Below are 223,681 nucleotides of genomic sequence, written 5' to 3'. Positions count from 1 at the left end.
GACGATATGATCGGTGCCGGCGGGAATATTGTTGGTCGGGTCGAGCTCGATCCAGCCCGCCGTCTCGCCGCACCAGATGCGCACCCAGGCGTGCATGGCGTCGGCGCCCTCCAGCCTTTCCTTGCCGGGCGGCGGAATGGTGCGCAGAAAGCCGCTGACATAGCCGGCGGGAATGCCGAGGCTGCGAAGCGCGATGATCATGACATGCGAGAAATCCTGGCAGACGCCGCGCTTAAGGCGGAAGGCTTCCCTCGGCGTGGTGTCCACTGTCGTCGCCTCGGTATCATAGACGAAGTCCTTGTGTACCTGCGCGCAGACCGCATGGGCGATCTGCAGGGTCGTAAGATTGGCTGCTTTCCATTGTCTGCTGTAATCCGCGATTTCCCTGGTGTCCGGCAGACGCGGGCTGCTGCCGAGAAAATGGTGGGGCGAAGACGGATCGATCGACCAGCAATCATTGATCTCCTCTGGCAGCTTGGCGAGCAGCGGCGAGAAGTCTGCCCCGACGGGCTGGCTCTCCACCTGAACGCGCGCCTGCATGCGGATATCGAGCCTTTCATGGGGCTCGCGCACGAGGATCGAAGTTGCAGGATGCTGGAAGAAATCCGTGAAGTGGGATTGCTCGTCCGGTCCCGGCGTTATCTTCACCGAGCCGGCTATCAGCCTCTGCCGGTTGGGCAGGGAGAGCGGCATGACGCGCAATATATGCCGCGCACCGCTTGCCGGCACGTCGTAGATGTAGCCCATGTGAAGCGAGAGATCGTAGAGCATTCACGTCATCCGAGGTAGGTGCGTGCCAGCAGGTCAGACAGCCGCTCCAGTTCGCGCGCCAGCTGCTGGTAGACTTCGCCCGTCATTGCTTCGGGCGTCATCACTGCCAACCCCGAATGCAGACGCATGGCTTCGCGGAAGAAGGGTGACATCTGGCCGTTGACGTAGGCATTCGGCAATTGTTCGACCTCGCGGTGGATCTCGTTCATCTGGAAAAGGATCGAGCGCGGATTAAGCGGATCGAGTGCGAGCAGATCCGTCACCGTCAGCCGAGCGGTATTGACGTTGTAGCGGCGGCGATGGGTCATGACGCTGTCGCCGATTTCAAGCAGCATGTCGAGCGCGCCGTCGGGCGCATCGGGGCCGGACATATGGCCGAGCAGCCGGGTCATATGCAGGCCGCGCTCGATATAGCGGCCGAGCGACAGGAAGCGCCAGCCGGTGAAGCGGTACATGTTTTCATGCACGAGACCGGCGAAGCCCGCGAGCTTGCGCAGCAGGATCGTCATGGCATGGCTGGCATCGTCGCCAGGCTTTACCCCTTCCTTGAAGCGGCGTGCCGTCTTGGCGAGATCGTTCAGCGCAAGCCAGCCATCGGGAGAGAAGCGATCGCGGATGTTGCTGGCCGAATAGACGGCGCTATCGATGTTGCGCAGCAGGTTTTCCGGCACCGCTTGCTTGGTATCGATGTCGATGGCGGCAAGATAGGCGCTGACATCGGCAAGCAGTGGCTGGTTCGGATCGGCGGCTTCGGCAAAACGCCCGTGCCAGGCGCGCAGGATGCGCAGCGCACCTTCGGCGCGCTCGATATAGCGGCCGAGCCAGAAGAGATTGTCGGCCGCCCGGCTGGGCAGGCTGCCCGGCATGTTGCGGGTGAAAGTTTCCTCTGCCGGCAGAAGCGTGTGTGCCTCGACTGGCTTGTCGGAGACGATCCAGACATCGGCAGCCGAGCCGCCGGCCTGCATGGCAATCGCGGCGACATCGTCACCGCTGCCGATGCGGGCAAAGCCGCCGGGCATGATCTGCCAGCCGTTCTCGGTGCGGGCGGCGAAGACGCGCAAGCTCATCGGCCGCGGCGTGAGCTTGCCATTGACCCAGGCCGGAGTCGTCGAAAGTGTTACGACCTCCTGGCCTACCAGCTTGTTACCCTCGGTCGCCAGCCAGTCTGCGATCGAATCGCGGGCGGTGCTGCGCAGCGTCGAGCCCAGCACGGATTGGCCGTTATCATCGAAGAAGGGCATGCAGGAATAGGCCGGGCCGATGACCATCTTTTCGATATTGGCGGCGACATGTTCACGCTCGCTCTTCTGGCCGCACCACCAGGTCGCGATAGAGGGCAGCTTCAGTTCCTCGCCGCGCAGATGCCGACAGATGGTCGGCATGAAGGCGAGCAGCGCTCGGGTTTCGAGAATGCCGGAGCCGAGCGCATTGACGATGGTCACCGTCTGCGCTCGCAGGGCTTCGACGAGGCCGGGCGTGCCGATATGGGAGCGCTGGTTGAGCTCCAACGGATCGGCGTAGGAAGCATCGAGGCGACGCCATAGTACGCTGATCGGTCGCAAGCCTGCGACGGTGCGCACCATCAGCTGATCGTTGACGACGGTGATGTCCTCGCCTTCGAGCAGCATGAAGCCGAGGTAGCGGGCGATATAGGCGTGTTCGTAATAGGTTTCGTTGGCAGGCCCCGGCGTCAGCACGGCGACGCGGCCTTCGGCGCCGCGCTTGCCGCCGAGCAGGGCATCGCGGAACGCGCCGAAGAAGGAGGCGAGGCGATGGACCTTAGTTTCGGCGTAGATATCGGAGAAGGCGCGGGTTGTGGCGACGCGGGTTTCCAGCGCGAAGCCGGCGCCGGATGGCGCCTGCGCGCGGTCAGCCAGCACCCACCAATTGCCGTCAGGACCGCGGCCGACCTCGAAAGCCAGGAAATGCAGGTAATGGCCGCTTGCGGGCTTGACGCCGACAAGCGGGCGCAGGAACTCCGGATTGGCGGCAATCAAGGCCGGCGGCAGCAGCCCTTCGCTCACCAGTCGGCTGTCGCCATAGATATCGGCGATGACCGATTCCAACAGATCGGCGCGCTGCTGCAGGCCTTCGGAGAGAGCCTGCCATTCGCGTTCGTCGATGAGCACAGGGATATGGGAGATCGGCCAGTTGCGTTCGCTGACACCCGCTGTCCCATAAGCGCGATAGAAGACGCCTGCATCGCGCAAATAGCGGTCGGCGCGGGCGAAGCGCTCGGTCAATCCCTCTTCCGTCATACGCGTCAGCGCCGAGAGGAAGTTTTGCCAGACCGGGCGCACCGCGCCGGTATTGTCGACCATTTCGTCGGCGACGCCGGGCAGGGGACGATAGGCAAAGACCGGCGCCTTGGCAGTGCCGGTCTTTACCTCGTCCCGTCGTTCCGTCGCCCGTTTTCTACCCATGCAAAGTCTCGTTTCAAATTCCCGCCGGACGCCTGAGGTCGAGCGTCAGGGGGAATTCCACCGATGCAGTCTCCGGTCTTACGGCATAACCACCTGCTGTATGCCCCCAAGGCTCGAAACGCGCAAGACGTCGCGCTTCCGCCTCGTTGCCATTGACGGGGAAGGTGTCGTAGTTGCGGCCGCCCGGATGGGCAACATGGTAGATGCAGCCGCCGATCGAGCGACGCGACCAGGTATCATAGATATCGAAGGTCAGCGGCGTATCGATGGGGAGCACAGGATGCAGACCGGAAGCCGGATGCCATGCCTTATAGCGCACGCCAGCGACCGAGACGCCCGCCATTCCCGTCGGCGTCAGCGGTACGGGACGGCTGTTGCAGGTCACCGTATAACGCGACGGATTGGAGGTTTCGAACTGCACCTGCAGGCGCTCGACCGACGAATCGACGTAGCGCACGGTGCCGCCGATCGCACCTTCTTCGCCCATGACATGCCATGGTTCCAGCGCCTGGCGCAGCTCCAGCTTGCAGCCCTCGTATTCGACCTCGCCACAGAAGGGGAAGCGGAATTCGAGCTGCGCCTGGAACCATTCCGGTCTGAGGTCGAAACCGTTTTCGCGAAGATCGCCGAGAACGTCGAGGAAATCCTGCCAGATATAATGCGGCAGCATGAAGCGATCATGCAGCGTCGTGCCCCAGCGCACGAACTTGCCATCAATCGGGTTGCGCCAGAAGCGGGCGATCAGTGCGCGCACCAGCAGTTGCTGGGCAAGGCTCATGCGGGCATTCGGCGGCATTTCGAAACCGCGGAATTCGACGAGGCCGAGGCGTCCCGTCGGTCCATCCGGCGAAAACAGCTTGTCGATGCAGATTTCCGAGCGGTGCGTGTTTCCGGTGACATCGGTTAGAAGATTGCGGAAGAGCCGGTCCACCAGCCAGGGGAGCGGCTGGATGCCGCGACCTGGCGCCGGCACCTGGGCCAGCGCGATTTCCAACTCGTAGAGGCTGTCGTGACGGGCTTCATCGATGCGCGGCGCCTGGCTTGTCGGCCCGACGAACAGGCCGGAAAAGAGGTAGGAGAGCGAGGGATGGCGCTGCCAGTGCAGCACCAGGCTCTTCAACAGGTCGGGACGACGAAGAAACGGGCTGTCGTTCGGATTGGCGCCGCCAACGACGACATGATTGCCGCCACCGGTGCCGGTATGACGCCCGTCGATCAGGAATTTGTCCGTGCCGAGGCGTGTCTGTCGCGCCTCTTCGTAAACCGCCGTCGTGATGTCGACGCAGTCCTGCCAGTTCGACGCGGGATGGATATTGACTTCGATCACGCCCGGGTCAGGCGCGACGCGAATGACGTTGATGCGTTCGTCCTGTGGCGGCGAATAGCCTTCGATGTGAATCGGCAGCGCAAGCTCAGCCGCCGCATTCTCGGCCGCTGCCAGCAGTTCGAGATAATGTTCGATCTTTTCGACCGGAGGCATGAAGACACACAGCCGACCGTCACGCGGTTCGACAGAGATCGCGGTGCGGACGGCGCCGCCGATTTCGCCGAGCGTCTGTTCGACCCGCGATTGCGAGCTTTCATCCGCCTGGAACGAGGCTTCCGGCATGGTGCGGCCAGCCGGCACGATGACGTCAGGCAGAGGCATGCGCGGAATGGAGGGATCGGCCGTGTGGATATAGGGATAGCGTGACGGCGGCACATAAGGCAGCGTGCCGAGCGGCAGGCGATAGCCGACCGGAGAATCGCCGGGCACAAGGAAAATCTTGCCGCGGCGTGTGCGCCATTTTTCGCTGACCCAGCGCGTACCGCCGGCGCGCGCGTTCCATGCCTGTATGGGCAATATGTAGCCGGTTGGAGTCGTCAGACCACGCTCGAAAACACGAGCGATACGGCTGCGCTCCTCGGGATCCTTGAGCTTCGAATTGGAAGGATCAACATTCTCCGGCAGGCTCCCTTCCTTGACGATCCATTCAGCCGGGTCTTCGTAAGCCGGTTGCACCATGTCAGGCTCGATCGCTAGTTCCTTGGCAATCGCATTCAGAAGCTTGCTGGCTCGCTCCGAGTCCGCACCGGTCTGTGCCGTTTCTTCGGCGATCAGAGCGGGGTTCTGCCAGATCGGCCGCCCGTCCTTGCGCCAGTAAAGCGAGAAGGTCCAGCGGGGCAGGCTTTCGCCGGGATACCATTTGCCCTGGCCATAATGCAGGAAGCCGCCGGGCGCGAAGCGCTCGCGCAGGCGCCTGATCAACTGATCGGCAAGGTCGCGTTTGGTCGGGCCGACGGCGGCGGTGTTCCATTCTTCAGACTGGAAATCGTCGATCGACACGAAGGTCGGTTCGCCGCCCATGGTCAGGCGCACGTCGTCTTCCTTGAGGATCGCGTCAACCTTTTCGCCGAGTTCGTTCAAGGCATCCCAGCTTTCGTCGGAAAAGGGCTTGGTGATGCGCGGATGCTCGGCGACGCGGGCGACTTTCATGTCGAAATCGAATTCGGTATTGGCTTCGCCGAAATATCCGCCCGAGATCGGTGCGGCGTTGCGGTAATGCGGCGTGGCGGCAAGCGGGATATGGCTCTCGCCCGTTAGAAGGCCGGAGGTCGGATCGAGGCCGACCCAGCCGGCGCCGGGAAGATAGACTTCTGCCCAGGCATGCAGATCGGTGAAGTCGACTTCGGTGCCGGAGGGACCGTCGAGCGCCTTCAGGTCGGGTGTCAGCTGGATGAGGTAGCCGGAGACGAAGCGGGTGGCGAGGCCGAGATGGCGCAGCACCTGAACGAGCAGCCAGCTCGTGTCACGGCAGGAGCCTTTCGCTTTTTCCAAAGTCTCCTCAGGCGCCTGGACGCCGGCTTCCATGCGGATGACATAGCCGATCTCCTGCTGCAGCCGTGCATTGAGGCCGACGACCATGTCGACGGTCTTTTGTTCCGAGCGGTCGAGCGTGGCGAGGAAGTCTTTCAGCCGGGGACCAGGCTCCTCCGGCTTCATATAGATCGACAAATCTTCTCGGATCGTCTCGGGATACTCGAAAGGCCATTTCGTCGCTTCCTCTTCGACGAAGAAGTCGAAGGGATTGTAGACCGTCATATCGGCGACGAGGTCGACCTCGATCTTCAGTTCGGTCACCGGATCGGGAAAGACGAAGCGGGCGAGATAGTTGCCGTAGGGGTCTTGCTGCAGGTTCACGAAATGGTTTGCCGGGGTGACCTTGAGCGCGTGGCTCAGCACGCGCGTCTTGGAATGCGAGGCGGGTTTCAGACGGATGATCTGGGGACCGAGGCGAACCGGATTGTCGTATTTATAATGGGTGAGATGATAGATGCTTGCCTTGATCGCCATATGTCTCTTTGCCTAGCCCACATCATTGTGCGGTGATTGCTGTTCCCATAGGCAGTGTGTGCAATGCAGCGAAAGAAAGCAAGGTGTCTCCAGGCACTTCGGAAAGTCCTGCTGTGGCACGCCAACAAAAGCGGCGAGCTTTCGCCCGCCGCTTTGTAATCGATACCGTCGAAGATCTCAGCTTCTGCCGAACTCGTCGACGAGGCGGATGATGTCGTCTTCGCCGAGATAGGAGCCGGTTTGTACTTCGATGAGCTCCAGCAGGATCTTGCCTGGGTTGGCAAGGCGGTGCACTTCGCCGAGCGGGATATAGATCGATTCGTTTTCGCGCAGCATCTGTACGTTTTCGCCGACCGTTACTTCGGCCGTACCCTTGACGACGATCCAATGCTCGGAGCGGTGGTGATGCTTCTGTAGCGACAGCTTCTTGCCCGGCAGCACGAAGATGCGCTTCACCTGGAAGCGCTCGCCATTCAGCACCGAGGTATAGCCGCCCCAGGGGCGGTAGGAGGTCGGATGCGTTTCGGTGAGCTTCGCCGTCTTCTTCTCGCTTGCGAGCAGCTTAACGAGCTTGCCGACGTCCTGGCTGTCCTTAAGATGGCCGACATAGACGGCGTCTTCGCTGGCGATGACGGCGACGTCCTCAAGGCCCTGCACGGCGACGTGCAGGCTATGCGACATGACGAGCGAATTCTTCGTGTTGACCAGCGTCGTGGCACCCGTCGACACGTTGCCGCTTTCGTCACGGCTGCCGACTTTCCACACCGCATCCCAGCTGCCGAGATCGGACCAGGTGAAGGGCGAGGGAACGACTGCGGCATTGGCCGTCTTTTCCATCAGCGCGTAGTCGATGGAGATGTCCGGGCTTTTTGCGAAATTATCGGCGTCCAGGCGGGTGAAATCGAGGTCGCGCGTCGATTTGGAGATGGCCTTGCTGGCAGCCTTTTCGACGTCGGGCGCAAATTCCTTCATCTCGGCGAGAAGCTGGGCGGCCGAGAACATGAACATGCCGGAGTTCCAGTAGAAGCTGTCGCTTGCCACCATCTCCTTTGCCTTTTCCAGGACGGGCTTCTCAACGAAACGCTTGACGGCATGTGCACCGGTCGCGAGCGCCTTGCCGCTTTCGATATAGCCATAGCCGGTCGCCGGTTCCGTCGGCTTGATGCCGAAGGTGACGAGCTTGCCCTGCAGTGCCGTATCGCGTGCCAGGCGTACGCAATCATAATAGGTCGCGTTGGCGTCGATCTCGTAATCGGAGCCGAGGACGTGCATGATGGCGTCCTTGCCGAAAAGCTCGGTGACCAGCGCGGCGGCGGCGGCAACGGCGGCAGCCGTGTTGCGGGCCACCGGCTCCAGCAGCACCGCTGCCAGTTTCAGGTCGAGTTCGCGGGCCTGTTCTGCGACCAGGAAGCGGAATTCCTCATTGGTGAGAACGATCGCAGCTTCATAGAGCTCGGGGTCGGCCACCCGCTCCAAAGTGTTCTGAAACAGCGTCCTGTCGCCGATGAACTGGATGAATTGTTTCGGGGCGGAAGCGCGCGATAGCGGCCACAGCCGTGTACCCTTACCGCCTGCCATGATCACCGGGACGATTTTTGCCGCCATGCTCTGCCTCTCCTGGCCATCTCAATTGAAGCCGTCTGACGACGCACAACCATTGTGCGCCGACCATGCTCCTTCGACAATTTCCATCGCCATTGCGATGTTTTTTCTTAAAGCGCTAGCTCTAATACGTCGAGATCCTAAACATTCGACAACTTTAGTCCACAAGATCCACTGAAAGTGTGTCGCATGCGCGATTCTGTTTAAAAAAAGCAGAAGCCGTAGAAAGACTGCCTTAGCTACAGATTAAAATAGCATTGCCTCTAAGTAATAGTTTCAATGCTACAGAGATCAAGCTTCCGCTCTGTCTTGCCGCTCATCCTGCGCCGGCGCGTGGTCGGGGCCGTTGCGTCTGTTGTACCGGATCGAAGACCAAAGCGAGATGCCGATCAGGGCCGCGCCGCCAAGGCCGGTGATGACTTCGGGGATATGCATCAGCGTCTGCACGTACATGATCACCGAGAGGATCAATATGGCGTAGAAAGCACCGTGTTCGAGGTAGCGGTAGTGGGCGAGCGTGCCCTTTTCCACCAGCATGATCGTCATGGAGCGGACATACATGGCGCCGATGCCCAGGCCGATGGCGATGATGAATAGGTTTTGGGTGAGGGCGAAGGCGCCGATGACGCCGTCAAAGGAGAAGCTGGCATCGAGGATTTCCAGATAGAGGAAAGCGCCGAAGCCGCCCTTCGCCGCAGCGCTCATCGTTCGCTGCGAGGCGTCCAGAAAGCCGGCCAGAACCTCGACGAGCAGGAAGGTCAGGAGGCCATAGATCGCGGCATGCAGGAAGGTCGTCGCGTCATCACCGTCGAGCACTGAGGTGAAGATGAGGACCAGGACCAGCACAAAGGCGATTTCGACGCCCTTGACGGTCGCAAAATGCGCCATCCGCTTCTCGATGAAGCCTATCCAGTGCACGTCCTTTTCATGGTTGAAGAAGTAGGTGAGGCCTACCATCATCAGAAAGGTGCCGCCGAAGGCGGCGATCGGCAGATGCGCTGCCTGCATGATCTCGGCATATTGCTCGGGCTTCGCGGCGGCGAGTTTCAGCGCTTCCCACGGGTTGATCCAGGCGGCGATGGCGACGATCATAAGCGGAAAGACGATCCGCATGCCGAAGACGGCGATGATGATGCCCCAGGTCAGAAAGCGATGCTGCCAGACCGGCGTCATCTCCTTCAGCTTGTTGGCATTGACGATGGCATTGTCGAAGGAAAGCGAGACTTCCAGCACAGCCAAGACGGCACAGATAAAGAAGGCTGTGGCAAGGCCGCTGAAGGTGCCGGTGGTGTTCCAACCCAACAGCGCACCGAGCGTAAGGCCGCCGACGGTTACGGCAAAGGCCCAGCCGAAATAACCGAGAACGGATTTTGAGGCGGCGGGCGATTTCATGGATGCGCCTCGCTGGAAATGGAGTGGATATACCCGGATTGCGCGCATAGCCGCATACCGAAGACGGCATGCGGGTCAGGCATGGTCAAGCTCATCATGGAAAGAAATCCGCCGGCTCATCTGCAGGCGGTACCGACATCGCGAGAGCGCCGTGAAAACTCTCGCCAGAGGGGCCCGGCACCAAAGTTCAATCCGCTGCCGATGTCAGGAAGGCGCGGAGATGCTCCATAGTTAGTGAAGTTAGGATGCAGGTCAAGAGTTGAAATGATGATGGCTGTCCTTGCCCTCGATAATTGAGAAATTCGGGGAACCAAACGGAAAAGGCTGCGTTTGGCTTTCGGGTGTCTTTGTGACCATCCGCCGCCGCGGCGGGGTCTTTACCCCTAACAACAGCGTTCAACAGGAGGAACTCCGATGAGTCCAGCACCCATTCACCGCGCGCCGGAGGCGTCAAAACCGGAGCTGACGGAACGGCAGAAAAAGGCAAGGCCGAATACGCTTCGCCAAGCCCAGGTCTTGCCGCCTCATCAAGTGGATCTGACACTGCATCCTGTAACCCATGAGGACGTGCACGTTCCCGCCCACGTCAACGGTTCGGACCTATCCCGGGAAGCGCCAGGCGATGCAAATCATGGCAGAAAACAGAAAAATGCGCTGCCGCACTAACACAAGATGACGGCGGCGCGATGATGATGGCTACTTGTGGCGAGGCGCTTTGCCATCGGATGTAAAGCTGCCGTTGAAGCTCATTTCCGGCGATTTGGCCGTACATTCGATGGCGACCGGCTTGCCAGCGTAAGGATTTGCGAAGGTGCAGGCGCCCTTTGCTGGGACTTGATTTGACATATCGTTGCCGGCACCCGTCGCGATAACGTCGATCGGCAATTGTGCGGTGCCTTTCTGGTTGCCGGGCTTGATGCCTTTTCCATTGCCACGGAAGCCGAGCATTTTGCCGCCGGATGTGAAAATGAAAGTCACGGAGCCGTCAGGTGCGGTGACGCTGGCGAGTTCTGCCTTGCATCCCTTGGAGGCATCGAGTTTGCCGACCACGAGCTTGGAACATTTTCCGCTGACCACGGTGGCGCCCTGTGCCGGAAAATTCTCGACGGTAGCAGCTGCGGTCTGTGTGGCGACCAGCGCCGTCAATCCAAAAGCAATGCCTGCGAATCGCATAAGAGAGGCTCCTTTCAAGCCCATGCAGATTCGCTGATCAAAATGTGGCAGTCAACCCGAAGCGGTGCACAAGTCCAAAGCCAACAGACGGCGCCCGGATCCAAGGCCGGGCACGTCGGGGTCCGATGGCAGGAATGCCATTGTCGTAAAGTCACCGCGGCGGTTAGGCGACGCGTTTCAGTGTTGTTGTGCGGATTCCGGAACAAGCTCGCCGATCAACTGCAGCAGGGCATTCTGGCGATCGCCGCCTCCGGCCAGGAATTCATAGAGGGTCATGGTTTTCTCGCTGCCGCCATCGACGACATAATCCGCCTGGCGGATGACGTAGACCTCACCGCTCTCGGTGTCGCGGGCGAGATGGAACATGTACTCATCGCCATTGGGCTTGTGGTTCTTGTAGAACTGCCGCTTCATCACCGTCATCTCATCCTCCCGTATGATCGATGCGCTGATATGACAGTAGGATGACGGCGCGGCCGGAAGTCAAGCGGCTTGTAGCGGGAACTTGTGTCGCAGGCTCCGTTCGCCCCCGCAATCGCCGCGAACATCAGCATGTGATTGGCTATCTTCCAAAAGACTACTATTCTCGACCTGCGCTCGAATTTTTCGGGACGCGGCTAGTTGGAGATCGAAGCACATGAGAATGATGTTAGCGTTGGGAGCGATTTTGAGCCTGGCATGCGTCTCTGCCGGCGAGGCGCCTTCGAATTACCAGACCTACTATGGCGGCATTCGTGCCGATAGTGATCCGGTGGTGCTGGCGACATATGAGAGGGTTCTCGATCGCTGCGAGCCTGAGGCTTATTCCTGGCACCGTGGCTCTCCGGATCCCAACAGTACCCCTTACTGGCTGGCTCTGCGAAATTGCCTCTATCGTCACGGCTTTGTCGATCGTGGCGTCTACGCCTATCCGACGACGGCGGTTTTGCGGCATTTCCTGGATCGCTGACCGGGCTGCAATTCGCTTCAGGTCGAGGGGTATTTTTCGGCTTGATCCGCTTTGGGGATAACCGGACTCTGTCAACCGATAAGAAATGAAAAAGGCCTTTCGATTTCTCGAAAGGCCTTGCTTTTCAGCGAATTAGGATGGTGGGCGTGACAGGGATTGAACCTGTGACCCCTACGATGTCAACTTTTTGCCCCCTAGCGGAATGCCCGGAATTGCGGGAACTCTACGCTTCGTAAATCGTCGTTTTCGGCACTATGTTGCTACTGCGTTCCACTTTTCAGGTTCATCGAACCTGAGGAGCACTACGTAGCGATCCTCGATACATTGTCATTGAAACCATTGGGGTTTTTCATCGAAATATCCCTTTTGGCTGTTACAGAGTGGTCGGAGGTTCGATATGCACCCTTCCCACTATTTGCAGTCAGGTCCAATGTGTCGGCAAGGTCCCGAAGGTGTTCGGGGCTGTACCGCGCATAGACCTTTTCCGTGATCCGGCTGTTCGAATGCCCGAGGAACTGGGCGATCCTCGTCATCGAATGACCATCTTCGGCAAGCCAGACGGCGGCCGAATGCCGGAGCATATGCGGCGACACGTCACCGATCTTGGCAGCCTTGGCCGCAGCCTTCAGCCCCTTCTTGATCGACTTCACCTGGACACCAGCCCATTCGATCACATAAGGCGATAGCGCTGCCTGCTTGGCAAGCTTCAGCTCTCGCATCAACGTCTCGTTCATCGGAACGGTGGCGCGACCTTTCCGTGGCGCCCGATCGAACGGATTTCGCAGGTTGATCAGCCGGCGCTCGAAGTCCACGCGGTCCCAGGTCAGTTCCAGTGCCGCAGCGTTGCGGGCGCCTGTTCCGATCATCAGCATGATCGCAAGGCGGATATGCGGTACCTTCGCCCCTTCAATCATCTTCCCGACTTCCTCCCGCTTCAGATAGCCATCCTTCGGGTCTGGCTTCGCCGGCCGCTCAATGTGGGGCGCCCGCGCGATCAAGCCGTTCTTCTCCGACCAGACCAGAACCGTGCGCAGGTGGCCGAGCTCGGTGTGGATCGTGCCGTCCTGGATGCCAGCCTTTCGGCGTTCAGCGGTATGGGCGCGGCAATCGAGAATGGTGATCGCCATTCCCTCCATTTTGCCGAAGCGGTCCTTCAAGGCCTTCCATGTGAATTTCATGGTGCCGACGACGGCACGCCCTTCCTTGGCGATGACGTAGGCTTTCCACAGATCCTCTACCGTCGTGCCCTTCGGCCGGGTCAGTTCCGCGTATCGAGACGCGGCGAGGCGGGACGCCTCTTTCTGGTCTCGGGTGCCAAGGCGATAACGTCGGCGGATGCCGCCGGGCTCGTCCCATGTGACGCAAAACTCTCCTTGGAGTCGCGTAAGTCTCCACTCTGACATTTTTCAAAGTTCTCCACGTCTTCAGGTTTGATCCTCAGGAGCTTCCCGCCAAGACGAAAAGCCGGCAGCTCCCCGCAAGCAATGAGATTGCGGATATGACGTTCGGAGCATTCCCAATGGTCGGCTAGGCTCTTCGGGGTGAAGGGCTTGGTCATGGGCGCTTCTCCCCGTTATCCGCATTATTCACAGGCCGGTTTTCCACACCCTGTGGATCATCGAAATAGGCGAGGCCGATTTCCAGAAGAGCTATGGTGATCGTGCGCTGATCGGTCATCAGCTTCTCTTCGGTAAGAGCGGCTCGGATTGCCTTCAATGCGCTGTCTTGGCTCAGCGGCACCAATGACGAGCTGGTGATCGCGTCCATGGCCTCGGTGTGATCGTCGCGGAGAGCGTCCAGCTTCGGGCGGTCTGTCTCCGGGCAGTCGTTATATTCCTTTTCGGCCGTGCGATAGCGGTCGAGGAGTTCGATCACGGGATCTTTGATCTTGCCCATCAGGCTTCCTCCCCGACGACCGCGCCGCTGTCGCGGAGTGCCTGCGAAAAGCCGTCCCGAATGTGCTCGACCAGATCGCGCGCTACCCAGGTAAACGCGCAGGCGCGATCGACATAGTGTTTCGTTTCCTCCCCAAGGGACATTTGGTCAATTTCGAGCAGCTTCGACATAGTTTCGTCGATCAGGTGCGCGAGATGGGTGACGTCGCTCTGGATATCGTCAAGGGAGTATGGCCGCGTCATAGCAGTTCTCCCAACTTGCGGCCGATGAACGTGTTGAGATTGGGCTCGATCAGCTGCATTCGTTCGCCTGGGCAGCTCACCTCGAACAACCGTTCGTCATCGATACGATGATCGAGAAGGCGAACGTTGTATCGCGTAAAGGCCCCGTTCCAGTTCGGCTTGGCGCGCTCATACAAACCATCACCTTGATATCGGCCGGTCACCCGAAAGGCCGTGATGATCAGGGCACATCCCCCTGTCTCGCCTTCGGCAAGTCCGGAGACATGCCAACGGCCTATCATCGGGTCAATTTCGGCCGCAGCTTTCTGCAGCTCTGCCAGATGATAGTCGAAGCGTTCTTGCGCCGTCATCTTTGAGGCGGCGGCTACAAGAGGTGGAGCGCCGGCAATGGTGGTGGTTGAGATAACCGAGCCAGCGAGGAAACCGAGCGATTGTCTACGGGAGAGGTTCATCGGGAAGCCTCCTGCGCTGCTCGGGCAGCATCGAGGATTTCGTCGGCTTCTTTGAGTTTTCTCCAAATGATATCGGCGACCGTCGCTATTGCATCAATATGCTCGCGCTGGCCTAGCCCATGTGCCGCCAAGAAGATTGCCTGGTTGAGGGATTTGATCTCACAAAGGATGTTCTGGGCATCGAGAATGAGAATTTGCGAATCTCTGTTCTCTTCAGTCGTCGGCTCCAGCGAATTTGGTATAGCTTCGCCGGTCCCGGGGATCGGGTTTGTCATTTTCTTGCTCCATTGTCAGAAAATTGCCGTGGATCAGCCGCGGCGCTGCATCAGTCTTTCAGGGCCATCTTGAAACGGCTCGCTACAAAGGGGTGAGTGTAGAACTGCCCGCTGAGCTGCTTGCACTCGTCGGCGAAACGGTTGAAGAGCGCCGTAACGTCCTTCTTCCACCAGACGGCATAGGTCGAGTTATCCGCATCGACGTGATTGTTTCGCACGACTCCGGCCGGTTTGGGCGTGTAAGGTGACTGGCGCATAACCTGATCGACGGTGGCGGCAGACAGGCCGAACATCTTCCCGATGCGTTCGCGGAGGTGTGTGATGGATTCAGCGTTCGAGGGGCATGCGCTCATGACCGTCTGGGCGCTTTCGATCCGCTCGACCTTTTCGTCGATGAGTTTCAGCCGTTCGTCACGGCGTGCCTCGCGTTGTTCGGCGTCCGCAAGCATACGGAACGCTTGGGCGAAAGCTTCGGCTGTCGTCGGGATTTGCGCGGGCTGGTTTTTGTGGGCTTGCCAGTAGTCTACCAGCCGTGCGGTGAATTCCGGGGAGAGCTGGGCAACGACGACATAGCTGTCACGCTCGTTGACGAGGTAAGCTTCAACAGGGCGCGCGCCGGCACCTTCATGGGAGGTTTCCTCAAATTGAGTAAACCTAACGAGGCCCTTATCGGCCAGCGTTTCGATCGTGCGCTTCACATTGTCGTGGCGTTTCTGAACGACCTCGGCAATTTCGCGGCTGGACATAGTGGCCGATGCATTTATTTGGATGAGCGGATTCATGTGCACTCCATCGGGTTGATGGAGTGAAGATTAAACTCCGCTTTAATTTATTGTCAATCCAGCTTCACTAAAAAATTAAAGAACGCTTTATTTTGTGCCGGGGCTCAAAATTCGGCGGAATTCGCGCAAGCAGGCGGTGATCTCTCCAGTTGTGGCCTTTTCATCGCCAGTTTTTATCGTCTGCGTCGGATAATCCTCATTTAAAGGGACTAGATCAATAATAAGGCTCATAGATGCGACACCTTTGAAGCGATATTTTCGGAAAAGTGTTTGGCTAGGATAATGCTGCGCTAACACAAAATCTCCGGGTTTAGGTTCCACTCCCGCGTCGAAAATGAGGATATCACCTCGCTGAAATAGCGGTTCCATGCTGTTATCACCGAGGCGCATCGCGAACACGTTGCCCTTCGGCTTCCAGTTAATTATTACGCGCTCAGATCCTTTTGGATTTTCCCACTCTAAATAGTCGTCGGTCAGTGAACCTTCGTTTTGAGCATATTGCTTTCCGTAAAATATACTCGGAAAATCCGAAATAATCGGAACGCTCATCCCTGGGTCAGGATACCTTGCAAGATCGACAAGGGCGATCTTGTCGTCGTCTAGCGCAATATCTAACATTTGCGAAAGCCGCACCAAATTTACAGCGCCCGGAACAGTTTTGTTCCTTTCCCACTGGCTTACCGCCTGTACGCTTACGCCCAGCGCTTCGGCCACATCCTTCTGCCCCAAGTTTTTAGCGACCCTGGCAGCCTTGAGTTCTTGTCCGATAGACATCTGAGCCCCTTACTTCTGTAACCTGTCCAGAATAAAGGCACGGTTGATTAAATCAATGAAGCGATAGATTGATTTCTGGTAAAGTGAGCTTTAATATGCCCTCGGCCTTGTTAAGGAGTTGAGAGCAAATGACCCCAAAGGAAAGAGCAATTAAGGCGGTGGGTTCCAGCAAGGAACTCGCTAGGCGCGTGGGCGTGAGCCCCCAAGCCGTCAGTCTTTGGAAAGATGTTCCTGTCAACCGCGTCCTCGCCGTCGAGCGAGCCTCTGGAGTGCACCGGAGTATTTTACGCCCTGATATTTACCCGATCGAAATGCCAATCCAGACACCGGTAACACCTGCATGAGCCACTATCGCAAGATCGACGTCCATGTCTGGAACGATGCGCGCTTCATGTCGCTATCGCTCGAAGGCAAGCTTGCTTGGTTCAACCTCCTGACACATCCAATGATGACATCTCTCGGCGCGGTTCGAGCGACGCCAGATGGGCTTGCTGCTGAACTGGCCATGGGTAGCGAAGCCTTCCGGGAAGGCTTTCGGGAAGCCTTGAGGGATATCATCGATAAAGGCATGGCGGATTACGATCCGAAGGCCAATCTGATCGCCCTCCCGAACTTCCTGAAATACAATAAACCGGAGTCGCCGAACGTCGTTAAGGCGTGGGCTAATGCTGCGGAAATGCTTCCAGAATGCGAACTAAAAAACCTTACAATTCAAAGGGCTGTAGCCTATGCGGAAGGCTTAGGCAAAGGCTTCAAGGAGGCTGTACATCAGGCCTTTCCGAAGGCTTCCGGTAAGGCTTACGCGAAGGCTTCCCCTATACAGAGAGCAGAGAAGCAGAGAGCAGAGAACAGAGATTTTGATTCTGCTTTGGACGAGGAAAACTCTACTGAGGGTACGTATACGCGTGAGACGATGTTCACGCCTTTCCCCGTTCCCGCATCAGCAGCAGAGGGCCGCGCGCTCCTCATGGACAAAGGGGTTCCCGCAGATCAGCTCGACGCCTGCCTAAGGCTTCTGATGGGCGGTAATTTTTCGCCCTATGACCTGGAAGGAATCCTTTCAGATGCGAGGAGTGCGGCATGACGAATCTACCTCCGTTCATCCGTGATCCCTCGATGCTTCCCCCGAACGTTATTGACGTAATGCCCGCGATCATCAGCAAGATTGCGGCTGAAACTCCATGGCCTCCCACGCCGAAAGCCGGCGAGATAGTTCCACTCAAGCGGAGGGTAGCATGACAGCTTTCATCGACATCAAGCCGGGCCAATGGGTTCTGGCGTTCCAGCAGCCGTTCGGTCCCTATGTTCGCGAAATGCCCGATCTGCTTGAGAGCTATGCCGTCAAGCACTGGATGGACAGCCACCGCAAGGAGGAGATTTTCTTCGTCGCTCAGGTCGAAACGGTGAAGCCAAAGACCTTCACGGCGACGGAACCGGTTCGGTACGAACACAGCAGGATTCCACGATGCCAGGTCATCGCTGCGTGTCGATCAAAGAACACCGCCATTGCTCTTCGCGACAAGTTCTTCGCGATAGGCGAGGAGGCCGGGGATGCAATCGAGAAAGAGATGTACCGCCGAATTGAGAAGTTCACCGACCGCAAACGCGCGGCCGCCGAAAAGAAGATCCGCCGGCTGTTTCCGTCCTTTTTCACAGAATCCAAGGGCTCTGCAGAATGATCAATGCAGTCACCGCCGCCACGCGCCCAGCCCATACGGGTAGCTCAACTAAACCTGTGGTAGATGCTAATATTCTAATTACCGGCCTGAATGCCACCCTCGGGTCGGTCAGTGCAGCGTCCGACGGTTGCCCCCAAAGATTGCCGTCGGACGCACGCCTCTCGACGGCGAAGTTTCCCCATCAGTGCTTCCATCAGGCACGGGGGATCGGCCGATGAGCTACATCTTTCCACCATCCCTGCATCCGCTGCGAGACTATCTGCGTGAGATGGGCGCCGATGTGACGGCATTCAAAACCGATCGCCAAGCGGCGTTTATAGCCCAGCAGTTGCTCGACACACGCGTCAAGTTCCCCTCCAAAGGGGCGGACATGACGTCGACGCTGTTTCTGATCCAGAAGGCGGTGACGGGAAATACCGAGCGAAAGTCGATCCGCGCGCCAAAGGATAACGGAACGGCCAACAGGGAGGAATCATTGGCCGTTCCGGCTCGGTCCACCGCAAAGCGCTCAAAGCAGGTCCTTGATAGCCGTAGGCCCGAAAAGATCAACCACATTCCGGATGTGTCCATTGGCGTACATATCTTCTGCGACGGCGCTTGCGAGCCGAACCCGGGAAGCGGCGGCTGGGGCTTTGTCGTCTACAAGGACGGCCGGGAAATAGCCGCTCTTTCCGGTGGCCTTGCTGATACGACCAACAACGTCATGGAACTGACTGGCATGCTGCGGGCGATCCAGTGGCTCATCGACCATTTCCTGAAGGATCAGCCGGCCACGATCTGGTGCGACAGCCAGTATGTGGTCAAAGGCTGCAACGAGTGGCGGCATAACTGGAAGCGGAATGGATGGAGCAAGCGGAAGCCCAATTCGCCGAAGCACGCCGATGGCGAGATCAAGAACCTCGCTCTGTGGCAGGCGATCGACGAGGCGCTGAACAAATGCTCTGCGCTGATGGTCGCCTGGGTTAAGGGGCATGTCGGCATTGAAGGCAACGAGCGTGCCGACGAGCTGTCCTTAATTGGCCGGCGCGATGCGATGGAAGCTGTAAGCCTTGCAGATCCGGTAGACGATTATCTCGATGCGGAATATCGGCAAATCATGAGCGTGATTTGAGTGGGAGCGGCTTTCGATGCTAATTTCATTCGTCATCTTCAGAAAACATGCCGGGGGTTCTGGGAGCGATGTTCCCTCGTGCTCCAGTAACAACCACAATGTAGTCGTTGTCGCGGTCACCTGGGGTGAACATGACAATCGTGACTTCCATGTCCTCTTTTCCGTCGCTTCCAAAGACGGAAGGGTCGAGGCTACCGTCAAATTCAAGGAAGAACATTGCAGCACTGGGTGCTACACTATGGTCTTCCCATCCCCTGAGGTCGGGAAAACGCACAAAGCGCCAATCGTCTTTTACCCCAGTCTTAAAGTTGAATTTTTCCCTGAAGTCTTCATCATCGCCAACGCTTTCGTGCCCCGGCAGCCTTCGAAGAAAGAGTGGCCGCGCATCAATTTGCGGGGAAGTGATCTTAATCGACTCTATGACGATGTGTCGGCGATTCCAGTTCACCACTCGAAAGCCGGCGGACAAATTTTCGAACGGGGCACAGACCAGATCTACCGTGGGTTCTCCGTCTCCGATCATAAATGCCGTTTGTTTTCTTTGCTGGTCGAGTTGATGGTACACAAAGTACGCGCCTACTGCCGCTGCCGCGAAGCCAATCCATCCAGAAAGTGCCGCAATCCAATCGCGAAAGCAGTGCTCTTCAGGTTGCGGCCAAGGCAGCCAACTTGGCTGAGGGGCGGGACAAAGCTTGTCAAACTGGCCGTAGTAAACCGCTCCAATGAACATCAATCCGAGAAGAGTGTAAGCGAAATACCAGCCAGTCCAGTAGGTTCGATCTTTTTTGCTCTGCATCCGTTCGCCCTGTGGTTACTGATTCGGAAGCTGCCTGAGTGTCACAACGTTCTGCAACCAAGATGGAGCGTGGCTTGAGGCGAGGCGAAGCTTATCCGTGTAACATGCACAAAGTCGCGCGAGAGTGCGGTGTGATCCTCCGCGATTGGCAGAACCACAGTCCAACGAGCCGGAAAAGCCGGGAATGTTATTGCAAGCCGACACTCCGAGAAATCGGCCGTCGCTATGGGGAGGATCACCTTCGCCTGGTGCTGATGCTCGTCACTGGCAACAAGCACAATGCGGACGAACTCTTTGCCGATGTTTTGAAAGCTGTATCTCGTCTTCTTATCGCCAATCCGGAACTTGTTCGCCGGCCATCTTTGGTCGCTGACTTCGACGCAATCGACCTTGGCGCCATCCGACGTGGTGCCAAAGCCATGAAATACGGAATGGCGACAAGTGACGAGATCCTTATCGCCCTCAGGATGCAATTCGGCCTGTGGCCTTATCGAGGAGAAGCAGCATGACGATGGTTTTCGCGGAATGGACTTACGAACACGTACGGGCGCAGATCATCGAGGGCGCTTTGACCCTCAGAGCCTCACCAGCAGCGTTGGGGCCGCGGATGGGGCTTGGCGCCATGTCGGACATCGTGCGCGAAATGATGGAGGGCTACGGGTACAACGAGACGACGGTTAGAAGGATACCCTCGGCTGGCGCCATCAGTCGGATGTACCAGACTTGGGACTGGATCAACGCCTATCTCAACGAGGGAGAGCGCAAGCTCGTGTACGATTACGCGTTCATCAAAACCCGGAAAGGCGTTTATTTCGATGCCTATCTGAAGAAAATCGACATGTCGCGAAGAACTTTTGAGCGCCGGATAGCCTCGCATTGTCAACGTATTGCAGACAATCTCAACCAAAAGCATCGCGTCCGGTTGACAGTGACCTTTGACGACGTGACGCAAATTGGCTTAGAAGATACGTCAATAACGGTAGCTTCGAAGAATTGCGCGACGAACTGGCGCGATGATGAGGTGGCCGGCCAGAAGGAGCAGGTGAGGGCGGATGTGCTTTCCCGTGCTCATTGGCGAAACGAACGCCGTAGGCAGCTCCTTGAGCGAGCCGAGAGGTAGTGCCGCAATCGACCCTTCCCATGCGGGAATTCGAACATCGGTGACCGGGCGCGGCAAGTCAATAACATCGGATGGGCTATGTGTGGATGATAGCTGATGTAGAGCCCGGTTCGGCGCGGACGTAAATCCAGGCTCCCGCAACAAAGGCCCGGTAGATGAGAACCGGGCCATTGCTGACAGTAATTATCGGCAAACACGCTCTACGGTAACGACACGATGGCCGTGGTGCCAACCGACCATTCGCTTTGTAAAGCAGTCGTGGCGATGACGGTTATGACCCCAATCGCCGTGGTCATAGTGGCGATGGTGGTGGTAATACCCGTCGTCGGCCAGCGACGGGGCGGTCGTGGCGACGAGCGAGGCCAAGGCTACTGCTGAAGCGATAAAGAACTTGTTCATGGATTTCCTCCGAACATTTTGCTCTTGTACAACGTCCTAGGGGTGACGTTGGTTCGACCCTAGACCCAGAGGGATGAATAAAGCCTGACGTTAGCGTTAATGTCAGCTTCAGGTGGCGAAGAGATCGGGAAGAGGTGACATCTATCCGCCGGCGCTACGGCGTCGCTTCCCGGCACCAATCCGAGCGGCTGCATTCATCAGCAGAACCGGAACGCAGAATGATGACTGCTCCGGCTAGTCGGTTAAACGGCAGGGGAAAGCCCACGTAGACTGCCACCCTTCGGGGCCGATTATGGTGCGCTCGGTATCGCCCTTCAATCCGAAGGCGCGTGACATAGAGATCATGGCGTTCAAGCCATGAGTTGTGAACGGACATCTGCGAAGCAGAATTCACCTATCAAAAATGGCAAAAATCGATAAAAAGTTGCAATGTGCTCGTGTGAGCTAAACGATGAAGTGGAAGTGGTGGGTGGCGATGCGATCGCGAAATTTTTCGACGCCGTATGTTGAGCGGACGAATGTTCGATAAACTGTCGTCGTTCGTTTCTAAATTGCATTTCAAAGCAGGCCCGAAAGCCTCAGGTGGGTCCAAAGCCGGCTCTTCGCGTTTTGTCGTTATCAACATTCATATCGACTACGAACGCAATGCCTTGGTGGATGTACCGATAGCCACCGCGTCTACTGCGACAAGCACGGTTACGAATACCATCAAGTGCATCAAAGCCTTCTGGCCGGAGCTTTGCCGACTTGGTCAAAGCATGTTGCGGCCCTAAGCCTCATCGATTCCTGCGACGGTGTTATGATCATCGACTCCGACGCAGAGATAATGGGTTGTTGTCCGCCATTTCATGAGCTGCTTGAGTCTAATCGTGACTTCGACTTGTTTTTGGCTTTCGGCCATTCGTTCCGTCCGAATGCAGGAATGATATTATTGCGGGGCTGCACGCAAACCTCTCGAAGCTTCCTTGAAACTCTCCTGGCTGAACGTGAAAATCCCGTGCCCGTCCAAGATCAGGCTCGTCCGGGCGGCGACAACGGCCACGTTATCCATCTTCTCCGTCGTCCCGAATATAAGAGTAAGCTCTTTCTCCTCGGGGCAGTCTGGAACAACACTACCAAGCCGACGGACTGGGATTTTATTCGCCACTATACTGGCCCGATGGGGGAGGTCGCTCGCGAGAACGCGGTAACGGCGTAGCTGTGGTTCAACCAGATTATAGTCTCGCAGCCCGATCGGCATAACTACTGTACCGGCGAGCTTGAATGTTCAGTCTCGAATACGTCTGACGACATCAACTCGCTGACAGGTGCCGGTAGCGGGAACGACGTCGAGCTTCTGCCCGACTGCGAAACTATCCTTCGGTATGCCCAACTCGACGGTCATTTCGCATGGATATGATTTCCCAGCATGTATGCGGGTAAAAAAGATTCTGCCTTCCGTGATGGTTTTCCGCCCAGTCTCACGGCCTAACCGATCTGTCATGATGGCCTCGCGGTTCCAGACTTCGGCGATCGTCGCGACTGCATGCGGGAAGTGATGGATACGCCATGACCAGATCCCAAAGACAAGAATGCCGAAGATCAGGCAGCTGCCGACAGCCACAGCCAGCAGCCATAGTTGCCCAGTGGACTCGTCGTGCGGAACGTCATCGATCGCTTCTCTCATCTCGATGAAATCGATGTTGGGATCGGACGGATGATCCATATCTGACGCCGTATGCCTTTCCGGCTCTTGAGAAGTGCACGGCATGAGAGTGGCCGAACTTCGAACGACAATCAACGCAATTTCAACTGGCCCACCAGAAGGCGGAGACATGACAGGTAGACCTTCAGAGTTCACCTCTGAGATCGCAGACGAGATCTGCGAGCGCTTGGCCGAGGGCAACAGCCTCAGGAGCATTTGCGAGGCTGACGAGATGCCTTCGAAGACGACGGTTTTCCGTTGGCTTAACGCATATCCTGACTTTCGGGACCAATACGCCCGCGCGCGCGAGGTTCAGGCCGACACGCTTTTCGATGACATCCTCGATATCGCAGATGATGGCCAGAATGACTGGATGGAAAAGCGGAATGCTGATGGCGAGAACATCGGCTGGATGGAGAACGGCGAGGCGCTGCGCAGATCACAGCTTCGCATCGAGGCCCGCAAATGGATGGCCGGCAAGCTTCGCCCGAAGGTCTATGGCGACAAGCTCGATATCGATCTCAACAGCAAGGTCAACTTCGTCATCAATGCCAAGCCGATGACAGAGGCCGATTGGCTGAAAGAGCATGGATCAGACGACGATAAGTAGGACGGCGTGGGCGCCACAGGCTGGCCCGCAGACCGCTCTTGTCGATTGCCCGTTCCGTGAGGTGTTCTTTGGTGGCGCACGCGGCGGCGGCAAGACTGACGGCGTTCTCGGCAAGTATGCAATCAAGGCCGCGACGTACCGATCTGCCTTCAATGCGATCTTCTGCCGGCGCGAGCTGCCGATGCTGGATGATGCGATCGAGCGCAGCAAGGAAATATACGGCAAGATCGGCGCCGATTGGAACGAGCAGAAGAAAACGTGGGTGTTTCCCGGTGGCGGCCGTCTACGTTTCCGCCCGCTTGAGCGTGTCCAGGACGCAGATAAGTACCAGGGGCAGAACGTAACCGATGCCTGTGTCGAGGAAGCTGGCCTTTATCCAGACCCTAAGCCGATCGACAGAATGTTTGGCGTCCTGCGATCTGCAAAGGGTGTTCCGACGCAATTGATCCTGACCGGCAATCCTGGCGGCGCTGGTCAGCACTGGATAAAGCAACGGTACATCGACCCAGCGCCGAACGGCATGAAGCTGCTGACACGCAAGCTACCGAACGGCAAGGAGCATCGCTACGTCTTCATTCCGAGCCGGATCGAGGACAATAAGCTCCTGCTTGAGAACGACCCGGATTACATCAACAACCTTTACCTGGTCGGCTCTGACCAGCTCGTAAAAGCCTGGCTCTCCGGTGACTGGAACGCGATCGAGGGCGCATTCTTTGACTGCTGGGACACTCGCAAGCATATCGTTCGTCCTTTCACCATTCCGCGCGATTGGACACGCTTCCGGTCGATGGATTGGGGCTCTGCCAAGCCGTTCTCGGTCGGGTGGTGGGCAATCGCTGGCGATGATCATCCGACGGAAAACGGTGTCATCCCTCGTGGTGCAATCGTTCGATATCGAGAATGGTACGGCTGCAAGGCCGGTGAGGCCAATGTCGGTCTGAAGCTGACGGCGGAAGAGGTTGCCCGCGGTATTGCCGAGCGCGAGGGCGCGAAATTCGATCCAGACACGAAGGTGATGATCGAGAACCCGACAGAGAAGGTCTCATATGGTGTTCTCGATCCTGCAGCCTTTGCTGAGGATGGCGGCCCATCGATCGCCAGCCGCATGATGCGTAAGACAAAGTTCAAGGTGATGTTTCGTGCTGCCGACAATGCCCGCGTATCACAGCGCGGCGCTATGGGCGGCTGGGATCAGATGCGCGCCAGGCTCAAGGGTGACGGTGAGCGGCCGGGATTGTTCGTGTTCTCGACCTGCACGGATTTCATTCGCACTGTGCCGCTCCTGCAGCACGATAAAGATCGGCCCGAAGATCTTGATACCGACGCGGAAGATCACGTTGCTGACGAGGCCCGCTACGGCTGCATGTCCCGTCCGTATCTGCCGCCAAAGAGAGACGAGCAGCCAGCGCAAAAGCATCAAGACTACACGCCGCGCAACAGCGATGCCGATGCCGGGGATTGGATGACCTACTGATGAATCAAACAGGCTATTCGGCTGGTTCGTCTCCGTCACAGGGGCCGACAGCCTCGACGCTTCCGTCTGCCCAGTCGTTCGCCAATCACGCGAAGCTGAAGAAGCAATATCTCGACTATCTCGGTTTGAAGAACGAGGAAATCAAAGAGCAGCAGAACGCGCGGCGCTATTACCATGGGGCTCAATATACGGCCGACCAGATCAAGGTTCTGAACAAGCGCAAACAGCCGGTCGTCACCTACAATCGCATTGGCCGCAAGATCAACAGCCTCGTCGGGCTGCTTGAGCAGCAGAAGACGGACCCGCGAGGATTTCCACGCACGCCGAAGCATGAGGAGGGCGCCGAAGTCGCGACAGCCGTTCTCCGGTATGTCTGCGATGAGCAGGACTGGCAGACGAAAGCGCTGCTGAGCGGCCAGGACGGTGCCGTTGACGGTTTGGCCGGTATCGAGCTCATAATCGAACGCGGCGATCAGGGTGACCCCGAAATCGGGATCGAAACTGTTGATGCTGCTTCGTTCTTTTATGACCCGCGCTCTCTCAAGCCAGATTTCTCCGACGCTCGCTATATGGGTGTCGGGAAGTGGGCCGATGAAGAGGCGGCCATGGAGATGTTTCCCGATAAGGCCGCTGAAATCAGTGCCTTGCTGGAGAACGGCTCCGAGCTGACGAGCAACCCGGACAGCGATAATAAATGGTTTGCCAATGGCGAGACATCGAAGCGCATTCGCATCGTCGATCATTGGTACATCAAAAATGGCGAATGGTTTTGGTGCATCTATACGGGCTCCATGATCCTGGCCGAAGGGCCGTCTTATCTTCGGAATGAGAAGAACAAGACAATCTGCAAATACATCATGTGGTCGGCGGCGATCGATCAGGATGGGGATCGGTACGGCTTCATCCGCAACATGAAGTCTAGCCAGGACGAAGTAAATGCGCGGCGCTCCAAGGGGCTGCACACGCTCAATTCTCGCCGCATTATCGTGGAGAAGGGTGCGGTCGATGACGTCGAGCAAACCCGACGCGAGGCCGCGCGCCCTGATGGCGTGATTGAAGTTGCACCAGGCGCCACGCCTCCCGTCTTCGACGATGCAGCCCGGGGCCAGGAACTGCAGGGCCAAATGGCATTCCTTGAGGATGCAAAGAATGAGATCGAGAACTATGGTTTCAATCCTGCTCTGATGGGGCAGGGCGTGCAGGACATGTCGGGCCGCGCTATCCAATTGCAGCAGCGCGCAGGCGTTGCCGAGTTGGGGCCGTACCTGTCGTCTAACCGGGGTTGGAAGATCCGCGTCTATCGAGCGATCTGGTGCGCCGTTCAGCAGCATTGGACCAGCGAACGGTGGATCCGCGTCACGGATGACGACAAGGTTGCGCAGTTCTTCGCCGTCAATCAGCTGTCGATCGATCCTCGTACCGGTCAGCCGGCCATTGTGAATGCTCTCGGCTCTCTCGATGTCGACATCATCCTCGACGAAGGCCCGGACAGCGTCAACATGCAGGGTGACGCATACGATACCCTGTCGATCATGGCGCAGAAGGGAATTGCAGTGCCGCCAGAGCTATTGATCGAGCTCTCTCCGTTGCAGGGTTCGATCAAGCAGCGTGCGCTTGCAATCCTTCAGGAAGCTAAGCAGCAGGCTGCCCAGCCGAACCCGATCGCTGTTGCCCAAGCGCAGGCTGAATTGCAGCAGACGCAGGCCGGCGCGCAGCTGAAACAGGCACAGGCGGCCAAGGCCATGTCCGAGGCAAGCAACCCAAAACAGCCCAATGCGCCGAACGAATTGGATGTCGTTCGCAGCGTCGCTGAGATCCGAAACACCAACGCGCAGACGGCGAAAACGCTTGCCGATGCGCGAAAATCGAATGTCGAGGCCGAATTGAAGCCCGTCCAAGCCGCCAATGAGGCTGCGCGGACGCGTCAGCAGGCTCAAAGCAACCTCACATAGGAGCCGCCATCCTGAAGGGCGATCATCGGGCGCTGATCCGCATTCAGCAGAGTGCCGCCGACTTCATGGGCGATAGCCGCCGCCAGGCTCAAGGGCGATCCGTGAAACCTCCCACGAATTGGAGACTGCAATGTCCGTAAATTCGGAATTGAATGAGCTGTTGTCTGATGGCGTTGCGACGCCGGAAGCAACGGCAGATGCACCAGCACCAGTAACTGAGCAGCCAGCCGTCGCACGCGACGATCACGGCCGTTTCGCCACCAAGACGCCGGAAGAAGCGCCGGCTCCTGTTGTCGAGCAGCCAGTCGCCGCAGCCCCGACCGAACAGCAGCCGCACCCCGGCAATGTTCCTGTCGGCGCCGTGAAGGCTGAGCGCGAAAAGCGGCAAGCGGCAGAGGCTGATGCCGAAGCCCTGCGCCGTGAAGTCGCAGAATTGCGCGGAATGGTCGTTGCACGTCAGCAGCCGGCTCCGCAGCCACAGCAGGAAGAACGTCCGATTGCCCTGTGGGATGATCCGGACGCCTACCTGCAAAGCCAGCTCACGCCCTTCCAGCAGCAGATGCAGGAAATGCGTGAAGAACTGTGGGAATCGAAAGCAGCAGCTGTGCATACACCTGAAGCCGTGCAAGCGGCCAAGGCAGCGGCCGAAAAGCTCTTCGGTACCCCGGAAGGGAAGATTCTGCATCAGCAGATTACATCTGCCGGCGGCAATCCCTTCGACAATCTGGTGAAGTGGCACAAACAGCAGGAAGCTATCGCTCGTGTCGGAAACGACCCGGATGCGTGGCTGCAGGCTGAACTTGAAAAGCGCCTCGCTGATCCCGCTGAACAAGCGAAGATCCTCGAACGCATCCGCTCTGGTGCAGCATCCAATCCGACTACGGCACAGCCTGTCACAAGCCTTCCGCCGTCTCTCAGTCGTCTTCCGTCTGGTGGAAACGCCGCCGCGGACAACGACATGAGCGACAGCGCGCTATTCAGCCACGCAACCAGCGGCAAGCGGTAAAGCCAAGAGAGGCGCCGCGCCCGTCTTGAAAGGACCATCCCATGGCCGTCTCTACGGTTCAGGACAACAATAAACTTGTCCAGTACACCAAGGAAATCAACCGCGAGTTCGTTCGCGAAAACCTGTTCTCGCCCTACATGGGCCAGGATCTGACCGCTATCATCCGCATTCGCCAGGAGTTGAAGAACGGCGGCGAGCAGATGAACATTCCGCTTGTCACAAAGCTTCGCGGCAAAGGGAAGGGCGCTGGCACCCTCGTCGGCAACGAGGACAAGATCGACAACTACGGCATGCGCCTGTGGATCGATTGGGCGCGCAACGCCGTCACCATGAAGAAGAACGAGATCCAGAAGGATTCTGCTGACCTGTTCGGCGAAGCGAAGCCGCTTCTCGCGGATTGGGGTAAGGAGCGTCAGCGCGACGACCTGATTGCAGCCTTCATGGCCCTTCCTTCGGAAACCGCTCCCGTAGGGCTCGGCTCTGACGACGGCAACACCGTCAACGGTATCAGCTATGAGGCTGCTACTGCCGCGCAGCGCAATACGTGGAATGCCGACAATAGCGACCGCATCCTCTACGGCAATGCGATTGCAAATTACAATGCGGTTCACGCCACGGCTCTCGCCAACATCACCACGGCCGCCGGCAAGTCCAGCGCGGCGTCTCTCACTCTGGCAAAGCGCATGGCTGAAAATGCCGTGCCGGCGATCCGGCCGTTCAAAACTGCTGACGGCTATCAATGGTACGTCTATTTCTGCGGCTCGAACGAGTTTCGTGACCTTCAGAATGACGCCGACATCAAGACGGCGAACACGAATGCTCGTGCCCGAGAAGGCAACGGCATCGACAAGAACCCGCTCTTTGTCGACGGCGACCTTCTCTATGATGGCATCATCATCCGCAAGGTGCCGGAAATCACCCTGTACGTCACCCAGGTTTGGACATCGCTGACGACCGCCGGCAACAGCGGCTCGCGCATCGAACCCGGCTTCCTCTGCGGCCAGCAGGCGGCGGTTCTCGGCTGGGGCCAGATGGCAAAGCCAACCTTCCGCAAGGAAGACGACTACGGCTTCATCCAGGGCGTCGGCACTGAGATGGCCTACGGTGCTGCGAAGATGTTCAAGAAGCACCCGATGGACGGCACGGCACTGAAGCAGTGGGGCGTCGTCACCAAGTTCAGCAGCGCCGCGCAGGACTCTTGATGAACGGTTAGGGCGGCAATCGCCGCCCGTTTCCTTTCCCTCACTTATGAAAGGGCACGACGATGCCTCTCAATGCCAACACCACGGCGCGTGACGCCGGCTTTCAGAATGTCCAGTATTACCGCAAGCGCATCCAGTATACCGACGGCGTTCTGACGTGGAAGTTCAAAATTCCGGCCGGCGCAATCATCCTGGCGCCCCTCTCGGGCGTGGACGTGCAGACCGTCTTTAACTTCGGCACCAACAATCGCGTCCAGATCGGCGATGCCAGTAACGCATCAAAGTACGGTCTGAACGTGTCCCTGGCGGCGTTGGGCTTCGCGCCGATGGCCGTTGCGGTCGGCCATAAGGTCACGGTCGACACGGATATCGTGTTCACCGTCGACAACAGCGGCACGGCAGCAACAACCGGCGACGCCGAGCTCGTCCTTGCCTATATCCCGGCCAACTGAGGGGCGCGACCATGGTCAAGGTAAAGTACCTGCCGGAACCCGGCACCCCTGACGATACCGAGACGCTGAATCACAAATTCAGTGCTCGACGCGCGACGGACGTCACCGATGAAGCAGTTCTGGCCGTTCTTCGCGGAAATCCGTTCTTCCAGGTTCTGGATGACGACAAGGGCTCAAAGACATCCACTCCGGCGCCCAAGCCGGCGAGTACACAGCTTGCCGCGGTTGAGCAGGAAGATGGCACCTTTGCCATCACCAACGGGACCGACCTCATCAAGGAAGGCCTGACCAAAGAAGACGCCGACGCATTCAATGCCCTGTCCGACGAGGACAAGGCCGAATACGTCGCGGCATAACCTGCAACGGAGCGTGGCGAGATGAAGACGAGACAAGACTTAATCCTTGCCACGCTCAAGCTCCTGCAGGCTGATGGTGGAGTAGGGCAGAACCCGCCGCCGGAGAACGTCGAAGATATCGACGGCATCATTGACGGAAAGCTTGCGGAACTAAGCCAGCGCCAGATCTATGGCGCGAACGATCCGCAGCAGTTTGATGACGAGGTGATAGAGCCTCTATCGACTATCCTCGCCAATTCCGTGGCGCCAAGCTACGGACAGCCTCGCAATGATGCCTCGAAGTTGGCGGCAGAGAACACGCTGCGCCAGCTCAAGCCTTCCACGTACGTTTCCGGCTCCGTTCTGCCAGTGGAATATTTCTGATGGCTGACATCATCTTTCCGACCAGCACGGCGCCAGGCGCTCGCCCGGGCGAAGGCTCTGGCCGACTGATAAATTGCTACGCCGAACCGCTTGAGCAGGGATCGCGAAACAGCTTCGCGCGCCGTCGCGCGCCGGGTCTGTCGCCGGTGGCGAAGACGACGCATAACGGCTGCCGGGGCTTTCACTATTACAATGGTGACCTCTTCGTCGCGCAGGCCGATCGGCTCTCCCGGGTCAATTTTGTCTCGGGTGCCTTCACAGTCACAGATATCGGCGCGTTGACCGGGACGAAACGTGTGACCTTCGCCCGCAACAACAAAGCACCGATCCCCGATATCGTCTGTGTCACGGAAAATGGTGCTTTCATCGTCACCCGCGATGCGCCGCCAACGGCATATCCGGACGGTGATCTGCCACAGCCGATCAGCGTGACGTTTATTGACGGCTATTTCATCTTTCCTATCCGTGACGGCCGATATTTCGTGTCTGCGCTCAATGACACGGCAGTCAATGCAGTCGATTTCGGTAAAGCGGAGAGCCATCCCGGCGGCCTTCTGAACGCCTTCGGCTTCGGTGAGCAGTTGGTGCTCTTCGGACCTTCCGGCATGGAGTTCTGGCAGAACGCCGGGAACGCGACTGGCACACCGTTCTCTCGAGCCGCTGTCTTTTCGAAGGGTTTGGCCGATACCTACGCTATCGCGGGCAATGAGGAAGGCTTCTCGAGCCTGATTTTCGTCGGCGACGATAATGGCGTTTATCGCCTCGATGGCGGATATCAGCCGTCCAAGATCTCTGGACCCGATCTCGATCGCCTGATCGAAGCCGTCACGGACAAGTCGACGATCGATGTCACGGTTGCCGTCACGTCGGGCCATATGTGGGCAACAGTGACCGGGCCGACATTCTCATGGACATATGAGCTTGCAACCGGCTTCTGGCACGAGCGCGCGAGCTATCTCGACAACCGTTGGCGGGGCGTCTGCTCGATCAAGGCTTTCAACGGCTGGGTGATCGGCGATCGCACCACGGCCGATGTTTGGAAGCTCGATCCGTATTATGCAAAGGAAGACAGCAACCCTCTCGTTTTGAGTGCAATATCGCTGCCGACGACGAGTTTCCCAGATCGCATTGCCATTCCCCGAGCCGATTTCGATCTGATCGTCGGTCAGGGCCTCGTGACGGGTGACGAGCCGATCGATACCGATCCCGTTTGCCTGATCTCATGGTCCGATGATGGCGGCAATTCATTTGGAACACCGCTGGTGCGCCCAATCGGCCGCTTGGCGGCGCATCGTACGCCCGTCGTCATCAACCGGGCCGGCATGTCGAGTCGATATGGCCGCGTCTGGCGCATCGACGTGTCCGATCCCGTCTATGTGTCGATCTTGGGCGGCTCACAGCAGGCAACACCGGTTTCGAACTGATGGCTTCCACCCTCGCACCTCTTCCGCAACTGCCGGTCCCGACCGAGCGGATTGCAGACCCGCAGACCGGCCGCGTCAATCAGAACTGGTACCAGTACCTGAAGGCGCTCGACCAACATATCCGCGAAGCTGAAAAGCGCATCGCTGCCTTAGGAGGCTGACTATGGGATTTCTTAGCTCTCTGACCGGCAGCAACATCGGCAAAGCAACAACGAAAGCTATCGGGCAGAACGGCGTTTTGCTCAACAACTTCCAGAACGCCGGCAACAGCATCATTGATACCGGCGAACAGAAGTCGGCCGGCGCGCTCGATCAGGCAGTTAGCAATTACGATCCATATTTGACCGCTGGCAAGAACGCGACCAGCATGTATTCCGATGCGCTGGGCTTGAACGGCGCAGATGGGAACGCCGCGGCGACAGGTGCGTTCCAAGCTAGCCCTGGCTATCAGTTCTCGCTCGATCAGGGCACGCAGGCGGCGTTGCGCGGCGCGTCGGCCGCCGGGATGCTCAATTCCGGCAATACGCTCACGGCGCTATCGCAATATGGGACCGGCCTCGCCAATCAGGAATTTGGAAGCTGGCTTGACCGACTGAATGGTCTCTCCGGTCAGGGGCTCACCGCTGCCAATGGCGCAGCCGGCTCTCTCGGCAACCTCGCGAGCCTCTATCAGGGCACGGCAAATGATCGCCTTGGACTCGAAAGCTCCGTCACCCAAGGGCAAATGGGCCTCAATAACGACCTAGCCGCAGTCAAAGAGCAGCAGGCGCAGAATAGCGGCGGCTTCCTCGGCAAGTTGCTCGGAACCGGCGTCAGTCTCGGCACGAAGGCATTGACGGGAGGTCTTTTCTGATGGCGATTGCAAGTCTTCGCGTCCCGATATCCGATCTTCCGAAGCCAGATATCTCTTGGCTCGACACGCTGTCGAATTCGGCCGGCAATGCCATCGATACGATCGCCCAGAATCGCGCGTTCGAACAGAATGTCATTCCGGCAATCACCGGCACGCCTGCGCCCCAGCAGCAACCGGGCTTTCTCGGTCGCCTGTTCGGTGGAAACCGCATTCCCGCGCCTGGAGCACAGCAGCAAGTCGCGGCTACCAATCCTGCGCCGGTGCAGGGCAGCGCCGCAATTGGCACGCCGAACGATATTCAAAACCAGTTCATCAATACGGCGCGGGCTGGCGGCCTGACGAACCCTTACGGCTTGGCAGCGGTTGCCGCGACGGGCCGCGCGGAGAGCTCATGGGACCCTTCGAAGGTGAACGCCGCTTGGCCTGACCCCTCGCAGAGCGGGCAGGCGGGCACGGCCGGCGGCATTCTGTCTTGGCGGAACGAACGGCTGGCAAATCTCCGCAACTTCGCTCAGTCGCAGGGCGCTGACCCGTCGAACATCAGTCCGGAACTGCAGGCGAAGTTCTTCCTTCAGGAAGACCCGGCGCTCATCCAGCGTCTGAACGCCGCTAAGAGCCCGCAGGAAGCCGCCAGCATCATGGCGAATGCCTGGAAGTTCGCCGGGTATGATCAGCCTGGCGGGGAGGCTGCGCGCCGTGCCGCGATGGCGCAGAACTACTATTCGACGCAGTTCGCGAATGCGCAGCCGACAGCCGCCGCCTCAGCAGGCCCGACACAGGTTGCGAGCCTTGATCCCTCGATCGGAATGCCGATGCCCGGTGCTGCCGGCGAGATGCGCGCCACCAATCCGGCTCCGGCTGCATCTGGGTTTGATCCCGCCACGGCGACGCCCGCCCAGTTGAATGCCGCGCTCGGTCCCAACCAAGCCGCGCAGCCCGGTTATGTCGACCCTGTCGTAACCACGGCCTATCGGCAAACTCCGCAAGCGGCCGGAAGCGCTCCGGTCAATCCGCCTGTGCAGTCTGTCGCCGCTCCGGCTGCAACTGCTCCGGCGGCAGGTGCAAATCCGGATTTGATCGCAGCGGCCCAACCGGCATCCCGGCAGAATGTCACGAATGACCAGATTGCCGCCATGGTGCGCAATCCATATACGCGGCAGGTCGGTTTGCAGCTCTGGCAGCAGGTCTTGACCGGCAAGACGGCACAGCCTTGGTCTTTCGTGAAGCTCGATGACGGCACGCTCGCCCGCGCCAACCAATCGACTGGCGAAGTCCAGAGCCTCGGTAAGTTCGCCAGCTCGAAAAAGGAGCTTCTGTCGAACGGGAAGGGTGCGTTCTACGATAGCACCACTAACCAGTGGATCACGCCGCCTCCTGGCGCAGCTGGTAATTCGGACAACTACTATGGCACGCTCATCAAAGGCTATGACGCCGCAGGAAATCCGGCCTACTTCCAGCCTGGCAAGGATGGCTCCGCTAACAAGGTTCCACTTCCGGCCGACTTCAAGCCAGAGAACCGTTACGAGAAGATCGATCTCGGGACCTCGTGGCTGATCAAGGATACGACCAACGGCACCTCGCAGGAGATCCCCAAGGACGTTCAGGGCGAAAGTCGAGATAAAGCCAGCGGCACGGCTCAGGCAGCCGCACAAACGGCATTGCCGGCTGTCGAGGGCGCTGCAAACCAGATCCTGTCTTCTATCGATAGTCTGGCGAATGACCCGTATCTTCCGAAGATGCTCGGCAAAAGCAGCTATCTGCCGAACGTCACCACGGATTCGCAGCGCGTCCAGTCGAAAATGGATCAGATCACCGGTCAAACCTTCCTGCAGGCCTACAATACCCTGCGTGGCGCCGGTCAGATCACCGAAGTCGAAGGTCAAAAGGCTACGGCCGCTATGGGACGCCTGAACACGGCGCAGAGCGAGAAAGACTACCGAGACGCACTCAACGATCTGCGTGGCGTTGTTCAGAACGCTGTTCAGCGCGCTCGCCAGCAAGCAGGTCAGTCCGTAGCGCCACAAGCTACCGTGCCCGCCAGCAATACGACATCTTCCGGTGTCAAATGGAGCATTGAGCAATGACCGTTCTGAACATCGCCGGTCATCGTGTCACGGTAGACGACAGTTTTCAGCAGCTCTCGCCCGACCAGCAGAATGCGACGGTCGCGGAGATTGCGAAGACACTCGTCAGTCAGCCAACGCCCCAGCCGAACATTAGCGCCGCCGTGCCTAAGACCGACGCTGGCACCAGCCAGCCGGCCGATCCTCGCGACAGCATAGCTGGCCGCGTCGACGCTTTCGGACGTGGCGCTGCAGATACGCTCTCTTTCGGGCTCGCCGACGAAATTGCCGCTCAGGCAAAGAGCGGACCGTTGTCCGTTCAGCGGCCCCCGGATGAGTATTACAACAGCGGTATCTATGCTGGGGAATACAATCCGCTCGGTGCCGTCGCTCGGTTTCTGAACGCACCCTTCGCATCCGATACCAAGGACGCGGATTACAATCGTGCGCTTGCCGAAGAGCGCGCTACGAATGCTTCTGACGAGCAGAACCGCGGCGGCTATCGTCTTGCGGGCCAGCTTACCGGCGGTGTTGCCGGCGGCGCGGGCTTGGCAAAGAGCGGTCTCTCCCTGACCGCAAATGCTGTCAATCGCGGTGCCAGTCTTGCACGCGTGGCGGCGGCTGGGGCAGGCGAGGGCGCGCTTCTTGGCGGAGCGCAAGGATTTGGCAGCGGAGAAGGCGGATTTTTAAACCGGCTTCAAGGAGCTGGGGCGGGAATATTGACCGGCGGCGCTCTTGGTGCGGTAGCGCCGTATGTCACCGCTGGTGCCGGCTCCTTCCTCCGTTCGCTCCTGGCGCCGGTCACTTCTCGTTTGAATCCGACGCCTGCGACAAACCGTGCGCTTGGGACCGCGATGCAGCGTGCTGGCGTCACGGCGGACGATGTGGCTAACTCGATCCAGGCTGCGATCGACGATGGGCAGCAGGGCTATGCTGTGGCGGATGCCATCGGGAACGCCGGTCAGCGAATGCTCTCCTCTGTGGCTCGCACGCCGAACGACGCCCGTCAGGAAGTCGTAAACCAACTTCTGACACGCCAGGCAGGGCAGGGCGAGCGTCTTTCTAACGCCATCGCCGAGGGCTTTGCAGCTCCGGACACGGCTGCGCAGCGGGCCGCTACCCTGACAGGCGCCCGAGATTCTGAAGCTAACCAGCTTTATGGGGCCGCCCGTCGTGATGCCGGCGCGGTCAACGTCTCGCCTATCCTCGATACAATCGACCAGACCCTTTCGCCTGGCGTCAACCAAGTTGTGAGCCCTCGCGATAGTATAGGATATGATACGATCGAAGGTGCGCTGTCTCGCGTTCGAAACATGCTGTCGGACGGTAACTCGCAGGTTACGGACTTCAACACTCTGTTTCGCGCGAAGATGGATGTCGACGATATGATCCAACGTGCCACGAACCAGGGCGCAAACTGGCGGGCGAACGCTCTCGGGCAGGTGCAACGCCAGATCAATAATGCTCTTGCTGAAGCGTCGCCCTCCTATCGACAGGCAGCAGCAAACTATGCGGAGCGGAGCGGTGTGATCGATGCTGTTGACGCCGGTACGGCAGCCGCATCCGGGCGTACCCGCGCCGCTGACAATATCGCGGGGTTCAATGCGATGACGCCGGATCAGCAGCAGGCATTCCGCGCCGGTTATGCTGATCCGTTGGTGACCCGCGTTGAAGCGGCTGCATCATCGCCGACGACGAACAAGGCTCGCATGTTGATTACGCCAAAGTATGCGAGTGAATTCCAATCGTTTGCCGCGCCGGGAATGGGCGATCAGCTTGGCAATCGCGTAGCGCGAGAGCAGCGCATGTTCGAAACGATGAACCAGGCAATCGGCGGTTCGCGCACTGCGGACAACATTGCCGATATGTCGGACATCGCCAATTTCGACCCGGCCGTACTGTCAAACCTCTTCAGCGGAAACCTGAAGACGGCAGCTGTTCAGGCTGCAGTACGCGTTCTGAATGAAGGGAAGGGCATGCCGCCGCGCGTCATTGAGCGCATCGGCCGTGGATTGATGGAAACCGATCCACAGGCTGCCCAAAACCTGCTCACTGTTGCCTCGAGCAAAGTGACTTCAGACACTGCTAAGCGCGGGCTGGCGACGGCGATTTTGAATAATCTTGTATCGACAGTCCCGGGGAGACTAGCGGCGGCGAACTAGGTGCGCGTCTGCTTTTGCTTCCAGGATGTTGGTACTCGATTGCCGGTGGTTTCAATTGCCCATCCGGCAAGAGTGCAGCCAAGCGCAATGCCGCCGGCAAACGAAAGCCAATCCATTCCACGAGTTAGCGCCGTAATGCCGACACCGAAAAGGAGCAGCGGAAACACCCAGCGCCATGGACCTGGTGTTCGGTCGATCTTCGGCTCTTGCGGATCGTGTTCGATTGTCGTCATGCCGGTACATTACACGAATGGCGCGAGATGAAAACTGGCTATCCGTTCCCAAGGACGATGCTTATGGCCGTTATCGTCTCCGATGACCGTAGTGATAGGGGTAATGGTAGGTACCGCCGGGATGTTTCGCATAGCAGCTCGCCCGTTTGCAATGGCCGGTGGCCCAGCCGTTGTACGGGCGAGTGTCCCGATACCGCGCCTCGGCAGCAGAAATGCTGAAGGCGAGGGCGCAAAGCGCAATTACCAAAATCCTCATGGGGCTCTCCGTTAAAGGCGAGCGTCCATGTAACATTTTCTCGTTAAGGGCGAGTTAGCGAGTATACAGAGGTCAAAAGATCTGATTTGCCCGCGCCGTTGCTTGCCCGAAAAAGCTCCGAAGATGATCGCTGTTACGCTATACAGCGCGTTGCTCCACGTCAGGCGCCTGTCGTTACAAGCGAGCCGTCGCAGACGTATCTCCAATGGACTCCATCGCTGTAAACGGGATGAGATTTTCCTTCCTCTGGATTTGTCACTGCAAATTGGACGTAGGTTTCATGAACCAGGTCGGGCGGAAGCGTCTGGCGAGTGTATGCCGGCAATCTCAACGTCGGTTGCGGGTAGCGACCGGAGGTTTTGATCGGACCACTGTCCATAGCTGACTCAAGGCGGCTCAGAATTTCGGCGTGCATCGTTAATCCCCGAGCCTTTGCTGCCTGCTCAAGGCGATCATAGAGCGCCTTGGGGAGGCGAAGGCTGGTGCGAACGACATCTACATCTTGTTCCATCTTCGATCCTTTCGTCGGAAGCAACTTGATTACAAAAGTTGTATATGGTGTCAATATGGCGCCAATATGACGTCAATCGGCGAGGCGGTTCTCTGGAGCCGCCTTTTTCTATGGAGAAACGAATGGCGGGTTTCTGGAACCAGTCGAATACCCAGATCCATGACGCGAACGGCAAGCCGTTCATTGGTGCTCGAGCCTATTTCTATAAAGGCGGCACGACGACTCCAATCACGGTCTACAAGTCGTATTCGCTGGGCTCAATCAATGCGCATCCAAACCCGGTCCAGACAGACGGAAACGGCTATTTCCCGCCGGTATTCTTCGATGAAGCTGATGGTTTCTATCGGGAACGCCTGACGAGCGCTCAGGGTGTCATAATCTATGATGTAGACGGTCTCCCGATCATTGGCCCTTCAACGGGTGGCGGCGGTGGCAGCGACACGCCGGTCGATCCCAGCTCCGTGCTGATCACCGGTGACATGATCATGGGCTACGGGTCTGGAGCTCGCACAGGCTTCGTCCGAGCCAACGCGCGCACGATCGGGAATGCCATCTCAGGAGCATCAGAACGGGCAAATTCGGATGCGCAAGCCCTTTTCTCCTGGCTCTGGAATGCCGATCCAAATCTAACCGTCGTCGGTGGCCGTGGCGCGAATGCGCTGGCGGACTGGAACGCTAACAAGCAGATGACCCTTCCAGATTGGCGTGGTCGAGCGATCATCGGTACCGATGTTATGGGCAATATCGCAGCCAATATTATTCCGGGAGCCGGCCTTGGCTGGGCCGGAGGTGAGGCCGTACACAAACTCTCTGTTGGTGAAATGCCGAACCATGCGCATCCACTCAGCGATCCCGGTCACGTCCATAACTGGGGAAATCGAGCTCAAGGGTTCCCGCTTAGCTCTGGCAACGTGGGTGCCTTCGCCCAAGGCGGCCCAGATCCAAGTGCCCTGAATACCACAAACTCCTATACCGGCATCACCATGAGCCCGGTTGGCGGCGGCCAAGCCCACAACAATATCCAGCCCTCCCGAGCGCTCACAATTTACATAAGGCTTTGACGATGTACGAAGCAAACTTTGCTCCGGTGTCGAACCGCGCGGATTGGTTCGGCACGATCGAGCTCGTCTATGACGATACGGGTGAAACTCTGACCGACCTGACCGATCTATCGGTTCTTTTGGAAATCAGAAGCCGCAACCCGCCCTGCCGCGTGCTGTCGGCTTCAACTGACGACGGCCATATCGAGCTAACTGCCACTGGCATCATTCAATGGCATTTCACAGCCGATGAGATGCGCCGTCTCACCCCAGGCGCCTACGAAATCGGCATCACCATCACGCGCGAAGACTTCACCGAACAGGAGCTTGTCGGCTCCGTTCCGGTCATTGACGGGATTGTCAGAACATGAGCCAAACATCTTTGCGTCTCCGCGTCGTTCCACGCTACCCGGCGAAAGTCACCGCAACCGATGGCCTCAAGGCTGTCCGGACTGGTGTCGATCTCGTTGTGAAGTCGGACTATAGCAACCTTGTTCAGGTTCCCAGCGTCAGCAACCCTGATCGGACGTTCATGCTCGCATGGGATGCTGACATCGACAATTATCAGTCGATGTCTTTCACGAACATCATCAACAACATCCAGGATGCTGTGATCGGCCCCCCGCTGGCTGCGATCGACGCCACCAACCCCGGCGCCAATCAGGTCGTATATTTCACTGATGTCGGTGTGGCGTCCACTTATACAGCGTCAGATTTTGTTCGGGGCATCTCGAACTCTGCCGACGGAGCGTCATTTTCTGCGGCAATTGGCGCTCTAAATTCATCGGATATCGGCAACACTGTTCCTGTCATTCAATCTCAATATGCGTACGTGTACGACAAAGATATTCTCCTTCAGAACATCCCCAATATCGATCTTTCCGGCGCGACAGACAGCTCAACTGCATTGCTGGCATTGCAAAACGCTCACGCGAGCACCGGTTTCAAGTTTCGTGTGCCTCGCGACGGGAAGATTCGCCTTGATCAGAGCTTCGTGGTCAACCAGGGCCAAATCCTGCGCGGTGACCTGACCCCGAATGACGCCAGCGGAATAGCTGGTTACGACTACTCGATGCTGCCATATGCCTTTGTTTTGGGAAGCGGTGCGCAATTCCGGCTCGACAATGGCGGAATTATCGAAAATCTGCTGATTTATCGGCGAGGCCTCGTTTTCAACGCGGATCAGGGAAATTTTTCAAGCTGGACCGGAAACGGTATCGTTCTTGGCTATGGCAACGATCAGAACGTCCGCAATACCATGGTCTTGGGCTTCCAGTACGGCGTTCGCTCCCTGAATGATCGAGGTCTGAACGGATCAGGCCGTGTTGTTCTCGACAAAGTCTATGTCGATTGCGTCAACGGCTTCTATCTTAACGGTTCATACGACACAGCCTATTTCGACAGGCTGAAAGCTTTTGGCTTTGTTACGCAAGGGTATGCGGGAACTCCGGCGCCAGGAGAAGGATACGACCCGAGAAAGGATCGCAGACCTGGTGTTGGTTTCCAGATGCTTGATCGATCTGATGGTACGACGCTCGCATCGCTGCATGTCTTCGGCTACAAGACAGGCTTTAGAGCAAATACTGCAAGTTGGCTCGCTGCAAACGTCTCGATCGATTATCCAACGACGCCCACTTATACCAGTGCGGGGTTGGGAGTTCTCGGCGTTGAACTTCTCGCGGATACCGATCCGACTGGGCCGCGCTTTACTGACTATGATCCCTCTCAGATCGCAAACTTACAGATTTGGTCAGTCGAAAATGGTCTAAAGATAACCGGATCTGCGGGCCGCATCACACAAATTGGCACGCTGGCGATCGTCAACCCCTACGGAGATGGCATCCAGATCAATGGGGGTGGACTCATCTGCCAAAACGTCAGGATGGCGAATGTTTCAGGTGCTCCGGTCAGGTTCCTTAAGGCTCCTGACACGCGCTCACTGATCCGGGGGTATGCATCTAACTTTGGTGCAGGGCGGAACAGCAGCGGTGTGCCGGTCGTGAAGGTTCCTGCCAATAGCAACGTCAATCTGGTCGACGTGCGACTGGATTCCGATCAATCGGTAGGCGCAAGCTATTTCGACAATCATCCGAAAGCGCAGCAAGTAGCTTCCGCTGATCCTCTCCTCCTTCCAGCTTACCGAGGCGGCGACGTCGAGGAATATCTCGTGACAGGAACGACCGGATTTTCGGGCATGTACGGCTTGAGGCCGGCTCGCATCTTGCTCAGGTTTCAGTCCGCTCTTACGATCTTTGCTGGGCCATTTACCGGCGGTTTCAGGCTGCCGGGAGCCGCCACCAGTCTGTCTGTTGCCGCTGGAGCTTCTATTCTATTTGAATACGACGGCGACCTTGATCGATGGCGCGCAGTTGCCTACAGCGGCTGACCACGGAGTAGCGGTGTTTAGCTAGCCGCTGTTGGGAATGACCGGCCTACATATTTCTATGGATTTCATTGAAGAGGCTGAAGAAGGTTTCGTGTTTAGGAAACTTCTTGATGTCCTCCGACGGTATCTGAATTTGTGTTGTGGGAAATGAATTAAAACTGGGGTGGCGAACCAAATAAGCGACTTTTTCCTTCATGGAATTAAACAAAAGAATGTCGCCTTTTTCTAGATAGGCGAACCCGTCCTTTTCGATTTCTTCCAGCTGCGGCACCAATAGGTCAGTATGGGTTTCCATGACTTGTGGCTGATTCCAGCTGTTTTTGGGATCGGAAAGCATAAGCCGAAGGATTTCAGCTGCTGAAACTAGCTGCTCGGCAATGTTCTTGCGAGTGTCGCCCATAATTTTGCTCCCTAACGTTTTTTGCCGATACCTAAGCGCGGCAATTATAAAATCAGAAATTCGCGCTTAGGGCGAGTCACTGCGCAGCAATGCTCGCGAATATTTCCTGAGGACATCTCATGAAACCGAAACTCGTCCCGAATGCGGGCCGGGTGCTTCGCCGTGCGTGGAGCATCCGCCTCATCATCGTGGCCGGCATGCTTTCCGGCTGCGAAGTCGCCCTCCCGATCGTCGACAAATTCGTCTCCATCCCCCGCGGCACCTTTGCCGCTCTCACGGGCCTCGTCACCTGTGGCGCGCTGATCTCTCGTCTCGTCGCCCAAGAAAACCTGAAAGGAAATGATGATGGCGAGTAAGAGCGCAAAGGTTGCTGTTGCCTCTGGGATTGCAATGGCCGTCACGACGTTAGCGGCGCCGGCTGAGGGCTATTACGGCTACGTCTACAAAGACCCGATCGGCGTCCTCACCTATTGCTACGGCGAGACCCTGAACGCCAAGGACATGAAGGGCCGCACTTTCAGCCAACAAGAGTGCCTCGATCTGCTCAAAGTGCGGATGGCGCATTACCAGCAGGGCAATGCGGCCTGCGTGAAGGGCTATGACGACCTCTCCCCCTACGTCCAGATGGCATTCAACGACTTCAGCTACAATCTGGGCAATGGTACGTTCTGCGGCCCGATCGCCGGTCTCCTCAACGCCGGTAAGGTGAAAGAGGCCTGCCAGCGGCTCACGCTTTACAACAAGGCGCGCAAGAACGGCGTGCTTGTCGAGCTCCCCGGCCTGACGAAGCGACGCGCTCTCGAGCAGATGTATTGCTTGAAGGGAGCCGCATGATGTTTGGCTTCGGGATCTTCGATTACATCAAAGTCGGCGCCGGCCTCGTCATCGGCGCTGCTCTCGTCTTCTACCCGGCGCGCTGGATCGGCCAGGGTGAAGGAAAGCAAATGGCCGCAACGGCCGCCCTCACAAAATCCGTAACCCTCCTTCGAGATAGGAATGTGACCAATGATCAGGTGTCTTCTGCTGATGCTGCCACTCTGTGCGCTGATTTCGGGCTGTCAGACAGCGACGCCGCAGAATGCGTGCGACGGCTGGCAGAAGCTAACGCCAAATCTGACAACGTTGGTAACGATCCTGCAAACGGATCGACCGTTTGCCAATCAGGTCGCGGCCCACAATAGGTTCGGGCACCAGCAAAAGTGCTGGTAGGCGCTGGGCTGCTTATAGGCTTCTTCACGACTTCAGCTACGCTTGCAGCCCTCCCGCTGCTGGCGTGGCATTCAATCTAGCATTTTTAGGGCAGGGCGTAGGATATATGGGCACGGGCAAAGAGGATACGGCTATGAACAAGCCTCGCATCATCTTCGATTTCAATCTTGGCACACTCATTCCGCTCCTTGCCTTGGCGCTGGCGGGATGGGATCGATATGCAGCCCTTGAGGCGAAAGTGCAGGTCATCGATACTCGCGGCCTCGCTCGCATGCAGATCTCCGACACATTCCAGGCCGAAACGAAGAAGGCGCTTGCCGATGTCGCCAGCGCTCCGAAGGATATCGTTGAGCTGAAGAAGGGGCAGGAGGTTGCCAACGCTCGCATGGACCGGCTTGCCGATCTTATGATCAACGGTCAGGACGCGATGCGGCAGACGATGCAAACCGGCTTCGATCTTCTTCGCAAGGATATGTCGGCGATCTCGACAAAGGTTGAAGTTGTCGGCTCGAAGGTGGATATGATGACCGGGAAGCCGTCGCCAGGGGTTTTTCGCCCGCGATGATTGGACGCTAGTTGTATAGAATAAATTTGACCGTCAGACTACGAAAGAGGGTGAGCGCTAATCGCGGACCGCGGGGGAGGAATCATGGTAGCTGCATCGACTGTACTCGGGGCAGCCGGCGAGCACTACGTGATGTGTCAATTGTTGCGTCGCGGCCTAATAGCAGCGCTTGCGCCGGTTGGTGTCCCCAATTGCGATATCGTTGTGACTGATGACATCGGGGACCGACTTTGCGCGGTGCAAGTTAAGACTCGATTGGATAAAGGGTCAGATGGTGGCTGGCATATGAGCAAGAAGCACGAGACCATCATCGCACCGCGATTATTTTATGCGTTTCTCGATTTCGGAAAATCTCTGATTGATCCACCTATGTGTTTTTTGGTGCCGAGCGCCGTCGTCGCCGATACACTAAAGAGGTCACATGCGGCTTGGCTCTCAAGTCCTGGAAAGAAAGGCCAGGATCGGAAGGATACGGATTTTCGCCGATTTTTACCTGACTACGACAAGGTTGGAACGTTTGTTGGCTGCGGCGCCGGCTGGCTTGAAAAGTACCGCGAGCGCTGGGACAGCTTGGTACAAACGGCGACTGCATAGCCTTGTGGCGCACTCGGAATGATCGGTATGGCCGGTATGGCTCTCGGGGTGTCGTTTGCGGATACGCTGAGGCGGATTGGAAGCGTTATAATGGGGAGATGATATTTGTAAGTAGAGCTTGTTATTTACGTCGGTTGACAACCCTAGGATAGGATGTACAGTTTCGGGGTCTACAATTGGGGGATGGTAGAATGACGGTTGTACATAAAATGTGCTTGGCGATTCTTGTTGCAAGTCTGAGTGCGAACTATTCATTTGCTAGCGGACAATGCCCGGCAGGCTTAAAATTTGTCGGACAAGCTTATAAAGAAGACTCGAAAGTAAATGCGGAAGCAAAAGTTCCAGCTGTTGAAGTTTTGGTGAAGCTTCCACCTGGCTTGAAGGTTAACAAGAACTACAGGCAGTCCGGCGGTAAGTGGGCTGGCGGCAGTGCGTCCGCAACTATGACGGACGGCAATGTGCCCAACGGCTTCGCGATTATTGCAAGCGGGACAGAAGGCGGCGAAAAAGGTTGGTCTGTAGGCGCCCCAGATGTTGTCGTCATTGATGAAGACGGTGACACCATCCTCCAGCGTGGAGTTAAGATTAGGCTATATTGCCATACCGGTAGCGGCGAGGTGACTAAACTTGGCCACGTAAGTTGCAATGTTAAGGCCGATATATGCGTTTTAGAAAAACGGTGAGCCAATCTTCCTTGGCGGAGTGAGCCGTCTGGTAGGCGGCTTTCTTCCCTGATATGCAGTCCTTGTGCGGCTTCATGGCATGTAAGGCGGAGCAGCCTATCTTTGCTCTTTCCTAGGTCGCCGATCAATAGTCTGGACCGGAAAATGCCGACCGATGGTCGTAGCCGAAAGCTACTCGACCCACCTCGGATATGACCTGCACCAACAGGATGGCACATGCCAAGCCGCGTAGTCTCGAGGGTAATTTATTGTTGCTCATCTCCGGCATTCCATTTTCGATCGGCTGATGGATCCGTTCCTGCAGAGAAATTTGCCGTCCGATGTGCACGAAACCACGCCGCCCTTTTTGCCGGAGCATGGGGTGTTTCGAGCATCGACCGAGGTGGGAATGCTAGCCCCAACGGCAAACACAAAAAGAACAATGATATTGAGCATTAGTTTCGACATTGCATCCTCCGATACATGCTTTCATTTTACTGAAATCTCGTAAAAGTCGAGTCGTTCTTAAATGCATGTGCTGCAGCCCCCAGGGCAGAGGGACCCGGCCGAGGGCGGACCGAAACGAGGATGTCGGCCGGGTCCTGTGAACCGCCGCCTTCGCAAAAAAGCCCGACCTCAAGTCGGGCTAAGCTTGGTGGGAAAATATCAAACTGCGACGCCCTATCGGGGGCTCTGGTAGTCTGAAATGAATGCCCTGCCCGGTGGGGCCACGCAGGGCGGCTACGTAGCACTGTCGCGCGAGTCGGGGCCGAACTGGAGTTCAGTAACTTGCGCAGTATAAAAGTATCACTCGATGTTGATATTGTGAATAGGGTGAATTATCTCAGCATAAGATTAGTATCGCTCACGTGATTGTCACATCAAGCCGAATATGTCCGCATATTAATAGGGGTATCCTTTGCCCGGCGCTCAGATCTGCGATTTCGCTGTGCCTCGCCAGCAGGAGCAATACCATGATGGGACCTGTTTTCTGATCTCACGCGATTTTGGAAATCGAAACCTTCAAGCCGTGGAACGCTTCCTTCAGCAAGATTGGGATTGCAATCGAGACGACCAAACCGAACAGAATATAGAGTGGAACAGTCTCATCTTGCTGAAAGCGGTAGTAGGGGTCGGAAATATCCGAAAGGCTGATGCGGCCGAGCGCAACAAAAAGTAGGTTCAGCAGGAAGAACCCGAACATATGGTTGAGCAATATCGCATAGGGGTTTTGCCCAATGAAGGAGAGCATCCTGGCGGTCCAACTCCTGGTGATTGCCACTGAGATCGCGTAGAAGATGATGATCCCGAATATGCTTGTGATCATGGGCGTCACAAAATTGGGGAACGACATGATCTGCATCGAGAAAAAGACGTTGTAGTTGCTGAAGATGAAGCCCTCGATCACGAAGCAGATCGCTGCCACGGCGAACGGGAGCGCGGGGGATAACGGCAAGCGGCGCTGAAATCTCCCGAAAAGCGAACCAAGATAGTAAAAGCCGCATCCCAAGAGGAAGCGTAGCAAGACGATCTCGATTTTATGGCCGGCGACAACGATATGCCGATCTTGATCCTGGACGTCGCCATAGAGCAACGTAGCGACATAAATGCTTGCCGCCGCAGCGCCTACATAAAGCACGCCACATACCGATCTCGTAATTGCGGGGCCGATCAGCCGGCTTGCGATCCTGTGCGTCCACACGTGGATGATGTGGAAATAGAGGTAGATGAGGATATAGGCGCCGATGAACCAATACGCAGCCGTCAGATATCCGCCAAACAGAAAGGTCCTTAAGATTGCTGACGGGTTTGGAGCGCCGCCGCCAAACGGCAGTCCTAATTGATGAAATACGGACAGCGTCAGGAAGTCGTAAAAAATAGCCGCCGCCAGAGCTGGAAAAATCATCCTTGAGAACAGTTTTGCCGTGATTTGAAAGATGCTTTCGATCTTGTCATCGCGGTAAAAGATGCCCGAGATAAAGAAAAACAAAGGCATATGGTAGGAATAGACTGGCAAAATTTTGATGCCGATATCGGTTCCCACATGTCCGGCCACCACTGCGATGATGCCCAGTCCCCTTAGAATGTCTATTGCTTCATCACGCTGCACTTCAAACCCGTAAAGCTATTCTGGCTCCTTTTATTCGATCTAGGGTAATGTCGCGCGCCGGCAAGAAACTAATAGAGACCCGCCTGAGATTGATTTTCTCAGCGGTAAAGATTTCCGAACGGTCATCCGGCCAACTTTCCTAGGATTTCCATGAAACCGAAACTCGTCCCGAATGCCGCGTGTTTACCCGAAGTCGATGGCTACGCGGCCGCCTGCGCAGTCCCCCTACTAATTTTCAAGCGCCGGTTATTCTCGATATACCGATAGCTTAGATGCGCCGCGAAAAGTGCCGCGGCCAATGTCGCAGGGAATGCTATCGCGAAAGCCACAGACGACGGCAAGCTTACGGATTGCCTTCCTAAAAGTCGAAATGACACTTCGCGAGCTACGATGATGATCGGGAGATGGCAGAGATACAAAGAATAGGATCTGTTTCCGACCCATTGAAGAAGCGATCCAACTCGTCCTTTGGAGATTCCTCCGTCAGGCAACGAAATGGAGACCGCTACGGCTGATGCAGCCGCCAATAGCGGGATTGACCAGTTGAGGTCCAACATTGTGGGGAGCGCGCAAATTAGCGCGATCGCCAGCACGCAAACCAAGATTCTTGTTCGAGAGAAGAGCCGCGCTACGAGGGCAGCCACTCGGTCTTGATGGATCGCCAACAGTACTCCGACGATTAAGCCCTGAGGACGCAGCACCCAGGCCAAAGAAAATGCTCCATTAATGAAAAAATAGTTGGCTGCGATCGAGACAATAAGAATTGCCAAATAGGCCTTCGCGAGGCGCGAATACGTGAAAATAAAAGCAAGGATAGCGAATAGCAGATAAAACTGCTCTTCCAGAGATAGGCTCCAAAATACGCCATTGAAATCCGGATTCATGCAGCTGGTGCCGATGCTGTGCGTAACGACACAGTGCGACCAATAAAAGTTCGATGTTGCGGTCAGGGCGGTTGCTGCGCTGGTCAATGCCGTCGCGAGTGTGCCGGGATAGGAGACGCTTATCGTGCACAGTGACAGCATGGTCGAAAATGCAATCCAGAACCACGCTGCCGGCGCAAGCCTATTAAAGCGCCGTATCCAAAAGCCCTTAAGCGCCGATCCACTTAACTTGTGGCCGATTCCCCAGTCGCCCCTACTGATGAGCGATCGAGCGATCACAAAGCCGGATATGACAAAAAACAAATCAACACCGGACCAGAAGCCGGCATAATTAAAGATGCCATGATACCACCCCGGAGTCGGAAGTCGGCTTCGATAGTGCTGTAAAAATACCATCAGCACTGCAATGCCGCGCAGCGCTTGAATGTCCCTGTTCTTTTCCATCGGTCGGCTCCAGATCTTGATCGTTGAATACTCGATCATCTGATGGATGGGCAACCGATCGGCCGTTATCGGTTGCAATCTCGACTCCGACTGCTCGAAGCTGCCGGCGTTCCGGTCTGGATCGATTTCGAGCCGGCGATCGCGCATAACAAGATCATCGTGATCGACGGACGCCTGACGATCGGCGGCTCATACAATTACACCGCGGCGGCGCAGAAGCGGAATGCGGAGAACGTGACATTTACCGAGAGCCGAGAGCTTGCCCGCAAATATCTAGGGAATTGGGATAGCCGGCTGAAGGTTTCGAGGGCATTTGAAGAAGTTCCCCGCCGTCAATGACGGGCGAAGTCAAATCACCCTTCGTCGCCGTCATATTTCTCGTGGAGTTCGTCAAAAATTGCATCAAGCTCGCCCAGAAGGCGGCCTACGTCATCAGCGTGCTGCTCAACGTCAGCCAGATCTTTTAGGATGCCGGACTTGGACAGGCCTTTGATTTGAAGGGCTACACCTTCATCTCTTGTAGAAAACCAGACTATTCGGGGAGAATGAACTATCTCGTTGCGATCAGGGAGCAGTTTTTTAAACTCGTTAGCTAGCGAAATCAGCGACTCTCTCTCCGTTGCGTCGAGCTCTCTTGCCGCGCCCACTACGTCCTTGAAACATTCCAAACGCTGGGCTCCAGCATTCTGAGATCTAAAGATGAGAGCTAGAGCAGCCTGTCTGTTCTTCAGAATGATGGTCGCAATATTGGCCAGCGCCAAATCCATCGCCGCCCAGCGTACGGTCACTTTTCCGATTCCCTGTAAGAGATCTTCGCGTTTTTCAACAAACCATAAGTCGTTGCTAACCATCGCGTTTCATCCGTTGTATTTTGCGGTCTTAACGATGGGGCTCGTATCGGCTTGGCGGAAGGTGCCACTTATCGACAGCCGTTGGCATATGCAGGGTTCACATCAGCGCTTGAGGAGCCCGTTCGTAAAGCAACCAATTATGAAGCTCAAAAATCTTATCCGCGACTTCAGCTACATCCTCATCACTCATATGCCGTAAAGTGGCTCGGAGCGTGCCTTCGCCATCAATCTCTGCCGCATGGGACGTGCAACGATCGTAAAGTTCTTGGTATCGATCTCCGATCTCATCATTCGAGAATTCTTCCGGTTTGATTGTCGTCATGGACGCAAAAGCGTTCTCAACCCGCGTTCTGATGTCTCCTAGGCCGACAAGGCAACCGACAGCGGCGGAAAGTTTCGAAAGATAATATCCATCTGTAGACATAGGCGCTCTCCCGAGATTTATCAGACAATGCTCAAAATTTGCGTGCATGTCGATGGTGAGATTTCGCCTAAATGGCGAACAATTCCTGTGAAAATCTTGGATAACCAGATTTGTGATTAGCCGCCGCTCTCCTCCTGAGGCCCAATGCCGCCAGGAGGTGCGCCATGTCGCTTGCCTATTATGCCCGAAATGCCGCTACGGCGGAGCGCAACAGACGTAGGATGCGAAGGGAGGGCGCGACCATGAACGGCCATAAACTTTGGACCGATGAGGAGAAAGAGCTCGTCCGTCAACTTTCTCCAAACTATGACGAGCTATGCAAACTCATGCCTAGTCGTAAGCGAATATCTATACGGAAATTGGCTTCGGCGTTAGGTGTAGCGAACGAAAAGCATATTTTCACAAGTGCCGAGATTTCAAAGTTGCGTCGGCTGTATCCGAAAGCCTCATGGGAGGAAATTCTCGAGGCGTTTCCTTTTTCGAACAAGAGCCGATTAAAGTGCGTCGCGAGGTATTATGGCTTTAGAAGGCCGAAGAAGAAATATAAACCTACAGGCGACCAGCCAATAGACGCGCTCTTGGAGAAATGCGCAGCTGCGAACATGTCATTGGCTGACCTAGATAAAGAGTGCCGTACGAAAAGCTATTTCAGCCACGAAAATTGGCGTAGCCAGCCCCCGAATTACACGCGCATCGTAAAAGCCATCAAACTGCTCGAAGGCCAGTTAAAAGCCGAGTGGACGGCTGAGGAATAGGGATAGAGCAGGGGCTGCCTGCGGGGCACGGCGCTCATCGGAGGATAAGCCGTCGCCTCGATCCCCAGCCCTTTTCCGAACGCTCCTTCCGGGACGACGCGCTCAATTGTGAGTGCAGGTCCTTTGAGTCCTGCTTGGTCCATTGTTCCCCCGCAGCGTCTATACGGGCTCGTCTGCGAGCGAGAGCACGCACGAAATTTAATAGAGCTTCTTGCGTTTGGTCCGGCAACTCAGAAAATCCATGATCGCGCTCAATCATCCCAGGAATTCACTTTCGGAGCTGGGTCGCCTTCTGGATCGAAGAATGGATCGGGCTCGGCGTAAAGTTCAAGCTCAACCAATCTCTCTTGGATTCGCTCAACCGTCGTCTTGTTTTCAAGATCGGCGAGCCGTTGCCTAGCCCAAACAATCATCCGAGCATAATCAGCGGGTATTTCCCCGTACTGTGGGACAGCTGATATCGTTGCCCGCAGATCATCCGCCTCACGACGAGCATCAGCAATCCATCGCAAAAAGCCCAGCCGATCTTCTTCTCGCTTTTGGCGCAATTCGACGAGCTGACGCCGATGGCGCATGCGCGCGCGTTGCTCTTCTGCTTGTCGACGCCGTTTCTCGCTTTCACTATTCGCGATATGATTGATGCGGAAGCTTTCAACGATCTGAGGAACCAATCCTTCGAGCAGGCGCTGATCGGTGTCAGTCCAATTTTTTGCGACCCCATCCGCGTTGCCCCAGATTTGGAGATTCAGCCGTCCTATGTGCCTAAGCTCATATTGCTTCCACCCGTACTTTGAGTCTGTCACGATCTTCCTTCGCGGGGCGGTGATACAGAAGTCGACCTTCGTACCGTCTTTCGTGAATCCGAGACGGCTACTTAGGCAATCAAAGGAGAATCCGAAAACCTTGAGTTCGTCATGGATACGGCTCAGGAGTATACCCACCCGATCGACATCAGCGGGAGTGACCTTCGTCCATCTCAGCGAAATATAGCCGTCGCGGTCAGGCTTACATTTTCGAAACTCGGCGACGAAGGCCTTTACATTTCCTTCCAACTTGGCCGGTGCCGACATAGAAGGCGGAGCGACGGATTTGGGAAGTTCATCGACAGGGGCTGGTGCGACAAGGGCTTCGTCTTTCTGCCTCGATTCTGCCCTTATGGTAGCCAACGCCTGAGCAAGGTATTCGCTCTGCGGAGTGGCAGACTTGCCGCCGATGCGGACGGTTTGAAGGCCCGTATTGTCGACCGCCCTAAGGGGAGTGCGTTTTGGCTTCTGGCCCGCCTCGATCTTCGCCCAGTATCCTCGTGGTGGCACCGGGATCAGGTGTCTGGCACATGTCTTAGCCAAGCCTTTATCCGACAAGCCAAAATCTGCGGCAAGCGTCTGCATCGGTGTGGACCAGACAAGCTCGTGCAATTCTTCCCTAGAGTAGGTTCGTTTCATCCCAACATCCTCTGCCGCCTGAAAGGAAGCAAAAGGGGATGTTGTGAGTCAAGTCACGGCGTAGCGGAATCACCCAGAGGTTTGTCGAACCTAGGGAGCACTATGCAAAAAGGGCTTCCGGTTTCCCGAAAGCCCTTACTGTACAACGAATTAGGATGGTGGGCGTGACAGGGATTGAACCTGTGACCCCTACGATGTCAACGTAGTGCTCTCCCGCTGAGCTACACGCCCATCCGATGGCGGCGCATAGATCACAAAACCTTGGTGGCCGTCAATAGGCTTTTTTTCGGTTTTGTGACGTTGCCGCCGAAAGCCTTACGCGGCAAGGAGTTTGTTGACTTCGTCAACCAGCTCGCGGAGGTGGAAAGGCTTGGAAAGGACCTTGGCATCCTTCGGCGCCTTCGAATCGGGGTTCAGCGCGACGGCGGCAAAGCCGGTGATGAACATCACCTTCAGGTCCGGATCGAGTTCGGTGGCGCGCCGCGCCAGCTCGATACCGTCCATCTCAGGCATGACGATGTCAGTCAAAAGCAGCGAGAACGGCTCTTCGCGCAGCCGGTCGTAAGCGCTGGCTCCATTGTCAAAGGACAAGACCTTGTAGCCGGCTTTTTCGAGTGCCTTCACGAGAAAGCGACGCATGTCGTTGTCGTCTTCGGCAAGAAGTATCTTCTGGGTCATCATCTCTATCGCTAATCAACTTTGTCTTGTTGGACTCGTCCAGCGTTTAGGGTACCGCGGCGCCGTAAACAAGCCGTGAATGGTCAGCCAAAACGCGCCGTTCCAGCATTTGTTCGAAGCATAGGTGCATTCCACGAAAACGTCCTGCGTTTTCGCTGACCGGGCATCCGAGAATCCGAATACGGTGTTTTGGATTAAGGCCATTTTGCTCAAGTTACTATGGACTTGCGGTCACGCAACTGGCAACATGATTACTGCGACAAGTTGTTGACATGGTAAAGACGTTGATGTCCGCGGAAATGCGTAGTTTCGAGATTTTCGAGGTATTGGAACCCGCTTCCCAGACGATACCGTTTGTCTACAGTTCACCTCACAGCGGTCGCATCTACCCTCCCGATTTCATCGCCCAGTCCCGCCTGCAGGGCATCGCTATCCGCCGCTCGGAAGATCACTATGTTGACGAGCTCTTCTGTGCGGCGAGCGCGCTTGGGGCGCCGTTGTTGCTCGCCAATTTCCCGCGCGCCTATATCGACGTGAATCGCGAGCCCTATGAGCTCGATCCGCGCATGTTCGATGGCGCGTTACCCTCTTATGCCAACATCAATTCGCTGCGGGTCGCCGGCGGCCTTGGCACGATTCCGCGGATCGTCGCCGAAAACATGGAGATCTATGCGCGCCGCGTGCCGGTCGAGGACGCGCTGAAGCGAATCGACACGATCTATAAGCCTTACCACGCGACGTTGCGGCGGCTGATCGCACGCACCCATGTCAAATTCGGCTTCGGCGTACTGGTCGATTGTCATTCGATGCCGGGCAATATCCGTATTGCTGGCAGTAACATGCGGCCGGATTTCATCCTCGGCGATCGCTACGGCACCAGCGCCTCGGCGGAGCTTTCGCGCGCCGCCATGCAGATCCTCGAGGAGATGGGCTTCAACGCCGTGCGCAACAAGCCCTATGCCGGCGGTTTCATCACCGAGCATTATGGCCGCCCGTCGCGCGGGCTGCATGCCCTGCAGATTGAGGTCAATCGCTCTCTCTATGTCGACGAGACGACGCTCGAGAAGCGCCCGGATTTCGACAAGATCGCCGCCGCCATCACGCTCTTCATGAAGCGCATGGCCGAACATGTGGAATCCTACACGGGCGATCCGGCGCTGGCTGCCGAATAGCGATCACCATTCTCTCTAGCAAGCGTGGAAGGCCGTGGTTCTGCGCTGGCTGTTTCGCCGCGCCTTAACTCCAGACCCAGCAAAAAAAGAACCGCGCTCGTGGCGCGGCTAAGTCTAGGGAGGAAACACCCAAGGAGGGTATTTACAGTCAGAAGACTGTAGCTGGATATTGATCTCGCACTGCACAAATGTCAAGCATTTTATTGCGGTGCAAAATATTTAGGCAAGTTTGAAAACTCTGCCTGATCGGCAGGCATTGCGCCCATTGCGTCATCGTCCGGTTTGCTTCATCGGCTATATGCGCTATGGATCGCTCATCCCATCACCTAATCGGATTGACCATGCTCCCCGATCGCTCGTTCTTCTATCGTCTGGCTGAAGCGGCCAAGGCCGAAACCCTGCCGCGTTTTCGTGCCGGCATCGATGTGGTCAACAAGGAAGCCACGGGCTTTGATCCCGTGACGGAAGGGGACCGTGCCGCTGAAGAGGCGATTCGCGCGCTGATCGAGGCCGAATTCCCCGAACATGGCATTCTAGGCGAGGAGCATGGCAATGTCGGGCTCGATCGCGAGCATGTCTGGGTCATCGATCCGATCGACGGCACGCGCGCCTTCATCTCGGGTGTCCCGGTCTGGGGAACGCTGATCGGCCTGCAGAAGAACGGCCGCGCCGTCATGGGGATGATCGATCAGCCCTTTACGGGCGAGCGCTATTTTGCCGATGGCAATGGCGCTACCTATTCCGGTCCGGACGGCGAGAGGCGGTTGCGGGTCCGCGATTGCGGCAGCCTCTCCAATGCGATCCTTTTTACCACCTCGCCGCATCTCTTCGCCGGCGACGAGCTTGCCAAATATCGCGAGATTGAAAGTCAGGTGCGCCTCTTCCGCTACGGGTGCGATTGCTATGCCTATGCGCTGCTGGCGGCAGGTCATATCGATCTCGTCATCGAGAATTCGCTGAAACCCTATGATGTCGGCGGCATCATTCCGGTCATCGAGCAGGCTGGCGGCATCATGACCACCTGGGATGGCGGCCGTCCGGAAATGGGCGGAACGATTATCGCAGCCGGCAGCCGCGCCGTTTACGACCAGGCCCTGGCAGTTCTATCCCGCTAAGTCCTTCAGGCTTCTGCCTCAATCTCATAGGCATTGCTCTCGGCATCGCTGCCGGGGATGAAGGCGTGGATCGCGGCAAGTGCCTGTTGCGATAGACATCCCGTTCCTGCAGGATTTCATGCTTGGCGCCGTGAATCGGCACCAGCTGCGCGGCGCGGAAATAGCGCGACAGCCGCTCCTGATCGGCATAAGGCACGACGCCATCGCGCGTCGGCGCAATCAAGACGGTAGGGACCTGAATTGAAAACAGGTGTTCGGGCCTGTTGACCCGTTCGATCGCCCGCAAGGCCTGTGACAGCCAGCGTGCCGTCGGCGGTCCCAGGGAAAGTTGCGGATAGGCGGTGCCGATGCCGATGTTGCGCCGGTAGCGCTGCTCGTCCGTGGTCAACGGGTTTTCGGCAAACGGTCTTTCCTTGAACTTCTTGCTGAACTGCATGCGGCCCAGGCCAACGCCGCTGACCGCCCCGGAGAGGAAGCGGATAAAACCGGGGGAGGCGCCGTGGCCGGTCAGGCCGATGAAGGGGGCGGACAGCACCATGCGCTCAATTCGGTTTGTAAGCCTTGGCGCGGCAGACAGGGCAATCAGTCCGCCCGTCGAATGGGCAAGCAGAAAGAAGGGCAGGCGTGTATCCGGCAGGACAATCTTGTCGAGGAAGGCGGTCAGATCCCGCTCATAATCGGAAAAATGGCGGATATGGCCGCGCAGTGGGTCTTTCAGTAGCCGCTCGGATCCGCCCTGGCCGCGCAGATCGAAGGTCGCGACCCACAGGCCCTTAGCTGTGAGGTCGCGGATCGTCTCGAAATATTTCTCGATGAATTCGTTACGGCCCTGCAGCAGCACAACGGTTCCCTTGGCAACCGGCTGCTCGCAACGGAAGACGGCATAGCGCAGCTTGCGGCCGTCGAAACTTTCGAAGAAACCTTCGGTGCGGTTTTCCGGCACCGGATTGTCTGCCGTGGAATAGAGGATCGAATCCATGACGGTGTCGCGCCTCGCTGACCAATGTCTCACCTCAAGGGGATAGCGCAGCCTCATGGAATTGCAACAGGTTTGTTGGCGGTTTCGCCAATCGAATCCGGTGTGCCTAAAGACGATAATCCTGCATCGGAGATTCCGATGGTGCCATCGTTTTTCTCCGTTTCATCTTCTTGAGCAGTTTTGCGAATGTTCGGGCGTGGTCATCACCTGCTGGAATGAAAAGACATGCCAATCACTGAAATTGCGAATTCGAGAATTCTTATTGTCGGCGGCAGCTCCGGAATGGGACTGGCGCTGGCGCAACGCGCACTTGCCGCCGGAGCCGAGGTCATCGTTGCTGGGCGCGATCCGGATAGGCTGAAGCGCGCTTGCGCAGAACTCCAAAGCCCATCGGTTTCAGTTGAAACAGTCGATATCACGCAAGAATGCCAAGTCGCCGGTCTGTTTGAGCGCATCGGCCGTCTCGACCATATCGTAAGCACCGCTGCCGATATTGAAGGCGCTTACGAGCTGCTGCCTTCGCTGGACCTCAGGGCTGCGCAGAGGGTCGTGGAAAGTAAATTCTACGGTCCGTTATTGCTTGCAAAATATGGGTCGCCCTTACTCTCTGCCACGGGCTCCATTACGTTCACGTCAGGCATTGCCGCTTATCGTCCGGCCGCACGGGGGTCGGTGGTCGCCGCCGTCAATGCGGGGCTGGAAGGATTGGTTCGCGCACTCGCCGTCGAGTTGGCGCCCATTCGTGTAAACGCCGTTTCACCTGGCTGGGTCGATACGCCCATCTGGACGTTCGTTGCCGGTGATCGGAAAGAAGAAACACTGGGCGCGATGGCAAAACGGCTGTTGGTCGGACGAGTGGGACAACCGGAGGACATCGCCGATGCTATCAGCTTCCTGATGTGTAACGCCTTCACAACGGGAACGATACTGCATGTCGAGGGCGGACATCGGCTGATTTAGCGGATGCAAAGCCGGTGCTTGCGAACGCCAGTACAAGCTTCAAAGCTGGTGGTTGAACACGCCTGCGCCGCCAGATCACCACAAGCGAGGCTGTCCGCATCGGCCCCGGCCAGGGCATTTCACCGATTTCGCCACGATGGAGTGCGTCCGCAACGGCAAACCGCGGAACCAAGCTCGAGCCCGTACCGACTGCCACGAGCCGCGCAATGGTGCCGATGCTGCCGACTTCGGCGGCGAGCTTCGGTGCCGCCGTTCCTGCCGCTTGGAATGCCTTGTCGAAGAGGTGCCGATAGACGCAGCCGACCTCGGTTGCCACGAAGTTCATCGAAGCAAGTGCTGCCAGATCGCTTGTCTTCGATGATGGCTTCTGTGCAGGAGGGGTAATGAGGATCAGGGGCTCCGTCGATATCGCTCGCTTTGCGAGGCGTTCATCGACCTCGCCCCTGTCAAAGCAGAAGGCGACATCGATCTCACCGGTTTCGAGCTTGCGCAATAGATCGCCACTGCCGGCAATCTTCACCCGCAGATCGATATCGGGATGATCATGCTGAAAGGCCGGCAACCATTGCGGAAGCTTGATGGAAGCAATGGTCTCGAGCGCGCCGATCGTCACCGTCCCAGCCGCCGCCGAGACTGCTTCAACGGCCGTGCGCGCCTCGCTGGCGATTGTCAATATTTCTTCGGCATAGGGTCGCAATGCCTCGCCAGCTGCCGTCAGCTCCAGGCCCGATCGCGATCGGATAAAAAGCGCCGTGCCCAATTCGGCTTCGAGCGACTGGATCTGATCACTCACGCTCGATTGCGCGAGATGGACCTCTTCGGCTGCGCGGGTGAAGTTCCGGTTCCGCGCGACCGCCAGGAATGTCTTGAGTAATCGGGGGTGCATCGAGCCGTGCCGTGCCAAAAGAGTGTGACAAGCGTCATCTAATGCGAGACGACGCCAATACGAGTCAGGCTGCCACATCCCTTGTATCGACGTCAATTCGCTACGGGATGGCCAGCGGTATGCGCAATTTTATTGTGCCCCCGGAGGCGCCTGCTGCGTGATGTCGATCGCGTCAAGCCTTCGGTGCCGCTCGACGTTCCAGCGCCGTCTGGCGGATGATCTCGGCGATCTCGGGGCTGCTGCTCGAGAGCATCTGGAAATCCGATGAATAGAGCGATAGCAGCGAGACCTCGGTCGCAGCGCTGACGGTTGCCGAGCGGGGCTCGCCGGTGATCAGCGCCATCTCGCCGAAGAAGCTGCCGGAGCCAAGTTCCACCGGGTTCGGTGTGGCGACGCTGACGCGGCCCTCGACGATGAAATACATCTGGTCGCCGGCCTCGCCCTTGCGGCAGATGATGCCGCCGGCCGGCACGACGCGAGGTCTCAGCGCCCGTACGATCTCGATGAGGGCGCCTGAACCGAGCTTCTGGAACAACGGCACCCCCGCTACCAGCTGCCAGTTGCGCACGAAGTCCTGGCGGCGAACCTCTTCGTAGAAGCCGGTGGCGAGAATGCCGGCCCATAAGGCAAAGATGCCGATACCGCACATCATGACCAGCCCGGCAAGGGTGCGGCCGGCGAGACTTTGCGGGATCTCGTCGCCATAGCCCGTGGTCGACAGCGTCGTCACGGCCCACCACATTGCGAGGGGAATGCTGCCGAACTTGTCAGGCTGGACGTCGCGTTCGATGATGTAAGCGGCAAGCGCTGCGGCGAACAGAACGATGCCGAAAATCGAGGTGACGCCGATCAGGTTGCGTGCCTCCTTGGTCAGGACCCTGCCCAGCAGCCGGAAGAAGGTCGAACCGCGCAGCGGCTTCAAAAGCCAGATGGTGCAATAGAGGCTTTGATCGCGCCCGCGAATGAGAAGGAAAGCGGCCAAAGGGACCAGAACGGCAAGCATATCGACGGCGATTTCCGGTATCCTGCCGCGAACGTCCCTTGCGCGGTGCATGACCAGCGTCTCGATCAATTGCAGGACATAGACGGCCCAGATGCCGGCAAGCACGAGTTCCAGAATGAGCCTCGTTTGTCCGACGATATCAGGCGTCGTAAGCACCGCCACCGTCAACAGACCGATTGCAGCCAGAAGCGTATTCAGCGATGAGGAAATCTTCGAGAAAGAGAGCGCCGACATTTTATACCCCGGGCAATACCCTAGGGTGGGCAGCCACTTGCCCGAGAATAGGATGGCTTCGATCCAAACGTAAAGAGGCACATGGGCGCGCTATTTCCTCCATAGCGCACCTGGCATCCGTGCCTTGCGCTGCTATCGCTGGCCGACCCCAAGCGGAAAGCCCTTGAAAGGCTTGATTTCCTTCAGCACGAAGGTGGTCTCCATCTCCTTGATGCGTGGCAGGCGACGCACCACAGACATGGCGAAATCGGCATAGCTGTCGAGATCGGCGGCCACCACCTGCAGCAGGAAATCCGCGTCGCCGGCGATGCTGTAGCAGGCCACGACCTCGTTGAGTTTCAGCACGTCATGGGAGAACTCCTCGGCTTCCGCCTCACTGTGGCTGTCGATCTTGACCCTGATGAAGGCAAGGACGCCGAGGCCGATCTGGCGCCTGTCGAGCGCGGCCGTATAACCCTGGATCACGCCAGTTTCTTCCAGCTGGCGCACGCGTCGCCAGCACGGAGATGTCGAGAGCCCGACTTCGGATGAAAGCGCTTGGTTCGTCAGGCGCCCATCCTTCTGAAGGGCGCCGAGAATCTTCAAATCGATGGGCTCAAGAGCGTCGGGCATATCTAACCTTTTATCTGCATATATTAGGTAGATCCTACCATATTATTCAAATGCGCGGCAATGAAAGGCAAGATTATCCCCGGTGCGCGAGATATCCTGCGATCCCATTTGTCAACAGCAGCAGGTCTCCATGCTTCCCGATATCCGTATTGCCATCGTCATCAATCCGGCACTGCCGCTTGGGCTGATCGCCAACACCGTCGGCGCTATCTCTATCGGGTTGGGCGCAAAGTTTCCCTCGCTCGCGGCAAGGCAATTGACCGACAGGGAGGCTCGCACCATCGACATCAGTTCGAACATGCCCCTCCCGATACTGCAGGCGGATGCGGAAACCATACGATCTCTGTTGCTGAAGACCTTGCCGGTAGAAAACGACCGCGCGATCGTTCCCTTTCCTGCCTTTGCCCGCTCGCTGCACGATTACAGGGAGTATGAGGTGACGTTTCCAAATCGCGATCTTGCCGATGAGGCGATCGACGGTCTCGGGCTGGCGGGGCCTTCGAAATGGGTGAAGTCGCTGACCGGCTCGCTGAAGTTGCTGCGGTAGTGTCCGCAAAGAAAAAAGGCCGGCTGGCGGAGATAGAGAGATCCGCTTCGCCGGCCGAGCAAGGACTGAAGAAGAAGGGACGATACACTTCAGTCATCGGACGATGGTCTTCCGATGGTTTGGAGATTAGGCCAGCCAGCCTGAACGGGTTCCGAACTATCCGTTCATCTGCGGTTCACGCGGTGATTTTCTGCAAAATGAGGGTTGCGGCACTGGGGGCTTGAACTCCGGAAAAGTGATCCCCATCTTTTTTTTGCGGGTGCCAAACGGGCTCGCAGAACCGTCCCGAGGCCGCCCCGAGTGGGGTCATGGGACAAGAACTAAAATCGCAATTGTCGCTCACAGGAGGACTTCCATGCGTCACGTAGACTTCTCTCCCCTTTACCGTTCCACCGTCGGTTTCGACCGTCTGTTCACCATGCTCGACAGCCTTGGCCAGCCGGATCAGGCTCAAACCTATCCGCCCTACAATATCGAGCGCACGGGTGAAAACACCTATCGCATCACCATGGCCGTTGCCGGTTTTGATGAAAAGGAACTGAGCATCGAGGCCCACGCCCATGTCCTTCAGGTCAAGGGCGAAAAGAGCGAAGAGCCGGCTGAAACCAGCGAATATCTCTATCGCGGTATCGCCAAGCGTGCCTTCGAGCGTCGTTTCCAGCTCGCCGACCATGTCGAGGTTCAGGCCGCTTCACTGAAGAACGGTCTGTTGCACATCGATCTGCTGCGCAACATTCCCGAAGCCATGAAGCCTCGCCGTATCTCCATCGCGGCCGAGCCCGTGGAAACCCCGAAGGCCATCGAGGCTCACATCAACTAAGTGCGGCTGACGGTCTTGGACCGTCATGCTGGGCTGGCGGTTTCTGGCCGACCAGCTCCTGATCCTCCCAAGATCAAAGAAGCGGCGCTCCATCTCGGGGCGCCGCTTTCGTTATATCCCTAAATAAACCTCCACCTACGGTGGAGGACTGGACGAGTTCTACACGGTAGTTGAGAGACCTTCTGCTTGGATCGCTGGCGTGGCCCAGACTTCGAACAAGGAGGTTATATGGATGAACAAACGCTCTCGCATGCGACGTGGGACTGCAAGTATCACATTGTTTTTGGCAGCAAATACCGAACGAAAAGACTTTACGGGGACGTGCGGCGTGAGTTGGGGGAGCTCTTACGTCGGCTGGCACAGCAGAAAGGCTGCCAGATTGAGGAGGGTCATTTGATGCCCGACCACGTGCATATGTTGATATCGATCCCGCCGAAATATTCGGTTGCGCATATTGTCGGCTTCTTGAAGGGCAAGACGGCCCTTTACGTTGCCAACAAATATGCGCGCAAGCGCCGCTACAAAGGGTATCACTTTTGGGCGCGCGGGTATTTCGTCTCGACGACGGGCTACAACGAGCAGGTCGTCAGACAATATATCCGTAATCAGGAAAAGGCCGACAAAGCTTCCGACTTTGCCGACCTCTTCAATCGTAGCTACTAGGCGCTAACAATACCGCTTCTAGCGGTTCAAGCGCAGCGTTTCAAACCTCCACCTCTGGTGGAGGTCATGACTTTTGCGTGGTGTCAGAGGGCTCAGGCCGCGTTGGTGGCTTCGCCGGACTTTGCGCCAGCCTTTGCAGCCTCGCGCCGCTTGGCGGCGTCGGCATATTTCTGGGCGAGCACCGCGCACGTCATCAGCTGGATCTGATGGAACAGCATGAGTGGCAGCACGATGGCGCCGATACTTTGGCCGGCGAAGATAACGTTGGCCATAGGCACGCCGCTTGCCAGCGACTTCTTCGAGCCGCAGAAGGTGATGGTGATCTCATCGGATTTTTCAAAACCCAGGGCACGGCTGCCGAACATGGTGATACAAATCACCATCGCCAGGAGCACCGTGTTTGCGATGATGACTGTGACGATATCGAGGACGGAGAAGGTATGCCACAGTCCTTCCACCACGGCCTCGCTGAAGGCTGAATAGACGACCATGAGGATCGAGCCGCGATCGACCGGCATGAGGATCTTCTTCTTCGAACGGATCCAATCGCCGATCCATGGCTGCAGCAGCTGGCCGGCGATGAAGGGAGCGAGCAGCTGCAGCATGATCTGCCACAAAACATCCCAGGAAAAGCCACCGCCCTGGCCGCCGACCGAAAACAGGATGCCGACGAGCAGCGGCGTCAGGAACATGCCGAAGATGTTGGAGGCCGACGCCGAGCAGATGGCTGCCGGCACATTGCCGCCGGCGATGGACGTGAAGGCGATCGAGGACTGCACGGTAGACGGCAGCACGCTCAAAAAAAGCATGCCGGTATAGAGCGATACGGGCAGGATGCTGTTCGGAACGATTTGCCCCATGGCCAGCACCAGCAGCGGAAAGATGCCGAAGGTCGTCAAAAGGATGACAAGATGCAGCCGCCAGTGCAGCATGCCGGCGATGACGACATCGCGCGACAGGCGCGCGCCATGCAGGAAGAACAAAAGGCCGATGGCGACGTTGGTGGCAATGCCGAAATAATGAGCGCTGGTCCCCTGCACCGGAAAGAAGGATGCCGTCAGGACGGTGAGCACCAGCAGCATGGTGAAGGTGTCTGGAAGAAAGCGGCGCATCGTGCCTCCCCAATCGCATTGCAGTTTTTAGGATTACTCCTTGCAGATAGACCTATTGCGATACACGATGCAAGGAATAACAGTTATCGTAATACAGGATAAGCCATGCTTGATCTCACACAGCTACGCAGCTTCGTCGCCGTCGAGCAGATGGGCAGCTTCACGCTTGCCGCGGAGCGGCTGGGGCTCGGGCAATCGACCGTCAGCCAGCATATACAGCGGCTGGAAGCAGAGCTCGGGCGAAAGCTTTTGGCGCGCGATACGCATCGTGTCGTCCTGACCGGTGATGGTGAGGCGCTGCTTGGCCATGCGCGTCAGATACTGTCGATCGAAGGGGAGGTGCGTCAGCTTTTTGCCGGCAACAGCCTGCGCGGCAATCTTAGGCTTGGCGTTTCCGAGGATTTCGTCACCAGCCAGCTCCCGGACGTATTGGAGGAGTTCGTGCGTTCGCATCCCTCCGTCGATCTCGAGCTAACGGTGGCGCTCAGTGGCGTGCTTTATGAAATGCAGGATAATGGCGATCTCGATCTGGTGCTTGCCAAGCGCCGGCTCGGCGATGCGAGGGGCAAGCTCGTCTACCGCGAGCCACTGGTCTGGCTGGCACGCGACCCGGATCGCATCCGCAAGCTTGCGGGACCGTTGCCGCTGATCGCCTTTCCCACACCGAGCGTTACGCGCGCGGTCGCGCTGGAGGCACTACGCCGGCAGCAGATGCCCTGGCGCATCGTCTGCACCTGCGGCAGCCTGAGCGGCCTGACAGCGGCGGCGCGCGCGGGCATGGGTGTTCTCGTGCAGCCGAAAAGCATGGCGCCGGCGGGATTGCTGGAGATCGCGCCGGGCTGGCTGCCCGTCCTCGAAGATGTCGAATTCGTCCTCGTGCCGCGCAAGGGTGCGGACCAACTTCTGGTTAACGCGCTCTCTGACGACATCCTCTCCAAGGTCCGGGGCCCCCGATCAAACTAACGACGAAGTCGCCTATCAGCGATCATAGAAAGTCGTTTCCCATCATGCAGAAGGGATCCGGATTTATTTTGCCGGCTGATTTATTCTGTGCCCGTTTTCAGGCGGAAGTCAGCTTCCTCTGCTATCTCAGGTGGTGATGGGGGAGTTGCGGAGGAATAGCCGTCCGATGATATACGGTGCCATCTTCATTTCCGGGCTTGTCGCCTGCGTCGTGGCAATGACGATGACTATACACAACGCACCGGCATCCGATCGCGACGATCTATCGAACTTCGCAATGATCGCCCATCGGAATCAAAACTGACCCTTTCTGGCATTGTGAGCGCCTTCCGGCCGTGAAGTCGGCTCCGGCGCTCTTTTCATGCGGTCAACCCAGGCAAGCAAGGAAATTTCCCACATCGGCCTCGGTGGTGGCGAAGCTGGTCACGAGGCGGATCAGCGTTTCATCGCCGCCGACGAGATCCGGCTGCGATTCCGGGATCGGCCATTCGTAGAACTTCGCTCCCTTGTCTTCGGCCGCCTTGGCTGCGGATTTTGGGATGATCGCAAAAACCTCGTTCGAGGCAGTCGGCCACGCGAGACGGGCGCCGTGGACCTTTTCGAGGCCAGCGCGCAGCCGATCGGCCATCTCATTGGAGTGGCGGGCGAGATCGAGCCAGAGGTCGTCCTGGAAATAGCCGTCGAACTGGGCGGCGATGAAGCGCGATTTGGAGAAGAGCTGGGCGGCGCGCTTGCGGATGAAATGCATCTCCTTCGCCTTCTCAGGATCGAAGACCACGATCGCCTCGGCGCACCAGCAGCCGTTTTTGGTGCCGCCGAAGGAGAGGATATCGACGCCGCGCTTCCATGTCATCTCGGCCGGCGTCGTGCCGAGCGCGACGATGGCGTTGGCGAAACGCGCGCCATCCATATGCAGCGGCAGGCCGTTCGCCTTGGCGATGGCAGCGATGGCGTCGATCTCATCCAGCGAATAGACCGTGCCGATTTCCGTCGCTTGCGTGATCGTCACGGCGGCGGCGCGGCCGTGATGGATGGCATCCTGCGGAAAGCGGGCAATTTTCGTAGCAAGGGCCTTTGGATCGATCTTGCCGGCCTCGCCCTTGACCGTTGCCAGACGCGCGCTGCTGAAGAAGTCCGGTGAACCGCATTCGTCCTCGGCTACATGCGCCTCGCTGTGGCAAAAGGTGATGCCACCCGGCTTCTGGACGCTGGCGAGCGACAGGGAGTTGGCGGCGGAGCCCGTGGCGACGAAGAATACGGAGACTTCGCGCTCGAATATCTCTGAAAACTTTGCCTCGACCTTCTGATCCAGTTCGCTCAAGCCATATGCTGTCGCAAAGCCTCCCGCCTCTGTGAGAAGACGTTCAGCGATCTTGGAATGGGCGCCGGCCCAATTATCGGAGGCAAAAAACATGAAGGTACACCAATTATAAGGAGTGAATTGCGGGAGAGATAAATAGTGCGGGGCGGACATTACGCCAATGCAAAAACCTATCAAGCGCATGAGTTTGAAGAATGCATCACAGAAATTGATCTACGCAATCAACAAATAAAATGATGCGCTGCAGCGAAACTTTATTGCTTGATTTATGCAGCAAAGGCAATCTTACGTCTTCGGTTGACGAAATTTTGCCGTTTTGCTCTTGCGAAGGCAGAAGCTTTCTGGCATAGAGCTGATGAATTAGGACAGGGTTGCTGTCCTATTTTGGCCGCCAAGGCCGAAGATGCGCTAAGGGTCCTGACGATGTCGGGATTTCGAGCTATAGTTACCGGGAGCATGTCCCTTTCAGCCTTTCGGGCAGTGGGCAATGCGGCGGTGGAATAGCAGGACGCGAAACGCTGACGACGGGCTCCATACAAGGAGCCGCGGTTCGCGGCCGGATCTTCACAATGCAACAGCGCAGTCGCGCGTCGGCCCCGGAAACGGACCGCGCGGGACGAAGGAGCGCCCGCGATGCGGGCCTTATCGGAGGGAAGACCATGACGAACAGGACGACGTTGACGAGTTTTGACCAGACCGCTGCAGTGAATGCTGCCGTGACGGCCAAGACGTCGAAACGCGCTGTCGGCTTCCCGCCGAAACAGGGCCTTTATGATCCCCGCAACGAGCATGACGCCTGCGGCGTCGGCTTCGTTGCGCATATGAAGGGTCAGAAGTCGCACCAGATCGTGCGCGACGGCTTGTTCATTCTCGAAAACCTGACGCATCGCGGTGCTGTCGGCGCCGATCCGCTGATGGGCGATGGGGCCGGCATTCTCGTACAGATTCCCGATCGCTTCTTCCGCGAGGAGATGGCCAAGCAGGGCGTCGTCCTGCCGAAGGCCGGCGAGTATGGCGTCGGCCATTTCTTCCTGCCGCGCGACGAGGCGCTGATCGAGCACTTCAAGACTGCGATCAAGCAGGTTGTCGCCGAGGAAGGCCAAGTGCTGCTCGGCTTCCGCGATGTGCCTGTCGATAACTCTTCGCTGTCGAAGGCGCCTGACATTGCCGCCACCGAGCCGCACCATGTACAGGTCTTCATCGGCGCCGGCCGCGACGCCGGCACGAACGAGGAGTTCGAGCGTCGTCTCTTCACCCTGCGCAAGGTGATCTCCAACCGCATCTATGCGGAATACGAGGGCGAGGAGAGCAGTTTCTACCCCGTCTCGCTGTCGAGCTCGACCATTGTCTACAAGGGCATGTTCCTCGCCTATCAGGTGGGCGCCTATTATAAGGACCTCTCCGACCCGCGTTTCGAGACGGCGGTTGCTCTCGTGCACCAGCGTTTCTCGACGAACACCTTCCCGTCGTGGAAGCTTGCGCATCCCTACCGCATGGTCGCGCATAACGGCGAAATCAACACGCTGCGTGGTAACGTCAACTGGATGGCAGCGCGCCAGGCATCGGTGTCCTCGCCGCTGTTCGGTGACGATATCTCCAAGCTCTGGCCGATCTCCTATGAGGGTCAGTCCGATACGGCCTGTTTCGACAACGCGCTCGAATTCCTCGTGCGTGGTGGATACTCCCTTGCGCACGCCATGATGATGCTTATCCCCGAGGCGTGGGCCGGCAACCAGCTGATGGCTCCGGAACGCAAGGCATTTTACGAGTATCATGCCGCCTTGATGGAGCCATGGGATGGTCCTGCCGCCGTCGCTTTCACAGACGGCAAGCAGATCGGCGCGACGCTCGACCGTAACGGCCTGCGTCCGGCCCGCTATCTCGTCACCAATGATGACCGCGTCATCATGGCGTCCGAAGCCGGCGTTCTGCCTGTCGAGGAAGAGAAGATCATCCAGAAGTGGCGCCTGCAGCCGGGCAAGATGCTGCTGATCGACATGGAAAAGGGCCGCATCATCTCCGACGACGAGGTGAAGTCGGAACTCGCCAGCAAGCATCCCTATCGCAGCTGGTTGAACCGCACGCAGCTGATCCTGGAAGACCTGAAGCCGGTCGAGCCGCGCGCGCTGCGCCGCGACGTGTCGCTGCTCGATCGCCAGCAGGCTTTCGGCTATACGACCGAGGACACCAAGCTCCTGATGTCGCCGATGGCGACGACGGGTCAGGAAGCCGTCGGCTCCATGGGCACGGATACGCCGATCTCGGCCATGTCGGACAAGCCGAAGCTGCTCTACACCTACTTCAAGCAGAACTTCGCGCAGGTGACGAACCCGCCGATCGATCCGATCCGCGAGGAGCTCGTCATGAGCCTCGTCTCCTTCATCGGCCCGCGCCCGAACCTGCTCGATCATACCGGCATGGCCAACGCCAAGCGTCTGGAAGTGCGCCAGCCGATCCTGACCAACGGCGATCTCGAAAAGATCCGCTCGATCGGTCACACCGAGGATCGCTTCGACACCAAGACGCTCGACTTCACCTATGATGTCGAACGTGGCGCCGAAGGCATGCCCGAGATGCTCGACCGTCTCTGCGAGCGGGCGGAAGCGGCCGTTCGCGGCGGCTACAACATCATCGTGCTTTCCGACCGTCAGATCGGACCGGACCGCATCGCGATCCCGGCGCTGCTGGCGACGGCAGCCGTGCACCATCACCTGATCCGCAAGGGCTTGCGCACCTCGGTCGGTATCGTTGTCGAAACCGGCGAGCCGCGTGAAGTGCATCACTTCTGCCTGCTCGCCGGTTACGGCGCCGAGGCGATCAACCCGTATATGGCGTTCGACACGCTGCTTGACATGCATCAGCGCGGCGAATTCCCGAAGGAAGTGGATGCGACCGAAGTCGTCTACCGCTATATCAAGGCTGTCGGCAAGGGCATCCTCAAGGTCATGTCGAAGATGGGCATCTCGACCTATCAGTCCTATTGCGGCGCGCAGATCTTCGATGCCGTGGGCTTGCAGCAGGAGCTGGTCGACAAGTACTTCTTCGGCACCGCAACCATGATCGAAGGCATCGGCCTCGAAACGATCGCCGAGGAAACCGTTGCCCGTCACAAGGCTGCTTTCGGCCGCGATCCGCTGCTCGCAAGCACGCTCGACATCGGTGGCGAATATGCCTACCGCATGCGTGGCGAAAGCCACGCCTGGACGCCCGATGCTGTGGCTGCCCTGCAGCATGCCGTGCGCGGGAATGCCGAGGATCGCTATCGCGAATTCTCCGAAATGGTCAACGAGTCGGCGCTCCGGATGAACACCATCCGTGGCCTCTTCAAGATCAAAGGTGCGGAAGCGCTCGGCCGCAAGCCGATCTCGATCGACGAGGTCGAGCCGGCTGCCGATATCGTCAAGCGCTTCTCGACAGGCGCCATGTCCTTCGGCTCCATCAGCCGCGAGGCGCATACGACGCTGGCGATTGCCATGAACCGCATCGGCGGCAAGTCGAATACTGGCGAGGGTGGTGAGGAAGCCGATCGCTACATGCCGCTCTTCGACGGCTCGCCGAACCCGGAACGTTCCGCCATCAAGCAGATCGCCTCCGGCCGTTTTGGCGTGACGACCGAATATCTGGTTAATGCCGACGTGCTGCAGATCAAGGTGGCGCAGGGCGCCAAGCCCGGCGAAGGCGGTCAGCTACCCGGCCATAAGGTCGACGCTACGGTTGCCAAGACCCGGCACTCGACGCCGGGCGTCGGCCTGATCTCGCCGCCGCCGCATCATGACATCTACTCGATCGAAGATCTGGCGCAGCTGATCTACGACCTGAAGAATGTCAACCCGACCTCGGATGTCTCGGTCAAGCTCGTTTCGGAAGTCGGCGTCGGCACGGTTGCCGCCGGCGTTGCCAAGGCGCGCGCCGATCACATCACCGTCTCGGGCTATGATGGCGGCACCGGCGCTTCGCCGCTGACCTCGCTGAAGCACGCCGGTTCGCCCTGGGAAATCGGCCTTGCCGAAACCCAGCAGACGCTTGTCCTGAACGGGCTGCGCTCGCGCATCGCCCTGCAGGTGGATGGTGGTCTCAAGACCGGCCGTGACGTCATCATCGGCGCGCTGCTCGGCGCCGACGAATTCGGCTTCGCCACCGCGCCGCTGATTGCGGCCGGCTGCATCATGATGCGCAAGTGCCACCTCAACACCTGTCCGGTTGGCGTCGCCACCCAGGATCCGGTGCTGCGCAAGCGCTTCAAGGGCGCGCCGGAGCATGTCATCAACTACTTCTTCTTCGTGGCCGAAGAAGTACGCGAGATCCTCGCCTCGCTTGGCGTTGCCAAGCTGGACGAGATCATCGGCGCTTCCGAGCTTCTGGAAAAGGACGAGATGCTCGCTCACTGGAAGGCGAGGGGCCTCGACTTCAGCCGCATCTTCCACAAGGTCGATGCGCCGAAGGAAGAGACCTACTGGACGACAGTGCAGAAGCACCCGATCGACGACATTCTCGACCGCAAGCTGATCGAGAAGGCAGAGCCGGCGCTTTCTTCAAAGACGCCCGTCGCCTTCGAAGTCGACATCAGGAATGTCGATCGTTCGGCCGGCGCCATGCTGTCGGGCGCGGTTGCCAAGCGCTATGGTCATCGTGGCCTGAAGGATGACACGATCAATGTCACCCTGAAGGGGACGGCGGGCCAGTCCTTCGCGGCCTTCCTGGCACGGGGCGTCACCTTCAATCTGATCGGTGACGGCAACGACTATGTCGGCAAGGGCCTTTCGGGTGGCCGCATCATCATCCGCCCGCCGGAGAACTCGAAGATCGTTGCTGAGCACTCGATCATCGTCGGCAATACCGTGCTTTACGGTGCGACCGAGGGCGAGTGCTACTTCCGCGGTGTCGCGGGCGAGCGCTTCGCGGTCAGAAACTCGGGCGCGATCGCCGTCGTCGAAGGCGTAGGCGATCATGGCTGCGAATACATGACCGGCGGCGTCGTCGTCGTGCTCGGGGAAACCGGACGCAACTTTGCGGCCGGAATGTCGGGCGGCGTGGCCTATGTTCTTGATGAGAAGGGCGATTTCGCCCGCCGCTGCAACATGGCGATGGTCGAGCTGGAGCCGGTTCCCGAGGAAGACGAGCTGCTGGAGAAGCTGCATCATCATGGTGGCGACATCATGCACAAGGGACGCGTCGACGTCTCCGATGACATGACGCGCCACGACGAAGAGCGTCTCTTCCAGCTGATTTCGAACCACTTCCACTATACGGGCTCGACGCGAGCCAAGGAGATCCTCGATCACTGGGCCGATTACCGCCCGAAATTCCGCAAGGTCATGCCGGTCGAATACCGCCGCGCCCTTGAGGAAATGGAGCGCAGCCGGATGAGCGTGGCGGCGGAGTAATCCGCCCCGGTTCTGAAACCAGTCGAGGGTTTCGCCTCGCATTGCGATCGCCGTCATGGCGGTCGCGACTGTCGAATAGCGGAATCGGATTTGAATTAAAGTGCCGGACAGGGAAACCGAGATGACCCCCAGGCACGGGAGCCAGGAGCTCCTCTTTTTGAGTGAGGAAACGAAAGCATGGGCAAGGTAACAGGCTTCTTGGAAATCGACCGGCAGGTGGCGAAGTATCAGCCGGCGTCGGATCGCATCCGGCATTTCCGTGAATTCACGATCCCCATGTCGGACCAGGAAGTGCAGAAACAGGCAGCCCGCTGCATGGACTGTGGCATTCCCTATTGCCACGGCCCGACCGGCTGCCCGGTGCACAACCAGATCCCCGATTGGAACGACCTCGTCTACAACAACAATTGGGAACAGGCGATCCACAACCTGCATTCGACCAACAACTTCCCGGAATTCACCGGCCGCGTCTGCCCCGCACCCTGCGAGGAAGCCTGCACGCTGAACCTGGAAGATGCCCCGGTCGCGATCAAGACCGTCGAGCAGGCGATTGCCGACAAGGCCTATGAGCTCGGCTTCATCCGGCCGCAGCCGGCAACGGTTCACACCGGCAAGAAGGTCGCAATCATCGGCTCCGGCCCTGCCGGCATGGCTGCCGCTCAGCAGCTTGGCCGCGCAGGTCACGACGTCCACGTCTACGAGCGCGAAAGCAAGCCGGGCGGCCTGCTGCGCTATGGTATCCCGGATTTCAAGATGGAGAAGAACTTCATCGATCGCCGCGTCGAGCAGATGAAGGGCGAAGGCGTCACCTTCCATTGCGGCGTCAATGTTGGCGTCGATGTCAAGGTCGAACAGCTTCTGGCCGACCATGATGCCGTGCTCTATTGCGGCGGCTCGGAAACCCCGCGCGAAGCTGGCATTCCCGGCACGACGCTCGCCGGCGTCCATGACGCCATGCCCTATCTGGTGCAGCAGAACCGCCGCGTCGGCCGCGAAAACATCGACAGCGTCGGCTGGCCTGCCGATCCGATTCTGGCGGGCGGCAAGCATATCGTCGTCGTCGGTGGTGGCGACACGGCATCCGACTGCGTCGGCACGGCATTCCGCCAGGGTGCGGTGAAGGTGACCCAGCTCGACATTCGTCCGCAGCCGCCGGAGAAGGAAGACAAGCTCGCCGTATGGCCCTTCTGGGCAACGAAGATGCGCACCTCTTCCTCGCAGGCCGAAGGTGCGGTTCGCGAATTCCAGGTGGCAACGCTCGAGTTCATCGGCGAAGACGGCGTGCTGACGGGCGTGAAGTGCTGCGAAGTCGACGATCGCCGCAAGCCGATTGCCGGGACAGAGTTTGTCATCCGCGCCGATCTCGCCTTCATTGCCATCGGCTTCCGCGGCCCGTTCACCGAGGGCGTTCTCAAGGAAATGGACGGCAAGCTAACGTTGAATACCGACCGCCGCGGCTCGACCAACGTCGTTGCCAACGACAAGGACTATAAGACCTCGGTCGACAAGCTCTGGACGGCCGGGGACATTCGCCGCGGCCAGTCGCTGGTCGTCTGGGCGATCCGCGAGGGCCGTCAGGCCGCGCGCGCGATCGACGAGGCCTTGATGGGTTCGACGGTCCTGCCGGCCTAAGTTTCGCTGTCCTCTCGCGCAAAGTTGTTGAAGGCCGGGTTCGTTACAAACCCGGCCTTTGTCGTTACCCGCTTGCGGCGATGTTCCAGTTGTAGAGGCAGCGGTCGAGGCCGATGGCGATTTCGAGCACCGCGACGTCATGGTCTATCGCCGGCCCCTTCTTCGGGTGGCTGCGGTAGCGCTGCGGAAAATCCGTGCGTTTCGAGATCGAGCAGACCTCCATCCATTTGTCGCCATTGTCGACCTCGATATCCATGGTGACCTCGGAATAGGCCGGAAGGCGATCGGACGGCACGATCCGTGTCGGCAGATGGATGACCGAGGCGATCATCCGGCAGACGGGTTCCAATGCTGCGGCGTGATAATCATTGCCGCTATCGGCGGTGAAGGCGCATTGGAATTCGAGCTGCCAGAATTCCTTGAGCCTTACATGTTTGCTCGACTGGTCCTGTTCCCGGCGGTAGGATTTGCCCGCCTGCCAGACGCATAGTGGCAGCCTCGTTCTCGAATGATTTCCGAGAAGATGCTGCATGTAGGCGTAGGTTGACGGCGTCGTTTCGGGCCGGAGCACAAGTTCGGCTTCGGCGTTCGACATTCGCTCCTGCACCCATATGTCCGAGTTGGAATAGGCATCCGAGACGAGATTTCGCGGCATCAGGGTTGGAGCCTCGACCCGCCGGATATCCCAAGCCTGGTTTTCCGATCGCAGGAGGTTCGCGACTTCGCCGGAAAAGAAGCGGATGAAGTCGTCGCGTAGCCGGATGTCCCGCTCTTCCCAGTGAACGAGCGAATTGACGTTATAGATATTGAGCACGTGCCATTCTCCATGGGCAACGTTGATGTCTAGAGGTGAGGGCTTTACGTCCAGCAGCCGCCGGACGCATCAACGCCTCCGGCCGTCACGACTGGACGCGGAGACCTCGGCCGGAGAAAGCGCGCAAAACCGCAGCCTGCAGGCAGGTGCGGTAACGATCGATCTGATCTGCGCTCTTGGTGCTCATGCAGTTCTTCTATTGGCGAGACGCGGCCTTGTCAAACCGCCTTCGCGCCGCTTATCGCGCGACTGATCCGGGCAATCTGTAGTCGTCCACACGGCCGACAGGCGCCGGGTCCATCAGACCCTTCTCGACCAGAAGATCGCGGGGTGATGAAGTGGTTATGGCGGGGGCAGGGCTGCTGCCGAGAAGCTGCGAGCCGCCGTCAAGATCGGGATCGGAGAGGCTCATCGGCTGGGTGCGGGTGATCTTTTCCGGCTCTGTGCCCGGAAGATTGGCCTGTTGCGCCGGCAGCGGATTGCTGGTGTCCAGGCGCGTGATGTCGGGGCTTGCCTGATCACCCAGGATCCGGCGTGCGGATTTCTCCAGATAGAAGGCGACCTTGCGCTTGCCGGCCGCCGTCAGATTGACGCCGTCGGCCGTTCTCAGTCGAACCTGCTGGCCGTTGATATCGGAACCGGTCACGATGAATTCGCCGTTCTGGTCGGTAAATCCATCCCATATGTCGATGAACTCGCCGCCGACGCTGGTGGTCTGGCTTTGGTAGATCTGGTTGAGCTTGACCGCGCTGGCGGTCAGCTGATCCGAGCCGAAGGAGGGCAGCCCGACCCAGAGCAGCGGAATATGACGGCTCGTTACCAGTTTGGCGAATTGCTGTACGCGTTCTTCATAGGCGAGGAACCATGGATCGGTGCCGTATTTCTCGTTGAGCCCATCGCCGATCATCTGCTGGCGGTCATTGGCGCCGATCATGACGACGACCATGGCCGGTTTCAGCTGGTCGATCATTCCGGGCAATTGCTGCGGCCAATTGTAATAATCCTGCCGCACGAGACCGGAGGCGACGTTGCCGCGGGACTGGACGACGACGCCGGGGGAGGTAGAGAAGGCATCTTCCAGCCCGGTTGCCAGGCCGCTCGCCAGAAAATCACCGACGACGAGGATGGTTTTGGCGTCAGAAAGCTTTTCGGCGGGCGGCGGCGTTTCCGGCTGCGCGACCGGCTGGCGCGGCGGCGGGGTCGGACGCTTTTTCGGCTGCACCTTGCGCCGTGGCGGCGGCTGCTCCATGGGTTGGTCCGGATAATCGGGCTCGCGGGTGCCGAACAGCATGTCGAACAGGTTCCGCCGGGGCCGCTCCTGCGCTTCGGCCATGTTCGGCAAGCAGGCAAGCGCGATGACGGCGGCGAGGAATGCCGTCAGAACAATCCTCAGAGTTGCCTTGGTCGCGCGCGCAGGGTGTTTCATCATCGCTTCTTTTCCGCTGACGAGTCCGGGCCGCACAAGGACGATTCCATCGTCCGGTGGTCCCGGATTCGCTCGAGGCGGCCTACTTACGCAATGCTTTCAGCAGGTTCATTGACGGCTCGCCGTCCGCATCCATGCCCATGCGCTGCTGGACGGCTGATATGGCGGCCTTCGAGCCCGAGCCGAAATTGCCGTCGACCACGCCGTCATAATAGCCGAGTTCCTTCAGACGCGTCTGCAGCTCGAATTTCTGCTTGACGTCGAGCGTGCCGCTCGGACGGGGCCAGGATTGCTGCATGCCGCCATAGCCGGCAATCTGATCCGCGAGCAGCCCGACTGCCAAGGCGTAGCTGTCGGAGGCGTTGTAGCGCTTGATGGTGAAGAAGTTACCGGTCATCAGGAAGCCGGGGCCGTTCGGTCCGCCGGGTATCTTTAGCTGCGCGCGGTCGGAGGTGCTACGGAAACCCTTGCCGTTAGGACGCACGAAGCCGAGAGCCGCCCATTGCGCGATCGTATGTGTCTTGCCGGCCTGGGCGCTGCCGCCGGGTGGTACGACGACTTCATAACCCCAGGTACGGCCGGTATCCCAGCCGTTCTTGGCGAGGAGGTTGGCCGTCGTCGCCAGGGCGTCCGGAATGGAATTCCAGATATCGGCATGGCCACTGCCGTCGGCATCGACTGCATAGAGCAGATAGCTCGTCGGGATGAATTGCGTATGGCCCATGGCGCCGGCCCAGGAACCGTTCAGGTCCTTGCGCGAGATATCGCCCTTCTGCAGGATTTTCAGGGCGGCGATCAGCTGCTTCTTGGCATAATTCGCACGCTTCGGATCGGCGTAGGCAAGGGTCGCCAGCGCGCGGGGCACATAATGCAGCCGATCGTTCTTGGCGAGAACCTCGCCGTAATTCGACTCCATCGACCAGATGGCCAGTATGATATTGCGATCGACGCCGAAATGCTGTTCGAGCGTGCGCAGTGTAGATCCGTACTTAACCGCCATCTTGCGGCCAATATCGACCGTATAGGGATTGACACGGGAGTCGAGGTAATCCCAGATTTGGGACTTGAATTCCGGCTGGTACTGCGCCTTTTCAAGCACCGTGGGGTCCGGGTCGGTTACGCCGGCAAATGCATTGCGATACGTGGATTGCGTGATGCCGCTCTTTGCCGCGGTAGCGTAGAAGCCCGCGATCCATTTCTGGAACCCAGGGTCAGCGCTGGCGTTAACGGGAAGGAATCCCGCAAAGGCGCCGAGCGCGAGCGCCAGAGCGAGACCACGAAGGGAGTGTTTGCGGTTTACGGTCATCTACAGCCTTGTCCATCAATCGTTGGATTTCGGTGCGGCGATGCGTGTGGCATCGGCCCATGCGTGACGCTAAACGAACGAAGTCAACAAATTCTTTACCATGGAAGCTTGCGTCAGTCATTATTTGCAAAACGGTAGCAAATCTAATCTACTGACCTTTAGAATGGCTTTGTGCCAACTGATTTAATGCCCAGGAGGTATGCGTGGGACAGCATAAGAAGGTTCGTAAGGCAGTATTTCCGGTCGCCGGACTAGGGACGCGGTTCTTGCCGGCGACCAAGGCGGTGCCGAAGGAAATGCTGACCGTCGTTGATAAGCCGGTGATCCAGTATGTCGTCGACGAGGCGATGGAAGCAGGCATCGAGCATTTCGTATTCGTGACCGGCCGCAGCAAGCACGTCATCGAGGATTATTTCGACATCCAGTTCGAGCTCGAGCAGACGCTGCGTCAGCGTAACAAGAATGCCGAACTGTCGCTTCTGAGCGGCCTGCTGCCGAAGGCCGGTACGGCAAGCTTCACGCGCCAGCAGGAGCCGCTCGGTCTCGGCCACGCCGTCTGGTGCGCCCGCGAGATCGTCGGCGACGAACCCTTTGCGCTGCTACTGCCCGACATGGTCATGCGCGCCGAAAAGGGCTGCATGAAGGGCATGATCGAGCTTTACGAGCAGAGCGGCGGCAATGTCATCGCCGTCGAGGAATGCGCGCCCGATCAGGCTCATAAATATGGCATCGTCGGCGTCGGCGAGACGATCGGCAGCGGCTTCCGCATCACGGAAATGGTTGAGAAGCCGGCCAAGGGCACGGCGCCTTCCAACTTCTTCATCAACGGCCGCTACATCCTGCAGCCGGAAATCTTCCGTATCCTGGAAAGCCAGGAGCGCGGTGCCGGCAACGAGATCCAGCTGACGGACGGCATGCTGAAGCTTGCCAAGACGCAGGATTTCGCCGGCTATCACTTCCGGGGGCAGACGTTCGACTGCGGTGCAAAGGATGGCTTCATCCTCGCGAACGTCGCCTTTGCCTTGGCGCGTGACGACATCCGCCCGACTATCGAGGATGAGTTCAAGGCGCTCGTTGCTGCTCTGAAATAAGTGATCGAACTTCCGAATATGTTGGGGCCCGTCGTATGCCGGGCCTCAATTCGTTTGAACGGAAGAATCATCAAAATGCGAGGGCGGTCGTCAACGCTTCGCGGTCAAACCGATGCCGGCCTGAAGCTGACGGGTGCTGTCGCCAACGTCTCTGGTCGTCAGCTGATAGCCGACATTGCCGGTGAGATCGAGGTAACGGTTGATTCCCCAGGTCAGGCCGAAGGTGGCGTCATATTCGGTTTCATCGGCGGCGCTGCCATTGGAGGGGTAGTCGCGCCAGATCGTTCCGCCCGTCAGCTTGGCGGTGAGATCGTCGCGCAGCTGATGGGCCACGGTGCTCGTCAGTTGGTAAGCGGTGTAGCCGCTGAGACCGGCCGTGGTTGAAGGCTGGACCGTCGTCGAAAGGCCGACACTGATATCGGTGCCGCGCTGTGGCGACCAGGCGAGGCTGCCGTCGATCGTCGGCGAGTCGACCGAACTCAGGCGCGAATCGTCGAACTCCGTGTGTTGGTAGCCGAAGCCGAGCTCGCCCTTGAATTTTTCACCGAGGTCGACTTCGACGCCGCCCTTGCCGCCATAGCTCTGGTTCGAGCGGGCATAACCGTTGCTGTCGCGCGTCTGGTCGTAGACGGCGCGTCCGAGATCCACTTCCACGAAGGGAATGATGGCGGGCGATAGCTCGTACCCGATGCGGCCGCGCCAGCTTCCGGCCGTCTGGTTGCGGTCGCTGAGGGTAACCGTCGTGCCATCCGAAAGCACGGCGTTGGAATAGACACTGCGTGTCAGCGCCACGGCCGTCGTGCCGCGCAGCAGGCCGAAATCGCGTTCCAGTGAGAGACCGGCCGTATATTGGTTGACGGCGGATTGTTTCGAGGCGCCGGCGATCGCATTCGGATCGCTGGTGTCCTCGCGGTAGAATTGATAGCCGGCGGTGACATGTGCCGTCGTGTCGGCGGGAAGATCCAGGCGCAGGTCGGCATTAAGATTGACTGTCGGTTTCTCTTCGCCCGTGCCGCCGACGTTCCTCTGCCAGACGCCTTCGCCGGTGATGGTCAGCGCGTGGCGATCCCAATCCGATGTCAGGGTGCTGCGCAGGTCGGTCTGCAGGAAAGTGCGGTTGTTCTTGACGTCGCCGGTGCGATCCCGCTCGATATTGACCGACTGATTGATCGAGGGGCGCAGGGTAAAGGTGCCGAGCGGTATACCCTGGGCGTCTGCGCGATCCGGATATTGGCGAGCCTTCAGACCGTCGACGGCAGATTCCCGCTGGTTCACGCGGCGCAGGTCGTTATCCAGCGTCGAGCCGGTGGTCGTGGGGTCGATACCGGTGAGGCGCAGCGGCGCGTTCAATGGCGCGTCGCTGGAGGTCGGTGTCTGGTTTGCCGGTGCGGTTGCCTGGCTGTCGGGGGTGGGTGCGGCGCTCGGATCCGTTGAGGAAGCCGATGTCGGGGCGGGCAAGGTATCGTCGAGGTTCTGATCTGGCGGCAATGATTGCGCATGGATCGGCAGTGGAAGGGCAAATGCGATACCCCAGCCGAGCAGGGCGGAACTCGCCCATGCCGTCAGCCGGAGGGCACCATGACCCGCCTTGTCCTTGCCGATGCCCATGTTGTTTATATCTGACCCTGCTGGAAATGACCTAAATTCTTACTCAAGTGTAAAGGCGCGTGGTTAACGGTTGGTTGCCAAGCGATGGCAACAAGAACGGGTTCGATAATATTTGTCGGGAAGATGTTGCAGGCTGTCGCATCGCTATAAGTCGATCTTTGGTGGACAGATTTGCCGAAAAGCGTTAGGCCTCGCTCATGAACAAGAGAGCTGTAAGACTCATCGAGAATGGTGCGATCGAATCCGCGATGCGAACGATCGAGACCGAGAGACGGGGCATGGAAGCGCTGGAACGCGCACTGACCAACGGTCTGGCCGCGCCTTTCAGCCGCGCGGTGGAGATCATAGGCGATATTTCCGGCCGTGTGGTGATCACCGGCGTCGGCAAGAGCGGCCATATCGGCAACAAGCTCGCCGCAAGCCTGGCGTCCACGGGTACGCCGGCATTCTTCGTGCACCCGGTCGAAGCCAATCACGGCGATCTCGGCATGATCACGCAGCACGATGTCATCATCGCCATATCGTGGGGCGGCGAGAGCGCGGAGCTGCGTGGCATCATCAGCTATTCACGCCGTTTCTCGATTCCCATGATCGCGATCACTGCCGGCGAGACTTCTACGCTTGCGCGCGAATCGGATGTGGTGCTGCTGCTGCCCAAGGAGCAGGAGGCCTGCCCGCATGGGCTGGCGCCGACGACATCGACGCTGCTGCAGCTTGCCATCGGCGATGCGCTGACCGTCGCCTTGCTGGAGGCGCGCGGTTTTACGGCCGAAGATTTCCGTACCTTCCATCCGGGCGGCAAGCTCGGTGCCAGCCTCTCGCATGTGGCCGACATTATGCATAGAGGCGACAGTGTGCCGCTCGTCAAGCTTGGAACCGGCATGCCGGAAGCGGCGATGACGCTGTCGAAGATGCGGTTCGGCTGCGTGGGCGTGATCGATGATGATGGTTGCCTGTGCGGCATCGTCACCGATGGCGATATCGCCCGCAATCTCGGCACCAGCCTTGCGGAGAAGCTGGTCGACGAGGTGATGACCCCCAATCCGAAAACGGTAAAGGAAACGACGCTGGCGACGAGTGCCATGGCCGTGCTCAACCGCCACAATATCTCGGCTCTGATGGTCATCGATGAAGCGCGCCGGCCGATCGGCGTCGTGCATTTCCACGATCTGCTGCGGATCGGCGTCGCCTGATCAGACCGGTTCGACCGTGAGCTCGCGGCCGTTGCTGGCGACCACCTTGACGCGGGTGCCGACGGGCAGGTCCGGCCCGCTGACGGTCCAATAGGTATCGTTCAGGCGAATGCGCCCGCGGCCCTCGGCGATCGGCTGGTCGAGTGTTGCCGTGCGGCCGACCAGGCTCGCGCCGCGCTGGTTCAGGAACGGCTCGTCGGTCACCTGGTTGTTGTTATAGAGATAGCGGCGGCCGATGAGAGTGACGATCACCGCCGTGGCGGCGAAGACCAGCCCTTGAACCTGCCAGACCCAGAAGCTGCTTTCCCAAAACAGAAGCGACAAGGCGCCGACGACGATCGCGGCGAGCCCGATCCAGACGAGAAAGAAGCCTGGCAGGATCAGTTCGGCGGCAAGCAGCACCAAACCCACGAGCCACCAGCTCCAGGGCCCGAGTTCGACGATGAGATTGTCGAACATGTCAGCTCTCCTTCGGCGGCAGCGGATTGATCGAAGGCGTCGTGCGGGTAGGGCCGGAACGCGGGCGGGGTGGCTGCGGCGTGCCGCTGCCATCGCCATTATCGCCGAAGACTTCGCGGGCGATAGCGCCGATGCCACCAAGAGAACCGATGATGGAGCTCGCCTCCATCGGCATCAGCACGATCTTGGAATTGCCCGCGGAGCCGATTGCAGTCAGGGCTTCGGTATATTTCTGGGCGATGAAGTAGTTGATTGCCTGCACATTACCTTCTGCAATCGCTTGGGACACCATGCGGGTCGCCTTGGCTTCGGCCTCGGCCAGTCGTTCGCGCGCTTCGGCATTGCGAAATGCTGCTTCGCGCTGACCTTCGGCTTGCAAAACGGCCGCCTGCTTCGCGCCCTCGGCGCGGAGAATTTGCGCGTTGCGCAGACCTTCCGCCTCCAGGACCTGAGCGCGCTTTTCGCGTTCCGCCTTCATCTGCCGGCCCATAGCGTCAACCAGGTCTTTCGGCGGTTGGATGTCCTTGATTTCGACGCGCGTTACCTTGATGCCCCAGGGCTCCACCGCCTCATCGACCACGCGCAGCAGCCGTTCGTTGATGGCATCGCGATTAGACAAGAGCTCATCGAGATCCATGGAGCCCATGACGGAGCGGATATTCGTCTTGGTGAGGTTGAGGATCGCGGTTTCCAGATTGGTGATCTGATAGGCTGCCTGTGCCGCATTCAACACCTGGAAGAATGCGACCGCATCCGCGGAAACGCTCGCATTGTCCTTCGTGATGACTTCCTGGGTCGGCACGGCCAACACCTGTTCCATCACGTTCATTCGCACCCCGATTGTTTCGATGAAGGGTACGATCAGATTGAGCCCCGGTTCCAGCGTTCGGATATAGCGTCCGAAGCGCTGAACTGTGTACCGATAGCCTTGTGGTACGGTCTTGATGCCTGCGAACAGCACCAGAATGACGAAGATCACCAAGGCGATCACAACGATGCTGAAACCACCGACTACCATCGAACTCCTCCATGGACGCACCCGCCTCAACAGGTTCGCGTCGCCCAAACCGCTGCGATTTGGCCTCCCCATGCTCGGTCGAGCTCATGAGGCGGCAGCTCAATCAGATGTGGTGGGTTAGCATGTTCTCAGCAAGTGAGGAATGGGGCTACAGCGGACGTTTTGCTGCGAGCCGATCAAGCAATCGTCCTTCGGGTCTTGCGCCCGGCGATTGATATTCATACCTTATATGGAATTTCCGGCTCCGCTGCCTCGCAGCCTTTTCGGGCCAAGCCATCGCGCATCATCAGGGTGAAGCTATGAACTTAGATAGGACCTTGCGGTCGGTTGTGGCCGTGCACGCCTCAATTCCGGAAGACGCCTTTACGGCGGCAACGCTCGGCATCCGCAGGGAAGGCAGTGGCGTTGTCATCCGCGGTAACGGCCTGGTATTGACGATCGGCTATCTGATTACCGAAGCGGAAGAGGTCTGGCTCACGACCAATAGTGGCCGTGTCGTGCCTGGCCATGCGCTCGCTTACGATCAGGAAACGGGATTCGGTCTTGTGCAAGCGCTCGGGCCTCTCGATGTGCCCGCCCTCGAATTCGGCGACGCCGACAAGGCCGAGATCGGTGATGAAGTCGTTGTTGCTGACGGGATCGGTCAGTTCGTCGAGGCGAAGATCGTCGCAAAGCAGGAATTTGCCGGCTATTGGGAATATCTGCTTGATGAGGCAATCTTCACGGCGCCCGCCCATCCCTCCTGGGGCGGCGCGGCTCTTGTTGACGAGGACGGCAAGCTTCTCGGTATCGGCTCGCTGCACTTGCAGATGGCGACGGAGAAGGGCGATAGCGCGGATATCAACATGATCGTGCCGATCAATCTGCTGATGCCGATCCTGGACGATTTGATCAAGCGCGGTCGGGTCAACAAGCCTCCGCGGCCCTGGCTCGGCGCCTTCTCAGCCGAAAGCAATGGCGAAGTCGTCGTCATGAGCGTCGCGGAGGGCGGCCCGGCCGCCAAGGCGGGCTTGCGTCGCGGCGACGTCATTTCCGAAATCCGCGATGGCGAGGTCGACGGGCTCGCCGATTTCTATCGCAAGATCTGGGAAAGCGGCCCGGCGGGCTCCGAGATCCCCATGCGTATATTGCGCGATGGCAGAGAGGCCTGGCTGCGCATCAAATCCGCCGACCGCGGCAGCTTCCTCAGAAAGCCGCAGCTCCAGTAGGATTGCGTCGCCGGGATCAATCCCGGCGCTTCGTTCAAGCCCAGCCGAGCAGCTCCCGCCGCACCACCTTCTCCAGCACGTTCATGCCGTCTTCGCTGTCGTTGAGACAGGGGATATGGGTGAATTTATCGCCGCCATTGTGGTGGAAGGATTCAGCCGCCTGCTCGGCGATCTCTTCCAGCGTCTCCAGGCAGTCGGAGACGAAGCCTGGATTGAGGACGGCAATCCGTTTGGTGCCGTTTTTTGCAAGCTCTTCCACGGTCTTGTCGGTATATGGCTGCAGCCATTCCTCAGGTCCGAAGCGGGACTGGAACGTAACCATGAACTGGTCTTCGGATAGGCCGAGCTTCTCGCGCAGCAGCCGGCCGGTCTTCTGACAGAAACAGTAATAGGGATCGCCGAGCTTGAAGTAGGACATTGGTATGCCGTGGAAGGACGCGATGATCTTTTCGGGCTGCCAGTCCAGCGTCGATAGATGGCGGGTGACCGAATTGGCGAGCGCCTCGATATAGGTCTCGTCGTCGTGATATTGCGGCACGGTGCGGATTGCCGGCTGCCAGCGCATCTTTTGGAGCTTCTCGAAGGCCTTGTCGTTGACGGTTGCCGTCGTTGCAGCCGCATATTGCGGATAGAGCGGAAAGAGCACGATGCGCTCGCAGCCATCGTCCTTCAGCGCCTGAATGCGATCGGCGATCGAAGGCTGACCATAGCGCATGGCCCAATCGACCTTGACGTTGGGCAGGTCGCGCAGGCGCTCGGCCATCAGGTCTGACTGGTTGCGCGTATAGGTGCGCAGATAGCTCTCGTTCTTCTCCTTGTTCCAGATCGTCTCATAGGCCTTGCCGACCTTCTGCGGCCGGGTGTTGAGCACGATGCCGAACAGGATCGGGTACCATTTCCAGCGCGACCACTCGATGACGCGGCGGTCGGTCAGGAATTCGCGCAGGTAGCGGCGCATCGAGGAATAATCGGTGCCGTCAGGCGTTCCCAAATTGATGAGCAGCACGCCGACCTTGCCGTATTTCACGCTGGGGTGACCGGGTGAAAGCGTGGTCAGGTCTGATCTCATCGACTGAATTCCTCTCAAGATACGAAGCACTTCACATAAGAATAAAAGCCGGTCCGGGAAAGCCCGGACCGGCTGGAGTAAGCGAGACAAATCGTCTTACTTGGCCGGAATCTTCAACTTTTCGCCGACCGACAGGTGATGCGGCTTGATGTTGCGGTTGGCCACCACGAGTTTGTGCCACTGGCTGGCGCTGCCATAATAGGTCTTGGCGAGATCCCAGAGCGTGTCGCCGGCGACGACGACGTGGGTTGTGGGTGTCTTTGGCGGTTCGTTGCCCTTTGCCTCCGGCGCCGCTGTTGCCGGAGCTGTGGCCGTGGGTGCGGAGGTCGCCGGGGTTTCCGCCGCTGGAGCTGAGGTGGCGGGTGTCGAGGCTGCCGGATCCGATTTTGCCGGAGCGGACGGTGTCGCAGTCGGGTTTGCCGGCATGGTGGTAGTTGGCGTTGTCACCGTGGGAAGTGAGGAGGCCGGCGGGGTGGTCGTGGATGAGGCGCCGCCACCCGTAGCAGCTGCTGCCGCCTTCTGCTCCGGTGCTGTCTGCGTGGTATCGGCGGGCTTTGCGGGTTCCGGCTGCGCAGCTGGCGCTGCCGCGGCTATCTGGGTTATGCGGCCGTCCGTGTAGGGCTTGTAGGGATTATGCGCGCCGAGATAGTCGGCGACCACCGATTCCAGATTGGGGCCGAAGTCATAGGCGTTCTTGCCGTCCTTGGCGAAGACTGTATAGCCGTCACCTCCGGCGCGCATATAGTTGTTGCTGACGACACCATAGGTCTTCTCCGGGTCGATCGGTTTGAACTCGGTGCCTTCCTGCACCTCGACCGAGACCAGACGGTTGCCCGGCGGCTTCGATTTGTCGAAGCTGTATTTGAGGCCGGCAACCTGCGGGAAGCGGCCCGCGCCGTCGTCGATCTGGCTGAGGCCGTTTTCGAGCGCCGCTTTCACGTCCGCGCCAGTCAGCTGGAAGGTCGCAACCGTGTTCTGGAAAGGCAGCACGGTCAGCACGTCGCCCATGCTGACATCGCCGGCGCCGATTGAGGCGCGCAAGCCGCCGCCGTTCTGGATGGCAATTGAGATTCCTTGCGCCTTGGTGCGGTCGAGCATCGCATCGGCGACGAGATTGCCCATCGAGCATTCCCGAACGCGGCAGACTTCACGCGCGCCTTCGATCGGCTCCTGCGAATTGCCGATGATCTTCTTGCGCAGTTCCTGGATCGGTTTCGCCATCTCCTGTACGCGTGCAAGGATCGTCGGATCGGGCTTGATGGAGGAATCGAGCAGGATCGGATCACCCTTGGCGTCCTTGACGGCGCCATTGTCGTCGAAGGTGACGACGATGTCGCCGAGATATTTGCTGTAGGACGCGGCTTGGACGACGGGCACCTTATAGCCGGCCGGATTGTCGACCATGGTCGGGTAGGGGCCGGCTGCCTTCGGATCGGTATTCGACAGGAGCGTATGCGAGTGGCCGCCGACCACGACGCTGACGCCGGCGATCTTGGCGATCTTCTCGACATCGCGCGGATAGCCGACATGAGTGAGCGCGATGATCTTGTTGACGCCTTGCGATTTCAGGGCATCGACTTCGGCGCTAATGGCGGCGGCATCGTCGGTGATCTTCACATGCGGGCCTGGAGAGGCAAGTTCCGGTGTTTCGGTCGTCACCGCACCGACGATACCGATCTTCTGGCCGCCGATATCGAGCACGATGGACTTCTTGATGCGTTCGCCGAGCTTCGACTGGTCGTCGACCACTAGATTGGCCGTCACGACGGGGAACTGCGCCTTGTCGAGGAAAGCGGCAAGCGGGCCTTCGCCATCGTCGAACTCATGATTGCCGACCGTCATGGCATCGATCTTCATGTCATTGAGGAATTCGACTTCGGCAGCGCCCTTGTAGGTCGTGTAGAATAGGGAGCCCTGGAAGTTGTCGCCGGCATCGAGGACGAGGACGTTCTGGCCGGCAAGCGCGGCGCGGCGCTGGTCGATGATGGTCTTCAGCCGGGCTGCGCCGCCGAAGCACTCGTTCTTGGCTTCTTCTTCTGCGGAGCACGTCGCGTCGAACTTGTTGATCGACTCCACGCGCGAATGGAAATCGTTGAAGTGCAGGATGTTGAGCTGATAGTCCGCGAAGGCGGCGCTGGTGCTCAGCGCCAGCAGCGTGGCGGCCAAAAGACCCACTCCGAAGGGCTGCTTCATCTGTCTCTCCTGTTGGTCATTGCAATCCGGCCCGCCAATGCCCGAGGCGGTCCCCCATGCCGATGTTTCCATCCCCGCGGAGCGAGCGCAAGTAAAAGCTGTTGGCCTCATTCGGATTTTACAAAGAAGCGAAATGGCCCGCCGGATCAGGCGCAGGCTTCGACTGAGGCTGCACCATAGGATTCGCGCAGCGCCGCAGCGGCATTCCAGCCGACGGAGCAGAAGACGAGCGCACAACAGAGGAAGGCGACAAGATGCAGGCGCCGATTCCGCCTCTGGTAAAGCAGGATGGCGCCGACCCCGTAGACGAGCAAAGCCGGTATGGCGAAGAGGAGGACGCTCGCTGGGCCGTCGCAATCAAGGGCGTCGATGCCCTGAGCCCGATAGCTGTTTACAGGGAGGACCGTCGCCATAATGGCGACGGGCAATGCCGCGACAAGTGCCATATAGAGGATCAGCATGCCGCGCATGATGCCTTATCCGTCTATCGGGTCTCTATCAGCCCTGCCGATTGAGCGAGAAGTGCCCACCGGTTTCGGAGGTGCAATTGAGCTGACTGGGATTGGCCAGGAAGCAATTCACCTTCGATGATGTGCGCTTGATGTTCGAATAGAGGTTGATCTGGATCACGCCGGATGGATCGGTCGTATAGGTTCCCGAGGCCATCTGCTGGTTCGTGCCATCAGTGGTATGCGTTTCGAATCGGCCGCCGTTGAAGGTCGAATTCAGGCCGTTCGAATCAGCCCAGCTTCCTTCCACCGAATTCATGCGCGGCTGGGGGCCACCCGGGTTCATCCCCATCGGCGGCGGTCTGGAGCCGCCGAAATCGACGCAGGCAGAGAGGGCCGCGGCGGCGGCAACGAGGGCAAGAACGGTTCTCATCTTCATAAATATCTCCCGCGAATGAAGGCGGTCTAAAGGCGTATCGGTTGCAAGGAAGATGCCGCGACCATCGGGCTAAAGCAAGACGCTCCAGGCGATCTGCTTGATTTATCTGGCTTGCGTAACAAAAATGCCCGCACGACTTGTGCGGGCATTCGGGTCTGGCATCAAGCTGACACGATACCCTCAGCGAACCAGAATGTTCCGGAACTGCCAGGGGTCTTTGGTGTCGATGTCTTCCGGGAAGAGGCCCGGACGGCCGTCGAGCGGGGTCCAGTCGGTGTAGTGACCTTCGACCGGGCCGAGATAGGGCAGCTGTACTTCGAGGCAGCGCTTGTAATCGATTTCGTCGGCTTCCACGATGCCGGCCTTCGGGTTTTCCAACGCCCAGACCATGCCGGCGAGCACGGCTGATGTCACCTGCAGACCGGTGGCGTTCTGGTAGGGAGCGATGCGGCGGGTCTCTTCGAGAGACAGGCGCGAGCCGTACCAGTAGGCATTCTTGGCATGGCCGTAAAGCAGCACGCCGAGTTCGTCGATGCCGTCTTCCAGCTCGTCCTCGTCGAGAACGTGATGGACCGGCTGCGGCGTGCCGCCATTGCCGAACATCTCATGCAGCGAGAGCACGGCGTCATTGGCCGGATGATAGGCGTAATGGCAGGTCGGGCGGAAAGTGACTTCGCCGTCCTTGTCGCGGACGGTGAAATAGTCGGCGATCGAGATCGACTCGTTATGGGTGACGAGGAAGCCGTATTGCGGGCCGGGGGTCGGGCACCACGTGCGCACACGAGTATTGGCGCCCGGCTGCTCCAGATAGATGGCAGCCTTGCAGCCCTTCTTATGCTTCTTGGCGTTCTTCGGCATCCATTCTTCATGGGTGCCCCAGCCGAGTTCGGCCGGCTGCAGACCTTCGGAAATGAAGCCTTCTACGGACCAGGTGTTCCAGAAGACGTTGAGCGGCTTCGGATGCTTGGTGCGCTGCGTGTCGCGCTCGGCGATGTGAACGCCCTTGACGCCGACCTTCTTCATCAGCTTTGCCCAGCCTTCGCGATCATGCTGATCCGGCTCTTCGAACTTCAGGCCGATATCCTTGGCGAGATTGACGAGCGCCTGCTTGACGAACCAGGAGACCATGCCCGGATTGGCGCCGCAGGTGGAAACGGCCGTCGCGCCGCCCGGGTTCTTTTCCTTCTCCTTGCGCATGGTTTCGCGCAGCGCATAGTTGGTGCGGTCGGCGTTCTTCAGGCCCTTGTCGAAGTAGAAGCCAAGCCAGGGCTCGACGACGGTGTCGATATAGAGCACATCGAGCTTGCGGCACAGCTTGACCAGGTCGAGCGAGCCGGTATCAACCGAGAGGTTGACGCAGAAGCCCTGGCCGTCGCCTTCCGTCAGGAGGGGCTTCAGGAGGTCCTTGTAATTGTCCTTGGTGACATATTCCTGGATATGACGGACGCCATGCTTTCCAGGATCGCCAGGTGCTCGGCATCCATCTGCGGGTCAATGACGACCATCCGGCTCTTGTCGAATTTGAAATGGCGCTCGATCAGGGGCAGGGTGCCACGGCCAATGGAGCCAAAGCCGATCATCACGATCGGACCGGTAATTTCGGCATATACCGGATAGTTGTGTTTCGTCATTCTTTTCTCCTTCGAAAGGCGGGACGCCGTTCGGTTCACGAAATTCAATTAGAGTTTACGCGAAAGCGCTGGCAGAGTTTGCGCGAAAACGCGAGGTGAGCGGCTCTAATCATAATTTGATGTCACAATAAAGAGCTGTTGAGGGTTAGCCGGGCAAAGTCAAGTGGAGGGCAACATACACGCCATATGCGACGAGTTTGTTGCCCTCAAGGTTGGTTTTCGCTGACATAAACGGAATGGGGCGGCAGGCAAGCGCCTTCCGCCGCCTAGGCCTTCAGGCCTTCCAGCCCGTCGACGACGGTGGTGAGGGCGATTTCCTGGACTTCATAAATGGCGACACCGTGGATCGTGAAGGGGTCGGCCGCGACATAGGCTTCAAGTTCCACCCGCTCGCCACGAGCTAAGATGACGCCGCCTGTGCGCGGTACCTTGCGGCCGGAAGCGAGGAACCAGCCCCTGGCATAGCCCTCCTGCACCCAGGCCATATGCGGCTGCATGTGCTTGTCGGCTTCGTCATTGCCCTTGAGGTAGGTGAGCGAGAGAATGAACATGCAATCAATTCCACAGGAGTTGTGCGCGGATCAGGCCGCGCAGGGAGTTTCCGACATAAAGGGGGCGATCTTTCAGGTCGTCGAGCCGGATGCGGCCGACGCGGGCCTTGCGCTGGCAGATGAGTTCTGTGCGCAGGACGCCGGCAAGCAGACCGGCTGATATGGGCGGGGTTCTGAGCAGGTCCGCGCTGTCCTCAAGGAAGACCGAGGTGATCGTTCCCTCGCACACCTCGTCCTTCTCATTCAGGAGCAGGACTTCATCTGCCTCGTCTGGCCGGCATTCCGCGCGGGCTGCTTCATAGATGCCACGTCGCGTGGTTTTAAAACGCAGCAGCTTATCGGCGGAATCGAGCCGGGTCGCAGCGATGCGCAAGCGCCAGACGGTGTCAGGCAAAAGCGGGACAAACGGCGCCGTCGTCACTTCCGTTTGCCCTTCGCGGTCCAGAGTGAGGCGAACTCTCAAAGGTGCGGCGGCGCCGGCGACCGCCTGCTCCAGCTTGCCAAGCACGTTCTGCGGCGCGGAAAAGCCAAGGCGGCGGGCGGAACGCTGCAGCCGGGCAAGATGCAGGCGCAGGCGGACGAAGCCGGTTTCCGGCTCGAAGCGCAGCGTCTCGATGAGGGAAAAATTCTCTACCGGTCGATCCATCTATCCCCCACGGCGAAGCGCGCCTTGAGGAGGCATTCCTCATATTCCGCTTCCGCCGTCGAATCGAAGACGATGCCCCCACCGACATTGAACACCGCGCGGCCGTCTTCGAAAAGCGTGATCGTGCGGATCGCCACCGAAAAACGCATGGCGCCCGTGGGCGAGATCATGCCGATCGCGCCGCAATAGGCGTCGCGCGGGCCGTCTTCCAGTTCATGCAGGATTTCCATCGCCCGCATTTTGGGTGCACCGGTGATCGAGCCGCAGGGAAAAAGCGCTGCGAGAATGTCGCGGATCGATATGCCCGGACGCAGCTTCGCCTGGACATGGCTGACCATCTGATGGAGCGTCGGATAGGTCTCGATCTCGAAGAGCTTTGGCACGTCGAGTGTGCCGACCTCGGTGATGCGCGAGATATCGTTGCGCAGGAGGTCGACGATCATACGGTTTTCGGCCTGCGTCTTTTCGTCGGCAAGCATGGCTGCGACGATGCGCTCGTCCTCGGCGGCATTCGCACCGCGCTTGGCCGTGCCTTTCATCGGATGCGTCTCGATCCAGCCGTTCTCGTCCGTGCGGAAGAAAAGCTCCGGCGAGCGCGACAGGATGATCGGACCGCCGAGATCGACGAGCGCGCCGTATTTCACCGGCTGCCGTTCGATCAGCGACCAGAAGGCGGCGCGGGGATCACCGTTCCATCGCGCATGGATCGGCATGGTAAGGTTTGCTTGATAGCAGTCGCCAAGGCGCAAATGCTGATGCAGCCTGTCGAAGCGCTCCTGATAGGTCTCGAAATTCCAGGCCGCTTTCGGCTCTGTCAGGAACTCCTGGTTTTCCATGCGCTGGGCCGGCTGGCAGAGCGGGTGGTCGGCCGCAGCCGGGCCGTCGAAAACGCCGAAGCAGAGCAAAGGCGTTTCCCTGTTCTCCTCGGCGAAAGGGGCGAGTTTTTCCTCGAAGAGATGGCCGGCCTCATAGGCGATAAAGCCGGCAAGCCATTGTCCTTGCCGCTTGGCCTCCTCCATCCGATCGAGGGCATCGAAAAATTGCGCGCGCGTATGGGCGATAATGATCTCGGACGGTTCGGCGAAGATCATCATCTGTCCTGTGCTGTCGTCCCTGAAGAGGACGTAGGGTATGGCATCGACCATGCGCGGATTTCGATCAGGTTCTCGTTATATCGATTGTCAGGCTTTAGTTGTGCCTACCGCAACCAGGCGTATGGCCCCTCACCCTAGCCCTCTCCCGCCAGGCGGGGAGAGGGGACCGATCCGACATTGCCGCGCCATTCGTGCGCAAATGATGCGAAGGCTGAGCCGCGGCTCCCTCTCCCCGCATAGGCGGGGAGAGGGCTAGGGTGAGGGGCCATGCGCGAGGTTGCGGCAATGGCAGACATGCCTGACCTGCTCCTGCGAGCAGACGGGATTTCAGTTCTTATCTAACGCTTCCAGCTCGTCGATCAGCCCTTCGATCATCGACAGGCCCTTGCTCCAGAACGACGGATCGGTCGCGTCGAGGCCGAAAGGCTTCAAAAGTTCGGAATGGTGCTTGGTGCCCCCGGCCTTCAGGAGCTCGAAATATTTCTCCTGGAAACCCCTTTCGGCGTTTTGGTAGACGGCATAGAGCGAGTTTACCAGGCAATCACCGAAGGCATAGGCATAGACGTAGAAGGGCGAGTGGATGAAATGGGGGATATAGACCCAATAGGTCTCATAGCCCTCGGAGATCTTGATCGCCGGGCCTAGGCTCTCTTCCTGTACGGAGAGCCACAGCTCGCCGATATTGTCCGATGTCAGTTCGCCATTCTTGCGGGCGGTATGCACCTTGCGCTCGAATTCGTAGAAGGCGATCTGGCGCACGACCGTATTGATCATGTCCTCGACCTTCTGGGCGAGCATGGCCTTGCGTTCGCGCTTGTCGGTAGTCTTGTCGAGGAGCGCGCGGAAGGTCAGCATCTCGCCGAAGACGGATGCGGTTTCCGCCAATGTCAGCGGCGTCTGGCACATCAGCGCCCCCTGGCCGCCGGCCAGCACCTGATGCACGCCGTGGCCGAGCTCATGCGCCAGCGTCATGACATCGCGCGGCTTGCCCATGTAATTGACGAGGACATAGGGATGGGCTGACGGGACGGTCGGATGCGCGAACGCACCGGGCGCCTTGCCGGGACGTACCGGCGCGTCGATCCATTCCTCATCGAAAAAGCGCTTGGCGATCGCAGCCATTTCAGGCGCGAAATTGCCGTAGGCCGAAAGAACCGTGTCCTTCGCATCGGTCCAGGGGATCAGTGCATTTGGCGTTTCCGGCAGCGGCGCGTTACGATCCCAGAAATTCATCTGCTCCATGCCGAGCCATTTGGCTTTCATCTTGTAATAACGATGCGACAGGCGCGGATAGGCGTCGCGCACGGCGGCTGCCAAGGCATCGACGACCTCGCGCTCGACGCGGTTGGCGAGATGCCTGCTATCGGCAATATCCTCGAAGCCGCGCCAACGGTCGGAAATTTCCTTATCCTTGGCGAGCGTATTGGTGATCAGCGTGAAGGTGCGCAGGTTCGCCTTGAAGGTTTCGGCAAGCGCCATGGCCGCCTTGCGACGCACTTCGGGGTCCTGCTCCTGCAGCATGTTCAAGGCCACTTCCAACGGCTGCTTCTCGCCGTCGATCTCGAAGCGCAGTTCTGCCATCGTCTCGTCGAACAGTCGGTTGAAGGCGGCAGCGCTCGTCATCGACTTTTCCAGGAACAACTGTTCGAGCTTGTCGTCGAGCTGATGCGGCTTGTCCTTGCGCAGATCGACGATCCACGGGCGGTAGTGACCGGCGGTGGCGTCGTTCGCCATGCAGGCATCCATGACTGCGTCGTCGATGCGGTTCAATTCCAGCGGAAAGAACAGCAGGTGCGCGGCGTAGTCCGTCAGCTTTGCCTGGACGTCGCCATAGAGCTTGCCGTTGGCCGGATCGATGGTGTTCGTGAAATAGGTGAGCCCGGCATAGGAGCCGAGGCGGCCCATGATATCGTCAAGCGCCTCATACTCCTTGATGGCGGCGCCGATGCCGGCATCCCCCGATTTGGCGGCGGCTTCGGTCAGCTTGCCTTTCCACTTTTCCTCGAAGGCAATGGCCAGCTTGCGGGCCTTTTCGATGTCTCCAAGAAATTCCGGCGAGGTCGCGGACGGATAGAGATCGCTGAGCTTCCAGGCGGGCAGCTCGCCAAGCGCCTGGCCGGCGGCCGAGCTTGCGGAGAAGTTAAGAGAGTGGCGGAGCGAGGTCGGGCTCATGGGCGAAATTTCCTCTGCTTTTATCTTTCGGATCGTCCGATCCATTCGTGTCTAGTGGGCTGGAAAGGCCACCGCAAGGCCTGATTTTCCAGCGCCGGCCGTTGATTCATAAGCGATTTTATATTCGTCATAATGATTAAAATGCGATGGTTTGGCAAAACTTCATGTTCAAGCCTTTCTGCGAATGTCCGCGTCAGGTTTCGCATGAAGTGAGGCACCAATGACCGTTTACAATAGCGCCAAGGGAGGCGCGCAGATTCTCGTTGTTGAGGATGATCCGATTCAACGTCGTCTGCTGAAGAATGCCATCGAGCGGCACGGACACGTTGCCCATTTGGCAGAAAATGGCCGTCTCGGCCTGGAGTTCCTGAAGCGTGGCCACGATCAGATTAATGTGATCGTGCTCGATCTCATGATGCCGGAAATGAACGGCATCGAGTTCCTGGGCGCTCTGAACGATATGGGCATCGACCTGCCCGTCATCGTGCAGACCGGGCAGGGCGGCATCGATACCGTGGTGCAGGCCATGCGCGCCGGCGCCTTCGATTTCGTCGTCAAGCCTGTGTCGCCGGAGCGCATCGCTGCGTCGATCGCCAACGCCTTGAAGCTCGACCAGCGCGAGGCGAAGGCCCGCGCCGGGCGCAAGTCGCGCTCGAGCAGCATCTCCTTCGACGACATCGTCTCGGCAAGTCCGGCGATGATGCGCGTGATCGATCTCGCCCATCGGGCGGCGCAATCGAGTATCCCGGTGGTGCTGGAAGGCGAATCGGGCGTCGGCAAGGAATTGGTGGCTCGCGCCATCCAGGCCGCCAGCGATCGTGCCGGTAAGCCGTTCGTGATCGTCAATTGCGGTGCGATCCCACACAATCTCGTCGAAAGCATCCTTTTCGGACACGAGAAGGGCGCATTCACGGGTGCGACCGAACGCCATGTCGGCAAATTCATGGAAGCCGATGGCGGCACGCTGTTCCTCGACGAAATCGGCGATCTGCCGCTGGAAGTCCAGGTGAAGCTTTTGCGCGCCGTGCAGCAGGGCGAAATCGAAACCGTCGGCGCGCGTGTCGCGCAGAAGGTCAATGTCCGGCTGATCTCGGCCACCAACAAGGATCTGATCGAAGAGGTCAAGGCAGGGCGATTCCGCGAGGATCTCTACTATCGCCTCAATGTCTTCCCGATTACGATGCCGGCCCTGCGCCGCCGCAAGGAGGACATCCCGCATCTGGCGCGCGCTTTCGCCGACCGGTTTGCGCTGGAGCAGAAGCTCGATCGCCCGCTTGGTATCAGCAACGATGCTCTGGCCTTGCTGACGGCCTATGACTGGCCGGGCAATATCCGCCAGCTCGAAAACGCGATCTTCCGCGCAGTCGTTCTGTCCGAAGGACCGGAATTGCTCGATACGGATTTTCCGCAGATCGCCGCGCAGCTGCCGGGTTATTTCGCCGTCGAGCATCCGACTTTGGTTGTGGATAATTCGCATGCCTCGTCGGCTGGACTTCTGGCGGCCGAAAGAAGCGAGCGGATCCCTTACGGGGTTGCGCAGGCATCGCCTGCAACTCCTCCGCTTGCTTCCGCCGATGCCTCGGCCGGTGCTTCCGACAACGTCATCGTCAGCACGAACACCTTGGGCGACGTAAGAAAACTGGCGGATGTAGAGGAAGAATTGATCCGATTCGCCCTTAAATTCTATCGCGGGCAGATGAGTCAGGTGGCGAGAAAGCTCGGTATCGGGCGCTCAACTCTCTACCGTAAGTTGAAAGACTATGGCATCGACCCGGATGATCCGCAAAAAAGCGCGGCATGAGAAAAAGCTTAACGTTTAGGCAAGCATATTTTGTTACCCGTCGTAAAGCACTTGTTAGTGCATCGTTCACCATGTATGAAGGGGGCGACCATGTGTGGCATTTTTGCCATCGTGTCACCGCAATTGACAGCCATTTGGAACACGATGCGACATTGTCTGTCGGACGGGGATCGAATTGCCGAATTTGAGTGCAAATACCAAGCCTAATAGCTTGAGCTGGCATTCTGCGTGCTCTAACCTATTTAGCAAGGTGGCCAAGGTAGCAGCCGTTGGCCTCCTTGCTTTGGCCGTTTCTACTCCTGTTTTCGTCGGTACTCCCTCGCAGGCTGGTGGTGAAACCCGCAGCCTGAAGATCTATTATGTCCACACCGGCGAAAAGGCCGTCATTACCTACAAACGCAACGGCAAGTTCGATCCGGACGGCCTGGAAAAGCTGAACCGCATCCTGCGCGATTGGCGCAAGAATCAGCCCACCAAGATGAACCCGCGCCTGTTTGATCTGATCTGGGAGGCCTACCGCGAAAGCGGTTCGCACGAATTCATCTATGTGATCTGCGGGTTCCGTTCGCCTGGCACCAACGAGATGCTGCGCACGCGTTCGGCCCACACCGGCGTTGCCAAGAAGAGCCAGCACATGCTCGGCAACGCGATGGATTTCTATCTTCCGGACGTCAAGCTTTCCAAGCTGCGCGAAATCGGCATGAAGCTACAGGTGGGCGGTGTCGGCTATTATCCGACTTCGGGTTCGCCTTTCGTCCATATGGACGTCGGCGGCGTGCGTGCATGGCCGCGCATGGATCGCCAGGATCTCGTCCGCCTCTTCCCGGATGGCAAGACGATGCATATTCCGGCCGATGGCCGGCCGCTGCCGGGTTACCAGCAGGCAGTCGCCGATTACAAGCGCCGCATGTCGTCCGACGATATCCAGATCGCCAGCTCCTCTTCGTCGCGCCGCGGCTTCTTTGCCCGTCTGTTCGGGGGCGGTGGTGCGGATGAGGAAGAGGATAACGCGGATACCGGCACGGCGGCAGCACCGGTGGCTGTTGCTTCGGCTGTTCGCAAAGGCCAGCCCGCTCCAGCCGCCAGCGATGATGGTGACGATGGCGCTGCTCCGGCTCCTGCCCAGGTTCAGGTCGCCAGCGTAAACGCGCCCGTTCCGCAGGTTCGCCCGGCATTCGGTAGTCAGCCTGCCGGCAGCGATGTTGCTTCCGCTCTCGTTTCGCCGTCTCGCAACGCTGCTCAGGATGCGCTTGCCGCCGCCATGCCGGATACGGGAGATCAGCCGCAATATGCCGATCTTCGCTCCTATCATGTGCCGGTGCCGTCCTTGCTTGACCGCCGCTCACCCGGCGATGCCGAAGTGGCATCGGCCGAGGCTGACATGAAAGGCCAGCTGGCTGCCGTTCCGGTGCCGGCGCAGCGTCCGGAATTGGCCGAAAGCCTGCTGGCATCAGCCGATGCGGATCAGGAGGCTGCCGACGACCAAGCCGATGCAGGCGCACTTTCGCCTTCGGTCATTGCCGCTCTGGAGCAGAGCCGTCCGGATGGATCGGATGGCAACAATGCGGTTGCGATGACCCAACCGTCGAACAACGTCGCGTCTAAGGATCAGCTGCCCGCGGCAGACAATGGTCTGGCTGCCGGTAACGATGCAGCGCAGGCAATTGCCTCCGTCCTGCCGCAGCAGAGACCGACCCAGCAAATGCCGATGCAGGTGGCCGCACTCGCGCCGGTTCGCAATGAGGTGAAGGCCAGCAGCCGTCGCTTTAACGACGGTTTCGAGCCGACAACGCCGCAGGAACGCCCGATTGCCGCTGGCATTGCGACCAAGGGCGGCCGGCCGAACAAGCAGGATGCGGTCGTGGCCGATTCTGGCCGTGCAACTGTGACAACTGCGCCGACGCTGACGGATAAGATGATCTCGCAATGGGCGATCGCAAAGGCTCGGGTCGAGATCGTGAACCGCCCGGTCAAGGCTCCGCGCTTCGTGAGCCCGACGCTTCGTGCCCAGCCGACTGCCGTTTACACGGATGGCTTCAAGGTACAGACCGCGTCGATCGATCCCGAACGCTTCAGCGGAAGCGCAGTGAATTTCCTTCAGGTTAAGAAATTTAATTCGGTCGAATAGACCAGACAAACCGTCATTGTTTCGGGAGCCCGTTTGGGCTCCTTTTTGATTCGGCAAGATGTCACCTCTTTGCGTTCGCAATCGGTTTCTTGCACTCTCAAGCCCCACACAAATCTGAGCTGACGCGTGGTCCTGGGGCGCTGCTGTTGCTTGCGGGTGACATCGCGACGGCTTTCAGGTTCGTGTCAGCTTTTATGCATCCTTCCCCTCATCCGTCTTCAGTTTGGCTTCATTTGGCTTCGTTAGGTCGGCGATTTCAGACCTGATGGATACTCATATTTGACCCGCAAGACGGCAATCATCATCGGCAATGGCAAGCTGCATCGCGACCTTTCCGAGGTCGTGGATAATGCTGAATTCGCAATGCGCTTCAACGAGCCGAAAGCCTCGATCGGGATGAGCGGCTCACGCACGGATATTCTCATGCTTGCAGCTTCCAGCAAGCCGATGCAGCGCCGATTAACGGACCCGGCCTTTCTGACAAGCCCGACTTTCACGGCGGCCAAAGAGGTCGTGCTGGCCTATCATCCCGATATCATCCGCAAATATCACCCCAAGCCCAACCTTCTCTCGCGCCTCAAAGGCAGGAGAAGCGATTGGACGATGCGGACGATCGAATTGGTCGGCGCGGCCGGCAAGGAAATCCGCATCATGCCGCCGCAATTTTACATCGAGGGCTGCGAGGAACTCGGCGTGAGCCAATGCCGCATGCACCAGCTCTTTCCGAGCACCGGCTTCTTCGGCATCCGATATGTGCTGTCACGATTGCCTGCCGACGAATGGGAGGTGAAGCTGTGCGGTTTCAGCTGGGAAGGGTGGAAACGCCATGCCTGGCTGGACGAGCGCCGCTGGGTTGAAGACAAAATGGCCAGCGGCCGCATCAGCATGCTCGTTTAGCCTTCCTTCAGTTGTTCAGACCAGTTGAAAACAACCATTTTCAGTTTGGCCTCAGGTTTGCCTAAGCTCGCTTTCATTCAGGGTTGCTAGAGCCTCGCGAAATATGACCTCGAGGTATTCATTCATGCAAGCCCACGAATTCAACCCGTCTTCGGCGATGCCGCTCGAAAGATCTCACACGGGATTCGAGTTCGCTCCTGCCTCCAATTCGGTCGGTACCGTTCTGGACACGCCCGGCCAACCTGTCATTCGTGGCTTCATCATCCATCTCGCTCGCGCCCGCGATCGCATGCCCCAGGTTGAAAGGCTTGTTGCAAAGCTTCCGGTGCAGAGTGAGGTCATTGAGGCAGTCGATGGCCGCGCTCTGAGTTTCGCCGAGATCGACAGCGTTTATCGTCCCCGGCTGCAAAAGCCGTATTATCCGTTTGCCATGAGCACGGGCGAGATCGCCTGCTTTCTGTCGCACCGTAAGGCTTGGGCCGCCATCGTCGAGCAGGGCATCGATGCCGGCCTTGTCTTCGAAGACGACGTCGAGATCGACGATGCGTTCCATGCCGCTTTTGCCGCCGCCAAGGCCTGCCTGAAGCCAGGTTCGTTTATTCGCTTCCCGTTTCGCATGGGCAAGGAGCATGGCAAATGTGTTCTGTCCCAGGGAGCGACCAATGTCATTCAGCCGACGCGGATTGGGCTTGGCATGGTGGCACAGCTTGTCAGTCGCGATGCTGCCATCCGCCTGCTGGAGGCGACCGCCGTCTTCGACAGGCCCGTCGATACCACCGTGCAGATGAGCTGGTTTACCCGCGTGTCGCCGCTTTCGGTCTTGCCCGGTGGTGTGCGTGAAATCTCTCCCGAGCTCGGCGGCAGCACGATCAAAAGCCGCAAGACATTGACGGAAACGCTCTCCAGAGAGGTGTTGCGGCCACTCTATCGTGCAAAGATCGCGCTTCGCTCGCGCCGCATCATCTGAGATCATCCATCGTGGCCGTTCCGATCCTCGCATATCATCAGATTGCGGTGCCGCCGTCGCGCAAGGCGCCGTTTAGAAGCATGGTCGTCCACCCAGAGGCTTTCCATCGTCAGATGGAATGGCTGAAAAGGCTTGGAATTCAGGGTGTATCGCTGCGCGAGGCAATGCCTTACATCCGCGGCGAGAAGACCGGCAAAGTCGCCGCCATCACCTTCGATGACAGCTATGCCAATGTTTATGAGAATGCCTTGCCCGTGCTGGAGGAGTTCGGCTTCACCGCCACGAATTTCGTCGTGGCAAACCAGATCGGCGGCAGCAATGTCTGGGATGCTCCCCTTGGCGTGGCGCAGGCGCCTTGCATGTCTGTCGAGCAGCTGAAGCGCTGGCACAGTCTGGGGCATGAGGTGGGATCGCATACGCTCGATCATGTTCGCCTGCCGCAATTGCCCATGGAAGAGGCACGCCGTCAGATCACGCAGTCGCGCGAGCTGCTCGAAGATTTACTGGATGAGGGGATTTCGTCCTTCTGTTTTCCCTATGGCGACGAAACGCCGCTCGACCGCGTGCTTGCCTATGAAGCCGGTTACAGCGCCGCAACGACGACACGCCGCGGTCGGGCGCGATCAAGCGACGATCCCTTCGGCTTGCCGCGCGCCACTATCCGGCGCAACGACAGCTGGCTGCATTTCGTCAAGAAATGTGCCCTCGGATAACGAGTCTCTGTAATCAGGGTGCTACTGTAAAGCTGTAACTGCCGTCGGTCTTATGGCCGGCGGCAGAAAGTACGGCGCCCACGCATCTTAGTCTTCATTTCTGCCTTATCGGCCGCTGCGCCTGCTACTTCTGTTTTTGGGGCGCGGAATAGGCCGTCGGATGAGCACTGCTGTCGCTGAGTATGGCAGCTCCACCGACATGGTTCTGTGCTGTCGCCGCTGGCGGCAGGAGGGTCCAGGTGAAATAGGCGATCAGACCGCAGATGCCGAGCAGGAAGACGGTGAGGATCGCGGGGATGGACCACTCCTTCGTGAACATCGGTGTTTCCTGACGCGACTTGAAAGAAGCCCGACGTCCGGCTGCCGTCTTATTGAGCTGTGTTGGCACAAGCGCCTCCAATATTACGCGTCGCGGTCGAAAGTGTTGTTGTGAAGGTCGGTTTCCGCACGATCTTCATCATTATCTGCCTCGATGAAGCACGTACGACATTCGTCATTTGGGCTCAATGCGGCAATTTGGTATGCCCACCATTGTGACCGTTTACAGGCCGCGCCGAGGTCGGCTACAGATGATTGATAGGGCCCGCGCCGGCGGATTGGCGAGCCTTACATCACCAAGTCGCGAGGCTCGGTCACGCTCCGGTGCTTGCGCGAAGGGGAATTGGAATGCCCATCGAATCCTGGAGAGGCGGCGAGGTCGACGTTGCCGTGATTGGTGCCGGCGCAGCCGGCGTAGCTGCGGCGCGGAAACTGCAATTGCTTCGGCCGGATCTCTCGATCCTCTTGCTCGAGGCCTCCGATCGCGTCGGCGGCCGCGCCCGCTCAATCCATCCGTTCGGCACCGACGCCGCCGCGCTCGATCTTGGCTGCGGCTGGCTGCATGGCGCGCGCACCAATGCCTGGACTGATATTGCCGAGGAAGTAGGCCTGACCGTCGATCGCACGCCTGCGCCCTGGAGCGATGGCGGCCATCGGTTGGAACGGAACGATTCCGATGCAAAAGCCGCGGCCGCCGCCGTCAACGACTTCTTCGGGCGGGTCTATGAGTATGAGGGCGATGCAGACGCCGATCTCTCGATCATGTTGTCTCCTGATGATCCGTGGAATGAAAGAATTTACGCCGTTGGCGCCTTCATGACCGGTGGAGAGCTCGGCAAGTCCTCGGTGATCGATCTTGGCCGCTACGATCCCGGCCCCGGTCCCGACTGGCGTGTGCTGCAAGGCTACGGTACCTTGGTCGCTACCTACGGCTTGCCGGTGCCGACCGTTGTCGGCGCCGAGGTCCGCCGCATCGACCACAGCGGCGCCGGCCATATCGTGCTTTCGACAGCCAAGGGTGAGCTGCGGGCGAAGGCTGTCATCGTCACAGTTTCAACCAATGTGCTTGCGGCCGAACGCATCGCCTTCTGGCCGCCTTTGCCGGAAAAGATCGAGGCGGCGTCCCGCCTGCCGCTCGGCCTGGCAAACAAGCTTTTCCTTCATGTTGCCGAGCCGGCGATGTTTCCGAAGGATACGCATGTGACGGGATCGCAGCATAGCCGCCGGACGGGTGCCTATCAGCTGAAGCCATTCGGTGCGCCGGTCATCGAGGCCTATTTCGCTGCCGACCTCGCGCTCGATCTGGAGCGCCAGGGCGTCGATGCGATGTTTGATTTTTCGGTGGAGCAGTTAAAGCGCGTCTTCGGTGCCGATGTCGGCAAGACGCTGTCGCCGCTGGCTGCGTCAGCCTGGGCGGGAGAGCCTTTCTTCGGTGGTTCTTATTCCTATGCGACGCCCGGTGCTTCCGACCTACGCAGCGTCCTTGCCGCTCCTCACAACGAGCGTTTGTTCTTCGCCGGAGAAGCCTGCTCGAAGACGCGTTATTCTACCGCGCACGGCGCTTATGAAACCGGCGTTGCCGCCGCCGAAGCCGTTGCGAAAACGCTCTAATGGAAGCCTCATGAGATCGATAGCCAGCTTCCAGGCGAGAAATAGCGATTCGCCTCGTAATTTTATGCAAATCGCTCTTAAACTTGCGTGAGAACAGGCGTAAACGCAATCAAATACCACCCGATTTGATTTACACCATCCTTCGGGAGATGGGCGGCGAAAGCCGCAGCAAAAGAAGCATTGGAGGAGCCATGAGCACCGGCGAAACATTAACCTTCGACATCCAGAAAAATCCCAATCCCGCGACGGCGAGCGAGCGGGAAGCGCTGTTGCAGAACCCGGGCTTCGGCCGCATCTTCACCGATCACATGGTAACGATCCGCTACTCGCAGGATCGTGGTTGGCACAGCGCCAAGATCGAGCCGCGCAAGGCGCTTGCTCTCGATCCGGCAACCGTGGTGCTTCATTATGCCCAGGAAATCTTCGAAGGCATGAAGGCCTATCACCTGCCGGATGGCGGGGCCGCCCTTTTCCGCCCGAGCGCCAATGCGCGCCGTTTCCAGAATTCGGCCGAACGGCTGGCGATGCCGCGCTTGCCGGAAGAGCTTTTTGTCGAGTCCGTACGCGAGCTGGTCAAGATCGAGCGCGAATGGATCCCGACCGCGGAGGGGGCATCGCTCTATCTCCGGCCGTTCCTGATCGGCACCGAAGTCGCTCTCGGCACAAAGCCGTCGGCAGAATATATCTATTGCGTCATTGCCTCCCCCGTCGCCTCCTTTTTCAAGGGCGGCGGATCGGCCGTCACGCTCTGGGTCTCCGAGAATTTCACCCGCGCCGCGCCCGGCGGCACGGGTGCGGCCAAGTGTGGCGGCAACTACGCCGCAAGTCTTGCCGCATTGGCTGAGGGCCAGCGCGAAGGCTGCGATCAGGTCGTCTTCCTCGATGCCGTCGAAAAGCGCTGGATCGAGGAGCTTGGCGGCATGAACGTCTTCTTCGTCTTCGATGACGGATCGCTGCAGACGCCGCCGCTCACCGGCACGATTCTGCCGGGCATTACCCGCGATTCGCTGATCAAGCTTGGGCGCGACATGGGCCTGACAGTGCGCGAGGAGCCCTATTCGATCGAGCAGTGGCAGGCGGATGCCGAGAGCGGGCGCCTGCGCGAATCCTTCGCCTGCGGCACGGCAGCTGTCGTGACGCCGATCGGTAAGGTGAAGGGTCGCAAGCACAGCTTCACCATCGGCGACGGCAATGCCGGTGCTACGACGCAGCGCCTGAAGGCAGCGCTGACCGATATTCAGTTCGGCCGCGCGCCCGACAAGAACGAGTGGCTGGATCGCCTGTTCTAAGCGAAGAATGACCGATATTCGGCGGGAGAAGGCATGTGAGCTCTCCCGCCGGCTTCTGACTCAAGAGCGGTTCAGCTTTTCGTGAAATATCTGAACCGCTCGATCTCTTTGTTTCACGCAATTCCGGACGGAAAACCGCTGCGCACTTTTCCTGGAATTGCTCCAGAGTTCGCATGGTCACCCGAACCATCGGAGTTGTTATGATGAGCAACGTCAGCGAGCGTCCTGGCGCCGCGCCGGGCGAGGAAATTGGCTTTGTCGGTCTCGGCGTCATGGGCCAGCCGATGGCCCTCAATCTCGCAAAGGCAGGCACTAAGCTTGTCGTGTGGAACAGATCGCCGGCAGCGGTCGATCCGTTGCGCGAGGCGGGTGCGACGGTCGCCGTAAGTGTAGAAGAGGTGTTCGAACGCACGCGCATCGTCATCCTGATGCTAGTCAACGAAACTGTGCTGGACGAGGTGCTGCGGCGCGGGACACCGGACTTCGCCAAGCTGGTTGCCGGCCATATCGTCGTGTCGATGGGCTCCAATCCGCCCGACTATTCGCGCGGGCTTGCCACCGATATTCTCGCAGCCGGTGGACGCTATGTCGAAGCCCCGGTTTCGGGCTCGCGGAAGCCTGCCGAGACAGCGCAGCTGGTCGCGCTGCTCGGCGGCGATGCGGACACGGTTGTCGAGGTGCGGCCGCTGCTTGCGCCTATGTGCCGCGAAACGATCCTGTGCGGTCCGGTCGGCAATGCGCTGCTGATGAAGCTGACCGTCAACCTCTACCTTTGCACGATGCTGGCGGGTCTCGCCGAAGCCTCGCATTTCGCCGAGCGGAACGGCCTCGATCTCGAAACTTTTCAGGCTGCGATCGATTCCGGCCCGATGGCCAGCGATCTGACGCGCGTAAAAATTCCGAAGCTTGTTGCGCGGGATTTTTCAGTGCAAGCGGCGACAGCCGATGCGTTCAACAGCACGAAACTGATTGCCGATGCGGCTCGTGCCGTCGGCATGGCATCGCCGGTCCTTGATGTCTGCCGTACTCTTTATGGCGAGAGCGTCGAACTCGGCAACGGCCGGCTCGACATGGTGTCGGTGGTTGCGGCCATCGAGGCCCGCACCGAAGCGCTCAGGCGGGGCTGATGGACCTAAATTTCCTCAAGCTCACGCTTGGGAAGCCGTCTTGCGGCGCCTATGTTGCATGGAGACCTAAACAGACATTTCTGAAAGGACGCCGGACATGTCTGCCCCTATGGACAGCAATCTTTTTCAACAACTTGGTTTGAAGCATCCATTGATCGTCGCGCCGATGGCGGGCGGTCCTTCGTCGGTGGAGCTGGTGGCGGCGGCTTCTGCCGCAGGCTCGCTCGGCGCCATGGGCGGCGCCTATCTAAACGCCGCGGCCATCGAAGCCTTTGCAGCTCAGGTGCGTCAACGGACCGACAGTCCGTTTTCGATCAATCTCTTCATTCCGCACTCAATCCCGGAAGTTGCCACTGATCGGGTCGAGCGCGCGGCTGCGGCGACCGCACGATATCGCCGGGAGTTGGAGCTGCCTTCACCGCAGCTTGTGCCTCCCTATGAAGAGGATTTCGATGCGCAGTTTGAAGCGGTTTTGCGTATCAAGCCGGCTTGTTTCAGTTTCGTCTTCGGCTTGTTGCCGGCCGTCTATGTACGGCAAGCGAAGAAGGCTGGTATTCCGCTGATCGGCACGGCGACGACATTCGACGAGGCGAGGGCGTTGGAAGAGAGCGGCGTCGATGCGATCGTGCTGCAGGGTTTCGAAGCGGGCGGTCATCGCGGCATTTTCGATGCGCGGGCAGTGGATCCGGAAATCGGCATGGGCGATCTTCTGATGCAATGCCTCGGCACCGTTCGTTTGCCGCTGATCGCAGCCGGCGGCATCATGGCCCCCAGCGATATCCGCGCGGCGCTGCAGGCGGGCGCGCAGGCCGTGCAGATGGGCACGGCCTTTCTTGCCTGCGCAGAGGCCGGAACATCGGCGCCTTACCGCAAAAAGCTGCTCGAAACGCCGGAGCGCCGCACGCGGACGACGCGCGCCTTTTCGGGCCGCTTCGCACGCGGCATCGAAAACCGCTTCATGGATGAGATGGATGGAAAGCCTGATGCCATTCTTCCCTTTCCGGCGCAAAACAAGTTTACGCGGGACATACGCGCTGCGTCGACGGCGAAGGGATCGCCGGATTTCCTGTCTTTATGGTCGGGAACCGGCAAGGGTGAGCTCTGGCAGGGAAGTGCTGCCGAATTGATCGGTCGTCTTTTCGCAGAGTGATGCGCTCAAAAAGAAAGGAGCCGGCTTGCCGGCTCCTGATCATCTCACAAGGCTGAGGGGAGCCCCGATTATTCCATGCCGAGTGCGGCCATGTAGGTCTGCAGGATGGATTCTTCTTCCAGGCGTTCGTTCGCGTCCTTCTTGCGAAGGCGAATGATGGTGCGGATCGCCTTGGTGTCGTAGCCGCGGCCCTTGGCTTCACCCATGACATCCTTGATGTCGGACCCAATCGCGGCCTTTTCTTCTTCGAGGCGCTCGATGCGCTCGATGAATTGACGCAGTTCCGCCGCAGCCACGTTCTCGACGCTGTTCTCTTCCATGCACTTCTCCTAAAGGGTCTCAAAGGGTCGCTTGCAGCCCGTCGCAGATGAGATCGGTCGGTCACCGATAGGGGCACATCGCTTCAGGGCTTGCGCGGGATTTCGAATTCGATCGGGCAGTTGACGTGCCGCGAATGGCGCGCAAGGTCAAGCCGAATTGGTGAAGGGAGCGTTAATCTTTCGGCTTGTTTTGCTCGAAAGCGGCTTTTTGCACAGGCGAGGCTTCTTTCTGGTGCAGGTTTTTCCAATCCTCGTAGGGCATGCCATAGATCACTTCGCGCGACTCGTCCTTGCTGACTGGCAGGCCCGCCTCTTCGGCCGCTTCGCGATACCAGTTCGAGAGGCAGTTGCGGCAGAAGCCCGCGAGGTTCATCAGGTCGATGTTCTGAACGTCGCTGCGTTCGCGCAAATGCGCAACGAGGCGGCGGAAGGCAGCGGCCTCAAGCTCGGTCTCTTGTTCCTTGGTGAGCGTGGTCATCTCTTTCTCCTCAATTCGCTTGCCGGTTCACGCCTCATAGGGGCCGGTGCGCGAAGGGTATCGCCTATATTCATGGAGCGACGGATCGGCATTGATCTCCGCGAAGATCGGCGCCAGGCGATCGGCCCATTCTACAATGCCGGCCTCGTCGCCGATCAGATCCTGCCGGACCTCCAGCAGCGCATGCGCAATGCCCTTCATCATGCAATGGCGGAACATGGTGTCGTTGCGCAGCGCACCGTCGTACGGTTCATTGTCTCCGATAACGAGATCGGTATCGGCGCCGAGCTTTGCAAGGAGCGGCACGACGGCACGATCGTCGCTGTCCCAGAGTACGCTTGCATGCCAGGGACGCGGCACACCTTTCCAAGCCGGCGTGAAGGAGTGCATCGAGAAAACCAGGGGTGCCTTGCCCGTTGCCGCGGCCACGGCGGAGATCGTTTCGTCGACCGCTTCATGATAGGGCCGATGGAAGGCTTCTATACGGTAGTTCCATTCTTCATCCGTGATTGGATGATTGCCCGGGATGATCGCGCCATCCGATATTTTCATGATGAGCGTCGGATCGTCTTCGCCGCGGTTCGGATCGATCAGCAGACGGGAAAAGCCGCCAAGCACGCCCGGCACGTCCAGCCGCGCGCAGAGATGACGGCAGAGGCCTTCGATGCCGATGTCGTAGGCGATGTGGCGGGAGAAGGCGGTCTCCGGCAGGCCGAGGCTGCCATAACGCTCGGGCAGGCGCCGCATGGCGTGGTCGCCGAGAATGACCATGCCTTTGTCACGATTGCCGGGTATAAATTCAAACGGTCTGAAATCAGTCATGCGGATTGTCGATTATTGAAATTTTCAACTCTTTGTTTGATTGCATGTGCGGATGGAAGGTGCAAGGTTTGCAGCTTCGGTCGGATGAGGGGCGGTGAATGGTGCCGCCACCATCCCGTGAAGAAAATATAATCGATTAGAGTTGCGTTGACATTCATGGGATGGCGGCGCAAGAAGACGCAACAACGAATAACCGGGAGCCAATTGGAAGCCGTGTCCAGCCAAGTCGCGCCACGTTTCGTTAAGCGGTCAGGCCCGCTCGCCCGAATCGCCTTCCTCATTCTCGCCGCGGCAGCGCCGTTCTTCTTCATGCCGAATGCGGCTCATGCCGATTTCCGAACATGCAACGGCACGCAGAACCTTGTCGGCGTTGCGATCGGCTATCGCGCTAAGGACGGCTGGGTGACGGAGGGTTGGTGGCAAATTCCGGCCAATACCTGCGCGACTTTGATCGAGGGGCCGCTTCAATCCCGCTATTATTATCTCTACGCAGAAGATGCGGCCCGCGGCGGCCGCTGGACGGGTGACGTCGAAATGTGCGTGGCGGAAAATGAATTCAAAATCCCAGGCGTCAAGGATTGCTACGCGCGTGGCTATCAGAAGATGGGATTCAAGGAATACGACACCGGGCGCCAGGCGAGCTGGATGGTTCAGCTTTCCGAGCCCTCGGGCAGCCAAGAAAGCCAGAATTGATGAGACGAAACCGAAAAGTCAAAATCCTCGCAACGCTCGGTCCGGCCTCCTCTTCGGAGGAAATGATCCAGAAGCTTCACGAGGCCGGCGCGGACCTGTTCCGCATCAACATGAGCCACGCCAGCCATGATGTGATGCGTACGCTGATCCAGCGCATTCGCGCCGTTGAAGCTCGCTGTGGTCGGCCGATCGGCATTCTCGCTGACTTGCAGGGTCCCAAGCTGCGCGTTGGCAAGTTTGCGGACACCAAGGTCGATCTCAAGCCGGGTCAAACTTTCACGCTCGACAATCAGGATATCCCCGGCGACAACACGCGTGTCTACCTGCCGCATCCGGAAATCCTGGAATCGGTTCAGCCCGGCCACCGCCTACTGATCGATGATGGCAAGCTGGCACTGCGTGCCGAAAAGTGCGACGGCAAGAGCATCGTCACGACTGTCATTTCGGGCACCAAGATTTCCGACCGCAAGGGCGTCAGCCTGCCCGATACGCTGCTCGGCGTCGGCGCGCTGACCGACAAGGACCGCGCCGATCTCGACGCCGTTCTCGCCACCAATGAAGTCGACTGGGTCGCGCTCTCCTTCATCCAGCGCCCGGAAGACCTGACGGAAGTTCGCAAGATCTCGCACGGCCGCGTTGGGCTGATGTCGAAGATCGAGAAGCCGCAGGCTGTCGAGCGCATCGAGGAAATCATCGAGCTTTCCGACGCACTGATGGTGGCTCGTGGCGACCTTGGCGTTGAAATGCCGCTGGAAGCCGTTCCGGGTATCCAGAAGCAGCTGATCCGCGCCTGCCGCCGCTCCGGCAAGCCGGTGGTCGTCGCCACGCAGATGCTGGAATCGATGATCTCCGCGCCGGTCCCAACCCGCGCCGAAGTTTCCGACGTCGCGACCGCCGTCTTCGAAGGCGCCGATGCCGTTATGCTCTCTGCAGAATCCGCGTCCGGCGACTATCCGGTCGAAGCCGTTTCCATGATGGCGTCGATTGCCGGCACCATCGAGCGCGAGCCACATTATCCGGGCATCATCTATGCTCAGCGCGCTCTACCCGAAGCAACTGGCGCCGACGCGATCTCGCTCGCTGCCCGCCAGATCGCCGAGACGCTGAAGCTTGCCGCCATCGTCTGCTACACGTCCTCCGGCACCACCGGCCTGCGCGCCTCGCGCGAGCGTCCGCAGGTTCCGATCCTGGCGCTGTCGCCGATCATCCAGACGGCACGCCGCCTGTCCGTCGTCTGGGGTATGCATTGTGTCGTCACGCACGATGCGACCGACCTCGACGACATGGTCAACAATGCCTGCCGTATCGTCGCCGAAGAAGGCTTCGGCAAGCCGGGCGACCGCATCATCATTTCGGCCGGTGTGCCGCTCGGCACGCCGGGCGCCACTAACATGTTGCGCATTGCCTATATCGGTTCGGACGGCCAGTCGGGCGTGTGATTGCCGACATCCGATTGCGGCAGCACCTCAAACATCCGAAACCCGCTGTCGAAAGACGGCGGGTTTTTTCTTGAAGCCGAAGCGCCTGCAATCCCAGGCAGGCGGATGAAGAAGGAGATATGTCAATGAAAGTCGGATTTATCGGATTGGGCCAGATGGGCAGCGCCATGGCCATCAATCTCATCAAGGCCGGGCATGAAGTGACCGTCTACAATCGCTCACGCGACAAGGCCGAGGCTCTGGCCGGCGAGGGCGCCAAGGTTGCGGCGACCGTGGCGGAAGCGTGCGGCGGCGAGGCTGTCTTCACCATGCTCGCGCATGACGATGCGCTGTCGGCGGTCGTCCATGGCGATGGTGGCGTTCTGGCAAGCCTTGGCAAGGGTGCAGTTCATATTTCCGCCAGCACGATCAGCGTCGCCATGTCGGAAAGGCTGACGAGGGAACATGCCGCGGCAGGTCAGCACTTCGTGGCAGCGCCCGTCTTCGGCCGCCCGGAAGCGGCGGCTGCGGCAAAGCTCTTCGTTGCCACTGCGGGTGCGCCTGATGCGATTCAAACGGTCACGCCGCTTTTCGAGGCCATCGGTCAGCGCACCTTCGTCCTTGGCGAGGAGCCGAAGGCGGCCAATCTCGTCAAGCTCAGCGGCAATTTCCTCATCGCTTCGGTCATCGAGTCGCTGGGCGAGGCCATGGCTTTGGTCGAAAAGGGTGGCGTCGACCGGCATGCCTATCTCGATCTCTTGACCTCGACGCTGTTCAACGCGCCTGTCTACAAGACGTATGGCGGACTAATTGCGGACCGCAAGTTCCAGCCGGCGGGTTTCACTGCTCCGCTCGGCCAGAAGGATATTCGGCTGGCTTTGGCCGCCGGTGAGGCGCTGAACGTGCCGCTGCCGTTGGCCAGCCTGCTGCGTGATCGGTTCCTCAACCTGCTGGCGCATGGCGGAGAGGAACTGGACTGGTCGGCGATTGGCGCGCTGGCGGCGAAAGATGCGGGTTTGGTGGGGTAGTTCGAGGGTTGGAAGATTTACCCACAGCTGATCGAGTTTGTGGTGGGTGCGTGCCCTCCTCTGTCACTTCCATGACATCTCCCCCACAAGGGGGGAGGTCGTTGGGAGTTGTCGCCCGTTCCTTTCAAACCGGTGAACTGTGGTTTCTGCACCTCCAATATTCGCTTGAGGTGCGCCGGGACCACGAGTTACCAATCTCCCCCCTTGTGGGGGAGATTTCCCGATAGAGACAGAAGGGGGCTGCCAGAGGTTCGGCATACCGAAGCCTCTCTTACGCCCTCTTGCTAAGCACGGCACCACATGCAACTTTCCCCTCTTCCAGAGGAGAGACTCCCATGCATCTGACCACGCTGCTCGCCTTCGCCACTGTTTCCTTCATCGGTATCGCGACGCCGGGGCCGACTGTGCTTCTGGCGCTGACCAATGGTTCGCGCTTCGGCATCAGGCGCGCCTTGCCCGGCATGGTGGGAGCCGTTCTTTCCGACGCGGTGCTAATCAGCGCCGTCGCCATCGGCCTCGGCGCCTTGCTGGCTGCCTCCGAATTCTGGTTTTCGGCTCTGAAATGGGTGGGTGCGGCCTATCTCGCCTTTCTCGGCATCATGATGCTGCGCTCCAAGGGAAGTATCGATGGTGCCTTGCAGGCGAGCGCGAGCCAGTCGAGGGGAACCGCCTTTTCCATTGGCCTGAAGAGTTTCATGGTCGCCGTCACCAATCCAAAGGGTTATCTCTTCTTCTCGGCGTTCCTGCCGCAGTTCATCGACCCTTCGGCGCCGCAGATGCAGCAATATATCGTGCTCGGCGCGATCTTCGCTGCGCTCGATTTCATGATCATGCTAGGCTATGCGGTGTTCGGCTCTCAGGCCGTCCGCGTCCTGAAGTCGGAGGGGGCGAAATGGCTTGAGCGCGCCTGTGGCGGCGCGCTGCTGGCTCTTGCCGGATCGCTGGCGCTCTATCGCCGCACCGTGAACTAGGGTTTAGTGGCGGCTCAGCGCCGCCTCGAAGACTTCCTGGTCGACATTGCCGCCTGAAGTGACGGCGATCACCGTATCACCGTCGATGCCCTTGCCGTGGAAAAGCGCTGCTGCAAGCGCGACGGCGCCGCCTGGTTCCACGACGATCTTCAGGCGGGTGAAGGCGAGCGCCATGGCTTTTTGCGCCTCTTCATCCGTCACGACGAGGCCGGGGCCGCAAAGGCGCTTCAGGATCGGAAAAGTAATGTTGCCCGGCTGCGGCGTGATGATGGCGTCGCAGATCGAGCCTTGCAGCGCGGCGTTGCGCTCGATCTTGCCCGAGGCGAGTGAACGGGTGGTATCATCGAAATTTTCGGGCTCGCATGGACGCGCCTTCAGGCCCGGAGCGCGGGATTCCAGTGCTAGAGCGATCCCCGAGGTCAGGCCACCGCCGCCACAGGGGATCAGCACGTCGGCGGTTTCGATGCCTTCTTCGGCAGCCTGCTCTGCGATCTCCAGCCCCGTCGTTCCCTGGCCGGCGATGACCTGCGGCTCGTCGAAGGGCCTGATGAGCGTCAGGCCTCGCTCCCTGGAAATGCGCGCGCCGATCTCGTCGCGATCTTCCTTCACGCGATCATAGAGCACGACCTCCGCGCCGAAGGCGCGGGTATTGTCGATCTTCAGCTTCGGCGCGTCCGTCGGCATGATGATGACGGCGGGGACGCCGTGCAGCTTTGCCGCCAGCGCCACACCCTGCGCGTGGTTGCCGGAGGAAAACGCGATGACACCTTTGGCGCGCACGGTCGGCTCCAGCGCAGAGACGGCAGACCAGCCGCCGCGGAACTTGAAGGAACCGGAATGCTGCAGGCATTCCGCCTTCACGAACAGACGGCGCCCGGCGATCTCATCGAGAAAGGGCGAGGAGAGCAGCGGAGTGCGGCGCGCCCGACCGCCGAGGCGAGTGCGGGCGGCTTCGATCATTGCGATATCGACCATGGGGGATCACTCTTCGGATTCAGAAAGACTTTCCATCCATAAAGCGCCCGCCTGTCCTTTAAAACAAGGAGATTGTCTCCGTGACACTTCAGGTGATGCCGGGCAACGAGAGATGTCCGACATTGTAGGCTTGGACCCCGGATAGACCCGGGTCTTTCGGCGGCTCGGCCAGCAGACGGAAGCGCACCAATGTCCAGTGCGTCGGTTCGAAGGCGACGAGCGAGGCGAGTGCTTCGCCGTTCGATAGGGCCTGCGCCGCAGCCTCAGTCTCGTTTGCGCGGAGTTCGGCAAGCGATGTTTCGGCGTCAATCGCGACCACCTCGCGCGTTGCGAACTTGGCGCTGCGAATATCCGCAGATGTCTCGGTGTGCCATGCGATCGAGGTATCGACCTGAGGGCGGCCGAAGTTCTCGGTCAGGGCTGAGAAGCCTGGGCCAGAGACGAAGTCGCTCAGTCCTTCTTCCTGCTGCCAGACATAGAAGGGCGAGTAGAAGTTCTGTCGGCTCCCTGTGACGGCATCGCCCTTTCTCGCCGTCAGGTAGGCCTTGAACTTCAGGCCCGGGAGATTGTCGAGCAAGGGGCCTTTTTCCCGGATGCGGCGATCGATGATCGCCATGTCGTAATCCGCGGGTAGGGGGAAGTTATATTGCATGGCGATCATCGGTCATTCCTCCAGCCAGGTTACGGCGCTTCCATCTTGCGCCGCCTGGATGCTGATATAGGAAAAGGCATTTTCCGGCGCCGCACCGTGGCGATGGCGTTCGTTCGGCGCGAAGCTGATGCAGTCGCCGGCGCGCAGTTCCTCGGCCGGGCCGCCGAAGCGTTCGGCAAGTCCGACGCCGGACAGAACATAGAGGATCTGCCCATGCGGATGCGTATGCCAACGCGTCATCACGCCGGGCTCGAGTGCGCAGCGCATGGCGGTGAGACCGCCGTTTTCGGCATTCTCCACGAGCGACTCCACCAGGAAGGAGGCCGTGGCGATGCCCTCGGGCGATGCGCGCATATTCGTGCCGGCGCGATGTATGGTCGGCGATTGGGTCGATGTGGTCTGCGGCATGGCTCTCAGACCTGTTCGATCATTTGCGCGCGACCATCGGAGAAGGACCAATCCTCGCGCGTCGCAGTCGTGATAGTGATCATGATGTCCTCGGGGCGAACGCCTGGTGCATCGGCAAGCAGTTCGGCGACACGGCGATAGAAGGCTTGCTTGACCTCGGTGCTGCGCGGCTTGCCGATGGTGACGTCGAAGAAGACGTAATTGTCCGAACGCGGAGTGCTGGCGAAATAGGTGCGATCGAACATGAGCTCATGCGGCTCCAGCTGATGAATGGACTGGAAGCGATCGGTGGGCGGCACCTCGAAGGCTTCGACCAGAGCGCGGTGGAAATTATCCGAAAGCGCCTTGAGATATTCAGGCGACTTGCCGCGCAGAAGGGTGATGCGGGTGAATGGCATGGGATTGCTCCTGTTTCCGTGTCACTTGACGAGCATAGAATGCCAGTGGATAATCATCCTGAAAATCAGATAATTATGGACATATAGTCCCAAAAATATGGATGGTTATCCATGCGAAAGATCATCTTCGATCTCGATGTGCTGCGCAGCTTCGTCACCGGCATGGATCTCGGCAGCTATGCCAAGGCGGCAGACCGGCTCGGGCGTTCCACCTCGGCGATCAGTGCCCAGCTGAAAAAGCTGGAGGAGCAGGCGGGCACGCCGATCTTCCGCAAGGCGGGCCGGGGACTGGCGCTGACGGAGGCTGGCGAGACGATGCTTGGCTATGCACGGCGGCTGCTGGATCTGAACGACGAGGCGGCCACGGCACTACATGGGACCGAGCTTGAAGGCTGGGTGCGCCTGGGGCTGCAAGAGGATTTCGGCGAGACGCTGCTGCCGGACGTATTGGGCCGCTTCGCCCGTGCACATCCCAAGGTGCGTATCGAGGCGCGTGTCGTGCGCAACGCGGAACTTGTGGAGCGGGTGACGTCAGGCAAGCTCGATCTGGCGCTTGCCTGGAGCGACGGTTTCCGCACGGCTTATACGGACCGTATAGCTGAAGTCCCGCTCTGCTGGGTCGGCCCGGCCAGTGGCGACATGCAATGGCACGCCGATGGCGGCGAAGCCATGCCGCTCGCCTCGCTTGAGGCGCCTTGTTTGCTGCGCAACATCGCCACAAAGACGCTCGATCGCGCCGGCGTCGGCTGGCGGATATCTTTCGTCAGCCCGAGTCTCGGGGGCCTTTGGGCAGCAACGGCGGCAGGTCTTGGCCTGACACTGCGCACGCCGCTCGGGCTGCCGCCAAAGGTACGGCAATTGACGCCGGGAGAGGTGGGCTTGCCGGCTTTGCCGACGCTCGATCTCGTGCTTCATCGTGCCGAGGCGGAGGGGAGCCCGGCGACGGAGCGCTTGGCATCGATCATGCTGCAGGCGGTGCGGCAGACCATCGAGGCGGTGCCGCAGAGCCGCATATTCGAGGATGCGTCTGGTCAGGATGTCGTCATGGCCTGAGAAGAGGGCTGTCGCGTGGAAAGTTCGCTGCCGAGGTCGCTGATGCGGATTTCCGCCTGTGCAGCCAACTCATACAGGTCACGCGGCTGGCCTGCCAGCCGTTCCATGGCGGCGATTGCGACATCCGTCGTGACATAATCTGGCTTGTGGCCGAGATTGCGGATGGTGACGAGTTCGGCGCCCGCGATATCCCGGGCAAGTCCACGCGAATGCAATTCTTCGAGCACGATATCGTCACTGTCGCCGGTGATGATGACCGTGGGTGCTTTGATCTCGCTATAGCGCGGGGAATGGGCAGAGACATAGGCAAAGAGATTGACCACATCGATCGCATTGTTGCGGAAGGTCTGCGGCCGTAGCACCAGTTCCGGCGCCGTCTTGATTATATAATCCGCCGGCCGTTCGTTAGGGCGAAAGATGCTGAGCGTGCCATTTTCGACTCGGCGCAAGCCGATCGGAATGACGAAAAGCTGAGTGAAGAGCCAGCCGAAAACGGGCGTGGCGGCAAGTGTATAATACCAGTCGACGCCACCAGGCCAGGGGTGAGTCGCCGGCGCGAGAAAGAGCAGCCCCTCCGTCTTTTCGGGGTGCCGCATGCCGAAGGCGGCTGCGATCGCACCACCGAAGGAGTGACCGACGATGATGGCACTCTTGATGCCGCGCTTGTCCATCAGCTTCGCGATCGCATCGGCTTGGCCCGAGGGCACCGCGTTTTCGGCCGGCCCGCGTTCGGAATAGCCGTGACCGGGGCGGTCGACGAACAGCATTTCGGCGCGGCCAGATAAAGGTGCCGCAAAGGCCTCGAACTGGTCGCGCAGATTGCCGCTGGCCCCATGGATAAAGACCAGAGCCGGCAGATCAGCCGTTGACGGGCGCGGCAAATGGACCGCGTTGAGGCCGTAGCCGCCAATATCGGTAAGTTCGCCAATATTGGGATAGGCTTGCTCGATGGCGCGGGTCTTGTAGGCGGAAAAGCCCGCGGCGGCGATAAGAAGCAAGACAATGGCGACGAGGAAAGAATCGATCATTGCGGCACGGATCAAATATCTTGAGACGCTAATCTAGCGTGATATTGGCGGCTTTTCATCCCTCCAAATGCGATTTCCGCCGGGAAACCGCGGCGGAAAATCAGGTGCGGCTGCCGGCGATCTTTTCCGAGAGCTTGTCCGCTTCCTCCTGGGCCGATCGATTCGCAGGATAGACTTCGAGAAAGCGCTGCCAGGCCTTGAGGGCGAGAGCATCGTTGCCGCGTTCGGTCAGCATCGCCGCCATACCGGCCAGCGCTCCGAAATGGCGCGGCTCGATGCGCAGCACCTGATTGATGTCTTCCATCGACTTGCGATAGTCGCCGATCGCGAAATTGAGCGTGGCGCGGCGGTTCCAGCCTTCGACATAGTCGGGCTTCAGCGAGATCACCTGATCGAGATAATCCATCGCGGCGGCATTGCGCTTGTCCTGAATGGCCTTGTCGGCCCATTGCATCAGGAGATTGATAGTGGCGCTGCCGGAATCGGCGAACTGGGCATTGATCTGGTCCGCAATCAAGCTTGCCTGGTCGGGATCGCGCTGTCGCTTCAGCGTCGTGAACAGATTGTCGAGCTGCTGCTTGGGCGACAGGGTGCCGGAGGAATTGCCCTGATTCTGCTTTTCCACAGGGTTTGGTTCATCAGCCGGCGCCGCATGGGATGCAGAGGCAGTCAGAGCAAACAGAATCGGCAGGGCTAGATATGACAAAGCAAAAACGCGCATGGCGGGCATAGTAGCCCGCCAATGTCGAAGATCAAAACAAATTTGATGCGATCAACCAAAACTGAGGCTCGATCCATGGGACCGGAGCCGCGCGCTGTATCAGCCCTGACGAGCCTTGTAGCGTGGGTTCAGCTTGTTGATGATGTAGATACGGCCCTTGCGGCGGACGAGACGGTTGTCACGGTGGCGCGCCTTGAGCGACTTGAGCGAATTCTTGATCTTCATTTTTCTGATCCGCGATCTCTGAGGGGGAATGTCACATTCGCCCGGGTCTTTAACAATCAAAAGCGCGCTCAGGGCGCGCTCTTTAGGGTGGGGAGCAAATACCCTGTCGGCCGTGCGCTGTCAACCATGTCAGGGCTTTTTCCCGCTGATCTCAGCGCAGAAGCTGTGTAACGTGCCCCATCTTGCGGCCCGGCCGGGCTTCGGTCTTGCCATAGAGATGCACTAGCGTGTCGTCAAGGCGCAGCCATTCCGGCAGTGCCAGGATGTCGTCGCCGATCAGATTCGTCATGACGCAGTCCGAGTGGCGCTGAGGATTTCCGAGCGGCAGGCCGGCGACGGCGCGGATATGCTGCTCGAATTGCGAGATGACGCAGGCGGCCTCCGTCCAATGACCGGAATTGTGGACGCGCGGCGCCATTTCATTGGCGATCAGACTGCCATCGGCAAGCACGAAGAACTCGATGCCGATGACGCCGACATAGCCGAGCGCCGTCAATATCTTCTCCGCAGCATCGCGAGCGGCGTTCGCCGTCTCTTGCGAAATGCTCGCCGGCAGCGTGGAGGTGTGGAGAATGCCGTTGCGATGGACGTTCTCTGCCGGATCGTAGCAGGCGACTTTTCCGTCGCTGCCGCGGGCGGCGATGATGGAAACCTCGCGCTCGAAGGATACGAAGCTCTCCAGAATCAACGGAACGCTGCCCAAGGCCGCATAGCCGCCTTCGGGGCTGTCGGCGGCGGAGCGATAGACGCGCTGGCCTTTGCCGTCATAGCCGAGGCGGCGCGTCTTCAGCACGCCCTGACCGCCGAAATCCGCTAGCGCCTTTTCGAGGTCGTCCTGGCTGTCGACGGCATGGAAGCGTGCCGTCGGAATGCCGCAGCCGTTGATGAAGCTCTTTTCGGTCAGCCGGTCCTGCGCCATTTCAAGCGCCTTGGGCGGCGGATAGACCGTTACCTGCAAGGCAAGATCCTCGGCGGCGGTTACGGGCACGTTTTCGAACTCATAGGTCACGACATCGCAGCGCTTCGCCAGCTCGGCAAGGGCGGCCGCATCGTCATAGGCGGCTGTGATCTGTTCGTTGGCAACATGGGCCGCCGGACAATCGGCCTGGGGCTCGAGGATGACGGTGCGAAAATTCAGGCGCGCAGCCGCCATGGCCAGCATGCGGCCGAGCTGGCCGCCGCCGATGATACCAATCGTCTTCGCGTTCATAGGTCGTCCATCGGATATTCGGCAACGGCGGCGCTCTGGCGCGCGCGCCATTCGTCGAGCCGGTCGGCAATCTCTTCGTCGCCGAGCGCCAGGACGGCGGCAGCAAGAAGGGCGGCATTGACCGCGCCGGCCTTTCCGATCGCGAGCGTGCCGACGGGAATGCCGGCCGGCATCTGCACGATCGAAAGAAGGCTGTCCTGACCGGAGAGCGCGCGTGACTGAACCGGCACGCCGAAGACCGGAAGAGGCGTCATAGAAGCCGCCATGCCCGGCAGATGCGCCGCGCCGCCGGCGCCCGCGATAATGACCTTGAAACCCTCATCCCTCGCGCCCTTGGCGAAGCTCACCAGCCTGTCCGGCGTACGATGCGCGGAAATGATGCGCGCATCATAGGTAATCTCAAGCGCTTCCAGGGTGTCCGCAGCATTCTTCATGGTCTCCCAGTCAGACTGGCTTCCCATGATGATGGCGACAGGCGGTCTTTCGGTCAGCATCGTTGCGTTGTGCTCCTCAGGCGATGATGTCGGGGATGATCTGGTCTTCCAGCTTGGTCAGCTTGTCCTTGATGACGAGCTTCTTCTTTTTCATGCGCTGGATACGAAGGGCATCGCAGCCCGTCTCGATCATGGCATTGATTGCGGCATCATAATCCTCGTGTTCCTGGCGCAGCCGCGCCACGATCAGCCTGATTTCCGCCTGTTCCTGATCGGCCATGTTCATTTCCCCAGCATATCGCGGAATCGCATTCGTTCCGCCTCCTGAATTCCGCAAGCTCCTATCACCAAATGACGATAACGGGAAGTTATCCTTCTTCACGAATTTGCCGCCTATAGGCCACGTTTTCGCCTTCGACAAAGGCTCGATCTTATGGCACAGTAAGAAGGTTGACACCTAGAGCCTTGGCGAATGGATGGTCAGGGCTCTTCAGAGGAAGGAAGGGTCATATGACTGTTCAAGCACATCTTGAATCGCTCGAAAAGAAACATGTCGCGCTCGAGGAGGCGCTGCATGCGGCAATCTCATCTCCCTCTAGCAATGATACGGAAATAGCCGACATCAAACGCAGGAAACTGCGCGTCAAGGACGAAATCCAGCGTCTGCGTTCCTCCGTTCACTGAGGCAACGTTCCAAAGTTCAAAAAAGCCATCGATCTTGGGGCAAAAGAGGCAGATCGAAAGGTCTTGAGGCAAATTCCCAGTCAGGATCGATGAGCATTTCCGTCAAAAACGGATGCGCCAGCTTCGTAGTGTCGAAGGTAGGGGTTGGCGCAATTTCCCCATCTTATGCAACAAATGCCGTCGTTGGCGACTCTCGGCTCGTTGTGGTCGTGGCACTCGCTCATCCGGAGGTCATGTCGTTTCGATCGCGGACTTAACTGGAAGAGCCGCTTTGCGCGTCGTCATAGCTGACGCTATCAGCTACCAAATTCCGCAAATTTCCAAGTATAATGAAAGCGGAAAAGCCGTTTCAGGACCAGAATTGATCCAGCCATAGATTCAACTTGTCGAAGCCGCGGCTGTTGACCGCATAAATGCGCTTCGTGCCTTCATTGGTGACGGAAACGAGGTTGCTGTCGAGCAAAGCCTTGAGATGCTGCGAAACGGCTGGGCGGCTGATCGGCAGGCCCTGCGCCAGTTCGTTGACCGTCTTGGGTGCGCGGCGCAATTCCTCCAGCAGATGACGCCGGTTCGGGTCCGCGATGGCTGCGAAAGGGTCCATGGTCGACATGGCGGAAAGCTACGTCAAACACCAAAGGGCGGCAAGTTAATTGTGCGCTGCATGATATATTGTACGAATGGCCGCTCGCGGAGGTGGCGTGCCCGATGTCCTTCATCGCGAACTGCCCGTTTCGGCCGCTGCCCCTTGTCAGAGAGAGCTAACGGATTTACTCACGATTATCGAACCGGTGCGCCATCGCTGACGATGGAGGCCGAAACCATGGAAGCTCGCATGACCGTGCCCGAAGATCGTTGCCGCCTCGTACTCATCGTTCCCGACATTGCCGATATCGAGCAGCGGGCGACGGCAGTGGCCGATGCCCTGAGGGGTGGGGACGTCGCTTCGGTGATCATTCCTCAATATGGTCTTGATGACGGTACCTTCCAGAAACATGCCGAAAAGCTCGTGCCGGTCATTCAGGCCGCAGGTGCGGCAGCGCTCGTCGCCGGTGACAGCCGCGTGGCAGGGCGTGCCAAGGCCGACGGGCTGCACATTGCCGGCAATATTACCGAGCTTACGGAAGCCGTCGAAAAATTCGTGCCGAAGCTGATCGTCGGTGGCGGCAGCGCGGCCGATAGGCACAGCGCACTGGAGGTCGGCGAACTCAGGCCGGACTATATCTTCTTCGGCAAGCTCGATGGCGACATCAAGCCCGAGGCGCATCCAAAAAATCTGGCGCTCGGCGAATGGTGGGCTTCGATGATCGAAATCCCCTGTATCGTCATGGGCGGCACCGATCCGAAGTCGGCGCTGGAGGTGGCGCTCACCGGCGCCGAGTTCGTGGCGCTGCACAAGGCGGTCTTTGCCGATCCTGCAGCTGCCGCCTCGATCGTCGCGGAAGTGAACGCGCTTCTGGACGAAAAAGCGCCACGGTTTGAGGATTGATAGCGATTCATGTCGTCAGCGCCTCGATTCCGCCATCGATCCTTCCTTGCCGTGCTGGCAGCCGGGCTTGCAGCATTCCCGTTGCTGGCCGCGGCGCAATCCGGCAATGACAATACGTCCCTGCCGGGTGTTTCGCAGCCGGCGGAGAAGGGCGCGCGACCGGAAGACAATGCGCAATCCGATGACGACACAACCGTGCCGGATGCACCGCAGCACAACGATAATGTCATGACCCGGCCCCTGGGCGCCGATGCCGGCACTTTCAAGACTGAAAAGATTCAGCCGGGCGCAGAGCCGAAAGCCGATAGCGACATCAAGCCATCCCAGGGCGTTGGCGTTTTCGAGCGCATGGGGGCAAATTTGCCGGACCTGCCGCCGGAAAAGCCTTTCACCGGCAAGGTGGATGATGCCTATGGTGCCTTCCAACGCGGCTATTACCTGACCGCTTTTCAGAAAGCATTGCCGCGGGCGCAGCTCGGCGATCCGGCCGCACAGACCTTGATCGCGGAGCTGATGGCACAGGGCCTGGGCGTGAAGCGCGATACGAAGGACGCCGCCTTCTGGTACAGCAAGGCGGCCGAGGGCGGTGATCCCACGGCGATGTTCAAATACGCGCTGATCCTGATGGAGGGCCGCGAAGTGCCCCGCGATCAGAAGGCGGCCGATGAATGGATGAAGAAGGCGGCCGATGCGGGTCAGCCTTCGGCGGAATTCAATGTCGCCCAGATGCTGACGGCCGAAAATCCAGGCCCGAAGGGTCTGCAGATGGCGCTTCCCTATTATGAAAAGTCTGCGCAGCAGGGCATTGCCGACGCGCAGTATGCCGTTTCGCAGCTCTATCTGAACCTTCCCGATCTGCCGCCGGAAAAGAAGGCGCGCGCACGCGAGTGGCTGTCGCGTGCAGCCAATGCAGGCTTCGATACTGCACAGCTCGACATGGGCATCTGGCTGATCAACGGCACCGGCGGCGCGCAGGACCTCGAAAACGGCTTTAACTGGATGCGGGTCGCAGCCTATCGCGGCAACGTCGTCGCGCAAAACAAATTGGCGCATCTTTATATCAACGCCATCGGCACGAAGCAGGATCCGGTGGCTGCAGCCACCTGGTATGTCATTCGCGTCGTGCCGGCCTGAAAGACCCCGAGCTTGAGGATTTCTATCAAGGGATCGAGGACTACCAGCAGAAGGCGGCCATCGACGCAGCCAACAAGTATCGGCGCGCGCGATAATAAAGGTGTCGGATTGAGCCTTGGCGGAGCTGATCTGAGGTCAGTTTGCGTCTGCCACAGCCTCACCACTTGAAATTCCCGCGATTTTATGGTCTTGAGGCCGCCAATCTTTATTTCCGCTGACGCTCCTGCTCCGTCGGTGCCTGCTTTCGGGCCCGGTCAGCGCTTTCTGCATTATCCAAGGAACCCCGATGGCCCGTTCTGCTCTTCTCAATGTCATGGTTCAGGCTGCCCTCAAGGCAGGCAAGTCGCTCAGCCGCGATTTCGGCGAAGTGCAGAACCTGCAGGTGTCGGTGAAGGGACCGGGCGATTTCGTCAGCCAGGCGGACCTGAAGGCGCAGAAGATCATCCGCGACGAGCTGTTGAAGGCCCGCCCGACCTACGGTTTCCTCGGCGAGGAAGGCGAAGAGGTCAAGGGCACGGATGGCGCCCATCGCTGGATCGTCGATCCGCTCGACGGCACCACCAATTTCCTGCACGGCATTCCGCTGTTTGCGGTCTCGATCGCGCTTGAGCGCAACGACGAGATCGTTGCCGGCGTCATCTTCAATCCGGCCACCGACGAACTCTATACGACCGAGCGCGGTGGTGGCGCATTCCTCAATGACCGCCGCCTGCGCGTGGCTTCGCGCCGCGTACTGTCGGACAGCGTCATCGGCTGCGGCGTTCCGCATCTTGGCCGCGGCAATCACGGCAAGTTCCTCGTCGAGCTGCGCCATGTCATGGGCGAGGTCGCCGGTGTTCGCCGTCTCGGTTCCGCATCGCTCGATCTTGCCTATGTGGCCGCGGGTCGCTTCGACGGCTTCTGGGAAACCGGCCTGTCTTCCTGGGATATCGCAGCCGGCATTCTGCTGATCCGCGAAGCCGGCGGCTTCGTATCGGATTTCCATGGCGGTACCGAGATGTTCGCAACGAAATCGATCATTTGCGGCAACGAGCATATACAGAAGGCGCTCGCCGAAGTTGTCAAGCGGCCGGTCCCGACGAAATAAGTCATCCCCCATTCGCCTTTTCGAGGGATAAAACGGTCTGTTGCCAACGGGCTGTTTTGTGCTTTCCGTCTCTTCAATTCGGCACAATGTTGCTCTAGTCTCGCCTGCGGAAAATGCGGTGGCGGAGCGTGCAATGGAAAATGTGAAATTGGCGGATCTGGGATCGACCGACAATGTGTCGGGCAGTTACGCCTATAAGCTCTCGAGCCCGATGGCCTTTTTCTGGACGATGGTGCTTTTCCTCGTCATCGTCGGCTTTATCGTGGCTATCCTTTTCCGTCAGGCCCAGGTCGCGTTCCTGCACAATCCCGGCCTCAACGGCCTGATCGTCGGTGTGCTGGTCGTCGGCATTCTGCTGGTATTCAACCATGTGCTGATGCTGAGACCTGAGGTTCGCTGGTTCAATCACTTCCGCGCAGTCGGCAATGCGGATAAGGTCGGTCGCAACCCGCGGCTGCTGGCGCCGATGCGGGCGCTGCTCGGCAATCGCCGTGCGATGCAGCTTTCCACGGCGACGCTGCGCTCGATCCTCGACTCGATCGCCACGCGGCTCGACGAATCGCGGGACACCTCACGCTATCTTATCGGCCTCCTCGTCTTTCTCGGCCTGCTCGGCACATTCTGGGGTCTGATCGGTACGATCGGCTCGATCAATGACGTCATCCAGGGCCTCGACGCGGGCACCGGCGACTCAGGTGACATTCTGAGCGCCTTGAAATCGGGGCTTTCCGGCCCGCTTGTGGGTATGGGCACGGCCTTCTCCTCCTCGCTGCTCGGCCTTTCCGGCTCACTGATCCTCGGCTTCCTCGATCTCCAGGCTGGCCGTGCTCAGAACCGTTTCTACACCGAGCTCGAGAACTGGCTTTCCTCGGTCACAGATGTCGGTTCCGATATCACGCCGGTCATCGAAAATGCCGCCGGCGCCTCCTCGGAGGATGTGCGTGCGCTTTCCGACTATCTGCGCAAGATCGCCGAGGAGGGCGGTGGTCAACGCTCGGTGACCGCGATGGCGAACCTCGCCGAAGGCATTCAGGGCCTGGTCAAGAACATGCGTAACGAGCAGCAGATGCTGCGCGACTGGATCGAGGCCCAGCAGGAAGAGGCGAAATCGATGCGCCGCACGCTCGACCGCCTCGCCGACCGGATCAGCCATACCGAGAAGACCGGGAGCAAGTAAGCCATGGCGCTCGCCCGCAACCGACGCCACCAGAGAAGCGTCGACTATTGGCCCGGCTTCGTCGATGCGCTGTCCACGCTGCTCATGGCGATCATGTTCCTGCTGACGGTATTCGTCGTTGGCCAATTCATCCTCAGCCGCGAAATTTCCGGGCGCGACGAAGTGCTCAATCGCCTCAACAGCCGCATCAACGATCTGGTGCAGCAGCTGGCACTGGAAAAAAGCGGCAAACAGGATCTGGAGGATGCTGTCGCCAATCTTCAGGCATCGCTATCCTCGGCGGAGACTGAGCGCTCGCGGCTGCAAGACCTTCTCGCAGCAGGCTCCGGCAGCAGCCAGGCTGCGGAAAAGCGGGCTGGATCGCTTTCGCAGGAGCTTGACGATCAGAAGCAGGTGAGCGCACGGGCGATGAGCCAGGTCGATCTCCTCAATCAGCAGATTGCCGCCCTGCGCAACCAGATCGCCGCTATCGAAGCTGCCCTTCAGGCATCAGAAGCCAAGGATCAGTCATCGCAGGTGAAGATTGCCGATCTCGGCCGGCGGCTGAACGTGGCGCTGGCACAGCGCGTACAGGAACTGAACCGGTATCGTTCCGACTTCTTCGGCCGCTTGCGCGAAATCCTTTCGGATCGGGATAATATCCGCATCGTCGGCGACCGCTTCGTGTTCCAGTCCGAGGTGCTTTTCCCGTCCGGCGCTGCCGATCTCAATCCGGCGGGCCAGGCGGAGATGACCAAGCTTGCCACAGCTCTCATCGACCTTTCCAAGGAAATTCCGCCCGAGATCAATTGGGTACTGCGCGTCGATGGCCACACCGATAATGTGCCGCTTTCGGGCAATGGCCGCTATCCGGACAACTGGGCGCTGTCATCGGCGCGCGCTATCGCAGTCGTCAAGTTTCTGATCTCGCAGGGTGTGCCCGCCGACAGGCTCGTCGCTGCCGGCTTCGGCGAATTCCAGCCGATTGCACCGGGCGATACGCCGGATGCTCGCGCCACCAACCGCCGCATCGAACTGAAACTGACGGAGAAGTAATCGATCATCGCTTCGGCGATGCGATGCCATCGAGGCGTGCCTGCAGGAATTGCCGCACGGCTTCGCTGTCGCTGAGGCCGATCGCGGTGCGGTATGCGTGGGAGGCGTTTTCTTCATCTTCGGCTTCGGTCAGCAGGTGGGCGCGCACGGCCCAATAGGGCTGATAGTTGACGATTTCGCGCTCGGCTATCCGGTCAAGGAGAGCCAATCCCGCAGCAGGACCTTCCACTTTGCCCGTCACCGCGGCATAGCTGACGCGGGCGCCGACGGTCGGTTTCATCATAACGAGCGCCTGATAAAGCTTGGCCAGAGCTGCCCAGTCAGTGATGCCCGAGCGTCGCCGGTCGGCATGCACGGACTGGATCGCGGCCTGACACTGGAACGGGCCGAAGCGCCCGAATGCACCCGTCTTTCGTAATAGATTGTCGGCTTCCGCGATCATTTCGACGTCCCAAAGGGCCATGTCCTGCTGGTCGAGAGGGACATATCGTCCATTCGCGTTGCGTCGCGCTTTATGACGGGATTGGCTGTAGAGCATCAGCGACAACAAGCCTGCCGCCTCCGGTTCCTCGGGCAGGGTCGCAAGCAGCGTGCGGCCGAGCCAGATGGCTTCATCCGCTAAAGATCTTTGCTTGCCGATCTCTCCGTCGACACCGTCCCAGCCGAGGCCATAGGCGGCATATATCGCCGAGAGCACGCTTTCCAATCGGTCCGGCAGTGCGGACCGCTCCGGAACGATGAAGGGAATATGTGCGTCGCGGATCTTGATTTTTGCCCGTACCAGCCGCTGGCTCATGGCTTGCGGCGAAACGAGGAAGGCCTTGGCTATGGTTGCGGCATCGACGGCCAGCACGGATTGCAGCATCAGCGGGGTGTGAGCCGAGCGATCCAGAGCCGGATGGGCGCAGACGAAGAGGAGCTTCAGGCGCTCATCCGGAAAGGTGGAATTGTCGGCATTCATGCGTTCTTCCGCTTCTTCGAAGGCCATCATGATCCTGTCGCGCGCTCCGGCCCTGACGTTCTCGTGCCTGACACGGCGAAGGAGGTTACGCTTGGCTGCAACCAGCAGCCAGGCCTCCGGATTGTCGGGAATGCCGCGTTCCGGCCAGGTGTTCAACGCTGCCGCGATCGCATCCGACAAAGCATCCTCGGCCGCCGGCACGTCGCGGAAGCGCGCGGCGAGAAAGGCGATCAGCTTGCCATAGGATTGACGCGCCGTTTGCTCGGCGGCGCGTCCGGCATCCAACTCCATGATGGCTACATCTGCAATCGCGGCCGTATCTCGACCGAACCTTGCTGGGAGATCGGTACGCGCAGCGCCCATTCCAGCGCGGCATCGAGATCCGGCACATCGATCAGGTAGAAGCCGCCAAGCTGCTCCTTACCTTCAGGGAAGGGACCGTCCTTTACTTCATGGTCCTCGCCCTGGCGACGGACAACCGTTGCCGTCTCCGGCGCCGTCAATCCCGCGCCTCCCGTCATGATGCCGGCCTGGACAAGCGCCTGGGTGTAGGCGATCCAGCCGTTCTTATAGGTCGGATCGGCGCGACGCCCAAAATCCTCGGCTGATTCACGGATGATCAAAGCATATTGCATGAGATGGGTCTCCCATTTGCAGTTTTGACGATGGCCGTACGGCGTACCCCGAAAGCTGAATGCCGGAATATACAACACCGCTGGCAAAACGGCTTCCTGCCGCTTCGACATAATGAGTCGCGGGCCCAAGTGAATTCGACACTCGCGAAAAGATTTCTTGAAATTCGCCGCAGAAAAATCAAAACGACCGGCATGCCCAAAGGGCAGCCGGCCGTTAATGGCTTTGCAGCAAGTGCGTGACGCGAAAATTATGCGGTGGCGGTGGTCTGGTCGTCGATGACGGCGCCGCCAACGTGAGCCTTGATCGATTCAATAGCATGCAGGGCCGAGGCCTTCGCCTTATAGCCTTCCGAACCGAACATGGTTTCGCCGTTCGAGGCCTTGAAGCGGAAGCGAAACTCGCCGGCCTTGTCCTTGTAGACTTCAAATTTATACATGGTGCACGTCTCCTAGAATCGCGTCAGCGCGGGATAACGCTGAAAATCTAGCTCAACTTTGAAACTATTTCCACAAGGTTGTATTTGAGACGACTTGCCCGCTATTTCGCGACGAGCATGTGGTCCTCGATGCCGGCATCGAATTGCAGGCGCGCAAGCTTGGCGTAGATGCCGCCGTGACGGATCAGGCTCTGGTGCGTACCTTCCTCGACGATGCGGCCCTGATCCAGCACCAGAATGCGGTCGGCCTTGAGCACGGTCGCCAGGCGATGGGCGATGACGAGGGTCGTGCGCGCCTCCATCAAGCCCTCCAGCGCCTTCTGAACAAGGGTCTCGCTTTCGGCATCGAGCGCAGAGGTCGCTTCATCGAGCAGCAGGATAGGCGCGTTCTTCAAGATGGCGCGGGCGACGGCGACACGTTGGCGCTGGCCGCCGGAAAGGGTGACGCCGCGCTCGCCGACCTGCGTATCATAGCCCATTTCGAGGCGCGAAATGAATTCGTCCGCCTGCGCGGCAATCGCGGCGGCGCGCACTTCGTCGCGCGACGCGCCCGGGCGGCCGAAGGCGATATTGTCATGAATGGAGGCGGCGAAGATCGTCGTATCCTGAGGGACGATGGCGATGCGTTCGCGCAGCGCATCCGGCAGCACGTCGCGTGCATCGACACCATCCAGGGCAACCCGGCCCTTCTGCGGATCGTAGAAGCGCAGCAGCAGCGAAAAGATGGTGCTCTTGCCGGCACCCGATGCGCCGACGATCGCGACCGTCTCCCCCGGCTTCACGGAGAAGGAGAGCCCGTGCAGTGCCGATCTGTTCGGTCGTGACGGATAAGAGAAATGGACGTCAGAAAATTCCACTCGGCCCTGCGGCGGCTGTGGCAAGGGCAGGGGATTGGCCGGGGCGGCAATGGGTGAGACTTCTGCAAGGAGCTCGCCCAGGCGATCGGCAGCACCTGCGGCCTGGGAGAGCTCGCCCCAGACTTCCGACAGCGAGCCGAGCGAGGAGCCGGCGATGACGGAATAGAGCAGGAACTGGCCGAGCGTGCCGGCCGACATCGTGCCGGCGAGAACATTCTGCGCACCGACCCAGAGAACCGCGACGATGCTGCCGAAAACCATGGCGATGGCGAAGCCCGTCAGCAGCGAACGGGATTTGATCGCCGCGCGCGCCGCCTGATAGGCATCCTCGACGGCGCTGCCATAGCGCTGAGCGGCGGCGTTCTCGCCATTATAGGCCTGGATGGTGCGGTTGGCCGCGATGGTCTCGTTGGCATAGGCCGACGCCTGCGCTAGTGTCTCCTGCGCGGCCCGCGAGCGCTTGCGTACGGAACGGCCGAAACTGACCAGCGGCAGGACGATGATCGGGATCGCGATCAGGACGATGCTGGAGAGTTTCGGGCTGGTGACGATCATCATGATCACGGCGCCAAGACAGAGGATCAGGTTGCGCAGCGCGACGGAGGCCGTGGCGCCGACTGCGGACTTGATCTGCGTGGTATCGGCCGTCAGCCGCGAGACGATCTCGCCGGACTGATTGACATCGAAGAAGGAGGGCGACAGCCGCGTCACGTGGTCAAAGACCTCGCGGCGCATGTCGGAGACGATGCGTTCGCCGATGGAGATGACGAAATAATAGCGCAGCGCGCTCGCAGCCGCGAGCAGCAGCGCCATGATCATGATCGCTACGAAATAACTGTCGATCAGAGCGCGGTCGGCTTGATCGAAGCCGTGATCGATCATGCGGCGGACGGCGACTGGCAAAGCAAGCGAGGTAACGGCAGCGATGACGAGCGATATGATTGCCCCGGCCACCATGCCTCGATATCGCCTGAGGTATGGCGTCAGTCGTCCGAGAGGACGGATTGAACGGTTTTTCTTTTCCTCAGCCTGGCCAGTTTCTGACAAGTCGTCTCCAATCCCCATATCAGCAAGGGACTCGGCGTTTCGCCCCTTGTTATCGCCGCTGCCTTCATGTATAGGCACGCCATCTTAATTGGAAGCCGTGGCCTTTAACGGACTGCGGCTTCATTTATTCAATCGGTTCGGTTGCCGCAATGCCTTGCGACAAATGGACCCTGGCATGACAGGAAGATTGTTATGAAGGCCAACATTCATCCCGACTATCACACCATCAAGGTAGTCATGACCGACGGTACCGAATATGAAACCCGCTCGACCTGGGGTTCTGAAGGCGCTGTCATGAACCTCGAAATCGATTCCAAGTCCCATCCGGCTTGGACCGGCGGCAACCAGCAGCTGATGGACCGTGCCGGCCGTGTTTCGAAGTTCAACAAGCGCTTCGGCGGTCTCGGCATCTAATCGCATTGCGATTTGCCGCTTGAAAAGAGCCCGGTTTTGCCGGGCTTTTTTGCGTTGATACGGAGCCTCGTTCCTCATCGCACACGCCGCAGGTAATCGGCACGGTCGAACGGATTTACGGCTGCGCGCTCCCGTGCACGGTGCGCACCCGATAGTGGCGCATAGTGATCGAAGGCGTGCTCGAGGACTCCGGCTCCGCCCGATAATCCCGGCAATTGCCTTTGGAGCGCCTGGATCATCGATGATGCCACCGTGCCTTCCAGCCGAGCCAGTCCCTCGTCGATCAGCGATTTTCTCATCGATGCGCCGGATTTTGCGAGCAGGCTGTGCACACCAGCCAAAGCCGTTGCCGGTATCTCGACGTGAAAATGCTCGATGGGTTCGCAGAGGATCGTTTGTGCCGATGAAAGCGCTGATGCAAGCACCAATGGCGTCAGTTTGCGGAAATCCACCGCCGTGCTCGCCGGCGAAGTCTGTCGGGCCGCCGTCATGGCGACATGGCAGTCGATGATCTGCCAGCCGAAAAGACCTTCCTTCAGCGTCTCGAACGTGGCTTCCTCGACCGCCCGGTAGAAGCTTGCGGGCATCTGGCCGACATCCACCTCCAGGGCAAAGCTGTTGCCGGCGCCTTCCGGTCGCGGCTCGACGCGCAAGCCGACTGTTGCGAGAAACGGATTGGGCTCCTTGAATATGTGCTCAACCGCGCTTCCCGTTCCAGCCAGCCTTTCGACATAGATGACGGTGCTTTCCTCGAAAGCTATATCCAAGCCGAATTCCGTGGAGAGCGTTGCCTGGATGACCTCCTTCTGCACTTCGCCATAGAGTGAGACGTATATCTCGCCGGTTTCCTCGTTGGAGCGCAGGTTGATGAGCGGATCCTGTTCTGCAAGTTGCGCCAGAGCTAGCCAGAGCGCTGCATTTTCCGAAGGGCGCATCGGGCGGATGCGGGTTTCCAAAGTGGGCGGCGCGAAGTGGCGAAGCGTGCCTGGCCGGCTTTCGGTGCCGATCCAATCGCCGATACGGGCGTTCGAAAGACCGCCGACCTTGGCGATCTGTCCGGCGCTGATCTGCGCGACCTTGTCCGCCTTGCCATCCCGGAAGAGCTGGAGGCTGCTGATCTTTGCCGGGCCGTTCGTGGTTTCGATATCGTCGCGAAGGCCGACCGTGCCAGACGCCAGATAGAGATAGGCGAGCTTCTCGCCACCCCATCCGCGTTCGATCTTGAAGATCGTCCCGGAAACCGGACCGTCATGGTTCGGCTGACGGCTGGGCAGCAAAGTCTGGACCGCCGAAATCAGGGTAGGGATGCCGAGGCCCCGTGTCGCCGCGCCGGCGAATGCCGGATGAACCAGAGACTTCCCTACCTGATCGACAAGGGCTTGCTCCAGCCTCTGCCGTGTCAGGCGCTCGGGAGCTAGAACATAATCTTCCAGGAAGAGCTCGTCGTTGACTGAAAGGGCTTCGCAGACGCGCGAGAAATGCGGATCTCTTCCGAGATCGGCGGTTTCCACCGTGGCGAGCCTGCTGCCGGCATCATGGACGATCGACATCGCAATGGGGCGAACCGCCAGCTGGCTCGCAATATCCTCAAGCACCTCATCATAGCGCGCGCCCAGGCGGTCGACCTTGTTGATGAGGAAGATGAAAGGGATGCTGAGGCGGCGCAATGCCCTGACGAGCACGCGGGTCTGCGATTGCACGCCCTCGACTGCCGAAACGACGACCACGGCCGCATCGAGCAGTTGCAGCACCCGTTCGATCTCGGCAATGAAGTCCGGATGTCCCGGCGTATCGATGAGGTTCACCGTGACGTCACCGACGGTGAACGAGACCACCGCGGCGGCAATGGTGATGCCGCGCTGTCTTTCGAGTTCGAGGCTATCTGTCTGCGTGCTGCCGGCGTCGACGCTGCCGAGCTTGTCGATTATGCCGGTATCAAAAAGGAGTCGCTCCGTGAGGCTGGTCTTGCCCGCGTCTACATGGGCGAGGATGCCCAGATTCAATGTGCGCATGGTTCATCATCTTCTCAGAATTTCGGATTTGATTTTCGTGAGAAGTGAGTCGGCGCATTGGGTCCTCCACGCACATTCGATATCGGCTCGCCCACCCCTTGAGAGAGGCAGGCACTCTCTTTTTACAAAGGTTCCGCTGAGATCGTCAAGCTTTGCCCGCTTGCCACTTGCGGTTTAGCTCCCCGCGCACGGCTTTTCGGAAAGATGAATAACTGCTCAAAACAAAACCGGCCGCGCAGTGCGCGACCGGTTCGAATTCATAGTCGATGGTAGGGCTTAGTTGCCGCCGAATGCGGTCTGCAGCAGGGTCAGCTGTGCCTTGACGCTGTTCTGGTTGTCCGGAACGATGGCCGCTTCCGTCGGACGATAGATTTCGCGGTCGAGGATGGCGACGCGGTTCTGCAGGCGCAGCGAACGCTCGACGAGATCGCGGAAGGATTCCGGCAGGTCATTCCAGCCGGGTGCCGTGCGGTCGACGTTGAAGCCGTCGAGGCGGACCTTGTTCTTTTCGGCCAGCACCTGATCGCGCGACATTTCGCCGTTGTTGACGGCGCGCTGGAGCAGCAGCCAGGAGGCCATCTGCATAAGACGGGTCGTCAGCCGCATAGATTCGGCGGCGTAGAGTACGGAGGCCATGCGCGGCAGAACCTTGGAAGCGACGCGGCCCTGGCCGTCGAGATAGCCGGCAGTTTCTTCGACCAGCGACATGCCTTCAGAATAGAGCGCCCTGAACTGCGCCGACGATGCGGCGTGGCCAGCAAAGCTGATCGTGTTCAATCCAAGTTCCGACATCGAATAAATCCCTGCTTCACGCAACACTTTTGTTCAGGAAAGGCCGGTCAAGTCCCTAAGAGCTTTCGGCATCCGCTTTTATGACTTTAAGATGGTTGTTTTAACTGAAATTCGCAAGGCGATTCTTAAGAAAGGGTTAATCTCCACAGTTTCGGCAAGGTCCGTGATACAGGACAAAAAAGAAGAGCCGCAAAAGCGGCTCTCAAGGTAAAACAGGGAGAAAAATCAGACCAATTCGCCAAGTGGAGGAACTGTCTGAGTCCAGAGCGAATCTGGATGGTCCTAGTAATATGTCGTAAAGCTTAATATTCAGTTGACCATGTCTTGATCCAGGACTGCGCCGCCCAAATTTTGTGCTGCGGCGATGCATCTTGGAACGATGTCTCAGAAGCGGAAAAGGCTATCAGCCGCTTTGCGGCCGGAGGTCTTGGTGGCGATTTCCTCTTCCAGCCGGGCGATCTCGCCCTGGAGCAATGCGACGCGGCTTTTCAGCTCGTCCTCCGATAGTAGCGACAGGTCGCTGCCGATCTCGTGGGCGGACGGCTGCTTGGGACGATCATCATCGAATAGGCTCATTTCGGCTCCTCCTTCCCTTCAAGAGGGATCAAGTGCCGTAATTTACAGTTATATCGTCCTTTTTTGAAGTCTCGCTCCGCGCGAGCGACATACTCTCCGGCGTGATCATCTGTGCGTTGGCCGAGGGCATGGTCGTATAGGCATCGCGATCGCCTGCCGGCTTTGCGGCGCGCATGCGGCTGCGGAAGATCGAATAGGAGGTAATCAGCACATGGGCGATGGCCGTGACGAAGAACAATGAGTAGGGGCCGATGGAGGACATGACCGGGCCGCTCAACGTCGGGCCGATGATCGTGCCGATGCCGTAGAGCAGCAGCAGGCCGCCCGAAACCTTGACGAAATCCTCCGGCGCGGCGAAGTCGTTGGCATGGGCGACGGCGATCGGATAGAGCGTGTTGGCGACGGCGCCATAGATGACGACCATGCTGATGAGGAAAGCCGGGCTGCCCGGCTTCAAAAGGAAGAGCAGCAGGCCGTCGAGGGCTGCGATCGCCGCCATGCCCGCGAGCACATAGCGGCGGTCGATGCGATCGGAAAGGCGGCCGGCCGGCAGCTGCATGACGGCGCCGGCAAAGATGGTCGAACTCATCATCAGCGCGATATCGCTTTGCGAAAGGCCGGCCTTGGCGCCGAAGACGGCGCCGAGCGTGCCGTATGCGCCATTGGCGATGCCGACAAGCAGGATACCGATCGAGGCGACCGGCGAATTGCGGTAGAGCGCCTTCAGATCGAGGCTGACGGCCTTCAGCGGCTGCGGCGAGGCGGCGGTCGACAGCGTGGTCGGCAGCATGGCGATACAATAGCAGATGCCACACACCATGAAGAGGATGGGCGTATGGACATCGGCAAAGGGCACCATCATCTGGCCGGCGACGGCGCCGATGAGAGTGATGCCGATATAGAGCGAGAAGATCGCGCCACGGCTTTCATTGGTGGCGCGTTCGTTGAGCCAGCTCTCGATGATCATCGAGGTGCCGGCCGTGCAGAAGCCGGTCACGGCACGCAGCGCCACCCACCAGATTGGGTCGACGATGATGCCGGTCAGAAGCGCGATAATGGCGATGACGGAGATGAAGCCCGAAAAGGCGCGCACATGGCCGATACGTCGGACCAGTTTCGGCGCCGTCAGGCAACCGAGCACGAAGCCCGTCGCCCACGTCGTGCCCAGCAGGCCGAGCGTCGTCGTCGCATAGCCTTCGGCCGTGCCGCGCACAGGCAGCAGTAGGCTGTGCAGACCATTGCCCGTAAACAGGAACAGCGTGCCGAACAGCAGAGCGAGTACCGGCAATATGTTTCTTTTCATGCTCCCCACCTTCACGCGGCTCCGTTTGGGAGCCGAAAGACAGGATCGCGCCCTGCCTGTATTCGCTATTGATTGTGTCCCGGATTGCCGCTATCGGCGTGTAGAAACAGTCTGTTGGCGCGGAAAAATGTCCGTCGTATGACGATTAGAGCATGATCGCGAAAGGCGTGCAGCGGTTTTTGGTCGCGGCTGCTCTCACTCTTGCATAAACGGGGAAAAATAGCGTGACAAAAGCCATAGCGGTGCTGCTCCTGCTCGCCATGGCAGTGCACATCATCAAGCCTTTGGGGCTGCCGGGCCTGAGGCGCAGGGCTGATTTCTGGAAGATCGCCCTCTTCGCCTTTGCCATCTGGACGGTGGCGCTCGTCATCAACGAGGTGTTTTAGGGCATTCCAGACCGATTTCGGGGCTTCAGCTCCGGCACGCGTCCCTTCCTATACCCGGATCTCTCCGCGCATGACGAAGACGCTGCTGCCGGACAGCAAGACTTCATTTACCGTACCGGCAGATTTTTTGACGTCGACGCCGATGACGCTGCGTCTTCCCATTTCCACGCCCTGTTCAATGGTGATTTTTACCTCTGCATCCTGTGCAGGCAGCAGGGACGTCAGATAGGCGCCAATTGCGGCGGAGGCGCTGCCGGTCGCCGGGTCTTCCGTGACATTGTCGAGCGGCGCAAACATGCGGGCGCGGATAGCCCATGGATTTTTGGCGGAGCGTACGTAGAGAAAGAGCGAGAAACCGGTCTTGTCCTCTTTGTGCCGCACAGCTGCTTCGGCAAAAACGGCGGCATTCGGCCATGCTTTGCCAAGCGTTTCCAGGCTGTCCAGCTCGGCAAAGGCGAAAGGCAGGCCGACGGATGCGAAGGTCGGAGTATGGGTCGTATGGCGGATCGATTGCGGGTCGATCTGTACGCAGCGTGCAATGAGTTCGTCGGCAATCGTCTCGCCGACCGAAAGTCGGCCCGGCGCGCGAATGCTTGCGCCCGAGACCACGCCGTCGTTGCGCAACAACGTCACTTCCACAAGGCCGGCATCCTCTTCGAAAATCAGCGTGTCGCCCGTAGGCCTTCCGAAGATCGCCGGCTGCTGGCCGAGAACCAAGGCGGTGCCGACATTCGGGTGGCCAGCAAAGGGAATTTCTGATGTCGGCGTGAAGATGCGGACGCGGGCTGTATGCTCTGGGTTTTCGGGCGGCAGCACGAAGGTCGTTTCCGAATAACCGAACTCGGCCGCTACCTTCTGCATGGCGTCGCTGCTGAGGCCACGCGCATCGGGGATGACCGCCAGTGGATTGCCGACAAAGCGTTCGGACGTGAAGACATCGACGGTGACATAGGCGATGGTGTTCATGGAGGCCCCCAGAGCTTTTGCAGATCTGCGAGGATTTAGCCGTTGCTCGGCGGATGCTGGAAGCGGGAACTTGTGCCGGTGACAACTTCACCAGCAGTGCATTAGCCGGAAAGTCGCGTCATGCAATGACGATCGCGTCAATTATTCTGAAACTGCTTGAGCACGCTGGACCAGAGCTCGACAAGCTCCGCACTGCCTGCATCGCCGGGCTTGGCACGGACCGCAGTGTGCACCAGGACCAGATGTGTTGCCGGATCGACGAGAATGCGCTGGCCGGCTCGTCCGTCCAGAAAGAACGTTCGGCGCGGACCGGGCATCAGCCAGGTCTGATAGCCGTAGCCCCAGGGGTTCGTTTCGTGATTGACAGCGAGGAACGAGCCCTGCTTTACCGGTTCCGTCGCATCCAATAGCCATTGACGCGGGATGATCTGCCGCCCGTTCAAGGCTCCGTCATGGGCGAGCAGCATGCCGAAGCGGGCATAGTCGCGAAGCGTCGCGCTGAAGCAGCAGTAGCCGACTTCCTGACCTGTTTTGTCGACCTGCCAGTTCGCGCTGGCTTCGGCGCCCATCGGCTGCCATATCCGGGTCTGAAGATAGTCCGCCATGCTCATATGGGTGGCGTGGGTCAGGACGAGGCTCAATCCTTCGGTATCGAGATTGCTGTAGTGCCAGACCGTATCGGGAGGCGCCACCCGCTTGTTGAAGCGGGATATGGCTGTGATGGGATCAAGCTTTTCGGGGCCAAGCAGGGAATTGCTGAGGTGAACGTTGTCGTCGGGGTTGCCGAAGTTTTCGGTAAAGGCAATGCCGGAGGCCATGTGCAGCAATGCGCGGATCGGCGTAACGCCCATCTCCGTACCTTTCAGCTCCGGCACATAGGTCTCAACCGTATCGTCGATCGAACGGATGGCACCTTCGGAAATCGCAATTCCGATCATCATGCCGGTCAATGTCTTTGCCAGGGATTGCGAGACGAAGTGGTCGTGATCGGTGCGGCCGTATTGATAATGTTCGAACAGGATCGTGTCGTTGCGAGTAATCAGCAATCCCGTGGTGGGATTGGTATCGAGATATTTCGACAGGGAGGCGGTCTCAGCGCCGAATGTGAACTTCACCGAAATCTCGGATGGGGCGCGTAACAGCTGTAACGGATGCTCGGCGGGGGCGATCGTGTGCGTTGGCGCAAGCTGATCGGCGTGGGTGAAGTTGCCGATCATGTTGCGTTGTTCGCTGAGCGGCAGACCGACGGGATAGCCGAGTTTCTCACCGTAAGCTTCCGCATCCGGTCCGGTCGGAGAAAACACAGGAACAGCTGCGCGCACCTGTTGGGCTTGAGCAATATCTGTTTGAGCGACCAGGACTGCGGCAAGAACGGCGATAAAACTGCGCCAGGCCAGCATATGGCAACCCCTCTATTCGGCCCTTCATTATAATCGGACCTAGTGCCGCGCTTTTGTAACATCCGTTTGACACGGTTTGCTTTCCGATATCACAGCAAAGCTGATCTTGTCATTGTGGCATATGTAACTTGCCCTGTTCTGAACGTCGGACGTTATTGCCATAAAGCAAAAAGCCCCGGCCGCATCACGACCGGGGCTCTTCATTCATTCGAAGTGTCGGCTGATTTACTTGCCGGCCTGCAGAACAGCGACGCCGGGAAGGACCTTGCCTTCCATCCATTCGAGGAATGCGCCGCCCGCCGTCGAGACATAGGTGAAGTCATCGGCAACGCCGGCGTGGTTCAGCGCCGAAACCGTGTCGCCGCCGCCGGCGACCGAGGTCAGCTTGCCGGTCTTGGTGCATTCGGCGGCATATTTGGCTGCCGCGACCGTTGCTGCATCGAAAGGCGTGATTTCGAAGGCGCCGAGCGGGCCGTTCCAGACGAGCGTGGTGGCGCGGCCGATCCAGTTGTTGATCGCTTCGACCGATTTCGGGCCGACATCGAGTACCATGGCATCGGCGGGGATCGCTTCGATCGCGACGACTTCGTTTTCTGCGCCGGCCTTGAATTCGCGAGCGATGACGCCGTCTTCCGGCAGCACGATCGCGCAGCCGGCCGTTGCGGCTTCGATCATGATCTGCTTCGCGGTATCGGCGAGATCGTGTTCGCAGAGCGATTTGCCGACATTGGTGCCGCGCGCAGCGAGGAAGGTGTTGGCCATGCCGCCGCCGATGACAAGCGCATCGACCTTCTTCACCAGGTTCATCAGAAGGTCAATCTTGGTGGAAACCTTGGCGCCGCCGACGATGGCGACGACCGGGCGGACCGGATTGCCAAGGCCCTTTTCCAGGGCTTCAAGCTCTGCCTGCATCGTGCGGCCTGCATAGGCCGGCAGCAGGTGGGCGAGGCCCTCGGTCGAGGAATGGGCGCGGTGCGCGGCCGAGAAAGCGTCGTTGACGTAGATATCGCCATTGACGGCGAGCGCCTTGGTGAAGGCCGCGTCGTTCTTTTCCTCTTCCTTGTGGAAGCGGGTGTTTTCCAGCAGCAGGATGTCGCCATTGTTCATCTTGGCAACAGCGTCGGCAGCTGGGGTGCCGATGCAGTCGGAGGCAAAGAGAACGGCATGATCCAGAACTTCTTCGACCGTCGGGACGATAAGACCGAGCGAAAGGTCCGGGGAGGGGCCATCCTTCGGGCGGCCGAAGTGGGCAAGCAGAATGACCTTGGCGCCCTTTTCGGACAGTTCGAGAATCGTCGGGGCGACACGCTCGATGCGGGTCGCATCGGTGACCTTGCCATCCTTGACCGGCACGTTGAGGTCAACGCGCACGAGAACGCGCTTGCCGGAGATGTCGGTGAGATCGTCGAGAGTTTTGAAGGCTGCCATGGGAAGGATCCGATATTGTTGGTGGCGAAAAGCGCGCCGACCATACTACGGATGATCGGAGACGCAAGAACCGTTCGGCGTTTCATGGGATCGCCGAACGGTTCTATTTTCCTGGTTTTCGGCAATTCCGGACGGAAAGCCGTCATGCATTTTTCCGGGAATTGCTCAAGGCATTCAGGCGTCGTTTTTACCCGGTGTCGATTCGTCGGAAGTAGCTTCATTCACGCGCTCGCGGCGCTTCTGCAGATAAGCCCGGATGCTCTTCAAAATATCATGGAGATTGATGAAGATCGGCATGATGACGGGCGGTTCCACCGCCTCGAGCGACATGCCGACGGATTGGATATGATCGTTCTCGTCGAGATCGCGGACGATGAGGATAATCTCGCCGAGGCGTACGCGATCCGCATAGTCGGCCTTGCCACCGAGGCGATGGCGCATGAGCTCCGCTATGGTCAGCCCCTTCTCCTGTTCGCTCAGCAATCCTGGTCCATAGGCAGCGTCGAGATCGGCGGCGGGGCGCAGCGGCGATATCGAGAAGGCACCGAAGAATTCGGCATCCTCGGGATCGACCGGCGCGCGGCTGGCGAAGATGCGGTCGAGAAGGCGCGAATAATTGGGCGAGACGAAAAGATAGACGATATCGTTTTCGCGCAGGCGGCCGGCATATTGATAGCGCATGGACTTGCCGTCGCGAACGATGAGCGACGGTGTCGCCCAACGCGGAATGCGTTCGCCGCGCAGGACCGGGCTGTCCTTCACGACGCGATAGGAGAGGAGTTCGTGGTTGACCGTGCCCGGCAGGTCGACTTCGACCTTGTCGATCGCACCCATGCGTGGGGGAACGATGAGGCCAAGCCGGCGCGCCATGGGTTTGATGGTCCAGCCCTGTACGAGCAGCGACACCAGCACGACGATGAAGGCAACGTTAAAATAGGTCTGGCCCGCCTGCAGGCCGCCGAGGATCGGCATGATCGCCAGAAGAATGGAGACGGCGCCGCGCAGACCGACCCAGGCGACGAAGCCGGTTTCCCGCTGCGTATAGTCGAAGGGCAGCACACAGAGCCACACGGCGATCGGCCGGGCAACGAAGATCAGGAACAGCGCCAGCGCCACGGCCGGGATGGCGATTGCCGGAAATTCCGATGGGGTGGCGAGCAGGCCGAGCACGAGGAACATGATGATCTGAGCCAGCCAGGTCATGCCATCCTGGAAACGCTTGATCGAGGCGGAGGCTGGCAGCTTGCGATTGCCGGCATAGATGCCTGCGACATAGACGGCCAGGAAGCCGCTGCCGCCGACGGCACCGGTAAACGAGAAGACGAGGAGCGCCAGCGCCAGCACGAAGATGGGCGTCAGCCCGCGATCCGTCTCCAGCCGGCTCACGATGAGGACGATCATCATGCCGCCGAGCAGGCCAAGAATGACGCCCAGCCCCATCTGCTGGACAAATGTCGCGAGCATGGCGAGGTTGATGCCGGCATAGCCTTCGCCGCTTGCCAGGAGCTCGACCAAGGCAAGCGTCAGGAAGATCGCCATCGGATCGTTGGTGCCGGATTCGACTTCCAGCGTCGAGCGCACCTTGTCGCGAATATTGATGCCGCCGATGCGCAGCAGGAAGAAGACTGCCGCCGCATCCGTCGAGGCGACGATGGAGCCGAGCAGCAGCCCCTGAAGCCAGGTGAAGCCGAGCAGCCAGGTGGCGGCAAGGCCGAACAATGCGGCGGTTACGATGACGCCAACGGAGGCGATGGTCAGCGCCGGCGCTGCGGCGAGCTTGAAGGCCTGGATCGGCGTGCCGTAGCCGGAGTCGAAAAGAATGATGGCAAGCGCCAGGGAGCCGAGGATATAGGCGAGATAATTGTTGGAGAATTCGATGCCGAGGCCGTCCGTGCCGGCGGCAAGGCCGATCATCAGGAAGAGCAGCAGCAAAGGCGCGCCGAAACGGAAGGCGAGGAGGCTGGAGAAGGCTGCAATGAGTATGAGAACCGTGCTGATCAGCACGATAATGTAAAATGCCTCCACCTTTTCCCCTTTCCGTGCGCCGCTGCTGGGGCTAAAGCCCCGAATGCCGGAAACCCCCAGTGTCCATCATGCCGCCGCGCCTGGCAAATTGGCAAACACGGAAATCGTTCGGAGCAGAGTTCAGACAATGAAACTCTTTCCGACGACTGCATCGTCACGGTGTGATGCGCCTTGCCAGAACGGCAAAGCGGCGTGAAATAGCCTGGAAGACGTCCTGATTCAAAATTTACTGGTAAATCTGGACCATAGCAGGGCAGGGGATGAAAAATCGAAATGTTTTTAAGAGGATGCACGAGCGCACATTAGCAGGCGCTCAGACGGCGACGCGCCTGAAATAGATCGGATAATCGATTACCAGCCCATCTTCGTCGACCGGAAGATCGACGGTGAAATCCCTGTCTTCGGCGGCATAGCGATAAAGTTTCCCCGGCGCGATGCAGGTGTAATGTTGTCCGTCGCGCACCGGCTCGAAGGTGTCGAACGGGATATAGAGCATGGAGAGCTTGGCGGCTCCGTCTTGCGGCGTCATCTCCAGCCGGCGGATCGGCAGGCTGTTGGTGAAGGGCGAGCCGTGGAGATCGATATCGATGCAGCCGTCGAACTGCGGCAGGGCCACGCCATCCTCGGTACGCCAACGTCCCTTGCCGTCAGAGACCAGCGCGAGACGGCGTCCGTCGGTGGTTTCGACCGAGAAGGAAAGAACGGCCCAGCCGGCGGAGCAATCGATACGATAAGAGACGCCATAGGGCGTGCCGCCGCGGCCACCAATAATAATGCCGGCGGCGCGGATAACCGCAGCGCCGGCATTGTCGATAGGAGCGATCGTGAGGTGCTCCAGCCCGTCTCCTTCCATGGGACGCCAGCGGACTGTCGTCGGAAGGAGCGGGCGGAAGGTCATGATCAGATCAGCTTTGCGAAGGCAACGGCCGTGTCGGACATGCGGCTCGAGAAGCCCCACTCGTTGTCGTACCAGGACAGGACGCGCACGAAGTTGCCTTCCATGACCTTGGTCTGGTCGGTCGCGAAGATCGACGAGTGGCTGTCATGGTTGAAGTCGCGGGAAACCAGCGGCTCGTCGGTGTAGCCGAGGATGCCCTTCAGCTTGCCGTTCGATGCAGCCTTGATGGCTTCGTTGATTTCGCCGACCGTCGTTGCCTTCTTGGCCACGAACTTGAAGTCGACGACCGAGACGTTCGGCGTGGGAACGCGGATCGACGTGCCGTCTAGCTTGCCCTTGAGGTGCGGCAGAACGAGACCGACAGCCTTTGCGGCGCCCGTCGAGGTCGGGATCATGGACAGGGCTGCGGCGCGGGCGCGGTACAGGTCCTTGTGCATGGTGTCGAGCGTCGGCTGGTCACCGGTGTAGGAGTGGATCGTCGTCATGAAGCCATGGTCGATGCCGACGGCGTCGTCGAGAACCTTGACCACCGGCACCAGGCAGTTCGTGGTGCAGGATGCGTTGGAGATGACCAGGTGCTCCTTGGTGAGCTGGTCATGGTTGACGCCGAAAACGACTGTCAGGTCGGCACCGTCGGCAGGAGCCGAAACGATGACGCGCTTGGCACCGGCCGTCAGGTGAGCGGCAGCCTTGTCACGAGCGGTGAAGATGCCCGTGCATTCCATGGCGATGTCGACGCCGAGATCGCGGTGCGGCAGGGTTGCCGGGTCCTTGATCGCCGTGACCTTGATCGGCTTGCCGCCGCCCACGATGATCGAGTCGCCTTCGACCTTCACTTCGGCGGGGAACCTGCCGTGGATGGAATCGTAACGCAGCAGGTGAGCATTGGTCTCGACCGGGCCGAGGTCGTTGATGGCAACGACTTCGATGTCGGTACGGCCGGATTCGACGATTGCACGCAGGACGTTACGGCCGATGCGGCCAAAGCCGTTGATGGCTACTTTTACAGTCATGAATGTCACTCCCTTTCATTCAGGGTGTTTATCTATTGGATTTGAGAGCGCTTGTCAGCGCCCTCAGGAAAGCTTTGCCTCAGCGGCGGCGACAACAGCCTCGGTGGTGATGCCGAAGTGCTTGTAGACGTCCTTGTACGGAGCCGAAGCGCCAAAGCTCTTCATGCCGATAAAGGCGCCTTCCGGCCCGATGAAGGCATCCCAGCCTTCGCGAACGCCGGCTTCGACGGCAACCTTGACCGGCGAATTGCCGATGACTTCCTTGCGGTAGGCGTCCGGCTGCTCGAAGAAGAGTTCGGTGCAGGGAACGGAAACGACGCGCGTGGAAACGCCCTTGCCTTCCAGGACCGCGCGGGCAGCAACGGCGAGTTCAACTTCGGAGCCCGAAGCGAAGATCGTCACCTTGGCATCGGCATTGCCGGCCAGCGTGTAGGCGCCGAGTTCGCAGAGGTTCTTTTCGCTGTACTCGGTACGGGCGGCCAGCAGGTTCTGACGGGTCAGAGCAAGGCCGGACGGACGGTTGGTCGTCTTGATGGCGATCTGCCAGCATTCGGCCGTTTCCGTTGCGTCCGCCGGGCGGAAGAGCTGGAAGTTCGGGATAGCGCGCAGGCTGGCGACCTGCTCGACCGGCTGGTGGGTCGGGCCGTCTTCGCCGACGCCGATGGAATCATGCGTCAGGACGTGGATGGCGCGGATGCCCATCAGAGCGGCGAGGCGCAGCGGCGGACGGCAATAATCCGAGAAGATCAGGAAGCCGCCGCTATAGGGGATGAGACCGCCGTGGAGCGCGATGCCGTTCATGGCAGCAGCCATGCCGTGTTCGCGGATGCCCCAGTGCATGTAGCGGCCGGAGAAATCGGTCGGGGTGATCGACTTCATCTGGCTGGTCTTGGTATTGTTCGACGGCGTCAGGTCGGCGGAGCCGCCGAGCGTTTCCGGAATGAAGCCATTGATGATTTCCAGCGCATCTTCCGATGCCTTGCGGGTTGCGAGTGTCGGCTTGGTTTCCGCGAGCTTCTTCTTGTAGTCGCTGATGGCGGCGTCGAAGCCGGCAGGCAGCTTATGATCGAAGCGGCGGGTGAACTCTGCCTTCTTGGCCGGGTCGGCGGCAGCGAGGCGGCCTTCCCAGGCTTCGCGGGTGCCAACGGAACGTTCGCCGGCAGCGCGCCATTCGCCGAGGATGTCGTTCGGAATGACGAAGGGCTCATAAGGCCAGTTGAGCGCAACGCGGGTCGCGGCGATTTCCTCGGCGCCGAGCGGCGAGCCGTGGACCTTGTGGGTGCCCTGCTTGTTCGGAGCGCCGAAGCCGATGATCGTCTTGCAGGCGATCAGCGTCGGGCGGTCGGACTTGTGAGCGGCTTCGATGGCGGCGCTGATGGCGGCCTGGTCGTGGCCGTCGACTTCGATCGTATTCCAGTGAACGGCCTTAAAGCGCATGATCTGGTCGGTTGAGTCCGAAAGCGAGACGGCGCCGTCGATGGTGATGGAGTTGTTGTCCCAGAACAGGATCAGCTTGTTGAGCTTGAGGTGGCCGGCCAGCGCGATCGCTTCATGGCTGATACCTTCCATCAGGCAGCCATCGCCGCACATGGCGTAGGTGTAGTGATCCTGAAGCTCGGCGCCGAACTCTTCGCGCAGCTTGCGCTCGGCGATCGCCATGCCGACAGCGTTGGCAATGCCCTGGCCGAGCGGGCCGGTGGTAGTTTCGATGCCGGTGGCGTGACCATATTCCGGATGGCCGGCGGTCTTGGAGCCGAGCTGGCGGAAGCGTGTGAGCTCATCGACCGTCATGTCCGGATAGCCGGTGAGGTAGAGAACCGAATAAAGCAGCATCGAGCCGTGGCCAGCCGACAGAACGAAACGGTCACGATCCGGCCAAAGCGGGTTCTTCGGGTCGAAGCGCAGATATTTGCTAAAGAGAACGGTGGCGACATCAGCCATCCCCATCGGCAAACCGGGGTGACCGGAATTGGCCTTCTCGACAGCATCCATGGCAAGGAAACGGATCGCATTTGCCATCCGGTCGTGTTGTTCGCGAGAGTTCATGGGTTTTTCCGCAGTGTTCCGGGTTCGGGGGATGGCCGCACGCTTGGGAGGGAGGCCATCGGTTAAAGGCGGGTGAAGTGAGGCGCTCTTCCGAACGCCATTTCCAACGTCGCCTCAGGCGGTCGAGACATAGCAGTTAGGGCGAGCAAGTCAACAAATCGAGGGCTCAATCCGGCTCCCTTGCGGCAATTTTTTAACATTTGCCCGTTCACTTTTACAAAAGACGACAATCATGCGACAAGGCCTGTGCAGACGGCAAAGGCGGCATTCATCCACAGAATAGGGGCCTTGCCACATGACAGCCTTTATTGACGTGCTGTTGCCGAGTTGAATATTGTTGCGAAATCAGACAAGTGGCCGGATGTTTTGATTCGGGCCTTGCGCGGAGAAGCGAAGGGTATGACACCTTCAGGCAAAACGGTGGACGCGGCGCTCGCCCAGTTGCGCCAGGCGCTTTCGACTTTGGAGAGTGCCGTCGACGGACGGTTCGAGCGGGAACGGGCGCAGAGCGATATAGAAGGCGAGGTCCGCAGGGTTCACGCCGACCGGTCGCGCCTTGCCCAGGAATTGGATCAGGCCGAGTTCCGGGCGAACCGGCTCGAAGAAGTCAATCGTGAAGTGTCGCGCCGGCTGGTTACGGCGATGGAAACCATAAGAGCCGTGCTGGACCGCTGATCCCTCGGGAGGCAGCCGTGCCGGAGCGGCAGTGATCGGAAAGTCGAATGGCGCAAGTAACGGTAACGATCGACGGCAAAGCCTACCGGATGGCCTGCGAAGAGGGGCAGGAAGACCATCTGACGGATCTTGCCAATCGCTTCGACCGCTATGTCCTGCATTTGAAGAGCCAGTTCGGTGAAATCGGCGATCTCAGGCTGACTGTCATGGCCGGGATCATGATCATGGACGAGGTATCGGAATTGACGCGACGGGTCTCCGCGCTGGAAGCCGAACTGGAGTCCCTGACCAGCAATCGGGATACGACGCTCGCTGCCAATGCCCGCGCCGAGGAAACGCTCGCCAGTGTGATCGACGAGGTGACGACACGCATCCACGGCATCACCGAGAAGCTCCTGGAGCGGCCGGGCATCGAGCAGGTCTAAAGCGCATCGCGAGCTTTCAGCCTCGCTTCTCTCGCTTTAGATTCGATTTTACGCATGTCGCGCAAAACCGCTGCTCACTTTTGCGCGATATGCTTTGAGTTATTTCTGCGGATGCCCGATGCGGCCCTCTGGTGCAGCGGCACAATTCGCTCTATATAGTTCAGGCGGTCTGCGCTTCCCGACAGGAACCACAATCCCTGGGGCCATACTCGATCCAAAGGGAGCTGTCCCTGACTAGGCCCGTGGGCCTGGACACACGGTGCCCACCTACGTTTGTAGGCACCCAGGATCGTAAACATCCATCGGTCGTCGTGGATCGCTCTTCAATTTTCCGGACGATTGCCAAGGAAAACGCCGCGCAGTTCTATCGCTGCGCTGGCAATTTTCGTCCGCAGATAGGCACCGCGTTCAAGTTCGGTGCGAATGCTTGCGCTGCGCAGCCGCGGCAGATCTTGGTGGGCAGTCAAGCCCATCAGGCGCGCGACCGCCCTTCAGCCGCGCCCCGCTTCGAAGGTTCTTCAGCGGCTCAGCTCGATCCATCTGGTCGAAATCCTCACGCATTTGCGGGCGGGCGTTCAAAACAGCTGAGGACGCCATCGCCGCTGCCGGCTGGCGATGGCTCTGGAGATTATTGACCGAGGCGGATGCCGCCGTCACAAATCAGCGTGTGGCCGCTGGTAAAGCCGTTGCCGATCAGGAAGGCGATGGCTTCGGCTATTTCCTTGGGCTGGCCGACACGACCGACAGGTGTGCGCGCTGCGAAGCCGGCAAATGTCGGCTCTTTCTGATCTGCGCTCAGGAAGTCCCACCAGGGCGTGTCGACAACTCCCGGTGAAACGCAGTTCACTCGGATCGGCTTGAGCTCGACGGCGAGAATCGGCGCCAAGGCGGCAATGGCGGCATTGATGGCTCCAAGCCCTGCGGTTCCGGGCATCGCCGCCTGTGCCGATACGGCGGAGACGAAGGTGATGCTGCCCTGTTTCGACAGATAGGGTAGGCAGGCTTGGGCGCAGGCGAAATGCGCCATCGTCTTCTGCTCGAAACCTTTCCTGACGTCGGCGAGATCGACCGTGGCGAAAGGTCCGGCGCCATTGCCACCGCCCAATGCCAGGACGAGATGATCGAGCGGTCCAATTGCTTCAAAGGCGGCGGGAAGACCGGCGAAGTCGGCTGCATCCATGGTGATTGGCGTAAGATCGCCATTCAGGTTTTGTACTGCAGCCTGGAGTTTCGCCTTATCGCGGCCAGTGATCGTGACGCGATAGCCTTTTTCGAGAAGATAGGCGGCAGTCGCAAGACCGATACCGGAGGAGCTGCCGACAATAGCGACGTGTTGAGACGACATGGATGTCTCCTTTCTAGAGGCTGGGGAGGGGCAAGGAATAAGGTCTCAGACCAGGCCGCTAAGGCTTTGGCTGAGTGTTCGCAGGTTGCTGCGCGCAGTTGCGTCATAGGCTTGGGCAGAGGCGCGCGATGGGCGCAGTCCGTCGTAATAGAGGCCGGTGTGTCCTTCCAGAGCGGTGCCGGCGGCCAGATTGAGGATGGCATCGGCCCCTTGCTCGACCGTGCTTAGCGGCGCAACGCCTGCCTGGCGCACCATGGTCGTGTCCATATAGGTCGCCGGGTGCAGGCAGTTGGCGGTGACGCCGGAGCTGGCAAGCTCTTCGGCGAGATCGAAGGTGAACATGATCTGCGCCAGCTTGCTCTGGCAATAGGCGCGCACGCCGCTATAGCCGCGCGTCAACATGACATCGGAGAAGTCGATGGCCTGCTGGCCGACGGAAGATACATTGACGATGCGGGCGGGAGTGCTTGCCTTCAACAGAGGCAGGAGCTGGCGCGTCAGCAGGAAGCCGGCAAGATAATTCACCGCGAAGCGCAGCTCGTATCCGTCTCGGCTTACCTGGCGCCCTGTGGCGCCGCCACTGGTGCCGATGCCGGCATTGTTGATCAGAACATCGAGGCGATCGTAGTCGCGCTCGATGGCGTCGGCCAGAGTGCGGACCTCTTCCAGTGAGGAAAGGTCGGCGAGGTAATAGGCCGCTTTGCCGCTCTTGTCCTGAATGCTGGAGACCAGTTCTTCCGCGCGGGTCTTGTCACGGCCGTGAACGATCAGCCTAGCACCTGCCGCTGCCAGTCGTTCCGCAACTCGGCGCCCGACACCATCCGTCGAGCCTGTAATCAGAACCGTCTTGCCGCTCATATTCATAGCAACCGCCTTCTCGTCGTCTGCATGATGATATTTGGCAGTTTGCAGACGCGGCAAACAGTTCTGACTTTATCCTAGTATTGATCCTGCTATGATAGGTCATGACCATCAACCAGAGCCAGATCATCCTCGAAGCCAAACGTCGCGAGTTCGGCGCCTTTCTGCGCTCCCGCCGGGAAAAGCTGACGCCCGGCAGCGTCGGGCTTCCGGAAGGGTTCCGGCGGCGCACGCCGGGGCTCAGGCGCGAGGAAGTGGCGCTGCTCGCCGGTGTCGGCACCACCTGGTACACCTGGCTGGAACAGGGGCGGGACGTTCGTCCCTCCGCAGAGGTTCTATCGGCGCTGGCCGACGCGCTGCGGCTCGATCCGGTCGAGCGGCGGCATCTCTTTACACTGAGTGATCGGCCATCTGTTGACACCCCGTCGCGCGGGCCTGAGGAAGTGCCGGATGCGCTAGTGCGCATGCTTGCAAGCCTTGCCGGTCAGCCGGCCTATGTTCTCGGCCGCCGCTGGGATGTGCTGGCCTGGAATGCCGCGGCTGTTGCAGTTTTCGGTGATTATGCCCTGCTGCAGGGGGATGCGCGCAACAGCGTCCATCGGGTGTTTACGGACCCCTCCCACCGGCAGCTTCTTGTCGATTGGGAGATCGTGGCGGCGAATTCGCTGGCGATGTTTCGCGTCGACAGTGCCCGTTACGCCGGCGATCCTGATTTCGAGCGGCTGATCGCTACCTTGATGCAGGCGAGCCCCGAATTTCGCGCCTGGTGGCCGAGGCAGGATGTGCTGCGGCCGCTGACGGGTCACAAGCGTCTGCGCCATCCGGAGGGCGGCTTGATGACATTCGAATATACCGCGCTTGCCGTCATGGACCGTGCCGACATGAAGCTGGTCGTTTATACACCGCTCGAAGAGGACGGGACGAGCGACAGGCTGAAACGTCTGTTGGGCCGCGCCAGCGCAGCGTAATCCGGCTTTCTCCGAACCCAACCGTCTATTTTAGCTCTCCAGATCGTTCTTCAGCTGACCGAGGATGGAGCGGGGCGAGCGCGCCCCTGGTGGCGGGAACGACCGTCATCTGGTGGAAGAACGCCCCCGTCGAGGTCAATGAGGTGGAGGCCAACAAGCGCATCGTCTTTCACTGGGACGGCGGCATCGGCGAGGATGGCGGCACGCTTGTCATCATCGAAGAAGCGGCTGGCGCGAGGACCAGGCCGGCCGTCGCGGCACCTATCTGAACTGCGAGGGCTGGACGCAGATGCTCTGCTGCATGAAAGCCTTCGTCGAATACGGGATCAATCTGCGCGAAGGGTTCTTCCTCAGCGAGATGCGCGGCGAGCCGGCGGAGGCGCCGGATCGCTGAGCTCCGGCAAACCCGTATCGCCGGTCACTATCGTCTCGATCCCTTTCCTGGCTATCGGTCAGTGGCCGGGTGCCGATTTCGGCGCCGGGCCTATCTGTTTCCGGATTCTGCTACCGGGGAGGGCGGTTGATGCCGTGCGATGGATATCCATCTCACGTTGTAGTAGGCTTCGGACAATCGGAAGAAGGGCGGTATTGGCGGTGAGGGCGCTCAGGATGGGATGGGAATATCACTTTTGTGTGTGGATAAGCCCAAAAGCCGGGTGAATGACAAAATCCTTTAAATAATAAGAGATTCATTGCTGGCGGGACGGGGCCTGCGCCAAAATTGCCTAAATTCAGAACGATGGAGCGCGCGTCACAACGGGCTTGTCGAAAGAAGTGTATACGGCAACTCGAAGACGCGTCGTCGATGTTACTGAATATCCGGACAGTCGGAACCGGCGAAGATCACTATAAACAGGTAGAGCATGTCGAGCCCAATCGATCTGGAAAATGCCGATGAGGAATTGGAAGAGCGTGGCGGCATCGTCGGTCTGTTGAACCGCTATCGCGCGCTGATTGTCGCCGTTCTTACAGTCGCCGTCTTCTGCATCGCCGCCTATGCGATCTACGACCTGACGACCGAGGTGCGCTATGATGACGTCGTCCATGCCCTGACGACGACGAAGATCTCCTCGGTGCTGCTGGCGCTGCTGTTTACTGGCCTGAGTTTTGCCTCCCTGATCTTCTATGACCAGAATGCGCTGGAATATATCGGCAAGCGGCTGCCGTTTCCGCATGTTGCGCTGACCTCCTTCAGCGCCTATGCGGTCGGCAACACGGCTGGTTTCGGCGCGCTCAGCGCCGGCGCGATCCGTTACCGCGCCTATACCCGGCTGGGGCTGTCGCCTGACGACATCACCCGCATCATCGCCTTCGTCACGCTCGCCTTCGGTCTCGGCCTGGCGTCTGTCGGCGCCATGGCGCTTCTGGTCATCGCCGACGAGATCGGTCCGCTGATCAGCGTCGATGGCTTGTGGCTGCGGCTGATCGCTATCGCCATTCTCGCGGCGCTTGCTTTCGTAGTCTATGCCGGCCGCAATGGCCGCGAAGTGCGTATCGGCCCGGTTGCCGTGCGTCTGCCGGATTCGCGCACCTGGTCACGGCAGTTTCTGGTCACTGCATTCGATATCGCAGCCTCGGCCTCCGTGCTCTATGTGCTGTTGCCGGAAACCTCCATCGGATGGCCGGGCTTCTTCGCGATTTACGCGATCGCCGTCGGGCTTGGCGTGCTCAGCCACGTTCCGGCCGGCTTCGGCGTATTCGAGACGATCATCATCGCCTGGCTCGGCAGTTCCGTGAATGAAGATGCCGTTCTGAGCTCTCTGGTCCTCTATCGCGTCATCTACAACGTCATTCCGCTCGTCATCGCCATTGCCGCGATCTCGGTCGCGGAGCTGCGCCGTTTCGTCGATCATCCGGTGGCTTCGAGCATGCGCCGCATCGGCGCACGCCTGATGCCGCAGCTATTGTCGGCTTTTGCGCTGCTGCTTGGCATGATGCTGGTCTTTTCGAGCGTGACGCCGACGCCGGATCATAACCTGATCGTGCTATCGGACTATCTGCCGCTGTCCTTGGTCGAAAGCGCCCATTTCCTCTCAAGCCTTCTGGGGCTGGCGATCATCGTGGCCGCGCGCGGCTTGAGCCAGCGTCTCGACGGGGCCTGGTGGGTTTCGACCTTCTCCGCGCTGTTCGCCCTGTTCTTCTCGCTGCTGAAGGCCATCGCCATCGTCGAAGCCGGTCTGCTGGCCTTCTTCGTCTTTAGCCTTGTCGTCAGCCGTCGCCTGTTCAAGCGACCGGCCTCGCTGCTTAACCAGACGCTGACGGCCGGTTGGCTCACGGCCATCGCGGTCGTCTGCATCGGCGCCATCGTCGTGCTGTTCTTCGTCTATCGCGATGTCGGATACAGCAACGAGCTTTGGTGGCAGTTCGAATTCGCCGATGAGGCGCCGCGCGGGCTTCGCGCAGCGCTCGGCATTTCCATCGTGTCCTCGGCGATCGCGATCTTCAGCCTGTTGCGTCCGGCAACGAAGCGGCCGGAGCCTGTCAGCGACGATGCGGTGGCGCGCGCCGTGGAAATCGTCCGCAAGCAGGGCGTTGCCGACGCCAATCTGGTACGCATGGGCGACAAGAGCATCATGTTCTCGGAAAAAGGCGATGCCTTCATCATGTATGGCAAGCAGGGTCGCTCATGGATCGCCCTGTTCGATCCGGTCGGCCCGCGCCAGGCGCTGCCCGATCTGATTTGGCGCTTCGTCGAGACGGCGCGCGCTGCCGGTTGCCGCTCGGTCTTCTACCAGATCTCGCCGGCGCTTCTCTCCTACTGCGCCGATGCAGGCCTGCGGGCATTCAAGCTCGGCGAGCTTGCCGTGGTCAATCTTGCCAATTTCGAGCTCAAGGGCGGCAAATGGGCCAATCTCAGGCAGACGGCGAGCCGCGCGGTGCGCGATGGACTAGAATTTGCCGTTATCGAACCTCAAGATATACCCGATGTGCTGGATCAGCTCGCCCATGTCTCCGATACATGGCTTGCCGATCACAATGCCAAGGAAAAGAGTTTCTCGCTCGGCGCGTTCGATCCGGATTATGTGTGCTCGCAGCCGGTCGGCGTGTTGAAAAAGGATGGTAAGATCGTCGCTTTTGCGAATATTCTGATGACGGAGACCAAGGAGGAGGGATCCGTCGACCTGATGCGTTTTTCCCCTGATGCCCCGAAGGGTTCGATGGATTTTCTGTTCGTGCAGATCCTCGAATACCTCAAGGGTGAGGGATTTCAGCGTTTCAACCTTGGCATGGCGCCGCTGTCGGGCATGTCGAGACGGGAATCGGCGCCGGTTTGGGACAGGGTCGGGGGAACTGTCTTCGAGCATGGCGAGCGCTTCTACAATTTCAAAGGGCTTCGTGCCTTCAAATCAAAATTCCATCCCGAATGGCAGCCGCGCTACCTGGCTGTTTCGGGAGGGGTTAGTCCAATGATCGCGTTGATGGATGCCACATTCCTCATCGGGGGCGGACTTAAGGGGGTCGTGAGGAAATGATCTTGAAATACGCAATGTCATTGGCTTTCGCATGCGTGCTGTCGACGGGCCTGCTGATGTCGGGCCAAGCACGGGCTGAAGCCGACGATACAAAATATGATCTGGGCATGATCCCGGCGCCGCATATCATGCGACCGCACGGCAAGGTTTCGAACGAAGTTGTCCTAATTTCCGATCTCGCCGGCTGGGGCGACAAGGAGAAGGCTGTTGCCGACAAGCTCGTCGCCAATGGCTCGCTCGTCATCGGCATCGACTATCCGTCCTTTCTGGCCGCGCTCAACAATTATGACGTCAGCAAGAACGACGGCTGCATCTATATCGTCTCGGATCTGGAATCGCTCAGCCAGCAGGTGCAGCGCTCCTTTGCCGACAGCACCTATCAATTGCCTGTTATCGCCGGTGTCGGCGCCGGTGGCGCCATGGCGCTGACGATCGCGGCCCAGACCCCGGATGCGACCGTTGCCGGTACGCTGGCGGTCGACCCGACTGCCGGTATCGGCCTGAAGCAGGAACTCTGCACGCCGGCCGAGAAGAAGACTGACGGCGATATGGTGTCCTTCGGTCTGCAGGAAGGCGCGCTGCCCAATCCTATTCTCGTGACCTTCACGGCGAATGCGCCGAAGGATGGCCGCGACCACGTTGCAGACATTCAGAAGGACCACCCCGAAGTCCAGACCACGGATTCCGACAATGCCGATACCTATGCGACGCTGGAGGCTTCGCTCGCCGATCTGATGAAGACGATCGACAGCTCGAAATCGCCGCTTGGATTGCCCCTTGACATCATGGAGACGACGCCGACGGAGGACGCGCTCGCAATCGTCTATTCGGGTGATGGTGGCTGGCGCGACATCGACAAGGAAGTCGGCAGCTACCTGCAGGACCAGGGCATCCCGGTCGTGGGCGTCGATACACTGCATTATTTCTGGACCGAGAAGGATCCACAGCAGACGGCCAACGATCTCGGCCGGATCATCGACTTCTACACCAAGCGCTTCAAGGTCAAGCATGTGGTGCTGGTCGGTTATTCCTTTGGCGCCGATGTGCTGCCGGCGAGCTATAATCGCCTGCCTCAGGCCGAAAAGGACAAAATCGTCCAGATGTCGCTGCTATCCCTGTCGCAGAAGGTCGATTATGTGATTTCGGTCATGGGCTGGCTCGGGGCTTCGAGCGCGGGCAAGGGCGGCGATCCCGTCAACGACCTCAAATCGATCAATCCAAAGATGGTGCAATGCGTCTACGGCAAGGACGATGACGAGGATGTCGCCTGCCCGCTGCTGAAGGGCACGGGTGCGGAAGTCATCGCCATGGATGGCGGCCATCATTTCGATGACGATTACGAAGCCCTGGCGAACCACATCATCAATGGACTGAAGAGCCGCCTCGGCGAATAATGGTCATGGCGCGCGGCGTGTCTTGCTGTCGCGCGCCCTTTCTCGCGTTTCCCCACGGTCTCCTGCCGACTTTTCCTGCGCGTTCGGCGCAGCATTTATTTGCTTCTTTCGACGGCTGCCGTTAGTCGGGAAGGGCATATCATGAGCGCTGCGTTTGCCGCAGCCGCTTATTGTCTTATCCAGAAAGGTTCGCCCTTGTCCGCTGCATCGAATTCCGCCTTCGCCAAGACCTATTCCGGCTTCCTGTTCGATATGGACGGCACGATCATCAATTCGATTGCTGCTGCAGAACGTGTCTGGGGCAATTGGGCACGCGCCCAGGGTCTTGATGTCGAGAAGTTCATGCCGACCATGCATGGCAAGCGCGGGGTTGATACGATCGGTCAGTTGAATCTGCCCGGCGTGGATCCGGTCGCGGAAGCGCTGAAGATCACCGAGGCCGAGATTGCCGATGTCGAGGGTGTGATCGCGCTGCCGGGCGCCGTCGATTTCCTCGCGTCTTTACCGCCGGAGCGCTGGGCGATCGTCACCTCGTCGCCCTATCGGCTGGCGCTGGCGCGGCTGGATGCCGCCGGGATCCCGGTTCCGCGCTTCATGGTCACCGCCGAAGAGGTGAAGGTCGGTAAGCCCGATCCGCAAGGTTACATCCTCGGGGCGCAGCGCCTCGGCCTCAGCCCGTCGGAATGCCTGGTGTTTGAAGACGTCTTCGCCGGTGTCAAGGCGGGCGAGGCGGCTGGTGGGGATGTGGTGGTCATCACGGCGACGCATTCGCATCCGATCGAGACCAATCATACGACGCTGCAGAATTATGAAAATGTTCGCGCCCATGTGGATGGCAACGGAAAATTGTCGATCATCCGCAAAGGCTGATGCAGCCCACTCCTTTCTGCGACCACGGCATGTCGCTTTCGCGCTTTGCAATGGGCTGCCGGCTCATTATGTTTTTGCGATAGTATGAACTTTCGCGAAGATCCAATGACTCCCAAAGAGCTGAAAGCCCGATATCGCAACGAGCGCCTGGCGGCACGGGACGCCATTCCGGCTGAAGACCGTATTGAAAAGTGCCTGGCCATGGTGGTGCATGGTGGCGACGCCATCGATATCAGCCGGGAGATATCGTCTCCGGCTTCCTGCCGATCCGTTCGGAAGTGGATATAAGGCCATTGATGGCGCGTCTGCGGGAGCGTGGGGCGCGGCTCTGCGTGCCTGTGATCCTCGACCGCAGCACGATCGTCTTCCGGGAGCTTGTCGCCGGGGTGCCATTGGTTCCGGTTGGATTCGGGACTTCCGGTCCGGGACCTGAAGCGGCGGTGCTGGACCCGGATATCATGCTCGTGCCGCTTTCGGCCTTCGACAGAAGCGGCCATCGCATAGGCTATGGTGCCGGTCATTACGACCGTGCGATCGAACGCCTGCATCAAAAAGGGTTGAATCCGCGGCTGATCGGCATTGCATTCGATTGCCAAGAAGTGCCATCAGTGCCGGCTGAGCCGCATGATGTCCGTCTTGACGCGATTTTGACCGAGAGCGGACTCAATTTCGTTTCGGAAGTGATTGGATAGCGAATGCGCCTGCTTTTTCTGGGAGATATGGTCGGCAAGACAGGACGGACCGCGGTGTGGGACCGCCTGCCGGGCCTCGTGTCCGACCTGAAGCTCGATTTCGTCATCGTCAACGGCGAGAATGCTGCCGGCGGCTTCGGCATCACCGAGGACATCTTCCTCGAGACGATCAATGCCGGCGCTGACGTCGTGACGACGGGCAACCATGTCTGGGACCAGAAGGAAGCCGTCGTCTTTTGCGAGCGCCACGACCAGTTTCTGCGCCCTGCCAACTATCCGGCCGGCACGCCCGGCCGCGGTTCCGGCCTCTACTATGCCCGCAACGGCGCCCGCGTGCTCGTTGCCAACATCATGGGTCGCGTCTTCATGCATCCGGAGCTCGACGATCCCTTCAAGTCGGCAGAAGCCATCCTCGATGCATGCCCGCTGAAAGAGCAGGCGGATGCCATCGTCTTCGACTTCCATGCGGAGGCGACGAGCGAAAAGCAGTGTTTCGGTCACTTCGTCGATGGCCGCGCGAGCTTCGTCATTGGCACGCATACGCATGTGCCGACTGCGGACGCACAGATCCTGAATGGTGGCACCGCCTATATGTCGGATGCTGGCATGTGCGGCGATTACGATTCCTCGCTCGGCATGGAAAAGGAAGAGCCGCTCAACCGCTTCATCTCGAAGATGCCGAAGGGACGTTTCGAGGCAGCGTCGGGGCCTGCCACCATCTGCGGCGTCGGCGTCGAGATTTCTGACGCGACGGGATTGGCTGAGAAGATCGCGCCGCTCCGGCTTGGCCCAAGGCTTGCGGAAACCATTCCGGACTTCTGGCGCTGATCGCTGCCTGGTAATTCAGCATCATCATAAGATGACGCGATTGTGAGCAATCCTGTCTTATTGCCGCTGGACCCGTTTCCGGTCATGCCGCATCCTTCGGCCACTATCTGGCTTGAGGGGATGGCATGTTACAGCGATTTCCTGTCCTTGCTGCGTTTTTCCTGGCGATGATTTTTTGGTGGACCGCGGCTGACGCCCAGCAAAAGCCTTCTCGTCCGCAACCCAGCCAATGCCAGGCGATCGCGCAATCCCTGCCCAAGGCGACATTCGCCAGCTTTTCTCCTCCCGGTCCGACGCTCGCCAATGATCCGGTCAATGGTGATGTGAAGATCACCTTTCTTGGCCACGCCACGCTTTTCATCGAAACGCCTGGCGGCGTTTCCATCGCCACGGATTATAGCGGTGCCTATCTGCCGCCCTATACGCCCGAGGTCGTCACGATGAACAAGGCGCATCCGAGCCACTACACGCTGACGCCGGACCCGGCGATCAAATATGTGCTGCATGGATGGAGCGATGTGCCTGGAGAGCCGGCAAAGATCCGCATGACCGTCGGTGATACGTTGATCCGCAATGTCGTCACCGATATTCGCTCCTGGGGCGGCGGCATCGAAGCCAACGGCAATTCGATCTTCATCTTCGAGGTGGCGGGCCTTTGCATTGGACATCTGGGCCATTTGCATTTCGAGCTCACCGACCAGCAATATGCCGAGATCGGCCGTCTCGATGTCGTGATGGTGCCGGTCGACGGCGGTCTGACCATGGGGGCCGACAGCATGAGCCGCGTGGTGAAAAGGCTGCGCTCGTCGCTGATCCTGCCCATGCATCGCTGGGGTCCGCCGGTCGATCAGTTTCTCGCCCTGTTCGGCCCCGACTTCGATATTGCCTATGCACCGACGCCGAGCGTCACGGTGTCGGTGAAGACCTTGCCGCGCAAGCCGCTGATCTATGTGCTCAAGGGGCTGTGACCATCGCGATCACCTTTGAGACCTTCTCGATCGCGACCGCTCTTCATCCCCATTATCCGGCTTTTTACTTGAATGAGGGCCGCTTCGCTCTTATAAGGCAGCCCATTCCCAACAAAAGACGTGAACAGGGGTGCCATGGCTGGCCATTCACAGTTTAAAAACATCATGCACCGCAAGGGTCGTCAGGACTCTGTGCGCTCGAAAATGTTCTCGAAGCTGGCGCGCGAAATTACGGTCGCTGCCAAATCGGGCCTGCCCGACCCGACCATGAACGCGAGCCTGCGTCTGGCGATCCAGAACGCCAAGGCCCAGTCGATGCCGAAGGACAATATCGACCGTGCCATCAAGAAGGCTTCCGGTGCCGATACCGAGAATTACGACGCGATCCGTTACGAGGGCTACGGTCCGGGCGGTACGGCGATCATCGTCGAAGCGCTGACCGACAACCGCAACCGCACAGCATCCAACGTTCGCTCGATCTTCACGAAGGCCGGCGGTGCGCTTGGCGAAACCGGTTCGGTGTCCTTCTCCTTCGATCACGTCGGCGAAATCACCTACAAGCCGACCGCCGGCGATGCCGACAAGGTCATGGAAGCGGCGATCGAGGCAGGCGCCGATGATGTCGAAAGCGATGAAGAGGGCCATGTCATCATCTGCGCCTTCGAATCCCTCGGCGAAGTCGCCAAGGCGCTCGAAGCGACGCTCGGCGAAGCCGAAACCGTGAAGGCGATCTGGCGCGCGCAGAACAACGTGCCGGTCGACGAAGAAAAGGCCCAGTCGCTGATGAAGCTCATCGAAAACCTTGAAGACGATGACGACGTTCAGAACGTCTATTCGAACTTCGAAGTTTCGGACGAAGTTATGGCCAAGCTCTCGGCCTGATCCCTTCTGATCATTCAGAAAAGCCGGCTGCAGCGATGCGGCCGGCTTTTTGCGTTATGGGGCTGTCGTGCGGATAAAATCATCGCGGAAGGTGGTGAGATCCGGTGCGGCGACATCGGAGACAGCCCAAAAGACCAGCCCGTCGGCATGCCATTCGACGAAATTATAGCCCTCCTTCTCGGCATTGGTTTTGGCTCCCGCAGCGCCCGGCCAGATGAAGAGATTGATGACATGACCATGCCGGCGATAGATCAGCGCCGCCACCACCCGACCATCGAGATAATCCACCCTGCCGCCGACGAGAGGGAAGCCCTGTGCTGCCAGATCGACTACGGGCGGGGAGAAATCGATCTTGCCGTTGAACCATGGTTTGACCGTGTGCTGGTCTGATGTCAGCACGTCGGTCAGATGGTCGGCGAGCATCGAGCGCACATGGCTTGCGAGAAGCTGATCCTCGATCGTCTGGCTCTGCTGCGGCACGTTCAGTACCAGCATGAGGCTTGCCGCAAGGACGGCAAGCGACGGCACGAAACTCCATTCGCGGACCAATCGCCACACGTGCTGCCACGGGCTCTCCGTTTGGCTCGCGGCCGTGGTTGCGCGCCTCATCATGGATTGCTCCAGCGTCAGTGCCGCCTGCACGCGGGCATGGACGGTATCAGGCGCCTGCCATTTGACGCCCTCGCGTGCGGAAAGACGCTTGACCATCAGAGCATTCTCCATCTCGCCGGCGCAGTCCCGGCAAGTCGCCAGATGCGCCTCGAAACGCGCCGCGTTGGTTGCGTCCAGTTCGCCGTCGATGAAGCCGTGCAGCAGGTCGTTCCATTCACTGTGATCATGTTGCTCTCTGCCGCTCATCGTGCCGCCCCTTTCTCGTCGAGGCTGCGCCAGACTTCGCCGAAATCACGGCGGGCGCGGGCAAGGCGCGACATGACGGTGCCGATCGGCGCATCGATGATCTCGGCAATTTCCCTGTAGGAGAGATCCTCGAGTTCGCGCAGGACCAGGACCTCGCGCATGGCATCGGGCAGCCTGTTGATGACCTCGCGCACGCGCTGCGTTTCCGACTTGCGGATGAAGGCCGCCTCGGGCGTATCCTCTTCGGAGGCGGGATCAGGGGAGGGCGGGCCCTCATCCGAATCCCGTTCGTCCGTCATCGGCTGCTCATAGCGAGTCTTGCGCCGGCCCTCCTGCAGCCAGGCATGGTAGCAATTGCGGACGATGGTGAAGGTCCAGGCGCGGGCATCGCCGTCGCGAAACCCGCCGAAGCCGCGATAGGCGCGAAGATAGGCTTCCTGCACGATATCCTGGGCTGCATCGGCATCACGGCTCAGGAACCGCGCGAAATTATAGGCGGCGTCCAGATGCGGGATGATCGTTTGCTGGAAGCGACGCATAGTCTCGTCGGGGGAGGCGGTCGCACGCTGTGCAGGCATTTCATGCGACGATGAGTCTGCCGTAGTCGTGAGGACAATGTATCCGCTCGGCTTCAGTGCCGCAAGGAAAGCGCGCAGGCAGTTTGTAAACCAACCCGACCTGCCAACCGCGTCGTCTTGCGATGGGCGCAAGCTCCATATCGGGAACTCGCCGAGCGTCATCGAAGTCATAAATTGGGCGTCTTTCATCATGATCCCCGCAAAACGCCGATACCGACTGTAAGCCTCGGATACGGTGCTTGCAATGTTGCCTGCGATACTAGATCGCGCCCGCGCGGGTTTTATTCCCGGTCGAAAGCAAAAAATCGCAGATGCCGAATGCGGAGGCCCGCCATTCTGCCGCTCCAATCCAGTCTCATGAAAAATAACCTCATACATTTCAACGGTTTGTGAGAATTTTTCGCGCGATTGGGAATAAGCGCTCATTGCTATCGATCTTCTTCCTCAGTGGACGGCCGCGATTGCTTGCGACCTCCGCCCGGCCCGAAAAGCCATAACCCTGAGGAGATATTGCGATGTTTGATATGACCCGCCGCGCCGTGCTCGGCACGGCCGCAGCTGCGGCAGCCTTCGGGCTGTCGTCGAAGCTCGAATTCATTCCGCAAGCTTTTGCCGCCACGCAGCTGGAGCCGACGGTCGGCTTCTACAAATACAAAGTCGGTTCGATCGAGGTCACGGCCATCTATGACGGCATCTGGCGCAAGCCGCACGATCCGGCCTTCATCAAGAATGCTTCCGTCGAAGACACCAAGGCAGCACTCTCAAAGGCCGGCCTTACCACAGACTTCATGCCGATTCCGCTGACCGTCGTCGTTCTCGATATCGGCGGGCGCAAGATCATGATGGATGCCGGCTCCGGTGTCGGCCAATGGCAGACCAATGCCACGCATCTGCCGGCCAACATGGCTGCCGCCGGCATCGACTATAAGAAGATCGATACGATCATGATCTCGCATTTCCATCCCGACCACGTCTGGGGCCTGATGGAAAAGGAAACGAACGCGGCCGTCTTCCCGAATGCCGAGCTGATCGTCAACGCCGCCGAATACAACTGGTGGACCGATCCCGGCCGCGTCGACAAGCTGGCGCAGGGCCGCAAGGAAGCCGGCCGCCGCATCGCCTCCGTCTTCCCGACGTGGAAGAACTGGAAGCTGGTCGAGGACAATGCCGAAGTAGCGCCCGGCGTGCACATGCTTGCCGCATACGGTCATACGCCGGGCCACTCGGTCTTCCTCATCGATGGCGGCAGCGAGCAGCTGATGGTCTCGGCCGACATCATGTATGTGCCGGCACTGCTGGCGCCTCATCCCGAATGGGAAGGTGCCTACGACCAGGATGGTCCGATGGCGGTTGCCACCCGCCGCAGGCTGATCGATCGCGTCATTGCCGACAAGATCAGGATTTGCGGCTCGCATTTCCCGTTCCCGGGCTCCGGCACCTTCGTCAAGGACGGCAATGCCTACGGATTCACCCCCACCATCCAGGCCTGAGCGGCCAAAAACAGGAGCAATTACCATGTTCAGACATGTCATTTTCGGGATCGCAGGCCTGTGCGTCGTCGCCATCCTTCCGGCCGCAACGGCAGGCATTGCCTTTGCCGTCGACAATATGGAATCGACCGATGCGCCGGACCTGACCTCCGTGCGTACCAAGATCGATGCGAAGGACTATGCCGGCGCACTCGCCGAGCTTCGCGATATCGCCGAGGAGCACCAGCAGGCCGATGTCTACAATCTGATGGGCTTCACCCTGCGCAAGACCGGCGACTTCAAGACGTCGCTCACTTACTACACCAAGGCCCTGGAACTGCAGCCGGGTCACAAGGGCGCGCACGAATATCTCGGCGAGCTCTATGTCGAGACGGGCGACATGCCTAAGGCCCGCGAGCAGCTGGCGACGCTGACAAAGCTTTGCCCGGCGGGATGCGAGGAGCTTGAGGACCTGACCAAGGCGATCGCCGCCAAGGCCAGCAACTGAGCCCGATCTCCATCGTTCCGGCGGCATTTCACTCGGTCATGTCGAGGGGATGCCGCCGGACGGGATCGGAAGCCGCACGAATATCGACAGGAAGGAGAAAGGTCATGGAATTCGAAGAGGAGAGTGCCGTTCTTGTGAATATGGCCGACATGGCATTGCTGTTCGGCCGCCTGCTGCTATCGCTGCTCTTTCTGGAAGAAGGCATCGAACTTGCCAGCAATCTCGACACCGCATTGGAGGCCATGGCGAGGCTTGGCGTCACTGCCCCTATCGCCATTGCCACCATCGTGCTGCAGCTTGGCGCCGGCCTCGCCATCGCGCTCGGGCTTATGACGCGCCTTGCGGCATTTGGCCTTGGCCTATTCTGTGTGCTGACGGCGCTACTTTTTCACACCAACTTCGCCAGCCATAATGAGTTGCTGCATTTCGAAAAGGATCTGGCGATCGCGGGCGGTATGTTCGCGCTGATCGTCGCCGGCGCCGGCAAGCTGTCGCTCGACATGCTCATCCGGCGTCATTGGAAGACGAGGCTCGTGGCTTGAGCCCGCCGATCGCCCGGTGAGCCATATATGCTGGATCGGCTCACCGGATTAGACCGTTCGCTTTCGAAGGTCAGGAGACCTTCTTGAAGCTTGGAAGCGTCGCGAAGAGTTCCACCGACTTCAGGCGTGCCTCGATATCGTGAATCGGCATCGATATGATGACTTCATCGGCTTCCGTATCCTTGATGAATTGCGAAAGCTTCGCCTCCGCCGTTGCCGGCGAGCCGACCACGGCATAGCGCAACGTATTTTCCACGTTCAGTTTTTCCATTGGCGTCCAGAAATCATCCATGTCACGGCGCGGGCGCGGGAAGGGGCCGCGCACGTTGCGGCGGAGATTGACGAATTGCTGTTGCGCGGAGGTGAAGTGATACTGCGCTTCCTCATCCGTCTCCGCCACCGCTCCCATGGCGCCGACCATGACATAGGGCTTGTCGAGCGTGGCCGAAGGCGTGAAGCGCTCGCGATAGATGGCGATGGCATCCATCAAGGCTTCCGGGGCGAAATGCGAAGCGAAAGCATAGGGCAAGCCCAGCATAGCGGCGAGGTGGGCGCTGTAGAGGCTGGAGCCGAGCAGCCAGATAGGGATATTGGCGCCATGGCCGGGAACGGCGAGGATGATCTGATTGTCGTCCGCGGGGCTGAAGAGGTGCCGCAGTTCGACGATATCCTGAGGAAAGCTCTGCGCGCCGGCATCTATATTTCGCCGCAGGGCCTGCGCCGTGCGCATGTCGGTGCCCGGGGCGCGGCCGAGGCCGAGATCGACGCGGCCGGGAAACAGCGCTTCCAGCGTGCCGAACTGTTCGGCAATCACGAGCGGTGAATGGTTCGGCAGCATGACGCCGCCCGAACCGATGCGGATGCGCGAGGTTGCCGCGCCGACATGGCCGATGACGACCGATGTCGCGGCGCTGGCAACACCCGGCATGCCGTGATGCTCGGCAAGCCAGAATCGGTTATAGCCCAGCTCTTCCGCCTTCTGCGCCATGCGCTTCGAGCCGTCGAAGGATTGGCTGATGGTGCTGCCTTCGGCAACGGGCGAAAGATCGAGGATGGAAAAGGGGACCATGGCAAGAAACCTGCGTGGTGGAAGGGAGGGTCGCTTGCACATGTAGGAGCGCTGTCCGCCTATTCCAAACCCATCGCCGCAATTTCGTCACGATGTTTTCAGCGCGGCTTTGGCGATCCAACCAGACCCTTGTTTTTGTTTTGTTCACATTTTGCTGGCACATGTCGAGCCTGAAAGATAGGTTGGCTTATGCAGAATACGATTCGCATCATCGGCATCGATCCGGGCCTGCGCCGTACCGGCTGGGGTATCATCGATACGCTTGGCAATTCCCTGCGCTTCGTGGCGTCGGGGACCGTGACCTCGGACGGCGACATGGATCTCGCGTCCCGTCTCTGCCAGCTGCATGACGGACTTGCCGAGGTTGTTCACAGCTATCAGCCCAATGAGGCCGCCGTCGAACAGACCTTCGTCAACAAGGATGCGGTGGCAACCCTGAAGCTCGGTCAGGCGCGCGGCGTCGTCATGCTGGTTCCGGCGCGCGCTGGCCTGCCTGTCTCGGAATATGCGCCGAATGCGGTCAAAAAGGCCGTCATCGGCGTCGGCCACGGCGAGAAGCAGCAGATTCACATGATGCTGAAGATCCTGATGCCCAAGGTCGAGTTCAAGGGCAATGACGCGGCCGATGCGCTCGCTATCGCCGTCTGTCACGCCCATAACCGCGGCGCCAGCCGGCTGCGGCAGGCAGCGCTGGCCGGGTAGTTTGTTCTTGACTTGTTCTTATGGTAATGATAATTCTTACTTTAAGTTTGGAGAGTAAGAATGCGTGTGACATCCAAAGGGCAGGTGACCATCCCCCGCGACTTGCGCGAGTTGGCTGGCATAGAGCTCAATAGCGAAGTCATATTTTCCATCGAGGATGGAAAGCTGGTTGTTTCGCCCAAGAACGGTAAGCGGGACATCGAGGATCGGCAGCGGCTCGATCGGTTTATGGCTACCCTCAAGCGGTTGGAAGGCACCGGCGATCAGGAGATCGATGCCGAAGCGCTGATGTCGATGACTCGTGACCGGTAATCATGGTCACTATCGTCGATACGAATGTGTTGGTTGATTTGGCCATCCCTGGTTCAGTTTGGCATGGTTGGTCCAGCGCGCAGGTTCTTTCCGCTTTCAAGCGAGGAGCAGTCATTATCAACCCCATCATCTATGCGGAATTCTCGGTGCGATACAGCAGTATGGATCAAGTGGACGAACTGCTGCCGCAAAGCGAATTCCGCCGCGAAAGCCTGCCGTGGTCAGCGGCATTTGCCGCAGCGGCGGCTTTCAGGGTTTATCGTCAGGCTGGCGGTGGGAGAGAACGCATTCTTCCTGATTTTATGATCGGCGCACACGCTGCGGTGCGTGGCTATTCCATATTAACACGAGATCCCAAGGGCTATCGCTCCTACTTTCCCTCGCTCGACCTCATCACCCCAGAAACCCATCCCTGACGGACATCATCCATGATCGGCAAGCTGAAAGGCACAATCGAAGAGATCGGCGAAGACTATGTGCTCGTGGATGTGCACGGCGTCTGCTACGTCGCCTATTGTTCGGCTCGGACGCTGTCGAAGCTCGGGTCGGTCGGCGAGGCCTGCATTCTCTTCATCGAGACATATGTGCGCGAAGATCAGATCCGGCTTTTCGGCTTCATGACGGCGCTGGAACGCGAGTGGTTCAACATCGTGCAGACGGTTCAGGGCGTCGGTGCGAAAGTGGCGCTGGCGCTGCTATCGACGTTGACGCCGGCCGAGCTTGCCAATGCGATCGCCTTGCAGGATCGCGCCGCCGTCTCGCGAGCGCCGGGTGTCGGCCCCAAGGTCGCCATGCGCATCGTGACGGAACTGAAGAACAAGGCGCCGGCTTTTGCCGGCGACGCGGCCAATATCGCGCTCAAGCAGGAGCTGGGCGAAGGCGTTGCCGCAGCACCCGTGGCCGATGCCGTTTCGGCGCTGACCAATCTCGGCTACTCCCGCGATCAAGCAGCCAACGCCGTTGCGGCGGCTATAAAGGCGGCCGGCGAAGGTGCGGATAGCGCCAAGCTGATCCGGCTCGGTCTCAAGGAACTCGCGCGGTGAGGCTTTGCACCATCCGCAATCCTGACTATTGTCGCAAAGCTGAGAGATCGGGCCTCGGCACTCCTTAGTCACAGAGTATTTTTGAGGCGGTGGTTGTGATAACGCCTTCGGCGCAGAAGCCGCAAAACGCATACCGGGAATGGAACCTCTGACATGAGTGAAGCCGCACGTCTGATATCGCCGGAAAAGCGGGGCGAAGACATCGATGCGACGCTCAGGCCGCAATCGCTGGACGAGTTTACCGGCCAGGCGGAAGCGCGCGCCAATCTGAAGGTCTTCATCGAGGCGGCCAAGGGTCGTGGCGAGGCACTGGATCATGTGCTGTTCGTCGGCCCGCCCGGCCTCGGCAAGACCACGCTGGCGCAGATCATGGCCAAGGAACTCGGCGTCAACTTTCGCTCGACGTCTGGCCCGGTCATCGCCAAGGCGGGCGATCTTGCGGCGCTGCTCACCAATCTCGAAGAGCGGGACGTGCTCTTCATCGACGAAATCCATCGTCTCAATCCGGCTGTCGAGGAAATTCTCTATCCGGCGATGGAGGATTTCCAGCTTGATCTCATCATCGGCGAAGGCCCGGCGGCGCGTTCGGTGAAGATCGATCTCGCCAAGTTCACGCTGGTTGCGGCTACGACCCGCCTCGGCCTCCTGACCACGCCGCTGCGCGACCGTTTCGGCATTCCTGTACGGTTGAGCTTCTATACGGTCGAGGAGCTGGAGCTGATCGTCCGGCGTGGTGCCAGGTTGATGGGTCTTGGCATGACGGATGAGGGCGCGCGCGAGATCGCGCGTCGGGCTCGCGGCACGCCGCGCATTGCCGGCCGCCTGCTGCGGCGCGTGCGCGATTTTGCCGAGGTCGCCAAGGTTGAAGCGGTGACGCGCGAGATTGCCGACGAGGCACTGACACGGCTTCTCGTTGATAATGTCGGCTTCGATCAGCTCGACAAGCGCTATCTGAACATGATCGCGGTCAATTTCGGCGGCGGGCCTGTCGGTATCGAGACTATCGCCGCTGGCCTTTCCGAGCCGCGCGATGCGATCGAGGATATTATCGAGCCCTATATGATCCAGCAGGGCTTCATTCAGCGTACGCCGCGCGGGCGCGTCCTGACCGCAATTGCCTGGAAACATCTTGGCCTGCAGCCGCCCAAGGATATTGAGGCGGCACAGTTCCGGCTGTTCCGGGAGGCCGATGAATGATCAGCCGTCGCCGCTTCCTGAAGCTCTTCGGCGGCAGCATTTTCGGTTTGATGGCACTTGGCGGATATGCCCTCGGATATGAGCCGGTCGTTCGCCTGAGTGTCACTCGCTATGCGCTGACCCCGCCTGGCTGGACGCCGGGGCTGAAGCTCAGGATCGTCGCGCTTGCCGATTTCCACGCCTGCGAACCGTGGATGAGCGCCGAACGCATTGCCTCGATCTGTGCGCACGCCAATGATCTCGGTGGCGATATCATCGTTCTGCTCGGCGATTATACGTCGGGAACCGATCTCATCACGGCCCGTGTCGATCATAGCATCTGGGCGGCAGAACTCGCGAAGCTGCAGGCGCCGCTCGGCGTGCATGCCATCGTCGGCAATCATGACTGGTGGCACGATGCGACGGCACAGAGAAACGGCCATGGCCCGACATTCAGTCATCGGGCGTTGGCCGGCGCCGGTATCGATGTCTATTCCAACCGTTCAGCACGCCTTGAAAAGAACGGTCAGGGGTTCTGGCTTTCGGGTGTGGAAGATCAGCTTGCCCTGCGCCGCAGCATGCGGTGGAAGCGGTCTGTGACCAGGGGGCTGGACGATCTCGGCGGTACGCTGGCGCAGGTGACCGACGATGCGCCCGTCATCCTTCTTGCGCATGAGCCGGATATCTTTCCGAGCGTTCCGTCGCGGGTGTCGCTGACCTTGTCCGGACACACGCATGGCGGACAGGTGCGCGTGTTGGGTTGGTCGCCTTATTCGCCGTCGCGCTATGGCGACAGATATGTTTATGGCCATATCGTCGAGGAGGAGCGCCATATCATTGTTTCCGGCGGTCTCGGCTGCTCCATCGCGCCGGTTCGCTTCGGCGTGCCGCCCGAAATCGTCGTCATCGACCTGGGGTGAACATGATGCCGAAACGCAGGCTCATCAGACTGAATGCCGGTGACACGCGTTTTCAGATGCGGGTGGCGGGCCTGGCTTTTCGCGACGGTCATGTACTTGTGCATCGCGCCGTCCACGAAAGCTTCTGGACCTTTCCCGGTGGCCGGGCCGAAATCGGCGAGACCTCAGAGGAAACGCTCAGGCGGGAAATGATGGAGGAACTCGATATCGAGGTGACCGTCGAGCGCCTTCTCTGGTCGGTGGAGAACTTCTTTCACTACGAGCAGCGTGACTGGCACGAGTTCGGCCTCTACTACCTGATGGAAATCCCCGCCAGTTTTCCGTTCCATGCGCGCGATGTCGTGCATCGCATTCAGGATGGCGATAGTGAGCTGGAATTCAAGTGGGCACGGGCAACGCGGGAGGCTCTGGTTGAGCTGGATATCCCGCCCTACTTCATTGCGGAGGAAATCGAAAATCTGCCTGCAACGCCCCGTCATCTCGTCTGGCGTGATGGCGATCTCGACAAAGCCTAAGGGGGTGTCCGATGCCCGATTACGATCCACTCCGAAGCGTGCGAAAGCTTGCCTATAACAATGCGCTGGCGAATGTTCGGCTTTATCGGGCCTGTACGGCGCTGAAGCCCGGAGAATTCGAGGCCGCGCGGGTCAGCTTTTTCCCGTCGATCAAGGCGACGCTTAATCATAACCTCACGGTTGATTGGTTCTATGTCGATGCGCTGGAAGGCGGCTCTTTGGGTCTTCAAGCCTTCGAGGTCGACGAGCCCTACGACCGGCTGGATGATTTGAGCTGGGAGCAGGCGGAGGTCGACCGCCGGCTGGTCGCATTCTGCGAGGCGCTGACGCCGGAAGAAGCCTTACGGGTGATCGATATCCAACGCAGCGGCCGCGTCCAGCGGGAGAGGGCAGACGACGTGCTGAGCCACCTGTTCCAGCACCAGACGCATCACCGCGGTCAGGTGCATGCGATGCTGGCCGGGACAAGCGTTGCCCCGCCGCAGCTCGATGAATTCGTTGTGGCTGACGATGCCCAATTCAGGGGTGCGGAGTTAGCAGCTCTCGGCTGGGACGAGATCAAGCTGATGCGCTGATCTGGCGCTGGTGCAGAGTCGCGGACTTTGCGAGTGTCTCGACCGTCATCTGCAGCAATGCCTTCCCGCCGCCCTGCCAGCCGAGAGAACGGATTTTTGCCGTGCTCATGATGCCGGTCGGCGCGTCGGGCGCTGGTGCGGGCAGGGGATGCGGACAGTGTGTTGCCGCCTGAAGGTGTTGCAGGATTTCGTGGGTATCGGTCGCTATATCCGATAGGTTGAAGGCTTCGCCGTCGATGCGGCCTGCCTCCGTTTCCAGAAGCAGGCGAATAGCGCGGCCGAGATCGCGGCCGTGCACTTCCGTACCTGCCCGTGAGGCAACCGGTCTGCCATTCAGATAATCACTGAACAACGTGTCCCATTTGTTCGGCCGCAAGTCGCCATAGACGCCGGTCGCCCTTATGCTTGCCGTGGCGAAGCCGGGTGTCGAGAGCGAAAAAAGAGCGTGCTCGGCATCGCGCTTGACCGCGCCGTAGAGCGTGTTTGCGGCGGGCTTCGTCGCTTCCGTCACCTCTTCGTTGCCAGCCTGATCGCCATAGACAGCGCGGGAGGAGAGGAAGATGCAGCGACGAATGCCGGCCTTTTTGGCTGCTTCGAATAGCCTTACCGTGCCGTCCAGATTGAGGCGGCGGAACGCTTCGGGATCGTCTCCTTCACCGCCGCGATATTTGCCCGGCAGGTGGCTGAACGCTGCGTGGACGAAGAGATAGGCGTCATCAAAGGCATGACGCTGGTCTTCGGCGGGATCCAGGCTCAGCGGTACGAAGGAAACCGGCCGGGAAAACAAAGCAGGGTCTGGCGGTGTGCGCCCGCCGATCGCGACCTTGTATCCGGCCGACAACAGCTCCTCGGCGATATATCGGCCGACGAGGCCCGTACCGCCCGAGAGGAGGACTCTCATGCCGCTGCCTTCGGATTTGCCAGCGTGGCGATATCAGGCATATCCCGCCCGGTGTGGAAGCTGTGCCACAAGTCGATCAACGGTCCTAGCCGATCGGCCTTGGGGTGATTTTCCTCCCAGGGCTTTTCATACTGGTAATGCAGGATGGAGACGCTGTTCCAGTTCCAGAGTTGAGGCATGCTGAACCAGACATATTGCAGCATGTTCATGAAGACAGGAAGGCCGTGCCAATCGGGGAAAAAGGCTTCCAGAAAAGATTGGTCCGTGCGCCGCCAGAAGACGTCTGGGCGGTCGAGCCGCTGCAGCATGTCCTGAAACGTCAGAAGCGACGGCTTGGCGACGAAAACGCCGGAATTCAGCCGGTGAAAATCCGAAAGGCTCTCATAGACATTCGGGGCTGCCGAAAACTCCGGATAATCGAACAGCTTGTCGACATTCTTCAGCACCAGCGCGTCGGCATCGATGAAGACGCAAGTGTCGTATTCGATGAGCTGCCAGAGCCGCAGCTTGCAGAAATTATCGAGCGGCGTGTGAAAGGACGGCTTGCGGCCCTTAGTAAAAGGCGCGGCGGCATGGAGGTTGCCACGCGCATGCCGCTCGTTGAAGGCGTCCGAAAGCGGGAGATGCTCGACCTCGATCAACCGGCAATCCAGCGCGAGAAGCGGGGCGAGATCGCTTTCGCGAACGCCCGCCGTGTGCAGCACCACAATATCGGCTCTGGTGCCGCTGCGAGCAATCGAGCGCGCCAGCGCCAATGCTCCCATGGCATAGTCGGCATTCGTGACGAGTGTCACGAATGCCTGCCTGGCATGCGGGCGGCTGTGTGGACGCAGCCCCTGCAATATTTCGCTTCCCGGCATCATGACACGGACTTCAATCTCTTGCCCTCGGGATCGTGGTTGACCGTCGCGGCGAGATCCTTTGTCCAGGCCGAGACGGCCGGGACCCGCGAGCGGTCGACGCGATAGGCGTATTTCTTGGCGACATCGACGATCTCGCTCAGCAGGCCGGCTTTCAGTGTGATTGGATCGAGACCGAGACCCAGGAATTTGTCGTTCTTGACGATCAGCTCGTTCTCTGCGGCTTCCTTGCGCGGGTTGGGAAGCCGGACGATTTCGGCGCCGCTGATCTTGGCGATCATCTCCGCGAGATCGCGTATGCGATGCGTTTCCGTCATCTGGTTGAAGATCTCGACACGGGCATTGCGTTGCGGCGGGTTCTTCAAGGCAAGTTCGATGCAGCGCACCGAATCCTGAATATGGATGAAGGCACGCGTCTGGCCGCCGGTGCCATGGACCGTCAGCGGATAGCCGATAGCCGCCTGGATGAGGAAGCGATTGAGCACCGTGCCATAGTCGCCGTCATAATCGAACCGGTTGATCAGTTGCTCATGCCGGTGCGTCTGCTCGGTATGCGTGCCCCAGACGATGCCCTGATGCAGGTCGGTGATCCTCAGCCCGTCATTCTTGGCATAGAATTGAAAGAGCAGCTGATCGAGGCACTTCGTCATGTGATAGATCGAGCCGGGATTGGCGGGGTAAAGAATCTCCTGGCTCGCCGTGCGACCATCGGTCGTCTCGATGCCGACGGGCAGATAGCCCTCGGGGATGGCAGCGCCGATCGTCGAATAGCCATAGACGCCCATCGTGCCGAGATGCACGAGATGGGCGTCGAGATTGAGGTCTACCAGCGCGTTCAGGAGGTTGTGGGTGGCGTTGACGTTGTTGTTGACCGTGTAGTTCTTGTGGCGGTCGCTCTTCATCGAATAGGGGGCGGCGCGCTGCTCGGCGAAATGGACGATGGCATCGGGGCGATGCTCGGACAGCCATTTTTTCAGAAGCTCATAGTCCCTGGCGAGATCGATCAGGTGGAAATGGATGCGGCGGCCGGTTTCGGCGTGCCATATGCGGGTGCGTTCCTGGATCGAATCCATCGGCGTCAGCGACTGGACCCCCAGCTCGGTATCGATCCAGCGGCGGGAGAGATTGTCGAGGATGTGGATCTCATGACCGGCGTCGGAGAGGTGAAGCGAGGTTGGCCAACCAATGAATCCGTCACCGCCCATAACCGCAATTTTCATAGGATCTTCCTTCTATGCCGATCCGCTAGCCGGCACGATTCCGGATAGTCGGAGTTTATGACAATTGTTCAAAGCTTGCTTGATGGCAGAACTTCGGCCAAAGAGATGCCGGACATTCAAGGAGATGCGGCAACGATGAACAGCCCCTTTCTAATAGCTGGGGAACTGGAAGCCGGAAGCCACCGGCTGGTGCAGCGAGTCTACTATGAGGATACGGATTTTTCCGGGCTCGTCTATCACGCGCGCTACCTGCATTTCCTTGAACGGGGACGCACCGACTATCTGCGTTGTCTCGGAGTGGAACAGCGCGAACTTCTGAATGCCGATGAAGAGGGGCTGGTTTTCGTTGTCCATCGCATGGAGATCGATTTCAAGGGACCGGCTCGCATGGATGACCTGCTGACGATCCGCACGGTCACCGAAAAGGCCGGTGGCGCTAAGATGGTGCTGTCTCAGGAAATCCGGCGCGACGAGACCCTGCTGATTGCCGCGAAGGTCATCATTGCCGTGATCAATGCAAAGGGGCGTCCGCGCCGCCTGCCGGAGAAGCTTGCCGCACAAATGCTCACGGCGTCGGAAAGTGCTGGGTAATCAGTAACTTGGAATGCTCATCGCATCAGGGCTGCCTTGCATAAGGATAGCATGATCGACAAGAGGCGGCTTGCAATAACTTGAGTTTTATGTGAAGGAATTCGCCGCGCAAGCTTTGTCTGCGTTTGTCGCCGGTTTCGTCCGGTCAGTTCTTCCCTGGAGCGAGAATAACCTTCGCCGCCGTTAAATCCTTCGTGTTTCGACGCTAACATTCTTTTAACCATAATAGTGTCTTACTGATTATGTCGGAGTTTGTGCGGTGCACGCCTTCCTTTGACCAAATTTGACGGCAAGAAGGCAGTTGTAAGCTTGGAAGGCTTGACCAGGGCGTTCAGCGGCGGCTGCCAAACAATTCTTGTGAGATCACTTTTAGCCGCCCGGTCTAGCACCGGGCGTTTGGATTCGGGGATTTTGGATCAATGGAACAAGTAGCATTGGCAGCGGCCACCACACCGGACATCACCCTCTGGTCGCTCTTCATGCAGGCAGGCCTGGTGGTCAAGCTCGTCATGATCGGCCTGCTGGCAGCGTCCGTATGGACCTGGGCGATCGTCATCGACAAATATCTGAGCTACGCGCGGGCGCGGCGGCAGTTCGATCACTTCGAGCAGGTTTTCTGGTCGGGCCAGTCGCTTGAAGAGCTCTACCGCACGCTTTCGGAGCGTAACAATACGGGCCTCGGCGCCATCTTCGTTGCAGCGATGCGCGAATGGAAGAAATCCTTCGAGCGCGGCGCCCGCTCGCCGATCGGCCTGCAGATGCGTATCGACCGCGCGATGGACGTGACGCTGGCGCGTGAATCGGAACATCTGACCGCCCGCCTCGGATCGCTCGCGACCATCGGCTCCGCCGGTCCGTTCATCGGTCTCTTCGGTACGGTCGTCGGCATCATGACCTCGTTTCAGGCGATCGCCGGTTCGAAGTCGACCAACCTTGCGGTCGTCGCACCGGGTATCGCCGAAGCGCTTCTGGCAACCGCGATCGGTCTGGTTGCCGCTATTCCGGCCGTTATCGCCTACAACAAGTTCTCGGCCGATGCCGGCAAGCTTTCGGGCCGCATGGAAGGCTTCGCGGATGAATTCTCCGCCATCCTTTCGCGCCAGATCGATGAAAAGCTGCAGCCGCGCCAGGCTGCGCAGTAAGTCGCGGACAGAACCGGAGTATTCACATGGGAATGTCTGTTGGAGGCAATGGTGGCGGCGGTGGCCGCCGTGGCAGTCGTCGTGGCGGAGGCCGTGGCGGCCCGATTTCCGAGATTAACGTGACGCCGCTGGTCGACGTCATGCTCGTGCTGCTGATCATCTTCATGGTGGCGGCGCCGATGATGACGTCGGGCGTGCCAATCGACCTGCCGCAGACGCAGGCCGGCGCACTGAACGCCCAGACTCAACCGATCACGATCTCGATCAAGGCCGATGGCCAGGTCTTCCTGCAGGAGACGCAGATTAACGTGACCGAGATCGCCGACAAGTTGAAGGCGATCGCGACGACGGGCTATAACGAGCGCATTTTCGTGCGTGGTGACGGCAAGGCGCCTTACGGCGTCATCGCCGACGTCATGTCTCGCATTCAGGAAGCCGGTTACAAGAACATCGGCCTGGTTACGCAGCAGCAGACAACGGATCACTGACGAACCGACATGAAGCGCAGTCTTGCTACATCTGCTGTCATTCACATCCTGGTGCTGATCGGCGCCATGGTGTCGCTGAGTGCGCCGGCGCCGTTGGAGACGCCGGAAAGCACGGCAATGGATGTCGACATCGTGACGGCGGATCAGCTGCAGCAGGGTGAGAAGAAGGCGCCGGTGACGGATCACGTCTCGCGCAAGCAGACGACGAAGCAGGATCAGGTCGCCAACGCCCAGAACGTCGGCGAGAACAAGGTCGATATCAAGAACCCGGTCGTGCCGACGCAGCGGCCGGAGAGCGAGACTGCGGCTCTCGCGCCGAAGAAGGTGGAGACGCCTGTCCCGCAGGACGATCCGAGGCCGAACGACGTCAAGACGATCGAGCAGAAGGAAACGGAGGCCGCGCCGAAGGAAGTGGCCGCCATTCCGCAGCAGAAGCCGGATGTGACGCCAACACCAAAGCCGGATGTCACTCCGCCGACGCCGAAGGCCGATGCAACGCCGACCCCGCCGACCCCGCCGACGCCACAGCCGACCGAGCAGGCTGAAATCCAGCTGCCGAACAATGTTCCGTTGCCCAATGTAAAGCCGCAGCCGACGCCACCGAAGGCTTTGGATTCGAAGCCAGAGACCACGCCCCCGACGAAGCCGGACCCCAAAGTGGCCAGCGCCAAGCCAACGGACAAGACCGCAACCCAGAGCATCAGTAAGGAAAAGTCCGCTGACGACGGCAAAAAGGACGCGGATAAGAAGCGCGAGTCCGCCAAGGGACCTAAGCAGAGCCAGAGCGATTTCAATGAAGATCAAATTTCGGCAATGTTGAACAATACATCGTCGAAGGGCGGTGCTGCGCGGTCGTCCAAGCAAGCTTCCGCCGGTGCGGATACGCAGGTTGCTTCACGTGGCGGGATGAAATCGCTCGGCGGTGGCAAGCTCAGCCAGAGCCAGAAGGACGGTTTGCGCGATCTTATTGGTAAGAACTGGAATGTTGTCCCCGGCATGGAAGGGGCAAGCGATGTCACGATCAAGGTTCACGTTCGACTCGACAAGTCAGGCGAGATTGTCGGCACACCGGAAGTTTCCGTCAGTGGCGGCCCGGCTACGACGCAGCAAGCGCTAAGGGGTGCCGCCGAGCGTGCGGTACTGAAAAGCCGTGCCGATCTGCAAAAGGAAGTGAACGCCGGGGGATTGTTGCCGCCGGACAAATATGATGGAGCGGACGGCTGGAACGAGTTGGTGCTCAACTTCGATCCGAGAGACTTGGGGCTGTGATGCGGGAATTGCAGTCTATGACAAATCACTGTCCGCACATGGGTCTCAGCCTGCTTATGGCCTTGGGGATGATGCTGACGGCTCCCGAGGTGACGCACGCGTCGCATGCCACTGCCCCTGCCGCCGTGCAACCGCATGAAAATTCGGCTACGAACAGCCTGCGCGAGGATGTCGCGAAAAACTGGAATTTCCCTCGCGGCCTAGCGGGATCGAAGTATGTCCGCGTCCGGGTGCATCTCAAGCTCAACCGAAGCGGAGAGATTGTGGCCGAGCCGAAGGTTACCGTGACCGGTGGCCCCAAGGCGACGCAGCAAGCCATGGCGGCAGCCGCAATGCGAGCTGTGCTTCGGGCTGCCCCGTTCAAGAACCTGCCAATAGATCAATATGACACCTGGAAAGAAGTTAGCCTTAACTTCGCACCGGCTCTGTGACGAATTAATGCTGAAAGGCTTGGCACATATGATCAGAAAATCCTTCGTCCGCCTCCTGGTGGTGCTAGCAGGCCTGATGGCTGTGGCATCCACTCCGGCCTATGCCGTGGTCGAGCTCAATATCAATAAGGGCAACGTCCAGCCCATGCCGATCGCTATCACCGACCTTCTGTCGAATGATACGCTCGGCCCGCAGATCTCGAGCGTCATCGCCGCCGATCTGCAGCGCTCCGGACTGTTCGCTCCGATCAACAAGCAGGCCTTCATCGAGAAGATCACCAATCCGGATTCGACCCCGCGCTTCCAGGACTGGACCTCGATCAATGCGCAGGCCCTGGTGACCGGCCGCGTGACGCAGGAAGGCGGCCGCCTTCGTGCCGAATTCCGCCTCTGGGATACGTTCGGCAACAGCCAGATGATCGGTCAGCAGTTCTTTGCCCAGCCGGATAACTGGCGGCGTGTCGCGCACATCATCGCCGATGCGATCTATCAGAAGATCACTGGCGAAAAGGGCTATTTCGATACCCGCGTCGTTTTCGTCGCCGAAAGCGGCCCGAAGACAGCCCGCAAGACGCAGCTCGGCATCATGGACCAGGACGGCGCCAACGCGCGCATGCTGACCGACGGCAGCGACCTGGTACTGACGCCACGCTTCTCGCCTAATCGCCAGGAAGTGACCTACATGTCCTTCGCCAACCAACAGCCGCGCGTCTATCTGCTGCAGCTGCAGACGGGCCAGCGCGAACTGGTTGGCAACTTTCCGGGCATGACCTTCTCACCGCGCTTCTCGCCGGACGGGCAGCGCGTCATCATGAGCCTTCAGCAGGAAGGCAATGCCAATATCTACACGATGGATCTGCGCTCGCGCACCACGACCCGTCTGACGTCTACGGCCGCGATCGATACCTCGCCATCCTATTCGCCCGATGGCACGCAGGTTGCCTTCGAAAGTGACCGCGGTGGACAGCCGCAGATCTATGTCATGAATGCCGACGGCTCCAACCAGCGCCGCATCTCCTTCGGTAATGGCTCCTACTCCACGCCGGTCTGGTCGCCGCGCGGCGATCTGATCGCCTTCACCAAACGGGCCGGCGGCAACTTTTCCATCGGCGTCATGAAGCCGGACGGTTCCGGCGAGCGAATCCTGACCTCCGGCTCCTACAGCGAAGGACCGACCTGGGCGCCGAACGGCCGCGTCATCATGTTCTTCCGCGCGCCGTCGGGTGCGAGCGGACCGCAAATTTATTCGATCGATCTGACCGGTTATAACGAGCAGAAGATCCCGACCCCTGGCTTCGCTTCCGACCCGGCATGGTCGCCGCTGCTCGAGTAGCGGGAAGGGCCGCCACGTTATCGCCGCAAAGTCCTGTGAGTGGACCGTTTGGCGACAATTTTAGGACATCATTAACCATACTTGTTGGAATCCGATTAACCGAACCCGGTTACAGTCTGGCAACCCTGATAGAGACTTAAGGAGAGACCGGCCATGAGCCGCACCGCAACCCAGGCCGTTGGCCATATGCAGAACCTCGCCCGCAACCCGATCATGATCGCGCTTTTCGTTGGCCTTTCTCTGGCCGGCTGCGCTTCCAAGAAGGGTCTGCCGAACGATGCCAACGGTCTTGGCCTGAACGGTGCCGGCAATGCCACTCCGGGCTCGCCGCAGGACTTCACGGTCAATGTCGGCGACCGCATCTTCTTCGTTGTCGACAGCTCCTCCATCAGCTCCGAAGCAGCACAGACGCTCGATCGTCAGGCTCAGTGGCTCGCCCGCTATCCGAACTATTCCATCACGGTTGAAGGCCATGCTGACGAGACCGGCACCCGCGAGTACAACCTTGCTCTCGGCGCGCGCCGCGCTGCCGCCGCGAAAAGCTATCTCGCTTCGCGTGGTGTCCCGGCGAACCGCATGAAGACGATTTCGTATGGCAAGGAGCGCCCGGTCGCTACCTGCGACAACGAGTCCTGCTGGTCGCAGAACCGCCGCGCGGTCACCGTGCTCAACGGCGCCGGCTCCTGATCGTCAAAGACCAATCGAAATGCAAAAGGCGGCCTAGTGCCGCCTTTACTTTTTTGACCACACTTTGGCCGAACTCCGTTGCTTTTTGAGAGCAATTGTAAAAATCTCCTGTTCGAGCCCTCCGGCCCGAAGAATCAATAGGACAGGACGATCCATATGAGAAAACTTGTCGTGGCGAGCATGCTTTGTCTCGCTGCCATCGTGGGTAGCGAGCGCGATGCTTCTGCCTTGTCGTTGTTTGGAATGCATCTCGGAGGCCGCGATGCCTCCGCGCAGGTGGCTCCCGGCAACGCAAATCAAAGACAAGCGCAATACGGCCAGGCACCTGTCATCAACGTCCAAAACAGCGATGCCGAAATGCGCCTTCAGCAGCTCGAAGACCAGATGCGCCAGCTGAACGGCCGCGTCGAGGAGATGAGCTACCAGCTTCTCCAGATGCAGGAGCAGATCCGCAAGGCACAGGAGGACAACGAATTCCGCTTCCAGCAGCTGGAAAAGCGCGGCGGCAGCGCGCCTGCGTCGGGCGGCACCATGAAGAAGAGCGAGGCCGATGTCCCCGCGCAGAGCGGCGGCAATCAGGACGATATTGCCGGCGTTATCAGCAACTCGCAGAATGGCAGCACCGCAGGTGCACGCGGCGCCGGCTCTGGCAAGCCGCCAAGCGAGCTTGGCTCTATTCAGTTCGACCAGGGCGGCGACCAGATCGGCTCCTCGATTACAGGGGCCAACAACGGTTCGGGTACGCCGCCAAGTGCAGGCTCCAGCTCGCAGACGGCATCGCTCGGCAGCGAGAACGATCAATACAAGGCTGCCTACGGCCACGTCCTGTCCGGCGACTATAGCGTCGCCGAACAGGAATTCCGCCAATATCTCGACAGTTATCCCGGCAGCTCGCGGGCCGCGGATGCGAATTTCTGGCTCGGCGAAGCGCTTTATTCGCAGGGCAAGTACAATGATGCTGCCAAGACTTTCCTGAATGCTCATCAGAAATATAGCACTTCGGAAAAGGCGCCCGAAATGCTCCTGAAGCTCGGCATGTCCCTGGCCGCTCTCGACAACAAGGATACCGCCTGCGCCACGCTTCGCGAGGTCACCAAGCGTTATCCGAAGGCCTCCAAGGCTGTGACCAGCAAGGTTGCCAGCGAACAGAAGCGGCTTGCCTGCTGACCGCCATGTCCATTGACGCTGTGACCAGCGATGCCACAGCCATTACGCCTGAAGCCGCAACCAGCGAATTTCTGCATTCTCTCTCGAAGCCTGCTCATATTCTCGTCGCCGTTTCGGGCGGCAGCGATTCCACCGGGCTTCTGATTGCCCTTGCCGAGCGGCTGAAATCCCATCCTCACGACGATATTACCCTTACCGCAGCAACGATCGACCATGGCTTGCGTGCCGCATCAGCGGACGAAGCGCGAGAAGTCGCGGCACTCTGCGCCTCGCGCGGTATTTCCCATTTTATCCGTCGCTGGGAGGGGGAAAAGCCCGGAACCGGCATCATGGCCGCAGCACGTGAAGCGCGTTATGCGCTGCTTGCGGAGCTCGCCGCCGAGATTTCGGCCGATGCGATCGTAACCGCCCACACGTGGGACGATCAGCGCGAGACGATTGCCATGCGCGGCGCGCGGCGGGGGCAGGGCGGTTATGGCACGGGCATCGCCGATGCGGTTCTGTTCGATCGGCGTATCTGGATTGTCAGGCCGTTTCTCGCTTGCCGGCGGGCTGAAATCAGGACCTATCTCGAGACGCGCGATGTATCCTGGCTCGACGACCCCAGCAACGAGGATGCGCGATACGAGCGCGTACGCACCCGCATGGAGCTTGCAAGGGAGCCGGTGGCCGAAATGCCGGCTGATGGTGGCGCCGATCGCGCCGCGCTTTCCGAGCGGGCTGCAGTGTGGCTGGACGAGCATGTCGCAATCCATGCGGGTGCGCTCTGCGCCGTCGCGCGGCCCGGTCTGTCCGCTGATGCAGCGGTCGTTGCCTATACCCTGTCTTATCTTGCCGCCATCTTCGGTGGCAGTTCCTATCCGCCGGGACGTACGCAAATGGAGCGTGTTCTCGAATTTGTGAACGGTGCGAACCTCGGACGGCGTACGGCGGGAGGCGTGATCTTCGATCTGCGGCGCGATGCGCTTTATCTTATGCGGGAGAGCCGCAATATCGCTCCGGTTTCGGTCCTGCCTGGTGAAAAAGTCAACTGGGATGGCCGCTTTGAAATCGAGAATTTCGGCCAGACGGCAGTCCGCGTCAGCGCTCCGGGGGCGGGAAATGCGACGATTTTTCCGGCAAATCTGCCGGGAGGCGTGGTGAAACGCGCTCAGGCGGCGATGCCGTCGATCGTGCCGGAAGGAGGGGACAAGGCGGCGAGCGTCGCGCTTCTACCCCGTCTCGCGCCCTTCGACCGCTTTTTGACACGATTTGATCTCACATTTGCCAACAGCCTCTCAGTCGCTTTCGGACGTGAAGCCTATAGGCGGCTGCCGATTTCGGCCCTATAGACGGAAAAAACATGCGGCGATGCGGTTTGCCTTGGCAAGGGCTTGGCGCAACCCTATGTTAGGGATCAAGTAATACCGCCGCTTGACGGCGGGAGTTTCAGTGCTGGGGAGTTCGATGAACCCTAATTTTCGTAATTTCGCTCTGTGGGCAATCATAGCCTTGCTGTTGATTGCCCTGTTCAGCATGTTTCAGAACGCGCCGGCACAAACAGGCTCCAGGGAAATACCGTATTCGCAGTTCCTTCGGGAAGTTGATTCCGGCCGCGTTCGTGACGTTACTGTCACCGGCAACCGCGTCGTCGGCAGCTATGTCGAAAACGGCACGCCCTTCCAGACCTATGCTCCGGTCGTGGATGACAGCCTGCTTGAGCGCCTGCAAAGCAAGAACGTCAACATCGTCGGCCGTCCGGAATCGGATGGCTCCTCGAGCTTCCTGAGCTATCTCGGCACGCTGTTGCCGATGCTCCTGATCCTCGGCGTCTGGCTGTTCTTCATGCGTCAGATGCAGGGCGGCTCGCGCGGTGCCATGGGCTTCGGCAAATCGAAGGCAAAGCTTTTGACGGAGGCGCATGGTCGCGTCACTTTCGATGACGTCGCTGGTGTCGATGAAGCCAAGCAGGATCTGGAAGAAATCGTTGAATTCCTGCGCGATCCGCAGAAATTTCAGCGTCTTGGCGGCCGTATCCCGCGCGGCGTTCTGCTTGTCGGCCCTCCCGGTACTGGTAAGACGCTTCTTGCGCGCGCCATTGCCGGCGAAGCCAATGTGCCGTTCTTCACCATCTCCGGCTCTGACTTCGTCGAGATGTTCGTCGGCGTGGGCGCAAGCCGTGTCCGCGACATGTTCGAGCAGGCCAAGAAGAATGCACCTTGCATTATCTTCATCGACGAAATCGACGCCGTCGGCCGTCATCGTGGCGCCGGTCTTGGCGGCGGTAACGACGAGCGGGAGCAGACGCTCAACCAGCTGCTGGTCGAGATGGACGGCTTCGAGGCCAATGAAGGCATCATCCTGATCGCCGCGACTAACCGTCCCGACGTTCTCGATCCTGCGCTGCTGCGTCCGGGCCGCTTCGATCGTCAGGTCGTGGTGCCGAACCCGGATATCGTCGGACGTGAACGCATCCTCAAGGTTCATGCCCGCAACGTGCCGCTGGCGCCGAACGTCGATCTGAAGACGCTCGCTCGCGGCACGCCCGGCTTCTCCGGTGCCGATCTCATGAACCTCGTCAACGAAGCTGCCCTCATGGCCGCCCGGCGCAACAAGCGCCTGGTCACCATGCAGGAATTCGAAGACGCCAAGGACAAGATCATGATGGGCGCCGAGCGCCGCTCTTCGGCCATGACCGAGGCGGAAAAGAAGCTCACCGCCTATCACGAAGCCGGTCACGCCATCACGGCACTCAAGGTTGCCGTCGCCGACCCGCTGCACAAGGCGACGATCATCCCACGTGGCCGTGCGCTCGGCATGGTCATGCAGTTGCCGGAAGGCGACCGCTACTCCATGAGCTATACGTGGATGGTGTCGCGGCTCTGCATCATGATGGGTGGCCGCGTTGCTGAAGAACTGACTTTCGGCAAGGAAAACATCACCTCCGGTGCATCCTCGGATATCGAGCAGGCGACCAAGCTTGCCCGTGCCATGGTCACGCAATGGGGTTTCTCCGATCAGCTCGGTCAGGTTGCCTATGGCGAGAACCAGCAGGAAGTATTCCTCGGCCACTCGGTTTCGCAGTCGAAGAACGTGTCCGAGGCGACCGCGCAGACGATCGATAATGAAGTCCGCCGCCTGATCGATCAGGCTTATCAGCAGGCCAAGGATATCCTGACAGAGCATCACGATGGCTTCGTGGCGATCGCCGAGGGCTTGCTCGAATATGAGACGCTGAGTGGCGACGAAATCAAAGCTCTGCTTCGTGGCGAAAAGCCGGCGCGCGATCTCGGTGACGATACGCCGCCGAGCCGTGGCTCGGCCGTGCCGAAGACCGGCGCGAAAAAGGACGGCTCGCTCGGTGCCAAGGGTGACGAGCCCGAAGGCGGTTTCGAACCGCAGCCGCGTTAAGGCGTGAGAGGTTCAAACCTCGAAATTGAAAGGCCAGCCCATGAAAATGCGGCTGGCCTTTTTGCTGAAAGGTCCAGGGGGAGGCAATGGGCCGAGCTGCAGACCCTTTGCATATTGCCACATCAGTCTGAAATAACGGAGACGCGGCAGGCTGTGGATCGGACCATGTCCGTCACGATCCGATGCAGTTTTTTAGTGCTTATTAATGGTAACGCGGTGTAATAGGCGTTCTCGGTAATTTAAGTGCCGAATTTTACAATCTATGGCATTAGCCAGAAGCATCGATGTTTGCAGTGCCGCGGGTTTCCAAGCGGCGATATCGATGCCGCCGTATTCCTCGCGAGGACGCGGCAACGACAGGAGTGCATATGAAACGCCGTTATTTCGGAACTGACGGAATTCGCGGTCAATCCAACATCTATCCGATGACGCCAGATCTTGCCATGCGCGTGGGTATCGCTGCCGGCACGATCTTCCATCGAGGCAGCCATCGCCATCGGGTCGTCATCGGCAAGGATACGCGCCTTTCCGGCTATATGCTGGAAAATGCCATAGTGGCAGGCTTTACCGCAGCCGGCGTCGATGCCTTCGTTCTCGGACCTATCCCGACGCCGGCAGTCGCGATGCTGACGCGCTCGCTGCGCGCCGATATCGGCGTCATGATCTCGGCTTCGCACAATCCCTATCAGGACAATGGCATCAAGCTTTTCGGCCCTGATGGCTATAAGCTCTCCGACGATCTCGAAATGAAGATCGAGGATATGCTCGACAAGGACATGTCGGAGCATCTGGCCAAATCGGAGAATATTGGCCGCGCCAAGCGTATCGACGGTGTCCACGATCGCTATATCGAGCATGCCAAGCGTACGCTGCCGCGCGATGTGACGCTGCAGGGGCTGCGGATCGCAATCGATTGCGCCAATGGTGCCGCATACAAGGTTGCCCCGGCCGCCCTTTGGGAGCTTGGCGCCGATGTCGTGACCATCGGCAATGAGCCGAATGGCACGAATATCAATCTGAATTGCGGCTCCACCAGCCCGGTCGCCCTGCAGAAGAAGGTGGACGAAGTGCGTGCCGATATCGGCATTGCGCTGGATGGCGATGCCGATCGCGTCATCATTGTCGATGAAACCGGCACGATCATCGATGGCGACCAGCTGATGGCCGTCATTGCTGAAAGCTGGGCCGAGAGTCAGACGTTGCGCGGCAATGGCATTGTCGCAACCGTCATGTCCAATCTCGGACTGGAGCGGTTCCTCGACGATCGCGGCATGTCGCTTGCGCGCACAGCTGTCGGCGACCGCTATGTCGTCGAGCATATGCGCCAGCACGATTACAATGTCGGCGGCGAGCAGTCGGGTCATATCGTGCTTTCCGACTACGGCACCACGGGCGACGGTCTGGTGGCTGCACTGCAGATCCTTGCCGCAGTGAAGCGCACGGGCAAGCCGGTCAGCGAAGTCTGTCGCCGTTTCGAGCCGGTGCCGCAGCTGCTGCGCAATGTCCGTATTTCCGGCGGCAAGCCGCTGGAGGATATTCATGTGCGCCAGGCGATCGCCGATGCAGAAAGCGAGCTGTCCCGCAACGGCCGGCTGGTGATCCGCCCCTCCGGCACGGAACCCTTGATACGCGTCATGGCGGAAGGGGACGATCGCGGCCAGATCGAGCGTATCGTCGGCGGGTTGATCGACGTGATCTCGAGCGTGCGTTCGGCTGCCTGAGCAGGCAAAAGATGTAATTGCGGATAAAATAGCATGGCCGTCCTATCGGGCGGCCATTATGTTATATCCCTAAATAAACCTCCACCTACGGTGGAGGACTGGACGAGTTCTACACGGTAGTTGAGAGACCTTCTGCTTGGATCGCTGGCGTGGCCCAGACTTCGAACAAGGAGGTTATATGGATGAACAAACGCTCTCGCATGCGACGTGGGACTGCAAGTATCACATTGTTTTTGGCAGCAAATACCGAACGAAAAGACTTTACGGGGACGTGCGGCGTGAGTTGGGGGAGCTCTTACGTCGGCTGGCACAGCAGAAAGGCTGCCAGATTGAGGAGGGTCATTTGATGCCCGACCACGTGCATATGTTGATATCGATCCCGCCGAAATATTCGGTTGCGCATATTGTCGGCTTCTTGAAGGGCAAGACGGCCCTTTACGTTGCCAACAAATATGCGCGCAAGCGCCGCTACAAAGGGTATCACTTTTGGGCGCGCGGGTATTTCGTCTCGACGACGGGCTACAACGAGCAGGTCGTCAGACAATATATCCGTAATCAGGAAAAGGCCGACAAAGCTTCCGACTTTGCCGACCTCTTCAATCGTAGCTACTAGGCGCTAACAATACCGCTTCTAGCGGTTCAAGCGCAGCGTTTCAAACCTCCACCTCTGGTGGAGGTCATGACTTTCGGTTTCGGAATGACGGCAGTTCTACCGGAACATTTCTCCGGGATAAGCGCCCCAGAGCTTGTCCTGCCGGATATAACCCCTGATGGGGTGGTCGCGGACGGAGATGCGGCACCACGTTCCGGTGCAGGATTGCAGTGAAACCAGCACGCGGGGCTGCAGCTCAGCGATAGTCGTGGCGGCGGGATTCGGATCGGCGCGCAGCGTGGCATTCTTCGCCAGCCAGGGGGCGATCAGGGCCGTACGCGCTCCCGAAAGCAGGGCGCTGTGCATCCAGCCGGTAACGCCCGTATCGTCACGAACCTGCCGCCAATGGCCGTATTCGTCGATGATCTCCAGGGGAAGACCCGGCTTCATATAGATCCATTTCGTGGCATAGATCGTCGACGGGCCGACGCGCATGCGCGCCTTTTGGGCGCGGAGGGAAACATAGCGTGGGATCGGCAAGCCGGTTTCACGCCCCTTGTTCCATGCGGTGGCTGTGGCGGTTACCGGCTTTACCGGCATCGCGCCTGCCAGGACGGCAGAGCTCAGAAAGATCAGAGCAAGGCCCAGGCCGGCCGATATTATGCGATGGTAAGTCAATGACTCCCTCCTGAGTTATCTCCCCGGCGACAGCACTGTAATGGTTCGATTCTTGCCAAACGGTTTAGGAACTGCCGCCTCTGGGTTCATCCGCAGATCCGGTGCCTGAGTTAAAAAAGGAGGTGGGCGCCGCTTCTTATCTCGTTCTCTTCATTCAAGTATCAATTTTCTCTAATATATGAAGCAAAGTATAATTCCTAAATAAACACGGTAAATATTCGTAGTTAATCAGGTTTTAACTCCTTTTCATCATTATTCCCGTCATGTCATTTCAATTGGCAAGCTTTTGCTGTGCCAAGGGCAAGAAATTTGGAGCCAAAGCCATGATGAAAACCCTGATTGGGGCACTTGCCACTTTGCTTGTCGGCACGTCGGCCTTTTCTGCTGATCTTTATACGCCCGAACCGGTACAGCCGGCGCCGGAAGTGACGGTCGCTCAATCCAGCGGCTGGTATCTGCGTGGCGATGTCGGCTATGCCTTCACGAACCTGCGCGGCGCGAACTACTTCCAGGGCTCCAATGCCAGCCTAGTCGATTTCGATCGCGCCAAGCTGGATGGCAATGTCACGCTCGGTGGCGGTGTCGGTTACCAGATCAACAACTACCTTCGCACGGACTTGACGCTCGACTATCTCTTCAAGTCCGATTTCAAGGGCTCCACGAAGGGCGATTGCGGTGCCTGCGGCCCGGGCTTTACTCCGACTGCGGCAACCTCGCGCGATCTTGCCTCCCTGACGGCCTATAGCTTGCTTGCCAACGCTTATGTCGATCTCGGCACCTACGGCATCTTCACTCCCTATGTCGGCGGCGGTCTCGGCGGCACTTACGTCAAGTGGAGCAATCTGAAGAACACGTCCTGCTCCGACGCCAACCCGGATTCCTGCGACGGAACGGTCTCGCATAACGGCCGCGGCAGCTGGCGCTTTACCTATGCGCTGATGGCCGGTACCTCCATCGATCTGACCTGCAACCTCAAGGCGGATGTCGGTTATCGTTATCGCCACGTTCAGGGCGGCGACATGTTCGGTTACAACGAGAATGGCGGTCCCGGTTACGACAAGGGCCTGAACCTGCACGAAGCCCGCATCGGTGCCCGCTATACGTTCGGAGGCTGCCAGACGGCAAGCTACATGCCGCCGGCCGATATCCCGGTCCAGGCACCGGTTTACAAGTAAGCAATATCCATTCAAGTTATTGAAAAGCCGTCCGGTTTCTCGCCGGGCGGCTTTTGTTTTTCCTCTATCCCGTTAAGCAATTCTCCGTCGCCTTAAAGCTTCATTAACCATGAATTCCTTATGGTTAATGAAATGAGAATGGCGGTCCTCCCGCCTCGACCCCGACTTATGGGGACATCGAAGGGAGGGAAAGCCAGCCGATTCGACGCGCGTGCGTCGACCCGAGGATGGAAGGCGAGGGGTAATGATCCGTTTTGACGCTTTGGCGCTGGCCGCGGCGATGGCAGGCGCATCGGCTGGTGTTGCGTTTGCGGCCGATGCGACACCGCCGGAAATCAAGATGTCGGAGGTGAGTGTCAAGGATGCCAAGGGATGGTATGTGCGCGGCGATGTCGGCTATGCCATAAATGCCAGCCGCACCGACACGAAATCTCGCGCCTATGATCTTGCCGGTGGCGATTACCGTTCGAGCAGCTTTGATTCGACCCGGTTCGGCGGGGATTTTTCCGGCGGTCTCGGTGTCGGCTATCAGTTCAACGATCTGTTCCGCGCGGATGTGACGGGCGATTTTTTCAGCGGTGATTTCAATGGCCGCATTTCGAGCGATTCGCCTTGTTCCGGCGCGGCTGGTGGCACGGGATGCTCCACGAGAGCTCGTTCTTCCTTCAGGGCCGGCAGCCTGATGGTCAACGGCTATGTCGATCTCGGGACGCTCGCCGGCTTCACGCCCTATGTCGGTGCCGGCCTCGGCGCCACGCGGGTTTCCTGGAGCAGCGTCGACGCCATCGGCTCCTGTGTCAATGGCACGTCGGGCTGCGGCGGCGCTGCCTCAGTCAGTGCACGCTATCCTGGTGACAGTGACTGGCGCCTGACCTACGCCTTGATGGCGGGTGTGGCTTATGAGGTTGCGCCGAATATCAAGGTCGATCTTGGCTACCGCTTCTCCCATATCGCGGGTGGTGACATGTTCGGCTATTCCGCCGCAGATTCGGCTGTAGGCGCCGGCGGCACGGCAGGCCGTGACGGCGCGTTGTCGCGCCATGAGATTCGCGTGGGCTTGCGGATCACTACTTGGTAAAGCCCGAGGCTTACGGCGTCGTGAGTACGTAGGCGATACGCCGAAAGAAATCCACGGTTCGGAAGATGTGTGCGGGTATGCGCCGCCAAGCCGGTGCCTTGGCCGCGCGGTAGTCGCGACGCCAGCCAATCATCGTCGTTCGCTGCAGCCGGCTGAAGCCAACAATGTTCGTGCGCGTGCTGACGATGGATACATTCATGTCCCAGCCACGCTCCACGGCCACATCCCAGGGCAGCGACATGATGGTCAGCGATTTCACGATCTTTTCGGCACTTTTGCGCGTGACGAGATAGCAGGCCGTCGAGCCTTGTGGGCCAAAGAGGCAGCGGCCGATGATATCTCCCTTGCTGCTCCGGCCCATGGCACGAAAGCCGTTCCAGCGGTGATTGACGAGCTTGATCAGGTCGGCATTGGGCGCAGCATTCTTCGCGGCCACGGCGCGTGCGAGGAAATCGATATCCAGCGCAACATCATCTTCGATGACCACGGCCATTTGGTCGCCGCTCGCCAAAAACTGTTGCAGCGCCAACAGGTGACTCCGATAGCAGCCATACTCACCGGGTAGGATGGTGCGTCCATGCCGGCGCTGAAAGCGATCGTGATCTACATCGATCCATTCGTCACGCGGGATGAGGCACCGTCGACGCCGTGAATACGCTCGAATCGAAAACCGAACTCATCGCTCTGCCGCTGAATCTCCGTCAGTCGTTCGGCTGCCCGGTCGATATTGATAAGATAGACCGGCATGGTTTGTGACGGTGTAAAAGAAGTTTCGGCGAGCGCAGTTAGGGACATCGAGCACACTTGATAATTTCCATCGGCGCAAAACGGCGAGCGCCTAGCCATATATGATTGTGCATCAGCATAGAAACCAGCTTTTGTGGCATTAAATTTGGCTTATTTCCATTGCGCGTGACTTGCCTGGCATCAAAATCTCGCACGAAATCGTGAGGGAGCGCCATGAGCAATTTTTATTGTTGCGCTAACGGGTTGCTTCCAATATATCCGGCGGCGGGACACTCCTCCCCAACGAGGAGCTTTCTATCTGAGAGGATAGCATCATGACTAAGCTCGCCAAGCCGGACATCCGTCCGAATAATACTCATTTCTCTTCTGGTCCATGCTCGAAGCGCCCCGGTTGGACGCTTAACGCTCTTTCCGATGCGGCTCTTGGCCGTTCGCACCGCGCGAAAGTTGGTAAGGCAAAGCTGAAGCAGGCCATTGATCTTACCCGCGAAATTCTAGAAGTGCCAGCCGATTATCGCATTGGCATCGTTCCGGCTTCCGACACCGGTGCCGTCGAAATGGCGCTCTGGTCGCTCCTCGGTGAGCGCGGCGTCGACATGCTCGCCTGGGAAAGCTTCGGCGCGGGCTGGGTTACCGACGTCGTGAAGCAACTGAAGCTCAAGGACGTCCGCAAGCTCGAAGCCGGCTACGGCGAGCTGCCCGATCTTTCCGCTGTCGATTTCGACCGCGACGTAGTCTTCACCTGGAACGGCACTACCTCCGGCGTGCGCGTCCCCAATGGCGATTTCATTCCGGCCGACCGCAAGGGGCTGACGATCTGCGACGCCACCTCGGCAGCTTTCGCTCAGAACCTCGATTTTGCCAAGCTCGATGTCGTCACCTTCTCCTGGCAGAAGGTTCTCGGCGGCGAGGGCGCCCATGGTGTTATCATCCTGTCGCCGCGCGCCGTCGAACGCCTGACAACCTATGTGCCGGCCTGGCCGCTGCCGAAGATCTTCCGCATGACCAGTGGCGGCAAGTTGATCGAAGGCATCTTTACCGGTGAGACGATCAATACGCCTTCGATGCTCTGCGTCGAAGACTATATCGACGCGCTCCTCTGGGCGAAGGATCTCGGTGGCCTGAAGGCGCTGATCGGCCGTGCTGATGCCAATGCCAAGGTCATTCATGACTTCGTCGCCGCCAACGACTGGATCGCCAATCTCGCCGTCAAGGCGGAGACGGCGTCCAACACCTCCGTATGCTTGAAGATCGTCGACAAGGATGTCGTCGCGCTTGATGCCGATGGCCAGGCGAATTTCGCCAAGGGCCTGGTTGCGCTCCTTGAGAAGGAAGGCGTCGCCTATGACGTCGGCCATTACCGCGACGCGCCGTCGGGCCTGCGCATCTGGGCAGGTGCCACGATCGAAGCTTCCGACATGCAGAAGCTGATGCCCTGGCTCGCCTGGGCTTTCGAAACGCAGAAGGCGACGCTCTCCCAGGCTGCTGCCTGAGGCTTGAAGCGTTTATGGCTCCGCCACGACAGGCGGAGCCCCGAGTCCCGAAATTCTCGTTGTTTTCATGCAATTCCCTACGGAAAGCCGTTTTCATACCTTTCCCGGATTGCGCGTCTTAGCTGATCTTTTTCAGGAGGCCTCCATGGCACCTCGCGTTCTCGTATCCGACGAATTGTCGGAAACCGCCGTCCAGATCTTCCGTGACCGCGGCGTCGAAGTCGATTTCCAGCCGCAGCTTGGCAAGGACAAGGACAGGCTGTTCGAAATCATTGGCAATTACGATGGTCTTGCCATCCGTTCCGCCACCAAGGTGACGGAGAAGATCATCGAAGCGGCCAAGAACCTCAAGGTTGTCGGCCGCGCAGGTATCGGGGTCGACAATGTCGATATTCCGGCCGCCTCGCGCCGCGGTATCATCGTCATGAACACGCCCTTCGGCAATTCGATCACCACGGCCGAACACGCCATCGCGCTGATGTTTGCCGTTGCCCGTCAGCTTCCGGCCGCGGATGCCTCGACGCAGGCCGGCAAGTGGGAAAAGTCGAAGTTCATGGGTGTCGAAATCACCGGCAAGACGCTCGGCATCATCGGTGCCGGCAACATCGGCTCCATCGTCATTGCCCGCGCCCTCGGCCTGAAGATGCATGTTCTGGCCTATGACCCGTTCCTGTCGAAGGAGCGCGCCGAGGAAATGGGCGTGACCAAGGTCGAGCTCGACGAGCTCTTCGCCGGTGCCGACTTCATCACGCTGCACGTGCCGCTGACCGACAAGACCCGCAACATCATCGACGCCTCTGCCATCGCCAAGATGAAGCAGGGAGTGCGCATCATCAACTGCGCCCGCGGCGGCCTGGTTGACGAGGCAGCCCTTGCTGCCGCCATCAAATCAGGCCATGTCGCCGGCGCCGCCTTCGACGTCTTCGAAGTCGAGCCGGCCAAGGAAAGCCCGCTCTTCGGCCTGCCGAACGTCGTCTGCACGCCGCATCTCGGCGCCTCGACGACCGAAGCCCAGGAAAACGTCGCCCTGCAGGTCGCCGAGCAGATGGCGGATTACCTCGTCAAGGGCGCGGTCTCGAACGCCATCAACATGCCCTCGATCACGGCTGAAGAAGCGCCGATCCTGAAGCCGTTCATCAAGCTTGCCGACGTTCTCGGCGCCTTCGTCGGCCAGGTCACGGACGATCCGATCAAGGAAATCGAGATCCTCTATGACGGCGTCACCGCCAACATGAACACTAAGGCGCTGACGAGCGCGCTGCTTGCCGGCTTGATCCGCAATCAGGTTGCCGACGTCAACATGGTTTCGGCGCCGATCATGATCAAGGAAAAGGGTATCGTTCTTGCCGAAGTGAAGCGCGACAAGACCGGCGTCTATGACGGCTACATCAAGCTGACTGTTACCACCGACAGCATGAGCCGCTCCGTTGCCGGTACCGTCTTCTCGGACGGCAAGCCGCGCTTCATCCAGATCAAGGGCATTAACCTTGACGCCGATGTCGGCAATCACATGGTCTACCTCGCCAATACCGACGTTCCCGGCATGATCGGCTTCATCGGCACGACGCTCGGTTCCGCCGGCGTCAACATCGCCAACTTCCAGCTCGGCCGCGACAAGCAGGGTGGCGATGCCATCGCGCTTCTCTATGTCGACGGTCCGATCAGTGATGAGGTGCTCGGCAAGCTGACGGCGCATCAGGCGATCCGTCAGGCAAAGCCGCTGGTATTCAACGTCGATTGAGCCTGCCCGCCCTGAAGAAGGGCGGCAGCTATAGAATTCGCTCCTCCCAAGAGCCAATCCGAAAGCCCGACGCGACATAAGTTGCGCCGGGCTTTCTTCATGGTTGTGAGGGTTGTGGATAAGCCCGGTGCACAGGCTATCGGGGGCGATGAAACGCGCCTATCTCTATGTCATGGAGGCTTTGCGGAAGAACATCCTCGGGGAAGGAATGGGCACGCCGATCGAATGGCTGGCGAAACCCGTTTCCGTGGCGATCGTGCTCTTTGCGCGAGCAATTACCGCCGTTCGGGCGATCTGGCCCGAAAGTGGCATGCAAACCCGCCGCTGCGTCTATTTCGCCAATCACTCCAGCCATGGCGATTTCATCCTGATCTGGACTGTCCTGCCGCCACGATTGCGCCGCCGCGTACGCCCGGTGGCGGGCGCCGATTATTGGCTGAAATCGCCGCTGAACAGCTTCATCGGCCGGGACGTCTTCAACGCCGTGCTGATCGAACGGGATCGTGAAGCGCGCAAGGAAGATCCGGTCACGCAGATGACGCAGGCGCTCGATGCCGGCTCCTCGCTGATCCTGTTTCCGGAGGGCACCCGTAATCTCACCGAGCAGCCGTTGCAACCCTTCAAGAGCGGGCTTTTCCATCTTGCGCAGGCTCGCCCTGATATCGATCTCGTGCCCGTCTGGATCGACAATCTCAATCGCGTCATGCCCAAGGGCGAGTTCGTACCCATTCCGCTGATCTGCACGGTCACCTTCGGCGAGGCGCTGCATATCGGCGAGACCGAAGAGAAGGCGGAGTTTCTGGCGCGAGCCGAAGCGGCGCTGCTGGCGCTGGCGCCCAAGCGGGCGGGGGACTGAGCATGGGCGCGGCAAGTGCGGATCTGATCCACCTCGTTCTTGGCATTTTCGGCGTTCTGATTGTCGCCTCCGTCATCGGCTACGTGCTGGAGCGGCGGCTGTCGCCTGACGGATCGAATGCTGCGATCGAAAATCTGAATGCGCGCATCAAGGCCTGGTGGGTGATGGTGGTGCTGATCGGCATCGCCTTCATTGCAGGGCGCGCCGGCGTCATCCTGCTCTTCGCCTTCTGCTCCTTTGCGGCGTTGCGAGAATTCATGACGCTGATCAACACGAAGCGGGCGGATCACTGGGCACTTGCCGCGGCCTTCTTTGTGGCCTTGCCGCTGCAATATTATCTGCTCTGGGCCGAGCAATATGGCATCTATTCGATCTTCATCCCCGTTTACGCCTTCCTCTTCATGCCGATCATCGCGGTGCTGCGCGGCGACACGGAGCGGTTTCTGGTGCGGATCGCCGAGGTGCAATGGGCGCTGATGATCTGCGTCTTTTGCGCCTCGCATGTGCCGGCGCTGCTGACGCTGCACATTCCGGGCTATGAAGGCCGCAATGTGCTGCTGATCGCTTTTCTGGTCATCGTCGTGCAGCTCAGCGACGTCCTGCAATATGTCTGGGGCAAGTCGTTCGGGAAAACGAAGATCGCGCCGCGCCTGTCGCCATCGAAGACGGTGGAGGGTTTCGTCGGCGGCGTCATCAGCGCTTCGCTGATCGGGGCGGCGCTCTGGTGGGTGACGCCGTTCACGCCGCTGCAGGCCGGACTTCTCGCCTTCGTCATCACGCTCATGGGTTTCTTCGGCGGGCTCGTGATGTCGGCGATCAAGCGGGATCGTGGCGTCAAGGATTGGGGCCATCTGATCGAGGGGCATGGCGGGCTGATCGACCGTCTGGACTCGGTCGTCTTTTCCGCGCCGATTTTCTTCCATCTCGTGCGCTACTGGTGGTCACTGTCATGACAGGAAAGCTGAAAGCGCTTGCCGGCAGCAGCATCGTGCACGTGCTTTTCGCCTTCCTCGCCATGGGCGGCTGGGCTTTCTTCGCCAACCGTATGCACCCGATGCCGAGGCCACTGATCGCGGGCTTCGTGCAGGGTGTGCTTTCGGGCTGCCTGACGCTGTTCCTGAAATCCGTGGTCGAAGCTTTATCGCGGCGGTTCGGCAGCTCTACGCGCCTTTGGGCGCCGCCGCTGATCGCCTGCCTCGGCTCGGCAACGATCCTAGTTGTCATCCATGCGCTGAGTGGCACGCCGGAGATCCTGAAGACTATTGCCGTACCGTTGCTGGTCTCTTCAAGCTATGCAGCGATCTACAATTATTCGATATCGGGCGGAAGGCCGCGAAGTCATGAGGGGTGAGGGCGTATGACCGGCGAGGGAACAGGCGACAGGCGGCCGCTGGCGAGCCGCAACACGCGGTGGGCACAGGCACTGGCGCGGCGCATGACCGGGCTTTCGGTGACGCCAAATCAGATATCTCAGGCGAGCATGCTCATGGCAGCTTTGGCGGGAGCATCATTCTGGTTCTCCGGCGTCGCTGGCGGCGAGGGCGCGCGAGTGATCTTGCTGATCCTCGCCGCCTTGTTCTGCCAGTTGCGTCTGCTCTGCAATCTGCTTGATGGCATGGTGGCGGTCGAGGGCGGGAAAGGTGAGGCTGATGGACCGTTCTGGAACGAATTTCCGGATCGCATTGCTGATATCCTCATCTTTGCGGGTATCGGCTATGGCATTGCGATGCCGGGCCTCGGTTGGGCCGCCGCCGCCTTTGCTGTACTGACCGCCTATGTCCGCGAGCTTGGCCGTGCCACCGGCAATCCCAGCGATTTCGGCGGTCCGATGGCCAAGCAGCATCGCATGGCGGTCGTGACGGCTGCGGCTTTGCTTTCGATTATCGAGGCGTTATGGAGCGGCGGCAGCTGGATTTTGACGATCGCGCTCTGGATCGTCGCCATCGGCTCGGCGGTCACGGTATTGAGACGTAGCCGCAATCTGATCCGGCATTTGAAGGCAAAGGGATGATTCGCGATTTCGCCCACCCCTTGCATGGGTTGGCAATCCTTTCTATATCCGTCCACAATTGAGGCTGGCTGCAAAGAGCGGCTAAAGGCCCTGTGTAATGAAAATTTGCCGCTTTTGCATGGCATCCGGCGGCAGCAAGTATGATCCTGAAAAGTGTGCAGCGGTTTTTGGATCAGATCATGCGCAATGAAATCGTGAGAGCGTGACAACATTTCGGAGAAACGTCTCCCGCTCGGCAGCATCGAAGATCGTTCAAGACTGGCGGCAACAACCGTGAATACACTGGATTTTGACAAGAGGCCGGAAGATACCCGCGTCGTCGTCGCCATGTCGGGCGGTGTCGACAGCTCCGTCGTCGCCGGCATTTTGAAGCGGCAGGGCTATGATGTGCTCGGCATCACGCTGCAGCTCTACGACCATGGCGCTGCCGTGCATCGCGCCGGCTCCTGCTGCGCCGGTCAGGATATCGACGATGCACGCCGTGTCTGCGAAACGCTCGGCATCCCGCACTATGTACTCGACTATGAAAAGCGCTTCCGCGAGACGGTGATCAATCCTTTCGCAGAAAGCTATGTGGCCGGCGAAACGCCGATCCCCTGTGTTGCCTGCAACCAGACGGTCAAGTTTGCCGATCTTCTGCTGACTGCCAAGGAACTCGGCGCCGATGCGCTGGCGACCGGCCATTATATCCGCTCGCGCCCGAATCCATCTGTGGAGCACCCAACTCGCCGCGCCCTCTATCGCCCGGCCGATGCCGATCGCGACCAGAGCTATTTCCTCTTCGCCACGACGCAGGAGCAGATTGATTATCTGCGCTTTCCGCTCGGCGGCATGCCCAAGGCCGAGACGCGCGCGCTTGCCGAAGAGATGGGCCTCGTCGTCGCCAAGAAGGCCGACAGCCAGGACATCTGTTTCGTGCCGCAGGGCAAATATTCCGATGTCATCGCCAAGCTGAAGCCGAATGCGGCGCTTGCCGGCGAGATCGTGCACCTCGACGGCCGCGTGCTCGGCCAGCACGAGGGCATCCTGCATTACACGATCGGCCAGCGTCGGGGTATCGGTGTTGCCACAGGCGAGCCACTTTACGTCGTCTATCTCGACGCCCGCTCGCGCCGCGTCATCGTCGGTCCCAAGGAGGCGCTGGAAACGCACCGCGTCTATCTGCGTGATGTCAACTGGCTTGGCGACGAACCGCTGGAGCAGGCCGCTTTCGGCGAGGGCTTTGCCTGTTTCGCCAAGGTCCGCTCCACCCGCGCGCCGTCGCCGGCTGTACTGCATGCCGATGCCAGCGGCATCTATGTCGACCTCACCGTCGGTGAGGCAGGCGTGGCTCCCGGCCAGGCCTGCGCGCTCTATTCGGCACCCGGTGATGACGCCCGCGTCTATGGCGGCGGCTTCATCGAGCGTTCGGAACGCGAGCCGATGGCGGAGGCGTCGTTGAAGGCGCTGCTGACAGGTCCTGTCGCCGCCTGAGAGCAGGCGGCGTCGGCATCAAGAGAAAGCACTGATTTTTCCAAATCATCCGCTTGACACCATGCCGAACCGCACCTTATAAGCCGCTCAACCGACGAGCTAGCGCTTTCGAGCGGCGGTTCGTTTGACCTTTGCATTTGATGTTCAACATCAAATGTGGCGTGGCGGAGTAGCTCAGTAGGTCAGAGCAGAGGAATCATAATCCTTGTGTCGGGGGTTCAAATCCCTCCTCCGCTACCAGAACTTCCAAAGTGTTGAAAGCTCTCGTGATCGCAAGCTCTTAGCGACCTGCATGGCGTGCTTGTTCCTATAGGCTCGGAAGCTAAACCACTTCGACACTTGAGAGGACCTGATTCAGGAGCCAGCTGCTCCAATCCCTTTGGGGCCGTCGAGCCGGGTTACGTTGTCATCCAAGGTTCGCACCGCTGTTGCCAGCGTCGCCAGTGCCGACATCATGAGGGCATAGTCTTGGCCTTCTTGGGATTTTGATTGGGACAGAGCAAGAGCGCGATCATGCAGCTGTTGGCCGATTGTATCGAGCCGATCGATGGTTTCCTGGTTCATAGCCGTCTCCTTCACAGGCCAATTCGGCAGAGGTGCCATATGCCAATGCATGGTGCGGCTTATTTGTTCCGGGCGAACCTTATCGACGCGCGGTAACTGTAACCGGTATACCGCCCAACTTTGACGGGGAGCTATTTCGGATATTCATCCGGACGCCCATAGGAGTTGTGGGCGAGAGTGCCCTCACACAAACTCGACGCCCATGCTGTTGATTTTGCGCCAGCGTACTGCACATGCCATCAATCTCTCGTCCGAAAGTTGCAGGTCGAAGGTGTTGGGTGCTGCGAGAGGATTTTCGATTTGGATCAGGGCGCCGGTATCGGACAGGTTTCGCACGAGGCAATCGAAGACCGAATGTCCATCGTTGAAGATAATTTTTGCGCCGAGAAGCGTTCGCTTTCGGGTCGCTACCCGGCCTTCGGGTGAGAATGCCGTCATGGGATTGGCTCCTTGACTTTTGTTTTTGCTAATATGGCATGTTCTAATATCCAAGAGATTAAAGAGAACCCGCAAATTGAGCACTTTCCACTTACTAGGGTGGTCGGGAGGCTAGTCCAAGTGTTGGGTGAATGCCCGTCGGTCGGAGCTTGGCGCAGCCGGAATGCATTGGCACTTCCCCATTCCCGAGAGGCCATCCTTCGGCACGCTTTCCGTTGAAAATATCTCGGCAGAGCCGGATGGACGACGTCGCCGGCGAACAACCCGCCGTCATTTGCGTTGTATTTTCAAATGGCCCATGGAAATCCACGCGACATATCTTGCAAGACGAAACCTGCTCTGGCACCGTGCTGCCATAGGGGATCGGGATTTTCAATGAAACTGTTTTTGGCGGCGGCCACCATGCTGGTGGGCGCCAGTTCCGCGATGGCGGCAGACGATGCCGTGAACAATGCGTTCCGGGTCTGCAAGATGATCGACAATACGGGCTTGTTTACAGCGCCGTGCCAGGTGTCCAGCCGCAGGTACGCCGTCATGGCGACAATAGATCTGCCGAGCGCCGACGCCAGAAAGGCCTGCGCGCAGATTACCGGCGTGGTTTCGTCAAAGGGGCTCCATTTCCCTGGAGGAGAATGGACCGTGCAGATCAAGTCACCCACCAGCGGCGACAAATCCATCGCATTTTGCAGATTGCCGAAATAGAGCAACTCTAGGAAAACTGATTAAAGGTTTTCCGTCCGGAACCGCGAAAAAACAAAGAGATAGAGTGTTCTCGCGATTCAATAAAAAGCGGAGGGGCTCTAACGTCGTCAGGCCGAGGCGTTCAGTTCCTCTTCGGCATAGGTAAGCTGCAGTTCCATCTGCACCGCATGCATGAAGAGGCCTGCTTGCCGCGAGATTTCGCCGTCTTCCACTCCCTGTTCGCGCAAGGCGTTGGCAAAGATTGCCATTTCCGAACGCCAGAAGCGGTTTGCCGCTTCGCCATTTAGCTGCTGAAGGGCTGCGGCACATCGCCTGACATCACTGGTACGCCTGTCGGCCGGGAATGGTAGAAGCGACATATTCTCTCCGTCATTGGCAGGGCGAATCGCCTGCCTCTGTTGGCAAGATCGCCGGCACTCGTTCACAAAAAGTGAATAATGTCAGAGAGATCCCGCATGCCGCGGGAAGGGCGGGATGATTTCATTGCATGACGGATATGCCAGCCTCCCGTGCAGCCTTGATCAAGGCCTCCCTTACGGCTTCGGCGGGGACGGCTCCAAGCATCGCTTCGAGGCAGATCCGCACTGCCGCGACATATTCCTCGCCATTTTCCACCGGCCAATATTCCAGCAGCAACTCCGCCGCCTGATGCACTGAATTGATACGGCGGGTTCCGCCGTTCTCTCCCATGACAAGCGTGATAGCCGGAAATGGGCGTAAAGTGTTTCGTTTCAAAACGTATTACCTCCGAAACATTCATGCTTCGGTAAGACTGCAAGAAGCGTTCCGGACCGTAAGTCTTGCCCGACGCCTTCGCATTTGGGCCGCCATCAAAGCCCCGCGAAAACCGCGAGGATCTGACAGCGGTTTGAGAATGGATTGAACGTCGCGAGAGCTCTAATCCAATACGTTCGCTTCCACGCAGGCTGCGATGAACATCTTCCTGGCTTTATCACTCAGCAGGGGATCGATATCGGCTTGGAGGCAGAGGCTTCGGGCGGAATCATATTTTTCGCCTCTGATGGCCGGCCAACGGAAAAGAAGGTGATTGTGGGCTTCCCTAGGGCTTCGGACGGCCTCGGGCATTCCATAGCCGATGCGCAAATAGACTGGCTCGTGCCAGCGGCCATCGCCGGCACTAAAAATACTGGTCATTTCGATGATGCTCCGAAATTGCATCCCCCAACTCCTGCCGGGGCAAAAAGTTTCGCAATATCCGGAAAATTAGTCATTCTGCGCGGGAAAGCGGTCCGATCATACGGCAATAACCGGGAGGACGGTCATCCGCGACAGTGCCGCGATTGGTGCGCCCAGTCGCGCCGGCTGGTTCGCTGAACCATTCCATAACGAGACATGCGGCATGTCCCGTCCCCGAATGGATGAAAGAGGGCGATCGTTTTTACTGAACGACCGGCATTTCCAGAGGGACGCCAGCCTCGGATGCCGCGGCGACAAAGCTGTTGCGGGCCTCCAGTGATTGTCCCTGACCTCTTTCGACGTCGGCACAGATTTGCAGTGCCATCATGAACGCCTTGCCCTCCGCGACGGGCCATGCGTTCAGCAGCATGTTCAGCGCTTCTTTCGTGTTCGCGACCGTATAGACTTTTCCGGTACGCTTGCAGATGACCATGATGGGATTATTCCAGTCTTTATTATTCATGGCACGGGGCTCCGATCCGACGCGGCCGCAATTAACGCTACGGTGCGTGAAATCTCAAGTTAATTTCAAGACCATATCTGGAGCAGTGCGGAATTGTTTCAATCGTCGGGAAATCAATTCGAGTGCCGGCGTGATCAACTTTCGAGCCGTAACTTTCGATAGGATGTTTTTCACAGAAAATCATCGCACGGAGATTACATGCGCGGGGCAATGAGGTCATAAAAGACTTATCGCGCGGCATGACCGGGAGAGGATGATGGGAAGCTTTGCGGAGATCAGGGAGCGCGCCGAGAAGCGCAAGGGCGGCGCCGATGGACTGAGGGCGCTGATGCCCAGAATGCCGAACCATGAAGCGCTGCGTACGCTGCCCGACGATCGGATATTGTCGGAAATGACGCGCTACATCTTCTATGCGGGTTTCGTGCGCAACGTCATCGATTCAAAATGGACGGGCTTCGAAGCCGCTTTTTCCGGCTTCGATCCCGCCTTCCTCAATCTTGCACCGGACGATTACTGGCATGATCTGACCTCCGATGTCCGCGTCATCCGCAATGGCGCCAAAATCATGTCGGTCAGGGCCAATGCGCAGTTCGTCCGCCGGCTTGCCGACGAGCATGGCAGCGCCGGCCGCTTCTTCGCCGATTGGCCGATGGACGACCAGATCGGCCTGCTGGCTCTTCTGGACAAGCAGGGCAGCCGGCTCGGCGGTATGACCGGACAATATCTGCTGCGCGCAATCGGCCGCGACAGCTTCGTCATGAGCCATGACGTTCTCGTCTGCCTGCGGCTTGCGGGGGTGCCCGTTTCGGAAAGCAAGCCCACCAAGAAGGATCTGCGGCTGATTCAGGATCAGTTCAATGCCTGGCACGCGGAGACGGGCCTGCCGCTCACCCATCTCTCGCGCATTTGCGCCTTCTCTGTCGGAATGCCAGGGGAGGAGGACGAGGCCTGATTGATCTCATCCATCGAATGATATTGGATCGCCTCGGGATACAGGAGGAGCAGAATGACGACCGACAGCAGACCCTTGGCCATCAGCGCGCCGGAGCCGCGCTCGCTTGAGCTTATCTTCACCAAGGAAGCACTGGCGCTCCTTCGCTCGAAATACCGCATCGTCGAAACGGATCCTGACGATGTCGCGGGATTAGGGGATGATGTGCTCGGCGAGGCGCGCTATATCATTGGCCAGCCGCCCTTGTCGAAGGAGACGCTCGACCGCATGACGCAGCTGCGTTGCATTCTGAATGTCGAGAGCAACCTCATCAACAATATGCCCTATGAAGTGCTCTTTGAACGCGGCATCCATGTCGTCACCACAGGTCTCGTCTTTGCCGAACCGGTTGCCGAAATCGGCCTTGGGTTTGCGATAAGCCTGGCGCGAGGCATCGCCGATGCCGATCTTGATTTCCGCGAGGGCAGGGAGCTTTGGGGCGGCGATGGCAATGCCAGCGCCCGGCTGCTTTCGGGCAGCGATATCGGTATCGTCGGTTTCGGCGATCTCGGTAAGGCGCTGAACCGGGTTCTCTCCGGCTTCCGTGCCAATATCAGGGTGTTCGATCCCTGGATGCCGCCATCGATCCTGAGAGAGCATGGCGTGCAGCCCGCCGGGCTGGACGAGGTGCTGTCCGCCAGCGATTTCGTCTTCGTTGTTGCCTCCGTCACCAGCGAGAACAAGGGTTTTCTCGGCGCTGAGGCTTTCGCGAGGATGCGCAAGGGTGCAGCCTTCATCCTGCTCAGCCGGGCCGATGTCGTCGATTTCGATGCGCTGATGGCGGCGGTCGCATCCGGCCATATCGTGGCGGCGAGCGACGTCTATCCTGAGGAGCCGCTCGGCCTCGATCACCCCGTGCGCAAGCTCAAGGGCTTTCTGCGCTCGGCCCATCGTGCCGGCGCGCTCGACAGCGCCTTCAAGAAAATGGGCGACATGGTGCTGGAGGATATGGATCTGATGGATCGCGGCCTGCCGCCAATGCGCTGCAAGCGGGCCGAACGGGAAACGGTGTCGCGCATGCGTTCAAAGCCTGTGACGCGCAACTGACGGTGGTCGCACGAGGCATGAAACGGCAGGTGCATTTCCGACTCGACTCATCTATCTCTCCCCCATAGCGTGCAGATGGGGATATCGATGGCAAACCGGGAAATCGACATAGCATCCGTGGCGAACAAGGGTCGCGTTACGGCATTCATCGGCATCATCGCCGTGATAGCCGTGCTGATGCTCGTCTTCAGTTCGTGGTACACGATTGATCAGGGCGAGCGCGGCGTCATTCTGCGCACCGGTGCCATGGTCGGCACGGCGGAACCGGGTTTGCATTTCAAGTTGCCCTGGATCGAGACCGTCGTCAAAATCCCGGTGACCCAGCAGGTCACCTATTGGACCTGCCAGAACGGCTCGAACTGCCAGGCCAACGAGCATCAGCAGATGCAGGCCTATTCGCAGGATCAGCAGCCGGCGGATATGCGCGTCACCATCTCCTGGCATGTGCCGGCGGATGCTGTGGAACATGTCTATTCGGAGTTCGGTTCGCTCGGCAATCTGGAATCACGGCTGATCGCACGGCGAGCTCCTCAGGATGTAAAGACCGTATTCGGCAAATTCACCGCCGCCTCCGTCATCCAGAACCGGGCGCAGTTCAACACCGACGTCCAGGCGGCGATCGAGGCAGGCATTCAGGGTCCGGTACAGATCGACAGCGTGCAAGTCGAGAATATCGATTTTTCGGATGCCTATGAGAACAGCATCGAGCAGCGCATGCTGGCGGAAGTCGAAGTACAGAAGCTGCGGCAGAATGCGGAGCGCGAGAAGGTGCAGGCGCAGATCACCGTAACACAGGCCCAGGCCGCAGCGGACGCCCGTCGCGCCGATGCGCAGGCCCAGGCCGACGCCGTGAAGCTGCAGGCGGAAGCCGAGGCCGAAGCGATCCAGCTCCGCGGCGACGCCGAAGCGAAGGCAATCAAGGCCCGGGGCGATGCATTGCGCGACAATCCGAACCTGATTTTCCTCACACAGGCGGAAAAGTGGAATGGTCAATTACCGACCACCATGCTGCCGAACGCTTCGGTGCCGATGCTTAATCTCGATCAGCGCCAGAGTGCCACCACGTCGGCGGAGCATGAATAGCATCGATTGCGCGTGATCAGGGAGCCGAGCTAGCGGCGGTCGAGCCGGTTGGCTAAGCGATCGCCCAGCCATTGCATGCCGCAGACCAGAATGATCAGTACGACGACGACGGCGATCATGACGCCGGTTTCGAAGCGCTGGTAGCCGTAGCGGATCGCAAGGTCGCCGAGGCCGCCGCCGCCGATGGTACCCGCCATCGCGGAAGCCCCGATCAGAGTCACCAGCGTCACCGTGAAGCCGGCGACGATGCCGGGCATGGCCTCGGGCACCAGCACTTCGCGGATGATCGTCCAGCGATTGCCGCCCATGGCGCGCACCGCATCGATCAAGCCGCGATCGACTTCACGCAGCGAGACCTCGGCGATACGGGCATAATAAGGGATCGCGGCGATGGTCAGCGGCACGATCGCCGCCGTTGTGCCGAGCGCCGTGCCGACGATCAGCCGTGTCAGCGGGATGAGGGCAATCAGCAGGATGACGAAAGGCACGGCGCGGAAGCCGTTGACGAGCGCGGCAAGGACGCTGTTGATCGCAGGCTGCTCGGCAATGCCGCCGCGACCGGTGACGACGAGGGCGAGGCCGAGCGGCAGGCCGATGACCAGGGAAAGGAGGCCGGACGCAGCCGTCATCCAAATCGTCTCCCAGAAGGAGCGCCAAAGCAGGCCGAGGATCACATCAGTTGTCATAGCCTAAAACCTCCACCCGGGCGGAGCGGGCTTTCAGAAAATCGCTGACCTGCGCCGGCAGATCCGGATCGCGCGTCGGGACGGCGACGAAGAAACGGGCAACGGGTTGGTTCTGGATGTGGTCGATGCCACCGTGAACCAGGCGAAAAGAGCGCGGCAGGGCAGCCGAGAGTTCTGCAAACAATGCCCCTTGCGCGGCCGGACCGGCAAGATCGACGCTGAGGATCGCTTCGACGCCTGACGTCGGCGATAGGCGGGCGGCGATGTGCTCGGGAAGCTGCGGGCGGATGCCGCCGAGCAGGCTTGCCGTGATCTCCGTTTCGGGGTTGGCGAAGACCGTCCATACGGAGCCGTCCTCGACGATCCGTCCGGCATCGATGACCGCGACGCGGTCTGCGATCGAGCGCACCACTTCCATCTCGTGGGTGATGAGTAGGATCGTCAGGCCGAGCTTGCGATTGATATCCTTCAGCAGTGCGAGGATCGACCGCGTCGTTTCCGGATCGAGCGCCGACGTTGCTTCGTCCGACAGCAGAAGCGCCGGGCGGGCAGCTAGTGCGCGGGCAATACCGACACGCTGTTTCTGGCCGCCGGAGAGGGCGGCGGGATAGGCTTTTGCCTTATCGGCGAGGCCGACAAGATCAAGCAGCTCGCGCGCCCGTTGCAGCCGTTCGGCCTTGGCCACCCCCTCGATCTTCAGCGGTAGGGCGATGTTTTCCTCGACGGTCTTTGCGGACAACAGATTGAAATGCTGGAAGACCATGCCGATGCGGCGACGTAGCGGCTGCAGTTCCTTTTCCGAGAGGCGTGCGATGTCGCGGCCTTCGATATGGATCTCGCCGCTATCGGCGCGCTCCAGCCCGTTCAGGCAACGGATCAGCGTCGATTTACCGGCGCCACTGCGGCCGATGATGCCGACGATCTCGCCACGGCGCGCGGTCAGTGAAATTCCATCAAGCGCAGGCGTCGTGCCGAACCGGCGGCGAACATCGACCAGGCGGACGATTTCGTCGCCCACCGCTCGTTCGGGCGGCGCCTGTCCGTCGATTGATGTGGCCGGGATGAAGGAATTCATGTCTGCTTCCCAATCTTCTTTTTGCGTTCGGCGCGGGTTGAGCGTGGCTTTAAACATCAAAGGCGGCCCGGGCAAGATACCCCGGCCGCCTCGCCGCTCAGCGCGGTCCCCGCGCCGCCTTTACATCAATAGGCGCTGATGCCCGTTCCCTTGTAAACCTTGTCGAACTCTGCCTTGACGGCGTCATTCTGGTAAGCCGCAACCAGCGTCTTAACCCAGGCCTCATTCTCGCTGCCCTGCTTGACGGCGATAAAGTTGCGGTAGGGGTTGCCGTCGATCGGCTCCTGCGCAATGCGATCCTTCGGGGTCAGGCCGCTCTTCAGCGCCCAGTCGGTGTTGACGACGGCTGCGTCCAGGTCGTCGATCGAGCGGCCGACGATGCCGGCGTCCAGTTCCTTGATCTCGACGTTCTTGGGGTTTTCAACGATGTCGGCGGTTGTCGCGAGAATGCCGGTGCCATCCTTGAGCTTGATCACGCCTTCGTTCTGCAGCACGCGCAGTGCGCGGCCCTCGTTGGACGGATCGTTCGGTACGCCGATGACCGCACCCTTCGGAAGCTCTGCCACGGTCTTGTATTTCTTGGTGTAGAGGCCGATCGGCCAGACGCCGGTATAGCCGACGCTGACAATGTGGTAGCCGTGCTGCTTGATCTGATTGTCGAGGTAAGGCTTGTGCTGGAAAGCGTTGGCATCGATTTCGCCGCGCTCGAGGGCTTCGTTCGGCTGGGTGTAGTCGTTGAAGACGACCGTCTCGATCTTCAATCCTTTCTTGGCGGCTTCAGCAGTCACGACACGCCAGACATCTTCGTCTTCACCGCTGATGATGCCGACCTTGATTGTCTTGTCTGCCGCGAAAGATGGCGTAGAAGTCGCCGTCCAGCCGAAAACGGCGACAGCGGAGGCGAGGATGGCAGCAAGGCCGGCGCGGCGGGAAAGGCGCAGCGCGTCGAAACCTCTAGAAAGCTTTTCAGTCATGGGAAATCCTGTTCCTGATGATCGAGATCAATATCTCGTGACGGCTTAATCATCTCAGACGCGTGTTCGCGCTGCCAAGCAGGATCATGCGTTGTGCGCCGCACTTCTGAAAAACTCTTTTCAGTGCGGTGCAAAGCGCAAACTAATTTTCTATAAATATTGTGGATTATTTATGCGGCAAATAAGATTTTGCCTGAAAAATGTGCAGATTAACGATGGATCGGGTCCTTCCAGAGGACTTCTTCCGGTTTTTCCACCGGTTCGATATCCAGATTGACAACGACCGGTTCCTGCCCGGAGCGAACGAGAACACATTCCAGCGTTTCATCGCGGCTGGCATTGATCTCCTGATGCGGCACGTAGGGCGGCACGAAGATGAAATCGCCAGGGCCGGCTTCGGCGACGAATTCGAGGTTGTCACCCCAGCGCATCCGGGCCTTGCCCTTGACGACGTAGATGATGCTTTCGAGGTCGCCGTGATGGTGAGCGCCGGTCTTGGCATTGGCGTGGATCGTCACGGTTCCCGCCCAGATCTTTTCAGCGCCCGCGCGCGCATGATTGATCGCGGTCGCGCGGTTCATGCCGGGGGTTTGTGCGGTATTCGGATCTAGCGCGTTGCCGGGAATGACCTTGATGCCGTGTTCGCGCCAATCGATGGGCTGAGGGTCGTGATCATGCCCGTCGTGATGCTGATGTTCATGATCGCCGCACATGGCGTTCCCTTTGCTCCTGGGAGAGATTCGCGCGCCTTTCCTCGGCACCCGGTAATTTCATACTACGCGAAGTCATTCAAAAATAAAGAGAATTACAGAAAATTCTTAAAGAGGCTTTTCAAGTCGAGATTAATCTATAGACTTGATCAAGTTAAATGACCGGTGGGAACATTTCGTGTGTGTCCCGCGTTGCGCCGGTCACGAGATGGTTTGCCGCGCCACGCCCCGTTCTTCCGGCGCGCCAAGCTGACGAAGCAGCGCTTGGGTCTCGGAGGAGAGACCATCCAATTTCATACATGCGCCGGACTTCCAATTGAAAGGAGACAGACATGTCGAATGCCTTGCCGCCCCTTCATGAGGGTCATGCACCCATCACCCTGCAGCAGCTCTTCCGCGAAGCGCTCTATGCCTTCGAGGAATGGGACAGCGAAGTAACCGAACCGATCGTGACGTTCGAAGGACGCATCCATCCCATCAGCGTTGTGTTCGAAGCGATGCGCGAATGCACAGACATTGTGCCCAACAACATTGTCTCGGCCGTAACCGAGCGGCTAACCAAGCCCTGGGAGGGCGAAGGCCCGCTTGACACGATGACCTTTTCGACGGCTGCCCGCGTGATGGGCGTTCTCGTTCGCAAAAGGCTGCTCGCCGCGAATAACGGCCTCAACGTTGCCGCCCTTGCTGCAGACGCTCAGACGACGGAAAAATCCGATCGCTGAAAAGCGAAAGACCGTTTAAGGAAGGCCCGCCGGCACGCCCGCGGGCCTTCTGCATTTTCAGCGTTTGCGGACATCGAATTCCGGATCGACGGGGATCTGCATCGCCGTGACCAGATGGTTCGTTTGTCCGGCAAGGCCGATCACCGCCAGCAGTTCGGCGTGCTGGGCATCGGTCATCCCTTTCGCCTTCGCGGCAGCCGTATGGGAATGGATGCAATAGCTGCAGCCATTGGCGGTGGAGACGGCAATGTAGATCATCTCGCGCACCAGCGGATCGAGCGCGCCTTCCGTCATCATGACAGCTTTCAGCCCTTCCCAGGTGCGCTTCAGCAGTGCCGGGTCGTTCGCCAGGCCGCGCCAGAAATTATTGACGAAATCGGATTTTCTCACTGCGCGAATATCGTCGAACACCGCCTTCACGACCGGGATCGCCTCTGCCTCCGCATCATCGAGCAATTTAACCGTTGCCATTCCCTGCATCTCCTTCAGCAAATCCATTTGGGTCGGACAATAGCGCATTTTGTGGCGCTGGCGGCAGCATAGAGCCCGAATTCATGCTGTCTTTTTGATTGCAAAAATCATGCATATGTGAAAAAACTATTCACATAAGAAAAGTAGGGCTCTCTGCAGAAACGACGGCAGGGTTAGAAGGAGAGGCGCTTTGAGGACGCATCCGCCTATCCGCATCGGCAGGTGATTGCTGAAATTCGAATGTGCAGCTCGCATAATGTGACCCTCTGGGAGGAGTTCGACCTCGGGTTAGAGGTTGAGAGGTCGCGATGGATTTAGAAGGAGTTTTCCAATGACGCGCATCACCAATCTTCGCGTTTTCGATTTGCGCTTCCCGACATCGCAGAGCCTCGATGGTTCGGACGCGATGAATCCGGATCCGGATTATTCGGCAGCTTATGTCATCCTCGACACCGACAAGCCGGGCCTTGCCGGCCACGGCCTGACCTTCACCATCGGCCGCGGCAATGACATCTGCTGCATGGCAATCGAGGCGATGCGGCATCTGGTCGTCGGCACCGAACTTGCGACGGTTCTGGAAAACCCCGGCAAATACTGGCGGCATCTGACCAGCGACAGCCAGCTGCGCTGGATCGGCCCGGAGAAGGGGGCGATGCATCTGGCAACCGGCGCTGTCGTCAATGCCGTCTGGGATCTGCTCGCGAAAGAGGCCGGCGAGCCGGTCTGGCGGCTGGTTTCGGAGATGAATGCCGAACAGATCGCCGATATCGTCGACTATCGTTACCTGACCGATGTCCTGACCCGCGACGAGGCCGTTGCCATCCTGAAGAAGGCGGAAGCCGGCAAGGCCGCCCGAATCGCCACGCTCGAGCGCGAGGGCTACGCCTGCTACACGACATCAGCCGGCTGGCTCGGTTACGACGATGCCAAGCTGCGCCGCCTGTGCCAGGAGGCGATCGATGCCGGCTTCAACCATGTGAAGATGAAGGTCGGCCGTGATCTCGAAGACGATATTCGCCGTCTCACCATTGCCCGCGAGGTGATCGGCCCCGATCGTTACCTCATGATCGACGCCAACCAGGTCTGGGAAGTCAATCAGGCGATCGACTGGGTGAAGAAGCTCGCCTTCGCCAAGCCCTTCTTCATCGAAGAACCCACAAGCCCTGACGATGTTGCCGGACACCGCAAGATCCGTCAGGCCATCGGCCCGGTGAAGGTCGCGACCGGCGAGATGTGCCAGAACCGGATCATGTTCAAGCAGTTCATCGCCGAGGGCGCGATCGACATCGTGCAGATCGATTCCTGCCGCATGGGTGGCCTCAACGAAGTGCTGGCGGTGCTGCTGATCGCCGCCAAGTATGGGTTGCCGGTCTGGCCGCATGCCGGCGGCGTCGGTCTTTGCGAATATGTGCAGCATCTGTCGATGATCGACTATATCGTCGTATCCGGCACAAAGGATGGCCGCGTCATCGAATATGTCGATCACCTGCACGAGCATTTCATCGACCCCTGCATCATCCGCGATGCAGCCTATATGCCGCCGAGCCTTCCTGGCTTCTCGATCGAGATGAAACCGGAATCGATCGCGGAATATACGTTCAAGGGTTGAGCCCCAACTGTATTCGTCAACGCAAAAGCCCGCCAGATCGCGGGCTTTTGTCTTTCTGCTCAAGAGGTCGGTTTCAGGCGGACTTGTTGAGCCACTCTTGAATGACCGGCACATCGGCATCGTCAAACTCATGACCGGCGGGAACCGTTGCAAGTTCGACCTTTGCGCCGCCATCGCGCAGGCGTTCGGCCAATGGCTGAGCGTATGGGCCATACAGATCCTTCTTCCCCGCGACCACCAGCATATCGGCATCGGACATGTCAGCCACCGGCGGATTTTCGAGCACGGCCATCGAGCGTAGCAGCACGGCGCGGCGGATGAGATGCGGGTGCAGCGACAGCATGGCGTTCAGCAGGTTGGCGCCGTTCGAATAGCCGATATAGACGATGCGATCCGGATCGAGGCCATAGGCATGGATCGCGCCGTCGATGAAGGCAGCAAAGGCTTCGGCCTCGCTGGCGATATCCGCCTGATCGAAGGACATCGGCCCATTGCGGCGAAACCAGCGCGGCGCTCCTTCCTCCAGCGCACGGCCACGCACGCTGAGCAAGGTCGCATTGGGATCGATCTCGTGACCAAGCGGCAGCATCGTCGTTTCGTTGGCGCCGGAACCGTGCAGCAGAATGAAGACATTGCCGTTCGGCTCATCGGGTGTGAAGAAGCGATGGATGAAGGGCAGGTCGCGATAGATAACGCGCGGCTCTCCGGGCATGGAGAACTGCGGCAGGATCACGTTCAGCTCGGCCAGAAGCTTCGGATTGTCGCCGGGAGCGAAGAGGCGCGTGCCGAGCGCTGGTTCGTCCTCGTCGATCAACATGCCAGGCGCATCCGTGGCGAGTTCGAACACGATCTGGCCAGGTTCGCGGACATAGAGCGAGCGGAAATATTTGCGGTCATGCATCGTCGTCGGCCCGGAATCGATCGCCTGCAGGGCGGCGTGGACCGACTGCAATTCCGCATCGTCGGCGGCGCGAAAGGCGACATGATCGACCGTGCCCGTACCCGGGGCGCTCGCCCAGAAGCCGCGGGCATCGCGGATGTCGAGGATATCGCCAGGCTCCGAGACGAGTCGGCTGATCGCCCCGCTGGTAGTAAGCGGCCGGTAGTCGAAATGGTCGACCAAAATGGCCTGCGTCTCCTCGGGCGTTTCGCTGAATAGCGTTGCGCCGCGGACACGGCGGATCGCGTGCTCCTGCGGAATGGTGTCGCTTGCCCATGGAGCAGTTGCCTGCAGGGCATTGGTCCCGACAAGCTTGACGATGACACCGTCCGGATCCTTCAGCCGAAGTACAGGTTCGCCGAATTCCTCCGATGGGCCTTCCGGTTTGAGGCCGGCACTCAGGGCACGCGTCAGCCAGAAACCGATGCTGGCGGGATCGATGGCGAGAGAGATTTCGCCGATCTGCCCGACGCCGGCGCGGCCGGGCGAACCATCCTCCCAGACAAGGAAAGTAATCAGCGAGCCGGGCGAGCCCTTGGCGTCGCCATAGAGGAGATGAAGCTGGGTGGCGTCTTCAAAGCCGCCGGTGCGCTTGACTAGGCGCAGGCCGAGGAAGCCGACGTAGAAATCGACATTCGCCTGGACCTTGCGGGTGATCAGCGTGATGTGATGGATGCCGGCGACCATGGGATGCTCCAGATTGTTATTCGTTCTGGTCGCTATTTAGGTCGCCGCCACTGTTCAATGCAATGCACCGCCCGTGGAGGCACTGTTCACAAAAGACGCTATTGCCGCAGTTGGCGAGAGGCGAGCATCAGTGCTCGGCGAGGCTGTCTTCCGGTGATTTGCGGCGGTGGCCGCTGATTTCCGAACCGGCTGTGCGCGAGAAGCTGGCGTTCCAGATGACAGCGAGAAGCGCAATGGCCGTGACGACGATGAAGGCGACGGAGAAGTCGACCATCTCCGGCTTGGCGTGACCAAGGAACTGTGTCGAGCCATGCAGCGCCAAGGCGGCGACGCAGATGCCGAGAGACAGCATCAGTTGCTGGAAGGTCGAGTAGAAACTCGTCGCAATGCTCATGCGGTCGCGCTCGATCTCGTCATAGGCAATCGTGTTGTAGGCCGTGAACTGGAACGACATGAAGAAGCCGCAGAAGAACAGGATCACGAAGATGACAGGCAGCGGCCAATCCGGCTTGAAGATGGCGCACATGCCATAGCCGAGCGTGCCGATGAGGCCGAAGATGATAAGGGCGGTGCGGAAGCCGAGCGTGCGCAGGATGCGAACCTGAAAAGGCTTCATCGCCATGGAGCCGAGAGCGGTCGCAATGGCGATCTGGCCGGCAGCGGCGGCCGAAAGACCAAAGCCGAGCTGCAGCATCAGCGGGATCAGGAAGGGATGGGCGCCCTGGCTGATGCGCGTCAGCGAACCGGCGATGACCGAGGTGCGGAATGTCGGCACCTTCATCAAGGAGAAATCCATGATCGGCGAGGGATGCTTGCGGGCATGGCGCAGATAGGCGATGCCGAAGAGCAAGCCGACGGAGATGAGGAAGACAGCGAGATAGCCTTCGCCCTCGCGGCTCGACATTTCGAAGCCGAAGAGCAGCGATCCCAGCGAAATGCCCGAGAGGATAAAGCCGGAGAGATCGAAGCGGCCGGTGCGGGGGCCTTTTACCTCCTCGATGAACATCGTCACCAGAATGAAGCCGATGATGCCGATCGGCACGTTGATGTAGAAGATCCAGCGCCAGTCGAGATAGGTCACGAACAAGCCGCCGACCGGCGGGCCGAGAATGGGGCCGACGAGCGCCGGGATCAGCAGCCAGGACATGGCGTTGACCATATCCTTGCGGGCGACGCTGCGCATCAGCACGAGGCGACCGACGGGCAGCATCATCGCGCCGCCGAGACCCTGAAGGAGGCGCGCGATCACGAGGAAGAACAGGTTCGGCGCTTGCGCGCAGAGAAGCGAGCCAACAACGAAAACCGCGATAGCGGAGCGGAAGACTGTGCGCGATCCGAAGCGATCGGCGATGGCGCCGCTGGCGGGAATGAAGATCGCCAGGCTGAGGAGATAGGATGTCAGCGAGATACTCATAGCCGGCGCGCTGACGCCGAAGTCTCTCGCCATGGTCGGAAGAGCTGTTGCGAGCACGGTCGCGTCGAGCTGTTCCATGAACATCGCGCTTGCTACTATAAGCGCTACTACACGAAAATTCGGTGCGGCCCGCCGGGTGGGGGCGGCCTGAAATATCTGATCCGACATTGTCGGGGATCGCTCTCGATGGTGCGGTGGGGTCGTAAGACAGAACCGCAAGTCTGGTCATGGCGCGAAGGCCTATTTGAACGGCGGTTTGTATACTCCTGCTTGCACGCGATTGCTATATCAGAAATCGCAAATCCCATTCATGGGATGAAAAAAATGACGCACATGCAGGGGCAAACGGCATCAAATGAACGTGAGGTGAATGAATGGGCGCGATATCGCGCCGAAATGCTCACGCTTGGTTTTTTCGCGTAAAATAATGTGCTCGTCGTGATAGCCGTTAAGCCCGAAAAAGACCGGCGCTGCGATGGCGATACCGGTCTGATTCATGTTCTCAGACTTCCTGCGATCAGTATCCGGCTGCTAATCCGGAGCCGGCGCGGCTGTCCACGGCGCCGTTGTAGCGGGCACCACCGCCCTTGGCGATGTCGCTAAGGCTCTTGCCGCCGACAAGGATGCCGGCTGCCTGGCCCCACATCGGCCAGCTATTGTCCACCTGAACCGTGTAGCCCATGCCGGTCAGAAGCTTGATCGTATCGGGCGAAAGCGCACGCGGCTCGATGTAGACCTTATCCGGCAGCCATTGGTGATGGATGCGCGGAGCATCGATCGCCTCCTGAATGTTCATGCCGAAATCGATGACGTTGATGATCGCTTCCAGCGTGATGGTGATGATGCGCGAGCCGCCGGGGCTGCCGATCACCATGAAGGGCTTGCCGTCCTTGGTGACGATCGTCGGGCTCATGGATGAGAGCGGCGTCTTCTTTGGCTGAATGGCATTGGCCTCGCCCTGCACGAGGCCGTAAAGGTTGGGCACGCCGGGCTTGGAGGTGAAGTCGTCCATCTCGTTGTTCAAGAGGATGCCAGTGCCGGGTGCAACGACGCCGGCACCGAAGGAGCCGTTCAGCGTATAGGTGACGGCGACTGCATTGCCGTCATTGTCGATGATCGAATAATGCGTTGTTTCGTGGCTTTCGCCGAGGCCCTTGGGCATCAGATCCTTGGAGACGCCAGCCTTATAGGGCGAGATGCCGTCGCGGATCTTCTGGGCATAGGCCTTATCGAGCAGCTTGCTGACGGGGTTGTCGACGAAGTCGGGATCGCCGAGCGCCGAATTGCGGTCGACATAGGCGTAGCGCATGGCTTCGACCATGGAGTGGACCGTGTCGGCCGAGGCGTAGCCGGTATAGGAGAGCGGATAGCCTTCCAGCACATTGAGGATCTCGCAGATGATAACGCCGCCGGAGGAGGGCGGCGGCGAGGAGATGATCTCGTAGCCGCGATAATTGCACTTCACGGGCTCGAGCTCGCGGACCTTATATTGTTCGAAATCCTGGTTTGCGAGAATGCCGCCCTTATCCTGGCTTGCCTTGACGATGGCGTTGGCGACCGGCCCCTTGTAGAAGCCATCCGGTCCCTGATCGGAAATGCCGGATAGGGCATTGGCGAGATCCGGTTGCAGCAGCTTGTCGCCTGTCGCGAAGGGTTTTCCATCCGCCTTGGTGAAGATCGCCGCGGTGGCCGGATCGCGCGAAAGCCATGCCTTGCCCCCGTTCAGTTCGGCAGCATCGGCCTGGTTCAGCGTGAAGCCTTCCTTGGCATAACGAATGGCCGGCGCGATCAGATCCTGGCGGGACTTGGTGCCGTATTTCTCGCGGGCCGTCTCGAAGCCCATGACTGAGCCCGGAACGCCGACGGCGAGATAGCCGTCCGTGCTGGCGCCTTTGACGATATTGCCCTTGTCGTCGAGATACATGCCTTTAGTCGCCGCTAGGGGCGCGCGCTCGCGGAAGTCGAGGAAGGTCGTCTTGCCGTCGCGCATGCGGATGGTCATGAAGCCGCCGCCGCCGATATTACCGGCTGTGGGGTAAACGACGGCCAGCGCATAGCCGACCGCAACGGCGGCATCGACGGCATTGCCGCCATTCTTCAGCACTTCGACGCCGACATCGGTGGCGAGATGTTGAGCCGTGACCACCATGCCATGCTCCGCCTCGACCGGCGGCGGCGCGGCAGCTCTGGCGCTGACGGAAAAGAGAGCAAATGTGACCAGGGTTACCGACGAAATCGCCCGCTGGCGGAAGTGGCGCATGATGAATATGCCTCCCATTGTTATCTTGATGGAAAATCGCCAACGAATGACATGGCGTCGCGCGCGAAAATGGCGATATCCGCTGTCACAATTTTTTAATGGAGCGATCCCATCGCGGCCGGAAGCCGGCGCACTATGTCTTCCATGCACTACTATGGATAATTTCGGTCCTCCTGCCGCGCGGAAAATCGCTTCGCACTTGCAATATTTCTTTTATTAGTTGAATCTATTTTAGATTGTTGCTTGTCGAGGCGAGTATTGCGTGGAGGGTAATCATGGCCGTGACGAAGCTCGAGCAATGGAAGAGCGAGCGCAGGATCAAGACCAGGCCATTCATCGTTGGCGAAAGGACGCATGTCGTGGAAATCGAATGCGACCATTGCAGCCGACGTTTTCTTCGATGGGCATCGACGGCAGCCGCCTATTGGCGCTGTGACGATTGCACCGCAATTATTTAAGCTACCCGTTCCGGGGGTTACGCGATCAGGATCGCGCGGAAGTCGTTGACGTTCGTTCCCGTAGGGCCGGGGACGAAGAGATCGCCGATCGCGTTGAAGGCCGTCCACGCATCGTTGTTTGCCAGGATCTCAGCCGGAACCATTCCAGCCTTGCGCAGCCGTGCCACGGTGCTCGCATCTGCAAAGGCGCCGGCATTGTCCTCGCTGCCGTCAATGCCGTCCGTGTCCGCAGCCATGGCATGAATGCCGGTATGGCCGTCGATATCGATGGCCAGCGACAACAGGAACTCCGAGTTTCGCCCGCCCTTGCCTTTGCCTTTCAAGGTCACCGTGGTTTCGCCGCCTGACAGTAGCACGATCGGCTTGACGAAGGGCCGGTTGCGATGAAGCACCTCGCGGGCAATCGCGGCGTGGACATGCGCAGCTTCGCGGGCCTCGCCCTCGACGGCGTCGGAGAGGATGGCCGCTTCGATGCCGGCGGAACGCGCCACCTCGGCGGCAGCTTCCAGCGAGACACCGGCAGAGGCGATGACATGCACTTCATTGCCGGCAAAACGAGGATCGTCCGGGCGGGGCGCATCCGCTTCAACTTTCTCCATATGGGCGAGAACGGCCGGCGGCAGTTCGATGCGGTAGAGGCGGATGAGATCGAGCGCTTCGGCGCGCGTGCCGAGGCCGGGTACGGTCGGGCCGGAGGCCACGAGAGCTGGATCGTCGCCGGGAATGTCCGAGACGACGAGCGAGACGACCTTGGCGGGATGGGCTGCGGCAGCCAGCCGGCCACCCTTGATGGTCGACAGATGCTTGCGAATGACATTCATCGCCGAGATCGGCGCGCCGGAGGCGAGCAGCGCCTTGTTGACCGCGATTTCGTCCGCAAGGCCCAGGCCGCCCGCTGGCGAGGGAAGCAGCGCCGAGCCGCCGCCTGATATCAGTGCGATCACCAGATCGTCCTCCGTCAGGCCCTCGACAAGTTTCAGAAGCCGACGGGAAGCGACGAGGCCTGCTTCGTCCGGCACGGGATGGGCGGCTTCGATGATCTCGATCCGGCGGCAGGGGGCGGAAAAACCGTATCGCGTCACGACAAGGCCTTGCAGTGGGCCATCCCAGCATTGCTCCAGCGCGGCCGCCATTTGGGCAGATCCTTTACCGGCGCCGATAACGATCGTGCGGCCCTTCGGTTTGGCCGGCAGATGCGTGCGAATGCCGGTCAACGGATCTGCTGCACGAACCGCGGCATCGAACAGCGAGGTCAGGAAGGCGCGGGGATCGGTAACGGTCATATCGAACTGCCTGTCTTCTAGAGCGTTTGTACGCAATTCCGGACGGAAAACCACTACGCATTTTTCCTGAAATTGCTTCTCAGAGCGTGTAACCATTTGGTGGCTTAACTGGCTGGAAGACGCAAGGGCCACGGACTGCAATTGTGTCCTGCGCGATGAATCCCTATGTAGAAGGAAAGGGTTTCCCGCTTTTGTTTCAAGGATTTTCGACATGGCCGAACTGAAAGTGAAGACGAGGCAGACGGGCGCGACCGCTACGGTCGGCCGCACCGGCTTTCCGCATGTGACGTCCGTGACGGGGGGCGAAATCGACATCGTCACTTCGCCATCGCAGCCGGGTTTCAATCCGCTCGACCTGCTCTATTCGTCGCTCTCGGCCTGCCTGGTCTTGAGCGCCCGCATGGCAGCCAGCAGCCTCGGCGTGCTCGACAAGCTCACGGAAGTGACTGCTGTCGTGACAGGGGAAAAGGCGGCGGAGGGCCTTTCTCGCGTCGAGAAATTCAACATCGCCTTCACCATCAAGGGCGATTTCAGTGATGAGGTGCGTAATGCGATCGCGCATGCGGCCGAAGATGAAATCTGCACCGTGAGCAACACGATCCGCGGCAATCCGCAGTTTGAGACGACGATTTCGGGGTAGGGTGCAAGCCCCTCATCCGCCCTGTCGGGCACCTTCTCCCCGTCTTGACGGGGAGAAGGGGATGGCCGCGCCACCACCGTTCCATCTCATCGCCAATATGCGCGAAGTATGAAGATTGCCTTTTCCCCAGGCGAGCGTTTGAGGTTGTCACGAGGTCGCTCCCTCTCCCCGTGAGAACGGGGAGAGGGCTGGGGTGAGGGGCCATTTTCCCCATCAACTCTGTATAATGAGTCTGACGACCGTCACTTCGCCGGAAACTCAAACCCCTCAAGATAAGGTCCAAGCTCCGGATCGATATCCACCTTCACGGCATTGTTGTAGATCGCCGTCGCGATCATAATGCCGGCGAAAGCGACGAGGTTGGCAAGCGTCGGCTCGTCGTAGCGGGCCTTCAATCGATCCCAAATCCCCTCCGGAATCGCGTTGGAATCCCTGACGATCGCCCTGCCGAATTCGATCAGCAGCGCCTCGTCGTTTGTCGGCACAATCGTTTCTGGCGTCAGGCCGGCATTGATCATCGCACGCCGGAAGAAGCCGACCGGGATGATCGAGCGGCATTCGAGTGCGATGGCATGGCAAAGGAGCCAGACGGCGCGATCGTCCAGCTCAGGGCGTAGCTCTTCGCGTAGAGGAAACCATTCCGCATAGATGCGATGCGCCACCGGCGAGTGCAGCAATGTCCGCTTCATGTTCGTCATGCGGCCGCGCAGCTGCACTTCGCGATCATGCTCGGTGCGCACGGCCTCGGAAGCGGTCTCATAGTCGATCGGCGTGATATGGCTCATATCAGTCTCTTATCGCGGGCTGTTACTGCGCTGCCGCAGCCGGTTTCGCGAAGAAGCGGTTTTCCGGGCGCGGCAGGCCGAGGTGTTCGCGCAAGGTCGTGCCTTGGTAATCGCGGCGGAAGATGCCGCGGCGCTGCAGCTCTGGAACGACGCGGGTGGTCACGTCAAGCAGGCCCTGGGGCAGGAAGGGGAAGACGACATTGAAACCGTCGGAGCCTTCCTCGTAAAGCCACTGCTCCATCTCGTCAGCGATGCTCTCAGGTGTGCCGACAAAGGCGAGGCCGGCATAACCGCCGAGGCGTTGGGCAAGCTGGCGCACGGTCAGCTTCTCCGATTCGGCAAGCGCGATGACGCGCTCGCGGCCGCTCTTGCTGGCATTGGTCTCCGGAATTTCCGGCAGCGGGCCATCGGGATCGAATTTGGAGGCGTCATGCCCTAACGCGATCGACAGGGATGCGATGGCGCTATCGTAATGGACGAGGCTATCGAGCTTTGCCCGCTTGGCCTTTGCTTCCTCGATCGTGTCGCCCACAACGATGAAGGCGGCGGGCAGGATCTTCAGATGATCCGGATTGCGGCCGATCGCCTTCATCCGTCCCTTGATATCGGCGAAGATCGACTTGCCGTCCGCCAGGTTGCGCGGCGCGGCGAAGACCGCCTCGGCCGTTTCTGCGGCAAGCTGGCGACCGGCATCCGATTGCCCGGCTTGGACGATGACGGGCCAGCCCTGCGGCGGTCGCGCGATGTTAAGAGGCCCGCGGACGCTCAGTTCCTCGCCCTTGTGCCCGAGGACATGCATCCGCTCGGGATCGAAGAAGATGCCGCTTTCGGGATCGCGGAGAAAGGCATCGTCGGCGAAGCTGTCCCAGAGGCCGGTGACGACATCATAGAATTCGCGGGCGCGATGATAGCGCTCGCCATGTTCCATATGTTCTTCGAGGCCGAAATTAAGCGCGGCATCGGGATTGGATGTGGTGACGATGTTCCAGCCCGCACGGCCGCCACTGATGTGATCGAGCGAGGCGAAGCGACGGGCGATATGATAGGGCAGGTCGAAGGTGGTCGACGCCGTGGCGACGAGGCCGATCCGGTCGGTGACGGCGGCCAGCGCCGAAAGCAGGGTGAAGGGCTCGAAGGAGGTGACGGTCTGGCTGCGCTTCAGGGCCTCGATCGGCATGTTGAGGACCGCGAGGTGATCGGCCATGAAGAAGGCATCTAACTTCGCCTTTTCCAGTTCCTGCGCGAAGCTCTTGATATGCTGAAAATTGAAGTTGGCGTCCGGATAGGCGCCGGGATAACGCCAGGCACCGGTATGCAAGCTGACGGGACGCATGAAGGCCCCGAGCTTCAATTGCTTCTGTTCGGTCATCGGCTCTCTCTCGAAAATCGTCGGGCTATCATGAAGTAGTGACGGCATTGCCCGTAGAGTAATGCACTACGACGTAGGCGTGCCGGCCGCGCATTCAAAGAGCCGATTTCATTTATTTGATTGCTTTCGCGGAATATTCATCCGGCCGGGCTTTCAGCCACGTTCTGTCCGGCAAAAACCTTCACAAGCCAATCTATGAAGACGCGGACCCTCGGCGAAAGCTGGCGGCTGCGCGGATAGAGCATAGAGACGGGCGTTCGAGTCGGTGGATAGTCCTCAAGGACGTGCAGCAGCTCGCCCGATCGCAGGGCTTCCTCTGCGTGGTAGCGCGGGACCTGGATCAGGCCGAGACCGAGCTTGGCCGCCGCGAAGTAACTCTCGGCCGCATTGACCGAGATTGTGGCCGGCAGGGTAATTTCGCGCACGGCGCCATCGATCTGGAATTCCAGCGGCAGCAATCCGCCCGTTGCGGAAGAGTGGAAGCCGATCATCCGATGCCCGTCGAGCTTCTCCGGATGGGCGGGCATGCCGAAACGTTCGACATAGGTGGGCGCTGCAAGCGTCACCTCCTCCAGCATCGCGACGCGGCGGCCGATCATGTCGCTATCCTGCAGCGTGCCGACCCGCAGCACGCAGTCAATGCCTTCGCGGATCAGATCGACGAACCGGTCACCCTCGGTGATCTGCAGTTCGATATCGGGATAGGTTTCGAGGAAGGAAGGCAGGTTTGGCAGAACGAAGTGGCGCGCCAGTGTGCCGTGCACATCAACCCGTAGCACGCCCTTTGGCTTTGCACCGGCAAAGGCGCCTTCGGCATCCTCGATATCGGAGAGGATGCGCAGGCAGCGCTGGTAATAGGCTTCGCCGTCGAGTGTCGGGCTCACATGCCGCGTCGTGCGCTGCAGCAGGCGCACGCCAAGGCGGGTCTCGAGCTGCTTGATCGCGTCCGTCACCGTCGAGCGGGGCAGCCCGGTGTCTTCGGATGCCAGCGTGAAGCTGCGCCGTTCCACGACCCGGCAAAACACACGCATGGCATCGAATCTGTCCATATTATTTGTTCGCTAATTTCGGATAGTGATGCCGATTAATGGTCGATTATCCGCCTCATGAAAAGAGGCATCTTCTCCCCATCGAAACGCGCTACGGCGCAAAGCAACGAAGGATGAGGAAAATGAGCAGCAATTCCAAAAAGGTAGCAATCGTCACCGGCGCATCGCGCGGCATCGGTGCCGCCATTGCAGAGCGTTTGGCCGAAGACGGCCTCACTGTTGTCATCAACTATTCCGGCAGCGAAGCAGCCGCCGAGGAACTCGCTCGCAAGATCGAGGAAAAGGGCGGCAAGGCGCTGACCGCCAAAGCCGATGTTTCCGATGTTGAGGCTGTGCGCCGCATGTTCGATGCGGCGGAAACTGCCTTCGGCGGTGTCGATGTCCTCGTCAACAATGCCGGCATCATGCAGCTTGCCAAGATCGCCGATGCCGACGACGCGCATTTCGACCGCCATATCGCCATCAACCTCAAGGGCACGCTCAATACGCTGCGCGAAGCCAGCAGGCGCCTGCGTGACGGCGGGCGTATCGTCAATTTCTCGACCAGCATCGTCGGCCTCAAGCTGGAAACCTACGGCGTCTATGCCGCGACGAAGGCGGCGGTCGAGCTTCTGACCGGCATCATGGCGAAGGAGCTGCGCGGCCGCTCGATAACGGTCAATGCCGTCGCACCCGGCCCGACGGCCACCGATCTCTTTTTGAACGGCAAGAGCGACGAGCTCATCGATCGCATGGCCAAGATGAACCCGCTGGAGCGCTTGGGCACTCCGCGGGATATCGCCGCCGCCGTTTCCTTCCTCGTCGGCGCGGACGGCGGCTGGATCAACGGCCAGACGCTACGCGCCAATGGCGGCATGATCTGAGCCAACTTGGCGGCAGGGCAATTCCTGCCGCTCTCCAATTCATCGTCAACAACAGCCAATCCTCTGAAGGAACAGGATCATGAGCAAGCAAGTCATCGTAATCACTGGCGCATCGAGCGGCTTCGGGGCTCTGACGGCACGCGCTCTCGCCAAGGCAGGCCATACGGTCTATGCCGGCATCCGCGAAACCAAGGGGCGTAATGCGGCGCAGGTCGAGGCAGCGGCGGCTTTCGCCAAGGAGAACGGCGTCGATCTCAGAACCGTCGAACTCGATGTTGCGTCGGATGCTTCTGTCGAAGCCGGTATTGCCGCCGTCATCGCCGAGCAAGGCCGTATCGATACCATCATCCACAATGCGGGCCACATGTCGTTCGGCCCGGCAGAAGCCTTCACGCCCGAACAGTTCGCCGAACTCTACGACATCAACGTGCTTAGCACCCAGCGCGTCAATCGAGCCGTGCTGCCTCACATGCGCAGGCAAGGAAAGGGGCTGGTCGTTTGGGTTTCCTCATCCAGCACGCGGGGCGGCACGCCGCCCTATCTCTCGCCTTATTTCGCAGCCAAGGCGGCCATGGATTCGCTTGCCGTTTCCATGCGTCGGAGCTGACACGCTGGGGCATCGAGACCGCTATCATCGTGCCGGGTGCCTTCACGAAAGGCACCAACCATTTTGCCCATTCCGGCTCGCCGGCTGACAAGGCTCGTGCCGCCGAATACGACAATGGTCCCTATGCAGGTGTTCCCGATCAGGCACTGAAGGGGCTCGCCTCGCTGGAGCCGGCCGACGCAGATGCAGCCTCGGTTGCGACCGCGATCGTCGATGTGATCGACATGCCGTTTGGCACACGCCCGTTCCGCACCCATATAGACCCCTCGGAAGATGGTGCGGAAATCGTCAATGGCGTTGCCGATCGGGTGAGGGCAGAACTCTTCCGGCGTATCGGCTTGGAGGATTTGCTGAGGCCTGTCGTCAAGGGCTGAGACCGCATTGCCATCTCCCAGCGTCAAATCGCCGCTTCTGTGCCACAGGAGCGGCGATGACTGACGTGCATCGAAACTATTTTGTGCAGGACGGCATTCCAAGCCTTAGAGTTTCGTACTAAAGCGAATCCTTCAGAGGGTCGGGAGATATCCATGGACGCGAAGGACATTGGCGAAATTGCCAGCTGGCTCATGCAGGCCGGCCTTAAGGGAATGACGGAAGTCGATATCCTCTCCGGCTTCTGCGAGCAGTGCCGTCAGCATGGTCTCAACATCGATCGGGCCATGGCGCTGATGGATACGCTGCATCCGGTCTATGAAGGGCGCGCCTTCCGCTGGGACGGCAATCAGATCATCGAGCGCGAGTTCGAATATGGCCCGACGCAACAGGGGATCGCCTCCGAAAACTGGCAGCGTTCCGCCTTCTATCATATGCTGACCACGGGCGGAGACGAGGTACGCCGGCGCATCGGCTTCGGCGACCCGACCGATTTCTACGGGCTCGATACGCTACTGGCCGACGGTCACACCGACTATATCGCCATGATCCACCGTTTCGAAGAGGGCGGCACGATAGGCGAGATGGATTGCTTCTATTCCAACTTTGCCACCGCGCATGAGGTCGGCTTTCCGGAGGAAGATTTGCGCGTGCTGCGCAAGCTGACGCCCGCGCTGGCTTTGGCGATCAAATGTACCGGCATGAGCCGCATCGCCCGCACCATTGCCGAAGTCTATCTCGGCGAGGATGCCGCCCGGCATGTGCTTGAGGGCAAGATTACCCGCGGCAAGACCGAGCGGATTTCGGCGGCACTCTGGTTTTCCGATCTCGCCAACTACACGCGCATTTCCGATACGGCCGAGCCGGATGAAATCATCCCGATGCTGAATGCCTATGCTGACGCGGTCATCTCCTCGATCCATGAGGCGGGCGGCAACGTGCTGAAGCTGATCGGCGATGGCACGCTGGCGATCTTCAAGGCTCGTAATTCCGCCGATGCCTGCGCTGCCGCCCTGATGGCGGAATCGCTGCTGCGCCAGCGGCTGCGCGACCTCAACTCGCAGCGGCAGATCGAGGGCCGGCCGGTGACGGACGTCTATCTCGGCCTGCATATCGGCGATGTCTTCTACGGGAATATCGGCAGCATGGACCGGCTGGATTTCACGGTGATCGGGCCGGCCGTCAACGAGGTCAGCCGCATCGCCTCGATGTGCCGGTCGGCCGACCGCAATGTCCTGATGTCGTCGAATTTCGTCGAGGCGCTGTCAGGCCAGCAGAGCAACGATCTCGTTTCCGTCGGCCGCTATGCGCTGCGTGGCGTCAACCGGCCGCAGGAATTGTTCACACTGCTCTCTTCGGCGGCCTGACCCGTCTGCGGTGACTGCTTTCAGCGACGGCCGGCCGCAAACATCGGGCCGCCCTTGCTGGCCGGAAAGCCATAGCCATTGATCATGACGAGATCGATATCGCTGGCGCGCGCGGCAACGCCTTCCAAAAGCAACGCCTCGCCTTCGTCAACCATGGCTTTCAGCAGGCGGCTGACGATCTCTTCTGGGGTGAAGCTCTTCGGCACAATGGCTTTTTCGGTGCGCGCGGCTTCGATCATGGCCGTTACCTCGGGATCAACAGTCCGTTTGCCATCGCGGTAGGCATACCAGCCGCGGCCCGTCTTCTGGCCGAAGCGTCCCGCTTCGCAGAGCCGGTCGGCGATGACGACGTAGCGCTCTGAGGGATCGCGTGTCGCGGCCTGCCGCTTGCGGCGTGCCCAGGCGATTTCCAAACCCGCCATGTCGAACACGGCAAAAGGCCCCATCGGAAAGCCGTAGGCCTCCAGGGCTGCGTCGATTTCCTGCGGCGAAGCGCCATCCTCGACCATGTATTCCGCTTCGCGGCGATAGGCGGAAAAGATGCGGTTGCCGATGAAGCCTTCGGTGACGCCCGACACCACAGGCAACTTGCCGAGCCGTTTTGCCAGGGCAATGGCTGTCACCAGCACATCCGGCGCCGTCTGCTTGCAATTCACCACCTCCAGGAGCCGCATGATATTGGCGGGCGAGAAGAAGTGTAGGCCGACAACGCGCTCTGGCCGTTGCGTTGCGGCGGCGATCACGTCGGGGTCGAGATAGCTCGTGTTGGTGGCAAGAATCGCGTCGGCGCGAACGATCGTATCGAGGCGCTGGAACAGCTCGGTCTTGACTGTGAGATCGTCGAAGACAGCTTCGATGACGAGATCGGCCTGCACCAGCTGCTGCATGTCGGCGGTGACGGTCAGCCGGCCCAAGCGATCTTCTCGCCCCGCAGCATCGAGGCGGCCGGACTGCACGGCCTTGTCGAGGAGGCCGGTGATGCGCTCGCGTCCCTTTTCCGCGACCTCTGTACTCTGCTCGACGCCGATGACCCGGTAGCCGCCATTGAGGGCGGAGACGGCAATGCCCGATCCCATCAGGCCAGTGCCGACGATGCCGATGGTCTCGATCTTGCGCGGAGCGACGGTCTCCAGCCCCTCGACTTTGCCGGCGGCTCGCTCGGCGAAGAAGACATGCCGCAGGGCTGCGGCCTCTTCGCTGTCGCGGAGGGCAATAAATGTGCGGCGCTCCTCGGCCAGTCCTTCTGATAAAGAGACGGTCGCCGCCAGGCGCACGAGGCGGATGGCTTCGGCCGGTGCACGCTGGCCGCGCGCCTTGCGCAATGCGTCCGATGCCGCCTTGTCGATCACATCTGTAGCTTCCGGAGGAACCGTCAGCGATCCCGTGCGGCGCAACGATGCGGCGTTGGTCATCTTGGCGTCGGCGATAGCTTCGGCGATCAGTTCGCCCTTGGTCACGCCATCGATGATGCCGAGCTTCAACGCTTCTGCGGCGGAGACCACACGGCCATTGGCGATCATATCGATGGCGGCGGCGATGCCTGTCAGACGCGGCAGGCGCTGCGTGCCGCCGGCGCCGGGTACGATGCCGAGTTTAACTTCGGGAAGGCCGAGCTTCGCGGTCAGGGCGGCAAGGCGACGATGGCAGGCGAGCGCCACTTCCAACCCGCCGCCCAGCGCAACACCGTTGATCGCGGCGACAACGGGTTTCGGAGAGGATTCGATGCGGGAGATGACATCAGGTAGATGCGGCTCGACCGGCGGTTTGCCGAATTCCTTGATGTCGGCGCCGCCGATGAAGCTGGCGCCCGCTCCGGTCAGTACGACGCCGGCGACTGTGTCATCTTTCTCGGCACGATCCAAAGCGGCCATCAGGCCGGCCCGGACATCAGCTGATAATGCGTTGACCGGTGCATTGTCGATGGTGACGACGAGGATCCCGTCGGCTAGCGCAGCCGAGATGGTGTCCGAAAAGCGCAATGCCGACATAATCTTAATCGCCTCTACTATTCCGGGATGACGGCCGTTGCCTGGATCTCGATTTTCGCACGATCTTCGACGAGGGCGACGACCTGCACGGCGGCCATGGCCGGGAAGTGCCGGCCGATGATTTCGCGGTAAGCCTGGCCGAGACCCTTCAGATTGCCGAGATATTCCTGCTTGTCGGTGAAATACCAGGTCATCGATGTGATGTGCTTCGGCTCGGCGCCACCCTCGGCAAGGATGGCGACGACATTCTTCAGCGTCTGGCGCACCTGCTCGACGAAATCGTCGCTTTCGAATTCGCAGGCGGCATTCCAGCCGACCTGGCCGCCGACGAACACCATGCGGCCCGTCGCCGCCATGCCATTGGCATAGCCGATCGGCTTGGCCCAGCCCTCAGGTTGCAGGATGGTGTGCATCGGTCGTCTCCAGATGAGAGGTCAGTGCGGCGCGGAGATCATCCGGCCATTCAATGGATCTATGCGTATCGAGCGAGGTGGCGACGACGCGGTGCCTGGCCGTCCACAGCACATGGCCGTTCGCCGAGACCTGATGTTCGAGATCGAGCGAGGAGCGGCCGACACCATGGACGGCAAGGACGAATTCGAGATCGTCACCCTGCAGGCCCGGCTTGATGAAGGTCAGATCGAGGCGCACGGTGGGAACACCGATGCGGCGGTCGTCGATCAGCTTTCGCCAGGAAAAGCCGATCGAGGCGAAATAGTCCTCCAGCACCCCGACGAGGATGTTCAGGTACGAGGGGAAATAGGCGATCCCGGAGGGATCGCAATCTCCGAAGCGCAGGGGTCTGGTGGTTCTAAATGCCACGGCCGGCCTCAGTTCGAAAAGGCGGCGATGCCGGTGATGGCGCGGCCGAGGATGAGGGCGTGGATGTCGTGCGTGCCCTCATAGGTGTTGACCACTTCGAGGTTGACGAGATGGCGGGCGATGCCGAATTCGTCCGAGATACCGTTGCCGCCGAGCATGTCGCGGGCGGCGCGGGCGATATCAAGCGCCTTGCCGCAGCTATTGCGCTTGAGGATGGAGGTGAGTTCGACCGGCGGATGGCCTTCTTCCTTCATGCGGCCGAGGCGCAGGCAGCCCTGCAGGCCGAGCGTGATCTCGGTCACCATGTCGGCAAGCTTCTTCTGGATCAGCTGGTTGGCGGCAAGCGGACGGCCGAACTGCTTGCGGTCGAGCACATATTGCCGCGCCTTGGCATAGCAATCCTCGGCAGCACCGAGCGCACCCCAGGCAATGCCGAAGCGAGCGGAGTTGAGGCAGGTAAACGGACCCTTCAAGCCGGAAACGTTCGGCAGCAGGTTTTCTTCCGGCACGAAAACATTCTCCATGACCACTTCGCCCGTTATGGACGCGCGCAGGCCAACCTTGCCGTGGATGGCCGGCGCCGACAGGCCCTTCCAGCCCTTTTCGAGGATGAAGCCGCGGATGAGGCCATCCTCGGTCTTGGCCCAGACGACGAAGACATCGGCGATCGGCGCGTTCGAAATCCAGGTCTTGGCGCCGGTGAGGCTGTAGCCGCCATCGACCTTCTTTGCACG

225 protein-coding genes, 2 tRNA genes, 1 other RNA gene and 10 pseudogenes (2 of these 238 cut by a window edge) are annotated in these 223,681 nt (G+C 59.5%); 125 read left to right on the top strand and 113 right to left on the bottom strand.

The window, feature by feature from the left end:
* The 5 genes from ACK83U_RS12630 to ACK83U_RS12610 form a co-directional block, all read right to left on the bottom strand.
* On the bottom strand, positions 1-771 hold the 5' portion of the coding sequence (locus ACK83U_RS12630) for a transglutaminase family protein (RefSeq protein ID WP_112602823.1). Its footprint begins 108 nt before the window's first position; only the first 771 of its 879 coding nucleotides appear in the window; the start codon lies at positions 769-771; the stop codon falls past the left edge of the window.
* A gap of 5 nt (positions 772-776) precedes the next feature.
* The gene (locus tag ACK83U_RS12625; RefSeq protein WP_112400680.1) at positions 777-3,194 is read right to left on the bottom strand and encodes a circularly permuted type 2 ATP-grasp protein; all 2,418 of its coding nucleotides are present in this window, start codon (positions 3,192-3,194) and stop codon (positions 777-779) included.
* A 13-nt stretch (positions 3,195-3,207) separates the two neighbouring features.
* The gene (locus tag ACK83U_RS12620) at positions 3,208-6,528 is read right to left on the bottom strand and encodes a transglutaminase family protein (RefSeq protein ID WP_112602821.1); all 3,321 of its coding nucleotides are present in this window, start codon (positions 6,526-6,528) and stop codon (positions 3,208-3,210) included.
* Between the two features lie 177 nt (positions 6,529-6,705).
* Entirely contained in the window at positions 6,706-8,133 is a 1,428-nt protein-coding gene (locus tag ACK83U_RS12615; protein ID WP_112602819.1) for a mannose-1-phosphate guanylyltransferase/mannose-6-phosphate isomerase, read from the bottom strand.
* A 288-nt stretch (positions 8,134-8,421) separates the two neighbouring features.
* A complete protein-coding gene (locus ACK83U_RS12610; RefSeq protein WP_112602817.1) occupies positions 8,422-9,522 on the bottom strand; it encodes a DUF475 domain-containing protein in 1,101 nt (366 codons plus the stop codon).
* Positions 9,523-9,936: 414 nt separating this feature from the next.
* Between ACK83U_RS12610 and ACK83U_RS12605 the strand changes: the two genes are divergently transcribed.
* Positions 9,937-10,188 (top strand): hypothetical protein, encoded by a 252-nt coding sequence (locus tag ACK83U_RS12605; protein WP_112335144.1) that lies wholly within the window; start codon positions 9,937-9,939, stop codon positions 10,186-10,188.
* A 30-nt stretch (positions 10,189-10,218) separates the two neighbouring features.
* Here the strand turns inward: ACK83U_RS12605 and ACK83U_RS12600 are convergent, their stop codons facing one another.
* Together ACK83U_RS12600 and ACK83U_RS12595 are read right to left on the bottom strand one after the other, a co-directional pair.
* Complete coding sequence (locus ACK83U_RS12600) at positions 10,219-10,695, bottom strand: hypothetical protein (protein WP_112335143.1); 477 nt, start codon at positions 10,693-10,695, stop codon at positions 10,219-10,221.
* Between the two features lie 177 nt (positions 10,696-10,872).
* Positions 10,873-11,118 carry a hypothetical protein gene (locus ACK83U_RS12595; RefSeq protein WP_112335142.1) on the bottom strand — a complete coding sequence of 82 codons (246 nt, stop codon included), beginning with the start codon at positions 11,116-11,118 and terminating at the stop codon, positions 10,873-10,875.
* 214 nt (positions 11,119-11,332) lie between these two features.
* Here ACK83U_RS12595 and ACK83U_RS12590 point away from each other — a divergent pair, with 214 nt between their 5' ends.
* Entirely contained in the window at positions 11,333-11,644 is a 312-nt protein-coding gene (locus tag ACK83U_RS12590) for a hypothetical protein (protein WP_112400677.1), read from the top strand.
* Positions 11,645-11,946: 302 nt separating this feature from the next.
* Here ACK83U_RS12590 and ACK83U_RS12585 read toward each other — a convergent pair whose 3' ends face one another.
* The 8 genes and pseudogenes from ACK83U_RS12585 to ACK83U_RS12550 form a co-directional block, all read right to left on the bottom strand.
* A complete protein-coding gene (locus ACK83U_RS12585) occupies positions 11,947-13,047 on the bottom strand; it encodes a site-specific integrase (RefSeq protein WP_112602815.1) in 1,101 nt (366 codons plus the stop codon).
* A gap of 17 nt (positions 13,048-13,064) precedes the next feature.
* A pseudogene (locus ACK83U_RS12580) lies at positions 13,065-13,202 on the bottom strand (helix-turn-helix domain-containing protein); the annotation flags it as partial.
* A complete protein-coding gene (locus tag ACK83U_RS12575) occupies positions 13,199-13,540 on the bottom strand; it encodes a hypothetical protein (RefSeq protein ID WP_112602813.1) in 342 nt (113 codons plus the stop codon). The gene ACK83U_RS12575 and the pseudogene ACK83U_RS12580, both read right to left, overlap by 4 nt.
* Positions 13,540-13,782: a hypothetical protein gene (locus ACK83U_RS12570; protein ID WP_112602811.1), complete on the bottom strand. Its 243-nt coding sequence runs from the start codon at positions 13,780-13,782 to the stop codon at positions 13,540-13,542. The genes ACK83U_RS12575 and ACK83U_RS12570 overlap by 1 nt, the downstream gene beginning before the upstream one ends.
* Positions 13,779-14,234 carry a hypothetical protein gene (locus ACK83U_RS12565; protein ID WP_112602810.1) on the bottom strand — a complete coding sequence of 152 codons (456 nt, stop codon included), beginning with the start codon at positions 14,232-14,234 and terminating at the stop codon, positions 13,779-13,781. The genes ACK83U_RS12570 and ACK83U_RS12565 overlap by 4 nt, the downstream gene beginning before the upstream one ends.
* Positions 14,231-14,509 carry a hypothetical protein gene (locus tag ACK83U_RS12560; protein ID WP_112602808.1) on the bottom strand — a complete coding sequence of 93 codons (279 nt, stop codon included), beginning with the start codon at positions 14,507-14,509 and terminating at the stop codon, positions 14,231-14,233. The genes ACK83U_RS12565 and ACK83U_RS12560 overlap by 4 nt, the downstream gene beginning before the upstream one ends.
* Before the next feature lie 50 nt (positions 14,510-14,559).
* The gene (locus ACK83U_RS12555; protein WP_112602806.1) at positions 14,560-15,291 is read right to left on the bottom strand and encodes a Rha family transcriptional regulator; all 732 of its coding nucleotides are present in this window, start codon (positions 15,289-15,291) and stop codon (positions 14,560-14,562) included.
* Positions 15,292-15,378: 87 nt separating this feature from the next.
* Positions 15,379-16,065 (bottom strand): XRE family transcriptional regulator, encoded by a 687-nt coding sequence (locus tag ACK83U_RS12550; protein ID WP_112602804.1) that lies wholly within the window; start codon positions 16,063-16,065, stop codon positions 15,379-15,381.
* Between the two features lie 128 nt (positions 16,066-16,193).
* On the opposite strand from ACK83U_RS12550, the gene ACK83U_RS12545 reads away from it, so the two are divergent.
* The 4 genes from ACK83U_RS12545 to ACK83U_RS12530 all read left to right on the top strand — a co-directional run bounded on the left by ACK83U_RS12545 (position 16,194) and on the right by ACK83U_RS12530 (position 18,855).
* Entirely contained in the window at positions 16,194-16,409 is a 216-nt protein-coding gene (locus tag ACK83U_RS12545; protein ID WP_112602802.1) for a Cro/CI family transcriptional regulator, read from the top strand.
* Positions 16,406-17,149 carry a hypothetical protein gene (locus ACK83U_RS12540; protein ID WP_112602800.1) on the top strand — a complete coding sequence of 248 codons (744 nt, stop codon included), beginning with the start codon at positions 16,406-16,408 and terminating at the stop codon, positions 17,147-17,149. The genes ACK83U_RS12545 and ACK83U_RS12540 overlap by 4 nt, the downstream gene beginning before the upstream one ends.
* Before the next feature lie 151 nt (positions 17,150-17,300).
* Positions 17,301-17,744 carry a hypothetical protein gene (locus ACK83U_RS12535; RefSeq protein ID WP_412474611.1) on the top strand — a complete coding sequence of 148 codons (444 nt, stop codon included), beginning with the start codon at positions 17,301-17,303 and terminating at the stop codon, positions 17,742-17,744.
* Between the two features lie 214 nt (positions 17,745-17,958).
* Positions 17,959-18,855: a ribonuclease H family protein gene (locus tag ACK83U_RS12530; RefSeq protein ID WP_412474610.1), complete on the top strand. Its 897-nt coding sequence runs from the start codon at positions 17,959-17,961 to the stop codon at positions 18,853-18,855.
* A 25-nt stretch (positions 18,856-18,880) separates the two neighbouring features.
* Here ACK83U_RS12530 and ACK83U_RS12525 read toward each other — a convergent pair whose 3' ends face one another.
* On the bottom strand, positions 18,881-19,651 hold the full coding sequence (locus tag ACK83U_RS12525) for a hypothetical protein (protein WP_112602798.1): 771 nt from the start codon (positions 19,649-19,651) through the stop codon (positions 18,881-18,883).
* Between the two features lie 248 nt (positions 19,652-19,899).
* Here ACK83U_RS12525 and ACK83U_RS12520 point away from each other — a divergent pair, with 248 nt between their 5' ends.
* Positions 19,900-20,160 (top strand): hypothetical protein, encoded by a 261-nt coding sequence (locus ACK83U_RS12520; RefSeq protein ID WP_412474609.1) that lies wholly within the window; start codon positions 19,900-19,902, stop codon positions 20,158-20,160.
* On the top strand, positions 20,157-20,771 hold the full coding sequence (locus tag ACK83U_RS12515) for a DUF6362 family protein (protein ID WP_112602794.1): 615 nt from the start codon (positions 20,157-20,159) through the stop codon (positions 20,769-20,771). Before ACK83U_RS12520 ends, ACK83U_RS12515 begins: the two co-directional genes overlap by 4 nt.
* A 183-nt stretch (positions 20,772-20,954) precedes the next feature.
* Here ACK83U_RS12515 and ACK83U_RS12510 read toward each other — a convergent pair whose 3' ends face one another.
* On the bottom strand, positions 20,955-21,170 hold the full coding sequence (locus ACK83U_RS12510) for a hypothetical protein (protein WP_112602792.1): 216 nt from the start codon (positions 21,168-21,170) through the stop codon (positions 20,955-20,957).
* A 518-nt stretch (positions 21,171-21,688) separates the two neighbouring features.
* Between ACK83U_RS12510 and ACK83U_RS12505 the strand changes: the two genes are divergently transcribed.
* Positions 21,689-21,943, top strand: a complete 255-nt coding sequence (locus ACK83U_RS12505) for a hypothetical protein (protein ID WP_412474608.1) — start codon at positions 21,689-21,691, stop codon at positions 21,941-21,943.
* A gap of 26 nt (positions 21,944-21,969) precedes the next feature.
* The gene (locus ACK83U_RS12500; RefSeq protein WP_412474607.1) at positions 21,970-22,368 is read left to right on the top strand and encodes a hypothetical protein; all 399 of its coding nucleotides are present in this window, start codon (positions 21,970-21,972) and stop codon (positions 22,366-22,368) included.
* A 69-nt stretch (positions 22,369-22,437) separates the two neighbouring features.
* Here the strand turns inward: ACK83U_RS12500 and ACK83U_RS12495 are convergent, their stop codons facing one another.
* The gene (locus ACK83U_RS12495) at positions 22,438-22,875 is read right to left on the bottom strand and encodes a hypothetical protein (protein ID WP_412474606.1); all 438 of its coding nucleotides are present in this window, start codon (positions 22,873-22,875) and stop codon (positions 22,438-22,440) included.
* Between the two features lie 109 nt (positions 22,876-22,984).
* Between ACK83U_RS12495 and ACK83U_RS12490 the strand changes: the two genes are divergently transcribed.
* From ACK83U_RS12490 to ACK83U_RS12430, 13 genes are all read left to right on the top strand, one after another.
* Positions 22,985-23,464: a terminase small subunit protein gene (locus ACK83U_RS12490; protein ID WP_412474605.1), complete on the top strand. Its 480-nt coding sequence runs from the start codon at positions 22,985-22,987 to the stop codon at positions 23,462-23,464.
* A complete protein-coding gene (locus tag ACK83U_RS12485) occupies positions 23,442-24,938 on the top strand; it encodes a terminase family protein (protein WP_112602788.1) in 1,497 nt (498 codons plus the stop codon). Before ACK83U_RS12490 ends, ACK83U_RS12485 begins: the two co-directional genes overlap by 23 nt.
* The gene (locus tag ACK83U_RS12480; protein ID WP_112602786.1) at positions 24,938-26,890 is read left to right on the top strand and encodes a hypothetical protein; all 1,953 of its coding nucleotides are present in this window, start codon (positions 24,938-24,940) and stop codon (positions 26,888-26,890) included. The genes ACK83U_RS12485 and ACK83U_RS12480 overlap by 1 nt, the downstream gene beginning before the upstream one ends.
* Before the next feature lie 130 nt (positions 26,891-27,020).
* Complete coding sequence (locus ACK83U_RS12475) at positions 27,021-27,896, top strand: hypothetical protein (RefSeq protein WP_112602784.1); 876 nt, start codon at positions 27,021-27,023, stop codon at positions 27,894-27,896.
* Between the two features lie 41 nt (positions 27,897-27,937).
* A complete protein-coding gene (locus ACK83U_RS12470) occupies positions 27,938-29,098 on the top strand; it encodes a DUF4043 family protein (protein WP_112602782.1) in 1,161 nt (386 codons plus the stop codon).
* A 62-nt stretch (positions 29,099-29,160) separates the two neighbouring features.
* The gene (locus ACK83U_RS12465) at positions 29,161-29,550 is read left to right on the top strand and encodes a hypothetical protein (RefSeq protein WP_112602780.1); all 390 of its coding nucleotides are present in this window, start codon (positions 29,161-29,163) and stop codon (positions 29,548-29,550) included.
* Positions 29,551-29,561: 11 nt separating this feature from the next.
* A complete protein-coding gene (locus tag ACK83U_RS12460; protein ID WP_412474604.1) occupies positions 29,562-29,906 on the top strand; it encodes a hypothetical protein in 345 nt (114 codons plus the stop codon).
* A 21-nt stretch (positions 29,907-29,927) separates the two neighbouring features.
* Positions 29,928-30,269 (top strand): hypothetical protein, encoded by a 342-nt coding sequence (locus ACK83U_RS12455; RefSeq protein WP_112602776.1) that lies wholly within the window; start codon positions 29,928-29,930, stop codon positions 30,267-30,269.
* Positions 30,269-31,693: a hypothetical protein gene (locus ACK83U_RS12450; RefSeq protein ID WP_112602774.1), complete on the top strand. Its 1,425-nt coding sequence runs from the start codon at positions 30,269-30,271 to the stop codon at positions 31,691-31,693. Before ACK83U_RS12455 ends, ACK83U_RS12450 begins: the two co-directional genes overlap by 1 nt.
* Positions 31,693-31,854 (top strand): hypothetical protein, encoded by a 162-nt coding sequence (locus ACK83U_RS12445; RefSeq protein WP_162707986.1) that lies wholly within the window; start codon positions 31,693-31,695, stop codon positions 31,852-31,854. Before ACK83U_RS12450 ends, ACK83U_RS12445 begins: the two co-directional genes overlap by 1 nt.
* A gap of 2 nt (positions 31,855-31,856) precedes the next feature.
* Entirely contained in the window at positions 31,857-32,546 is a 690-nt protein-coding gene (locus ACK83U_RS12440) for a hypothetical protein (protein ID WP_112602772.1), read from the top strand.
* Positions 32,546-34,630 carry a phage tail tip lysozyme gene (locus tag ACK83U_RS12435; RefSeq protein WP_112602770.1) on the top strand — a complete coding sequence of 695 codons (2,085 nt, stop codon included), beginning with the start codon at positions 32,546-32,548 and terminating at the stop codon, positions 34,628-34,630. The genes ACK83U_RS12440 and ACK83U_RS12435 overlap by 1 nt, the downstream gene beginning before the upstream one ends.
* The gene (locus ACK83U_RS12430) at positions 34,627-36,771 is read left to right on the top strand and encodes a hypothetical protein (protein ID WP_412474603.1); all 2,145 of its coding nucleotides are present in this window, start codon (positions 34,627-34,629) and stop codon (positions 36,769-36,771) included. Before ACK83U_RS12435 ends, ACK83U_RS12430 begins: the two co-directional genes overlap by 4 nt.
* On the opposite strand, the gene ACK83U_RS12425 is transcribed toward ACK83U_RS12430, so the two are convergent.
* Positions 36,768-37,004, bottom strand: coding sequence for a hypothetical protein (locus tag ACK83U_RS12425; RefSeq protein WP_112602768.1), 237 nt, complete (start codon positions 37,002-37,004; stop codon positions 36,768-36,770). The two genes, ACK83U_RS12430 and ACK83U_RS12425, sit on opposite strands and share 4 nt — an antisense overlap.
* A 416-nt stretch (positions 37,005-37,420) precedes the next feature.
* Positions 37,421-37,771 (bottom strand): ribbon-helix-helix domain-containing protein, encoded by a 351-nt coding sequence (locus tag ACK83U_RS12420; protein WP_162707985.1) that lies wholly within the window; start codon positions 37,769-37,771, stop codon positions 37,421-37,423.
* 122 nt (positions 37,772-37,893) lie between these two features.
* Between ACK83U_RS12420 and ACK83U_RS12415 the strand changes: the two genes are divergently transcribed.
* From ACK83U_RS12415 to ACK83U_RS12405, 3 genes are read left to right on the top strand one after another with little or no spacing between them, the layout of a single operon-like run.
* Positions 37,894-38,832, top strand: a complete 939-nt coding sequence (locus ACK83U_RS12415; protein ID WP_112602766.1) for a hypothetical protein — start codon at positions 37,894-37,896, stop codon at positions 38,830-38,832.
* 2 nt (positions 38,833-38,834) lie between these two features.
* A complete protein-coding gene (locus ACK83U_RS12410; protein WP_112602764.1) occupies positions 38,835-39,182 on the top strand; it encodes a hypothetical protein in 348 nt (115 codons plus the stop codon).
* On the top strand, positions 39,179-41,197 hold the full coding sequence (locus ACK83U_RS12405) for a hypothetical protein (RefSeq protein ID WP_112602762.1): 2,019 nt from the start codon (positions 39,179-39,181) through the stop codon (positions 41,195-41,197). The genes ACK83U_RS12410 and ACK83U_RS12405 overlap by 4 nt, the downstream gene beginning before the upstream one ends.
* Positions 41,198-41,243: 46 nt before the next feature.
* On the opposite strand, the gene ACK83U_RS12400 is transcribed toward ACK83U_RS12405, so the two are convergent.
* The gene (locus tag ACK83U_RS12400; protein WP_112602760.1) at positions 41,244-41,597 is read right to left on the bottom strand and encodes a hypothetical protein; all 354 of its coding nucleotides are present in this window, start codon (positions 41,595-41,597) and stop codon (positions 41,244-41,246) included.
* 119 nt (positions 41,598-41,716) lie between these two features.
* On the opposite strand from ACK83U_RS12400, the gene ACK83U_RS12395 reads away from it, so the two are divergent.
* From ACK83U_RS12395 to ACK83U_RS12365, 7 genes are all read left to right on the top strand, one after another.
* Positions 41,717-41,953 (top strand): hypothetical protein, encoded by a 237-nt coding sequence (locus ACK83U_RS12395; protein WP_112602758.1) that lies wholly within the window; start codon positions 41,717-41,719, stop codon positions 41,951-41,953.
* On the top strand, positions 41,943-42,431 hold the full coding sequence (locus ACK83U_RS12390; RefSeq protein ID WP_112602756.1) for a glycoside hydrolase family protein: 489 nt from the start codon (positions 41,943-41,945) through the stop codon (positions 42,429-42,431). Before ACK83U_RS12395 ends, ACK83U_RS12390 begins: the two co-directional genes overlap by 11 nt.
* Entirely contained in the window at positions 42,428-42,778 is a 351-nt protein-coding gene (locus tag ACK83U_RS12385) for a hypothetical protein (protein ID WP_162707984.1), read from the top strand. Before ACK83U_RS12390 ends, ACK83U_RS12385 begins: the two co-directional genes overlap by 4 nt.
* Before the next feature lie 161 nt (positions 42,779-42,939).
* A complete protein-coding gene (locus ACK83U_RS12380; protein WP_162707983.1) occupies positions 42,940-43,371 on the top strand; it encodes a hypothetical protein in 432 nt (143 codons plus the stop codon).
* Positions 43,372-43,455: 84 nt separating this feature from the next.
* Positions 43,456-43,965 carry a hypothetical protein gene (locus ACK83U_RS12375; RefSeq protein WP_112602750.1) on the top strand — a complete coding sequence of 170 codons (510 nt, stop codon included), beginning with the start codon at positions 43,456-43,458 and terminating at the stop codon, positions 43,963-43,965.
* Between the two features lie 18 nt (positions 43,966-43,983).
* Entirely contained in the window at positions 43,984-44,067 is an 84-nt protein-coding gene (locus tag ACK83U_RS12370) for a hypothetical protein (protein WP_112602748.1), read from the top strand.
* Between the two features lie 89 nt (positions 44,068-44,156).
* Positions 44,157-44,648 (top strand): hypothetical protein, encoded by a 492-nt coding sequence (locus tag ACK83U_RS12365; protein WP_112602746.1) that lies wholly within the window; start codon positions 44,157-44,159, stop codon positions 44,646-44,648.
* Positions 44,649-45,624: 976 nt separating this feature from the next.
* Here the strand turns inward: ACK83U_RS12365 and ACK83U_RS12360 are convergent.
* Positions 45,625-46,737 carry an acyltransferase family protein gene (locus ACK83U_RS12360; protein ID WP_412474602.1) on the bottom strand — a complete coding sequence of 371 codons (1,113 nt, stop codon included), beginning with the start codon at positions 46,735-46,737 and terminating at the stop codon, positions 45,625-45,627.
* Positions 46,738-46,937: 200 nt separating this feature from the next.
* Positions 46,938-48,065 (bottom strand): acyltransferase family protein, encoded by a 1,128-nt coding sequence (locus ACK83U_RS12355; RefSeq protein ID WP_162707982.1) that lies wholly within the window; start codon positions 48,063-48,065, stop codon positions 46,938-46,940.
* A gap of 42 nt (positions 48,066-48,107) precedes the next feature.
* Here ACK83U_RS12355 and ACK83U_RS12350 point away from each other — a divergent pair, with 42 nt between their 5' ends.
* Positions 48,108-48,404: a phospholipase D-like domain-containing protein gene (locus tag ACK83U_RS12350; protein WP_112603031.1), complete on the top strand. Its 297-nt coding sequence runs from the start codon at positions 48,108-48,110 to the stop codon at positions 48,402-48,404.
* A gap of 14 nt (positions 48,405-48,418) precedes the next feature.
* On the opposite strand, the gene ACK83U_RS12345 is transcribed toward ACK83U_RS12350, so the two are convergent.
* Together ACK83U_RS12345 and ACK83U_RS12340 are read right to left on the bottom strand one after the other, a co-directional pair.
* Positions 48,419-48,916 (bottom strand): hypothetical protein, encoded by a 498-nt coding sequence (locus ACK83U_RS12345; RefSeq protein ID WP_112602738.1) that lies wholly within the window; start codon positions 48,914-48,916, stop codon positions 48,419-48,421.
* Between the two features lie 97 nt (positions 48,917-49,013).
* Complete coding sequence (locus ACK83U_RS12340) at positions 49,014-49,340, bottom strand: hypothetical protein (RefSeq protein ID WP_112602736.1); 327 nt, start codon at positions 49,338-49,340, stop codon at positions 49,014-49,016.
* A gap of 164 nt (positions 49,341-49,504) precedes the next feature.
* On the opposite strand from ACK83U_RS12340, the gene ACK83U_RS12335 reads away from it, so the two are divergent.
* Entirely contained in the window at positions 49,505-50,095 is a 591-nt protein-coding gene (locus tag ACK83U_RS12335) for a hypothetical protein (RefSeq protein ID WP_112602734.1), read from the top strand.
* Between the two features lie 251 nt (positions 50,096-50,346).
* Here the strand turns inward: ACK83U_RS12335 and ACK83U_RS12330 are convergent, their stop codons facing one another.
* The 3 genes from ACK83U_RS12330 to cpdR1 all read right to left on the bottom strand — a co-directional run bounded on the left by ACK83U_RS12330 (position 50,347) and on the right by cpdR1 (position 52,215).
* Entirely contained in the window at positions 50,347-51,537 is a 1,191-nt protein-coding gene (locus ACK83U_RS12330) for a hypothetical protein (protein WP_162707981.1), read from the bottom strand.
* Between the two features lie 156 nt (positions 51,538-51,693).
* A tRNA-Val gene (locus tag ACK83U_RS12325) sits at positions 51,694-51,768 on the bottom strand.
* Positions 51,769-51,852: 84 nt separating this feature from the next.
* A complete protein-coding gene (gene cpdR1 / locus ACK83U_RS12320; protein ID WP_004117561.1) occupies positions 51,853-52,215 on the bottom strand; it encodes a response regulator CpdR1 in 363 nt (120 codons plus the stop codon).
* Between the two features lie 272 nt (positions 52,216-52,487).
* Here cpdR1 and ACK83U_RS12315 point away from each other — a divergent pair, with 272 nt between their 5' ends.
* Complete coding sequence (locus ACK83U_RS12315; protein ID WP_412474601.1) at positions 52,488-53,387, top strand: N-formylglutamate amidohydrolase; 900 nt, start codon at positions 52,488-52,490, stop codon at positions 53,385-53,387.
* A 341-nt stretch (positions 53,388-53,728) separates the two neighbouring features.
* Positions 53,729-54,502 (top strand): histidinol-phosphatase, encoded by a 774-nt coding sequence (hisN, locus tag ACK83U_RS12310; RefSeq protein ID WP_112602730.1) that lies wholly within the window; start codon positions 53,729-53,731, stop codon positions 54,500-54,502.
* A gap of 5 nt (positions 54,503-54,507) precedes the next feature.
* On the opposite strand, the pseudogene ACK83U_RS12305 reads toward hisN, so the two are convergent.
* Positions 54,508-55,481, bottom strand: a pseudogene (locus ACK83U_RS12305) (alpha/beta fold hydrolase).
* 225 nt (positions 55,482-55,706) lie between these two features.
* Between ACK83U_RS12305 and ACK83U_RS12300 the strand changes: the two are divergent.
* Positions 55,707-56,441, top strand: a complete 735-nt coding sequence (locus ACK83U_RS12300) for an SDR family oxidoreductase (RefSeq protein ID WP_112602726.1) — start codon at positions 55,707-55,709, stop codon at positions 56,439-56,441.
* Here the strand turns inward: ACK83U_RS12300 and ACK83U_RS12295 are convergent.
* The 3 genes from ACK83U_RS12295 to ACK83U_RS12285 form a co-directional block, all read right to left on the bottom strand.
* On the bottom strand, positions 56,392-57,327 hold the full coding sequence (locus tag ACK83U_RS12295) for a LysR family transcriptional regulator (RefSeq protein WP_112602724.1): 936 nt from the start codon (positions 57,325-57,327) through the stop codon (positions 56,392-56,394). The genes ACK83U_RS12300 and ACK83U_RS12295 overlap by 50 nt on opposite strands.
* A gap of 172 nt (positions 57,328-57,499) precedes the next feature.
* Complete coding sequence (locus ACK83U_RS12290) at positions 57,500-58,564, bottom strand: cyclic nucleotide-gated ion channel (RefSeq protein WP_112602721.1); 1,065 nt, start codon at positions 58,562-58,564, stop codon at positions 57,500-57,502.
* 132 nt (positions 58,565-58,696) lie between these two features.
* The gene (locus ACK83U_RS12285) at positions 58,697-59,176 is read right to left on the bottom strand and encodes an Lrp/AsnC family transcriptional regulator (RefSeq protein WP_112602719.1); all 480 of its coding nucleotides are present in this window, start codon (positions 59,174-59,176) and stop codon (positions 58,697-58,699) included.
* Positions 59,177-59,306: 130 nt separating this feature from the next.
* On the opposite strand from ACK83U_RS12285, the gene ACK83U_RS12280 reads away from it, so the two are divergent.
* From ACK83U_RS12280 to tnpA (ACK83U_RS12270), 3 genes are all read left to right on the top strand, one after another.
* A complete protein-coding gene (locus tag ACK83U_RS12280) occupies positions 59,307-59,723 on the top strand; it encodes a DUF2000 domain-containing protein (RefSeq protein ID WP_112602717.1) in 417 nt (138 codons plus the stop codon).
* 355 nt (positions 59,724-60,078) lie between these two features.
* Positions 60,079-60,543, top strand: a complete 465-nt coding sequence (locus ACK83U_RS12275; RefSeq protein ID WP_015341097.1) for an Hsp20 family protein — start codon at positions 60,079-60,081, stop codon at positions 60,541-60,543.
* 228 nt (positions 60,544-60,771) lie between these two features.
* A complete protein-coding gene (gene tnpA / locus ACK83U_RS12270; RefSeq protein WP_412474850.1) occupies positions 60,772-61,206 on the top strand; it encodes an IS200/IS605 family transposase in 435 nt (144 codons plus the stop codon).
* 92 nt (positions 61,207-61,298) lie between these two features.
* Here the strand turns inward: tnpA (ACK83U_RS12270) and ACK83U_RS12265 are convergent, their stop codons facing one another.
* The gene (locus ACK83U_RS12265) at positions 61,299-62,318 is read right to left on the bottom strand and encodes a bile acid:sodium symporter family protein (protein WP_112609619.1); all 1,020 of its coding nucleotides are present in this window, start codon (positions 62,316-62,318) and stop codon (positions 61,299-61,301) included.
* Between the two features lie 105 nt (positions 62,319-62,423).
* Between ACK83U_RS12265 and ACK83U_RS12260 the strand changes: the two genes are divergently transcribed.
* The gene (locus tag ACK83U_RS12260; RefSeq protein WP_112609617.1) at positions 62,424-63,281 is read left to right on the top strand and encodes a LysR family transcriptional regulator; all 858 of its coding nucleotides are present in this window, start codon (positions 62,424-62,426) and stop codon (positions 63,279-63,281) included.
* Between the two features lie 367 nt (positions 63,282-63,648).
* Here the strand turns inward: ACK83U_RS12260 and ACK83U_RS12255 are convergent, their stop codons facing one another.
* On the bottom strand, positions 63,649-64,695 hold the full coding sequence (locus ACK83U_RS12255; protein ID WP_112609615.1) for a threonine aldolase family protein: 1,047 nt from the start codon (positions 64,693-64,695) through the stop codon (positions 63,649-63,651).
* Positions 64,696-65,261: 566 nt separating this feature from the next.
* Here ACK83U_RS12255 and gltB point away from each other — a divergent pair.
* Complete coding sequence (gene gltB / locus ACK83U_RS12250; RefSeq protein WP_112609613.1) at positions 65,262-69,986, top strand: glutamate synthase large subunit; 4,725 nt, start codon at positions 65,262-65,264, stop codon at positions 69,984-69,986.
* A gap of 177 nt (positions 69,987-70,163) precedes the next feature.
* Positions 70,164-71,618: a glutamate synthase subunit beta gene (locus ACK83U_RS12245; protein WP_112609611.1), complete on the top strand. Its 1,455-nt coding sequence runs from the start codon at positions 70,164-70,166 to the stop codon at positions 71,616-71,618.
* 64 nt (positions 71,619-71,682) lie between these two features.
* Here ACK83U_RS12245 and ACK83U_RS12240 read toward each other — a convergent pair whose 3' ends face one another.
* The 3 genes from ACK83U_RS12240 to ACK83U_RS12230 all read right to left on the bottom strand — a co-directional run bounded on the left by ACK83U_RS12240 (position 71,683) and on the right by ACK83U_RS12230 (position 75,164).
* Positions 71,683-72,432: an aminoacyl--tRNA ligase-related protein gene (locus ACK83U_RS12240; protein ID WP_112609609.1), complete on the bottom strand. Its 750-nt coding sequence runs from the start codon at positions 72,430-72,432 to the stop codon at positions 71,683-71,685.
* Between the two features lie 238 nt (positions 72,433-72,670).
* Entirely contained in the window at positions 72,671-73,861 is a 1,191-nt protein-coding gene (locus ACK83U_RS12235; RefSeq protein ID WP_112609607.1) for a DUF459 domain-containing protein, read from the bottom strand.
* Positions 73,862-73,940: 79 nt separating this feature from the next.
* Complete coding sequence (locus ACK83U_RS12230) at positions 73,941-75,164, bottom strand: lytic murein transglycosylase (RefSeq protein WP_112609605.1); 1,224 nt, start codon at positions 75,162-75,164, stop codon at positions 73,941-73,943.
* Between the two features lie 203 nt (positions 75,165-75,367).
* Between ACK83U_RS12230 and galU the strand changes: the two genes are divergently transcribed.
* The gene (galU, locus tag ACK83U_RS12225; protein ID WP_112609603.1) at positions 75,368-76,255 is read left to right on the top strand and encodes a UTP--glucose-1-phosphate uridylyltransferase GalU; all 888 of its coding nucleotides are present in this window, start codon (positions 75,368-75,370) and stop codon (positions 76,253-76,255) included.
* Positions 76,256-76,345: 90 nt separating this feature from the next.
* Here the strand turns inward: galU and ACK83U_RS12220 are convergent, their stop codons facing one another.
* A complete protein-coding gene (locus ACK83U_RS12220) occupies positions 76,346-77,863 on the bottom strand; it encodes an outer membrane beta-barrel protein (RefSeq protein ID WP_112609601.1) in 1,518 nt (505 codons plus the stop codon).
* A gap of 197 nt (positions 77,864-78,060) precedes the next feature.
* Here ACK83U_RS12220 and ACK83U_RS12215 point away from each other — a divergent pair, with 197 nt between their 5' ends.
* A complete protein-coding gene (locus ACK83U_RS12215; protein WP_112609599.1) occupies positions 78,061-79,056 on the top strand; it encodes a KpsF/GutQ family sugar-phosphate isomerase in 996 nt (331 codons plus the stop codon).
* On the opposite strand, the gene ACK83U_RS12210 is transcribed toward ACK83U_RS12215, so the two are convergent.
* Both ACK83U_RS12210 and ACK83U_RS12205 read right to left on the bottom strand, forming a co-directional pair.
* Positions 79,057-79,515, bottom strand: a complete 459-nt coding sequence (locus tag ACK83U_RS12210) for an NfeD family protein (RefSeq protein ID WP_112609597.1) — start codon at positions 79,513-79,515, stop codon at positions 79,057-79,059.
* A gap of 1 nt (position 79,516) precedes the next feature.
* On the bottom strand, positions 79,517-80,533 hold the full coding sequence (locus tag ACK83U_RS12205; protein WP_112609595.1) for an SPFH domain-containing protein: 1,017 nt from the start codon (positions 80,531-80,533) through the stop codon (positions 79,517-79,519).
* A 299-nt stretch (positions 80,534-80,832) separates the two neighbouring features.
* Here ACK83U_RS12205 and ACK83U_RS12200 point away from each other — a divergent pair, with 299 nt between their 5' ends.
* Positions 80,833-81,741, top strand: a complete 909-nt coding sequence (locus tag ACK83U_RS12200) for a S1C family serine protease (protein ID WP_112609593.1) — start codon at positions 80,833-80,835, stop codon at positions 81,739-81,741.
* A gap of 34 nt (positions 81,742-81,775) precedes the next feature.
* Here the strand turns inward: ACK83U_RS12200 and hemH are convergent, their stop codons facing one another.
* The 9 genes and pseudogenes from hemH to ACK83U_RS12155 all read right to left on the bottom strand — a co-directional run bounded on the left by hemH (position 81,776) and on the right by ACK83U_RS12155 (position 91,985).
* A complete protein-coding gene (gene hemH / locus ACK83U_RS12195; protein WP_112609591.1) occupies positions 81,776-82,810 on the bottom strand; it encodes a ferrochelatase in 1,035 nt (344 codons plus the stop codon).
* A 96-nt stretch (positions 82,811-82,906) separates the two neighbouring features.
* On the bottom strand, positions 82,907-85,003 hold the full coding sequence (locus ACK83U_RS12190; protein ID WP_112609589.1) for a 5'-nucleotidase C-terminal domain-containing protein: 2,097 nt from the start codon (positions 85,001-85,003) through the stop codon (positions 82,907-82,909).
* Positions 85,004-85,149: 146 nt separating this feature from the next.
* Positions 85,150-85,473 (bottom strand): hypothetical protein, encoded by a 324-nt coding sequence (locus ACK83U_RS12185; protein WP_112609587.1) that lies wholly within the window; start codon positions 85,471-85,473, stop codon positions 85,150-85,152.
* A gap of 28 nt (positions 85,474-85,501) precedes the next feature.
* Positions 85,502-85,891 (bottom strand): hypothetical protein, encoded by a 390-nt coding sequence (locus tag ACK83U_RS12180; protein WP_112609585.1) that lies wholly within the window; start codon positions 85,889-85,891, stop codon positions 85,502-85,504.
* Between the two features lie 180 nt (positions 85,892-86,071).
* Positions 86,072-87,522 (bottom strand): annotated as a pseudogene (locus tag ACK83U_RS12175) (homospermidine synthase).
* A gap of 266 nt (positions 87,523-87,788) precedes the next feature.
* Positions 87,789-88,073 (bottom strand): YciI family protein, encoded by a 285-nt coding sequence (locus ACK83U_RS12170; RefSeq protein ID WP_112609581.1) that lies wholly within the window; start codon positions 88,071-88,073, stop codon positions 87,789-87,791.
* Between the two features lie 4 nt (positions 88,074-88,077).
* Positions 88,078-88,719, bottom strand: a complete 642-nt coding sequence (locus ACK83U_RS12165; protein WP_112609579.1) for an aminotransferase class IV family protein — start codon at positions 88,717-88,719, stop codon at positions 88,078-88,080.
* Positions 88,704-89,864: an aminodeoxychorismate synthase component I gene (locus ACK83U_RS12160; RefSeq protein ID WP_112609577.1), complete on the bottom strand. Its 1,161-nt coding sequence runs from the start codon at positions 89,862-89,864 to the stop codon at positions 88,704-88,706. Before ACK83U_RS12160 ends, ACK83U_RS12165 begins: the two co-directional genes overlap by 16 nt.
* Before the next feature lie 276 nt (positions 89,865-90,140).
* Entirely contained in the window at positions 90,141-91,985 is a 1,845-nt protein-coding gene (locus ACK83U_RS12155; RefSeq protein WP_112609575.1) for a M3 family oligoendopeptidase, read from the bottom strand.
* 220 nt (positions 91,986-92,205) lie between these two features.
* Here ACK83U_RS12155 and ACK83U_RS12150 point away from each other — a divergent pair.
* The 6 genes and pseudogenes from ACK83U_RS12150 to ACK83U_RS12125 all read left to right on the top strand — a co-directional run.
* Positions 92,206-93,457 (top strand): annotated as a pseudogene (locus tag ACK83U_RS12150) (sigma-54-dependent transcriptional regulator); the annotation flags it as partial.
* A gap of 116 nt (positions 93,458-93,573) precedes the next feature.
* Positions 93,574-93,786 (top strand): annotated as a pseudogene (locus tag ACK83U_RS12145) (helix-turn-helix domain-containing protein); the annotation flags it as partial.
* 175 nt (positions 93,787-93,961) lie between these two features.
* Complete coding sequence (locus tag ACK83U_RS12140; protein WP_112609571.1) at positions 93,962-95,914, top strand: DUF882 domain-containing protein; 1,953 nt, start codon at positions 93,962-93,964, stop codon at positions 95,912-95,914.
* 279 nt (positions 95,915-96,193) lie between these two features.
* Positions 96,194-96,811 (top strand): hypothetical protein, encoded by a 618-nt coding sequence (locus ACK83U_RS12135; protein WP_112609569.1) that lies wholly within the window; start codon positions 96,194-96,196, stop codon positions 96,809-96,811.
* A gap of 289 nt (positions 96,812-97,100) precedes the next feature.
* The gene (locus ACK83U_RS12130) at positions 97,101-97,778 is read left to right on the top strand and encodes a glycosyltransferase family 25 protein (protein ID WP_246698878.1); all 678 of its coding nucleotides are present in this window, start codon (positions 97,101-97,103) and stop codon (positions 97,776-97,778) included.
* 11 nt (positions 97,779-97,789) lie between these two features.
* Complete coding sequence (locus tag ACK83U_RS12125; RefSeq protein ID WP_112609565.1) at positions 97,790-98,491, top strand: polysaccharide deacetylase family protein; 702 nt, start codon at positions 97,790-97,792, stop codon at positions 98,489-98,491.
* 124 nt (positions 98,492-98,615) lie between these two features.
* On the opposite strand, the gene ACK83U_RS12120 is transcribed toward ACK83U_RS12125, so the two are convergent.
* Positions 98,616-98,810 carry a hypothetical protein gene (locus ACK83U_RS12120; RefSeq protein WP_112335110.1) on the bottom strand — a complete coding sequence of 65 codons (195 nt, stop codon included), beginning with the start codon at positions 98,808-98,810 and terminating at the stop codon, positions 98,616-98,618.
* A 347-nt stretch (positions 98,811-99,157) separates the two neighbouring features.
* Between ACK83U_RS12120 and ACK83U_RS12115 the strand changes: the two genes are divergently transcribed.
* The 4 genes from ACK83U_RS12115 to ACK83U_RS12100 all read left to right on the top strand — a co-directional run bounded on the left by ACK83U_RS12115 (position 99,158) and on the right by ACK83U_RS12100 (position 103,986).
* Entirely contained in the window at positions 99,158-100,420 is a 1,263-nt protein-coding gene (locus ACK83U_RS12115) for an NAD(P)/FAD-dependent oxidoreductase (RefSeq protein ID WP_112609563.1), read from the top strand.
* A 191-nt stretch (positions 100,421-100,611) separates the two neighbouring features.
* Positions 100,612-101,709 (top strand): branched-chain amino acid aminotransferase, encoded by a 1,098-nt coding sequence (locus tag ACK83U_RS12110; protein ID WP_112415301.1) that lies wholly within the window; start codon positions 100,612-100,614, stop codon positions 101,707-101,709.
* A 203-nt stretch (positions 101,710-101,912) separates the two neighbouring features.
* Positions 101,913-102,836, top strand: coding sequence for an NAD(P)-dependent oxidoreductase (locus tag ACK83U_RS12105; protein ID WP_412474600.1), 924 nt, complete (start codon positions 101,913-101,915; stop codon positions 102,834-102,836).
* Positions 102,837-102,933: 97 nt separating this feature from the next.
* Positions 102,934-103,986: an NAD(P)H-dependent flavin oxidoreductase gene (locus tag ACK83U_RS12100; RefSeq protein ID WP_412474599.1), complete on the top strand. Its 1,053-nt coding sequence runs from the start codon at positions 102,934-102,936 to the stop codon at positions 103,984-103,986.
* Between the two features lie 68 nt (positions 103,987-104,054).
* Here ACK83U_RS12100 and ACK83U_RS12095 read toward each other — a convergent pair whose 3' ends face one another.
* The 3 genes from ACK83U_RS12095 to ACK83U_RS12085 all read right to left on the bottom strand — a co-directional run bounded on the left by ACK83U_RS12095 (position 104,055) and on the right by ACK83U_RS12085 (position 105,606).
* Positions 104,055-104,306: a DUF2312 domain-containing protein gene (locus ACK83U_RS12095; RefSeq protein WP_015341059.1), complete on the bottom strand. Its 252-nt coding sequence runs from the start codon at positions 104,304-104,306 to the stop codon at positions 104,055-104,057.
* A gap of 172 nt (positions 104,307-104,478) precedes the next feature.
* Positions 104,479-104,784 carry a DUF1244 domain-containing protein gene (locus tag ACK83U_RS12090; RefSeq protein ID WP_112335105.1) on the bottom strand — a complete coding sequence of 102 codons (306 nt, stop codon included), beginning with the start codon at positions 104,782-104,784 and terminating at the stop codon, positions 104,479-104,481.
* 27 nt (positions 104,785-104,811) lie between these two features.
* Positions 104,812-105,606, bottom strand: a complete 795-nt coding sequence (locus tag ACK83U_RS12085; RefSeq protein WP_112335104.1) for an N-formylglutamate amidohydrolase — start codon at positions 105,604-105,606, stop codon at positions 104,812-104,814.
* A gap of 204 nt (positions 105,607-105,810) precedes the next feature.
* On the opposite strand from ACK83U_RS12085, the gene ACK83U_RS12080 reads away from it, so the two are divergent.
* The 4 genes from ACK83U_RS12080 to ACK83U_RS12065 all read left to right on the top strand — a co-directional run bounded on the left by ACK83U_RS12080 (position 105,811) and on the right by ACK83U_RS12065 (position 109,716).
* Positions 105,811-106,299 (top strand): DUF1036 domain-containing protein, encoded by a 489-nt coding sequence (locus ACK83U_RS12080; protein WP_069613236.1) that lies wholly within the window; start codon positions 105,811-105,813, stop codon positions 106,297-106,299.
* A complete protein-coding gene (pyk, locus tag ACK83U_RS12075; RefSeq protein WP_015341054.1) occupies positions 106,299-107,738 on the top strand; it encodes a pyruvate kinase in 1,440 nt (479 codons plus the stop codon). The genes ACK83U_RS12080 and pyk overlap by 1 nt, the downstream gene beginning before the upstream one ends.
* 125 nt (positions 107,739-107,863) lie before the next feature.
* On the top strand, positions 107,864-108,745 hold the full coding sequence (locus ACK83U_RS12070) for an NAD(P)-dependent oxidoreductase (RefSeq protein ID WP_112609557.1): 882 nt from the start codon (positions 107,864-107,866) through the stop codon (positions 108,743-108,745).
* A gap of 335 nt (positions 108,746-109,080) precedes the next feature.
* Entirely contained in the window at positions 109,081-109,716 is a 636-nt protein-coding gene (locus tag ACK83U_RS12065; RefSeq protein ID WP_112609555.1) for a LysE family translocator, read from the top strand.
* 3 nt (positions 109,717-109,719) lie between these two features.
* Here ACK83U_RS12065 and ACK83U_RS12060 read toward each other — a convergent pair whose 3' ends face one another.
* From ACK83U_RS12060 to ACK83U_RS12045, 4 genes are all read right to left on the bottom strand, one after another.
* A complete protein-coding gene (locus ACK83U_RS12060; protein ID WP_112609553.1) occupies positions 109,720-110,691 on the bottom strand; it encodes a threonine/serine dehydratase in 972 nt (323 codons plus the stop codon).
* Between the two features lie 88 nt (positions 110,692-110,779).
* The gene (locus ACK83U_RS12055; RefSeq protein WP_112609552.1) at positions 110,780-111,352 is read right to left on the bottom strand and encodes a DUF4865 family protein; all 573 of its coding nucleotides are present in this window, start codon (positions 111,350-111,352) and stop codon (positions 110,780-110,782) included.
* Between the two features lie 3 nt (positions 111,353-111,355).
* A complete protein-coding gene (locus tag ACK83U_RS12050; protein ID WP_112335099.1) occupies positions 111,356-111,751 on the bottom strand; it encodes a cupin domain-containing protein in 396 nt (131 codons plus the stop codon).
* 5 nt (positions 111,752-111,756) lie between these two features.
* Positions 111,757-112,149 (bottom strand): tautomerase family protein, encoded by a 393-nt coding sequence (locus ACK83U_RS12045; RefSeq protein WP_112609550.1) that lies wholly within the window; start codon positions 112,147-112,149, stop codon positions 111,757-111,759.
* 111 nt (positions 112,150-112,260) lie between these two features.
* On the opposite strand from ACK83U_RS12045, the gene ACK83U_RS12040 reads away from it, so the two are divergent.
* Positions 112,261-113,202, top strand: a complete 942-nt coding sequence (locus ACK83U_RS12040) for a LysR substrate-binding domain-containing protein (RefSeq protein WP_112609548.1) — start codon at positions 112,261-112,263, stop codon at positions 113,200-113,202.
* On the opposite strand, the gene ACK83U_RS12035 is transcribed toward ACK83U_RS12040, so the two are convergent.
* From ACK83U_RS12035 to ACK83U_RS12010, 6 genes are all read right to left on the bottom strand, one after another.
* The gene (locus ACK83U_RS12035) at positions 113,181-114,230 is read right to left on the bottom strand and encodes an alpha/beta fold hydrolase (protein ID WP_112609546.1); all 1,050 of its coding nucleotides are present in this window, start codon (positions 114,228-114,230) and stop codon (positions 113,181-113,183) included. The genes ACK83U_RS12040 and ACK83U_RS12035 overlap by 22 nt on opposite strands.
* A 100-nt stretch (positions 114,231-114,330) precedes the next feature.
* Entirely contained in the window at positions 114,331-114,960 is a 630-nt protein-coding gene (locus ACK83U_RS12030; RefSeq protein WP_112609544.1) for a hypothetical protein, read from the bottom strand.
* Between the two features lie 90 nt (positions 114,961-115,050).
* On the bottom strand, positions 115,051-115,176 hold the full coding sequence (gene ykgO, locus ACK83U_RS12025; protein ID WP_003582204.1) for a type B 50S ribosomal protein L36: 126 nt from the start codon (positions 115,174-115,176) through the stop codon (positions 115,051-115,053).
* Between the two features lie 151 nt (positions 115,177-115,327).
* Positions 115,328-116,386, bottom strand: a complete 1,059-nt coding sequence (locus ACK83U_RS12020; RefSeq protein ID WP_112609542.1) for a 5-(carboxyamino)imidazole ribonucleotide synthase — start codon at positions 116,384-116,386, stop codon at positions 115,328-115,330.
* The gene (gene purE, locus ACK83U_RS12015; protein WP_015341043.1) at positions 116,383-116,880 is read right to left on the bottom strand and encodes a 5-(carboxyamino)imidazole ribonucleotide mutase; all 498 of its coding nucleotides are present in this window, start codon (positions 116,878-116,880) and stop codon (positions 116,383-116,385) included. Before purE ends, ACK83U_RS12020 begins: the two co-directional genes overlap by 4 nt.
* A gap of 16 nt (positions 116,881-116,896) precedes the next feature.
* A complete protein-coding gene (locus ACK83U_RS12010) occupies positions 116,897-117,100 on the bottom strand; it encodes a YdcH family protein (RefSeq protein ID WP_015341042.1) in 204 nt (67 codons plus the stop codon).
* Positions 117,101-117,330: 230 nt separating this feature from the next.
* On the opposite strand from ACK83U_RS12010, the gene ACK83U_RS12005 reads away from it, so the two are divergent.
* Positions 117,331-117,504 (top strand): YdcH family protein, encoded by a 174-nt coding sequence (locus ACK83U_RS12005; RefSeq protein WP_015341041.1) that lies wholly within the window; start codon positions 117,331-117,333, stop codon positions 117,502-117,504.
* 349 nt (positions 117,505-117,853) lie between these two features.
* Here the strand turns inward: ACK83U_RS12005 and ACK83U_RS12000 are convergent, their stop codons facing one another.
* The gene (locus ACK83U_RS12000; RefSeq protein WP_015341040.1) at positions 117,854-118,114 is read right to left on the bottom strand and encodes an ArsR/SmtB family transcription factor; all 261 of its coding nucleotides are present in this window, start codon (positions 118,112-118,114) and stop codon (positions 117,854-117,856) included.
* A gap of 222 nt (positions 118,115-118,336) precedes the next feature.
* On the opposite strand from ACK83U_RS12000, the gene ACK83U_RS11995 reads away from it, so the two are divergent.
* The 5 genes and pseudogenes from ACK83U_RS11995 to ACK83U_RS11975 all read left to right on the top strand — a co-directional run bounded on the left by ACK83U_RS11995 (position 118,337) and on the right by ACK83U_RS11975 (position 123,423).
* Entirely contained in the window at positions 118,337-118,990 is a 654-nt protein-coding gene (locus ACK83U_RS11995; RefSeq protein ID WP_112609629.1) for a thiamine phosphate synthase, read from the top strand.
* A 9-nt stretch (positions 118,991-118,999) separates the two neighbouring features.
* A pseudogene (locus ACK83U_RS11990) lies at positions 119,000-120,219 on the top strand (tetratricopeptide repeat protein).
* Between the two features lie 191 nt (positions 120,220-120,410).
* The gene (locus tag ACK83U_RS11985) at positions 120,411-121,211 is read left to right on the top strand and encodes an inositol monophosphatase family protein (RefSeq protein WP_015341037.1); all 801 of its coding nucleotides are present in this window, start codon (positions 120,411-120,413) and stop codon (positions 121,209-121,211) included.
* A gap of 133 nt (positions 121,212-121,344) precedes the next feature.
* A complete protein-coding gene (locus ACK83U_RS11980) occupies positions 121,345-122,388 on the top strand; it encodes a hypothetical protein (protein ID WP_041677656.1) in 1,044 nt (347 codons plus the stop codon).
* A gap of 3 nt (positions 122,389-122,391) precedes the next feature.
* Positions 122,392-123,423 (top strand): peptidoglycan -binding protein, encoded by a 1,032-nt coding sequence (locus ACK83U_RS11975; RefSeq protein ID WP_112335091.1) that lies wholly within the window; start codon positions 122,392-122,394, stop codon positions 123,421-123,423.
* A gap of 4 nt (positions 123,424-123,427) precedes the next feature.
* Here the strand turns inward: ACK83U_RS11975 and ACK83U_RS11970 are convergent, their stop codons facing one another.
* The 4 genes from ACK83U_RS11970 to ACK83U_RS11955 all read right to left on the bottom strand — a co-directional run bounded on the left by ACK83U_RS11970 (position 123,428) and on the right by ACK83U_RS11955 (position 127,378).
* Positions 123,428-124,675 carry a DUF6596 domain-containing protein gene (locus ACK83U_RS11970; protein ID WP_112609538.1) on the bottom strand — a complete coding sequence of 416 codons (1,248 nt, stop codon included), beginning with the start codon at positions 124,673-124,675 and terminating at the stop codon, positions 123,428-123,430.
* A 5-nt stretch (positions 124,676-124,680) separates the two neighbouring features.
* Positions 124,681-125,019, bottom strand: coding sequence for a YciI family protein (locus ACK83U_RS11965; protein ID WP_112335089.1), 339 nt, complete (start codon positions 125,017-125,019; stop codon positions 124,681-124,683).
* 248 nt (positions 125,020-125,267) lie between these two features.
* Positions 125,268-125,456, bottom strand: a complete 189-nt coding sequence (locus ACK83U_RS11960) for a YegP family protein (RefSeq protein ID WP_015341032.1) — start codon at positions 125,454-125,456, stop codon at positions 125,268-125,270.
* A gap of 101 nt (positions 125,457-125,557) precedes the next feature.
* Positions 125,558-127,378 (bottom strand): ABC transporter transmembrane domain-containing protein, encoded by a 1,821-nt coding sequence (locus tag ACK83U_RS11955; protein WP_412474851.1) that lies wholly within the window; start codon positions 127,376-127,378, stop codon positions 125,558-125,560.
* Between the two features lie 174 nt (positions 127,379-127,552).
* On the opposite strand from ACK83U_RS11955, the gene rpmE reads away from it, so the two are divergent.
* Positions 127,553-127,774: a 50S ribosomal protein L31 gene (gene rpmE / locus ACK83U_RS11950; RefSeq protein WP_015341030.1), complete on the top strand. Its 222-nt coding sequence runs from the start codon at positions 127,553-127,555 to the stop codon at positions 127,772-127,774.
* 74 nt (positions 127,775-127,848) lie between these two features.
* Here rpmE and ACK83U_RS11945 read toward each other — a convergent pair whose 3' ends face one another.
* From ACK83U_RS11945 to ACK83U_RS11930, 4 genes are all read right to left on the bottom strand, one after another.
* Positions 127,849-129,786: an elongation factor G gene (locus tag ACK83U_RS11945; RefSeq protein WP_112609534.1), complete on the bottom strand. Its 1,938-nt coding sequence runs from the start codon at positions 129,784-129,786 to the stop codon at positions 127,849-127,851.
* Between the two features lie 276 nt (positions 129,787-130,062).
* A complete protein-coding gene (locus tag ACK83U_RS11940; protein WP_112609533.1) occupies positions 130,063-130,578 on the bottom strand; it encodes a DUF1465 family protein in 516 nt (171 codons plus the stop codon).
* 384 nt (positions 130,579-130,962) lie between these two features.
* Complete coding sequence (locus ACK83U_RS11935) at positions 130,963-131,154, bottom strand: DUF1192 domain-containing protein (protein ID WP_112609532.1); 192 nt, start codon at positions 131,152-131,154, stop codon at positions 130,963-130,965.
* A 28-nt stretch (positions 131,155-131,182) separates the two neighbouring features.
* A complete protein-coding gene (locus ACK83U_RS11930) occupies positions 131,183-132,457 on the bottom strand; it encodes an MFS transporter (RefSeq protein WP_112335085.1) in 1,275 nt (424 codons plus the stop codon).
* A 224-nt stretch (positions 132,458-132,681) separates the two neighbouring features.
* Between ACK83U_RS11930 and ACK83U_RS11925 the strand changes: the two genes are divergently transcribed.
* Positions 132,682-132,843, top strand: a complete 162-nt coding sequence (locus ACK83U_RS11925; RefSeq protein WP_015341025.1) for a hypothetical protein — start codon at positions 132,682-132,684, stop codon at positions 132,841-132,843.
* 48 nt (positions 132,844-132,891) lie between these two features.
* Here ACK83U_RS11925 and ACK83U_RS11920 read toward each other — a convergent pair whose 3' ends face one another.
* The 7 genes and pseudogenes from ACK83U_RS11920 to tkt form a co-directional block, all read right to left on the bottom strand.
* A complete protein-coding gene (locus tag ACK83U_RS11920; protein ID WP_112609530.1) occupies positions 132,892-133,809 on the bottom strand; it encodes a PhzF family phenazine biosynthesis protein in 918 nt (305 codons plus the stop codon).
* A gap of 137 nt (positions 133,810-133,946) precedes the next feature.
* Positions 133,947-135,209, bottom strand: a complete 1,263-nt coding sequence (locus ACK83U_RS11915; protein ID WP_112609528.1) for a serine hydrolase domain-containing protein — start codon at positions 135,207-135,209, stop codon at positions 133,947-133,949.
* 225 nt (positions 135,210-135,434) lie between these two features.
* Positions 135,435-136,693: pseudogene (locus ACK83U_RS11910) on the bottom strand (phosphoglycerate kinase).
* Between the two features lie 118 nt (positions 136,694-136,811).
* Positions 136,812-138,662, bottom strand: a complete 1,851-nt coding sequence (locus ACK83U_RS11905; RefSeq protein WP_112399755.1) for a potassium/proton antiporter — start codon at positions 138,660-138,662, stop codon at positions 136,812-136,814.
* A gap of 313 nt (positions 138,663-138,975) precedes the next feature.
* Positions 138,976-139,560, bottom strand: coding sequence for a putative glycolipid-binding domain-containing protein (locus ACK83U_RS11900; RefSeq protein ID WP_112609524.1), 585 nt, complete (start codon positions 139,558-139,560; stop codon positions 138,976-138,978).
* A gap of 2 nt (positions 139,561-139,562) precedes the next feature.
* Positions 139,563-140,573, bottom strand: a complete 1,011-nt coding sequence (gene gap, locus ACK83U_RS11895) for a type I glyceraldehyde-3-phosphate dehydrogenase (RefSeq protein ID WP_112609522.1) — start codon at positions 140,571-140,573, stop codon at positions 139,563-139,565.
* Positions 140,574-140,636: 63 nt separating this feature from the next.
* A complete protein-coding gene (tkt, locus tag ACK83U_RS11890) occupies positions 140,637-142,619 on the bottom strand; it encodes a transketolase (protein WP_112609520.1) in 1,983 nt (660 codons plus the stop codon).
* Positions 142,620-143,018: 399 nt separating this feature from the next.
* On the opposite strand from tkt, the gene ACK83U_RS11885 reads away from it, so the two are divergent.
* The 3 genes from ACK83U_RS11885 to ssrS all read left to right on the top strand — a co-directional run bounded on the left by ACK83U_RS11885 (position 143,019) and on the right by ssrS (position 144,041).
* Complete coding sequence (locus ACK83U_RS11885) at positions 143,019-143,294, top strand: DUF4164 domain-containing protein (protein WP_015341018.1); 276 nt, start codon at positions 143,019-143,021, stop codon at positions 143,292-143,294.
* Positions 143,295-143,341: 47 nt separating this feature from the next.
* Positions 143,342-143,719 (top strand): cell division protein ZapA, encoded by a 378-nt coding sequence (locus tag ACK83U_RS11880; protein WP_015341017.1) that lies wholly within the window; start codon positions 143,342-143,344, stop codon positions 143,717-143,719.
* A 163-nt stretch (positions 143,720-143,882) separates the two neighbouring features.
* Positions 143,883-144,041: non-coding RNA, 6S RNA (ssrS, locus tag ACK83U_RS11875), on the top strand.
* 306 nt (positions 144,042-144,347) lie between these two features.
* Here ssrS and ACK83U_RS11870 read toward each other — a convergent pair.
* Positions 144,348-145,064, bottom strand: coding sequence for an SDR family oxidoreductase (locus ACK83U_RS11870; RefSeq protein WP_112609518.1), 717 nt, complete (start codon positions 145,062-145,064; stop codon positions 144,348-144,350).
* A 45-nt stretch (positions 145,065-145,109) separates the two neighbouring features.
* Positions 145,110-145,928 (bottom strand): SDR family NAD(P)-dependent oxidoreductase, encoded by an 819-nt coding sequence (locus ACK83U_RS11865; RefSeq protein ID WP_112609627.1) that lies wholly within the window; start codon positions 145,926-145,928, stop codon positions 145,110-145,112.
* Between the two features lie 101 nt (positions 145,929-146,029).
* On the opposite strand from ACK83U_RS11865, the gene ACK83U_RS11860 reads away from it, so the two are divergent.
* From ACK83U_RS11860 to ACK83U_RS11820, 9 genes and pseudogenes are all read left to right on the top strand, one after another.
* The gene (locus tag ACK83U_RS11860; protein ID WP_112609516.1) at positions 146,030-146,893 is read left to right on the top strand and encodes a helix-turn-helix domain-containing protein; all 864 of its coding nucleotides are present in this window, start codon (positions 146,030-146,032) and stop codon (positions 146,891-146,893) included.
* A gap of 71 nt (positions 146,894-146,964) precedes the next feature.
* Positions 146,965-147,287 (top strand): annotated as a pseudogene (locus ACK83U_RS11855) (ATPase); the annotation flags it as partial.
* A 469-nt stretch (positions 147,288-147,756) separates the two neighbouring features.
* The gene (gene mprF, locus ACK83U_RS11850; RefSeq protein ID WP_112335072.1) at positions 147,757-150,366 is read left to right on the top strand and encodes a bifunctional lysylphosphatidylglycerol flippase/synthetase MprF; all 2,610 of its coding nucleotides are present in this window, start codon (positions 147,757-147,759) and stop codon (positions 150,364-150,366) included.
* Entirely contained in the window at positions 150,363-151,760 is a 1,398-nt protein-coding gene (locus tag ACK83U_RS11845) for a virulence factor (protein ID WP_412474598.1), read from the top strand. The genes mprF and ACK83U_RS11845 overlap by 4 nt, the downstream gene beginning before the upstream one ends.
* 141 nt (positions 151,761-151,901) lie before the next feature.
* Positions 151,902-152,630 carry an HAD family hydrolase gene (locus tag ACK83U_RS11840; RefSeq protein ID WP_412474597.1) on the top strand — a complete coding sequence of 243 codons (729 nt, stop codon included), beginning with the start codon at positions 151,902-151,904 and terminating at the stop codon, positions 152,628-152,630.
* Positions 152,631-152,735: 105 nt separating this feature from the next.
* Positions 152,736-153,322, top strand: a pseudogene (locus tag ACK83U_RS11835) (5-formyltetrahydrofolate cyclo-ligase).
* A gap of 3 nt (positions 153,323-153,325) precedes the next feature.
* Entirely contained in the window at positions 153,326-154,150 is an 825-nt protein-coding gene (locus ACK83U_RS11830; RefSeq protein WP_112335069.1) for a YmdB family metallophosphoesterase, read from the top strand.
* A gap of 125 nt (positions 154,151-154,275) precedes the next feature.
* Positions 154,276-155,118 (top strand): MBL fold metallo-hydrolase, encoded by an 843-nt coding sequence (locus tag ACK83U_RS11825; protein ID WP_112335068.1) that lies wholly within the window; start codon positions 154,276-154,278, stop codon positions 155,116-155,118.
* A gap of 135 nt (positions 155,119-155,253) precedes the next feature.
* Positions 155,254-156,000: a YebC/PmpR family DNA-binding transcriptional regulator gene (locus ACK83U_RS11820; RefSeq protein ID WP_112410001.1), complete on the top strand. Its 747-nt coding sequence runs from the start codon at positions 155,254-155,256 to the stop codon at positions 155,998-156,000.
* A gap of 54 nt (positions 156,001-156,054) precedes the next feature.
* Here ACK83U_RS11820 and ACK83U_RS11815 read toward each other — a convergent pair whose 3' ends face one another.
* Both ACK83U_RS11815 and ACK83U_RS11810 read right to left on the bottom strand, forming a co-directional pair.
* Positions 156,055-156,858 carry an anti-sigma factor family protein gene (locus tag ACK83U_RS11815; RefSeq protein ID WP_112609510.1) on the bottom strand — a complete coding sequence of 268 codons (804 nt, stop codon included), beginning with the start codon at positions 156,856-156,858 and terminating at the stop codon, positions 156,055-156,057.
* The gene (locus tag ACK83U_RS11810; protein ID WP_112609508.1) at positions 156,855-157,607 is read right to left on the bottom strand and encodes a sigma-70 family RNA polymerase sigma factor; all 753 of its coding nucleotides are present in this window, start codon (positions 157,605-157,607) and stop codon (positions 156,855-156,857) included. Before ACK83U_RS11810 ends, ACK83U_RS11815 begins: the two co-directional genes overlap by 4 nt.
* Before the next feature lie 344 nt (positions 157,608-157,951).
* On the opposite strand from ACK83U_RS11810, the gene ACK83U_RS11805 reads away from it, so the two are divergent.
* The 3 genes from ACK83U_RS11805 to ACK83U_RS11795 all read left to right on the top strand — a co-directional run bounded on the left by ACK83U_RS11805 (position 157,952) and on the right by ACK83U_RS11795 (position 159,955).
* The gene (locus ACK83U_RS11805; RefSeq protein ID WP_112609506.1) at positions 157,952-158,926 is read left to right on the top strand and encodes an MBL fold metallo-hydrolase; all 975 of its coding nucleotides are present in this window, start codon (positions 157,952-157,954) and stop codon (positions 158,924-158,926) included.
* A gap of 25 nt (positions 158,927-158,951) precedes the next feature.
* Positions 158,952-159,413, top strand: coding sequence for a tetratricopeptide repeat protein (locus tag ACK83U_RS11800; RefSeq protein WP_112609504.1), 462 nt, complete (start codon positions 158,952-158,954; stop codon positions 159,411-159,413).
* A 104-nt stretch (positions 159,414-159,517) separates the two neighbouring features.
* A complete protein-coding gene (locus tag ACK83U_RS11795) occupies positions 159,518-159,955 on the top strand; it encodes a DoxX family protein (RefSeq protein ID WP_112609502.1) in 438 nt (145 codons plus the stop codon).
* Positions 159,956-160,025: 70 nt separating this feature from the next.
* On the opposite strand, the gene ACK83U_RS11790 is transcribed toward ACK83U_RS11795, so the two are convergent.
* Positions 160,026-161,024, bottom strand: coding sequence for an LLM class flavin-dependent oxidoreductase (locus tag ACK83U_RS11790; RefSeq protein ID WP_112609500.1), 999 nt, complete (start codon positions 161,022-161,024; stop codon positions 160,026-160,028).
* Between the two features lie 189 nt (positions 161,025-161,213).
* Here ACK83U_RS11790 and ruvC point away from each other — a divergent pair, with 189 nt between their 5' ends.
* From ruvC to ACK83U_RS11750, 8 genes are all read left to right on the top strand, one after another.
* On the top strand, positions 161,214-161,726 hold the full coding sequence (ruvC, locus tag ACK83U_RS11785; RefSeq protein ID WP_112335061.1) for a crossover junction endodeoxyribonuclease RuvC: 513 nt from the start codon (positions 161,214-161,216) through the stop codon (positions 161,724-161,726).
* A 60-nt stretch (positions 161,727-161,786) separates the two neighbouring features.
* Complete coding sequence (locus tag ACK83U_RS11780) at positions 161,787-162,038, top strand: AbrB/MazE/SpoVT family DNA-binding domain-containing protein (RefSeq protein WP_112609498.1); 252 nt, start codon at positions 161,787-161,789, stop codon at positions 162,036-162,038.
* Positions 162,039-162,040: 2 nt separating this feature from the next.
* Positions 162,041-162,454 carry a type II toxin-antitoxin system VapC family toxin gene (locus tag ACK83U_RS11775; RefSeq protein WP_112335059.1) on the top strand — a complete coding sequence of 138 codons (414 nt, stop codon included), beginning with the start codon at positions 162,041-162,043 and terminating at the stop codon, positions 162,452-162,454.
* A gap of 12 nt (positions 162,455-162,466) precedes the next feature.
* On the top strand, positions 162,467-163,081 hold the full coding sequence (gene ruvA / locus ACK83U_RS11770; RefSeq protein ID WP_112409994.1) for a Holliday junction branch migration protein RuvA: 615 nt from the start codon (positions 162,467-162,469) through the stop codon (positions 163,079-163,081).
* 153 nt (positions 163,082-163,234) lie between these two features.
* Positions 163,235-164,278, top strand: a complete 1,044-nt coding sequence (gene ruvB / locus ACK83U_RS11765) for a Holliday junction branch migration DNA helicase RuvB (protein WP_112609496.1) — start codon at positions 163,235-163,237, stop codon at positions 164,276-164,278.
* Positions 164,275-165,177 carry a metallophosphoesterase gene (locus ACK83U_RS11760; protein ID WP_112609494.1) on the top strand — a complete coding sequence of 301 codons (903 nt, stop codon included), beginning with the start codon at positions 164,275-164,277 and terminating at the stop codon, positions 165,175-165,177. The genes ruvB and ACK83U_RS11760 overlap by 4 nt, the downstream gene beginning before the upstream one ends.
* 5 nt (positions 165,178-165,182) lie before the next feature.
* The gene (locus tag ACK83U_RS11755) at positions 165,183-165,692 is read left to right on the top strand and encodes an NUDIX hydrolase (protein WP_112609623.1); all 510 of its coding nucleotides are present in this window, start codon (positions 165,183-165,185) and stop codon (positions 165,690-165,692) included.
* 11 nt (positions 165,693-165,703) lie between these two features.
* The gene (locus ACK83U_RS11750; RefSeq protein WP_112609492.1) at positions 165,704-166,267 is read left to right on the top strand and encodes a DinB family protein; all 564 of its coding nucleotides are present in this window, start codon (positions 165,704-165,706) and stop codon (positions 166,265-166,267) included.
* Here the strand turns inward: ACK83U_RS11750 and ACK83U_RS11745 are convergent.
* From ACK83U_RS11745 to ACK83U_RS11735, 3 genes are read right to left on the bottom strand one after another with little or no spacing between them, the layout of a single operon-like run.
* Positions 166,251-167,168 (bottom strand): NAD-dependent epimerase/dehydratase family protein, encoded by a 918-nt coding sequence (locus tag ACK83U_RS11745; protein WP_112609490.1) that lies wholly within the window; start codon positions 167,166-167,168, stop codon positions 166,251-166,253. The genes ACK83U_RS11750 and ACK83U_RS11745 overlap by 17 nt on opposite strands.
* On the bottom strand, positions 167,165-168,031 hold the full coding sequence (locus ACK83U_RS11740; protein WP_412474596.1) for a glycosyltransferase: 867 nt from the start codon (positions 168,029-168,031) through the stop codon (positions 167,165-167,167). Before ACK83U_RS11740 ends, ACK83U_RS11745 begins: the two co-directional genes overlap by 4 nt.
* Positions 168,028-169,248: an NAD-dependent epimerase/dehydratase family protein gene (locus ACK83U_RS11735; RefSeq protein WP_112609488.1), complete on the bottom strand. Its 1,221-nt coding sequence runs from the start codon at positions 169,246-169,248 to the stop codon at positions 168,028-168,030. The genes ACK83U_RS11740 and ACK83U_RS11735 overlap by 4 nt, the downstream gene beginning before the upstream one ends.
* Before the next feature lie 135 nt (positions 169,249-169,383).
* Here ACK83U_RS11735 and ybgC point away from each other — a divergent pair, with 135 nt between their 5' ends.
* The 12 genes from ybgC (at position 169,384) to tnpA (ACK83U_RS11675) (ending at position 182,080) form a co-directional block, all read left to right on the top strand.
* Positions 169,384-169,839, top strand: a complete 456-nt coding sequence (gene ybgC / locus ACK83U_RS11730; protein WP_112335292.1) for a tol-pal system-associated acyl-CoA thioesterase — start codon at positions 169,384-169,386, stop codon at positions 169,837-169,839.
* 419 nt (positions 169,840-170,258) lie between these two features.
* The gene (gene tolQ / locus ACK83U_RS11725) at positions 170,259-170,981 is read left to right on the top strand and encodes a protein TolQ (protein ID WP_041677650.1); all 723 of its coding nucleotides are present in this window, start codon (positions 170,259-170,261) and stop codon (positions 170,979-170,981) included.
* Between the two features lie 26 nt (positions 170,982-171,007).
* The gene (gene tolR, locus ACK83U_RS11720; RefSeq protein WP_112335052.1) at positions 171,008-171,469 is read left to right on the top strand and encodes a protein TolR; all 462 of its coding nucleotides are present in this window, start codon (positions 171,008-171,010) and stop codon (positions 171,467-171,469) included.
* 9 nt (positions 171,470-171,478) lie between these two features.
* Positions 171,479-172,738: a hypothetical protein gene (locus ACK83U_RS11715; protein WP_112609486.1), complete on the top strand. Its 1,260-nt coding sequence runs from the start codon at positions 171,479-171,481 to the stop codon at positions 172,736-172,738.
* Positions 172,739-172,755: 17 nt separating this feature from the next.
* Positions 172,756-173,169: a hypothetical protein gene (locus ACK83U_RS11710; protein WP_162708068.1), complete on the top strand. Its 414-nt coding sequence runs from the start codon at positions 172,756-172,758 to the stop codon at positions 173,167-173,169.
* Positions 173,170-173,176: 7 nt separating this feature from the next.
* Positions 173,177-174,502, top strand: coding sequence for a Tol-Pal system beta propeller repeat protein TolB (gene tolB, locus ACK83U_RS11705; RefSeq protein WP_376766881.1), 1,326 nt, complete (start codon positions 173,177-173,179; stop codon positions 174,500-174,502).
* A 153-nt stretch (positions 174,503-174,655) separates the two neighbouring features.
* Positions 174,656-175,189, top strand: a complete 534-nt coding sequence (pal, locus tag ACK83U_RS11700) for a peptidoglycan-associated lipoprotein Pal (protein WP_015340980.1) — start codon at positions 174,656-174,658, stop codon at positions 175,187-175,189.
* A 156-nt stretch (positions 175,190-175,345) separates the two neighbouring features.
* Positions 175,346-176,356, top strand: a complete 1,011-nt coding sequence (ybgF, locus tag ACK83U_RS11695; protein ID WP_112609482.1) for a tol-pal system protein YbgF — start codon at positions 175,346-175,348, stop codon at positions 176,354-176,356.
* Positions 176,357-176,361: 5 nt separating this feature from the next.
* Positions 176,362-177,687, top strand: coding sequence for a tRNA lysidine(34) synthetase TilS (tilS, locus tag ACK83U_RS11690; protein WP_112609480.1), 1,326 nt, complete (start codon positions 176,362-176,364; stop codon positions 177,685-177,687).
* A 115-nt stretch (positions 177,688-177,802) separates the two neighbouring features.
* Entirely contained in the window at positions 177,803-179,746 is a 1,944-nt protein-coding gene (gene ftsH, locus ACK83U_RS11685) for an ATP-dependent zinc metalloprotease FtsH (RefSeq protein WP_041677649.1), read from the top strand.
* A 368-nt stretch (positions 179,747-180,114) separates the two neighbouring features.
* Positions 180,115-181,467, top strand: coding sequence for a phosphoglucosamine mutase (glmM, locus tag ACK83U_RS11680; RefSeq protein ID WP_112335047.1), 1,353 nt, complete (start codon positions 180,115-180,117; stop codon positions 181,465-181,467).
* 178 nt (positions 181,468-181,645) lie between these two features.
* Positions 181,646-182,080 (top strand): IS200/IS605 family transposase, encoded by a 435-nt coding sequence (gene tnpA / locus ACK83U_RS11675; protein WP_412474850.1) that lies wholly within the window; start codon positions 181,646-181,648, stop codon positions 182,078-182,080.
* Between the two features lie 96 nt (positions 182,081-182,176).
* Here the strand turns inward: tnpA (ACK83U_RS11675) and ACK83U_RS11670 are convergent, their stop codons facing one another.
* Complete coding sequence (locus tag ACK83U_RS11670; RefSeq protein WP_112604072.1) at positions 182,177-182,737, bottom strand: SH3 domain-containing protein; 561 nt, start codon at positions 182,735-182,737, stop codon at positions 182,177-182,179.
* Positions 182,738-183,060: 323 nt separating this feature from the next.
* On the opposite strand from ACK83U_RS11670, the gene ACK83U_RS11665 reads away from it, so the two are divergent.
* Both ACK83U_RS11665 and ACK83U_RS11660 read left to right on the top strand, forming a co-directional pair.
* The gene (locus ACK83U_RS11665; protein ID WP_015340974.1) at positions 183,061-183,912 is read left to right on the top strand and encodes an outer membrane protein; all 852 of its coding nucleotides are present in this window, start codon (positions 183,061-183,063) and stop codon (positions 183,910-183,912) included.
* A 244-nt stretch (positions 183,913-184,156) separates the two neighbouring features.
* Positions 184,157-184,990: an outer membrane protein gene (locus ACK83U_RS11660; RefSeq protein WP_112604074.1), complete on the top strand. Its 834-nt coding sequence runs from the start codon at positions 184,157-184,159 to the stop codon at positions 184,988-184,990.
* Between the two features lie 10 nt (positions 184,991-185,000).
* Here the strand turns inward: ACK83U_RS11660 and ACK83U_RS11655 are convergent, their stop codons facing one another.
* Complete coding sequence (locus tag ACK83U_RS11655) at positions 185,001-185,558, bottom strand: glycosyltransferase family 25 protein (protein ID WP_412474849.1); 558 nt, start codon at positions 185,556-185,558, stop codon at positions 185,001-185,003.
* A 493-nt stretch (positions 185,559-186,051) separates the two neighbouring features.
* Between ACK83U_RS11655 and ACK83U_RS11650 the strand changes: the two genes are divergently transcribed.
* The 8 genes from ACK83U_RS11650 to ACK83U_RS11615 all read left to right on the top strand — a co-directional run bounded on the left by ACK83U_RS11650 (position 186,052) and on the right by ACK83U_RS11615 (position 193,551).
* Positions 186,052-187,230, top strand: coding sequence for a phosphoserine transaminase (locus ACK83U_RS11650; RefSeq protein WP_112604078.1), 1,179 nt, complete (start codon positions 186,052-186,054; stop codon positions 187,228-187,230).
* A 145-nt stretch (positions 187,231-187,375) separates the two neighbouring features.
* Positions 187,376-188,971, top strand: coding sequence for a phosphoglycerate dehydrogenase (gene serA / locus ACK83U_RS11645; protein ID WP_112604080.1), 1,596 nt, complete (start codon positions 187,376-187,378; stop codon positions 188,969-188,971).
* A 208-nt stretch (positions 188,972-189,179) separates the two neighbouring features.
* A complete protein-coding gene (locus tag ACK83U_RS11640; protein WP_112335291.1) occupies positions 189,180-189,827 on the top strand; it encodes a lysophospholipid acyltransferase family protein in 648 nt (215 codons plus the stop codon).
* 2 nt (positions 189,828-189,829) lie between these two features.
* Positions 189,830-190,780, top strand: coding sequence for a phosphatidate cytidylyltransferase (locus tag ACK83U_RS11635; RefSeq protein WP_112604082.1), 951 nt, complete (start codon positions 189,830-189,832; stop codon positions 190,778-190,780).
* Positions 190,777-191,178 carry a hypothetical protein gene (locus tag ACK83U_RS11630; RefSeq protein WP_112604084.1) on the top strand — a complete coding sequence of 134 codons (402 nt, stop codon included), beginning with the start codon at positions 190,777-190,779 and terminating at the stop codon, positions 191,176-191,178. The genes ACK83U_RS11635 and ACK83U_RS11630 overlap by 4 nt, the downstream gene beginning before the upstream one ends.
* Positions 191,179-191,184: 6 nt before the next feature.
* Positions 191,185-191,838: a CDP-alcohol phosphatidyltransferase family protein gene (locus ACK83U_RS11625; protein ID WP_112604086.1), complete on the top strand. Its 654-nt coding sequence runs from the start codon at positions 191,185-191,187 to the stop codon at positions 191,836-191,838.
* A gap of 273 nt (positions 191,839-192,111) precedes the next feature.
* Complete coding sequence (mnmA, locus tag ACK83U_RS11620) at positions 192,112-193,311, top strand: tRNA 2-thiouridine(34) synthase MnmA (RefSeq protein WP_112604088.1); 1,200 nt, start codon at positions 192,112-192,114, stop codon at positions 193,309-193,311.
* A gap of 163 nt (positions 193,312-193,474) precedes the next feature.
* A tRNA-Met gene (locus ACK83U_RS11615) sits at positions 193,475-193,551 on the top strand.
* A gap of 114 nt (positions 193,552-193,665) precedes the next feature.
* Here ACK83U_RS11615 and ACK83U_RS11610 read toward each other — a convergent pair.
* The 7 genes from ACK83U_RS11610 to ACK83U_RS11580 all read right to left on the bottom strand — a co-directional run bounded on the left by ACK83U_RS11610 (position 193,666) and on the right by ACK83U_RS11580 (position 196,675).
* A complete protein-coding gene (locus ACK83U_RS11610; protein ID WP_112605561.1) occupies positions 193,666-193,875 on the bottom strand; it encodes a hypothetical protein in 210 nt (69 codons plus the stop codon).
* A 183-nt stretch (positions 193,876-194,058) separates the two neighbouring features.
* Positions 194,059-194,313, bottom strand: coding sequence for a PilZ domain-containing protein (locus tag ACK83U_RS11605; RefSeq protein WP_015340956.1), 255 nt, complete (start codon positions 194,311-194,313; stop codon positions 194,059-194,061).
* Positions 194,314-194,600: 287 nt separating this feature from the next.
* The gene (locus tag ACK83U_RS11600) at positions 194,601-194,990 is read right to left on the bottom strand and encodes a hypothetical protein (RefSeq protein ID WP_162701015.1); all 390 of its coding nucleotides are present in this window, start codon (positions 194,988-194,990) and stop codon (positions 194,601-194,603) included.
* Between the two features lie 132 nt (positions 194,991-195,122).
* The gene (locus ACK83U_RS11595) at positions 195,123-195,374 is read right to left on the bottom strand and encodes a DUF6074 family protein (protein ID WP_112399240.1); all 252 of its coding nucleotides are present in this window, start codon (positions 195,372-195,374) and stop codon (positions 195,123-195,125) included.
* Between the two features lie 121 nt (positions 195,375-195,495).
* Positions 195,496-195,750, bottom strand: coding sequence for a DUF982 domain-containing protein (locus ACK83U_RS11590; protein WP_112335012.1), 255 nt, complete (start codon positions 195,748-195,750; stop codon positions 195,496-195,498).
* A 162-nt stretch (positions 195,751-195,912) separates the two neighbouring features.
* The gene (locus ACK83U_RS11585; protein WP_412474848.1) at positions 195,913-196,101 is read right to left on the bottom strand and encodes a DUF982 domain-containing protein; all 189 of its coding nucleotides are present in this window, start codon (positions 196,099-196,101) and stop codon (positions 195,913-195,915) included.
* A 313-nt stretch (positions 196,102-196,414) separates the two neighbouring features.
* Positions 196,415-196,675, bottom strand: a complete 261-nt coding sequence (locus ACK83U_RS11580; protein ID WP_112399238.1) for a DUF982 domain-containing protein — start codon at positions 196,673-196,675, stop codon at positions 196,415-196,417.
* 256 nt (positions 196,676-196,931) lie between these two features.
* Here ACK83U_RS11580 and ACK83U_RS11575 point away from each other — a divergent pair, with 256 nt between their 5' ends.
* From ACK83U_RS11575 to ACK83U_RS11565, 3 genes are all read left to right on the top strand, one after another.
* Positions 196,932-197,627, top strand: a complete 696-nt coding sequence (locus ACK83U_RS11575) for a DNA-3-methyladenine glycosylase I (RefSeq protein ID WP_112411436.1) — start codon at positions 196,932-196,934, stop codon at positions 197,625-197,627.
* A gap of 54 nt (positions 197,628-197,681) precedes the next feature.
* Positions 197,682-198,713, top strand: coding sequence for a hydroxyacid dehydrogenase (locus ACK83U_RS11570; protein WP_112604327.1), 1,032 nt, complete (start codon positions 197,682-197,684; stop codon positions 198,711-198,713).
* Between the two features lie 87 nt (positions 198,714-198,800).
* Positions 198,801-199,796 (top strand): prohibitin family protein, encoded by a 996-nt coding sequence (locus ACK83U_RS11565; protein ID WP_112604329.1) that lies wholly within the window; start codon positions 198,801-198,803, stop codon positions 199,794-199,796.
* Between the two features lie 29 nt (positions 199,797-199,825).
* Here the strand turns inward: ACK83U_RS11565 and ACK83U_RS11560 are convergent, their stop codons facing one another.
* The 4 genes from ACK83U_RS11560 to ACK83U_RS11545 form a co-directional block, all read right to left on the bottom strand.
* Positions 199,826-200,482, bottom strand: a complete 657-nt coding sequence (locus ACK83U_RS11560; protein WP_112335006.1) for a methionine ABC transporter permease — start codon at positions 200,480-200,482, stop codon at positions 199,826-199,828.
* Positions 200,472-201,557, bottom strand: a complete 1,086-nt coding sequence (locus tag ACK83U_RS11555) for a methionine ABC transporter ATP-binding protein (RefSeq protein WP_112604331.1) — start codon at positions 201,555-201,557, stop codon at positions 200,472-200,474. The genes ACK83U_RS11560 and ACK83U_RS11555 overlap by 11 nt, the downstream gene beginning before the upstream one ends.
* A 125-nt stretch (positions 201,558-201,682) precedes the next feature.
* Positions 201,683-202,531 carry a MetQ/NlpA family ABC transporter substrate-binding protein gene (locus tag ACK83U_RS11550; protein ID WP_112335004.1) on the bottom strand — a complete coding sequence of 283 codons (849 nt, stop codon included), beginning with the start codon at positions 202,529-202,531 and terminating at the stop codon, positions 201,683-201,685.
* A 209-nt stretch (positions 202,532-202,740) separates the two neighbouring features.
* Positions 202,741-203,244 (bottom strand): cupin domain-containing protein, encoded by a 504-nt coding sequence (locus ACK83U_RS11545; protein ID WP_112604333.1) that lies wholly within the window; start codon positions 203,242-203,244, stop codon positions 202,741-202,743.
* Positions 203,245-203,573: 329 nt separating this feature from the next.
* Between ACK83U_RS11545 and ACK83U_RS11540 the strand changes: the two genes are divergently transcribed.
* A complete protein-coding gene (locus ACK83U_RS11540; RefSeq protein WP_112604335.1) occupies positions 203,574-203,963 on the top strand; it encodes a hypothetical protein in 390 nt (129 codons plus the stop codon).
* Between the two features lie 57 nt (positions 203,964-204,020).
* On the opposite strand, the gene ACK83U_RS11535 is transcribed toward ACK83U_RS11540, so the two are convergent.
* Positions 204,021-204,434, bottom strand: coding sequence for a carboxymuconolactone decarboxylase family protein (locus tag ACK83U_RS11535; protein WP_112335001.1), 414 nt, complete (start codon positions 204,432-204,434; stop codon positions 204,021-204,023).
* Between the two features lie 331 nt (positions 204,435-204,765).
* Here ACK83U_RS11535 and ACK83U_RS11530 point away from each other — a divergent pair, with 331 nt between their 5' ends.
* The gene (locus tag ACK83U_RS11530) at positions 204,766-206,043 is read left to right on the top strand and encodes an L-fuconate dehydratase (RefSeq protein WP_112604337.1); all 1,278 of its coding nucleotides are present in this window, start codon (positions 204,766-204,768) and stop codon (positions 206,041-206,043) included.
* A 73-nt stretch (positions 206,044-206,116) separates the two neighbouring features.
* On the opposite strand, the gene ACK83U_RS11525 is transcribed toward ACK83U_RS11530, so the two are convergent.
* From ACK83U_RS11525 to ggt, 4 genes are all read right to left on the bottom strand, one after another.
* The gene (locus ACK83U_RS11525) at positions 206,117-207,670 is read right to left on the bottom strand and encodes a VOC family protein (protein ID WP_112604339.1); all 1,554 of its coding nucleotides are present in this window, start codon (positions 207,668-207,670) and stop codon (positions 206,117-206,119) included.
* 127 nt (positions 207,671-207,797) lie between these two features.
* Positions 207,798-209,252 (bottom strand): MFS transporter, encoded by a 1,455-nt coding sequence (locus tag ACK83U_RS11520; RefSeq protein ID WP_112604341.1) that lies wholly within the window; start codon positions 209,250-209,252, stop codon positions 207,798-207,800.
* Positions 209,253-209,435: 183 nt separating this feature from the next.
* Positions 209,436-209,582 carry a hypothetical protein gene (locus tag ACK83U_RS11515; RefSeq protein ID WP_162708018.1) on the bottom strand — a complete coding sequence of 49 codons (147 nt, stop codon included), beginning with the start codon at positions 209,580-209,582 and terminating at the stop codon, positions 209,436-209,438.
* A gap of 19 nt (positions 209,583-209,601) precedes the next feature.
* A complete protein-coding gene (gene ggt / locus ACK83U_RS11510) occupies positions 209,602-211,344 on the bottom strand; it encodes a gamma-glutamyltransferase (protein WP_112605564.1) in 1,743 nt (580 codons plus the stop codon).
* 275 nt (positions 211,345-211,619) lie between these two features.
* Between ggt and ACK83U_RS11505 the strand changes: the two genes are divergently transcribed.
* Entirely contained in the window at positions 211,620-211,802 is a 183-nt protein-coding gene (locus ACK83U_RS11505; protein WP_112334997.1) for a hypothetical protein, read from the top strand.
* A gap of 17 nt (positions 211,803-211,819) precedes the next feature.
* On the opposite strand, the gene ACK83U_RS11500 is transcribed toward ACK83U_RS11505, so the two are convergent.
* A complete protein-coding gene (locus tag ACK83U_RS11500; protein ID WP_112605567.1) occupies positions 211,820-213,085 on the bottom strand; it encodes a glycerate kinase in 1,266 nt (421 codons plus the stop codon).
* Positions 213,086-213,296: 211 nt separating this feature from the next.
* On the opposite strand from ACK83U_RS11500, the gene ACK83U_RS11495 reads away from it, so the two are divergent.
* On the top strand, positions 213,297-213,725 hold the full coding sequence (locus tag ACK83U_RS11495; protein WP_112604343.1) for an OsmC family protein: 429 nt from the start codon (positions 213,297-213,299) through the stop codon (positions 213,723-213,725).
* 242 nt (positions 213,726-213,967) lie between these two features.
* Here the strand turns inward: ACK83U_RS11495 and ACK83U_RS11490 are convergent, their stop codons facing one another.
* The 3 genes from ACK83U_RS11490 to ACK83U_RS11480 all read right to left on the bottom strand — a co-directional run bounded on the left by ACK83U_RS11490 (position 213,968) and on the right by ACK83U_RS11480 (position 216,928).
* Positions 213,968-214,510: a hypothetical protein gene (locus ACK83U_RS11490; protein WP_112604345.1), complete on the bottom strand. Its 543-nt coding sequence runs from the start codon at positions 214,508-214,510 to the stop codon at positions 213,968-213,970.
* Between the two features lie 22 nt (positions 214,511-214,532).
* Positions 214,533-215,879 carry an LLM class flavin-dependent oxidoreductase gene (locus ACK83U_RS11485; RefSeq protein WP_112604347.1) on the bottom strand — a complete coding sequence of 449 codons (1,347 nt, stop codon included), beginning with the start codon at positions 215,877-215,879 and terminating at the stop codon, positions 214,533-214,535.
* Positions 215,880-216,016: 137 nt separating this feature from the next.
* Positions 216,017-216,928, bottom strand: a complete 912-nt coding sequence (locus ACK83U_RS11480) for a LysR family transcriptional regulator (protein ID WP_112604349.1) — start codon at positions 216,926-216,928, stop codon at positions 216,017-216,019.
* A gap of 122 nt (positions 216,929-217,050) precedes the next feature.
* Here ACK83U_RS11480 and ACK83U_RS11475 point away from each other — a divergent pair, with 122 nt between their 5' ends.
* From ACK83U_RS11475 to ACK83U_RS11465, 3 genes and pseudogenes are all read left to right on the top strand, one after another.
* Entirely contained in the window at positions 217,051-217,791 is a 741-nt protein-coding gene (locus ACK83U_RS11475; RefSeq protein WP_112605570.1) for an SDR family oxidoreductase, read from the top strand.
* A 79-nt stretch (positions 217,792-217,870) separates the two neighbouring features.
* A pseudogene (locus tag ACK83U_RS11470) lies at positions 217,871-218,772 on the top strand (SDR family oxidoreductase).
* A gap of 153 nt (positions 218,773-218,925) precedes the next feature.
* Positions 218,926-220,137 carry an adenylate/guanylate cyclase domain-containing protein gene (locus ACK83U_RS11465; protein WP_112334990.1) on the top strand — a complete coding sequence of 404 codons (1,212 nt, stop codon included), beginning with the start codon at positions 218,926-218,928 and terminating at the stop codon, positions 220,135-220,137.
* A gap of 20 nt (positions 220,138-220,157) precedes the next feature.
* Here ACK83U_RS11465 and ACK83U_RS11460 read toward each other — a convergent pair whose 3' ends face one another.
* The 4 genes in view from ACK83U_RS11460 to ACK83U_RS11445 are tightly spaced (at most 17 nt apart) and all read right to left on the bottom strand, a layout consistent with a single transcriptional unit that may run on beyond the window.
* Positions 220,158-222,125, bottom strand: a complete 1,968-nt coding sequence (locus ACK83U_RS11460) for a 3-hydroxyacyl-CoA dehydrogenase NAD-binding domain-containing protein (RefSeq protein WP_112604354.1) — start codon at positions 222,123-222,125, stop codon at positions 220,158-220,160.
* A 17-nt stretch (positions 222,126-222,142) separates the two neighbouring features.
* Positions 222,143-222,538, bottom strand: coding sequence for a RidA family protein (locus tag ACK83U_RS11455; RefSeq protein WP_015340927.1), 396 nt, complete (start codon positions 222,536-222,538; stop codon positions 222,143-222,145).
* Positions 222,516-222,947 (bottom strand): acyl-CoA thioesterase, encoded by a 432-nt coding sequence (locus tag ACK83U_RS11450; RefSeq protein ID WP_112604356.1) that lies wholly within the window; start codon positions 222,945-222,947, stop codon positions 222,516-222,518. The genes ACK83U_RS11455 and ACK83U_RS11450 overlap by 23 nt, the downstream gene beginning before the upstream one ends.
* 8 nt (positions 222,948-222,955) lie before the next feature.
* Positions 222,956-223,681: the 3' portion of an acyl-CoA dehydrogenase gene (locus ACK83U_RS11445; protein ID WP_112604358.1), read on the bottom strand. Its footprint extends 456 nt past the window's final position; the window shows 726 of its 1,182 coding nt (coding positions 457-1,182); the start codon falls outside the window, past its right edge — the gene reads right to left on this strand; the stop codon is at positions 222,956-222,958.

The organism is Rhizobium sp. WW22 (genome assembly GCF_047041135.1).
Lineage (GTDB): Bacteria > Pseudomonadota > Alphaproteobacteria > Rhizobiales > Rhizobiaceae > Rhizobium.
Note: the sequence above shows the minus strand (reverse complement) of the source record. Positions and strands in the feature narration are given on the sequence as shown.

Coding starts and splice junctions, on each gene's coding strand:
- ACK83U_RS11500 (WP_112605567.1), bottom strand. CDS start 213,085: ATGACCGTTACCGATCCCCGCGCCTTCCTGACCTCGCTGTTCGATGCC.
- ACK83U_RS11575 (WP_112411436.1), top strand. CDS start 196,932: ATGGGAAGCTTTGCGGAGATCAGGGAGCGCGCCGAGAAGCGCAAGGGC.
- ACK83U_RS11635 (WP_112604082.1), top strand. CDS start 189,830: ATGGGCGCGGCAAGTGCGGATCTGATCCACCTCGTTCTTGGCATTTTC.
- ACK83U_RS12385 (WP_162707984.1), top strand. CDS start 42,428: ATGATGTTTGGCTTCGGGATCTTCGATTACATCAAAGTCGGCGCCGGC.
- ACK83U_RS11530 (WP_112604337.1), top strand. CDS start 204,766: ATGACGCGCATCACCAATCTTCGCGTTTTCGATTTGCGCTTCCCGACA.
- ACK83U_RS12130 (WP_246698878.1), top strand. CDS start 97,101: ATGCCCCAGGTTGAAAGGCTTGTTGCAAAGCTTCCGGTGCAGAGTGAG.
- ACK83U_RS11915 (WP_112609528.1), bottom strand. CDS start 135,209: ATGCTGGCCTGGCGCAGTTTTATCGCCGTTCTTGCCGCAGTCCTGGTC.
- ACK83U_RS12090 (WP_112335105.1), bottom strand. CDS start 104,784: ATGACCACGCTCACCAAGGAACAAGAGACCGAGCTTGAGGCCGCTGCC.
- ACK83U_RS12405 (WP_112602762.1), top strand. CDS start 39,179: ATGAGCCAAACATCTTTGCGTCTCCGCGTCGTTCCACGCTACCCGGCG.
- hemH (WP_112609591.1), bottom strand. CDS start 82,810: ATGAGATCAGACCTGACCACGCTTTCACCCGGTCACCCCAGCGTGAAA.
- ACK83U_RS12560 (WP_112602808.1), bottom strand. CDS start 14,509: ATGACAAACCCGATCCCCGGGACCGGCGAAGCTATACCAAATTCGCTG.
- ACK83U_RS12550 (WP_112602804.1), bottom strand. CDS start 16,065: ATGTCTATCGGACAAGAACTCAAGGCTGCCAGGGTCGCTAAAAACTTG.
- gap (WP_112609522.1), bottom strand. CDS start 140,573: ATGACTGTAAAAGTAGCCATCAACGGCTTTGGCCGCATCGGCCGTAAC.
- ACK83U_RS12555 (WP_112602806.1), bottom strand. CDS start 15,291: ATGAATCCGCTCATCCAAATAAATGCATCGGCCACTATGTCCAGCCGC.
- ACK83U_RS11475 (WP_112605570.1), top strand. CDS start 217,051: ATGAGCAGCAATTCCAAAAAGGTAGCAATCGTCACCGGCGCATCGCGC.
- ACK83U_RS11965 (WP_112335089.1), bottom strand. CDS start 125,019: ATGCAATATGCTTTGATCATCCGTGAATCAGCCGAGGATTTTGGGCGT.
- ACK83U_RS12495 (WP_412474606.1), bottom strand. CDS start 22,875: ATGGATCATCCGTCCGATCCCAACATCGATTTCATCGAGATGAGAGAA.
- ACK83U_RS11795 (WP_112609502.1), top strand. CDS start 159,518: ATGGAATTCGAAGAGGAGAGTGCCGTTCTTGTGAATATGGCCGACATG.
- ACK83U_RS12510 (WP_112602792.1), bottom strand. CDS start 21,170: ATGAACAAGTTCTTTATCGCTTCAGCAGTAGCCTTGGCCTCGCTCGTC.
- ACK83U_RS12485 (WP_112602788.1), top strand. CDS start 23,442: ATGGATCAGACGACGATAAGTAGGACGGCGTGGGCGCCACAGGCTGGC.
- ACK83U_RS12200 (WP_112609593.1), top strand. CDS start 80,833: ATGAACTTAGATAGGACCTTGCGGTCGGTTGTGGCCGTGCACGCCTCA.
- ACK83U_RS12255 (WP_112609615.1), bottom strand. CDS start 64,695: ATGTTTTTTGCCTCCGATAATTGGGCCGGCGCCCATTCCAAGATCGCT.
- ACK83U_RS11800 (WP_112609504.1), top strand. CDS start 158,952: ATGTTCAGACATGTCATTTTCGGGATCGCAGGCCTGTGCGTCGTCGCC.
- ACK83U_RS12245 (WP_112609611.1), top strand. CDS start 70,164: ATGGGCAAGGTAACAGGCTTCTTGGAAATCGACCGGCAGGTGGCGAAG.
- tolB (WP_376766881.1), top strand. CDS start 173,177: ATGCTGAAAGGCTTGGCACATATGATCAGAAAATCCTTCGTCCGCCTC.
- ACK83U_RS12065 (WP_112609555.1), top strand. CDS start 109,081: ATGCATCTGACCACGCTGCTCGCCTTCGCCACTGTTTCCTTCATCGGT.
- ACK83U_RS11885 (WP_015341018.1), top strand. CDS start 143,019: ATGACACCTTCAGGCAAAACGGTGGACGCGGCGCTCGCCCAGTTGCGC.
- ACK83U_RS12600 (WP_112335143.1), bottom strand. CDS start 10,695: ATGCGATTCGCAGGCATTGCTTTTGGATTGACGGCGCTGGTCGCCACA.
- ACK83U_RS12105 (WP_412474600.1), top strand. CDS start 101,913: ATGAGCAACGTCAGCGAGCGTCCTGGCGCCGCGCCGGGCGAGGAAATT.
- ACK83U_RS12435 (WP_112602770.1), top strand. CDS start 32,546: ATGGCGATTGCAAGTCTTCGCGTCCCGATATCCGATCTTCCGAAGCCA.
- ACK83U_RS12540 (WP_112602800.1), top strand. CDS start 16,406: ATGAGCCACTATCGCAAGATCGACGTCCATGTCTGGAACGATGCGCGC.
- ACK83U_RS12370 (WP_112602748.1), top strand. CDS start 43,984: ATGATCGGTATGGCCGGTATGGCTCTCGGGGTGTCGTTTGCGGATACG.
- ACK83U_RS11585 (WP_412474848.1), bottom strand. CDS start 196,101: ATGCCCGAGGCCGTCCGAAGCCCTAGGGAAGCCCACAATCACCTTCTT.
- ACK83U_RS12265 (WP_112609619.1), bottom strand. CDS start 62,318: ATGCGCCGCTTTCTTCCAGACACCTTCACCATGCTGCTGGTGCTCACC.
- ACK83U_RS12605 (WP_112335144.1), top strand. CDS start 9,937: ATGAGTCCAGCACCCATTCACCGCGCGCCGGAGGCGTCAAAACCGGAG.
- mprF (WP_112335072.1), top strand. CDS start 147,757: ATGTCGAGCCCAATCGATCTGGAAAATGCCGATGAGGAATTGGAAGAG.
- ACK83U_RS12165 (WP_112609579.1), bottom strand. CDS start 88,719: ATGGATCGACCGGTAGAGAATTTTTCCCTCATCGAGACGCTGCGCTTC.
- ACK83U_RS12050 (WP_112335099.1), bottom strand. CDS start 111,751: ATGCCGCAGACCACATCGACCCAATCGCCGACCATACATCGCGCCGGC.
- tolQ (WP_041677650.1), top strand. CDS start 170,259: ATGGAACAAGTAGCATTGGCAGCGGCCACCACACCGGACATCACCCTC.
- ACK83U_RS12535 (WP_412474611.1), top strand. CDS start 17,301: ATGACAGCTTTCATCGACATCAAGCCGGGCCAATGGGTTCTGGCGTTC.
- ACK83U_RS12460 (WP_412474604.1), top strand. CDS start 29,562: ATGGTCAAGGTAAAGTACCTGCCGGAACCCGGCACCCCTGACGATACC.
- ACK83U_RS12440 (WP_112602772.1), top strand. CDS start 31,857: ATGGGATTTCTTAGCTCTCTGACCGGCAGCAACATCGGCAAAGCAACA.
- ACK83U_RS11535 (WP_112335001.1), bottom strand. CDS start 204,434: ATGGCAACGGTTAAATTGCTCGATGATGCGGAGGCAGAGGCGATCCCG.
- ACK83U_RS12330 (WP_162707981.1), bottom strand. CDS start 51,537: ATGAAACGAACCTACTCTAGGGAAGAATTGCACGAGCTTGTCTGGTCC.
- ACK83U_RS12085 (WP_112335104.1), bottom strand. CDS start 105,606: ATGACTGATTTCAGACCGTTTGAATTTATACCCGGCAATCGTGACAAA.
- ACK83U_RS11480 (WP_112604349.1), bottom strand. CDS start 216,928: ATGGACAGATTCGATGCCATGCGTGTGTTTTGCCGGGTCGTGGAACGG.
- ACK83U_RS11490 (WP_112604345.1), bottom strand. CDS start 214,510: ATGAGCCATATCACGCCGATCGACTATGAGACCGCTTCCGAGGCCGTG.
- ggt (WP_112605564.1), bottom strand. CDS start 211,344: ATGCGCCACTTCCGCCAGCGGGCGATTTCGTCGGTAACCCTGGTCACA.
- ACK83U_RS12595 (WP_112335142.1), bottom strand. CDS start 11,118: ATGACGGTGATGAAGCGGCAGTTCTACAAGAACCACAAGCCCAATGGC.
- ACK83U_RS12450 (WP_112602774.1), top strand. CDS start 30,269: ATGGCTGACATCATCTTTCCGACCAGCACGGCGCCAGGCGCTCGCCCG.
- ACK83U_RS11650 (WP_112604078.1), top strand. CDS start 186,052: ATGACTAAGCTCGCCAAGCCGGACATCCGTCCGAATAATACTCATTTC.
- ACK83U_RS11735 (WP_112609488.1), bottom strand. CDS start 169,248: ATGAAAATTGCGGTTATGGGCGGTGACGGATTCATTGGTTGGCCAACC.
- ACK83U_RS11975 (WP_112335091.1), top strand. CDS start 122,392: ATGGCGCTCGCCCGCAACCGACGCCACCAGAGAAGCGTCGACTATTGG.
- ACK83U_RS12590 (WP_112400677.1), top strand. CDS start 11,333: ATGAGAATGATGTTAGCGTTGGGAGCGATTTTGAGCCTGGCATGCGTC.
- pyk (WP_015341054.1), top strand. CDS start 106,299: ATGAGACGAAACCGAAAAGTCAAAATCCTCGCAACGCTCGGTCCGGCC.
- ACK83U_RS12455 (WP_112602776.1), top strand. CDS start 29,928: ATGAAGACGAGACAAGACTTAATCCTTGCCACGCTCAAGCTCCTGCAG.
- ACK83U_RS12620 (WP_112602821.1), bottom strand. CDS start 6,528: ATGGCGATCAAGGCAAGCATCTATCATCTCACCCATTATAAATACGAC.
- ACK83U_RS12625 (WP_112400680.1), bottom strand. CDS start 3,194: ATGGGTAGAAAACGGGCGACGGAACGACGGGACGAGGTAAAGACCGGC.
- ACK83U_RS12280 (WP_112602717.1), top strand. CDS start 59,307: ATGCTTCCCGATATCCGTATTGCCATCGTCATCAATCCGGCACTGCCG.
- ACK83U_RS12505 (WP_412474608.1), top strand. CDS start 21,689: ATGTTCGATAAACTGTCGTCGTTCGTTTCTAAATTGCATTTCAAAGCA.
- ACK83U_RS11630 (WP_112604084.1), top strand. CDS start 190,777: ATGACAGGAAAGCTGAAAGCGCTTGCCGGCAGCAGCATCGTGCACGTG.
- ACK83U_RS12215 (WP_112609599.1), top strand. CDS start 78,061: ATGAACAAGAGAGCTGTAAGACTCATCGAGAATGGTGCGATCGAATCC.
- ACK83U_RS12345 (WP_112602738.1), bottom strand. CDS start 48,916: ATGGTTAGCAACGACTTATGGTTTGTTGAAAAACGCGAAGATCTCTTA.
- ACK83U_RS12115 (WP_112609563.1), top strand. CDS start 99,158: ATGCCCATCGAATCCTGGAGAGGCGGCGAGGTCGACGTTGCCGTGATT.
- ACK83U_RS12315 (WP_412474601.1), top strand. CDS start 52,488: ATGGTAAAGACGTTGATGTCCGCGGAAATGCGTAGTTTCGAGATTTTC.
- ACK83U_RS11955 (WP_412474851.1), bottom strand. CDS start 127,378: ATGGGGATTGGAGACGACTTGTCAGAAACTGGCCAGGCTGAGGAAAAG.
- ACK83U_RS11600 (WP_162701015.1), bottom strand. CDS start 194,990: ATGGATTTGTCGCCGCTGGTGGGTGACTTGATCTGCACGGTCCATTCT.
- ACK83U_RS12290 (WP_112602721.1), bottom strand. CDS start 58,564: ATGTCGGCGCTCTCTTTCTCGAAGATTTCCTCATCGCTGAATACGCTT.
- ACK83U_RS12410 (WP_112602764.1), top strand. CDS start 38,835: ATGTACGAAGCAAACTTTGCTCCGGTGTCGAACCGCGCGGATTGGTTC.
- ACK83U_RS11940 (WP_112609533.1), bottom strand. CDS start 130,578: ATGTCGGAACTTGGATTGAACACGATCAGCTTTGCTGGCCACGCCGCA.
- ACK83U_RS11775 (WP_112335059.1), top strand. CDS start 162,041: ATGGTCACTATCGTCGATACGAATGTGTTGGTTGATTTGGCCATCCCT.
- ACK83U_RS11605 (WP_015340956.1), bottom strand. CDS start 194,313: ATGACGGCATTCTCACCCGAAGGCCGGGTAGCGACCCGAAAGCGAACG.
- ybgC (WP_112335292.1), top strand. CDS start 169,384: ATGAACAGCCCCTTTCTAATAGCTGGGGAACTGGAAGCCGGAAGCCAC.
- ACK83U_RS11930 (WP_112335085.1), bottom strand. CDS start 132,457: ATGAAAAGAAACATATTGCCGGTACTCGCTCTGCTGTTCGGCACGCTG.
- ACK83U_RS11580 (WP_112399238.1), bottom strand. CDS start 196,675: ATGAATAATAAAGACTGGAATAATCCCATCATGGTCATCTGCAAGCGT.
- ACK83U_RS12390 (WP_112602756.1), top strand. CDS start 41,943: ATGGCGAGTAAGAGCGCAAAGGTTGCTGTTGCCTCTGGGATTGCAATG.
- ybgF (WP_112609482.1), top strand. CDS start 175,346: ATGAGAAAACTTGTCGTGGCGAGCATGCTTTGTCTCGCTGCCATCGTG.
- ACK83U_RS12295 (WP_112602724.1), bottom strand. CDS start 57,327: ATGCACCCCCGATTACTCAAGACATTCCTGGCGGTCGCGCGGAACCGG.
- ACK83U_RS12445 (WP_162707986.1), top strand. CDS start 31,693: ATGGCTTCCACCCTCGCACCTCTTCCGCAACTGCCGGTCCCGACCGAG.
- ACK83U_RS11610 (WP_112605561.1), bottom strand. CDS start 193,875: ATGAACCAGGAAACCATCGATCGGCTCGATACAATCGGCCAACAGCTG.
- ACK83U_RS11995 (WP_112609629.1), top strand. CDS start 118,337: ATGACCGTGCCCGAAGATCGTTGCCGCCTCGTACTCATCGTTCCCGAC.
- ACK83U_RS12375 (WP_112602750.1), top strand. CDS start 43,456: ATGGTAGCTGCATCGACTGTACTCGGGGCAGCCGGCGAGCACTACGTG.
- ACK83U_RS11815 (WP_112609510.1), bottom strand. CDS start 156,858: ATGAGCGGCAGAGAGCAACATGATCACAGTGAATGGAACGACCTGCTG.
- ACK83U_RS12415 (WP_112602766.1), top strand. CDS start 37,894: ATGGCGGGTTTCTGGAACCAGTCGAATACCCAGATCCATGACGCGAAC.
- ACK83U_RS12430 (WP_412474603.1), top strand. CDS start 34,627: ATGACCGTTCTGAACATCGCCGGTCATCGTGTCACGGTAGACGACAGT.
- serA (WP_112604080.1), top strand. CDS start 187,376: ATGGCACCTCGCGTTCTCGTATCCGACGAATTGTCGGAAACCGCCGTC.
- ACK83U_RS12045 (WP_112609550.1), bottom strand. CDS start 112,149: ATGCCATTCACCCGCATCACCCTTCTGCGCGGCAAGTCGCCTGAATAT.
- ACK83U_RS12010 (WP_015341042.1), bottom strand. CDS start 117,100: ATGGCCGATCAGGAACAGGCGGAAATCAGGCTGATCGTGGCGCGGCTG.
- ACK83U_RS12210 (WP_112609597.1), bottom strand. CDS start 79,515: ATGTTCGACAATCTCATCGTCGAACTCGGGCCCTGGAGCTGGTGGCTC.
- ACK83U_RS12190 (WP_112609589.1), bottom strand. CDS start 85,003: ATGAAGCAGCCCTTCGGAGTGGGTCTTTTGGCCGCCACGCTGCTGGCG.
- ykgO (WP_003582204.1), bottom strand. CDS start 115,176: ATGAAGATCAAGAATTCGCTCAAGTCGCTCAAGGCGCGCCACCGTGAC.
- ACK83U_RS12530 (WP_412474610.1), top strand. CDS start 17,959: ATGAGCTACATCTTTCCACCATCCCTGCATCCGCTGCGAGACTATCTG.
- ACK83U_RS11755 (WP_112609623.1), top strand. CDS start 165,183: ATGCCGAAACGCAGGCTCATCAGACTGAATGCCGGTGACACGCGTTTT.
- ACK83U_RS11980 (WP_041677656.1), top strand. CDS start 121,345: ATGGAAAATGTGAAATTGGCGGATCTGGGATCGACCGACAATGTGTCG.
- tkt (WP_112609520.1), bottom strand. CDS start 142,619: ATGAACTCTCGCGAACAACACGACCGGATGGCAAATGCGATCCGTTTC.
- ACK83U_RS12575 (WP_112602813.1), bottom strand. CDS start 13,540: ATGGGCAAGATCAAAGATCCCGTGATCGAACTCCTCGACCGCTATCGC.
- ACK83U_RS11525 (WP_112604339.1), bottom strand. CDS start 207,670: ATGGTCGCCGGCATCCATCACATCACGCTGATCACCCGCAAGGTCCAG.
- ACK83U_RS12100 (WP_412474599.1), top strand. CDS start 102,934: ATGTCTGCCCCTATGGACAGCAATCTTTTTCAACAACTTGGTTTGAAG.
- rpmE (WP_015341030.1), top strand. CDS start 127,553: ATGAAGGCCAACATTCATCCCGACTATCACACCATCAAGGTAGTCATG.
- ACK83U_RS11520 (WP_112604341.1), bottom strand. CDS start 209,252: ATGTCGGATCAGATATTTCAGGCCGCCCCCACCCGGCGGGCCGCACCG.
- tilS (WP_112609480.1), top strand. CDS start 176,362: ATGTCCATTGACGCTGTGACCAGCGATGCCACAGCCATTACGCCTGAA.
- ACK83U_RS12300 (WP_112602726.1), top strand. CDS start 55,707: ATGCCAATCACTGAAATTGCGAATTCGAGAATTCTTATTGTCGGCGGC.
- ACK83U_RS11760 (WP_112609494.1), top strand. CDS start 164,275: ATGATCAGCCGTCGCCGCTTCCTGAAGCTCTTCGGCGGCAGCATTTTC.
- ACK83U_RS11555 (WP_112604331.1), bottom strand. CDS start 201,557: ATGAATTCCTTCATCCCGGCCACATCAATCGACGGACAGGCGCCGCCC.
- ACK83U_RS11805 (WP_112609506.1), top strand. CDS start 157,952: ATGTTTGATATGACCCGCCGCGCCGTGCTCGGCACGGCCGCAGCTGCG.
- ACK83U_RS12515 (WP_112602794.1), top strand. CDS start 20,157: ATGACGATGGTTTTCGCGGAATGGACTTACGAACACGTACGGGCGCAG.
- ACK83U_RS11900 (WP_112609524.1), bottom strand. CDS start 139,560: ATGACCTTCCGCCCGCTCCTTCCGACGACAGTCCGCTGGCGTCCCATG.
- ACK83U_RS12570 (WP_112602811.1), bottom strand. CDS start 13,782: ATGACGCGGCCATACTCCCTTGACGATATCCAGAGCGACGTCACCCAT.
- ACK83U_RS11595 (WP_112399240.1), bottom strand. CDS start 195,374: ATGTCGCTTCTACCATTCCCGGCCGACAGGCGTACCAGTGATGTCAGG.
- ACK83U_RS11840 (WP_412474597.1), top strand. CDS start 151,902: ATGAGCGCTGCGTTTGCCGCAGCCGCTTATTGTCTTATCCAGAAAGGT.
- ACK83U_RS12490 (WP_412474605.1), top strand. CDS start 22,985: ATGACAGGTAGACCTTCAGAGTTCACCTCTGAGATCGCAGACGAGATC.
- ACK83U_RS12235 (WP_112609607.1), bottom strand. CDS start 73,861: ATGATGAAACACCCTGCGCGCGCGACCAAGGCAACTCTGAGGATTGTT.
- ACK83U_RS11455 (WP_015340927.1), bottom strand. CDS start 222,538: ATGCACACCATCCTGCAACCTGAGGGCTGGGCCAAGCCGATCGGCTAT.
- ACK83U_RS12615 (WP_112602819.1), bottom strand. CDS start 8,133: ATGGCGGCAAAAATCGTCCCGGTGATCATGGCAGGCGGTAAGGGTACA.
- ACK83U_RS12565 (WP_112602810.1), bottom strand. CDS start 14,234: ATGAACCTCTCCCGTAGACAATCGCTCGGTTTCCTCGCTGGCTCGGTT.
- ACK83U_RS12055 (WP_112609552.1), bottom strand. CDS start 111,352: ATGATCGCCATGCAATATAACTTCCCCCTACCCGCGGATTACGACATG.
- ACK83U_RS11665 (WP_015340974.1), top strand. CDS start 183,061: ATGATGAAAACCCTGATTGGGGCACTTGCCACTTTGCTTGTCGGCACG.
- ACK83U_RS11920 (WP_112609530.1), bottom strand. CDS start 133,809: ATGAACACCATCGCCTATGTCACCGTCGATGTCTTCACGTCCGAACGC.
- ACK83U_RS11970 (WP_112609538.1), bottom strand. CDS start 124,675: ATGGAGTTGGATGCCGGACGCGCCGCCGAGCAAACGGCGCGTCAATCC.
- ACK83U_RS12365 (WP_112602746.1), top strand. CDS start 44,157: ATGACGGTTGTACATAAAATGTGCTTGGCGATTCTTGTTGCAAGTCTG.
- ACK83U_RS12260 (WP_112609617.1), top strand. CDS start 62,424: ATGCTTGATCTCACACAGCTACGCAGCTTCGTCGCCGTCGAGCAGATG.
- ruvA (WP_112409994.1), top strand. CDS start 162,467: ATGATCGGCAAGCTGAAAGGCACAATCGAAGAGATCGGCGAAGACTAT.
- ACK83U_RS12110 (WP_112415301.1), top strand. CDS start 100,612: ATGAGCACCGGCGAAACATTAACCTTCGACATCCAGAAAAATCCCAAT.
- pal (WP_015340980.1), top strand. CDS start 174,656: ATGAGCCGCACCGCAACCCAGGCCGTTGGCCATATGCAGAACCTCGCC.
- ACK83U_RS12275 (WP_015341097.1), top strand. CDS start 60,079: ATGCGTCACGTAGACTTCTCTCCCCTTTACCGTTCCACCGTCGGTTTC.
- ruvC (WP_112335061.1), top strand. CDS start 161,214: ATGCAGAATACGATTCGCATCATCGGCATCGATCCGGGCCTGCGCCGT.
- ACK83U_RS12020 (WP_112609542.1), bottom strand. CDS start 116,386: ATGAACGCGAAGACGATTGGTATCATCGGCGGCGGCCAGCTCGGCCGC.
- tnpA (WP_412474850.1), top strand. CDS start 60,772: ATGGATGAACAAACGCTCTCGCATGCGACGTGGGACTGCAAGTATCAC.
- ACK83U_RS12205 (WP_112609595.1), bottom strand. CDS start 80,533: ATGGTAGTCGGTGGTTTCAGCATCGTTGTGATCGCCTTGGTGATCTTC.
- ACK83U_RS12475 (WP_112602784.1), top strand. CDS start 27,021: ATGTCCGTAAATTCGGAATTGAATGAGCTGTTGTCTGATGGCGTTGCG.
- ruvB (WP_112609496.1), top strand. CDS start 163,235: ATGAGTGAAGCCGCACGTCTGATATCGCCGGAAAAGCGGGGCGAAGAC.
- ACK83U_RS11820 (WP_112410001.1), top strand. CDS start 155,254: ATGGCTGGCCATTCACAGTTTAAAAACATCATGCACCGCAAGGGTCGT.
- ACK83U_RS11560 (WP_112335006.1), bottom strand. CDS start 200,482: ATGACAACTGATGTGATCCTCGGCCTGCTTTGGCGCTCCTTCTGGGAG.
- ACK83U_RS11825 (WP_112335068.1), top strand. CDS start 154,276: ATGTTACAGCGATTTCCTGTCCTTGCTGCGTTTTTCCTGGCGATGATT.
- ACK83U_RS11750 (WP_112609492.1), top strand. CDS start 165,704: ATGCCCGATTACGATCCACTCCGAAGCGTGCGAAAGCTTGCCTATAAC.
- ACK83U_RS11570 (WP_112604327.1), top strand. CDS start 197,682: ATGACGACCGACAGCAGACCCTTGGCCATCAGCGCGCCGGAGCCGCGC.
- ACK83U_RS12170 (WP_112609581.1), bottom strand. CDS start 88,073: ATGTTCATTCTCTCGCTCACCTACCTCAAGGGCAATGACGAAGCCGAC.
- ACK83U_RS12030 (WP_112609544.1), bottom strand. CDS start 114,960: ATGCCCGCCATGCGCGTTTTTGCTTTGTCATATCTAGCCCTGCCGATT.
- ACK83U_RS12070 (WP_112609557.1), top strand. CDS start 107,864: ATGAAAGTCGGATTTATCGGATTGGGCCAGATGGGCAGCGCCATGGCC.
- ACK83U_RS12180 (WP_112609585.1), bottom strand. CDS start 85,891: ATGAAGATGAGAACCGTTCTTGCCCTCGTTGCCGCCGCCGCGGCCCTC.
- ACK83U_RS12545 (WP_112602802.1), top strand. CDS start 16,194: ATGACCCCAAAGGAAAGAGCAATTAAGGCGGTGGGTTCCAGCAAGGAA.
- ACK83U_RS12395 (WP_112602758.1), top strand. CDS start 41,717: ATGAAACCGAAACTCGTCCCGAATGCGGGCCGGGTGCTTCGCCGTGCG.
- ACK83U_RS12340 (WP_112602736.1), bottom strand. CDS start 49,340: ATGTCTACAGATGGATATTATCTTTCGAAACTTTCCGCCGCTGTCGGT.
- ACK83U_RS11465 (WP_112334990.1), top strand. CDS start 218,926: ATGGACGCGAAGGACATTGGCGAAATTGCCAGCTGGCTCATGCAGGCC.
- ACK83U_RS12525 (WP_112602798.1), bottom strand. CDS start 19,651: ATGCAGAGCAAAAAAGATCGAACCTACTGGACTGGCTGGTATTTCGCT.
- ACK83U_RS11515 (WP_162708018.1), bottom strand. CDS start 209,582: ATGAATCAGACCGGTATCGCCATCGCAGCGCCGGTCTTTTTCGGGCTT.
- ACK83U_RS12400 (WP_112602760.1), bottom strand. CDS start 41,597: ATGGGCGACACTCGCAAGAACATTGCCGAGCAGCTAGTTTCAGCAGCT.
- ftsH (WP_041677649.1), top strand. CDS start 177,803: ATGAACCCTAATTTTCGTAATTTCGCTCTGTGGGCAATCATAGCCTTG.
- ACK83U_RS11545 (WP_112604333.1), bottom strand. CDS start 203,244: ATGTGCGGCGATCATGAACATCAGCATCACGACGGGCATGATCACGAC.
- ACK83U_RS11495 (WP_112604343.1), top strand. CDS start 213,297: ATGGCCGAACTGAAAGTGAAGACGAGGCAGACGGGCGCGACCGCTACG.
- ACK83U_RS11715 (WP_112609486.1), top strand. CDS start 171,479: ATGAAGCGCAGTCTTGCTACATCTGCTGTCATTCACATCCTGGTGCTG.
- ACK83U_RS11660 (WP_112604074.1), top strand. CDS start 184,157: ATGATCCGTTTTGACGCTTTGGCGCTGGCCGCGGCGATGGCAGGCGCA.
- ACK83U_RS12335 (WP_112602734.1), top strand. CDS start 49,505: ATGTCGCTTGCCTATTATGCCCGAAATGCCGCTACGGCGGAGCGCAAC.
- ACK83U_RS11460 (WP_112604354.1), bottom strand. CDS start 222,125: ATGTCGGCATTGCGCTTTTCGGACACCATCTCGGCTGCGCTAGCCGAC.
- ACK83U_RS11780 (WP_112609498.1), top strand. CDS start 161,787: ATGCGTGTGACATCCAAAGGGCAGGTGACCATCCCCCGCGACTTGCGC.
- ACK83U_RS12155 (WP_112609575.1), bottom strand. CDS start 91,985: ATGAGCCCGACCTCGCTCCGCCACTCTCTTAACTTCTCCGCAAGCTCG.
- ACK83U_RS12420 (WP_162707985.1), bottom strand. CDS start 37,771: ATGGAACAAGATGTAGATGTCGTTCGCACCAGCCTTCGCCTCCCCAAG.
- ACK83U_RS11810 (WP_112609508.1), bottom strand. CDS start 157,607: ATGACTTCGATGACGCTCGGCGAGTTCCCGATATGGAGCTTGCGCCCA.
- ACK83U_RS12035 (WP_112609546.1), bottom strand. CDS start 114,230: ATGATCGATTCTTTCCTCGTCGCCATTGTCTTGCTTCTTATCGCCGCC.
- ACK83U_RS12480 (WP_112602786.1), top strand. CDS start 24,938: ATGAATCAAACAGGCTATTCGGCTGGTTCGTCTCCGTCACAGGGGCCG.
- ACK83U_RS12220 (WP_112609601.1), bottom strand. CDS start 77,863: ATGGGCATCGGCAAGGACAAGGCGGGTCATGGTGCCCTCCGGCTGACG.
- ACK83U_RS11640 (WP_112335291.1), top strand. CDS start 189,180: ATGGGCACGCCGATCGAATGGCTGGCGAAACCCGTTTCCGTGGCGATC.
- gltB (WP_112609613.1), top strand. CDS start 65,262: ATGACGAACAGGACGACGTTGACGAGTTTTGACCAGACCGCTGCAGTG.
- ACK83U_RS11565 (WP_112604329.1), top strand. CDS start 198,801: ATGGCAAACCGGGAAATCGACATAGCATCCGTGGCGAACAAGGGTCGC.
- ACK83U_RS12185 (WP_112609587.1), bottom strand. CDS start 85,473: ATGCGCGGCATGCTGATCCTCTATATGGCACTTGTCGCGGCATTGCCC.
- ACK83U_RS11540 (WP_112604335.1), top strand. CDS start 203,574: ATGTCGAATGCCTTGCCGCCCCTTCATGAGGGTCATGCACCCATCACC.
- ACK83U_RS12120 (WP_112335110.1), bottom strand. CDS start 98,810: ATGTTCACGAAGGAGTGGTCCATCCCCGCGATCCTCACCGTCTTCCTG.
- tnpA (WP_412474850.1), top strand. CDS start 181,646: ATGGATGAACAAACGCTCTCGCATGCGACGTGGGACTGCAAGTATCAC.
- ACK83U_RS11710 (WP_162708068.1), top strand. CDS start 172,756: ATGACAAATCACTGTCCGCACATGGGTCTCAGCCTGCTTATGGCCTTG.
- ACK83U_RS12040 (WP_112609548.1), top strand. CDS start 112,261: ATGCGAAAGATCATCTTCGATCTCGATGTGCTGCGCAGCTTCGTCACC.
- ACK83U_RS11740 (WP_412474596.1), bottom strand. CDS start 168,031: ATGATGCCGGGAAGCGAAATATTGCAGGGGCTGCGTCCACACAGCCGC.
- ACK83U_RS12350 (WP_112603031.1), top strand. CDS start 48,108: ATGGATGGGCAACCGATCGGCCGTTATCGGTTGCAATCTCGACTCCGA.
- ACK83U_RS12355 (WP_162707982.1), bottom strand. CDS start 48,065: ATGGAAAAGAACAGGGACATTCAAGCGCTGCGCGGCATTGCAGTGCTG.
- ACK83U_RS11935 (WP_112609532.1), bottom strand. CDS start 131,154: ATGAGCCTATTCGATGATGATCGTCCCAAGCAGCCGTCCGCCCACGAG.
- ACK83U_RS11550 (WP_112335004.1), bottom strand. CDS start 202,531: ATGACTGAAAAGCTTTCTAGAGGTTTCGACGCGCTGCGCCTTTCCCGC.
- tolR (WP_112335052.1), top strand. CDS start 171,008: ATGGGAATGTCTGTTGGAGGCAATGGTGGCGGCGGTGGCCGCCGTGGC.
- hisN (WP_112602730.1), top strand. CDS start 53,729: ATGCTCCCCGATCGCTCGTTCTTCTATCGTCTGGCTGAAGCGGCCAAG.
- ACK83U_RS11945 (WP_112609534.1), bottom strand. CDS start 129,786: ATGCGCACATTGAATCTGGGCATCCTCGCCCATGTAGACGCGGGCAAG.
- ACK83U_RS12585 (WP_112602815.1), bottom strand. CDS start 13,047: ATGTCAGAGTGGAGACTTACGCGACTCCAAGGAGAGTTTTGCGTCACA.
- ACK83U_RS11880 (WP_015341017.1), top strand. CDS start 143,342: ATGGCGCAAGTAACGGTAACGATCGACGGCAAAGCCTACCGGATGGCC.
- ACK83U_RS12160 (WP_112609577.1), bottom strand. CDS start 89,864: ATGGTCGATGCCATACCCTACGTCCTCTTCAGGGACGACAGCACAGGA.
- ACK83U_RS12005 (WP_015341041.1), top strand. CDS start 117,331: ATGACTGTTCAAGCACATCTTGAATCGCTCGAAAAGAAACATGTCGCG.
- ACK83U_RS11960 (WP_015341032.1), bottom strand. CDS start 125,456: ATGTATAAATTTGAAGTCTACAAGGACAAGGCCGGCGAGTTTCGCTTC.
- ACK83U_RS12060 (WP_112609553.1), bottom strand. CDS start 110,691: ATGGTCGATATCGCAATGATCGAAGCCGCCCGCACTCGCCTCGGCGGT.
- cpdR1 (WP_004117561.1), bottom strand. CDS start 52,215: ATGACCCAGAAGATACTTCTTGCCGAAGACGACAACGACATGCGTCGC.
- ACK83U_RS12285 (WP_112602719.1), bottom strand. CDS start 59,176: ATGCCCGACGCTCTTGAGCCCATCGATTTGAAGATTCTCGGCGCCCTT.
- ACK83U_RS12470 (WP_112602782.1), top strand. CDS start 27,938: ATGGCCGTCTCTACGGTTCAGGACAACAATAAACTTGTCCAGTACACC.
- ACK83U_RS11485 (WP_112604347.1), bottom strand. CDS start 215,879: ATGACCGAACAGAAGCAATTGAAGCTCGGGGCCTTCATGCGTCCCGTC.
- ACK83U_RS11505 (WP_112334997.1), top strand. CDS start 211,620: ATGGCCGTGACGAAGCTCGAGCAATGGAAGAGCGAGCGCAGGATCAAG.
- ACK83U_RS11830 (WP_112335069.1), top strand. CDS start 153,326: ATGCGCCTGCTTTTTCTGGGAGATATGGTCGGCAAGACAGGACGGACC.
- ACK83U_RS12425 (WP_112602768.1), bottom strand. CDS start 37,004: ATGACGACAATCGAACACGATCCGCAAGAGCCGAAGATCGACCGAACA.
- ACK83U_RS11985 (WP_015341037.1), top strand. CDS start 120,411: ATGGCCCGTTCTGCTCTTCTCAATGTCATGGTTCAGGCTGCCCTCAAG.
- ACK83U_RS12610 (WP_112602817.1), bottom strand. CDS start 9,522: ATGAAATCGCCCGCCGCCTCAAAATCCGTTCTCGGTTATTTCGGCTGG.
- ACK83U_RS11865 (WP_112609627.1), bottom strand. CDS start 145,928: ATGAATATGAGCGGCAAGACGGTTCTGATTACAGGCTCGACGGATGGT.
- ACK83U_RS11860 (WP_112609516.1), top strand. CDS start 146,030: ATGACCATCAACCAGAGCCAGATCATCCTCGAAGCCAAACGTCGCGAG.
- ACK83U_RS12230 (WP_112609605.1), bottom strand. CDS start 75,164: ATGACCGTAAACCGCAAACACTCCCTTCGTGGTCTCGCTCTGGCGCTC.
- ACK83U_RS11845 (WP_412474598.1), top strand. CDS start 150,363: ATGATCTTGAAATACGCAATGTCATTGGCTTTCGCATGCGTGCTGTCG.
- purE (WP_015341043.1), bottom strand. CDS start 116,880: ATGCTGACCGAAAGACCGCCTGTCGCCATCATCATGGGAAGCCAGTCT.
- ACK83U_RS12500 (WP_412474607.1), top strand. CDS start 21,970: ATGATCATCGACTCCGACGCAGAGATAATGGGTTGTTGTCCGCCATTT.
- ACK83U_RS12380 (WP_162707983.1), top strand. CDS start 42,940: ATGAACAAGCCTCGCATCATCTTCGATTTCAATCTTGGCACACTCATT.
- ACK83U_RS12000 (WP_015341040.1), bottom strand. CDS start 118,114: ATGTCGACCATGGACCCTTTCGCAGCCATCGCGGACCCGAACCGGCGT.
- glmM (WP_112335047.1), top strand. CDS start 180,115: ATGAAACGCCGTTATTTCGGAACTGACGGAATTCGCGGTCAATCCAAC.
- ACK83U_RS11625 (WP_112604086.1), top strand. CDS start 191,185: ATGACCGGCGAGGGAACAGGCGACAGGCGGCCGCTGGCGAGCCGCAAC.
- ACK83U_RS11870 (WP_112609518.1), bottom strand. CDS start 145,064: ATGTCGTCTCAACACGTCGCTATTGTCGGCAGCTCCTCCGGTATCGGT.
- ACK83U_RS11790 (WP_112609500.1), bottom strand. CDS start 161,024: ATGGTCCCCTTTTCCATCCTCGATCTTTCGCCCGTTGCCGAAGGCAGC.
- ACK83U_RS12465 (WP_112602780.1), top strand. CDS start 29,161: ATGCCTCTCAATGCCAACACCACGGCGCGTGACGCCGGCTTTCAGAAT.
- ACK83U_RS11745 (WP_112609490.1), bottom strand. CDS start 167,168: ATGAGAGTCCTCCTCTCGGGCGGTACGGGCCTCGTCGGCCGATATATC.
- ACK83U_RS12095 (WP_015341059.1), bottom strand. CDS start 104,306: ATGGAAGAGAACAGCGTCGAGAACGTGGCTGCGGCGGAACTGCGTCAA.